The organism is Streptomyces sp. MspMP-M5, from assembly GCF_000373585.1.
Classification (GTDB): Bacteria; Actinomycetota; Actinomycetes; order Streptomycetales; family Streptomycetaceae; genus Streptomyces.
The window spans coordinates 457,871-674,690 of record NZ_KB891853.1 but is presented as its reverse complement, the minus strand read 5'-3'; the positions used below and the strand labels follow the sequence as shown (position 1 = coordinate 674,690).

Annotated in this window: 197 protein-coding genes, 4 tRNA genes, 1 other RNA gene and 5 pseudogenes; 115 read left to right on the top strand and 92 right to left on the bottom strand. The window is 72.2% G+C overall.

The window, feature by feature from the left end; translation table 11 throughout:
- Positions 1-491: 491 nt before the first annotated feature.
- Positions 492-1,286, bottom strand: coding sequence for an NAD(P)H-dependent oxidoreductase (locus tag B073_RS0103140; RefSeq protein ID WP_018536635.1), 795 nt, complete (start codon positions 1,284-1,286; stop codon positions 492-494).
- A gap of 44 nt (positions 1,287-1,330) precedes the next feature.
- On the opposite strand from B073_RS0103140, the gene B073_RS0103135 reads away from it, so the two are divergent.
- Together B073_RS0103135 and B073_RS38980 are read left to right on the top strand one after the other, a co-directional pair.
- Entirely contained in the window at positions 1,331-2,389 is a 1,059-nt protein-coding gene (locus B073_RS0103135; protein ID WP_018536634.1) for a GlxA family transcriptional regulator, read from the top strand.
- Between the two features lie 170 nt (positions 2,390-2,559).
- A complete protein-coding gene (locus B073_RS38980; protein WP_018536633.1) occupies positions 2,560-3,450 on the top strand; it encodes a DUF2797 domain-containing protein in 891 nt (296 codons plus the stop codon).
- Between the two features lie 142 nt (positions 3,451-3,592).
- Here the strand turns inward: B073_RS38980 and B073_RS0103125 are convergent, their stop codons facing one another.
- Entirely contained in the window at positions 3,593-4,159 is a 567-nt protein-coding gene (locus B073_RS0103125; RefSeq protein WP_018536632.1) for an NADPH-dependent FMN reductase, read from the bottom strand.
- A gap of 346 nt (positions 4,160-4,505) precedes the next feature.
- Between B073_RS0103125 and B073_RS0103120 the strand changes: the two genes are divergently transcribed.
- The 4 genes from B073_RS0103120 (at position 4,506) to B073_RS0103105 (ending at position 9,565) form a co-directional block, all read left to right on the top strand.
- Positions 4,506-5,336, top strand: coding sequence for a response regulator transcription factor (locus B073_RS0103120; RefSeq protein ID WP_272921631.1), 831 nt, complete (start codon positions 4,506-4,508; stop codon positions 5,334-5,336).
- A gap of 132 nt (positions 5,337-5,468) precedes the next feature.
- A complete protein-coding gene (locus tag B073_RS0103115; RefSeq protein WP_026247003.1) occupies positions 5,469-6,977 on the top strand; it encodes a sensor histidine kinase in 1,509 nt (502 codons plus the stop codon).
- 81 nt (positions 6,978-7,058) lie between these two features.
- Positions 7,059-8,666, top strand: a complete 1,608-nt coding sequence (locus B073_RS0103110; RefSeq protein ID WP_018536629.1) for an MFS transporter — start codon at positions 7,059-7,061, stop codon at positions 8,664-8,666.
- 107 nt (positions 8,667-8,773) lie between these two features.
- On the top strand, positions 8,774-9,565 hold the full coding sequence (locus tag B073_RS0103105) for a TetR/AcrR family transcriptional regulator (RefSeq protein ID WP_018536628.1): 792 nt from the start codon (positions 8,774-8,776) through the stop codon (positions 9,563-9,565).
- 85 nt (positions 9,566-9,650) lie between these two features.
- Here the strand turns inward: B073_RS0103105 and B073_RS38975 are convergent, their stop codons facing one another.
- Both B073_RS38975 and B073_RS0103095 read right to left on the bottom strand, forming a co-directional pair.
- Positions 9,651-10,016, bottom strand: a complete 366-nt coding sequence (locus B073_RS38975) for a peptidase inhibitor family I36 protein (protein WP_018536627.1) — start codon at positions 10,014-10,016, stop codon at positions 9,651-9,653.
- Positions 10,017-10,314: 298 nt separating this feature from the next.
- Entirely contained in the window at positions 10,315-11,283 is a 969-nt protein-coding gene (locus B073_RS0103095; protein ID WP_234024976.1) for a beta-propeller fold lactonase family protein, read from the bottom strand.
- Between the two features lie 624 nt (positions 11,284-11,907).
- Between B073_RS0103095 and B073_RS0103090 the strand changes: the two genes are divergently transcribed.
- Positions 11,908-13,329: a M14 family zinc carboxypeptidase gene (locus B073_RS0103090; protein WP_018536625.1), complete on the top strand. Its 1,422-nt coding sequence runs from the start codon at positions 11,908-11,910 to the stop codon at positions 13,327-13,329.
- Between the two features lie 281 nt (positions 13,330-13,610).
- On the opposite strand, the gene B073_RS0103085 is transcribed toward B073_RS0103090, so the two are convergent.
- Complete coding sequence (locus tag B073_RS0103085) at positions 13,611-14,894, bottom strand: S53 family peptidase (protein WP_420706418.1); 1,284 nt, start codon at positions 14,892-14,894, stop codon at positions 13,611-13,613.
- Positions 14,895-15,369: 475 nt separating this feature from the next.
- On the opposite strand from B073_RS0103085, the gene B073_RS0103080 reads away from it, so the two are divergent.
- Positions 15,370-16,197: a TrmB family transcriptional regulator gene (locus B073_RS0103080; RefSeq protein WP_037810673.1), complete on the top strand. Its 828-nt coding sequence runs from the start codon at positions 15,370-15,372 to the stop codon at positions 16,195-16,197.
- Between the two features lie 112 nt (positions 16,198-16,309).
- On the opposite strand, the gene B073_RS0103075 is transcribed toward B073_RS0103080, so the two are convergent.
- From B073_RS0103075 to B073_RS0103065, 3 genes are all read right to left on the bottom strand, one after another.
- Positions 16,310-17,152 carry a YceI family protein gene (locus B073_RS0103075; RefSeq protein WP_026247002.1) on the bottom strand — a complete coding sequence of 281 codons (843 nt, stop codon included), beginning with the start codon at positions 17,150-17,152 and terminating at the stop codon, positions 16,310-16,312.
- Between the two features lie 302 nt (positions 17,153-17,454).
- Entirely contained in the window at positions 17,455-20,040 is a 2,586-nt protein-coding gene (locus B073_RS0103070; RefSeq protein ID WP_026247001.1) for an MFS transporter, read from the bottom strand.
- Between the two features lie 55 nt (positions 20,041-20,095).
- Entirely contained in the window at positions 20,096-20,581 is a 486-nt protein-coding gene (locus B073_RS0103065; protein ID WP_037810794.1) for a MarR family winged helix-turn-helix transcriptional regulator, read from the bottom strand.
- Positions 20,582-21,101: 520 nt separating this feature from the next.
- On the opposite strand from B073_RS0103065, the gene B073_RS0103060 reads away from it, so the two are divergent.
- Positions 21,102-21,320, top strand: coding sequence for a hypothetical protein (locus B073_RS0103060; protein ID WP_018536619.1), 219 nt, complete (start codon positions 21,102-21,104; stop codon positions 21,318-21,320).
- A 415-nt stretch (positions 21,321-21,735) separates the two neighbouring features.
- Here B073_RS0103060 and B073_RS0103055 read toward each other — a convergent pair whose 3' ends face one another.
- From B073_RS0103055 to B073_RS47525, 3 genes are all read right to left on the bottom strand, one after another.
- Positions 21,736-22,212, bottom strand: coding sequence for a VOC family protein (locus B073_RS0103055; RefSeq protein ID WP_018536618.1), 477 nt, complete (start codon positions 22,210-22,212; stop codon positions 21,736-21,738).
- Positions 22,213-22,389: 177 nt separating this feature from the next.
- Positions 22,390-22,731, bottom strand: coding sequence for a hypothetical protein (locus B073_RS0103050; RefSeq protein WP_037810792.1), 342 nt, complete (start codon positions 22,729-22,731; stop codon positions 22,390-22,392).
- Between the two features lie 8 nt (positions 22,732-22,739).
- Positions 22,740-22,904, bottom strand: a complete 165-nt coding sequence (locus B073_RS47525) for a hypothetical protein (protein ID WP_018536616.1) — start codon at positions 22,902-22,904, stop codon at positions 22,740-22,742.
- A 411-nt stretch (positions 22,905-23,315) separates the two neighbouring features.
- On the opposite strand from B073_RS47525, the gene B073_RS0103040 reads away from it, so the two are divergent.
- The 3 genes and pseudogenes from B073_RS0103040 to B073_RS38970 all read left to right on the top strand — a co-directional run.
- Entirely contained in the window at positions 23,316-24,185 is an 870-nt protein-coding gene (locus B073_RS0103040) for a helix-turn-helix domain-containing protein (protein ID WP_078507868.1), read from the top strand.
- Positions 24,182-24,421, top strand: a complete 240-nt coding sequence (locus tag B073_RS49210; protein WP_018536614.1) for a DUF397 domain-containing protein — start codon at positions 24,182-24,184, stop codon at positions 24,419-24,421. Before B073_RS0103040 ends, B073_RS49210 begins: the two co-directional genes overlap by 4 nt.
- 169 nt (positions 24,422-24,590) lie before the next feature.
- Positions 24,591-25,124 (top strand): annotated as a pseudogene (locus tag B073_RS38970) (GntR family transcriptional regulator); the annotation flags it as partial.
- A 72-nt stretch (positions 25,125-25,196) separates the two neighbouring features.
- On the opposite strand, the gene B073_RS47520 reads toward B073_RS38970, so the two are convergent.
- The 5 genes from B073_RS47520 to B073_RS47045 form a co-directional block, all read right to left on the bottom strand.
- Entirely contained in the window at positions 25,197-25,613 is a 417-nt protein-coding gene (locus B073_RS47520) for a hypothetical protein (protein WP_234024974.1), read from the bottom strand.
- Positions 25,614-26,218: 605 nt separating this feature from the next.
- Positions 26,219-27,058: an RNA polymerase sigma factor SigF gene (locus B073_RS0103020; RefSeq protein WP_026246999.1), complete on the bottom strand. Its 840-nt coding sequence runs from the start codon at positions 27,056-27,058 to the stop codon at positions 26,219-26,221.
- A 190-nt stretch (positions 27,059-27,248) separates the two neighbouring features.
- On the bottom strand, positions 27,249-28,058 hold the full coding sequence (locus B073_RS0103015; protein WP_026246998.1) for an RNA polymerase sigma factor SigF: 810 nt from the start codon (positions 28,056-28,058) through the stop codon (positions 27,249-27,251).
- A 247-nt stretch (positions 28,059-28,305) separates the two neighbouring features.
- Positions 28,306-28,599: a Dabb family protein gene (locus B073_RS0103010; RefSeq protein WP_018536609.1), complete on the bottom strand. Its 294-nt coding sequence runs from the start codon at positions 28,597-28,599 to the stop codon at positions 28,306-28,308.
- 96 nt (positions 28,600-28,695) lie between these two features.
- Positions 28,696-28,860, bottom strand: a complete 165-nt coding sequence (locus B073_RS47045) for a hypothetical protein (protein ID WP_018536608.1) — start codon at positions 28,858-28,860, stop codon at positions 28,696-28,698.
- 639 nt (positions 28,861-29,499) lie between these two features.
- Here B073_RS47045 and B073_RS0103000 point away from each other — a divergent pair.
- The 5 genes from B073_RS0103000 to B073_RS0102980 all read left to right on the top strand — a co-directional run bounded on the left by B073_RS0103000 (position 29,500) and on the right by B073_RS0102980 (position 34,778).
- Complete coding sequence (locus B073_RS0103000) at positions 29,500-30,279, top strand: DUF2127 domain-containing protein (RefSeq protein ID WP_018536607.1); 780 nt, start codon at positions 29,500-29,502, stop codon at positions 30,277-30,279.
- 28 nt (positions 30,280-30,307) lie between these two features.
- Positions 30,308-30,790 (top strand): hypothetical protein, encoded by a 483-nt coding sequence (locus B073_RS0102995; RefSeq protein WP_018536606.1) that lies wholly within the window; start codon positions 30,308-30,310, stop codon positions 30,788-30,790.
- Positions 30,791-31,193: 403 nt separating this feature from the next.
- Positions 31,194-31,313 carry an azolemycin family RiPP peptide gene (locus B073_RS45505; protein ID WP_018536605.1) on the top strand — a complete coding sequence of 40 codons (120 nt, stop codon included), beginning with the start codon at positions 31,194-31,196 and terminating at the stop codon, positions 31,311-31,313.
- A 95-nt stretch (positions 31,314-31,408) separates the two neighbouring features.
- Entirely contained in the window at positions 31,409-33,526 is a 2,118-nt protein-coding gene (locus B073_RS0102985) for a YcaO-like family protein (RefSeq protein ID WP_018536604.1), read from the top strand.
- 76 nt (positions 33,527-33,602) lie between these two features.
- Positions 33,603-34,778, top strand: coding sequence for a SagB/ThcOx family dehydrogenase (locus tag B073_RS0102980; protein WP_018536603.1), 1,176 nt, complete (start codon positions 33,603-33,605; stop codon positions 34,776-34,778).
- Positions 34,779-34,896: 118 nt separating this feature from the next.
- On the opposite strand, the gene B073_RS0102975 is transcribed toward B073_RS0102980, so the two are convergent.
- The 3 genes from B073_RS0102975 to B073_RS0102965 all read right to left on the bottom strand — a co-directional run bounded on the left by B073_RS0102975 (position 34,897) and on the right by B073_RS0102965 (position 36,142).
- A tRNA-Ser gene (locus B073_RS0102975) sits at positions 34,897-34,984 on the bottom strand.
- A 68-nt stretch (positions 34,985-35,052) separates the two neighbouring features.
- Positions 35,053-35,553: a tRNA adenosine(34) deaminase TadA gene (tadA, locus tag B073_RS0102970; RefSeq protein WP_018536602.1), complete on the bottom strand. Its 501-nt coding sequence runs from the start codon at positions 35,551-35,553 to the stop codon at positions 35,053-35,055.
- 67 nt (positions 35,554-35,620) lie between these two features.
- On the bottom strand, positions 35,621-36,142 hold the full coding sequence (locus tag B073_RS0102965) for a hypothetical protein (protein WP_018536601.1): 522 nt from the start codon (positions 36,140-36,142) through the stop codon (positions 35,621-35,623).
- Positions 36,143-36,360: 218 nt separating this feature from the next.
- Between B073_RS0102965 and upp the strand changes: the two genes are divergently transcribed.
- Positions 36,361-36,996, top strand: coding sequence for a uracil phosphoribosyltransferase (gene upp / locus B073_RS0102960; RefSeq protein WP_018536600.1), 636 nt, complete (start codon positions 36,361-36,363; stop codon positions 36,994-36,996).
- Between the two features lie 69 nt (positions 36,997-37,065).
- On the opposite strand, the gene B073_RS0102955 is transcribed toward upp, so the two are convergent.
- From B073_RS0102955 to B073_RS0102920, 8 genes are all read right to left on the bottom strand, one after another.
- Positions 37,066-37,716, bottom strand: a complete 651-nt coding sequence (locus tag B073_RS0102955; RefSeq protein ID WP_078507867.1) for a LytR C-terminal domain-containing protein — start codon at positions 37,714-37,716, stop codon at positions 37,066-37,068.
- Positions 37,717-37,854: 138 nt separating this feature from the next.
- Complete coding sequence (locus tag B073_RS0102950) at positions 37,855-38,154, bottom strand: type II toxin-antitoxin system VapB family antitoxin (protein WP_016572550.1); 300 nt, start codon at positions 38,152-38,154, stop codon at positions 37,855-37,857.
- Positions 38,155-38,331: 177 nt separating this feature from the next.
- Entirely contained in the window at positions 38,332-38,973 is a 642-nt protein-coding gene (locus B073_RS48690) for a DUF4232 domain-containing protein (RefSeq protein ID WP_051093890.1), read from the bottom strand.
- Positions 38,974-39,023: 50 nt separating this feature from the next.
- Entirely contained in the window at positions 39,024-39,611 is a 588-nt protein-coding gene (locus B073_RS0102940) for a hypothetical protein (protein ID WP_026246997.1), read from the bottom strand.
- Complete coding sequence (locus B073_RS0102935) at positions 39,608-40,288, bottom strand: RNA polymerase sigma factor (RefSeq protein WP_018536597.1); 681 nt, start codon at positions 40,286-40,288, stop codon at positions 39,608-39,610. Before B073_RS0102935 ends, B073_RS0102940 begins: the two co-directional genes overlap by 4 nt.
- A 27-nt stretch (positions 40,289-40,315) precedes the next feature.
- Entirely contained in the window at positions 40,316-40,810 is a 495-nt protein-coding gene (locus tag B073_RS38965) for an LAETG motif-containing sortase-dependent surface protein (protein ID WP_018536596.1), read from the bottom strand.
- Positions 40,811-40,938: 128 nt separating this feature from the next.
- Positions 40,939-41,109 (bottom strand): 50S ribosomal protein L32, encoded by a 171-nt coding sequence (rpmF, locus tag B073_RS0102925; RefSeq protein ID WP_018536595.1) that lies wholly within the window; start codon positions 41,107-41,109, stop codon positions 40,939-40,941.
- Between the two features lie 236 nt (positions 41,110-41,345).
- Positions 41,346-42,401: an NAD(P)-dependent alcohol dehydrogenase gene (locus tag B073_RS0102920; protein ID WP_018536594.1), complete on the bottom strand. Its 1,056-nt coding sequence runs from the start codon at positions 42,399-42,401 to the stop codon at positions 41,346-41,348.
- A gap of 52 nt (positions 42,402-42,453) precedes the next feature.
- On the opposite strand from B073_RS0102920, the gene B073_RS0102915 reads away from it, so the two are divergent.
- Positions 42,454-43,425 carry a helix-turn-helix domain-containing protein gene (locus B073_RS0102915; RefSeq protein ID WP_078507865.1) on the top strand — a complete coding sequence of 324 codons (972 nt, stop codon included), beginning with the start codon at positions 42,454-42,456 and terminating at the stop codon, positions 43,423-43,425.
- Between the two features lie 93 nt (positions 43,426-43,518).
- Here the strand turns inward: B073_RS0102915 and B073_RS0102910 are convergent, their stop codons facing one another.
- The 3 genes from B073_RS0102910 to B073_RS0102900 form a co-directional block, all read right to left on the bottom strand.
- A complete protein-coding gene (locus tag B073_RS0102910) occupies positions 43,519-43,899 on the bottom strand; it encodes a hypothetical protein (RefSeq protein ID WP_018536592.1) in 381 nt (126 codons plus the stop codon).
- Between the two features lie 295 nt (positions 43,900-44,194).
- Positions 44,195-44,389, bottom strand: coding sequence for a ferredoxin (locus B073_RS0102905; RefSeq protein WP_018536591.1), 195 nt, complete (start codon positions 44,387-44,389; stop codon positions 44,195-44,197).
- Between the two features lie 107 nt (positions 44,390-44,496).
- On the bottom strand, positions 44,497-45,708 hold the full coding sequence (locus B073_RS0102900) for a cytochrome P450 (RefSeq protein WP_018536590.1): 1,212 nt from the start codon (positions 45,706-45,708) through the stop codon (positions 44,497-44,499).
- A 353-nt stretch (positions 45,709-46,061) separates the two neighbouring features.
- Between B073_RS0102900 and B073_RS0102895 the strand changes: the two genes are divergently transcribed.
- Positions 46,062-46,574: a MarR family winged helix-turn-helix transcriptional regulator gene (locus tag B073_RS0102895; RefSeq protein WP_018536589.1), complete on the top strand. Its 513-nt coding sequence runs from the start codon at positions 46,062-46,064 to the stop codon at positions 46,572-46,574.
- Positions 46,575-46,666: 92 nt separating this feature from the next.
- Here the strand turns inward: B073_RS0102895 and B073_RS0102890 are convergent, their stop codons facing one another.
- From B073_RS0102890 to B073_RS0102880, 3 genes are all read right to left on the bottom strand, one after another.
- Positions 46,667-47,839 carry an SPFH domain-containing protein gene (locus tag B073_RS0102890; RefSeq protein ID WP_026246994.1) on the bottom strand — a complete coding sequence of 391 codons (1,173 nt, stop codon included), beginning with the start codon at positions 47,837-47,839 and terminating at the stop codon, positions 46,667-46,669.
- An 11-nt stretch (positions 47,840-47,850) separates the two neighbouring features.
- On the bottom strand, positions 47,851-48,102 hold the full coding sequence (locus tag B073_RS0102885; RefSeq protein WP_018536587.1) for a hypothetical protein: 252 nt from the start codon (positions 48,100-48,102) through the stop codon (positions 47,851-47,853).
- A 188-nt stretch (positions 48,103-48,290) separates the two neighbouring features.
- The gene (locus B073_RS0102880) at positions 48,291-49,760 is read right to left on the bottom strand and encodes an MFS transporter (RefSeq protein ID WP_026246993.1); all 1,470 of its coding nucleotides are present in this window, start codon (positions 49,758-49,760) and stop codon (positions 48,291-48,293) included.
- A gap of 132 nt (positions 49,761-49,892) precedes the next feature.
- On the opposite strand from B073_RS0102880, the gene B073_RS0102875 reads away from it, so the two are divergent.
- Positions 49,893-50,714, top strand: coding sequence for a helix-turn-helix transcriptional regulator (locus tag B073_RS0102875; protein WP_018536585.1), 822 nt, complete (start codon positions 49,893-49,895; stop codon positions 50,712-50,714).
- A 12-nt stretch (positions 50,715-50,726) separates the two neighbouring features.
- Here B073_RS0102875 and B073_RS0102870 read toward each other — a convergent pair whose 3' ends face one another.
- Positions 50,727-51,710 carry a methyltransferase domain-containing protein gene (locus B073_RS0102870; protein WP_078507864.1) on the bottom strand — a complete coding sequence of 328 codons (984 nt, stop codon included), beginning with the start codon at positions 51,708-51,710 and terminating at the stop codon, positions 50,727-50,729.
- A gap of 28 nt (positions 51,711-51,738) precedes the next feature.
- On the opposite strand from B073_RS0102870, the gene B073_RS0102865 reads away from it, so the two are divergent.
- The 9 genes from B073_RS0102865 to B073_RS48685 all read left to right on the top strand — a co-directional run bounded on the left by B073_RS0102865 (position 51,739) and on the right by B073_RS48685 (position 61,304).
- Positions 51,739-53,403 carry a PLP-dependent aminotransferase family protein gene (locus tag B073_RS0102865; RefSeq protein ID WP_078507863.1) on the top strand — a complete coding sequence of 555 codons (1,665 nt, stop codon included), beginning with the start codon at positions 51,739-51,741 and terminating at the stop codon, positions 53,401-53,403.
- A 150-nt stretch (positions 53,404-53,553) separates the two neighbouring features.
- Positions 53,554-53,985, top strand: a complete 432-nt coding sequence (locus B073_RS0102860) for an SseB family protein (protein ID WP_018536582.1) — start codon at positions 53,554-53,556, stop codon at positions 53,983-53,985.
- A gap of 13 nt (positions 53,986-53,998) precedes the next feature.
- Complete coding sequence (locus B073_RS0102855; protein WP_018536581.1) at positions 53,999-54,613, top strand: hypothetical protein; 615 nt, start codon at positions 53,999-54,001, stop codon at positions 54,611-54,613.
- Positions 54,610-59,352, top strand: coding sequence for a putative T7SS-secreted protein (locus B073_RS0102850; protein ID WP_018536580.1), 4,743 nt, complete (start codon positions 54,610-54,612; stop codon positions 59,350-59,352). Before B073_RS0102855 ends, B073_RS0102850 begins: the two co-directional genes overlap by 4 nt.
- 2 nt (positions 59,353-59,354) lie before the next feature.
- Positions 59,355-59,645, top strand: coding sequence for a DUF6881 domain-containing protein (locus B073_RS43540; RefSeq protein WP_078507862.1), 291 nt, complete (start codon positions 59,355-59,357; stop codon positions 59,643-59,645).
- A gap of 211 nt (positions 59,646-59,856) precedes the next feature.
- A complete protein-coding gene (locus B073_RS49205) occupies positions 59,857-60,417 on the top strand; it encodes an LppU/SCO3897 family protein (RefSeq protein ID WP_420706416.1) in 561 nt (186 codons plus the stop codon).
- Positions 60,418-60,481: 64 nt separating this feature from the next.
- Positions 60,482-60,838, top strand: a complete 357-nt coding sequence (locus B073_RS0102845; protein ID WP_037810665.1) for a hypothetical protein — start codon at positions 60,482-60,484, stop codon at positions 60,836-60,838.
- A 26-nt stretch (positions 60,839-60,864) separates the two neighbouring features.
- On the top strand, positions 60,865-61,185 hold the full coding sequence (locus tag B073_RS0102840; protein ID WP_234024990.1) for a hypothetical protein: 321 nt from the start codon (positions 60,865-60,867) through the stop codon (positions 61,183-61,185).
- The gene (locus B073_RS48685) at positions 61,116-61,304 is read left to right on the top strand and encodes a DUF397 domain-containing protein (RefSeq protein ID WP_078507885.1); all 189 of its coding nucleotides are present in this window, start codon (positions 61,116-61,118) and stop codon (positions 61,302-61,304) included. Before B073_RS0102840 ends, B073_RS48685 begins: the two co-directional genes overlap by 70 nt.
- Positions 61,305-61,326: 22 nt before the next feature.
- Here B073_RS48685 and rocD read toward each other — a convergent pair whose 3' ends face one another.
- The 3 genes and pseudogenes from rocD to B073_RS38960 all read right to left on the bottom strand — a co-directional run.
- The gene (gene rocD, locus B073_RS0102835; RefSeq protein ID WP_018536577.1) at positions 61,327-62,562 is read right to left on the bottom strand and encodes an ornithine--oxo-acid transaminase; all 1,236 of its coding nucleotides are present in this window, start codon (positions 62,560-62,562) and stop codon (positions 61,327-61,329) included.
- The gene (locus B073_RS0102830) at positions 62,559-63,527 is read right to left on the bottom strand and encodes a dimethylarginine dimethylaminohydrolase family protein (RefSeq protein WP_018536576.1); all 969 of its coding nucleotides are present in this window, start codon (positions 63,525-63,527) and stop codon (positions 62,559-62,561) included. Before B073_RS0102830 ends, rocD begins: the two co-directional genes overlap by 4 nt.
- A 293-nt stretch (positions 63,528-63,820) precedes the next feature.
- A pseudogene (locus B073_RS38960) lies at positions 63,821-64,318 on the bottom strand (Lrp/AsnC family transcriptional regulator); the annotation flags it as partial.
- Positions 64,319-64,645: 327 nt separating this feature from the next.
- On the opposite strand from B073_RS38960, the gene B073_RS0102820 reads away from it, so the two are divergent.
- The 6 genes from B073_RS0102820 (at position 64,646) to B073_RS38955 (ending at position 74,759) form a co-directional block, all read left to right on the top strand.
- Positions 64,646-65,614 (top strand): ATP-grasp domain-containing protein, encoded by a 969-nt coding sequence (locus B073_RS0102820; RefSeq protein WP_018536574.1) that lies wholly within the window; start codon positions 64,646-64,648, stop codon positions 65,612-65,614.
- A 16-nt stretch (positions 65,615-65,630) separates the two neighbouring features.
- The gene (locus B073_RS0102815; protein WP_018536573.1) at positions 65,631-66,467 is read left to right on the top strand and encodes an ATP-grasp domain-containing protein; all 837 of its coding nucleotides are present in this window, start codon (positions 65,631-65,633) and stop codon (positions 66,465-66,467) included.
- 270 nt (positions 66,468-66,737) lie between these two features.
- On the top strand, positions 66,738-69,047 hold the full coding sequence (locus B073_RS0102810; RefSeq protein WP_037810776.1) for a terpene synthase family protein: 2,310 nt from the start codon (positions 66,738-66,740) through the stop codon (positions 69,045-69,047).
- Positions 69,048-69,251: 204 nt separating this feature from the next.
- Positions 69,252-71,843 (top strand): SpoIIE family protein phosphatase, encoded by a 2,592-nt coding sequence (locus tag B073_RS0102805; protein ID WP_018536571.1) that lies wholly within the window; start codon positions 69,252-69,254, stop codon positions 71,841-71,843.
- A 427-nt stretch (positions 71,844-72,270) separates the two neighbouring features.
- Positions 72,271-72,465 (top strand): hypothetical protein, encoded by a 195-nt coding sequence (locus tag B073_RS47040; protein ID WP_018536570.1) that lies wholly within the window; start codon positions 72,271-72,273, stop codon positions 72,463-72,465.
- 551 nt (positions 72,466-73,016) lie between these two features.
- Positions 73,017-74,759 (top strand): ABC transporter ATP-binding protein, encoded by a 1,743-nt coding sequence (locus B073_RS38955; protein WP_018536569.1) that lies wholly within the window; start codon positions 73,017-73,019, stop codon positions 74,757-74,759.
- Between the two features lie 56 nt (positions 74,760-74,815).
- On the opposite strand, the gene B073_RS0102790 is transcribed toward B073_RS38955, so the two are convergent.
- On the bottom strand, positions 74,816-75,526 hold the full coding sequence (locus B073_RS0102790) for a TetR/AcrR family transcriptional regulator (protein WP_018536568.1): 711 nt from the start codon (positions 75,524-75,526) through the stop codon (positions 74,816-74,818).
- A 201-nt stretch (positions 75,527-75,727) separates the two neighbouring features.
- On the opposite strand from B073_RS0102790, the gene B073_RS0102785 reads away from it, so the two are divergent.
- The gene (locus B073_RS0102785; protein WP_051093902.1) at positions 75,728-76,132 is read left to right on the top strand and encodes a nitroreductase family deazaflavin-dependent oxidoreductase; all 405 of its coding nucleotides are present in this window, start codon (positions 75,728-75,730) and stop codon (positions 76,130-76,132) included.
- A gap of 51 nt (positions 76,133-76,183) precedes the next feature.
- On the opposite strand, the gene B073_RS0102780 is transcribed toward B073_RS0102785, so the two are convergent.
- Positions 76,184-76,633, bottom strand: a complete 450-nt coding sequence (locus B073_RS0102780) for a DoxX family membrane protein (protein WP_018536566.1) — start codon at positions 76,631-76,633, stop codon at positions 76,184-76,186.
- Positions 76,634-76,905: 272 nt separating this feature from the next.
- Here B073_RS0102780 and B073_RS0102775 point away from each other — a divergent pair, with 272 nt between their 5' ends.
- The gene (locus B073_RS0102775) at positions 76,906-78,162 is read left to right on the top strand and encodes an amidohydrolase family protein (RefSeq protein ID WP_018536565.1); all 1,257 of its coding nucleotides are present in this window, start codon (positions 76,906-76,908) and stop codon (positions 78,160-78,162) included.
- A 99-nt stretch (positions 78,163-78,261) separates the two neighbouring features.
- On the opposite strand, the gene B073_RS0102770 is transcribed toward B073_RS0102775, so the two are convergent.
- Positions 78,262-79,041: a glycosyltransferase family 2 protein gene (locus tag B073_RS0102770; RefSeq protein ID WP_018536564.1), complete on the bottom strand. Its 780-nt coding sequence runs from the start codon at positions 79,039-79,041 to the stop codon at positions 78,262-78,264.
- A gap of 3 nt (positions 79,042-79,044) precedes the next feature.
- Positions 79,045-79,731 (bottom strand): UTRA domain-containing protein, encoded by a 687-nt coding sequence (locus tag B073_RS0102765; RefSeq protein ID WP_018536563.1) that lies wholly within the window; start codon positions 79,729-79,731, stop codon positions 79,045-79,047.
- Positions 79,732-79,935: 204 nt separating this feature from the next.
- On the opposite strand from B073_RS0102765, the pseudogene B073_RS43530 reads away from it, so the two are divergent.
- A pseudogene (locus B073_RS43530) lies at positions 79,936-80,729 on the top strand (Fpg/Nei family DNA glycosylase).
- A gap of 81 nt (positions 80,730-80,810) precedes the next feature.
- On the opposite strand, the gene B073_RS0102750 reads toward B073_RS43530, so the two are convergent.
- Positions 80,811-81,896, bottom strand: coding sequence for an alpha/beta hydrolase (locus B073_RS0102750; RefSeq protein ID WP_018536561.1), 1,086 nt, complete (start codon positions 81,894-81,896; stop codon positions 80,811-80,813).
- Positions 81,897-82,007: 111 nt separating this feature from the next.
- Here B073_RS0102750 and B073_RS0102745 point away from each other — a divergent pair, with 111 nt between their 5' ends.
- Positions 82,008-82,727, top strand: coding sequence for a TetR/AcrR family transcriptional regulator (locus B073_RS0102745; protein WP_018536560.1), 720 nt, complete (start codon positions 82,008-82,010; stop codon positions 82,725-82,727).
- Positions 82,728-82,765: 38 nt separating this feature from the next.
- On the opposite strand, the gene B073_RS0102740 is transcribed toward B073_RS0102745, so the two are convergent.
- The 4 genes from B073_RS0102740 to B073_RS0102725 all read right to left on the bottom strand — a co-directional run bounded on the left by B073_RS0102740 (position 82,766) and on the right by B073_RS0102725 (position 87,248).
- Positions 82,766-83,419 (bottom strand): response regulator, encoded by a 654-nt coding sequence (locus B073_RS0102740; protein ID WP_018536559.1) that lies wholly within the window; start codon positions 83,417-83,419, stop codon positions 82,766-82,768.
- A 4-nt stretch (positions 83,420-83,423) separates the two neighbouring features.
- Positions 83,424-84,731: a sensor histidine kinase gene (locus tag B073_RS0102735; protein WP_018536558.1), complete on the bottom strand. Its 1,308-nt coding sequence runs from the start codon at positions 84,729-84,731 to the stop codon at positions 83,424-83,426.
- 5 nt (positions 84,732-84,736) lie between these two features.
- Complete coding sequence (locus B073_RS38945; protein WP_051093889.1) at positions 84,737-86,932, bottom strand: MMPL family transporter; 2,196 nt, start codon at positions 86,930-86,932, stop codon at positions 84,737-84,739.
- A gap of 228 nt (positions 86,933-87,160) precedes the next feature.
- Positions 87,161-87,248, bottom strand: a tRNA-Ser gene (locus tag B073_RS0102725).
- A gap of 120 nt (positions 87,249-87,368) precedes the next feature.
- On the opposite strand from B073_RS0102725, the gene ffs reads away from it, so the two are divergent.
- The 10 genes from ffs (at position 87,369) to B073_RS0102680 (ending at position 98,129) form a co-directional block, all read left to right on the top strand.
- An RNA gene (gene ffs, locus B073_RS43235) (signal recognition particle sRNA small type) lies at positions 87,369-87,467 on the top strand.
- A gap of 113 nt (positions 87,468-87,580) precedes the next feature.
- The gene (locus tag B073_RS0102720) at positions 87,581-90,049 is read left to right on the top strand and encodes a DNA polymerase III subunit gamma and tau (RefSeq protein WP_018536556.1); all 2,469 of its coding nucleotides are present in this window, start codon (positions 87,581-87,583) and stop codon (positions 90,047-90,049) included.
- 240 nt (positions 90,050-90,289) lie between these two features.
- Positions 90,290-90,646, top strand: a complete 357-nt coding sequence (locus B073_RS0102715) for a YbaB/EbfC family nucleoid-associated protein (RefSeq protein WP_078507861.1) — start codon at positions 90,290-90,292, stop codon at positions 90,644-90,646.
- Positions 90,647-90,721: 75 nt separating this feature from the next.
- The gene (gene recR, locus B073_RS0102710) at positions 90,722-91,321 is read left to right on the top strand and encodes a recombination mediator RecR (RefSeq protein ID WP_018536554.1); all 600 of its coding nucleotides are present in this window, start codon (positions 90,722-90,724) and stop codon (positions 91,319-91,321) included.
- Complete coding sequence (locus B073_RS0102705) at positions 91,314-91,976, top strand: DUF5063 domain-containing protein (protein WP_018536553.1); 663 nt, start codon at positions 91,314-91,316, stop codon at positions 91,974-91,976. Before recR ends, B073_RS0102705 begins: the two co-directional genes overlap by 8 nt.
- A gap of 370 nt (positions 91,977-92,346) precedes the next feature.
- Positions 92,347-93,618, top strand: coding sequence for an aspartate kinase (locus B073_RS0102700; RefSeq protein WP_018536552.1), 1,272 nt, complete (start codon positions 92,347-92,349; stop codon positions 93,616-93,618).
- The gene (locus tag B073_RS0102695; RefSeq protein ID WP_018536551.1) at positions 93,615-94,739 is read left to right on the top strand and encodes an aspartate-semialdehyde dehydrogenase; all 1,125 of its coding nucleotides are present in this window, start codon (positions 93,615-93,617) and stop codon (positions 94,737-94,739) included. Before B073_RS0102700 ends, B073_RS0102695 begins: the two co-directional genes overlap by 4 nt.
- 536 nt (positions 94,740-95,275) lie before the next feature.
- Entirely contained in the window at positions 95,276-95,851 is a 576-nt protein-coding gene (locus B073_RS0102690; protein WP_018536550.1) for a SigE family RNA polymerase sigma factor, read from the top strand.
- Positions 95,848-97,086: a hypothetical protein gene (locus tag B073_RS0102685; protein ID WP_018536549.1), complete on the top strand. Its 1,239-nt coding sequence runs from the start codon at positions 95,848-95,850 to the stop codon at positions 97,084-97,086. The genes B073_RS0102690 and B073_RS0102685 overlap by 4 nt, the downstream gene beginning before the upstream one ends.
- 146 nt (positions 97,087-97,232) lie before the next feature.
- Positions 97,233-98,129 (top strand): SURF1 family protein, encoded by an 897-nt coding sequence (locus B073_RS0102680; protein ID WP_018536548.1) that lies wholly within the window; start codon positions 97,233-97,235, stop codon positions 98,127-98,129.
- 53 nt (positions 98,130-98,182) lie between these two features.
- Here B073_RS0102680 and B073_RS38940 read toward each other — a convergent pair whose 3' ends face one another.
- On the bottom strand, positions 98,183-100,054 hold the full coding sequence (locus B073_RS38940) for a prolyl oligopeptidase family serine peptidase (protein WP_234024986.1): 1,872 nt from the start codon (positions 100,052-100,054) through the stop codon (positions 98,183-98,185).
- A 147-nt stretch (positions 100,055-100,201) separates the two neighbouring features.
- Here B073_RS38940 and B073_RS0102670 point away from each other — a divergent pair, with 147 nt between their 5' ends.
- Together B073_RS0102670 and B073_RS0102665 are read left to right on the top strand one after the other, a co-directional pair.
- Positions 100,202-101,035, top strand: coding sequence for a class I SAM-dependent methyltransferase (locus tag B073_RS0102670; protein WP_018536546.1), 834 nt, complete (start codon positions 100,202-100,204; stop codon positions 101,033-101,035).
- Positions 101,036-101,143: 108 nt separating this feature from the next.
- Positions 101,144-102,220, top strand: a complete 1,077-nt coding sequence (locus B073_RS0102665) for a hypothetical protein (protein ID WP_234024973.1) — start codon at positions 101,144-101,146, stop codon at positions 102,218-102,220.
- Between the two features lie 51 nt (positions 102,221-102,271).
- Here the strand turns inward: B073_RS0102665 and B073_RS38935 are convergent, their stop codons facing one another.
- The 3 genes from B073_RS38935 to B073_RS0102650 form a co-directional block, all read right to left on the bottom strand.
- Positions 102,272-104,350, bottom strand: coding sequence for a M3 family metallopeptidase (locus B073_RS38935; protein WP_018536544.1), 2,079 nt, complete (start codon positions 104,348-104,350; stop codon positions 102,272-102,274).
- Positions 104,351-104,620: 270 nt separating this feature from the next.
- Positions 104,621-108,646: an AAA family ATPase gene (locus B073_RS0102655; RefSeq protein ID WP_018536543.1), complete on the bottom strand. Its 4,026-nt coding sequence runs from the start codon at positions 108,644-108,646 to the stop codon at positions 104,621-104,623.
- A 510-nt stretch (positions 108,647-109,156) separates the two neighbouring features.
- Positions 109,157-109,906 carry a TetR/AcrR family transcriptional regulator gene (locus B073_RS0102650; protein ID WP_026246985.1) on the bottom strand — a complete coding sequence of 250 codons (750 nt, stop codon included), beginning with the start codon at positions 109,904-109,906 and terminating at the stop codon, positions 109,157-109,159.
- A gap of 35 nt (positions 109,907-109,941) precedes the next feature.
- Here B073_RS0102650 and B073_RS0102645 point away from each other — a divergent pair, with 35 nt between their 5' ends.
- The 5 genes from B073_RS0102645 to B073_RS0102625 all read left to right on the top strand — a co-directional run bounded on the left by B073_RS0102645 (position 109,942) and on the right by B073_RS0102625 (position 117,096).
- On the top strand, positions 109,942-111,465 hold the full coding sequence (locus tag B073_RS0102645) for an FAD-dependent monooxygenase (RefSeq protein WP_051093888.1): 1,524 nt from the start codon (positions 109,942-109,944) through the stop codon (positions 111,463-111,465).
- Between the two features lie 290 nt (positions 111,466-111,755).
- A complete protein-coding gene (locus tag B073_RS0102640) occupies positions 111,756-112,226 on the top strand; it encodes a hypothetical protein (RefSeq protein WP_106731751.1) in 471 nt (156 codons plus the stop codon).
- The gene (locus B073_RS0102635; RefSeq protein ID WP_018536539.1) at positions 112,223-112,513 is read left to right on the top strand and encodes a transcriptional regulator; all 291 of its coding nucleotides are present in this window, start codon (positions 112,223-112,225) and stop codon (positions 112,511-112,513) included. The genes B073_RS0102640 and B073_RS0102635 overlap by 4 nt, the downstream gene beginning before the upstream one ends.
- Before the next feature lie 114 nt (positions 112,514-112,627).
- Positions 112,628-113,578 (top strand): NAD-dependent epimerase/dehydratase family protein, encoded by a 951-nt coding sequence (locus B073_RS0102630; protein WP_018536538.1) that lies wholly within the window; start codon positions 112,628-112,630, stop codon positions 113,576-113,578.
- A gap of 101 nt (positions 113,579-113,679) precedes the next feature.
- Positions 113,680-117,096 (top strand): aminotransferase class I/II-fold pyridoxal phosphate-dependent enzyme, encoded by a 3,417-nt coding sequence (locus B073_RS0102625; protein ID WP_026246984.1) that lies wholly within the window; start codon positions 113,680-113,682, stop codon positions 117,094-117,096.
- Between the two features lie 10 nt (positions 117,097-117,106).
- Here the strand turns inward: B073_RS0102625 and B073_RS0102620 are convergent, their stop codons facing one another.
- The 7 genes from B073_RS0102620 to B073_RS0102590 form a co-directional block, all read right to left on the bottom strand.
- Positions 117,107-117,670: a toxin gene (locus B073_RS0102620; protein WP_018536536.1), complete on the bottom strand. Its 564-nt coding sequence runs from the start codon at positions 117,668-117,670 to the stop codon at positions 117,107-117,109.
- 13 nt (positions 117,671-117,683) lie between these two features.
- Positions 117,684-118,124 carry a helix-turn-helix domain-containing protein gene (locus tag B073_RS0102615; RefSeq protein ID WP_018536535.1) on the bottom strand — a complete coding sequence of 147 codons (441 nt, stop codon included), beginning with the start codon at positions 118,122-118,124 and terminating at the stop codon, positions 117,684-117,686.
- Between the two features lie 353 nt (positions 118,125-118,477).
- Positions 118,478-119,641, bottom strand: a complete 1,164-nt coding sequence (locus tag B073_RS0102610) for an MAB_1171c family putative transporter (protein ID WP_018536534.1) — start codon at positions 119,639-119,641, stop codon at positions 118,478-118,480.
- 40 nt (positions 119,642-119,681) lie between these two features.
- Complete coding sequence (locus B073_RS0102605) at positions 119,682-120,470, bottom strand: TetR/AcrR family transcriptional regulator (RefSeq protein ID WP_037810657.1); 789 nt, start codon at positions 120,468-120,470, stop codon at positions 119,682-119,684.
- A 114-nt stretch (positions 120,471-120,584) separates the two neighbouring features.
- Positions 120,585-120,773, bottom strand: coding sequence for an integrase core domain-containing protein (locus B073_RS43230; protein ID WP_234024985.1), 189 nt, complete (start codon positions 120,771-120,773; stop codon positions 120,585-120,587).
- Positions 120,774-121,366: 593 nt separating this feature from the next.
- Positions 121,367-121,440: transfer RNA gene (locus tag B073_RS0102595), tRNA-Pro, on the bottom strand.
- 185 nt (positions 121,441-121,625) lie between these two features.
- Positions 121,626-122,552 (bottom strand): metallophosphoesterase, encoded by a 927-nt coding sequence (locus B073_RS0102590; RefSeq protein ID WP_018536531.1) that lies wholly within the window; start codon positions 122,550-122,552, stop codon positions 121,626-121,628.
- Between the two features lie 150 nt (positions 122,553-122,702).
- On the opposite strand from B073_RS0102590, the gene B073_RS0102585 reads away from it, so the two are divergent.
- Positions 122,703-123,167 (top strand): GatB/YqeY domain-containing protein, encoded by a 465-nt coding sequence (locus B073_RS0102585; protein ID WP_018536530.1) that lies wholly within the window; start codon positions 122,703-122,705, stop codon positions 123,165-123,167.
- A 183-nt stretch (positions 123,168-123,350) separates the two neighbouring features.
- Here the strand turns inward: B073_RS0102585 and B073_RS0102580 are convergent, their stop codons facing one another.
- Positions 123,351-125,546, bottom strand: a complete 2,196-nt coding sequence (locus B073_RS0102580) for a transglycosylase domain-containing protein (protein ID WP_018536529.1) — start codon at positions 125,544-125,546, stop codon at positions 123,351-123,353.
- Between the two features lie 380 nt (positions 125,547-125,926).
- Here B073_RS0102580 and B073_RS0102575 point away from each other — a divergent pair, with 380 nt between their 5' ends.
- Entirely contained in the window at positions 125,927-126,271 is a 345-nt protein-coding gene (locus B073_RS0102575; RefSeq protein ID WP_026246983.1) for a WhiB family transcriptional regulator, read from the top strand.
- 77 nt (positions 126,272-126,348) lie between these two features.
- On the opposite strand, the gene B073_RS0102570 is transcribed toward B073_RS0102575, so the two are convergent.
- Together B073_RS0102570 and B073_RS0102565 are read right to left on the bottom strand one after the other, a co-directional pair.
- Positions 126,349-127,728 (bottom strand): ArsA family ATPase, encoded by a 1,380-nt coding sequence (locus B073_RS0102570; protein ID WP_018536527.1) that lies wholly within the window; start codon positions 127,726-127,728, stop codon positions 126,349-126,351.
- The gene (locus B073_RS0102565; protein WP_018536526.1) at positions 127,725-128,702 is read right to left on the bottom strand and encodes an ArsA family ATPase; all 978 of its coding nucleotides are present in this window, start codon (positions 128,700-128,702) and stop codon (positions 127,725-127,727) included. The genes B073_RS0102570 and B073_RS0102565 overlap by 4 nt, the downstream gene beginning before the upstream one ends.
- A gap of 153 nt (positions 128,703-128,855) precedes the next feature.
- Between B073_RS0102565 and B073_RS45120 the strand changes: the two genes are divergently transcribed.
- From B073_RS45120 to B073_RS0102545, 4 genes are all read left to right on the top strand, one after another.
- Positions 128,856-129,014 (top strand): DUF4177 domain-containing protein, encoded by a 159-nt coding sequence (locus B073_RS45120; RefSeq protein WP_003967454.1) that lies wholly within the window; start codon positions 128,856-128,858, stop codon positions 129,012-129,014.
- Positions 129,011-129,475, top strand: a complete 465-nt coding sequence (locus B073_RS0102555) for a RidA family protein (RefSeq protein WP_018536525.1) — start codon at positions 129,011-129,013, stop codon at positions 129,473-129,475. Before B073_RS45120 ends, B073_RS0102555 begins: the two co-directional genes overlap by 4 nt.
- Before the next feature lie 104 nt (positions 129,476-129,579).
- Positions 129,580-130,485, top strand: a complete 906-nt coding sequence (locus B073_RS0102550; RefSeq protein ID WP_018536524.1) for an NUDIX hydrolase — start codon at positions 129,580-129,582, stop codon at positions 130,483-130,485.
- The gene (locus B073_RS0102545; RefSeq protein WP_018536523.1) at positions 130,482-131,312 is read left to right on the top strand and encodes an MBL fold metallo-hydrolase; all 831 of its coding nucleotides are present in this window, start codon (positions 130,482-130,484) and stop codon (positions 131,310-131,312) included. Before B073_RS0102550 ends, B073_RS0102545 begins: the two co-directional genes overlap by 4 nt.
- Before the next feature lie 191 nt (positions 131,313-131,503).
- Here B073_RS0102545 and B073_RS0102540 read toward each other — a convergent pair whose 3' ends face one another.
- Positions 131,504-132,340, bottom strand: a complete 837-nt coding sequence (locus tag B073_RS0102540; protein WP_018536522.1) for a nucleotidyltransferase domain-containing protein — start codon at positions 132,338-132,340, stop codon at positions 131,504-131,506.
- 146 nt (positions 132,341-132,486) lie between these two features.
- On the bottom strand, positions 132,487-133,161 hold the full coding sequence (locus B073_RS0102535; RefSeq protein WP_003981529.1) for a Crp/Fnr family transcriptional regulator: 675 nt from the start codon (positions 133,159-133,161) through the stop codon (positions 132,487-132,489).
- Positions 133,162-133,543: 382 nt separating this feature from the next.
- Here B073_RS0102535 and nth point away from each other — a divergent pair, with 382 nt between their 5' ends.
- From nth to B073_RS0102520, 3 genes are all read left to right on the top strand, one after another.
- Positions 133,544-134,509 (top strand): endonuclease III, encoded by a 966-nt coding sequence (nth, locus tag B073_RS0102530; protein ID WP_026246982.1) that lies wholly within the window; start codon positions 133,544-133,546, stop codon positions 134,507-134,509.
- 98 nt (positions 134,510-134,607) lie between these two features.
- On the top strand, positions 134,608-135,333 hold the full coding sequence (locus B073_RS0102525; RefSeq protein WP_018536519.1) for an NUDIX hydrolase: 726 nt from the start codon (positions 134,608-134,610) through the stop codon (positions 135,331-135,333).
- Positions 135,334-135,346: 13 nt separating this feature from the next.
- Entirely contained in the window at positions 135,347-136,546 is a 1,200-nt protein-coding gene (locus B073_RS0102520; protein WP_018536518.1) for a MarP family serine protease, read from the top strand.
- A 77-nt stretch (positions 136,547-136,623) separates the two neighbouring features.
- Here B073_RS0102520 and B073_RS47505 read toward each other — a convergent pair whose 3' ends face one another.
- The 6 genes from B073_RS47505 to B073_RS0102495 form a co-directional block, all read right to left on the bottom strand.
- Positions 136,624-136,821, bottom strand: a complete 198-nt coding sequence (locus B073_RS47505) for a hypothetical protein (RefSeq protein WP_078507859.1) — start codon at positions 136,819-136,821, stop codon at positions 136,624-136,626.
- 351 nt (positions 136,822-137,172) lie between these two features.
- On the bottom strand, positions 137,173-138,102 hold the full coding sequence (locus tag B073_RS0102515) for an alpha/beta fold hydrolase (protein WP_018536517.1): 930 nt from the start codon (positions 138,100-138,102) through the stop codon (positions 137,173-137,175).
- Positions 138,099-138,557 (bottom strand): phage holin family protein, encoded by a 459-nt coding sequence (locus B073_RS0102510; protein ID WP_018536516.1) that lies wholly within the window; start codon positions 138,555-138,557, stop codon positions 138,099-138,101. Before B073_RS0102510 ends, B073_RS0102515 begins: the two co-directional genes overlap by 4 nt.
- Positions 138,558-138,601: 44 nt before the next feature.
- On the bottom strand, positions 138,602-139,954 hold the full coding sequence (gene nhaA / locus B073_RS0102505) for a Na+/H+ antiporter NhaA (RefSeq protein ID WP_234024984.1): 1,353 nt from the start codon (positions 139,952-139,954) through the stop codon (positions 138,602-138,604).
- A 336-nt stretch (positions 139,955-140,290) separates the two neighbouring features.
- Positions 140,291-142,276 carry an acetate--CoA ligase gene (gene acs, locus B073_RS0102500; protein ID WP_026246981.1) on the bottom strand — a complete coding sequence of 662 codons (1,986 nt, stop codon included), beginning with the start codon at positions 142,274-142,276 and terminating at the stop codon, positions 140,291-140,293.
- A gap of 149 nt (positions 142,277-142,425) precedes the next feature.
- On the bottom strand, positions 142,426-144,741 hold the full coding sequence (locus B073_RS0102495) for a SulP family inorganic anion transporter (protein ID WP_018536513.1): 2,316 nt from the start codon (positions 144,739-144,741) through the stop codon (positions 142,426-142,428).
- A 320-nt stretch (positions 144,742-145,061) separates the two neighbouring features.
- Here B073_RS0102495 and B073_RS0102490 point away from each other — a divergent pair, with 320 nt between their 5' ends.
- The gene (locus tag B073_RS0102490) at positions 145,062-146,333 is read left to right on the top strand and encodes a hypothetical protein (RefSeq protein ID WP_018536512.1); all 1,272 of its coding nucleotides are present in this window, start codon (positions 145,062-145,064) and stop codon (positions 146,331-146,333) included.
- On the opposite strand, the gene B073_RS0102485 is transcribed toward B073_RS0102490, so the two are convergent.
- A complete protein-coding gene (locus tag B073_RS0102485) occupies positions 146,314-147,300 on the bottom strand; it encodes an ATP-binding protein (RefSeq protein WP_018536511.1) in 987 nt (328 codons plus the stop codon). The two genes, B073_RS0102490 and B073_RS0102485, sit on opposite strands and share 20 nt — an antisense overlap.
- 100 nt (positions 147,301-147,400) lie before the next feature.
- Between B073_RS0102485 and B073_RS0102480 the strand changes: the two genes are divergently transcribed.
- Positions 147,401-148,258 (top strand): oxidoreductase, encoded by an 858-nt coding sequence (locus tag B073_RS0102480; protein ID WP_051093887.1) that lies wholly within the window; start codon positions 147,401-147,403, stop codon positions 148,256-148,258.
- A 297-nt stretch (positions 148,259-148,555) separates the two neighbouring features.
- Here B073_RS0102480 and B073_RS0102475 read toward each other — a convergent pair whose 3' ends face one another.
- The gene (locus B073_RS0102475) at positions 148,556-149,476 is read right to left on the bottom strand and encodes an HAD family hydrolase (protein ID WP_018536509.1); all 921 of its coding nucleotides are present in this window, start codon (positions 149,474-149,476) and stop codon (positions 148,556-148,558) included.
- 471 nt (positions 149,477-149,947) lie between these two features.
- Between B073_RS0102475 and ssd the strand changes: the two genes are divergently transcribed.
- From ssd to B073_RS43515, 7 genes and pseudogenes are all read left to right on the top strand, one after another.
- Entirely contained in the window at positions 149,948-151,114 is a 1,167-nt protein-coding gene (ssd, locus tag B073_RS38925) for a septum site-determining protein Ssd (protein WP_051093886.1), read from the top strand.
- 190 nt (positions 151,115-151,304) lie between these two features.
- Positions 151,305-152,462, top strand: a complete 1,158-nt coding sequence (locus B073_RS0102465; RefSeq protein ID WP_018536507.1) for a TadA family conjugal transfer-associated ATPase — start codon at positions 151,305-151,307, stop codon at positions 152,460-152,462.
- A gap of 17 nt (positions 152,463-152,479) precedes the next feature.
- On the top strand, positions 152,480-153,391 hold the full coding sequence (locus B073_RS0102460) for a type II secretion system F family protein (RefSeq protein WP_018536506.1): 912 nt from the start codon (positions 152,480-152,482) through the stop codon (positions 153,389-153,391).
- Positions 153,392-153,407: 16 nt separating this feature from the next.
- Positions 153,408-154,295, top strand: a complete 888-nt coding sequence (locus B073_RS43225) for a type II secretion system F family protein (protein ID WP_324608779.1) — start codon at positions 153,408-153,410, stop codon at positions 154,293-154,295.
- A gap of 518 nt (positions 154,296-154,813) precedes the next feature.
- Positions 154,814-154,951, top strand: a complete 138-nt coding sequence (locus B073_RS43220) for a DUF4244 domain-containing protein (RefSeq protein WP_026246978.1) — start codon at positions 154,814-154,816, stop codon at positions 154,949-154,951.
- Positions 154,938-155,348 carry a TadE family type IV pilus minor pilin gene (locus B073_RS0102440; RefSeq protein ID WP_234024971.1) on the top strand — a complete coding sequence of 137 codons (411 nt, stop codon included), beginning with the start codon at positions 154,938-154,940 and terminating at the stop codon, positions 155,346-155,348. The genes B073_RS43220 and B073_RS0102440 overlap by 14 nt, the downstream gene beginning before the upstream one ends.
- 1 nt (position 155,349) lies before the next feature.
- Positions 155,350-155,700: pseudogene (locus B073_RS43515) on the top strand (Rv3654c family TadE-like protein); the annotation flags it as partial.
- Between the two features lie 267 nt (positions 155,701-155,967).
- Here the strand turns inward: B073_RS43515 and B073_RS0102435 are convergent.
- The gene (locus B073_RS0102435) at positions 155,968-158,394 is read right to left on the bottom strand and encodes a DEAD/DEAH box helicase (protein WP_106731739.1); all 2,427 of its coding nucleotides are present in this window, start codon (positions 158,392-158,394) and stop codon (positions 155,968-155,970) included.
- A 160-nt stretch (positions 158,395-158,554) separates the two neighbouring features.
- Between B073_RS0102435 and bldG the strand changes: the two genes are divergently transcribed.
- The 6 genes from bldG to B073_RS0102405 all read left to right on the top strand — a co-directional run bounded on the left by bldG (position 158,555) and on the right by B073_RS0102405 (position 165,500).
- Entirely contained in the window at positions 158,555-158,896 is a 342-nt protein-coding gene (gene bldG / locus B073_RS0102430) for an anti-sigma factor antagonist BldG (protein ID WP_004571875.1), read from the top strand.
- Between the two features lie 109 nt (positions 158,897-159,005).
- A complete protein-coding gene (locus B073_RS0102425; protein ID WP_018536501.1) occupies positions 159,006-159,446 on the top strand; it encodes an ATP-binding protein in 441 nt (146 codons plus the stop codon).
- Between the two features lie 613 nt (positions 159,447-160,059).
- Positions 160,060-162,468: a sodium-translocating pyrophosphatase gene (locus B073_RS0102420; protein ID WP_026246977.1), complete on the top strand. Its 2,409-nt coding sequence runs from the start codon at positions 160,060-160,062 to the stop codon at positions 162,466-162,468.
- Positions 162,469-162,684: 216 nt separating this feature from the next.
- Entirely contained in the window at positions 162,685-163,269 is a 585-nt protein-coding gene (locus B073_RS0102415) for a hypothetical protein (RefSeq protein WP_018536499.1), read from the top strand.
- 91 nt (positions 163,270-163,360) lie between these two features.
- Positions 163,361-164,890, top strand: a complete 1,530-nt coding sequence (locus B073_RS0102410; protein WP_018536498.1) for a DUF7059 domain-containing protein — start codon at positions 163,361-163,363, stop codon at positions 164,888-164,890.
- Positions 164,891-165,095: 205 nt separating this feature from the next.
- Positions 165,096-165,500, top strand: a complete 405-nt coding sequence (locus tag B073_RS0102405) for a hypothetical protein (protein ID WP_018536497.1) — start codon at positions 165,096-165,098, stop codon at positions 165,498-165,500.
- Between the two features lie 18 nt (positions 165,501-165,518).
- Here the strand turns inward: B073_RS0102405 and B073_RS0102400 are convergent, their stop codons facing one another.
- Entirely contained in the window at positions 165,519-165,989 is a 471-nt protein-coding gene (locus tag B073_RS0102400) for a DUF2752 domain-containing protein (RefSeq protein WP_018536496.1), read from the bottom strand.
- Entirely contained in the window at positions 165,986-166,567 is a 582-nt protein-coding gene (locus B073_RS0102395; protein WP_018536495.1) for a hypothetical protein, read from the bottom strand. The genes B073_RS0102400 and B073_RS0102395 overlap by 4 nt, the downstream gene beginning before the upstream one ends.
- 499 nt (positions 166,568-167,066) lie before the next feature.
- Between B073_RS0102395 and topA the strand changes: the two genes are divergently transcribed.
- From topA to B073_RS0102370, 5 genes are all read left to right on the top strand, one after another.
- Positions 167,067-169,937, top strand: a complete 2,871-nt coding sequence (topA, locus tag B073_RS0102390; protein ID WP_018536494.1) for a type I DNA topoisomerase — start codon at positions 167,067-167,069, stop codon at positions 169,935-169,937.
- Between the two features lie 154 nt (positions 169,938-170,091).
- Complete coding sequence (tmk, locus tag B073_RS0102385; protein WP_026246976.1) at positions 170,092-173,364, top strand: dTMP kinase; 3,273 nt, start codon at positions 170,092-170,094, stop codon at positions 173,362-173,364.
- Positions 173,365-173,674: 310 nt separating this feature from the next.
- Positions 173,675-174,919 carry a DNA polymerase III subunit delta' gene (locus B073_RS0102380; protein WP_018536492.1) on the top strand — a complete coding sequence of 415 codons (1,245 nt, stop codon included), beginning with the start codon at positions 173,675-173,677 and terminating at the stop codon, positions 174,917-174,919.
- A 242-nt stretch (positions 174,920-175,161) separates the two neighbouring features.
- The gene (locus B073_RS0102375; protein WP_018536491.1) at positions 175,162-176,766 is read left to right on the top strand and encodes an alpha/beta hydrolase; all 1,605 of its coding nucleotides are present in this window, start codon (positions 175,162-175,164) and stop codon (positions 176,764-176,766) included.
- A 92-nt stretch (positions 176,767-176,858) separates the two neighbouring features.
- Positions 176,859-176,932: transfer RNA gene (locus B073_RS0102370), tRNA-Thr, on the top strand.
- Between the two features lie 238 nt (positions 176,933-177,170).
- Here the strand turns inward: B073_RS0102370 and B073_RS48680 are convergent.
- Positions 177,171-177,449, bottom strand: a pseudogene (locus tag B073_RS48680) (glutamine amidotransferase-related protein); the annotation flags it as partial.
- Between the two features lie 61 nt (positions 177,450-177,510).
- Positions 177,511-178,017, bottom strand: coding sequence for a methyltransferase domain-containing protein (locus B073_RS38920; protein ID WP_051093885.1), 507 nt, complete (start codon positions 178,015-178,017; stop codon positions 177,511-177,513).
- A gap of 53 nt (positions 178,018-178,070) precedes the next feature.
- On the opposite strand from B073_RS38920, the gene B073_RS47035 reads away from it, so the two are divergent.
- The gene (locus B073_RS47035) at positions 178,071-178,391 is read left to right on the top strand and encodes a hypothetical protein (RefSeq protein WP_018536490.1); all 321 of its coding nucleotides are present in this window, start codon (positions 178,071-178,073) and stop codon (positions 178,389-178,391) included.
- On the opposite strand, the gene B073_RS0102360 is transcribed toward B073_RS47035, so the two are convergent.
- Entirely contained in the window at positions 178,388-179,335 is a 948-nt protein-coding gene (locus tag B073_RS0102360; protein WP_018536489.1) for a serine/threonine dehydratase, read from the bottom strand. The two genes, B073_RS47035 and B073_RS0102360, sit on opposite strands and share 4 nt — an antisense overlap.
- 100 nt (positions 179,336-179,435) lie before the next feature.
- Positions 179,436-179,999: a YbaK/EbsC family protein gene (locus B073_RS0102355; RefSeq protein ID WP_018536488.1), complete on the bottom strand. Its 564-nt coding sequence runs from the start codon at positions 179,997-179,999 to the stop codon at positions 179,436-179,438.
- A 281-nt stretch (positions 180,000-180,280) separates the two neighbouring features.
- On the opposite strand from B073_RS0102355, the gene B073_RS0102350 reads away from it, so the two are divergent.
- The 3 genes from B073_RS0102350 to B073_RS0102340 all read left to right on the top strand — a co-directional run bounded on the left by B073_RS0102350 (position 180,281) and on the right by B073_RS0102340 (position 183,891).
- Entirely contained in the window at positions 180,281-181,189 is a 909-nt protein-coding gene (locus tag B073_RS0102350) for a glycerophosphodiester phosphodiesterase (protein WP_234024970.1), read from the top strand.
- A gap of 376 nt (positions 181,190-181,565) precedes the next feature.
- A complete protein-coding gene (locus B073_RS0102345; protein WP_018536486.1) occupies positions 181,566-182,867 on the top strand; it encodes an acyltransferase family protein in 1,302 nt (433 codons plus the stop codon).
- A gap of 190 nt (positions 182,868-183,057) precedes the next feature.
- Positions 183,058-183,891, top strand: coding sequence for an arylamine N-acetyltransferase family protein (locus tag B073_RS0102340; protein WP_018536485.1), 834 nt, complete (start codon positions 183,058-183,060; stop codon positions 183,889-183,891).
- A gap of 14 nt (positions 183,892-183,905) precedes the next feature.
- Here B073_RS0102340 and B073_RS0102335 read toward each other — a convergent pair whose 3' ends face one another.
- Both B073_RS0102335 and B073_RS0102330 read right to left on the bottom strand, forming a co-directional pair.
- A complete protein-coding gene (locus B073_RS0102335) occupies positions 183,906-184,301 on the bottom strand; it encodes a RidA family protein (protein ID WP_026246975.1) in 396 nt (131 codons plus the stop codon).
- 380 nt (positions 184,302-184,681) lie between these two features.
- Positions 184,682-185,392 carry a hypothetical protein gene (locus B073_RS0102330; protein WP_018536483.1) on the bottom strand — a complete coding sequence of 237 codons (711 nt, stop codon included), beginning with the start codon at positions 185,390-185,392 and terminating at the stop codon, positions 184,682-184,684.
- A 258-nt stretch (positions 185,393-185,650) separates the two neighbouring features.
- Between B073_RS0102330 and B073_RS0102325 the strand changes: the two genes are divergently transcribed.
- Entirely contained in the window at positions 185,651-186,325 is a 675-nt protein-coding gene (locus B073_RS0102325; protein ID WP_018536482.1) for a TetR/AcrR family transcriptional regulator, read from the top strand.
- 217 nt (positions 186,326-186,542) lie between these two features.
- Here the strand turns inward: B073_RS0102325 and B073_RS47490 are convergent, their stop codons facing one another.
- Together B073_RS47490 and B073_RS0102315 are read right to left on the bottom strand one after the other, a co-directional pair.
- Positions 186,543-186,740 carry a hypothetical protein gene (locus B073_RS47490; RefSeq protein ID WP_018536481.1) on the bottom strand — a complete coding sequence of 66 codons (198 nt, stop codon included), beginning with the start codon at positions 186,738-186,740 and terminating at the stop codon, positions 186,543-186,545.
- Positions 186,741-186,873: 133 nt separating this feature from the next.
- Positions 186,874-188,553 (bottom strand): bifunctional 3'-5' exonuclease/DNA polymerase, encoded by a 1,680-nt coding sequence (locus B073_RS0102315; RefSeq protein WP_026246974.1) that lies wholly within the window; start codon positions 188,551-188,553, stop codon positions 186,874-186,876.
- 296 nt (positions 188,554-188,849) lie between these two features.
- Here B073_RS0102315 and B073_RS0102310 point away from each other — a divergent pair, with 296 nt between their 5' ends.
- The 8 genes from B073_RS0102310 to B073_RS0102275 all read left to right on the top strand — a co-directional run bounded on the left by B073_RS0102310 (position 188,850) and on the right by B073_RS0102275 (position 194,362).
- Positions 188,850-189,131 carry a chaplin gene (locus B073_RS0102310; RefSeq protein WP_018536479.1) on the top strand — a complete coding sequence of 94 codons (282 nt, stop codon included), beginning with the start codon at positions 188,850-188,852 and terminating at the stop codon, positions 189,129-189,131.
- Positions 189,132-189,380: 249 nt separating this feature from the next.
- On the top strand, positions 189,381-189,845 hold the full coding sequence (locus B073_RS38915; protein ID WP_051093884.1) for a rodlin: 465 nt from the start codon (positions 189,381-189,383) through the stop codon (positions 189,843-189,845).
- A 345-nt stretch (positions 189,846-190,190) separates the two neighbouring features.
- Positions 190,191-190,424, top strand: a complete 234-nt coding sequence (locus B073_RS0102300; RefSeq protein WP_018536477.1) for a chaplin — start codon at positions 190,191-190,193, stop codon at positions 190,422-190,424.
- Positions 190,425-190,705: 281 nt separating this feature from the next.
- Complete coding sequence (locus B073_RS0102295) at positions 190,706-191,011, top strand: hypothetical protein (protein WP_018536476.1); 306 nt, start codon at positions 190,706-190,708, stop codon at positions 191,009-191,011.
- A 289-nt stretch (positions 191,012-191,300) separates the two neighbouring features.
- Entirely contained in the window at positions 191,301-191,714 is a 414-nt protein-coding gene (locus tag B073_RS0102290) for a rodlin (RefSeq protein WP_018536475.1), read from the top strand.
- A gap of 383 nt (positions 191,715-192,097) precedes the next feature.
- The gene (locus B073_RS0102285) at positions 192,098-192,532 is read left to right on the top strand and encodes a rodlin (RefSeq protein WP_018536474.1); all 435 of its coding nucleotides are present in this window, start codon (positions 192,098-192,100) and stop codon (positions 192,530-192,532) included.
- Positions 192,533-192,667: 135 nt separating this feature from the next.
- Positions 192,668-193,186, top strand: a complete 519-nt coding sequence (locus B073_RS48985; RefSeq protein ID WP_078507858.1) for a chaplin family protein — start codon at positions 192,668-192,670, stop codon at positions 193,184-193,186.
- Positions 193,187-193,516: 330 nt separating this feature from the next.
- Positions 193,517-194,362 (top strand): nitrilase-related carbon-nitrogen hydrolase, encoded by an 846-nt coding sequence (locus tag B073_RS0102275; RefSeq protein ID WP_026246971.1) that lies wholly within the window; start codon positions 193,517-193,519, stop codon positions 194,360-194,362.
- A gap of 21 nt (positions 194,363-194,383) precedes the next feature.
- Here the strand turns inward: B073_RS0102275 and tatA are convergent, their stop codons facing one another.
- The 3 genes from tatA to rpmB form a co-directional block, all read right to left on the bottom strand.
- Positions 194,384-194,581, bottom strand: coding sequence for a Sec-independent protein translocase subunit TatA (tatA, locus tag B073_RS0102270; protein ID WP_018536472.1), 198 nt, complete (start codon positions 194,579-194,581; stop codon positions 194,384-194,386).
- A gap of 110 nt (positions 194,582-194,691) precedes the next feature.
- Complete coding sequence (gene rpsN, locus B073_RS0102265) at positions 194,692-194,997, bottom strand: 30S ribosomal protein S14 (protein WP_018536471.1); 306 nt, start codon at positions 194,995-194,997, stop codon at positions 194,692-194,694.
- Positions 194,997-195,233, bottom strand: coding sequence for a 50S ribosomal protein L28 (gene rpmB / locus B073_RS0102260; RefSeq protein WP_018536470.1), 237 nt, complete (start codon positions 195,231-195,233; stop codon positions 194,997-194,999). The genes rpsN and rpmB overlap by 1 nt, the downstream gene beginning before the upstream one ends.
- A 73-nt stretch (positions 195,234-195,306) precedes the next feature.
- Here rpmB and rpmG point away from each other — a divergent pair, with 73 nt between their 5' ends.
- From rpmG to B073_RS0102230, 6 genes are all read left to right on the top strand, one after another.
- Positions 195,307-195,471, top strand: a complete 165-nt coding sequence (gene rpmG / locus B073_RS0102255; RefSeq protein ID WP_018536469.1) for a 50S ribosomal protein L33 — start codon at positions 195,307-195,309, stop codon at positions 195,469-195,471.
- A 5-nt stretch (positions 195,472-195,476) separates the two neighbouring features.
- Positions 195,477-195,731, top strand: coding sequence for a type B 50S ribosomal protein L31 (locus tag B073_RS0102250; RefSeq protein WP_018536468.1), 255 nt, complete (start codon positions 195,477-195,479; stop codon positions 195,729-195,731).
- A complete protein-coding gene (locus B073_RS0102245; RefSeq protein WP_018536467.1) occupies positions 195,731-196,879 on the top strand; it encodes a CobW family GTP-binding protein in 1,149 nt (382 codons plus the stop codon). Before B073_RS0102250 ends, B073_RS0102245 begins: the two co-directional genes overlap by 1 nt.
- 79 nt (positions 196,880-196,958) lie before the next feature.
- Positions 196,959-197,198, top strand: a complete 240-nt coding sequence (gene rpsR / locus B073_RS0102240; protein WP_018536466.1) for a 30S ribosomal protein S18 — start codon at positions 196,959-196,961, stop codon at positions 197,196-197,198.
- A gap of 216 nt (positions 197,199-197,414) precedes the next feature.
- Positions 197,415-197,717, top strand: a complete 303-nt coding sequence (locus B073_RS38910; RefSeq protein WP_018536465.1) for an SRPBCC family protein — start codon at positions 197,415-197,417, stop codon at positions 197,715-197,717.
- A 118-nt stretch (positions 197,718-197,835) separates the two neighbouring features.
- Positions 197,836-198,075, top strand: coding sequence for a DUF397 domain-containing protein (locus B073_RS0102230; protein ID WP_018536464.1), 240 nt, complete (start codon positions 197,836-197,838; stop codon positions 198,073-198,075).
- Between the two features lie 124 nt (positions 198,076-198,199).
- Here B073_RS0102230 and B073_RS0102225 read toward each other — a convergent pair whose 3' ends face one another.
- Complete coding sequence (locus B073_RS0102225; protein ID WP_018536463.1) at positions 198,200-198,709, bottom strand: ATP-binding protein; 510 nt, start codon at positions 198,707-198,709, stop codon at positions 198,200-198,202.
- Between the two features lie 316 nt (positions 198,710-199,025).
- Here B073_RS0102225 and B073_RS0102220 point away from each other — a divergent pair, with 316 nt between their 5' ends.
- From B073_RS0102220 to B073_RS0102205, 4 genes are all read left to right on the top strand, one after another.
- Positions 199,026-199,889 (top strand): helix-turn-helix domain-containing protein, encoded by an 864-nt coding sequence (locus B073_RS0102220; RefSeq protein WP_026246970.1) that lies wholly within the window; start codon positions 199,026-199,028, stop codon positions 199,887-199,889.
- A 65-nt stretch (positions 199,890-199,954) separates the two neighbouring features.
- Positions 199,955-201,412, top strand: coding sequence for an aldehyde dehydrogenase family protein (locus B073_RS0102215; RefSeq protein WP_018536461.1), 1,458 nt, complete (start codon positions 199,955-199,957; stop codon positions 201,410-201,412).
- A gap of 154 nt (positions 201,413-201,566) precedes the next feature.
- A complete protein-coding gene (locus tag B073_RS0102210) occupies positions 201,567-202,115 on the top strand; it encodes a DinB family protein (RefSeq protein WP_018536460.1) in 549 nt (182 codons plus the stop codon).
- 75 nt (positions 202,116-202,190) lie between these two features.
- Positions 202,191-202,865, top strand: coding sequence for a PadR family transcriptional regulator (locus B073_RS0102205; RefSeq protein WP_018536459.1), 675 nt, complete (start codon positions 202,191-202,193; stop codon positions 202,863-202,865).
- Positions 202,866-202,911: 46 nt separating this feature from the next.
- Here B073_RS0102205 and B073_RS0102200 read toward each other — a convergent pair whose 3' ends face one another.
- From B073_RS0102200 to leuE, 3 genes are all read right to left on the bottom strand, one after another.
- Positions 202,912-204,327 (bottom strand): glutamate decarboxylase, encoded by a 1,416-nt coding sequence (locus tag B073_RS0102200; protein WP_018536458.1) that lies wholly within the window; start codon positions 204,325-204,327, stop codon positions 202,912-202,914.
- Positions 204,328-204,343: 16 nt separating this feature from the next.
- Positions 204,344-204,967, bottom strand: coding sequence for an NAD(P)H:quinone oxidoreductase (wrbA, locus tag B073_RS0102195; RefSeq protein WP_018536457.1), 624 nt, complete (start codon positions 204,965-204,967; stop codon positions 204,344-204,346).
- Positions 204,968-205,113: 146 nt separating this feature from the next.
- Positions 205,114-205,797 (bottom strand): leucine efflux protein LeuE, encoded by a 684-nt coding sequence (gene leuE, locus B073_RS0102190; RefSeq protein WP_018536456.1) that lies wholly within the window; start codon positions 205,795-205,797, stop codon positions 205,114-205,116.
- 121 nt (positions 205,798-205,918) lie between these two features.
- Here leuE and B073_RS0102185 point away from each other — a divergent pair, with 121 nt between their 5' ends.
- Positions 205,919-206,677, top strand: a complete 759-nt coding sequence (locus B073_RS0102185; protein WP_026246969.1) for a MerR family transcriptional regulator — start codon at positions 205,919-205,921, stop codon at positions 206,675-206,677.
- Between the two features lie 47 nt (positions 206,678-206,724).
- On the opposite strand, the gene B073_RS0102180 is transcribed toward B073_RS0102185, so the two are convergent.
- Entirely contained in the window at positions 206,725-207,093 is a 369-nt protein-coding gene (locus tag B073_RS0102180; RefSeq protein ID WP_018536454.1) for a YbjQ family protein, read from the bottom strand.
- Between the two features lie 295 nt (positions 207,094-207,388).
- On the opposite strand from B073_RS0102180, the gene B073_RS0102175 reads away from it, so the two are divergent.
- Positions 207,389-208,063 carry a DedA family protein gene (locus B073_RS0102175; protein WP_018536453.1) on the top strand — a complete coding sequence of 225 codons (675 nt, stop codon included), beginning with the start codon at positions 207,389-207,391 and terminating at the stop codon, positions 208,061-208,063.
- Between the two features lie 723 nt (positions 208,064-208,786).
- On the opposite strand, the gene mgrA is transcribed toward B073_RS0102175, so the two are convergent.
- The gene (gene mgrA / locus B073_RS0102170) at positions 208,787-209,821 is read right to left on the bottom strand and encodes an L-glyceraldehyde 3-phosphate reductase (protein ID WP_026246968.1); all 1,035 of its coding nucleotides are present in this window, start codon (positions 209,819-209,821) and stop codon (positions 208,787-208,789) included.
- 139 nt (positions 209,822-209,960) lie between these two features.
- Between mgrA and B073_RS0102165 the strand changes: the two genes are divergently transcribed.
- The 4 genes from B073_RS0102165 (at position 209,961) to B073_RS0102150 (ending at position 215,529) form a co-directional block, all read left to right on the top strand.
- Positions 209,961-210,740 (top strand): isoprenyl transferase, encoded by a 780-nt coding sequence (locus B073_RS0102165; protein ID WP_018536451.1) that lies wholly within the window; start codon positions 209,961-209,963, stop codon positions 210,738-210,740.
- 633 nt (positions 210,741-211,373) lie between these two features.
- Positions 211,374-212,711, top strand: a complete 1,338-nt coding sequence (locus tag B073_RS0102160; RefSeq protein ID WP_018536450.1) for a PhoH family protein — start codon at positions 211,374-211,376, stop codon at positions 212,709-212,711.
- 417 nt (positions 212,712-213,128) lie between these two features.
- Positions 213,129-213,824: a transglycosylase SLT domain-containing protein gene (locus tag B073_RS0102155; protein WP_018536449.1), complete on the top strand. Its 696-nt coding sequence runs from the start codon at positions 213,129-213,131 to the stop codon at positions 213,822-213,824.
- 136 nt (positions 213,825-213,960) lie between these two features.
- Positions 213,961-215,529: an AI-2E family transporter gene (locus tag B073_RS0102150; RefSeq protein WP_037810650.1), complete on the top strand. Its 1,569-nt coding sequence runs from the start codon at positions 213,961-213,963 to the stop codon at positions 215,527-215,529.
- A gap of 110 nt (positions 215,530-215,639) precedes the next feature.
- On the opposite strand, the gene B073_RS0102145 is transcribed toward B073_RS0102150, so the two are convergent.
- Together B073_RS0102145 and B073_RS0102140 are read right to left on the bottom strand one after the other, a co-directional pair.
- On the bottom strand, positions 215,640-216,173 hold the full coding sequence (locus tag B073_RS0102145) for an alkyl hydroperoxide reductase (RefSeq protein WP_018536447.1): 534 nt from the start codon (positions 216,171-216,173) through the stop codon (positions 215,640-215,642).
- Between the two features lie 5 nt (positions 216,174-216,178).
- A complete protein-coding gene (locus B073_RS0102140; protein WP_018536446.1) occupies positions 216,179-216,733 on the bottom strand; it encodes a peroxiredoxin in 555 nt (184 codons plus the stop codon).
- Positions 216,734-216,820 lie beyond the last annotated feature (87 nt).

The following is a 216,820-nucleotide window of genomic DNA, read 5'->3' as shown; positions in this document are numbered from 1 at the left end:
CGCGGAGCCCCTGACTGGCGCATGTAGTCAACGTGCGGCACCCGCCTACGGATCAGAAGGTTGCAGGTTCGAATCCTGCCGAGCGCACAGCAGATCAAAGCCCCCGCCGGGTTCTCCGGGCGGGGGCTTTGTCGTGGCGTACCTCCCAGGTCTCCCACTCCCGGTGCGCGCGACCGAGCCGACGGCGGACGGCGCGGCGGGAGCCCGCCGCCGGCCTGAGCCGCGGTCGGGTCCGCGCTACGGCTCCATGGGGGCTTCCTCGAAAAGCTGACGGGCTATTCCTCCAGCGCTGTCGCCAGGTGGTTGAGGTCGGTGAGGAGCGCCGGCAGGCGGTGGGGTGGGATCGCGTCGAGCATGCGCTGTTCGATGGCGTAGACGGCGGACTGGACTTCGGCGAGGCGCCGGTGGCCCTCCTCGGTCGGGGCGCGTGCCCTGACGTTCGGTTCTCCCGCTTTGGGCGGGTTCGTTCACGGGTGTGTTGGCCGGTGTGTTCACGGGTGTGTGGGTGGGGGCGGGGCGGTGTAGTGGGCCGAGGGGCCGGTGGGGGGTGTGGGGGTGAGGTGGGGGTGGAGGAGGAGGTTGTCGTCGTAGTCGCCGGTGTTCTGGTGGCGGAAGGGGAGGGGGTCGGTGGTGGGGAGGGTGAGCAGGCGGTCGCGTAGACGGGCGGCGGCGGTGGCGTAGGTGTCCGGGGTGGTGCGGTCCGCGCCGGGGATCAACAGGGGCGGGACGACGGACATGCCGGTGTACCAGAGCGTGCCGTGCTGGAGGGGGAAGAGGAGGTCGTTGAGGTCGCCGTTGACCCCTCGGGGGCCGAGGGTGGCGGCGCGGGCGCCGGCGGTGACGAGGACCAGGGCGCGTTTGCCGGTCAGTGGGCCGTCGCCGTAACGCCGCGGGCGGCCGGTGGCGGGGTCGGTGAGGCCGAAGGCGAAGCCCTTGACGAAGACCCGGTCGAACCAGCCCTTGAGGATGGCGGGCATGCCGTACCACCACAGGGGGAACTGCAGGACGAGGGTGTCCGCCCAGGCGAGTTTCTGATGTTCGGCCACGATGTCGGGGCTCAACCGGCCGGTGGTGTGGGCGCGTTCGGAGGCTTCGCCCACCAGGAGGCGGTCGTTCGGGTCGTGGTCGTAGTCAGCGGCGTCGACCAGCGGGTTCCACTTCATGGCGTAGAGGTCGGAGACCTGGTGCTGGTGGCCGTGGGCTTCGAGGGTGCGCAGCCCTTCCGTTTTGAGCGCGCCGTTCAGGGAGCGGTGGTCGGGGTGGGCGAACAGCCAGAGGACCTTCATGGCGTCCACCCTCTGCTGCGGGGGTGCCGCGGACGAGTGGCCGGATGGCCATGGAGTGCAAGGATCGGGCCATGGGGATGAACGGTGAGTCGGGGAGCGGGCGGCGGCATCGGGTGGCAGTGCTGGTGCGGCCGGGGATGCTGCCCATAGAGGTGGGGATCGTGCACCGGGTCTTCGGGGAGGCCAGGTCCGCGGCCGGGGAGCCGCTGTACGAGCTGGTGACGTGTGCGCTGGAGCCGGGAGAGGTGAGCACGGACACGGACTTCACGGTCAACGTGGCGCACGGGCCGGAGGTGTTGGCGACCGCGGACACCGTGGTTCTGCCGGCGTCCTCGGGGGACTACGACGCGGGGGCGGAGCAACGGGAGGGGCGGCTGAGCCCGTCGATGGCCGACGCGCTGGCGCGGATCCGGCCGGGGACGCGGATCGCGTCGATCTGCACGGGGGCGTTCGTGCTGGCGGCGGCGGGGCTGCTGGACGGGCGGCGGGCGACCACGCACTGGCGGTCGGTGGACGCCTTCCGGCGGATGTTTCCGCAGGTGGAGCTGGATGCCGAGGTGCTCTATACGGACGAGGGGGAGGTGCTGACGGCGGCCGGGGTGGCCTCGGGGATCGATCTGTGCCTGCACATGGTGCGGTGCGATCACGGGGCGGCGGTCGCCAACGACGTGGCGCGGCGGACGGTGGTGCCGCCGCACCGGGAGGGCGGGCAGGCGCAGTACGTGCAGCGGCCGGTGCCGGAGCCGCAGGTGGCGTCGACGGGTGCGGCGCGGGCCTGGGCGCTGGAGCACCTGGACCGGCCGCTGAGCCTTCGGGAGCTGGCGGCGCGGGAGGCGATGAGCGTACGGACCTTCACCCGGCGGTTCCGGGAGGAGGTGGGGCTGTCGCCGGTGCAGTGGCTCACCCGGCAACGCATCGAGCGGGCCCGGCAGTTGCTGGAGGAGACGGAGCTGACGGTGGACCGGGTCGCGGCGGAGTCGGGCTTCGGGACGGCGGCGTCGCTGCGGCAGCACTTCCAGGCGGCGCTGGGGGTGTCGCCGCGGGCCTATCGGGCGACGTTTCGGGGGGATGGGGGAGGCGACGGAGGAGGCGGAGGGGCCTGAGGTTGGGGCGGTGGGTGTGCGGCGGGGGCGTTGTCAGTGGGCGGTCGTACGCTGACTGTGTGTGGCGATGTACGGGACCGCGGTGGTCGGGAGGCGGGCCGGGGACCGGGCCGGCGGGGCGGTTCGGGCAGCGGCTCGGTTGGTACTGCGCGGAGCGGGGCGCCGAGCGGGTGAGCCTGCTGCCGCCGGGGAAGGAGCTGGCGTTCGCGGCGGTGGGCGAGCGGCGGTGCCTGGGGGTGCGGCGGGCCGGGCGGTGGATCGTCTGCCCGTACGACGCGGTGCTGGAGAACGAGGGGGTGAAGGACCAGTGTCCGCGGTGTGCGCAGCTGGACCGTTCGCGGTCGGTGGCGGCGGACACCATGGCCGATGATCCGCGTCCGTACGGCGTCTATCTGGCGTACTTCGGGCCCGGACTGGTGAAGGTGGGGATCACGGCCGTGGAGCGCGGGGCGGCGCGGCTGGTGGAGCAGGGGGCGGTGGCGTACGCCTGGCTGGGGCGCGGGCCGTTGATGGCGGCGCGGCGGGCGGAGGCGCTGTTGGGGAGCGCGCTGGGGGTTCCGGACCGGTTCGGGAAGGAGGCGAAGCGGGCGGCGCGCGGGGCGTTGCCGCCGGTCGCGGAGCGGGTCGCGGAGCTGGCCGAAATGCACGGGAGGGCACGGGAGTTGGTGGGCTGGCCGGAGACGTTGGAGCCGGTTGCTTTCTCGTGTACGGATCACACGGAGCTGTTCGGGCTGGAGCGGATCGCGGTGGCGGGCGGCGTGGCGGAGCTGGGCGGGTTGACGGCCGGGGCGGAGATCGTGGGGGAGGTCGTGGCCGGGGTGGGGGCGGATGTGTATCTGCGGTTGGTGGGTGAGGGTGTGGATGCGGGTGGGGGAGAGGTCGGGGGTGCTGGTGGTGGCTCGGGTGGGGGTGCCGTGGGTGGGGTGGTTGCTGTCATGGATGGGCGGTTGTTGGCGGGGTGGGTGCTGGGGGCGGCGCGGGGGCGGGTGACGACGGTGCCGGTGTGGTGGGTTGGGGCGCGTGAGGGCGCGCGGGGAGGGGAGCAGGAAGGGTTGTTCTGAGGGCGGGGCGGGGAGCGGAGGGGACGGTGGCCCGGGTGGGGCCCTTGTGCCGGTGCCGGTGCCGGTGCCCGTGCCGGTATCGGCCTCGGCCTCTGCCTCGGGCCTCGTGCTGAACGAGGTTCCGGCCCGGTCCCGGTGGCGGTTATGCGGCGGGGGTGGAGGTGGGGGCGGGGGGCGTGACGATGGCGGCGGACAGGTGGGTCATGGCCGTGCGGAGGTCGATGAGCGTGGGCTCGTCGGTGACGCGCTCGGTCACGGGGTCGATCTTCGGGCCGATGGCGGGGATCTCGCGGCAGGCGTCCGCGACGACGTTGCCGGTCATCATGCGGAGGATTTCGCGGAGTTGGGCGTTGGCGTGCTCGCCGCCGGTGGGGAACGGCGAGGCGGTGATCACGGCGACCGGCTTGTCGACGCACTCGCCGCTGCTGACCAGCCAGTCGAGGGCGTTCTTGAGGACGCCGGGGACGCCGTGCGCGTACTCCGGGCTGACGATCAGCAGTGCGTCGGCCCGGGCGACGGCGGCGCGCAGGGCGGCGACGGGGGCGGGCGGGGTGGCGTCCTCGCCGTCCAGGTCGGGGTTGAAGTGCGGGAGCGCGCCGATGTCCGCGGTGGCGGTCGGGCCGTCGAAGAGTTCCAGGGCGGAGCGGAGGACGGCGCCGTTGGAGGAGCGGGCGCGGAGGCTGCCGGGGAGGGCCAGGAGGCGGGTCATGGGGAGGACGTTACGGGGAGTTGGGGCGGACCGGGGGCCGGACCGGGGGCGGGCCGGGGACGGGCCGGGGTGGGGCAGTTGGTCTTGTGGGGCCCGGTGGGCCTACCGGAGCCGTCGGTTGGGGGGAACGTGCAGGTCAGGGGGATTGTCAGTGGGGGGTGTCATGCTGAGGGAAGAGTGATCGGCGTGGGCCGCGCGGGGGGCGGCCCAGGTCGGTTGTGACGGGGTGGGGCACGTCTGCGGGGCACGTGTGTTCTGCGGGCTTGACCGAAGGGAGGGGAGATTCTCAGGAGATTCACAGGAACCGGCAAGGGAGCTTTCAGAGGGCCGGGTCAGGCTCCCTGCCATGACCGTGACTTCGTCGACGTCCTCAGCTTTGAACCGTGTGGCGGCCCCGGGCTCGTCCGCCAGGGGCGCGGCCGGTAAGGCAGCCGGCAAGGCGCCCGGGCAGGTCCCCGGCAAGCGGCCGGAGCTGTGGCGGGCCGACGGCAGCCCCCTGCGGGTGCTCGTGGTGGACGACGAGTCCTCGCTCGCGGACCTGTTGTCGCTGGCGCTGCGGTACGAGGGCTGGGACATCAAGTCGAAGGGCGACGGCGCGGGTGCGCTGCGGTGCGCCCGGAGCTGGCGGCCGGACGCGGTGGTGCTCGATGTGATGCTGCCGGACATGGACGGGCTGACGGTCCTCGGCCGGCTGCGGAACGAGCTGCCGGACGTACCGGTGCTGTTCCTGACCGCCAAGGACGCGGTCGAGGACCGGATCGCCGGACTGACGGCGGGGGGCGACGACTACGTCACCAAGCCGTTCAGCCTGGAGGAGGTGGTGGCCCGGCTGCGCGGGCTGCTGCGGCGGGCGGGCGCGGCCGCGGTGCGCAGTGAGTCGCTGCTGACCGTGGGCGATCTGGTGCTGGACGAGGACAGCCACGAGGTGTGGCGGGACGGCCAGGACATCCACCTGACGGCCACGGAGTTCGAGCTGCTGCGGTACCTGATGCGCAATCCGCGGCGGGTGCTGAGCAAGACGCAGATTCTGGACCGGGTGTGGAGCTATGACTTCGGAGGGCAGGCCAATGTCGTCGAACTGTATATCTCGTACCTGAGGCGGAAGATCGACGCCGGTCGGGAGCCGATGATCCACACCAGGCGGGGCGCGGGCTATCTGATCAAGCCGGCCGGGTAGCGGGCCATGGGGCCTCCGGGCTCTTCGGGGCCCGCCACCGGCCCCCGCCCCGGAGCCCGTTTCCGTGGCTTCAGGAGCGGGAACGGGGCCCGGAGCGGGGCGCGGGGCCGGGGCGGGCGCAGGCGTTGGACGTTGCGGACGCGGCTCGTGGTCTCGGCGGTGGCGTTGATCGCCGTCGTGGCGGCGGTGATCAGCACGGTGACCGCGATCGCGCTGCATGCGTATCTGCAGGGGCAGTTGGACGGCCGGTTGCGCGACGGCATCGGGCGCGCGGTGGGGCCGCGGCCGCACGATCCGTCGCGGGACGAGCGGCTGGAGTTCGTGGCGCTGCCCGGCCAGGTGCCGGGGACGGTGGGGGCCCGGGTCGGGCCGGACGGCCGGTTCGACGGCGGCGCGCGGATGAACCACTCGACGAGCCGGCTGCCGTCGGACCGGCTGACGCCGCTCGACGACGACCAGCTCGCGGCGCTGGCCGCGGTGCCCCGGGACGGCCGTCAGCACAGCGCGGACCTGCCCGGCCTCGGCCCGTACCGGGTGCAGTACGCCAAGAACGGTGCGCTGGTGCTGGGGATTCCGCTCAACGAGGTGAACGACACGGTCGGTCGGCTGGTGCTGATCGAGTGCTGTGTGACGGTCGCCGGGTTGGTCGCGGCCGGAATCGCCGGTTCGGCCATGGTCGGGATCGCGCTGCGCCCGCTGCGGCGGGTCGCCGCGACCGCGACCCGGGTGTCCGAACTCCCGCTGCACCAGGGCGAGGTGGCCCTGCACGTCCGCGTCCCCGCCGCCGAGGCCGACGCCCGTACGGAGGTGGGACAGGTCGGGGCGGCGCTCAACCGCATGCTGGGGCACGTCGGTTCGGCGCTCTCGGCGCGTCAGGAGAGCGAGACGCGGGTACGGCGGTTCGTCGCCGATGCCAGCCATGAGCTGCGGACGCCGCTGGCGTCGATACGGGGCTACGCCGAGCTGACCCGGCGGGGCGAGGAGCGGCCCGGCCCGGCGACCCGGCATGCGCTGGGGCGGATCGAGTCCGAGGCGGAGCGGATGACCGGCCTGGTGGAGGACCTGCTGCTGCTCGCCCGGCTCGACTCCGGGCGCCCGCTCTCGTACGCCACGGTGGACCTCGCGCCGCTGGTGGTGGACGCGGTGAGCGACGCGCGGGCGGCCGGGCCCGACCACCGTTGGCGCCTGGAACTCCCGGACGCGGACCACCCCGCGCTGGTGCACGGGGACGCCGACCGGCTGCACCAGATCCTGGTCAACCTGCTGGCCAACGCGCGTACGCACACACCCGAGGGGACGACGGTGACCGCCCGGGTGCGGCCCCTGGGACGGCCCGGGCCGAGTGGCCCGGGTGTCCAGGACGGCGGCGGTGGTGCGGGCAACGCGATCCGGCTGGAGGTCGAGGACGACGGGCCGGGGATTCCGGCCGGGCTGCTGCCGCATGTCTTCGAACGGTTCGCGCGGGGCGACGCGTCCCGGTCGCGCGCCACGGGGAGCGGCCGGAGCGGGGGCAGTACGGGGCTGGGGCTGGCGATCGTGCAGGCGGTGGTGGCCGCGCACGGCGGGACGGTCGCGGTGGCGAGCGTGCCGGGGCGGACGGTGTTCACGGTGACGCTGCCCGGTAGCCCGCTGCTCCGGTAGCCCTCGACGGGAAACAAATTTACAGCGTATAAGGGCCCCTGTACGGTGTATGTCTCCGCTCGCACCGTACAGGGAGCTCGTATGCCCACCGTGGCGCCCGACGCCCACGCCACCAGCCTCCGGCCACCGGGCCGGCCGGCCACCCGCTGGCTGATCCTGGCCGTCATCTGCATCGCACAACTCACCGTCGTCCTCGACAACACCGTGCTCAACGTCGCCGTCCCGTCCCTCACCGAGGAACTGGGTGCGACCACCGCCGACGTCCAGTGGATGCTCAACGCCTATTCCCTGGTTCAGTCCGGACTGCTGCTGATAGCCGGCAACTCCGCCGACCGCTACGGCCGCAAGAAGATGCTCGCCGTCGGTCTGGCGCTGTTCGGTGTCGCGTCGCTCGGCGCCACCCTCGCCCAGTCGCCCGGCCAACTGATCGGCGCCCGCGCCGGCATGGGCATCGGCGGCGCGCTGCTGGTGACCACCACCCTCGCCGTCGTGATGCAGATCTTCGACGACGAGGAGCGCCCCAAGGCCATCGGCATCTGGAGCTCGGTCAACTCCCTGGGCTTCGCCGCCGGACCGCTGATCGGCGGCACGCTGCTCGACCACTTCTGGTGGGGCTCGCTGTTCCTGGTCAACCTCCCGGTCGTGGGGATCGCCCTGGTGGCCGTCCTCGCCCTCGTCCCCGAGTCCAAGAGCCGCGGCGGTGAGCGACCGGACGTGCTGGGCGCCCTGCTGTCGATGGTCGGCATGGTCGGGGTGGTCTTCGCGATCATCTCCGGGCCGGTGGACGGCTGGCTGTCGCAGCAGGTGCTGCTCTCGGCCGCGGTCGGGGTCGTCGGCCTGGCGCTCTTCACCCTCTGGGAGCTGCGGATTCCGTACCCCATGCTGGACATGCACTTCTTCCGCAACCGCCGGTTCATCGGCGCGGTCTCCGGCGGCATCCTCGTCGCCTTCGGGCTGGGCGGTTCGATGTTCCTGCTCACCCAGCACATCCAACTGGTGCTCGGCTACGGCCCGTTGGACGCCGGTCTGCGGATGGCGCCGCTCGCGCTCACCGTCGTGGTGCTCAACTTCACCGGGCTGGGCGCTCGCCTGATGCCGCGCTTCGGCACCCCCGGCATGATCGTCTCCGGGATGACCCTGCTGGCCGGCGGCCTGGCGGCGATCTCGCTGCTCGGCGGCCACAGCTACGGCGGCATGCTGGTCGGCCTGATCGTCATGGGCGTCGGGGTGTCGATCGCGATGCCGACGATGGCCAACGCCATCATGTCCGCGATCCCGCCCGCCAAGGCCGGCGTCGGCGCCGGCGTCAACGGCACCCTGATGGAGTTCGGCCAGGGCCTGGGCGTCGCGGTGCTCGGCGCGGTCCTCAACTCCCGTTTCGCCGCGCTGCTCCCGATGGTCGCCGCGGGCGCCGGCTCGCTCTCCGCGGCCCTGGAGCGTACGCACACGGCCGAGCAGCGCACCGCCGTGCACGACGCCTTCGCGGCCGGCATCGGCACCAGCCAGCTGGTCGGTGCGGCGGCCGTCTTCCTCGGCGGGCTGCTCGCCGCGGTCCTGCTGCGCCGCGCGGAACGCGCCGGGAGCGAGCGCGACGGGGCGGGTGGCGCGCCCCAGGGCGCGGACCAGGCGGCGGCCGGCGCTCCCGCCGCGCCCGCGGGCGCCAACCCGGCCCCCGCCCCGGCGGAATAGCATCGTTTCCGGACGGGACGGCTCCGCTCGTCCCGTCCGGGCCGGCGGCCGTCCCGAGGGGCGCGGCCGCGGGTCCCGCACTCCCGCACGACCGAAGGAAGGGCGCCATGGCAGCAGCGACGAACGGGCGCGCCGAGCCGCAGCCGCACAGCGTTTGGCTGACCGACCGGCCGCCGCTCCGGAGGAAGGCGGAACAGCCCGCCGGGCTCGGCCTGGACAAGATCGTCGTCAGCACCGTCCGGCTGCTCGACGCCGACGGCCTGGCCAAGTTCTCCATGCGCCGCCTCGCCGCCGAACTCGGCGTCACCGCCATGTCCCTCTACTGGTACGTCGACACCAAGGACGACCTCCTCGAACTCGCCGTGGACGCGGTGGCCGGTGAGATGGTGCTGCCCGACGAGCCCGGCCCCGCCGCCGACTGGCGCGACCAGCTCCGCGGCCTGGCCACCACCTACCGTGACGTCCTGCTGCGCCACCCCTGGGCGCCCCGCCTGCTCGGCGAGTTCCCCAACATCGGCCCGCACTCCACGGCGTTCGCCAACACCACCCTGCGGGTGATGGCCCGCAGCGGCCTGGACCCGGAGGGCATCTCCGGCGCCCTGGCCTCCCTCTTCCACTTCGTCTACGGCTTCTCCACCATCCGCAGCCTCCACGAGGCCCGCTGCCGCGCCGCCGGCCTCAGCATCGACGACTACTTCGCCCAGGTCGTCGCCGCGATCTCGAACCGCCCCGACTTCGCCGAGACGATGGAGCTCTCCGCACGCGCCGGCTACGCCAAGCCCGACGCCAGCGCCCTCGACATGCTCGACCGCGACTTCCGCTTCGCCCTCGACCTCCAGATCGCGGGCATCGACGCGATGCGGGCGCGCCAGGAGCGGGAGCACCACGGGGCCCGCTGACCCGCCCGCGGGGACGACGGGACCGGGGCACGGCCGGGGAGGCGGCCGCGTACGCGGTCGTGGGCGCAGCCGTGGGCGCCCCTTCTCACTGCCAGCTGGCGACCGAGACCGAGCGGACCGAGCCGCCCGGTTCCAGGGCGCCGATGTGGACCTTGCAGTCCGCTGCCGCGTAGAACGTCCGGGTCTCGTAGCCGTTGTTGTAGACCGACCGGGCGGTACCGAACGGCGCGGCCTCGCAGTCGTGTTGCGGGTACTGCGCGGCCCGCATCTTGCCGGTGAAGTCGGGCTGCGACCAGAAGCAGACGGAGCCCATGGGGCAGTCCGCGAGGGCGCGGGCGGGAGGGGCCGAGGCGGCGCCGGCTTCGGCGGCCGCGGGGACGGTGGCGGCCAGGGTGAGGGCGGCCGCGGCGACCAGGGGACCGAGTGCCGTGGCGAGGTTCTGGATGCGCATGAGATCTCCGGATCTCCCGTGGCGGGCGAAACGTGACGTGGACCGGGTCGTCTGCCGGGGCGCCGGGACACGCGGCCGGCGTGGCCGTCGATCCGCACCGACCCAGGGCTCCCTGGCCGGACCGAGGCCGTGGGCACCAGTGTGTGGCAACGTGCGGGTCCGGGACCGGCCGTTCGGGTCACTGTCACGCTTGCGCGCAGCGTTGTACGCGTGTGCGGGGATTCACGGAGAACGTTCCCACTCTGCCTGGTGGGAACGGCACTGCGGTGAGGGGAGGCCGCCGCCTCGTCGTCCGGGCTCAGCGCGGGGTGATGGCGATGCCCTCGGGCTCGTGTCCGGTGGGCAGGGTGGCGCGCACCCGCCGGGCGTAGGGGTCGACGACGGACACGGTGTCGGACTGCTCGTTGGTCACCCACACCCGGCGGCCGTCCGGGGTCACCGCGACGCCCTGCGGCTGGGCGCCGACGTGGACGTGGCCGATGATCCGGTGGCCGGAGATGTCGATGATCAGCAGGCAGTCCTGGGCCGAGTCGGCGACGTAGAGGAGCCGGCCGTCGGGGCTGACCGCGTTGCCCAGTGGCGCCTGGCCGCCGGGCAGCCGGCCCACCACGGTGTCGCGGCTGGGGTCGATGACCGAGATAGAGCCGGAGCCGGTGTTGGAGACGTACACCAGGCGCCCGGACGGCGGTGAGCTGATGCCGCTGGGGAAGTCGCCGACCGGGATACGCCGGATCGGGTGCGCGTTCGGGTCGAGCACGGTCACCGCGCTACCGCCGTTGTCCGTCACGTAGGCGCGGCCGTCCGGGATGGTGGTGATGCTGTGCGGCAGCGGCCCCGCCGGCACGGTGCCGATCACATGGCAGTCGGGTGCGCTGAGGACCGTCACCGTGTCCGAGCCGAAGTTGGCCACCAGCACCCGGCGGCCGTTCCGGCTCGGCATCGCCGCGAAGGGCCGGCGCCCCACCCGCACCGTGGCGGTGACCAGCCGGGGGCCGGTGTTGATGCAGGAGACGGTGTTGGAGCGTCCGTTGGCGACGTAGACCCGGTCGCCGTCCGGGGACGCCCCCACGCCGGTCGGGCCGTAGCCGACCTGGACGGCGCCGTACTTGTGCTCCAGGCGGGTGTCGTAGACCGAGACGATCTCCGAGGCGCTGTTGGCCACGTAGGCGCTGACGCGGACGGGATAGCCGGCCGCGAGCCGGGTAGGGGCGTGCGACGGCGCGCCGGCCGCGACCAGCGCGCCGCTCAGCGCGAGTGCGCAGGTCACGCCCAGGAAGAGACGGCGGCGCCGGGAGGGCGGTGGTGCGGTCCGGTGCCGAGAGGGTCTCTTGTCGGAGGGCGCGGTGGACGGAATGTGGCGTTCCATGGCTCTCCCGGTGCAGTAGTGATCACTGCGTTCCACGAGAGCAGTGATCGCCGGGTCCCGCAGTTCAGGTGGTCCAGCCGGACTCGTCTGTACCTCTGGGGAGTGAACCGGGGGCGAGACCCATTGGCATATGTCCGCGCACGTGTATGCGGCCCGATGCCGCACGGCCCGGCGTCGTGCGCCCCGACGCCCGGCGGCCCGCTCGTGGGCCGGGTGAACGCCGGGTGCCGTTGCCCGGGGGTGGCGACGGACGGCCCCGCGCCGGGACGAGGCCGCCGCTACCCCGAACTCCCCTGCGCCTCCGGCGACTTCACCCCCAGGATGCCCGGAAACTCCCCTTCCCGGCATGGCATGAGCATGGCACTATGCCTTGCGATCGGCTCCATGGCAGCGGCCGACGCGCCCGGCGCGCCGCATGGCCCCCGTCCCGGCAGCCGCCGTCCTCGGCAGCCGCCGCGGACGAGGCGCGTGCCGGCCGCCTCCGTGCGCAGGCCGGTGCCGCCACCCCCCACGGAAGGCCATGCCATGCCCCGGAAAACCCTTCTGGCCACGGCTGCGGCGGCGACCGTCGCGGCGCTCACGGCCCTCTCCCCACTCTCCCCACCGGCCCTCGCCCATACGCAGCGCACGGCCGGCGCGTCCGGCGAGCACACCGTCGTCGTCTACCGCGTCCCCACCCACGACCGCGGCGACGCACAGAAGCTGATCTCCGCCGGCTACGACCTGATCGAGCGCCGCCAGGGCAACGACCTCTTCGTCATGGGCGACCCGTCGACGGCCGCCGGACTGCGCCGGCTCGGCTTCGCCCCCACGGTCGACGAGACGCTGCACAAGCCGCAGCCCCACCAGCCCCGCCCGGCCCGCACGTCGGGCGGCGTCGACGACACCTACGACGGCGGCTACCACACCGTGGACGCGCACTACGCACACCTCGACCAGGTCGCCGCCCAGCACCCGGACCTGGCCAAGGTCGTCCCCTACGGGCAGTCCTGGCTCAAGCAGAAGGGCCGCGGCGGCCACGACCTGAAGGCCATCTGCCTCACCAAGATGAAGCAGGGCGACTGCGCGCTCGACCCCAAAGCGCCCAAGCCGCGCTTCTTCCTGATGAGCCAGATCCACGCACGGGAGCTCACCACCGGCGAGGTCTCCTGGCGCTGGATCGACACCCTGACCAAGGACTACGGCAAGGACCCCCAGATCACCGCCCTGATGGACTCCACCGAGATGTGGGTCGTCCCGATCACCAACCCGGACGGCGTCGACATCGTCGCCCAGGGCGGCGACAACCCCATCCTCCAGCGCAAGAACGCCGACGACGCCCAGGGCGGCGGCTGCGGCGGGGACGGCCAGACCGGCGTGGACCTCAACCGCAACGCGGGTACCCACTGGGGCGGCGCGGGCACCTCCAAGCAGCCGTGCAGCGAGATCTACCTCGGCCCCGCCGCCGACTCCGAACCGGAGAACACCGCGCTGGAGGGCCTGTTCCGCAAGCTGTACCCGGCGGTGCGCAAGGGCACCGGGGACAGCGACCCCGCGCCGGACACCGCCAAGGGCCTGATGATCAGCCTCCACAGCGACGCCAGCATGGTCCTGCTCCCCTGGGAGGCCGACCACACCCTCCACACCGGTAACGACGCCGCACTGCGCACCCTCGCCGGGCGGCTTGCCAAGCTCACCGGCTACCAGTCCGGACAGGCCGGCGAGATCCTCTACGACGCGTCCGGCGGCACCGACGACTGGACCTACGACAAGCTGGGCCTGGCCAGCCTCACCATCGAGATAGGCGACGTCGACGGCCGCAACTGCGACGGCTTCACGCCCGCCTTCTCCTGCCAGGACAGCTACTTCTGGCCCAAACTGAAGCCCGCCCTGCTGGCCGCCGCGCAACAGGCCGCGGCGCCGTACAAGACCTCGGCCGACGGCCGGCACCCCGCACGGGAGCACTGAGGGGTCCCGACCGGCGGCGGGAGCCGACGCCTCACCGGCGCTGCCTGAAGCACGCGAAGAGCGCCACGAGGCCGCCGACTCCACGGTCCGTACTACGACGGCCCGTTGGCAGGCGGGCGGCTGACAGGCGGCCGGTCGGCAGGCGGTCGCTTGTCGGGCGACACCAACGGGCCCGGACCGTCGGGAAACGGTCCGGGCCCGCTGATGGGTGTCGCAGGGCGGCTCCGTGGGGTGGTTGCCGGGCTGCGACGGTCACGGTGGGCGGGTGCCCGTCGGGGTGGTTACTTGGTGAAGGCCGCGGTGCCGTTCGGGGTGCCGAGGCCGGTCGGGCCGTCGTAGCCCTTGCCCGCGGTGCACAGGTACGACGGCGAGCAGGAGCCGTTGGCGCCGCTGGTGATGTCGTTCAGCGCGGAGGCGTGGGTGTACGGGTACGAGGCCGGGGTGTCGGACGAACCCGGGGCGCCCGCGAGGGCGTAGACGCCGGCGATGAACGGGGACGAGGCGCTGGTGCCGCCGTAGACGTTCCAGCCGCTGGCCTGGTAACTGTCGTAGACCGCGAGGCCGGTGGCCGGGTCGGCGACCGCGGCGACGTCCGCCACGGCGCGCTTGGCGCAGCCGGTGTCCTTCTGCCAGGACGGCTTGGCGTCGTACTGGGAGCAGCCGGAGCCGGCGCCCTCGCCGCCCGCCTTGGTGCCCCAGACCGACTCGCTCCAGCCGCGCGTGCTGCTGTCCTTCTTCAGTGAGGTGCCGCCGACCGCGGTGACGTACTGCGAGGCCGCCGGGTACTCGACGCCGTAGCCGCTGTCACCGGAGCTGACGGTGATCGCCACGCCCGGGTGCTTGAAGTACTTCGCGTCCGAGGTGGTGTCGGCCGACTCCTCGGAGCCGCCGTAGCTGTTGGAGACGAACTTGGCGCCCATGGTGACCGCGCGGTTCACCGCCGCGCCCAGGTCGTCCATGTTGGCGCTGTTCGCCTCGACCAGCAGGATGTGGCACTGCGGGCAGGCGGCGCTGACCATGTCGACGTCGAGGGATATCTCACCGGCCCAACCGGAGTCCGGCGCCGGGTACTTGGTGCCGCCGTTCTGGTCGACCTTCTTGAAGCAGCCGTTGGCGGTGGTGCACTCCGGCAGGCCGTACTGCTTGCGGTAGGTGGCCAGGTCCTTCTCGGCGTTGGGGTCGTCGTTGGCGTCGACGATCGCGACGGTCTGGCCGGAGCCGCCGGTCTTGGGCAGCTTGTAGGCGCTCTGCAGGTCCGCGGGGCCGAGGCCGGACGGCTTGATATGGCGACCGAGGGCCAGGCTCTGCTTGACGTCCGTACGGGCCACCGCGTTGCAGGCCATGTAGCCGGGCTTGGCCGGCTCGGCGCACAGGCGGTGGGTAGGGACGGCGGCGGAGCCGGACGCGTGCGGGGCGGCGGCCGGGGCCGGGGCGGCGCCCGCCGGGACGGCGGCGATCAGGCCGCCGATGACGAGGGTGGCCGCCGAGAGCAGGGCCGGGACGCCGCGGCGCGCCAACCCTCCGGTGCGGTCTGCTCTTTGGCCGTCCACGGTGCTCTTGCGCAGGGAAGACAAGGAAGTGACCTCCGTGGGGGAGAGGGGGAAGCCGGCGCCGGCGTACCGCGAGCGCCGGTTGTGGGGTGTGGGGAGTGGGGTGTGGGGATGGATGTGGGGGGTGCGGTGGTGCCGTGGTGCCGGGTGGTTCCGGGAGCGGAGCGCGGAGCCGCGCGGCCCGGGCGTCAATGTCAAGGACATGTCATCTCGCCGAGCGCGGGACGGTTCTGGTGGTTCTGCCCCCGCAGGGCGAACATGCATGTCACGGGCAAGACGTCCGGCCCCCCGTGGACTTCGCAGGGCTCCGGCGGTGCGTCGCGCACGTGCGCTCGATGAGTGCCACCCCGGTCAGTGGTGACTCTTTGAAAGTAGTGAACGCTCCGTCAAATGGACACCGGGTTACGGCAAAGCCTTCTTCTGGTCCCCGCACAGTGGCCCCCCGGGGCGCCGGTCCGGCCGTCCTCCCGGCCCGCTACCTTCTTGCCTCATGGAGTTGGAAGAGGACGCGGTCGGCAATCTCGTCGCGCTGGGACTCGCCCGTTACGAGGCGCGGGTCTATCTCGCCCTGATCAGGCGGGAGTCGTACACGGCCGCCGAGGTCGCCCGCGAGGCGGACGTGCCGCGCCAGCGCGTCTACGACGTACTGGACGCGCTCGTACGGCGCCGGCTCGCCCAGGCGCGTCCCGGACGGGTGGCGACGTACTCGGCCGTCGCCCCCGAACTCGCCGTCGCCCGGCTGGTGTCACTGCAACGCGAGTCCCTGGAACGGCTGGAGCGCGCCTCCGGCAGCCTGGCCACGGCGCTGCAGCCGCTGTGGGCGGACGGGCGCCGGCACGACGACCCGCTCGACTACGTGGAGATCCTGCGCGACCCGACGGCCATCGCCGAGCGGTTCGCCGACATCCAGCGGCAGGCCCGCCGGGAGCTGCTGAGCTTCTGCAAACCGCCGTTCGTCGCCCCGGCCGAGAACGCCGAGGGCATCGAGGCCGCCCGCCGGCTGCACCGGGCCGGCGGCACCGTCCGCGCCATCTACAGCTCCGGCGCCCTGGAGGACGCCGGCATGCTCGCCAACGTCCGCAGCTTCGCGGCGGCCGGCGAGGAGGCCCGTTTCACCGCCGACCTGCCGCTCAAACTCGTCATCGCCGACGCGTCGTTGGTGCTGTGCGACATGCCCGACCCGGTGGCCGGCGCCGACTCCACCACCGCGCTGGTCATCGAGCACCCGGCCCTCGCGGCGTGTCTGCGGCTGGCCTTCCTGACGGTCTGGGAGAGCGCGGCCACGGCCCCGGAGCCGCGCGAGGTCCTGCAGCCGTAGGCGGTAGCGCGGGCGATCCCGGGCAGCCCCGGGCAGTCCTCGGGCAGCGGAAAGGGGCGGGCTCGGCGCACGAGGTCGCCGGGCCCGCCCCTTCACGCGGTCACGCGCACGCTCACGCCATGGGCAGGCTGTCGCCCTGGACGGCCTGGATGTCCAGTTCGACCTTGAGGGTGGTGCCGATGGCCGCGATGCCGGCGGCCACCACCTGGTTGTAGTTCATCTTGAAGTCCTCGCGCCGCAGTTCGGCGGTGGCGCGGAACGCGGCGCGGACCCCGCCCCACGGGTCCGGGCCGGTGCCGAGGTAGCTGAGGTCGAGGTCGACCGGGCGGACCACGCCGTGCAGGGAGAGGTCGCCGTGCACCGTCCAGCGGTCCGGGCCGGCCGGTGCGAGACCGGTGCTGCGGTAGGTGATCTGCGGGTAGACCTCGACGTTGAGGAAGTCCTCGTTGCGCAGGTGCCCGTCGCGCATGCCGTTGCCGGTGTCGATCGACGCGGCCTTGATGACCGCCTCCACCCGGGACTTCGCCAGGTCCTCGGAGATGTCGATCCGGCCGCTGAACTCGGTGAAGCGGCCGTGCACGCTGGAGATGCCCAGGTGCTGGGCGACCGCCGCCACCGTGGAGTGCATGGGGTCGATGGTCCAGGGCCCGGGCGGCGGGAGCTCCACCCCGCCCTGGCGCGCCAGGACGACGGTGCCGACGTCCATCCGCCCGCTGGCCGTGACGATCGCGCTGGAGGCGACCGGTGCGTAGCCGACGGCGGTCACGATGACCGTGTAGGGGCCGGCGGCCAGCGGCTCCGCGCTGCGCACCGCCCCGTCCTCGTCGGCGGCCGCGCGCAGCACCTGCGCGCCCGTCATGTCGGTGACGGTCAGCACGGCGTGCTGTACCGCCCAGCCGTCCCGCGTGCGGACCTGCGCCCGTACTCCCGCAGCTGCCGCGCCCGTCGAAGTCATGTACGTGCCTCTCCCGTTCAGTGCCGGCGCCCGCCCGAGTGGTGGGGTGGGTGCCGGGCCTGTCCGTGCGTGTGTCCGTGTGAGCGTGTGGTCCGTCGGGCCGCGCGGGCCCGGTGCGCCCGATGCCCCCGGTCCGGCCCTGGTGCGTACCGTTCCCCGGCCGGCCGGCGGAGGTGTCGGACTCCGGCGGCGGCGTGCAGGCCGTCCCCTGCCTGTGCGCAGCGCCGCTGCCGGAGTCCGGGGGCCGGGCCGGGGCGCGTCTCCGCTCAACGCGCGCCCCGGCCCGGGGTCTTCCGTCCGGCTCAGTCCCCGGGGTGGGCGAGCTGGACGTCGTAGCCGTCCACGCCGGTGGCGTCGATGGCCAGGCCGGCGGCGACCGGCGGGTAGCCGCTGGCGATGACCGTGTAGTCGCCGGCGTCCAGGTCGGTGAAGGCGTAGGCGCCGTCCGTACCGGTGGTGGCGGTGGCCACCACGTTGCCCGCCGCGTCGACCAGGGTGACCCGGGCGTCGGCCAGCGGGGCGCGGTCGGCCCCGGCCCGCACGACACCCTGCACCCGGGCGCCGGACAGCAGCTCGATCTCGGTCCGGGTGGTGCCCTGGCCGCCGATCTCGACGGGCTGGGCGGCGGGCCGGTAGTCGGCCGCGTTGACCGCCACGGTGTAGGCGCCAGGGGCCAGTTCACCGAAGGAGAAGGCACCTTCCGGGCCGGTCAGGCCGGTGGCCAGCACCTCGCCGCGGACGTCGGTGACGACGACCATCGCGCCGCCCACCGGCTCGCCGGTGACCGCGCTGCGGACCAGGCCGGTCAGGCCGCTGGTGCCGCTGAGCAGGATGTCGTAGCCGAGCGGCTGGTCGCCGACGACGACCGTGGACGCCTGCGGCTGGTGGCCGTCGGCCGCCGCGATCAGGACGTAGGAGCCGGCACCGGGGGCCTGCAGCGCGTACGAGCCGTCGGCCTGGGCGACCGAGCGGCCCAACTGCCGCCCGCCGAGCGAGATCAGCGTGACCGCGGAGCGGGCCACCGGGTGGCCGTCGGCGTTGCGGACGAAGCCGTGGACCGCGGAACCGGTCGGGGTGGCGTCCCCGCCGCCGGCCGACGCGTACGCCGCCAGGGGCTGGGCCGCCGGGGCCGCCTTGGCCCAGGAGGGGGTGTGCAGATCGTCGTCGTCGGATATGGAGGGGGCGGCACCGACCAGGGCGGGTTCGCGCTCCTCGACGGAAGCGGCGGCCGCCGGGGCCGGGGCGGCCGCGGGGGCCTGGGACGCCGCGCCGTCGCCGTCTCCGGCGAGGGCGCGCTCCGAACCGGACTTGCTGCGCAAGGCGACCTCCTTGATGAACAGGGTGATGATCAGGGCGAGAAGGGCGAACGGAGCCGCGTAGAGGAAGACATCACCGACACCGTGCCCGTACGCGTCCTCCATGATCGACCGGATCGGGGCCGGCAGCGTCGACAGGTCGGGAATGCCGTCGCTGCTGCCGCCGTGGCTCGCCGCCGCGGCGGCCTTCGGGCCGAGGGCCGTCAGACCGTCGGTCACATAGTGCGTGACGCGGTTGGCGAGCGCCGCGCCGAGCGCCGAGACGCCCACCGCACCACCGAGGGTACGGAAGAAGGTCACCAGCGAACTGGCGGAGCCGATGTCCTGGGGCGCCACCTGGTTCTGGGTCGCCAGGACGAGGTTCTGCATCATCATGCCGACGCCGAGGCCCATCAGCGCCATGTAGATCGCGGCATGCCAGTACGGGGTGTCCGCGCGCAGCGTGCCCAGCAGGCCGAGGCCCGCGGTGAGCAGCACACCGCCGCTGACGAGGAAGACCTTCCAGCGCCCGGTGCGGGTGATGATCTGGCCGGAGACCATCGACGACAGGAACAGGCCCATCACCATCGGAATGGTCATGACGCCGGACATCGTCGGGGTCTTGCCCTCGGCCAGCTGGAAGTACTGCGAGAAGAAGACCGTGCCGCTGTACATCCCGACGCCGACGAACATCGAGGCGATGGTCGCCAGGGTGATCGTCTTGTTGCGGAACAGCCGCAGCGGGATCAGCGGCTCCTCGGCCTTGGTCTCCACGATCACGAAGACGACCGCGAGCAGCACCGCGCCGCCGACCATGGCGAAGGTCTGCCAGGAGATCCAGTCGTAGTTCTTGCCGGCCAGCGTGACCCACACCAGCAGCAGGGTCACCGCGGCGGCGATGAAGAACGAGCCGGCCCAGTCGACCTTGACGCCCTCGCGCTTGACCACCGGGAGCTTCAGGGTCTTCTGCAGCACGATCAGCGCGATCACCGCGAACGGCACACCGACGTAGAAGCACCAGCGCCAGCCGAGCCAGCTGGTGTCGGTGATGACGCCGCCGAGCAGCGGCCCGCCGACGGTCGCGACCGCGAAGGTCGCACCCAGGTAGCCGCTGTAACGCCCGCGCTCCCGCGGGGAGATCATCGCGGCCATGACGATCTGGGCCAGTGCGGACAGACCGCCCACGCCGATGCCCTGCACCACGCGGCAGGCGATCAGCATCCCGGTGTTCTGCGACAGCCCGGCGACGACCGACCCACCGACATAGATGACGAGCGCCACCTGCACCAGCAGCTTCTTGCTGAACAGGTCGGAGAGCTTGCCCCACAGCGGCGTGGTCGCGGTCATCGCCAGCAGCGCCGCGGTGACGACCCAGGTGTACGCGCTCTGGCCGCCGCCCAGGTCATGGATGATGTGCGGCAGCGCGTTGGAGACGATCGTCGACGACAGGATGGCGACGAACATGCCGAGCAGCAGCCCGGACAGCGCCTCCATGATCTGACGGTGCGTCATAGGGCCGTCATGGGAAGCGCCGTGGCCGCCCCCATGCTTGGCATGCCCGCCCCGCACACCTGCTGGTGAGGTCGTAGCCATGTGGTTCTTAACTTCCTTCGCTCGCTTGCTTCACTTGCTTCACTTGCTTCGCTTCTCACCCGGCCGCGTGGGTGCGGGTGGCGGCGGGGGATTCGTGATGTGCCGCCCGGATACGGCAGTCGCCGAAGCTCGTACGGAGCCTGGCGAGCAGCTCGATGAGGTGCCCGACGTCGGTGTCGGTCCAGTCGTCCAAGTACCGGGCGAGCGTCTGGGTGTAGCGCTCGGCGAGCTCCGCCAGGACCGCCCGGCCGCTCGGGGTCAGCCGCAGCAGCCGCGACCGCTTGTCCACCGGATCGGGCTCGCGCGCGATCCAGCCGCGCTCAGCGACATGGGCGACATGCCGGCTGGTCACCGACATGTCGATCGCGAGCAGCTCGGCCAGCTGGCTCATCCGCATCTCGCCGTGCCGGTCGAGGAGCGTGAGCACCCCGGCCGACGCCGGCGGGCAGTCCTGGGGCAGCATCCGCCCCATCTCCCGCTTGACGGCCCCGATGGCGCTGAGTTGCCGGGCCAGCTCTTCGTACTGACTGTGAGCGGCCACCGGCTCCTCCACGCCTCTTCACCTGCGCAACCTACGCGGTTGTTTTGTTGCTTGGGGCAACCATAAGCAAAGTTGGTTGCTGAAGGCAAACGATTTGGCGACGCCCATGGTATGGAGACCGCAAAGTCTGAGTCACGACTAATCCAATACCGCCGCCTCGCCGCGTAAAGACGCCGGTCAATGCGGTAGGTGACGCAGGCTCGACGAAGAGCACCCCGCGACGCGCGGGCAGGCGGAAGCGCAGACATGCTGACGTGCTGACGTACGCGGCCTTTGTGCCGCCCCACCCCTCGTGCCCACCCTGCCCTTCACGCCATGTACGCGTCACTCCGCATTCCGTAGGCGCCGCAGCTGCGTTCAGTGGCCGGCGCATGGCACTCCGTGGGCACCCCGTAGGCACTCCGCAGGTGCTCTGTATCTGCTCCGTACGGACCGCTTCTGCCGCGCGCCCGCGCACGCCCGCGGAGGATACGCGCCCCAGGGATGCCACCCGGCCCGGGTTTCGCTAGGGTCCTTCCCCATGGCGACCAACCCGCAGAACCAGGCCGAGGGCAACTACGACCCGGCGGGCAGCACGCAGATGTTCCAAGCCTTCGTCGACGAACGCGGCACCCGGCAAAGCGCCGGCCGCGCCCCCGCGCCCCAGCAGGCGTCGAGCGGCCCGCGCGTCGGCCTGATCGTCGGCGTGATAGTCGCCCTCGTGGTGGTCGCCGGCGCCGCCTGGCTGGCCCTGGGCTGACGAGCCGCCGGGGGCGGGCGACGGGTCGTCCGCGGCTGTCGGACGCTCGACGATCCTTCGGGCCGGCGCCGCCCGGCGGGCGCCGCTCGCTGGACCCGGCCCGGTGGACGCCGCATGCCGGCCGTCCGGCAAACATCGCCTGACTACCCGTCAGCCGCCCGCACCTGCATCAGCACCAGCACCTGCACAAGAGCGCGCACGGCTACCGCACGGCTGCCGCACGACGGCACACGCCATGCGCGGCATCGCCCTGCCCCGCCGCCCCACATGGGAGCGGACCTCCGAGGGCGGGGCAACGCGCGCTGGATCTCCGGATATCCAGCCCAACGGCGCTACGGCGCTACGGCGCTACGGCGCTACGGCGCTACGGCGCTACGGCGCTACGGCGCTATGACGCCATGGCCCTACAGCCCTCTTACGCCTTGCCGTCGGCAGCGGCCCGCAGCGCGGCCAGATCCAGCTTCTTCATCCCCAGCACGGCCTGCATCGCGCGGGTCGCGCGGGCCTGGTCCGCATCCTGGAGGAAATCGGCCATCCCCTCCGGGACGATCTGCCAGGACAGACCGAACCTGTCCTTGAGCCAGCCGCACGGGCCCTCCTCGCCGCCCTCGGAGAGCCTGGCCCAGTAGTAGTCGATCTCCTTCTGATCGGCGCAGGTGACGGCGAGCGAGATCGCCTCGTCGAAGGTGAACTGCGGGCCGCCGTTGATCGCGACGAATTCCTGACCGTCCAGCTCGAACTCGACGGTCAGCACGGTGCCGGCCGGGCGCGGGCCGGCCTCGGTGTAGTGCGTGATGTTCCTGATCTTCGAGTTGGGGAAGACCGAGCAGTAGAACTCGGCGGCCTCCACACCCTGGGTGTCGAACCAGAGGTTGGGGGTGATTTTCGGCATGGCGCACTCCTGGTGGTGGGGCCGGATGGCCGGACGGCGGTCGGCGGTCGTCGGTCGTGGCGGCCGGTCCGAACGGGCAGCGCGGCCGTTCTCCTCGTCGACTCTCTGTATCGACCGTCGCGCGGCCCCGGAATCATCGCCATTCGGGTGGGGAGCTACACAGAGCCCCACCCCGCTCTACGTGACGGACGGGCCGTCGCCCTCGCTGTCGGCCACGTCGAGGTCGCCCTCCAGTAGCCGCAGGCGGGCTCCCCGACTCTTCGCTACCCGATGCACCTGGCCCAGGTGATGGTGCAACTCGACGGCCAGCAGGTGGATTTCGCCGGGAGTCCACGTCCGGTCCGCCAGGATGCGGCCCGAATCCTCGATGAGTTCGGCCGCCGAGGAAATCTGCTCTGCCTCGACCCGGTCGGCGAGACGGGAAACGTATCCGCTCCCGGTCCCGCTCCCGTCTCCGTTGAGGAGGTAGCACGGCTTCCCCTCCCAGCTGGTCCACGGCAGCAGCCGCGCTCCGTCCATGGGGTTCGTCACGCCGCCACCTTCATCCCGTGGATCCAGCGCGGGCCCACGTCGATGCCGTGCACTGCCAGCCACAGCACCCGCCGCCGCTCCCGCCGCAAGCGCCGCTCCCGCCGTTCCGCCGGCGTAAGGACGTACGGGCGCACGAGCGGGGTGTCCTCGCCGCGCAGCATGCGGACAGGTACGCGCTCGCGTACGCACGCCGGGCGTACGGTCGTTGCGACTTCCCGCCCTGCGACGGGAAAGGGCCCTGCCGCCCGATGGCAGCCCCGTCCGGGCAGTAACCGGCACAGCAGCAGTTCGAAGAGCCGTCGGATAGGCTCGCTCATGTCGTTGTCCTCCCAGGGATACGGCCATGCCCCCGGACGTCCCGGCTACCAACCGACGTCGCGGGGGTCTTGTTTGTGGCAGCAGAGGCGGGCATGCCATGCCACGCCGCATCGCTCAGTCATCGCGATGGTGCGCTGCGTCACACCAGAGCATGCTCCTATTGGCGGTACTCGCGCAAGAGAAGCCAAGGGGTGCCAAAAGACTAGATAGTTGTTCGATCGCGCGACGCGTTGGGGGCGTGCCAGACTGCGCCCATGACGCAGAAGCGAGCGACACCGACTGTTGCGCGGCGCAGAGTTGGCGGTCTCCTGCGTCGATACCGGATGGCTCGTGGACTCCAAACCCAGGCCGCTGCACGCCTCATGGGATGGGATGCGACACGCCTGAGCCGAGTTGAACGCGGTCTGTATCGGGTGTCCGCCGACGAGGTCCACAAACTGGCCGACGCGTACGCCGTCGACGATGCCGCAGCCGTGGACGAGCTGGCCCGCGCGGCGGAGACGCCGCCCGGTACTGGCTGGTGGGCGCCGTACATCGGAAGGTTCAGCCAGGCATACTTGGACTACATCGAGTTGGAGGCCGAGGCCACGGCGATCAAGATGTATCACCCAGCCGTCATTCCCGGGCTCTTCCAGTCCCCCGGCTACGTTCGTGAACTCATGGCGAAGTCGCTGCCAACGTTCTCGCGCGAACGAGCCGAAATGCTTGTCAACGTGCGGATAGCACGTCAGGAAGTGCTGGCCCGCACGGACCCGCCGGTGACCGTCCATGCACTGATTCCGGAATCGGCTCTCCACGCGGAGTGCGATGGCGGGCCGGCCGTGATGCGTGATCAGGTCCGCCGCCTCTTGGACCTGGCCGAAGCACCGAACATCACGCTTCAACTCGTGCCCCTGACCGTCCACCCTGCGCTGAGTGGCAGCGGCGCTGTCACAATCTTGGCCTTTCGGCACCCCTGGACGCCGGTCGCCTCCCTTGATAACCCTCTGGGCGGCAACCACCTGGAAGGGCCGGAACAGATCACGTCCATGGAAAGCGTCTTCCAGCAGGGCGTCGATCTCGCACTTCCCGCAGAGGAGACGCGGGACAAACTGGAGGAATACCTGGAAGGAATGCGCAAGTGACCAACGTGCGGCACGTAGGGTGCGCCACCGACATTGCAGGTGCCCAGTGGGTCAAGTCCTCATACAGCGTCGCCAATGAGAGCCAGTGCGTGCAGGTCGCAGACCTGCGTGTGACCCTCGGCAGGATCGCGGTCCGGGACTCCAAGGACGCCGGCGGACCTGCTCTGACCTTCTCCGCGGACGGCTGGTCGCCGTTTGTGTCCGCCGTGCGCCGTGGGGAGTTCCCCTCGGGCTGACCCGCGTGCGGACCGCTGAGGCGAGCGGCTCCGTAACCACGGAACCGTTCGCTTCGGGGCCCAGGGATGAGGCGGTGGCCGCCCCTGGTCAATGCCCGCGAGCATCTGGACGAGGCGCTGTCGTAGCGGGCCGCGGTGAGCGAGAGGAGGGCGTATGACAGCCAAGGACAACTTCCAGCCGTTGCGGCGGCGGGGCGTTCAGCGGCTCGCCCAAGAGCAGTGGGGAATGGGCCGCTCCATCTGGTCGGCTGACACCGGCGACCGGGAACTGGTCGTCGATGAGGTCGCCGTCACCGAAGCGCCGGCGTCCGCGGCCATCGCGAACGTGCTCGGTATCGATCCGGACGAACCGGCTTGCGTGCGCAGTCGCCGGTTTGTCCTCGAAGGCAAGCCGGTGCTGCTGGCCACGAGCTTCCTTCCCGCCGGCCTGGTGGCAGGCTCGGCGATCACTCAAGAGGACACCGGACCCGGCGGAATCTACGCACGCCTGGCTGAACTCGGCTACGAGCCCGTTCACTTCCGGGAAGAGATCCGCTGCCGGATGCCCTCGCACGACGAGGCGGACGGGCTCGGCCTCGGCATGGGCACGCCCGTAATCGTGATCGCCCGCACCGCTTTTGCGGACGGCGGACGTCCCGTGGAAGTCAACGAGATGATCCTGGACTCGGCTGCGTACGTACTCGAATACGACGTCGAGGCGTAGCGGAGGCGGTGAGCGTCCGGGAGGTGTTCGCCGCTGACGGACGCGGCCTCGGCGGTGCCTGCGCTCGCCCCGTCATTTCCACTTGAACGTCGCGTCCCGTGTATCGAGGTGCATCCCCAGCGGCACGCGCCAGGCGTCCACGCATATGCGCCAGTGGCCCGTAGCCGGTTTGCCGGGGGTGAGGGGGAGCGGGAGGGGGTGGGTGGACTCGAGGGTCGCCCAGTCGATGCCGAGGGCGCCTATGACGTGGGTGCCGAAGGTGACGGTGCCGGTGGTGACCGGGTGGTTGCCGGTGTTGAGGAAAGCGATGGTGATCCGCTGGCACCAGCGGACGTCGGTGCCGGCGAGGACGGGCTTGCCGACGACGAGGCCGGTGGGGGCGTGCGGACCGGCGGGGATGGTGGGGGAGGGCGGCTCGGGCGTGGCGCCTCCGCCGGGTCGCGGGCCGGGCGAACCACCGGGCGCGGACGGGGCGTTGGGATCCGGCACTCCGCCGTCCTGGCCCGCGGAGGACCCCGCTGAGGACCCCGTGGAGGACCCTGCGGACGAGCCGGATGAGTCGGACGCGCCGGATGAGCCGGGTTGGGTGGACGAGGCCGGTGGGGTGGCGGTGCCGGTGCCGGAGGCGGCGCTGCCGGTTGTGCCCCCGGAAGGGCCCGTGCCGGGCGCACCGGAGGGGCCGGAGCCGTCGGAGGTGCCGGGAGGGCCGTTTCCGGTGCCGTCGCCGTCCAAGGGGCTCAGTTCGACGGTGCCCGGCGGGGTCGCGGATCTGGTCGGGGCGGTGCCGTCGGAAGGGCCCGCCGGGCCCACCGCTGCGTAGCCCGATCGGGGTGCGTTGCCGCAGCCGGTGAGGAGAACGCCCAGGCAGAGTACGGCCGCCGAGGCGGAGACCGCAGTCGTCGTCCGTCGCATCGTGGAGCACCTCCAGCGGTAGCCGGGGGCCAGTGTTGCTGACGGAACGTCAAGTGTGAAGGGTGGTGCGGGGGGGTGTGGGCCGGCCGGTGGCCGGGCGAGGGGGTCACGGCAGTGCGGGGCCGTCTCTCTTTGCTGTCCGCCGAGCGACCCGGAACGGCTGTCCCTCGGCGGACCGTTCCTCAGTCCGAGATCAGCCCTTCCCGGAGTTGTGCCAGTGTGCGGGTGAGCAGTCGGGAGACGTGCATCTGGGAGATGCCGACCTCCTCGCCGATCTGGGACTGCGTCATGTTGGCGAAGAACCGGAGCATGATGATCTGGCGCTCGCGGGGCGGGAGTTTGGCCAGAAGCGGCTTGAGGGACTCGCGGTACTCGACGCCCTCCAGGGCGCTGTCCTCGTAGCCGAGGCGGTCCGCGAGGGAGCCCTCGCCGCCGTCGTCCTCCGGGGAGGGGGAGTCGAGCGAGGAGGCGGTGTAGGCGTTGCCCACCGCCAGGCCGTCGACGACGTCCTCCTCCGACACCCCGAGGCACAGGGCGAGTTCGGGCACCGTCGGGGAGCGGTCGAGCTTCTGGGAGAGCTCGTCGCTGGCCTTGGTGAGGGCCAGCCGGAGCTCCTGGAGGCGGCGCGGGACGCGCACGGACCAGGACGTGTCGCGGAAGAAGCGCTTGATCTCGCCGACCACCGTCGGCATCGCGAACGTCGGGAATTCCACCCCGCGTTCGCAGTCGAAACGGTCGATGGCCTTGATCAGGCCGATGGTGCCGACCTGGACGATGTCCTCCATCGGCTCGTTGCGGCTGCGGAAGCGCGCGGCGGCGTACCGCACGAGCGGGAGGTTGAGTTCGATGAGTGTGTCGCGCACGTACGCGCGCTCCGTGGAGTCCTTGTCGAGCGTGGCGAGCCGCAGGAACAGGGACCGGGAGAGCGAGCGGGTGTTGATGGCGTCGACGTCGTCATGCACGTGTGGTGCCGGCGCGGGAATCGCGGGAAGCACCTTCGAGCTGCCCAGTTCTACGGACATGCCACCCCCTTGAGGTCGCGGACGGGTCGCTGCGGCGTCCCCGGCCCAGGGCGGACCGAGGAGGTATACCTCCACCTGAATACCGGAGGCAGCACCACGGCAAACGCGGTTCCTGCAGAATGTCACATGTCGGCAACGCGCTGTAGCGCCTTGTCGACATATCTGTGCAGGAACGAGTCGCCCGTGCCGGTTAGGCGTCGATCCTGTTTGCGGATCGCAGCCGGGCGAAGCTCCGCGACAGTAGCCGCGAGACGTGCATCTGCGAAACCCCGAGCTCCGCACTGATCTGGGACTGCGTCAGATTGCTGTAGTAACGGAGCAGAAGGATGCGTTGCTCGCGTTCCGGGAGCTGGACGAGCAGGTGCCGGACGAGGTCCCGGTGCTCGACGCCGGCCAGCTCGGGGTCCTCGTAGCCGAGGCGGTCCAGCAGGCCGGGCAGGCCGTCGCCCTCCTGTGCGGCCTCCAGGGAAGTGGCGTGGTAGGAGCGGCCGGCCTCCAGACAGGCCAGCACCTCGTCCTCGCCGATCTTCAGCCGCTCGGCGATCTCCGCGGTGGTGGGGGAGCGGCCGTGCAGCACCGTGAGGTCCTCGGTGGCGCCGTTGACCTGCACCCACAGTTCGTGGAGGCGGCGCGGGACGTGGACGGTGCGGACGTTGTCCCGGAAGTAGCGCTTGATCTCGCCGACGACGGTGGGCATGGCGAAGGTCGGGAACTGGACGCCGCGCTCCGGGTCGAACCGGTCGATGGCGTTGATCAGGCCGATGGTGCCGACCTGGATCACGTCCTCCATCGGCTCGTTGCGGCTGCGGAAGCGGGCGGCCGCGTAGCGGACCAGCGGGAGGTTGGCCTCGATCAGTGCGGCACGGACGCGGGAGTGCTCGGGGGTTCCGGGTTCCAGGCCCGCCAGCTCGGCGAAGAGCACCTGCGTCAGCGCCCGGGTGTCCGCGCTACGGCTCTCGCGGCCAGGGGCCTTGGGCGCAGTACGGGCCGTCACGGTCACGCCACCCTTCACAGTGCATTTGTCGCAGCATGTTTCGCGTATCGCATGTATCCGGCAAAAGCGGTCATAGCATCACAAGACATGTGCACTGTGTGCAAGCACCTCATAACGCCGTGTTGAAGAGAGAGTTGGCGGCGTACGGGGCTTGTCCGGGAGGGGGCGCGGCGGGGGCGCGGGCGCATGGCGAAGCCCCCGCCTGCGCGGCGGGGGGCTGGAGTGGCTGCGGGGGCGCGGCCGGCGCCGTCCGTCAGACCTCGTAGTCGGCGATCACCCAGGTGGCGAATTCGCGCCACTGGGCGGCAGCCGCCTGGTGGGCCGGGTGCTCGAGGTACCGCTGGAGGGCGTCGGTGTCGGCGACGGCGGAGTTGATCGCGAAGTCGTAGGCGATCGGGCGGTCGGTGATGTTCCAGGCGCATTCCCAGAACGCCAGTTCCGGGATCTCCTTCTCCAGTGCGGCGAAGGCGCGGACGCCGGCCTGCACCCTCTCCTCGTCGCGCGAGACGCCGTCGTTGAGCTTGAACAGGACCAGGTGGCGGATCACTGCGGCCTCCGTGCGGCGGGACGATGCGCAGCCGGTCCGGTGGGCCGACTGGGACCTAGGGCGCTTCTGACGGATCCCCGTGGAGGAAGGAGCGCCCTAGCTGATCAGCTGGGTCATGAACTCGCCGACGCTCTGCGCGGCGGTCGAGATGCCCTCGAAGCCTATCTGGACGAGCCCGGCGGCCCGCTTGGGGGTGGCGATGATCGTCCAGAGCACGAAGACGACGATCGCGTACAACGCGACTTTCTTCGCTGTCGCCATCAGTTCCGTCTCCCCCTGCGGCAGGTTTCCAGCGTCCGTGTGGCATCCCCGGGCGCGCGGGCCCGGCGGCCGCCCCGGCTCCCGGTGCGGTCGGGCGAGTGTAACCACAGGTGTTCGAGCGGGGAGGTGTCGCGGCCCGTCAGGCCCTGCCCTTCACACGGGGTTTATGGACCAAAGGCCCGCCAAGGAGGGCCCTTCGCCTGGCCGTTGGGGCGGTCCGCGGGCGGCAGGATGGAGGCACGAGGCCCGGCGGATCTGGCAGGAATCCGCGGGGCCCCGGAACAGGGCCTCACTGCGGGTCCGCGCCGCGTGCTCCCCCTGGCCGCGCGCCGTGGGCGTCGAGGCCCGGTTCTCATCGGGGGAGGCGGTCCGTCCCCCGGGCCCGCCTCCCTCGTCCAATTCCCCCGTTTTGCGCCGCCGTGCCCCGTGCGCCGGGCGCGCGCCACCGCTCCGTGCCGACTTCCGGCAACCTCGGGCCTCTTCTTCTCGTCCCTCTCCTCGTAAGGCATCCCCGTCCGCCGACGGATTGCGCATGTACGCGACAATCAGCCGGCACGGAGCGTGGGTCCACGCCGCGGCGGCGACCGCCGCGACGGAACGGCCCGCGCGGGACGACGAGAGGAAAACAGGGCTCCAACGATGAAAATCGACTGGAACCGGCGCACCTGCGCGCGGCGCGGGCACATCACCTACCTTCCGGACGAGGAGCACCTCCGGGCGAAACTGCACGCCGGGACGGCCCTCGGCACGGCCTGGCGCTGTCTGCGCTGCGGCGACTTCGTGCTCGGCGAGCCGCACGGCTCCGGCCCGGCGGCCGAGGCCCCGCTGGTCCCGCGCGGCAAGGTCCTGCGGGACCTGTTCCTCCTGCGGTTCCTGGCCGTGGAGCGGGCGGTGCGCGGCGTCTTCATCGTGCTGGCGGCGATCGCCGTGTGGCAGTTCAGCAACAGCCAGGACGCGGTCCGCCAGTTCTTCGACAAGAACCTGGACGTGGTCCGCCCGGTGGCCGCCCACTTCCACTACGACCTGGACCACTCTCCGGTCGTCGACACCATCCGCAAGACCTTCGGCTACCAGCACTCCACCCTGATGCTGGTGGCCGGGGCGCTGCTGCTGTACGCACTGGTGGAGATCGTCGAGGGCGTCGGCCTGTGGCGGGCCAAGCGCTGGGCGGAGTACCTGACGGTGGTGGCGACCGCCGCGTTCCTGCCGCTGGAGATCTACGAGCTCACCGAGAAGGTCAGCTGGCTCAAGATCGCCACCCTGGTCGTGAACATCCTCGCGGTCCTCTATATCGCGGTCGCCAAGCGGCTGTTCGGGCTGCGGGGCGGCCGGGCGGCCTTCGAGGAGGAGCGGCAGAGCGCCTCCCTGCTGGAGGTCGAGACGTCCGCCGGGGTACCCGCAGCCGCCCATAATGGCTGAACGCACCGTACAAGGGGGAAAGCGACCCATGCGCTCCACACTCATGAACTCCGCGCACCGGCAGTCCGGTTCGCCGCAGGCGTCCGGCCGCCGGGCCGTCGCGCGCCGCCGTCCGGCGGTCGTGCTGGCGCTGCTGTTCGGCCTGTTGGCCGCCGCGGCCGGTCCGGCGGCCGCCGCCGGCCTGGCCGACGCCGCCGCGGGCCGCCCCGCCGCCGTGGCCGCCGCGCAGTCCGCGCCGGGCGCCCGGACGGCCGCCGCGGACACCGCCGCCGTGCGCACCGAGGCGGCCCCCGCGGCCGCCATGAAGCTGCGGCACAGCAGCAGCCACCACCACCTCACGCACCAGACGTCCTTCACGTCCCACGACAAGCCGAAGAAAAAGAAGATGGGCTTCTTCAAGAAGCTCGGCATCTTCCTGATCGTGATCATCGTGGTGATCATCGCCATCGTGATCCTGCTGATCTGGCTGATCGTGCACTTCATCCGGAAGGCTTTCCGCCGCCGGGGCTGACGGATCGCGCCAATTCCGTCCGTGCCGTCCGTGCTCTGCGGGGCGGCCGGGGCCTGCAAAGGCTCCGGCCGCCCCGTTTTCGTTTTCCGTTCGGAATCCCCCGGCGATTCCGCGGTGACCGGAAAGGGCTGGTCGGTGACCCGGGGCCGGTTCGCGCGCTTGCGTCGGCCGGGGCCGCCGTGAGCCGTTCCGTCTGTTTCGGGAAGCCGCAGATCAGCAGTGAAAACCGGACGTCGGGGATTCCGTCGCACTGCCGTGCTAACAAGGCATCGAGTCATTTCGTAGGCTTTTTCTTGACGGGGATTGCGGTAATCCGTCGCAATGGATTCCGAGTGCTCGCCCGAAGCGTTGGCGGGCGTGTGCCTCACGGGTAACCGAGAAATCCACGGAAAGGGGAATCCGCATGACCGAGGAAGACGAGCTGTTCGAGGAGATGGCCATTCCGGAGTCGGAGACGGCTTTCGCCGGCCACAGCTGCCTCTGTTTCGTCACCGAATACGACGAGTCGGAGTCGGCGGAGTAACGACACGGCGTGCCTCCCGGCCGGGTCTGACGAGCCGGCCGGGAGGCACTTCCGCGCCCCACCCACGGCCCACGGCTCCGAGAAGGCGGACAGCATTGGAAACCTCCCGGCCCACCTCCCCGCTCACCCTCCGCCGCGACGTCCGGCTCGTCGCCCGCGGCGCGCACCTCTACGTCTGCGCCGGCACCGGCACCCTGCGGGTCCCCGTCCAGCTGCCCACCGACGACGCGGAACACGGGACGGTGGCCCTCGACGCGGTGCCCGAGCGGGTGGCCAAGGGGCTGCGCGCCCGCGGCCTGGCCCACCCCGGGGACGGGCGACTGCCGCACCCGCTCTACGGGGACGGCGCCGACCGGTCCCACCGTCCGGTCGCGGTCGCCGGGACCGGCCCGCTCGCCACCGAGGTCGTCAACCTCCTCACCCGGGCGGGGCTGCGGACCACACCGGCCGACGGGTCCGGCCAACCCGCCGCCGCTGTCCTCCCGTTGGGCCTGCCCGAGGACGAACTGCGGCGCTGGACTGCCCTGGTCCTCGACCGCGGCACGCCCCTGGTGACGTATCTGAGCACCCCGAACCGGCTGCTGCTCGCCACCCTCACCCCACCGCGCACCCCCTGCCCCGTCTGCCTGGTGCGCCGAATCCGGGCCAACCACACCTGGCAGCCGGTGGCCGGCCTGCCGCTGGACCTGTTGCTGGGCGCGGCGGAGAGCGAGGCATGGCCGACCACGGCCGTCGCGGCCGGAGCGGTGGCCCACGCGGTGCTCACCGCGCTCGCCGCCCCCGAGGCGCCCACCGGGCTCCCCGAACTGACCGAACTCGACCACGCCACCTGGGAACGCACCTCGCACACCCTGTTCCACACCCCCGGCTGCCCCGCGTGCGGCACCGCCGCCGTACCGCCCAAACGGGACGAGACAGCCGCCGTCGACCCCCGGGAGAGCTGGCGGCTGATGCGCGGCGCGGTCGACCCGCTGACCGGGCTGGTGCCCGAACTGCGGGTGGACGAGCCGGCCGGCGGCACCACCTACGCGCGGACCGCCGGAACGATCACCACCACGTGGTTCTCCCCGGTGGCCGCCGAGGCCCGCGGCGGGGCGGTGAAGAGCGATCCCGTCAACGCCCGGGTCTGCGCGGTGGGCGAGACCATGGAGCGGTACGCGGCCGGGGTGTACGACCCCGACCGGCTCGTCCGCGCCACCCTCGCGGACCTCGGCGACGCGGCCGTCGACCCGCGCGACCTGCCGCTGGGCTCCGCCGACGAGTACGCCGCACAGCGCCGTTACGCGCCCTTCGACCCCGACGTGGCGATCGACTGGGTGGCGGGGACGTCCCTGACCACCGGCCACCCGCGGTACGTCCCGGCCTGCGCCGTCTACCTGCCCTACCGCTTCCCGCGCGCCCACAAGCCGTGGTTCGACCCGATCTCCACCGGGCTGGCGGCCGGCGGCTCGTACCACCACGCCGTCCTCGGCGGCCTGATGGAGAGCGTCGAACGCGACGCCACCCTGGTCTTCTGGGAGAACCGGCTCACCCTGCCCAGCCTCGACCTCTCGGGCCTCCCCGACGGGCCCGCCCGCCGCATCGTCGACCGGCTCACCGCCGAGGGCGCCACCGTCACCTGCAAGGACCTCACCACCGACCTGGGCATCCCGGCCGTCGCGGTACGCATCGCCGAGGGCACCGCCCGGCGGCCCGTCGTCGTCCACGCCGCCCGCGCCGACCTCGACCCGCACACCGCGCTGCTGGGCGCCCTGGAGGAGGCGTGTCTGTGCCGGACCGGCGCCGGCATCTGGCTCCAAGAGGGCGAAGTGCCGCCCGCGGACGCCGCGTTGAGCAGCCTGAGCGAATTCTGCCTCTACTACTGCGCGCCCGAGCGGCAGCACCACCTTGCCTTCTGGAACGACGGACCGCGGCACCCGCTGCCCGCGGCCCGGCCGGCCGGCGGCCTCCGGGACGACGTCGGCGAGGCGGTCCGCCGGCTCGCCGCCCGCGGCCACGAGGCGATCGCCGTCGACCTCACCCCCATCGACGTCGCCGAATGCGGGGTCAGCGTGGTCCGCACGGTGGTCCCCGGCCTGTGCCCGCTCACCCTCCGCAGCGACTTCCACCGGCGCGGCGGCCCCCGGGTCTTCCAGGCCCCGGTCGCGATGGGCGTCCGCGCGACGGCTCTGACGGAGGACCAACTCAACCCGTGGCCGCTGCCGTTCCTGTGACGCCCGCCGGCATCCCCCGACCGCCGCCGACCACCCCTCGACCGCCGACGACCACCCGGAGGGCGGGAACCAGCCCATGGACGAGACCACGGTCCGCAACGCCCCGAATGCTCCGCAGGGTCCACACACCCCGCACGCCCCGCATGCCGCCCCCGAGGACGACCTGTGCCGCTACCGCCGCAACCCCGACCTGCTGCTGGAGTGGGCCGACGGCGGCGGCCCGGTGCTCGTGGACTGCGGCAGCCGGCGGAAGTTCGCCGCCAAGCCCGCCCTCGTCGACCTCCTCAACCAGCTCGACCACCCGCAGACCGCGGCCCAACTCCGCGACCGCTGGCGGGACTCGGCCCCCGGCGGCGACATCCGCCGGCTGCTGACCCGGCTCACCGCGGCCGGCATCCTCCGCCGCAGCGGCCCGGAGACCCCGGAGGAGAGCGCGGCCGACTCCGGCCCCGCCGACTCCGACGCTCCCGGCTGGACCCCGTACGAGCGCGCCGTCCACGCCCGATCGGGCCTCGGCCCGGTGGCCACGGCCGGCCGGGGCACCCCGCCGCCGGCCCGCCTGCACCACCCCGAAGCCGACGCGGTGATCGCCCTGCCCGACGGCGCGGACGCCCCCAGCCGCCCGCTGGCCGACGTCCTGGCCGCGCGCCGCAGCGTCCGCGGCTACGCGCCCGACCCCGTTCCGCTGCCCCTGCTCGCCGCCCTGCTGGCCCGCGCCGCACGGGTCCGCGGCCACCTGGCGCCGCGGGCGTACCAGCAGACCCAGCGCCCGGCGCCCTCCGGCGGCGCCCGCCACAGCCTGGAGATCTACCTCCTGGCCCGGACCGTCGACGGCCTGGCCGCCGGCGCCTACCACTACGACCCGTTCACCCACGCCCTGCACCGGCTCGCTCCCTGGACCGACGAACTGGCCGCCTTCCAGCAGCGCACCGTCACCGACCCCGCGCTGCTGGAGGCCGCGCCCCCGGCCAGCCTCTGCCTCGCCTCCGTGGCGGCCCGCACCACCTGGAAATACGAGGGCATGGCCCTGAGCCTCATCTACCGCGACACCGGCTGCCTGATGCAGACCCTCTCCCTGACCGCCACGGACCTGGGCCTGGCCTCCTGCCTCACCGGCCGCATGGAGGCCCCGTTCACCGCCCCCTTCCTCCCGCCGCCCCGCCACGCCCCGCTCACCCACGTCGGCAACATGGCCCTCGGCCTCCCCACAAGCCCGTTGACCGCCCCCGAGGTCACCCCCCTCGCCCCTTGACGCCTGACTCACCGTCAGCCGACGCCTCGGTACGGCAACACGCAGCACACGGGGCAGCCCGCAGCAACACGCACAACACCCCCCTGATCTGCGTTTCCGTAGATCAGGGGGGTGTCTCTGGCGGTAGCGGAGGGATTTGAACCCTCGGTGACTTGCGCCACACTCGCTTTCGAGGCGAGCTCCTTCGGCCGCTCGGACACGCTACCGAGAGAGAGCTTAGCCCAAAGGGCCCCGTGCGCCGAAATCGGATTGCCGTGCGGAGGCCCGCGCGGGGTCAGAGGTCGCGGAAGAACGCGGTGAGCAGCGCCGCGCAGTCGGCCTCCAGGACGCCGGTGACGACCTCGGGGCGATGGTTCAGCCGGCGGTCGCGGACCACGTCCCACAGGGAGCCGACGGCCCCGGCCTTGGCGTCGCGGGCGCCGTAGACGACCCGGTCGACGCGGGACAGGACGATCGCGCCGGCGCACATCGTGCAGGGTTCGAGGGTGACGACGAGGGTGCAGCCGGTGAGCCGCCATGCGCCCACGGCCGCCGCCGCCGCGCGCAGGGCCAGGACCTCGGCGTGCGCGGTGGGGTCGCCGGTGGCCTCGCGTTCGTTGCGGCCGGAGCCCAGGACCGTGCCGTCGGCGGACAGCACGACGGCACCCACCGGGACGTCACCGGTCCCGGGGGCGTGGGCGGCCTCCGCCAGCGCCTGGCGCATCGGCGCGATCCAGGGGTCGCGCAGCGGGTCGGGCGCGGCGGGGGGCAGAGGGGCGGAAGGGGGGACGGTCATGCCCCCAGTGTCGGGGACACGGCCGGGGCCGGGCCCAGGGGCGGGACACGGGCCCGGCGGGGAGGGCTCAGCGCACGGCTTCCAGGAGGTCCGTGCAGCCCAGGGCGTCGGCGATCGCGCCGAGGGCGTCGCCGTCGAGGGTGAGGAGTTCCTTCTCGGTGACGCCGAGGTCGCTCAGCAGACCCCGGTCGCCGAGCGGACCGCTCACCGTGGTGACCTCGGCCTCGTCGTCCACGTCGTGCTCCGCTTCGGGTTCGCCGTCCTCGGTGCCGTCCAGGTCGAGGCTGTCGAGGTCGTCGGCAGCGCTGTCGTCGCGGCCGAGGAGCTCGTCGGTCAGCATCGCGCCGTACGAGCTCCTGGCGGCCACCGCGGCGTTGGAGACGAAGACCCGCGGGTCCTCCTCGCCGTCGACGCGGATGATGCCGAACCAGGCGTCCTCCTGCTCGATGAGGACCACCACCGTGTCGTCTTCGACCGCTGCCTCTCGGGCCAGGTCGGCCAGATCGGTCAGCGCTTCCACATCGTCGAGCTCTGTATCGCTCGCTTCCCACCCGTCTTCGGTGCGCGCGAGCAGTGCGGCGAAGTACACCGTGACTCTCCCACTGGTCAGAGGCGTGCCGGGCCGGGCGGGGCGGCGCTGCACGCCGCTGCTTCCCGCCCCTTCGGAATCGTGGCAGAAACATCGCGTCCGCGCGCCGTCTTCGACGCTGCGTCGTGCGGACGTTGTGAGAGATGTCGCTCACGTGCCGGAGCGTGGGCGGCGCACGGCGGGCGCTGGGGCCGCGCGGCTCGGTTAGTGTCGATGTCATGCGGATCCACGTCGTCGACCACCCGCTGGTGGCGCACAAACTCACCACTCTGCGCGACAAGCGCACCGACTCCCCCACCTTCCGGCGGCTCGCCGACGAGCTGGTCACCCTGCTCGCCTACGAGGCCACCCGTGATGTGCGTACCGAGCAGGTCGACATCGAGACGCCGGTGACGGCGACCACCGGCGTGCGGCTGTCGCACCCCAGGCCCATGGTCGTGCCGATCCTGCGGGCCGGACTGGGCATGCTGGACGGCATGGTCCGGCTGCTGCCCACCGCCGAGGTCGGCTTCATGGGCATGGTCCGCAACGAGGAGACCTACGAGGCGCACACCTACGCCACCCGGATGCCCGACGACCTGTCGGGGCGCCAGGTCTACGTCGTCGACCCGATGCTGGCCACCGGCGGCACGCTGGTCGCGGCGATCCGGGAACTGATCAAGCGCGGCGCGGACGACGTCACCGCGATCTGCCTGCTGGCCGCGCCCGAGGGCGTCGAGGTCATGGAGCGCGAGCTGGCCGGCACGCCGGTGACGGTGGTCACCGCCGCCGTCGACGAGCGGCTGAACGAGGACCGCTACATCGTCCCGGGCCTGGGCGACGCCGGCGACCGGATGTACGGCACGGCCGGCTGAGGAAGGCATGACACAAGGGCCCCGCATCGGGTGACGGTGCGGGGCCCTTGTGGTGATCGGCCGGGGTGATCAGCAGGTGGTGGCGGCCGGGGACCGGCCCGGGGCCGGGCGGTTCAGCCGGGCGAGGGCCTTGGCGGCCTCCTGCGGGGTGGCGAGCGCCTGGAAGCCTTCGCCGATGACCAGGTCGAGGTCGGGCGTCTGCCGGCCGTCGGTCTTCTGCTGGGCGCCGGCGAGCTGGGTGGCCAGGACCCGCAGCGGGCCGGCGGTGGCAGAGCCGGGGCCCAGGAGTATGCCGGTGCCCTTGACCTTCTTGTCGTAGGCGGCCGGGGCGTTGCCCACCTTTCCGATCTTGAAGCCGCGCTTCTGGAGCTCGTCGGCGGTGCGCCTGGCGAGTCCGGCGCGGTCGGTGGCGTTGTAGACGTTCACGGTGAGGGACGCCGGGGCGGGCGGTTTCGCGGCCGGCGGGGCGGCCTGGGCATGGCCGGCCGTGCCGCCGGGCGGGCAATGTCTCTTGTCCTGCGCGGCCTGGGCCGTACTGCCCTTGCCGCCGAAGACGTCGATGAGCTGCAGGGTTCCCCAGCCGATCAGCCCGAGGACGCAGGCGCCGGCCACGATGCCGAGGACGATGCGGCGGCGATGACGGGGGCGGCGCATCCGCGGGTACCTGTCGCCTGTGATGCGGTACTTACCGCCCATGCCTGGAGGCGTCAGCATGCTCATGGCCGCAGCGTAGTGCGGGGCGTCTGCCGTGCCTACTAGATGATCAGTGCGTTGTGTGAGGGAAACCCGAGTGGGCCAATTCGAGTGGCGTCATTGGCCGGGATGGTGCCGGGATGTCGGGTCTGCGGCGGACGGCCGTCAGTTGTCGAGTTCGAGGACGCGGGCGTGCAGCACCTGGCGCTGCTGGAGCGCCGCGCGGACCGCGCGGTGCAGGCCGTCCTCCAGATAGAGGTCGCCCTCCCACTTCACGACGTGCGCGAAGAGGTCGCCGTAGAACGTGGAGTCCTCGGCGAGCAGCGTCTCCAGGTCGAGCTGCTGCTTGGTGGTCACCAACTGGTCGAGGCGTACCGGGCGCGGGGCGACGTCCGCCCACTGGCGGGTGCTCTCCCGGCCGTGGTCGGGGTACGGCCGCCCATTTCCGATGCGCTTGAAGATCACACGGAAAGCCTACCGGGCTGGAGGCACCGGGCGCAGCCGCGAGGCGGCGGAGCAAAGGAGATCAATAGCGGCAAACTCGGATCATTGGTGGGTGATGCGCTGGCCGATACGGCACGAACGGGCTATCGCTCGTTCGTCCGGCCGCGACGAGTGCGCGGGGCCGCGGCGGCGGCCGGGTCACCACCTCCCGGCCGCGGCCGGGCTCGGCTGCCAGTAGGTGACCGCGGCGGCCTCCGGGGCCACCCGGACCGGGGCGCGGCCGTCGACGCCGACCTGCGCGGGGGTGGCGCGGGCGGCCAGTGCGACGCCGAACTGGGACATCTTTTCGGCCGTGCTGTGCGGGGCGCTGCGCCCGCCGGGGCCGCCGGGCGCAGCGGCGGTGATCACCGCGGCGTAGGCGGTGCCGTCGGGCGGCAGGGCGACCGGGGCGGGCGGCCGGCTGTACGGGAGCGGCGGCAGCGGGCCCGGGTGGCGGTCGCCGAAGTGCAGCAGGGGGTAGGGCTGGTCGGCGAAGGTGCAGCGGCGGTCGGAGATGTTGGTGACGGTGAGCAGCATGCGGCGGGGGTGGTGCGGCTCGGCGCCGGCGTGGAACCGCAGCATGTCGGGCGTACAGGAGTCGCCGGTGCCGGGGGCGGGCGAGAGGGCCGGGACGGGGGCGGTCCGGCCGCCGGCCTCGGCGCGGTAGCCGGTGCCGTCGTGGCAGGCCGTGAGGGCGAGGGCGGCCGCTGCGGTCAGCGCGGCGGCGACGGCGCGGGCGCGGCGGGTGGCGGGGGCGCACCGGGGCGGGGACGGGGACACGGGTGCGGGCCGGAAAGGCATGGGCACGATTCTCGGGCAAGGGGGGACGGGGCGGGCAAGGGGCGGGTCGGTCAGCGGCCCGGCGTCGCGCTTCCGGTGGGCGGCGGCGAGGAGGCGCCGGGCGGGGCGGGGGTGGGGGTGGCGCTGCGTGCCGGGTTGCCGGTGGGGCGGCCGGAGGGCCGGTGGCTCGGGACGGGCGGGACGGTCGGGGTGGCGTCGGGCGTCGGGCGGGCGCCGGGGCGGGGCGGGGAGGTGCGGACGGCGCCGTGGCCGGGCTCCGTGGACGGGACCGGGGAGGACGGGGACGGCGACGGGGTGGCGGTGCCCGGGGGCGGGGTGGCCGGGGCCGGCGTCGGCGGGGAGGCCGGCAGCGGCGGGGGCGCGGGGCGTTCGGGGGCGGTGGCGAGGTGGGCGGCGAGGGCGAGGGCGGCGGCGCCCGCCGCGGCGGCCAGCGGCAGGGCGAGGCGGCGCGGCCGGAGCCGGTCGAGGAAGGCGGGGCGGGGGAGGCGGGTGCGGCGCAGGTGCGGGCCCGGGGGCGCCGCCGGGCGGAGGTCGTGGATGCCGACGGCGTCGGCGCGGGCCGCGAGGGCCCGGCGCAGGCGGTCCTCGACGGGCCGTTCCGCGGCGGCCTCCCCGGGGGCGGTGTCGCGGGTGGTCAAGACCGTTCCTCCAGGATCTTCTCCAGGGCGTCCAGGGCGCGGCTGGCCAGGGACTTCACCGCGCCGCGGCTGATGCCCAGGGTCGCCGCGATCTCCGCCTCGGTCAGTTCGCCCCAGTAGCGCAGGACCAGCACCTCGCGGCGGCGCGCGGTGAGCCCGCCGAGCGCGGCGAGGACCTCACGGTGCTCCTCGTCGAGGACCACCCGCTCCTCTGCGGACGGCGCGGCGGTCTCGTGCGGCGGGGTGTAGTCGCGGGCGGTGCGGCGGCGGCGCAGCACCGAGCGGGCGGCGTTGACCACCGCGGTCCGCAGATAGGCCAGGGCGTTGTCGACCTCGCCGAGCCGTTCGCCGTGGCGCTTGTAGAGGGCGGCGAAGGCGTCCTGGACGACGTCCTCGGCGGTGGCGCGGTCGTCGACGAGGAGGACGGCCAGCCGGACCATGTTCAGCCGGTGCGCGTGGTACAGCTCGGTGATGGTCGGGCGGTGCGGTTCCGACGGCGGCGCGTCGGCTCGTTCGTACGTCAACTGGCCTGCGGTGGGCGACAGTTGACGGACCGGCGCGGCCGGGTGGGGTGGGGACCCGCGGCGGACGGCGCGCAGCAGGCGGCGCCAGGCGGCAGGCCGGGGCCCCGGCAGGGCGAACCGTGCCGGGGCCGGGTGCGGTGCGTAGTGGGCCATCGTTCCCTCGGGCTCGCCCGGGCGGGGTCAGGCGCGCTTCCGGCGGACCGCGTAGAGCGCGCCGCCGCCCGCGGCGATCAGGGCGGCCGCGCCGCCGCCCAGCGCGAGGGTGGCGCCGGAGGAAGAACCGGTCTTGGCGAGCTGCTTGCGGTCGCCGCCGTCCTGGGCCGGGGCGGGGTGGCTGGGGGCGGGCGCGGGAGTGGCGCTGTGGCCCGGCGGCAGCGTCGGGACCGGCGACGGGGTGGCGCTGTGGCCCGGGGGGTCGGTGGGCGCCGGCGAGGGCGAGGCGCTGTGGCCGGGCGGCTGGGTGGGGGCCGGGGTCGGGGTGGCGCGGTGGCTCGGGGGGTTGGTGGGGGTGTGCGACGGGTGGGCGGCGGCCGGGCCCGAGGCGGGCGCGGCCTGGGCGGTGCCGGCTGTCGCGACGGTGGTGAGCGCTGTCGCGGCGAGCAGTCCGGCACCGGCCGAACGGCTCAGGCGGTGGCGGACGGTACGGGAGGTGCGCGCGGTACGGGACGGGTTCACGGTCGGCTGCTCCAGTTCGTCAACGGGGGGCGCCGGAGGGCGCCCTCACCCGAGACGACGTGCGGCGCCGGGCGGGGTTGCCGCCCGGCGCGAAAAACTTTCCGCAGCCGGGGCGCGTCACGGCCGGGTCAGTCCTCCGGGACGAGCAGGCCGCGCTGGTACGCCTTCACCAGGTGCTGCGGGACGCGGTGGACGGAGCCGTCGAGGGTGAGGGGCACCAGCTTGGGGGTGCTGGCCTTCCACTGGGCGCGGCGGTGCCGGGTGTTGCTGCGGGAGAGCTTGCGCTTCGGTACGGCCATGGTGGCGGGCCTCCGTGGGTCGGGGAGTCGGGTGGGTACCGGTCGCGGTACCGACAGCGGGTACCGATCGCGACGGAGGCTATATGGAAATGGGCATCGTTTCCAATTATGCTGTGCGGGCGGTGCCAGGGGTCACGGCACGCGGAGCGCCCGGGGCGGCCAGTGGGGGCGGCCCCGGGCGCTCACCTCGCACGGGTGCGACGGATCGGTGCGTCGGCTCGGATCGGTGCGTCGGCTCAGATCGTCGAGGTGTCGATCACGAAGCGGTAGCGGACGTCGCTCGCCAGCACCCGCTCGTACGCCTCGTTGATCCGGTCCGCGCCGATCACCTCGATCTCCGAGGTCAGACCGTGCTCGGCGCAGAAGTCGAGCATCTCCTGGGTCTCCGCGAGGCCGCCGATCAGCGAGCCGGCGACCGACCGCCGGCCGCCGATCAGGGCGAACGGCGCCAGCGGCAGCGGGTTCTCCGGGACGCCGAGCTGGACCAGGGTGCCGTCGGTGCGCAGCAGGCCGAGGTAGGCGTTGAGGTCCAGGTTGGCCGAGACGGTGTTGACGATCAGGTCGAAGGTGCCGGCCAGCGCCTCGAAGGTGGCCGGGTCGCTGGTCGCGTAGTAGTGGTCGGCGCCCAGCCGCAGCCCGTCGTCCTTCTTGCGGAGCGACTGGCTCAGGACGGTGACCTCCGCGCCCATGGCGTGCGCGATCTTCACGCCCATGTGCCCCAGGCCGCCCAGGCCGACCACCGCGACCTTCTTGCCCGGGCCCGCCTTCCAGTGGGCGAGCGGGGAGTAGAGGGTGATGCCGGCGCACAGCAGCGGGGCCGCGGCGTCCAGCGGGAGCGCGTCGGGGATGCGCAGCGCGTAGTTCTCGTCGACGACCAGGTGGGTGGCGTAGCCGCCGTAGGTGACCTCGCCGTTCCGGTCGGTGTCGTTGTAGGTGTTGACGGTGCCGAGCTCGCCGGTGCAGTACTGCTCCAGGCCGGCCAGGCAGTTCTCGCAGGTACGGCAGGAGTCGACGAAGCAGCCGACGCCCACCCGGTCGCCCACCTGGTAGCGGGTGACCTCGGGGCCGGTCGCGGCCACCACGCCGGCTATCTCGTGGCCGGGGACGATCGGGAAGTTCCCGCCGTCGCCCCATTCGGCGCGCACGGTGTGGATGTCGGAGTGGCAGATACCGGCGAACTTGATGTCGATCAGGATGTCGTGGGCACCCAGCTCGCGGCGCGGGATCGTGGTCCGCTCCAGCGGTGCCTTCGGTGCGGGTGCGGCGTACGCGGCGACAGAGGTGTGGGTCATGCCATCGAGCGTGCGTCGTTCCGCGGGCCCCAACCAGTGCACTCTTGAACGTATGAATGCCGTGCCTACCACTGACGGAACCACCTTGCGGGGCGGGCGGCCCGGGCGGCCCGGGAAGCCGCCGGCGCCCGCGGTCGTCGACCGGCGCACCGAGCTGAGCGAGTTCCTGCGCTCCCGGCGGGCCCGGCTGCGGCCCGGGGACGTCGGGCTGCCGGAGGGCAGCGGACTGCGCCGGGTGCCGGGCCTGCGCCGCGAGGAGCTGGCGCAGCTGACCGGGGTCAGTGTGGCGTACTACATCCGGCTGGAGCAGGGCCATGTCAGCAATGTCTCGGACGCGGTGCTGGAGGCGCTGGGCGCCGCGCTGCGGCTGACGCCCGCCGAGCGCGACCACCTCCGGCACCTGGTCCGCCCGCGCGCCCGGCGCATCCGGGCCGCCCGCCCGCTCCCGGCTCGCCCGTCCGGACCCGAGGAGGCCCCGGCCAGCCCGCAGCGGGTGGGTCCCGCGTGCCGGCAGCTGCTGGACGCGATGGAGCTGGTGCCCGCCTTCGTACTGGGCCGGCGGCTGGACGTCATCGGCTGGAACGGGCTCGGCCGCGCCCTCTTCGGCGACTTCGCCGCCCTGCCCGCCGAGCACCGCAACATGGCCTGGCAGGTCTTCCTGGACCCCGCCACCCGCGCGCTGTACGTGAACTGGGAGGGCAAGGCCGAGATGACGGTCTCGCTGCTCCGGCGCGAGCTCGGGCGGTACCCGGACGATCCCGCGCTGATCGGGCTGATCACCGAACTGACCGGGCGGAGCGAGGAGTTCCGGCGGTTCTGGGCCCGGCACGACATCAGGGACAAGAGCTTCGGCGTGAAGCAGCTGAACCACCCGGTGGCGGGCCCGCTGACGCTCTCCTACGAGTCCCTGCTGGTCGCCGCCGACCCGGAACAGGTCCTGGTGACCCATCACGCCGAGGCCGGCACACCGTCGGAGGCGGCGCTGCGGAGGCTCGCGGCGGGCGTGGGGGAGGAGGGCCAGTAGGGCCCGTTCGAGGGGCGCGGCGGCTGTACGCCCCTCGAACGGGCGGGGGATGGGGAATTGGGGGGGGCCTCAGGACCTCGGGACCTCAGGCCCTCAGGCGAAGCGCACGGAGCGGAGCTTGAGGCGCTCCGAGCCGTGGCCGCCCTCCGGCCGCAGGGTGAAGTGGTCGCCCGTGCAGTCGGGTCCGGTGAAGACCGTGGCGGCGGACGAAGTGCCGTTGTGCGGCGAGTGCGCGGGCGGCAGGTACTCCTGGATGGCCCCCGGGAGGGGGTGGCACCTCCTGCTCTCCGGGTCGACGAGGAGCCCCGTCCGCACCCTGCCGTACGGGTCCTTGTAGACGTAGGTGAAGACGCCGGTGGCGGCGTGGGCCGAGGCGGCGGGCAGGGCCAGTGCGAGGACCGGGGCCAGGGCGAGGGCCAGGGCGAGGACCGGGGAGCCGGTGCCGGCGGCCGGTGCGCGGCGGAGGCGGCGCATGCGGAACGTCCTTTCGGGCCACGGGAGTTGGCGTCATGCGGGCTGCGGGCTGTTCGCTTCCCACGCGGGCGTCCGGTGATGCGCGCCGTCACTCGAAGGGGGGCCGCCGAATCGATCCGTCGGCGGGGGCGGGTTTCGGTGGGGTGGGTAGCGCGGCAGGGTGGGTACGGCGGCGCCCCGGCCCCGCGGGGAGGCGGGAGCCGGGGCGTTGGGGCGCGGGGCCGTGGGGCGGCCTGCCGGTCGCCCGCCCGTCGGTCGTCTGCCTGTCGGTCAGTCGGTCACCGTGATCGGTCGGTCAGTCGGTCACCGTGATCGCCGCGGCCGGGCAGACGGCCGCCGCCTCGCGGACCGCGTCGTGGAGCGCGGCGGGCGGCTCGGCGTCGAGGACGACCACGATGCCGTCCTCCTCCCGCTGGTCGAAGACGTCCGGCGCGGCGAGGACGCAGCTGCCGGCGCCGCAGCACTTCTCCTGGTCGGCATGGATGCGCATGGTGCTCCCAAGTGGTGGGTGGTGGCTGGCAGTTGAGGGTAAGGGGTGGCCTGAGAGTGGTTGCCGGGTAGGTAGGGGTTTCGTGGCGGCGGGCGGGGGTGACGCGCCTACCAGGCGATCGGCAGCGAGTGCACCCCGTAGATCGCCATGTCGCTGCGGAACGGGATCTCCTCGTAGGGAACGGCCAGCCGCAGGCCCGGCAGCCGGTGGATCAGGGTTTCCAGTGCGATCTGGAGCTCCACCCTGGCCAGCGGCTGACCCAGGCACTGGTGGACGCCGAAGCCGAAGGCGACATGGCGCCGGGCGTCCCGGGACACGTCGAGGGTGTCGCCGCCGGGAAAGACCTCGGCGTCCCGGTTGGCCGAGTTGATCATGCACAGGACGCCCTCGCCGGCGCGGATGGTGCGGCCGCCGATGACGACGTCCTCGGTGGCGATCCGCGGAACGCCGTTGTGGACGATCGTCAGATACCGCAGCAGCTCCTCGACGGCACCCTTGACGAGCGCGGGCTCGGCGCGCAGACGGGCGAGCTGGTCGGGATTGCGCAACAGGGCGAGGGTGGACAGCGCGGTCATGTTGGCGGTCGTCTCATGGCCGGCGACCAGCAGCAGTCGGCCCATGGTCGCGATGTCCGCGTCGGAGAGTTCGCCGCGGGCGACCAGGCGGCTGACGATGGCGTCGTCCGGCCGCTCCCGTTTGGCCCGGGCGAGCCGGGCCAGGTACTCGACCAGCTCGTCCTGGGCCGCCCGGACCTCCGCGGGCGTCGAGCGCAGCGAGAGCAGGATGCGGCTCCGCTCCTGGAAGAACTCGTGGTCCTCGTAGGGGACGCCGAGCAGCAGGCAGATCACCAGGGACGGCAGCGGCAGCGCGAAGTCGGTGACGAGATCGGCGGTGGTGCGCCCGTCGGTCATCCGGTCGAGCAGCTCGTCGGCGAGGCGCTGCACCTCGGGGCGCATCGCCTCGACCTTCTTGACCATGAAGTCGGCGGTGAGCATCCGGCGCAGCCGGGCGTGCTCCGGATCGTCCATGCGGATGAACGTCCGGCTGTTGCCGACGATTTCACGGGCACCGGCGGTGAGGAACGGGAAACCGGGGCGGTGGGCGTCGGCGCTGAAGCGCGGGTCGCCGAGCACCTCCCGGACCTCCTGATGGCCCGTCACCAGCCAGCAGGGGGAGCCGTCCCAGAGCGTGGCCCGGGTGATCGGTTCGGTGCGGGTCGCGTCGGTGATGCCGGGGGCGGGGTCGAAGGGGCAGCCCGGGGCGCGGCTGGCCGGGACGGTGAGGGCGTCGGGGGGAGCGGTGCGTTCTGCGGTCGTCATGCGGCCGGTCCTTCCGCGTGGGTTTAGTTACCTAACTTAGGTAACTAAGTTGTCGTCACGCTAACTCAGGCCGGGCGGGGGAGGGAAGGCCGTATCGCGGCAGGAACGATGTTGGCTCAAACTGGCTGGCACGTCGGCCGGTTCGGGGTGCGACGGGCGGCCTGGTGGCCCGGCAGCCGGGGCTCCGGTGCGGTTCCGGTCGTGCCGACATACCCGTCCGCATACCGATCCGCATAGCGATCCTCGTAGCGATCGGCACAGCGGTCCGCATCCGATCCGCGTGGTCCGGGGTCGGCCGGATCCTGGTACGGAGCGCTACGGATCGGGGGACCAACGCCCGCTACAGTTCCCCCATGCCGGACCCCGCGACCCACCAGGACTCCACCGCCGCACTGCAAAAAGTGCTGGCCACGCTGTCCTATCTGCTCACCCGCTCGCAGGCGCACGAGCGGCAGGCGAGCCAGGCGGGGGTCACGGCCGGCCGCTCCGACCTCTATCTGCTGATGGCGCTGGAGGACAGCGGAGGGGTCAGCCGGGTCGGCGATCTCGCGGTGCAGATGATGGTCGAGCCGCCGCATGTCACCCGGCAGATCCGGCAGTTGGAGGCGCAGGACCTCGTCGAGCGCACCCCGGACGAACTGGACCGGCGGGCCCGCCGGATCGCGATCACGCCGCGCGGCCGGGCCGTCCTGGAGAGCTTCCGGCAGGCCCGGCTGGCCGGATTGCGCCAGGCGCTCAGCGATTTCGACCCCGCGGAACTGGACACCACCAAGGCCGTTCTGGAGCGCCTCGTCGACTACGTCCGCGACAAGCACGGCGGGGAGGAGGGGCCCGGGGGGCGGGGGCAGGACGCGCGGGAGGCGTAGGGCGTTTCGGGCTGGGCCGGGCCGGGGCCGGATGGCCGGCGGTCGGGGGCGTCGGCCGGACGCCACCGACCCCCGACCGCCGGCCGGTGGCGCTACTCGATCTCGACGCGGCCGCTGTGGCCGGTGCCGGTCCCGGTGCCGTTCCCGTTAGCGGCGCCGGAGTTCCCGGTGCTGTCGGACGGGGACGGGGTGCCGAGGTTGCGGCGGACCGAGTCCAGGATGGTCAGGCCCTGGCCGACCAGGCCGGCGGCGATCTCGCCGAGGCCGTCGGTGCCGTTGAGGACGTTGACGTTGGCGTTGGCGAGGCCCGCGGACGCCTCCTTGACGATCTGTGGGAGCTGGTCGATCAGCATCCGGTCCAGCGCCACCCGGTCGTACGAGGCGGCGGCCTCGGCCTGGATCTTCATCCGCTCGGCCTCGGCCATGGCCAGCAGCTTGATGCGCTCGGCCTCCGCCTCGGCGGGCTTGACGACCTCGGCGACCAGTTCCTGCTGGCGCAGCCGGGCGCGGCGCTCGGCCAGCTCGGTCTGGGCCGCCAGGACCTCCTGCTGGGCGTGGGCCTGGGCGAGCGGGCCGGCCTGCGCGGCCTGGGCCTGCGCGCGGTCCACCTCGGCGGAGTACTCGGCCTGGACCACCGCGGTCTGGCGGGAGTACTCGGCCTGATTGCGCGCCGCCTCCTGCTGCGCCTCGACGGATGCCTGGGTGGCCTGGGCCTGGGCGATCTGTGCCTGGCGCTGGATGGCCGCCTTGTGCGGGGCGGACATCGCCTCGATGTAGCCGGTGTCGCCGTCGTCGATCGACTGGATCTGCAACGAGTCGACGATCAGGCCGATCTTGGCCATTTCGGTCTTGGACGTCTCCAGGACCTCGGTGGCCAGTTTCTGCCGTTCGGTGACGATCTCCTCGACCGTCATCGAGCCGATGATGGAACGCAGATGACCGGCGAAGATCCGGCCGGTCAGGATCGACATCTGCTCCTGGTCGGACAGGAAGCGCTGGCCGGCGTTGACGATGCTCTCGGTGTCGTTGCCGACCTTGAACGCGATCACGGCGCGCACCGTGAGCGCGATGCCCTGCCTGGTCACGCACTTCTCGGCGACCTCGGACTCGCACAGCGCCAGCGTCAGGAAGCGGACCTTGCGGAAGACCGGCAGCACGAACTTGCCGTGGCCGGTCACCACCCGGAATGGCGCACCGCCCTGCCCCCGCCTGCCACCGGAGATCAGCATGGCTTGATCAGGGGCAGGAACGCGGTAACCGAACATCACTCGTCTCCTCAACCAGCGTCGCCGGGATCACCGGCCGACGCGTCCAACGGATCGACCCACTCCATGACGTTGACCTGGCGATGGCCACGGGACTCGATCACGAGCACGGCCGCCCCTACGGGCAGGGGCTCGGCGGACCAGGCGAGAAACGTTTCGGAGCCGCCCCGGACCCGCACCAGAACCTCACCGGGTCCGGCAGCTCCGCGCGTGCCGATCAGCAGCACTCCGGTACAGCCGATCACGGCTTCGTCCCGGGCCATCGATGGCTGCCCTCCCCCGTTTCGTTCTCTGTGATCTGACCATAGCGCCCCCGTGCGCGGCGGCCTATGGCGGGAGGTCGGCGAGTTGGTGCGCCGTTTAGGTGGAGCGCTCAGGCGGAGTGTCGGGGTGGTGGGGGAGGGGCGCGGCGGGGGCTTCGCGGGGGCGCGGCGTCCCGGTCCGGCCGGTTCTAGCCGCGGCGGGTTGCCGGGGCGGGGAGGAGCGGGAGCAGGAGCGAGACCAGTGCGGCGAGGGCGGCGTTGGCGGTGAGGGCCCACCGCAGCGCGTGGCCGTAGGCGACGGCGTCCTGGTGGGCGGCGGGGCCGAGCGCGCCGTAGAAGAGGACGCCGATGACGGCGACGCCCACCGCGCCGCCGACCTGCTGCCCGGTGGAGAGGACGCCGGAGGCCATCCCGGTCTCCTCGGGGCGGACGCCGGCGAGGACCGCGCTCAGCAGCGGGGTGACCAGCAGGCCGTTCCCGGCGCCGACCAGGGCCAGGGTCGGGACCAGGTACCAGGCGGTCAGTTCGGGGCCGGCCAGGGTGGTCATCGCGACGGTGCCGGCGAAACCGAGGAAGACCAGCAGCGCGCCGGCCTGGAGGACGCGCCGTCCGAAGCGGGCCAGCCGCCCGGCGAGCAGGCTGGCGGCGAAGAAGACCACCGCGAACGGCAGATAGAACAGTCCGGCGCCGAGTGCGTTCTGCCCCAGTCCGTCCTGGAGGGTCAGCGAGAAGATCAGGAAGAAGGAGTTGATGCCCGCGTAGGTGAGGAGCACCAGGGTCATGCCGACCGCGAAGGGCCGCTCCCGGAACAGCCGCAGCCGTACCAGCGGGGCCCCGCCGGACGCGTCCACCCGGCGCTCCACGAAGGCGAAGGCCACGAACGCCAGCACACTGGCGGCCAGGCTGCACCACGCCCACCGGGGCCAGCCGGCGGCCCGCCCCTCGACCAGCGGGACGATCAACAGGCCCAGCGCCAGGGTCAGTACGCCGGCCCCCGGCAGGTCGAGACGGCGCGCCTCCGGGGCGCGGGTCTCGGGCACGTGGCGCGCGGTGAGCACCAGCGCCACCAGGCCCACCGGCACATTGACCCAGAAGATGGGGCGCCAGGAGGAGCCGAAGAGGTCGGCGGAGACCAGGACGCCGCCGAGCAGCTGGCCGACGGCGCCGGCGATGCCGATCACCGCCCCCAGCGCCCCGAACGCCCGGGCCCGCCGCTCGGCCGGCACCAGCACCTGCAGCATCGCGAAGACCTGCGGGAACATCGCGGCCGCCGAGAACCCCTGGGCGAGCCGGGCGGCGATCAGCACACCCGCGCCGGGTGCCAGCGCACAGCCCACCGAGGAGAGCGTGAACAGCGCCATGCCCCACTGGAACAGCCGCTTGCGGCCGAAGCGGTCGCCGAGCCGGGCGCCGGTGATCAGGGCGATGGCGTAGGTGAGTTGGTAGCCGGCCAGGATCAGCTGGACGTCGGCGTCGGAGGCGTGCAGGTCCGCCTGTATGGCGGGCGCCGCGACCATCACGATGAAGGTGTCGAGGACGGCCACGAAGGCACCGGTGAGAATGAGCGCGAGGGCGCCCCGGGAGGCCGTCACCGGGGGCGCGGGAAGAGGGGCCGGGGCGGCGTGCGCAGCCTCGGCAGGACGGGATGTCTGAGCCATGGCGCAACGCTCGCGCAGCCCCGAACGCCCGTACAGAGACCGATTATGCTGGTGTTTTCGCTACCACCGACCGTGTGCGGACGGCCGGCCGACGGCCCGTCGGCGGCCGGGTGTCGCCCCCCGGGAGAGTCCATGGCCGACGAGGACCGGCGGCGCGCCCTCGCGGAGTTCCTGCGTGCGCGCCGGGAGCGGATCACTCCGCAGGACGCGGGCATCCTGGCCGGGCCCCGGCGGCGGACGCCAGGGCTGCGGCGCGAGGAGGTCGCCCAGCTGTCCGGTGTCAGTGTCACCTGGTACACCTGGTTGGAACAGGCTCGGGACATCGGCGTCAGCCGCCAGGTCCTGGCCAGTCTGGCGCGTGCCCTGATGCTCAGTTCGGTCGAGGAGCGCCACTTGTACGCGCTGGCCGGCGAACTCCCCCCGGAGCAGCCCGACCGCTCCGGCCCCGGCCCCGCCCTGCAGCGCCTGGTGGACGCCCTGGACCCGCACCCGGCATATCTGCTCGACGCCAACTGGGACCTGGTCGCCTGGAACCGCGCCGAGGCCGGGCTGATCGGCGACCCGGGCCGACTGCCCCCCGAGGAGCGCAACTTGCTCCGGGTGGTCTTCGTCGACCCGACGATGCGGACGCTCCTGGGCGACTGGGAGGAGCAGGCGCGGGACCTCGTCGCCCAGTTCCGGGCGGACGCCGGCGAGCGGTTCGGCGATCCGCGATGCGATCGGCTGGTCCGGGAACTCTCCGCGCTGAGCCCGGAGTTCACACAGTGGTGGCAGGCGCATCACCTCGCGGACCTGGGAAGCACCCGGCGCACCTTCCGGCATCCGCGGGTCGGGGCGCTGATCTTCGATTACGTGAAACTGGCGGCGCTGGAGGCACCCGGGGTCAAGCTGTTCGTGTGCATGCCGCACGACGAGGCGACGGGGGAGAAGCTGCCCCGGTTGCTGGAGTGCTGAGGTCGTCGCTGGTCAGCCCCGGCCGGTCGGCTGGACGGCCAGGGCCTTGAAAAACGTGTAGTGGAAGCTGCCGCCGGGCTCCGCGGCGCGCCGTAGGTCGGCGATGCCACGGTCCCATTCGGCGGGCGTCGTCAGCCCCGCGGCGAGGGCCTCGTCCCGTACGGACTCGATCATGGCGATGAAGGTCCGGAGGGTGAAGCCGTGGACGAGGCCGGGCCGGCTCGCGTCCGCGTAGACGGTACGCGGCCGGACGGCGACGTCCTCGAAGCCGGCCGCGCGGAGGAGGGGATGCAACTGCCGCCCGAGCAGCGCGTTTCCGCCGGCCGCCGCCTGGAGGCGGACCTGGTGGCCGATCACCCGGCGGGCGGCCGGGCTGTCGGGATGGAAGACGACCGTGCCGTGGTCCCCCTCGATGGCGGTGAGGGTGCCGCCCGGGCGCAGTACGCGGCGCAGCTCGGTCAGCGCGCGTACGGGGTCGGAGAGGTGTTCCAGGACGAAGCAGAGGAAGACGTGATCGAAGGAGGCGTCGGGGAAATGGAGTTGATGCAGGTCGGCGCGGTGCCAGGTCACATGAGCCGAGGCGTGTGGGGCGTGCGCGGCCAGGTGGGCGCGGGCCTGGTCCAGGGAGGACGCGGAGCGGTCGAGGGCGGCTATACGGGCGCCCGGGCTGTTGCCGACCAGGTGCACGGTCTGCGCGCCGACGCCGCAGCCCACCTCCAGGACGTGGCTCCCGGCCGGGTAGGCCGTTCCGGCGTGCAGGAGTTGGGCCAGCGTGTCGGCCTGGTCGCCGAGGCGGCGCGCCTCCTGGTCGGAGTAGCCGTGGACGTAGGCGGGGGAGGTGGCCAGGGGGGTGGCTGGGGTGACGGTTGGGGGTGCGGCTGGGGTTGGGGCTGCGGATGGGGCTGTGGATGGGGATGTGGAGGGGGACAGGGCGTGGGGCTGAGCCTGGGCCTGGGGCTCCTGGGCCTCGGCTTGGGCTTGGGCTTGCGCGTTCATGGAGCAACGGTCGCTGGAGAATGGTCCGATGGACAGGTCCAAAGAGGGTGCGGTTGACGGGGCCATAGCTGAGCAACTGCCCAGGGACGGGGCTGGCTCCGGCTCCGGCTCCGGCTCTGGTCCGGACTCCGGCTCCGACTTCCTCCAGTTGAGGATCGCCGGGGTGCCCGTAGGGGGCCGGGCGGACTGGCTGGCGGGAGAGCTGCGGCGGGCGATCGCCGACGGCCGGCTGCCGGTCGGGAGCAGGCTGCCCGCGACCCGGGTGCTCGCCGCCGAGCTGCGGGTCTCGCGCGGGTTGGTCACCGAGGCGTACCAACGGCTGCGGGAGGACGGCCAGGTGGCCGGACGGGGCCGCGGCGGCACGGTGGTGGTCGCCGCCCCTCTCACGACCGGCGACGGCCCCACAGGCGTGCCCGCACTGGCCGGCGCGCCACCGGCGACGCACACGGGTGCGACGGCCCCCAGGGGCACTCCGTTCGCCGCCCCCTTCGCCGCCCCGCCCCGCAGCGACATCTTCGACGCCCTCCGCGCGACTCCCGCGCGGATCGACCTCACGCCCGGCGTGCCCGACCTGGCCTCGTTCCCCCGCGCCGCCTGGCTGCGCGCCGAGCGCGCGGTACTCACCGCGCTCCCGTCTTCGGCCTTCGGCTACGGCGACCCCCGGGGCGCCCCCGAACTCCGCCGCGCCGTCGTCCACTGGCTGGCCCGCAACCGCGGTATACGGGCCGACCCCGCCGACGTCCTGATCGTCTCCGGTACGGCGCAGGCACTCGGGCTGGTCACCCAGGTCCTCCGTGCCGACGGCATCGACGCCATCGCCGTGGAGGACCCCGGTTCCCTCGGTGCTCGCCAGCACCTCCACCACTGGGGCGCGGCGACCCCGCCCGTCCCGGTGGACGAGGACGGTGTACGGGTCGACGCGCTGCGCGCGAGCGGTGTACGGGCCGCCCTGCTGACCCCGGCCCATCAGTTCCCGACCGGCGTGGTGCTCGACGGGGCCCGGCGCCGCGATCTGCTCCGCTGGGCGCGCGACACCGGTGGCCTGATCATCGAGGACGACTACGACGCCGAGCACCGTTACGACCGCCCGCCGGTCCCCGCCCTGCACTCCCTCCTCGCCGACCACGTCTGTTACGCGGGCAGCGTCTCCAAGCTCCTGGCCCCCGCCCTACGGGTCGGCTGGCTCCTCGCCCCGCCCCGTTACCGGGAGGCGCTGGCGGACGCCAAACGGTTCGCCGACCTCGGCAATGCCACACTGCCGCAACTGGTGCTGGCCCGCCTGATGGAAACCGGTGAACTGGAGCGCCTGACACGTCAGTTGCGCCGCCGCCACCGGGCGCGCCGGGACGCGGTCATCGCAGCGGTCCGCGCCCACCTCCCGGAGGCGGTCGTGCACGGCGCCGCGGCCGGCCTCCACCTGACGCTCACCTTCCCGCCCGCCGTCCCGCCCGACACCGAACTGGCCGCCACCGCCCTCGCCCGCGGCGTCAAGCTCCACCCGCTGTCCTGGCACAGTCAGCGCCCCTACGGCCGACCGGGCCTCGTACTGGGCTACGCGGCGCGCACACCCGGCGAGTTGACGGAGGGCGTCGCCATCCTGTCGGACGCACTGCACGCCGCGAGCCACCCCGGGACGGCGAGGCCGAACGATGAACCCATGGCAGAGGACGAACGCTCAGCTGACACCCCCTAATGCTTGAACACAAAAAGAACCGTCGGCCGGTTTATGGAGCGCCAGAGGCATGCTCGGCGGCGTTGTCAGTGCCGTATGCGAAAGTGGATCCAGCAGATGAGCTGAAGTGAAGTGAACTGAGCTGAACAGCAACGGGGGGAGGGGCTCGCCATGCCGTTGGCAGACGAGGTGGTGGCGTTCCACGAAGGACGGCCGAATCCGGCCGCCCTCATCGGTGAATTCCGGCGCACAGTCGTCATACTTCCGATCGCCGACGAAGCCTTTCTGGCCACCGATTTGGACGGTATCCGCTGGCTTTACGCATTCAGTGACGAAGATTCCTTGTCCCGTTTTGCCGCTGGCCGAGGGAGCGACCCGGCGACGGAGTGGCAGTACGCCACCGTGACCGGCGCCCGGATCCTTGACGTGCTGATACCCGCCGTCGAGGGCCCGGCGGGCGTGGCCCTGGACGCCGGCAGCGCTCAGGGCATGCTTTTCCCGCCAGTGTCGGGAATCGTCCCGGACCACGTCGCGGTGGACGTGGACAACGGCATATCCGCGCCCTCGCCTGCCGAGGCACAGGGCAGCACCACGCACGTCTAGGGGGGAAACGTCCATGGGGCTCATGGAGGGCGACGGCTACCGCACCGACCCGGAGGCTTTTGAGCAGCTCACCCAAGGCATAAATGCCGCGATGAGCGAACTCAAGGAGCTGGGTTTCGATATCGAGGCCCAACTCGGCCGGGGTTTCGACAGGTTGTCGTTGGATTCCGTGGAATGCGGCGACGGCGGGCTGGCGACGGTCTTCTCCTCGTTCTGCGACCGCTGGGGCTGGGGCGTCCGCACTCTGATGCAGGACGCCAACACGTTCTCCGAGAAGCTGGGCCTCACCGCCGGGAACTACTACGAGCAGGAGCAGTACGCCTCCGACCTCCTCAAGCAGGGCGTGAACGCCGCGGTCGGCGATCCGACCAGGTCGGCGGAGGACCTGCACAAGACGTCCTGGAGCAAGCTCAAGGACGACGTGATCGACGCCAACACGGACTTCGACTACGACCCGAACTCGAAGGCTTCCCGGGAGTCGTACCAGCGTGTGGACGGCGCCTTCCGGCGGTTTGGGCACGATGCGTCCGCCGCCGCGGGCCGCGCGCTGAACGTGGGCAATGACCTGGCCGACGCCTCGAAGAAGATCGTGGAGGCGGAGCAGACACACGGGGGCGGCGACAAGTGAACTGGTTCGAGGAAGGCGTCAACAAGGTCGCCGACGGGGTGGGCGAGCTCACGGATGCCGCGGAGCGCGGCGTCGGCGAGATCGCCGAGTTCGGTGCCGACAAGCTCGGCGACGGCCTGGAGGCGATCGGCGCGGACGGCGCCGCGGAGAAGGTCCGCGCGGGGGGCGACAAGATCGCGGGCGCGCTGGGCGCCCAGGTCGACGAGCGCCGGCTGGGCGAGACCGACGATCCCAAACAGCTCATCCATGGTGACGTCGAGAAGCTCAACGAAACCGCCTCCCATCTGAAGGACTTCGCGGTGGCGTTCAACCGCGTGGCCGACGGGATGCGCAAGCTGGGCTCCGGCCAGAACTGGAGCGGCCAGGCCGCCGACGCCTTCCGTGAGGCGTTCGACATGCACCCCAAGCAGTGGATGCACGCCGCCGATGCCTGCGACGACGCGTACAAGGCGCTGAAGTCGTACGCGGAGACGGTCTCCTGGGCGCAGGGGAAGGCGTCCGACGCGATCGAGAAGTACCGCCAGGCGGAGCAGGCCCGCGAAAACGCCCTGGAATCATGGAAGTCGAAGGCCAACGCGTACGTGGCGCAGGCCGAGCGCTACAACTCCGCCGTCGAGCGAGGTGAGGACCCCGGCACACAGCCCACCCCGCCCGGCGACTTCGTGGACCCGGGCACCGAGGGCCGCGAGGCCGCCCAGGACATGCTCAAGAACGCCCGCAGTCAGCGGGACGAGTCCGCCGAGCGGGCGCGCAACGCCGTCCAGGGCGCCCTGGCGCACGCCCCCGACAAGCCGCAGTTCACGGAGCTGGCGGGCGCGGCCGTCAAGGACGGCTTCGATGCCGTCCCCGCCGAGGGCATGCATCTGCTCGGCGGCGTCGCGAAAGCCGGCATCGAGACCGTCAATCTGGCCCGCACGGTCAACCCCCTCGACCCGTACAACATCGCCCACCCCATCCAGTTCGGCTCGAACCTCTCCACCACCCTCCTCGGTCTGGGGCAGTCGTCCCTGCACCCCGTCGAGATGACCAAGGGAATGCTCGGCTCCGGCTGGGGCAGCGACCCGGCGGAGGCATCCGGGAAGTTCCTCGGCAACCTCATCGGTGGCAAGGGGGCGGGCGGACTGGCCAAGGGGGCGCTGAAGGCGGGCGCGAAGGACGCCTTCAAAGGCGCCGCCCGTAACGCCGTCAAGGAGGGCGGCAAGCGAACGATTCGCGACCGTCTGCGTACGCGCTGGTGCAAGACCTTCGGCAGCGACCCCATCGACATGGCCACCGGGCGCATGATCCTTCCGCAGACCGACATCAGTCTGCCCGGCAGCCTCCCGCTCTCCTTCACCCGCACCTTCGAGTCGTCCTACCGCACCGGTCGCTGGTTCGGCCGCACATGGATGTCCACCCTCGACCAGCGCCTGGAGATCGACTCCGAGGGCGTCATCCTCATCGGCGAGGAGGGCAACTTCCTCCTCTACCCGCACCCGGCCGTAGGCGTCCCGACGCTCCCCCTCGAAGGCGACGGCGCCCCACTCGCCCGCACCCCGGACGGCGACTACTTCCTCGTCGACCCGCAAACCGGAATCCGCCGCTACTTCACCACCTACACCGAGAACCTCGCCCTCCTCGACGAGATCTCCGACCGCCACGGCAATCACCAGACCTTCGACTACACCGAAGACGGCACGCCCACCGCGATCACCCACAGCGCGGGCTACCGCCTCCTCCTGACGACCGAGAGGACCGCCGACGGGAGCACCGAGGGCGCCCGCATCACCGCCCTCCACCTGGCCGGCGCCGCCCCCGACGGCAGCGACCAACTCCTCGTCACCTACGGCTACGACGCCTTCGGCCACCTCGCCACCGTCACCAAGCCCGCCTCCGACCGCCCCCTCCGCTTCACCTACGACGACGCCGGCCGCATCACCTCCTGGACCGACACCAACGGCAGCAGCTACATCTACGCCTACGACGAGGCCGACCGCTGCACGTCACAGGGCGGTATCGCCGGCCACCTCCGCGCCCGCTACATCTGGGGCGACCCGGACCCGGAGACGGGCCGGTGCACCCACCGCTTCTTCAACTCCCAGGATCAGCTGACCACTTACCAGGTCAACGATCGCCATCAGATCGTCGCGACCACCGACCCGACCGGCGCCACCACCCGCACCACCCGCGACACCAAGCACTGCATCCTCTCCACCACCGACGCCCTCGGCCGCACCACCCACTTCACCTACGACGACGCGGGCCGCCCGGTGACGGTCACTCTGCCCGACGGCACCACCTCCACCACGGTCTACGACGCCCACGGCAACCCCCGCACCGTCACCGGCCCGGACGGCACCACCTGGGCCCACACCTACGACTCCCACGGCCACCGCGTCGCCACCACCGACCCCCTCGGCGCCACCACCACCTACACCCACGACGCCCGCGGCAACCTCGCCTCCGTCACCGACGCCCTCGGCAACACCACCCACATCACCTGCAACGCCGCCGGTCTCCCCCTCTCGGTCACCGACCCCCTGGGCCACACCACCCACTACACCCGCGACGCCTTCGGCCGCACCACCGCCATAACGGACCCGCTCGGCGCAACCACCCACCTCCAGTGGACCGTCGAAGGCAAACTCGCCGCCCGCACCGACCCCACCGGCGCCACGGAGAGATGGACCTACGACGGCGAGGGCAACCGCCTCACCCACACCGACGCCATCGGCCAGACCACGAGCTTCGAATACACCCACTTCGACCTCCTCTCCGCTCGCACCGACCCCGACGGCGTCCGTTACGAGTTCACCCACGACACCGAACTCCGCCTCACCCAGGTCACCAACCCCCAGGGCCTCACCTGGAACTACACCTACGACGGCGCCGGCCGCCTGATATCCGAATCCGACTTCGACGGCCGCGTCCTGTCCTACGTCCACGACGCAGCCGGCCAACTGGCCACCCGCACCAACGCCCTGGGCGAGGTCACCACCTACACCCGCGACGCCCTCGGCCGCATCACCGAGAAGAACGCCGCCGGACTGGTCACCACCTACACGCACGACCCCGCCGGCAACCTCCACCAGGCCACCAACCCCGACGCCACCGTCACCTACACCCGCGACGCCCTGGGCCGCGTACTGACCGAAACGGTCAACGGCCGCACCATGACGTACACATACGACATCCTGGGCCGCCGCACCTCCCGCACCACCCCGTCTGGGGCCACCAGCACCTGGACCTACGACGCGGCAGGGAACCGCACAACGCTTACGGCTTCCGGCCACACCCTGGACTTCGAACGCGACGCAGCAGGGCGCGAGATCACCCGGCGCATCGGCGAAGCACTCACGCTCACGAGCACGTGGGACCCAACTGGCCGCCTCACAGGACAGACGCTCGTCGGTGCCGACGCCAGCACCCTGCACCGTCGGAACTACGCCTATCGTCCTGACGGCAACCTCGTCAGCATCGACGACCACCTCAACGGCTCGTGCACCTTCGACCTTGATGCGGCAGGCCGTGTCACGGCCGTGAGCGCCCGCGGATGGACGGAAACCTACGCATACGACCAGGCAGGTAACCAAACCACTGCCGAGTGGCCCTCACAACACCCGAACCCGGAAGCTCGCGGCTCCCGCACTTACACCGGCACACGAATAGCCAACGCGGGCCACGTCCGCTACGAACATGATGCCCAAGGCCGGATCATCCTCCGCCAGAAGATCCGGCTGTCCCGCAAGCCGGTCACCTGGCGCTACACCTGGGATGCCGAAGACCGCCTCACCGCGGTCGAGCCCCCCGATGGCCAGCCATGGCGTTACGTATACGACGGCCTGGGCCGCCGAATCGGGAAGCGACGCCTCGCGGATGATGGATCGGCCACCGAGCAGGTCGACTGCTCCTGGGACGGCGCCACTCTCGCCGAAGAGACCACGAGTTGCCCTAACTCGCCCAACCTGATCACCCTCACCTGGGACTACGACGGCTTGCGCCCCATTGCCCAGACCGAGCGTAAGACTCTTGCCGATGCGTCTCAGAAAGAAATAGATCACCGCTTTTTCGCCATTGTTGCGGACCTCGTTGGGACCCCAACCGACTTGGTCGACGAGTCCGGTGACGTTTCCTGGCGTGCCCGCACCACCCTTTGGGGATCCACGGCTTGGAACCGTACTGCGACTGCGTACACACCCTTGCGCTTTCCAGGCCAATATTTTGACGCTGAAACGGGTCTGCACTACAACGTCCACCGCTACTACGACGCGGAGTGTGGGCGATATCTTTCAAAGGATCCCCTCGGTCTGGCCCCCGCACCCAACCCGAGTGCATATGTCGAGAATCCGCATACCTGGGCAGACCCGCTCGGTCTAACTCCATGCACTCCGGAGGGAGTGGAGGTTGTCCGCGGGGATGACCTCGGTTCGCTTTTTCACTACACCAACGAAAAGGGGTACCGGGGGATCACGGAGAGCGGGGAACTTCGGCCGTCACTGAAGGCCAACAATCCGAAGGATGCCCGGTACGGTGATGGTCAATATCTCTCGGATGTACGGCCAGGGACAAAAACGGCTGGACAGTTGTCGCATGCTTTTTTGCGTGTGCCGTGGGCCGGACACAAGTTCAGCCACTTTCTGGAGATCGACGTCCGAGGGCTCGATGTGTGGCGCTCCCTGGATCGGCCGGACGTGTATCTTATACCTGGCCAGCAACCCTTGGATGTAGCGGGACGAATAATAAGTCACGGAAAGAACTGACTATGCAGCACTGGAAAGTCATCTGGCATCACGAATTCGACGAAGAGCCGGTTATCCTGTTTAGCGAAATCGGGGATGATGGTTACGAGATTCGCAAGGTTCAAGAGTACCGTGATGGGCGCCTTCTGTATACCGATGGGACTAACGAGACTGCAGAAATTGGGCTAAGTGAAATCCCTGTCGGGGATATCGAAGATGTTGCTTCTCAGTCCGAATTCTCCGCATTCGTCATCTCGGCGGCTGATTTTGAAATGATATGGAATCGCGCCAGGTGTCATGGGGCGGCTTCGTAGGGAAGGCGGTGGCGGCGGAATTCCGTTCGAGTCGACGCTCATTATCTTCAGCCCGAGCGGCGGTCGCTTTCATGCTTTCTTGGTCGGTGCTGATCGGTCTCGAATCATTTTTCTGGATGGATGTGCTCGACCAGCGTTCGCTAGGTGGTTAGTTGGGGATGGTGTTTTCGCTAATCGGGAATGATAGGTAGGGGATTTCTTGTCTGCGCAAGTGCCGCCGGTGAGCGGCCCTCAGCCCTACGGTCAGCCTGGCGGTCCTGGGCCCTATGGTCCGCCCCCGCCTCATCAGGGCTCGTACGGTCAGGCTGGCCAGGGATCTTACGGAGCGCCGGCTCAGGTTTCGTATGGGGCGGTTCCGTATCCTCCGGCGCCGCAGCCGTATGGGCAGGTGCAGCCTCCACAGGGTGGTGTCGCCGGAGTGCCGGGTGCGTTGCCGCCGAGCAGGCGTCCGACAAACACGACGAGGGCGCGCATCGTCGCGGTTGTGGCGATTGTCGTTCTCGGAGTTGCCTTCTGGTTGCTGAGCCGTGGACCTCATGCGCCTCACGCGAAGTTTGCTGACGAAGCGCAGGTCGGCGACTGCGTGGAGAAGTCGGGATCGGGTGACGGTGTGGTGCTTGAAGTCGTCGGATGCGCCAGCAGCAAAGCTAATTACAAGGTGGCCCTCCGATACCCTGCCGGCGGCAGGTGCCCCGACGGCTTCAGTGAGTATGAGAAGACCCGAGGGAGTCTGGTGACGTTGCGGCTGTGTCTGAGCCCTGCCGAGCGTTAGCTGTTGCCTGGTCTGAGTACGGCTACTCATGCGGGCGGGTGGGGGTGGGGGTTGGCTGGTGGGTATGGAAGATGTGTCATTGCCCGTGGGTGAAGAGCGGGACTCGCAGACATGGGTGGGGCCGTTGGTTTCCACGGTGGTCACGGTGGTGGCGGGGTTCTTTGCGCTTGTGGTGCTTGGGTTCTCGGCTATGGCCTGTGATGCGTGCAGTAGTGAGAAGGCACATGGGTTTGATGCCGGCATCTCGACTGCCTTGACGGTTCTGAAGGTTGGGTTCTTGGTGCCGGCGGGGATGTTGGTGGTGGCTTGGGGTTCGTGGGAGCCGCGGCAGGCTGGGCGCCGGGCGATGCTTGCGTTGACGGCTCCGTTGGCGGTGGTGTTGTTGTTTGTGGTCTGTATGGCGCTTGTGGATTGGCCGTGAGGTGGGAGTGGGAGAAGGAACAGCCGGTGCCGCGGGCGTTGGTGGCTCCGGCTCTTGCGACGACCCTGACGCTGCACGTGGGGTTCGGGCTCGGGTGGCTTGTGGCGCTGACGCCGGCGGTGTGTGGATCGTGCGGGGGCGAACGGCTTGAGCGTTTTGTGGCGAGCCTGAAGTTCGCCGTTGTCGTGTGCGGCTTGGGGTTGGTCGTGCCGGTCGGGTTGCTGGTGGCCAGTTGGGCCCTGCCGCGTCGGCGGCGTTACACCGCGGGGCGGGTTACCTGCGCGATCCTGGCCCCGCTCGCCCTTGTCGGGTTGTTCGTGCTGTATGCCTCGCTCATCGAGACGTAGGGAGGAGCGGGTCCTCGGCGTCCCCCGTTCGGGGCTCCAAGGCCCCGCGCGGGCCGGTGGTTGTCGTACCGGCGGGGGCTTGGAGCGCGTTCGTTGCCGCGGTGAAGGGTGAAGGGTGAAGGGTGATGCGGTCGGTGGGCGTTAGTTGAGTACGCGGCCCAACGTCCGGATTGCCGAGGTCAGTTCGGGTTCGGTGATGGTCAGGGGTGGGGCCAGGCGGATGGTGGAGCCGTGGGTGTCCTTGACCAGTACGCCTTCTGACATGAGGCGTTCGCTGATGGTGCGGCCGGTGCCCAGGGCGGGGTCGATGTCGACGCCGGCCCAGAGGCCGCGGGAGCGGAATGCGGTGACGCCCTTGCCGAGGAGGTCGCTGAGGCCGGAGTGCAGGACCTTGCCCAGGTCGGTGGCGCGGGACTGGTACTCGCCGGTGGCGAGGAGGCCGATCACCGCTGAGCCGACGGCCGCGGCGAGCGGGTTGCCGCCGAAGGTGGAGCCGTGTTGGCCCGGGCCGAGGACGGACATGACCTCGCGGCGGGCGACGACGGCGGAGACGGGGATGATGCCGCCGCCGAGGGCCTTGCCGAGGAGGACGACGTCGGGGCGGACGTGTTCGTGCTCGACGGCCAGGGTGGTGCCGGTGCGGCCGAGGCCGGACTGGATTTCGTCGGCGATGAAGAGGCAGTTGGCGCGGGTGGTCGCGGCGCGGACGCCGGCGAGGTAGCCGTCGTCGGGGATGAGGACGCCGGCCTCGCCCTGGATGGGTTCGATGAGGACGGCGGCGGTGGTGTCGTCGATGGCGGCTTCGAGGGCGGGCAGGTCGTTGTAGGGGACGGTGCGGAAGCCGGGGGTGTAGGGGCCGAAGCCGGCGCGGGCCTCTTCGTCGTCGGAGAAGCTGATGATGGTCGTGGTGCGGCCGTGGAAGTTGCCGCCGGCGACGACGATGGTGGCCTGGTCGGCGGGGACACCCTTGACCTCGTAGGCCCATTTGCGGGCGAGCTTGATACCGCTTTCGACGGCCTCGGCGCCGGTGTTCATGGGGAGGACCATGTCGAGGCCGGTGAGGTCGGCCAGCGCGGCGGCGAAGTCCCCGAGGCGGTCGTGGTGGAAGGCGCGGGAGGTGAGGGTGAGGGCGTCCAGCTGGCGGTGGGCGGCCTCGATGAGGACCGGGTGCCGGTGGCCGAAATTGAGCGCGGAGTAGCCGGCCAGCATGTCGAGGTAGCGGCGGCCCTCGACGTCCTCGACCCAGACGCCCTCGGCGCGGGAGATGACGACGGGGAGGGGGTGGTAGTTGTGGGCCAGGACCGGGGCCTCGGCCTTGATGAGGGAGGCGGAGGAACGGGCCGTGGCGGTGCGGTTTTCGGTGGGCGCGGTCGTCATGGGCGAAGCTCCTGGGTGCAGCACTTGATGCCGCCGCCGGCCTTGTGGAACTCGGAGAGGTCGACGGGGACGGGGACGTAGCCACGGGCGGTGAGCTGCTCGATGAGGTGCGTGGCCTGGGGTGCGATGAAGACGTGGCGGCCGTCGGAGACCGAGTTGAGACCAAAGGCCAGGGCGTCGTCGCGGGTGGCGAGGACGGCGTCGGGGAAGAGGTGGCGGAGCACCTCGCGGCTGCCGGGGGAGAAGGCTTCGGGGTAGTAGGCGATGGTTGCGTGGCCGCCTTCTTCGTCCCCGCCGGTCCCGCCGGTCCCGCCGGCCCCGGCGATGCTGTGGCCTTCGGCGGTGCCGGTCCCGGTGCCGGTCCCGGTGCCGGACCCGGTCGTGGTCGGGAGGCCGTCGTCGAGGACGAAGAGGGCGGTGTCCAGGTGGTAGAAGTACGGGTCGGTCAGCTGGAGGCTGATCACCGGACGGCCGAAGAACTCCTGGACCGCGGCGTGGGCGTCGCGGGTGGTGCGAAAGCCGGTGCCGGCGAGGAGGTAGCGGCCGACGGGGGCGAGATCGCCCTCGCCCTCGCAGGCCGACTCGGGCCGGTAGAGGTCGTAGCCGGCCGCCTTGAACCAGATCTCGTACTCCCGGGACTCCGGGCGGCGCTGCGGGGCGTGGAAGAGCGAGCCGAAGGCGCGACCGCCCACGACGACGGCGGAGTTGGCGGCGAACACCATGTCGGGGAGGCCGGCGACCGGCTGGATGGTCTCGACGGTGTGGCCGTGGTCGCGGTAGGCGCGGACCAGGTTCTCCCACTGCTGGAGGGCGAGGGCGGTGTCGACTTCGGCGTCTTCGCGCATCCAGGGGTTGATGGCGTACTCGACCGTGAAGTGCGTGGGCCGGCAGGCGAGATAGCGCCGCGGGCGGGCGGTGCGGCGCGCTTCCGTCAGGGGCGCGCCGCCGGGCTGGGTGATGGGCACAGAAAGGGCCTCCGCTTCCTGCTGTGACGGTCTGTCAGCGATCGTCACCTGGGGCATCCACGGTAGGGAGCGGCGGATTCCGGTCACAAGAAAGGAATGCTGCGAGGGTGCGCAGGAATGCTGCTTGTGTGGCGGCATCACCGCTGGTTTGCTGCGCCGCTCGGCGGCTGGGGACGGACCCGAGCGCGGGCGGCGGGGACGGCGGCCCGGTCGGTGGCTCGTCCCGTGGTCCGTTGCGAGGTCCGTTCCGCGGTCCGGTCGGTGGCCCGTCCCGCGGACCGGGCGTCGGTGGGCCCGGATGGTTCGGCCGGGTCGGAGGGGCGGCGGGCGCCGGCCTCGGGGCTGTCGGGGAGGAGGTGCGAGAGCACCATGTAGCTGATGGTCTTCCGGATGAACGGTTCCGTACGGATGCGTTCGAGGACCTCCTCGAAGTGCCCGACGTCGGTGGCGCGGACGTGCAGCAGGGCGTCGGCGCCGCCGGTGACGGTCATCGCGGCGGCGATCTCGGGGTGGTTGCGGACGACCTCGGCCAGTCGCCGGGGCGGGGCGGCGCTGTCGCAGTAGACCTCCACGTACGCCTCGGTGAGCCAGCCGAGGGCGGCGGGGCGGACGGTGGCGGAGAAACCGGTGATGACGTCGTTGTCGCGGAGGCGGTCGACCCGGCGTTTGACGGCGGTGGGGGAGAGGCCGATGGCCGAGCCGATCTCGGCGAAGCTGGCCCGGCCGTTCTCGATCAGCGCGGCGACGATCTTGCGGTCCAGCTCGTCGAACGGCGCGGACTTGGTGCTCATGGTGCGGCCCTTTCTTCCTCTCCCCCTGGGGCGTGTCTGCTCCGTCCCCCCGGGTCGTGGGAGTGCAGTCACGGTAACGGGGCCGGCGGAGGGTGGTTTGTTGGGCGACCCCCGCCCCACACAAACCCCTGGCGGAACGTCGCCGAAACGCGGCATCCAGGACGGCGGCCGGTGCCACGGCCGACCGTTCGATCACCGCATGCGATCCTGGTGCGTCATGTTTCCGCCGGGCGGACGGTGTGCGTACGGCGACACGGGGAGACGTCCGCCGACGGTGGCGGGCGGTTGGCGATACGAGTGGACATGCGGCGATACATGGGTGCATCGATGAGACTCTGCTTCCTGGTGGAGGAGCAGTACCGCCACGACGGCATGCCCCGGGACGTGATCGCCCAACTCCGCGCCTGGGGTCACCGGGTGGACGTCCTCTGGCCGGGCCGCTCGCTGATCCGGATGTCCGAGTTGTCCGGGGTGGTGGCCGATGGTCGGCATGACGCCTGGGTGCTCAAGACCGTTTCCGGCGGGCCGGGGCTGACCCTGCTGGAGGCCGCCGCGACCACCGGGCTGACCACGGTGAACGACGTACGGGCCATACGGGGCGTTCGGGACAAGGCACTTGCCGCGGTGATCGCACGGGCCGGCGGGCTGCCGGTGCCCATGACGTACGCGGCGGTGCGGGCCGAGGAGTTCGCGGAGCTGCCCGAGGCGGAGTTCCCGCTGGTGGTGAAGCCGGCCGACGGCAGTTCGGGGCGCGCGGTGCGGCTGGTGGAACGGCCCGAGCAGCTGACGTCCGGGGCGGTCGAGGCGCTGCCCGGCGGCGCGGCGGCGGGCGGTGGCACGGAGCCGGGCTGCGGCGCGGAGGCCGGCGGCGGCATGCTGATCGCGCAGCCCTACGTCCCCAACTCCGGGGTCGATCTGAAGGTCTACTGCGTCGCCGGCGACCTCTACGCGACCGAGCGCCGCTCCCCGCTGCATCCCGGGCAGCCCATGACGGAACGGCAGGTTCCGCTGCCGGCCGAGGTCGCCCGGATCGCCGCCGAGGTCGGCACGGTCTTCGGGCTCGACCTGTACGGGGTCGATGTGCTGCTGGGGCCGGAGGGGCCGGTGGTGGTCGACATCAACGACTTCCCGAGCTTCCGGAAGGTGCCGGACGCGGTCGCCCGGGTCTCCGCGGCGGTGCTGCGGCTGGCCCGTCACGGCAGCGACCACGCGCCGGCGCCGGCCCTGCCCCTCATCGGGCGCCAGGCCGGTCCGTGGGCGGCGGAGGCGGCCGAGGCGTTCGGGGGCGTGCGATGAGGGTCGGGGGCGTGCGATGAAGGTCGGGGTGATCAGCGCGGATTCCGGCCATCCGCTGCTGTCGGCGACGGCGGAGGTGCTGCGCGGGGGCGGCCACCGGGTGGCGTTCGTCGGCCCGGACGGCGCGCCCGTCCCGGAGCCTGGTCATCCGGGGGCCGAGGCCGCCCCCGGGCCGCTCGCCGACGTCTATCTGCTGAAGGCGCGGACGCCGGACGCGCTGGCCCTCGCCGCCAGGCTGGAGGAGCGGGGCGCTCCGGTCGTCAACTCCGCTGCGGCGACCGCCCGTTGCCAGGACCGCGTCACGATGGCCGAGCTGGCCCGCGCGGCCGGACTGCCGTTCGCGGAGACGGTGCGGACGGCGACGGTCGGCGCGCTGGCGGCCGCCGCGCCGGACCTCCGCTTCCCGCTCGTCCTCAAGAGCCGCCACAGCCGCCGGGGCGACCTCGTGGCGCGCGTCGACACCGCCGCCGAGCTGGCGGAACTGGCGGCCGCCTGGCGCGAGGAGCCGGTGATCGTCCAGGAGTTCACCGCCAACAGCGGCTGGGACCTCAAGCTGTGGTTCGTCGGCGGCCAGCCGTTCGCCGCCCGCCGCCGCTCCGAGCTGGCGCCCGGCGGCCGCGGCCCGAACCTGCCGCTGCCGCCCGCCGCCCTCCCCGCCGCCTGGATCGAGGGTGCGCTGCACGTCGGCGAGGTCTTCGGCCTGGAGGTGTACGGCGTGGATGTGCTGGACGCGGGTGCCGGTGCCCCGTTGATCGTCGACATCAACGCCTTCCCGGGCATCCGAGGCCAGGTGGGCGCCCCGGAGGCGCTGGCGGCACTGGCCCTGCGCCGGGCGGTGAGCGGCTCCGCATAACGCAGCAGCCTCGCGTATCGGGGTCCTTCCCGCCGAACTCAACCCGAAAGAGTGCCAGTTCGGCGTGGGCGCGACCGGACGAGCCTACGGCGGCGGCCGCCGGGGTAGTGCTGCGCCCGTCAAGGGGGTGCTTCGGCGCGCCCTCCTTCCGTGCACACCATTCGTACGGAGGGGCACCGGTATCGGGAGAGGCCACCAACGGTGACGCAGTCACAGTCGCAGACCACGCCGTCGCAGACCGCGGCACGGACCACGTCGTCGCGGACCGCGGTGCAGTGCACAGCGCCCAAGGGGCAGCCGTTCACCCTGCCGCACTTCTACCTGCCGCATCCGGCCCGCCTGAACCCGCACCTGGAGGCCGCGCGGGCGCACTCCAGGCGGTGGGCGCGGGAGATGAACATGCTGGAGGGTTCCGGCATCTGGGACCAGCGGGATCTCGACGCCCACGACTACGCCCTGCTGTGTGCCTACACCCACCCGGAGTGCTCGGCGGAGGCGCTCAACCTCGTCACCGACTGGTACGTCTGGGTCTTCTTCTTCGACGACCACTTCCTGGAGAGGTTCAAACGCACCCTGGACCGCGAGGGCGGCAAGGCGTACCTGGACCGGCTGCCGGCGTTCATGCCGAGGGATCTGAACACGCCCGTCCCGGAGCCGACCAACCAGGTCGAGGCGGGGCTGGCGGACCTGTGGGCGCGGACCGTGCCCGCGATGTCGCCGGACTGGCGCCGCCGGTTCGCCGAGAGCACCGAACACCTGCTGAACGAGTCCCTCTGGGAACTCTCCAACATCGACATCAACCGGATCCCGAACCCCGTCGAGTACATCGAGATGCGCCGGAAGGTGGGTGGCGCCCCCTGGTCCGCGGGGCTGGTGGAGTACGCGACCGGTGCCGAGGTCCCGGCGGCGGTCGCCGGCTCGCGGCCCCTGCGCGTCCTCAAGGACACCTTCGCCGACGGCGTCCACCTGCGGAACGACCTCTTCTCGTACCAGCGCGAGACCGAGGACGAGGGGGAGCTGAGCAATGGCGTCCTGGTGCTGGAGACGTTTCTGGACTGCACCACCCAGGAGGCCGCGGACACGGTCAACGACATGATCACCTCCCGGTTGCAGCAGTTCGAGGACACCGTCTTCACCGAACTGCCGGCGCTCTTCGCCGACCGGGGCCTGGACCCGGCCGGCTGCGCCGCCGTCCTCGCGTACGCCAAGGGCCTGCAGGACTGGCAGTCCGGCGGCCACGAGTGGCATCTGCGCTCCAGCCGCTACATGAACGGCGGCGGGGCGGGCGAGCCGGGCGGCACCGCGGCTTCCTGGTCGCCGCTGGTCTTCGGCGGGCTGGGCACCGAGGGGCTGGGCTCGCCGGCCGCCGGGGCGCTCGGCCCGGGCGGCCCGGCCGCCGGTCTGCCGGCCGCCCTCCGCACCGCCGCCGTCCAGCGGCTCCGCCGCCGCACCCACACCCCCCACCAGAAGGTCGGGCCCTCCCAACTCCCCGACTTCCACATGCCGTTCACCACCACCCTCAGCCCTCACCTGGAGACGTCCCGGCGCAATGTCGTCACCTGGGCGCACCGGACGGGGCTGCTGCGGCCGCAGCCCGGCGTGCCGCTCTCCGGCATCTGGGACGAGGACGCGCTGAACCGTTTCGACTTCGCCCTCTGCGCGGCCGGCCTGCACCCCGACGCCACCCCCGACGAGCTCGACCTCGACACTCAGTGGCTGACCTGGGGCACCTACGCCGACGACTACTACCCCGCGGTCTTCGGCCGGACCCGCGACGTCGCCGGCGCCACGGTCACCACCAAGCGGCTCTCCGCCCTGATGCCCGTCGAGGAGTCCGACCCCGCCCCCGCACCGGCCAACGCCCTCGAACGCGGCCTCGCCGACCTCTGGGGGCGCACCGCCGGGCCGCTGACCGTCGACGCGCGGCGCGCCTTCAAGGCCACCGTCGACGCGATGACGGCCAGCTGGCTCTGGGAGCTGGACAACATGGTGCTGCACCGCATCCCGGACCCGGTCGACTACATCGAGATGCGCCGGGCCACCTTCGGCTCCGACCTCACCATGAGCCTGTGCCGGCTCGGCCACGGCCGTCAGGTGCCGCCGGAGATCTACCGCAGCGGCCCGATGCGCTCCCTGGAGAACGCCGCCGCCGACTACGCCTGCCTGGTCAACGACGTCTTCTCGTACCAGAAGGAGATCGAGTACGAGGGCGAGGTCCACAACGGCATCCTGGTCGTCCAGAACTTCTTCGACTGCGACTACCCGAGCGCGCTGGCCATCGTGCACGACCTGATGACCTCCCGCATGCGCGAGTTCCAGCACGTCGCGGCCCATCAACTCCCGATCCTCTACGACGACTTCGCGCTCTCGGCCGAGGCCCGTGCCACCCTCGACGGCTACGTCCGGGAACTGGAGAACTGGCTCGCCGCCATCCTCACCTGGCACCGCGCATGCCGCCGCTACCGCACCGAGTACCTCCGCCACCGGCCCGGCACGCCCGGCTGGACCCTGGGCCCGAGCGGGTTGGGCACGTCGGCGGCACGGCTGGCGGGGGTGAGGGGGGTCGGCGCTGTCGGGTAGCGGGCCGCGGTCGGTGCGGCGAGTCCGGCGAGTCGGGGCCGGTGACGACCGATCCCGGATGCCGGATTGCTTCTAAAATGGGCGTGATGCGGGCGCTTTCGACACCGCCGGGACGCCGCCGGGGACACCGGTGGGCCGTCCGCTGCGGCGCCCGCCTTCGCGCGGCGGCGGCAGCGCCCCGGAGAGAACCGGACTGGCGATGTGATGACCTCGGAGAATGACCGGCCGGAGCGGCCGGGCGACGGGTCGGGCGAGGGACCGGGCCGGGCCTGCGACATCGCCAGCGCGGCCGCCGCCGAGCTGGACGGGCGCGGCGTGGTGATCTCCTGGACGCCGGCCGCCGAGCGGCTGCTGGGGTACCCGGCCGCGGAGGTTCTGGGACGTCCCGCCGTGGAGCTGCTGGCCGTGCCGGGGGACGCGGCGCGGGTCGCGGCGGTGGCGCGCTGGGCGGGGCACGGGTGGAGCGGGTCGGTGGCGGTCCGGCACCGGGACGGGCCCGCGATCCAGCTCGCGGTGCAGGTGTCGCCGGTGATCACCGCGGCGGCCGGCGGCACCTCCGGCGCCGAGCGGTGGTCGGTGATCGCGCTGGAGGAGTGGCGGGTCCCCGGCGGCGGGGTGAACCAGCTGATGCTGGAGCCGTTCCTGGCGCATGCCCCGGTCGGCCTGGCCGTGCTCGACACCGACCTGCGCTACGTCTGGGTGAACGCCGTACTGGAGCGCCTGATCCCGCTGGAGCGCCGGCTGGGCCGCACCGTGCACGAGGTGCTGCCGCGGCTGGAGGCCGAGGCGTTCGAGGAGCTGATGACGCGGGTGCTGGCGACCGGCAAGCCGGTGATGGACTACGAGTTCCGCAGCCCCACCTACGCCGACCCCACCCAGGAACGGGCCTACTCGGCGTCGTTCTTCCGGCTGGTCGGCCCGCACGGCGGCGGCGTGGGGATCTGGTACATGGTCATCGACGTCACCGAGCGCTGGCGGGCCCAGGAAGGACTGGCGCTGCTGAACGACGCCAGCGCCCGGATCGGCAGCACCCTCGACGTCACCCGGACCGCGCAGGAACTGGCCGACGTGGCGGTGCCGCCGCTGGCCGACTTCGTGGCGGTCGATCTGCTGGACTCCGTACTGCGCGGTGAGGAGCCCGTCCCCGGGCCGGTCGACAGCACCCCGACGATGCGGCGGGCCGGGCAGCGGTCGGTCCACGAGGGGTGCCCGGAGGCCGCGCTGGCGGTGGGCGAGGCGGTCCGGCGGGCGCCGTGGTCGGCGGTCGCGCGCTGTCTGCTCTCCGGCGAGTCGGTGGTGGAGCGGCTGCTGAGCGCCGACAGCACTTGGGTGGCCGAGGACCCCCGGCGGGCCGAGGTGGTGCGGAGGTTCGGGTACCGGTCGGTGATGGTGGCCCCGGTGCGGGCCCGCGGCATCACGCTCGGCGCGGCGACCTTCGTCCGGTCCCGGCGCCTGGGGCCCTTCGGGGCGGACGACGTACGGCTCGCGGAGGAGCTGGTCGCCCGCGCCGCGGTGTGCCTCGACAACGCGCGGCGCTTCACCCGCGAGCGCACCGCGGCCCGGCTGATGCAGCGCAACCTGCTGCCGCACGCGCTGGCCGGCGGGGCGGCACTGGACGTGGCGTCGTGGTACTTCCCGGCGGACGCGCCGAGCGGGGTGGGCGGCGACTGGTTCGATGTGATCCCGCTGTCCGGGGCGCGGGTGGCACTGGTCGTCGGGGACGTCGTCGGGCACGGCATCGACGCCGCGGCCACCATGGGCCGGCTGCGCACCGCGGTCCGCACCCTGGCCAATCTGGACCTGCCGCCGGACGAACTCCTGGCCCGCCTCGACGACTTGGTGATCGGACTGATGGAGACCCGCCGGGACGGCGGCGCGGGCGGCGAGGAGGGCGCGGCCGCCCCCTCCGCCGGGTTCATGGGCGCCACCTGCCTGTACGCGGTCTACGACCCGGTCAGCCGGGTCTGCACGATGGCCCGCGCCAGCCATCTGCCGCCCGCCGTGCTCGCCCCGGACGGCACCGCGCAGTTCCCGGACCTGCCCGCCGGGCCGCCGCTCGGCCTGGGCGCGCTGCCCTTCGAAGCGGTCGAACTGGAGCTGGCCGAGGGCAGTCTGCTGGCGCTCTACACCAACGGCCTGGTCGAGACGGCCGACCGGGACATCGGGGTGGGCATGGCCCGGCTGAGCAGCGCCCTCGCCGAGCCCGGCACGACGCTCCAGGAGATCGGCGGAAACGTCGTCTCGGCGCTGCTGACCGGCCCGCCGTCCGACGACGCCGCGCTGCTGCTGGCCCGGACGCACGCCCTGGACGCCAGCCAGGTCGCCTCCTGGGACCTGGCCACCGATCCGGCCGCGGTCGCCGGTGCCCGCAACCTCGTCGGGCGGCAGCTGTCGGTGTGGGGGCTGGAGGCGCTGCGGTTCACCACCGAGCTGGTCGTCAGCGAACTGGTCACCAACGCCATCCGGCACGGCAGCGGCCCGATCACCCTGCGGCTGATCCGCCAGGACGCCGCCCTGATCTGCGAGGTCTCCGACACCGGAAGCACCGCCCCGCATCTGCGGCACGCCCGCACCACGGACGAGGGCGGCCGCGGACTGCTGATCGTCGCCCAGCTCACCCGCCGCTGGGGCACCCGCTACACGGCCAACGGGAAGATCATCTGGGCAGAGCAGGGGCAGGGCGAAGGCGAGGGGGAGGGCCGCGGAGGGGGGCCGGGGGAGACGGAGACGGACGGGCCGGGTGTGCCGGCGGCGCCGGCGGTGCCGTCGGGGGCGGGCGCAGCTGCGGCGGGTTGATCTAGGCGGGCGCGCGGGCTGTTTCACGTGAAACAGCCACAACTCCCATGGAACGGCGAAGGTTTCACGTGAAACAGTGGCCAACCAGCAGTCAATTCGCCAACTCGCCGGAAAAGGCGGGTGTTTCACGTGAAACACCTCGTGGGGCTACGCCGTCGGCGGCGGTCTGGGCCTGCGGTTGAGGAACGCCGCACCCCGGCGACCATGAGCGACCGCCGCTCCACCCACCGTGACCTGCCTGTTTTGCCTGAATTTTCACACAATGCCCTTGTTGGGATGTGGGGTGAGTCGTAGGGTCGGTGGTGTCGCGGCTGGAACGTTCAGCCGGAACGGACCGCAGGGGACGCCCCGACGGGAACGCGCCGAATCGCCATACAGAGCACGGTCCGGGAAGGTCGCGGCGAAGCCCGATTCTCAGGAGGCGAAGATGACCTTCAAGGCATTCTTCCCCCGCAACCGCTCGTGCGGTGGTGGCGGTCACGGCCACGGCCACGGAGGCTGGGACTACGACGACGACTACGACTACGGACGCCGTTATGGACGCGGCTACGGACGCGGCGACTACGGATTCTTCGGATTCGGTGGACGCGGTGGCGGCCGTGGCTTCGGCTTCTTCAGGTAGTGACCACAGCGTTAGTGGCCACAGCGTTTAGTGGCCATAGCGCTTAGTGACCCCAGCGTTGTCGCGCCGGGCGGGCCCTTCATCGGGCTTGAACGGCAGCCGACGACCATTGGCGACCACTGACGATCAACTGACATGTGATTCGGGCCCACGGGCCTGATGAGCAGCCCGAGGCGGGCTCGCGAGTGTGACGTGAGCCGGCCTCGTGGGCTGCCGTCCCCGCTCTTTCGCGGCCCGCACCGCACGTGGCGACCATGGATCTGCGCAGAGAACGCCCGTATCCCGCCCCGGAATCCGCCGGGTCGGCACCCGAGCCGCACCCCCGACCGCAACCACCTCCGCAACCGCATCCACGACGGAACGCGGAAACGGAGACGGAATCGGAAACGGAGACGGAATCGGAGACGGAGAGGAAAGAACCGGCGCAGGGGCACGCGCCGGCACACGAACGGGCACCGGCACACGAACCGCCGCAGGCGCCCCACCCCCACGCTCACCCCCACCCCCAACTCCCCACCGACGCCCCCATCCTGACCCGCCACGTCGGGCCCGTGGAGGCGTTCCACCGCTTCTGGCCGCTGACCCGGGGCGACCGTCGCTGGATGCTGCTGGTGGGGGTGTTCGCCGTCATCGCGGCCCTCGCCGAAACGGTCACGATCCTGCTCTTCGCCCAACTCACCGACCAGGCCCTCGCCAAGGGCTCGGTCAGCGCCTTCTGGGACCCGGCCGGCACCTGGCTCGCCGTCGCGGTCACCGGCGCGGTGGTGGGCTACCTGGGCAGCTCCCTCGCGGCCTGGACCGCGGAACGCTTCCTGCTGCGCCTGCGGGCCCGCGTCTTCACCCACCTCCAGACGCTCCCGCCGCACTTCTTCCAGCGCAACCGCCGCGGCGACCTCGTGGAACGGCTGACCGGCGACGTCGACGCCATCGAACGCCTCGTCGTCAGCGGCCTGGTGAGCGCCTGCACGGCCCTGTTCAGCGTGCTCTTCTACGGCGCCGCCGCGCTCTTGCTGCGCTGGGAACTGGCGCTGGCCACCTTCGTCGCCGCCCCGATCTTCTACGCCGCGACCAGCCGCTTCACCGGCCGGCTGCGCGTGGTCTCCCGCCGGCTGCGGGCGGCCGACGGCGCCCTCACCTCCGTCGTCGAGGAGACGCTGGTCAACGTCGTCCTCACCCAGGCGTACAACCGCCAGCGCGACGAGGAGGCCCGCCTGGGCCAGGTAGCCCTCCGCTGGCTGCGCGCCTCCGTCGTCAGCGCCCGCCTCAACGCCCTCTACGTGCAGCTCGTCGAGGTGCTGGAGACCCTCTGCGTGCTGGCCATCATCGGCCTCGGCGCCTGGGAGATCTCGGCCGGCCGGATGACCCTCGGCCAGCTCCTCGCCTTCGCCGCCTTCATCGGCTACCTCTACCCGCCCATCCGCTCCCTGGGCCAGCTCGGACTGACCGCCACCGCGGCCACCGCCGCCGCCGACCGCCTGCTCGAGATCCTCGACGCCCGCCCCGCCGTCACCGACCCACCCCCCTCCCGCACCACGCCGTTCCCGCACCGCGCCCGCGGCGAACTCACCGTGCACGGCGTCACCTTCCGCTACCCCAACGCCGCGCCCGACCAGCACGCCCTGGCCGCGCTCTCCTTCACCGCGCACCCCGGCGCGTTCCTCGTCGTCACCGGCCCCAGCGGCGCCGGCAAGTCCACTCTCGCCGCCCTCCTGCTGCGCTTCTACGACCCGGACGCCGGCACCATCCGCCTCGACGGCATCCCGGTCGACCGCCTCTCCCTCGCCGACCTGCGCCGTAACATCACCCTGCTCCCGCAGCAGACCCTCGTCCTCCACGACACCATCGCGCAGAACATCGCCTGCGGCCGCGAGAACCCCGTCCCGACCCACCGCGAGGTCGTGCTGGCCGCCCAGGCCGCCGACGCCCACTCCTTCATCACCGCCCTTCCGGACGGCTACGAAACGGTCATCGCCCCCTCCACCGCCGCCCTCTCCGGCGGCCAGCTGCAACGGGTCGCCATCGCTCGCGCGATGCTCCGCGACGCCCCGGTCCTCATCCTCGACGAGCCGACCACCGGCCTCGACACCCTCGCCGCGCAGCGCATCCTCGGCCCCCTCCACCGCCTCGCCGCCGGCCGCACCACCCTCGTGATCACCCATGATCTCGATCTCGCCGCCACCGCCGACCACATCCTCGTCCTCGACGAGGGCCGCCTCGCCGAATCGGGCACCCACCCCGAACTCCTCGCCCGGGGCGGCTTGTACGCGGAACTGTTCGAGGGCGGACACAGCTGACGGTCACGGCCGGCGGGACCCGTGCAACGGGCTGTGTGCGGAGTGGGGCGCGGCGGCTACTCCTCGCCGTCCCCGAGGCCGACACTCCGGGCGAGCCGGGTGACGGCGTGCTCGAAGAACGCCTCGCGGGCCTCGACCACCCGGTTGAACTGGCCGAAGACCTCGAAACTCACCAGCCCGAAGAGCTCGGCCCAGGCCGCGACGGCCTCCGCCAGGACGGGCGTGGACAGCCGGACGTCGAGCCTCTTGCGGAGCCGCTCGACGTCGTCCAGGACCTCCTGCGGGGGCGGCGGCCCGGCCGGCGCCGGTGCCGGGGCGCCGCCGGCCGGACGCGCGTCCTGGACCACCCCGATCAGCGCGAGCCCGACGCGGGCCGCGGCGGCGGTGGTGTCCTGGGGCGCGGCATAGCCGGGAACGGGCGATCCGTAGATCAGTGCGTACTCGTGCGGATGCGCGAGCGCCCAGCCGCGGACCGCGCGGCAGACCGCCGTCCACCGGGCGACGGGCGCGGCACCGGCCTCGGCGAGGGCGCGCTCGGCCGCCTCGCCCACGGCGTCGTAGGCGTCGATGATCAACGCCGTGAGCAGCTCGTCGCGGCTGGGGAAGTACCGGTACAACGCGGAGGAGACCATCCCGAGTTCGCGGGCCACGGCCCGTAGCGACAGCTTGGCCGCCCCCTCGGTGGCGAGCTGACGGCGGGCTTCGTCCTTGATGGCCGCGGTGATTTCCCTGCGTGCGCGTTCCCGCGCTCCCTGGATGGCGCTCATACGCCCCAGTCTGCCAGCTGCGGAAGCACCGACCAATATCGAGAGCGCTGCTCTTGCTTTACCGGTCTGCCGCGTGCACACTGATCCGTATCGAGAGCACTGCTCACTCACCGTCGGAGGCTCCCCGTGAACGCCCACACGAGCAAGCACGCACCCACCGAGACGCATGTCATCAAGCCGGGCTGGGTGACCGTCCACGTGATGAACCGGCTCGTCGCCTGGTTCACCCGGCGCGGCATCAGCGTCTTCGGCTCCCAGGAGCTGGCGGTCCGCGGCCGCAAGAGCGGGGAGTGGCGCCGCACCCCGGTGAACCCGCTCACCGTGGACGGCCGGCAGTACCTCGTCGCGGCGCGCGGCCACGTCCAGTGGACCCACAACATGCGCGCCGCGGGCGGCGGCGAACTCCGGCTGGGGCGGACGGCGCAGGCGTTCACCGCCGTCGAGGTCCCGGACGCCGAGAAGCCCGCGCTGCTGCGCGCCTACCTCAAGCGCTGGAAGGCGGAGGTCGGCGCCTTCTTCGACGGGGTCGGCCCGGACTCCTCCGACGAGGTCCTGCTGCGCATCGCGCACAAGCACCCCGTCTTCCGCATCACCCTCACCTCCTGATGCCCCTCACCTCCTGACACCCCTCACCCTCTGGCGCCCCTCCCGCCACCGCTACGCAAACAGCCCCAGAACCCTGTCCAGCGACCAGTCCTGCCAGCACATGGTGAAGAGCCCGGTCGCGGAGATCAGCGCCATCATCAGGTTCTGTCCCTGCTCGCCCCAGTCGTGGATCATCAGTACCAGGTAGATGAGGTTGAGCAGCAGGCCCGCGGCCAGGGCGACGGGTGTGAGCAGCCCGGCCATCAGGCCGAGCCCGAGCGCCAGTTCCGCGTAGGCGACGACGTAGGCCATCAGCCGCGGGCGGGGCCGGACGATGCGGTCGAAGCCCTTCCGGACCGCGGGCCAGCGGTGTTCGGCCGCGATGCCTGCCGCCCAGGTGATGCCGCCGCCGGCGAACCAGCTCTTCTTGTCCTTGTGGCGCCAGCTCTCCAGCCACCACAGGCCGAGGCCGATACGAAGCACCGCGAGCCACTCGGCACCGTTGAGCCAGATCGTCCGCATGCGAACCGCCCCCTCTCGTTACGCGCCAGTCGGATCTGATGGCCCGTCAGTTCAGCGGAAGCCGACGGAGAGTGCAAGGGGGTCGAGTTTCCCGATGTCTCTTGTGGTTGCGAGGGTGAACTCCTACCCTCCGACCTGACGGACCGTCAGATCGGCAGATCGCTCCTCCGGAACCTCGCCCGGAATCCCGTCCGGATCTCATCCGGATCTCGTCAGGTCTCGTCAGAACGCAGCCCGACGCGACTCACCAGCACGGCAGTTGGGGGTAGAGCATGACCAGCGGCAATGGCGGCAATGGCGGCAATGGCGGCAACGGCGGAACGGCGGAGCTCCCGAGGATCATCAGCGTGGACGACCACGTGATCGAGCCGGCCCACCTCTTCGAGACCTGGCTCCCGCGGAAGTACCGCGACCGCGGCCCGAAGCCGCTCACCGCCGGCATCGGTGAACTGGCGTACGTCGGCGGGAAGTACCGCTTCACCACGGACCCCGAGGGCCAGATCACCGACTGGTGGGAGTACGAGGGCCAGCTCTTCCCGTACAAACGCATCATCGCGGCCGTCGGCTTCTCCCGCGACGAGATGACGCTCGACGGCATCACCCGGGATCAGATGCGGCGCGGCTGCTGGGATCCCAAGGCCCGCCTGGCGGACATGGACGTCAACCACGTCGAGGCGTCGCTGTGCTTCCCGACCTTCCCGCGGTTCTGCGGCCAGACCTTCGCCGAGGCCGACGACAAGGAGGTCGGGCTGGCCTGCGTCCGCGCCTACAACGACTGGATGGTGGAGGAGTGGTGCGGAGACAGCGGCGGCCGGCTGATCCCGCTGTGCCTGATCCCCCTGTGGGACATCGACCTCGCCGTGGCCGAGATCAGGCGCAATGCCGCGCGCGGCGTCCGGGCGGTCACCTTCAGCGAGATCCCCACCTACCTGGGCCTGCCGTCCATCCACTCCGGTTACTGGGACCCGTTCTTCGCGGCCTGCGAGGAGACCGGGACCGTGGTGAACATGCACATCGGATCGTCGTCGCAGATGCCGGCGGCCTCCCCGGACGCGCCGCCGGCCGTCCAGGCGTCGCTGAGCTTCAACAACGCGATGGCTTCGATGATGGACTTCCTCTTCAGCGGGGTACTGGTGAAGTTCCCCCGGCTGAAACTCGCCTACAGCGAGGGCCAGATGGGCTGGATCCCGTACGCCCTGGAGCGGGCCGACGACGTCTGGGAGGAGCACCGGGCGTGGGGCGGCGTGAAGGGCCTCATCCCCGAGCCGCCGTCGACGTACTACTACCGCCAGATCTTCTGCTGCTTCTTCCGGGACAAGCACGGGGTCGAGGCGATCGAGACGGTGGGCGTCGACAACGCGACCTTCGAGACCGACTACCCGCACGTCGATTCGACCTGGCCGCACACCAAGGACGTGGCCGCCGACCACGTCGGCCACCTCCCCGCCGACATCGCCTACAAACTGCTCCGCGGGAACGCCATCCGGATGCTGGACCTCCCCTTCGACCGCGACCGGACGGCTGTGTGAGGCGGATGACCGCGTGCGGCGGACGACCGGACGACGGCTTCACATCCGTCCGCGCCCGTCATCCGCATCCGTCATCCGTCACCCGCCATTCGTCATCCGTCATCCGTCATCCGTCCGCGGCGGGTATCTCCACCCCAGGCGGGACAGTTCCCGGGCCCGGGCCTCGATGACCGCCATACGGGCGGCGCGCTCGGCGGCTTCGAGGTGCGACGCCTGACCGGTCAGCTGCCCGGGCCACTTCCGGTAGAGGAGCCCCACCTCCGAGGTGAACCAGCCACGGCTGGTGGCGTTCAGCGCCAGCAGCAGCCCGGTGTCCTCGGAGGCCGGCAGGGCCATCCAGCCCCCCAGGGCCAGCAGCAGAGCACGCCGGACGAAGAGGGACGCGGGGTGGACCTGCGCATAGAAGTCGTGCGCCGCCCAGTGGTCCAGGATGGCGCCGCACTCGATCGGCCCGTCCTCCGGTTCCCCGCCGAAACCCACGGTGGAGCCGTCCGGCAGCAGGTCGAGGACGCGTGAGGTCGCCCAGCCGATGCCGGGGTCGCCTTCGAGGGCGGCCAGGTCGCGGGCGAGCGCACCGGGCGCCAACTGGTCGTCGGCGTCCAGGACTTTGACGTACTCGTCCGCCTCGCCCGCGGTCTGCGCGAGGGCGATGTTGCGCGCGACAGCCGGTCCGCCGGGCCGCCCCTGGCCGAACGTCACCCGCGGGTCGTCGTCCGGAAGGTACGGAGCGACCTCCGCGCTCCTGCCGTCCTCCTGGACGACCCAGTGCCACTCCCACCCGTCCGGCAACTCCTGCCGGCAGAGCGACGCGTACGCCTCCGGCAGGAATCGCGCGGAGGGGGCATGGACGGCCGTGACGACGAGGATGCGCCGGCGCACGGCTCACCACCTTTCCAGGGAAGTCGTGAACCGTAGCTCCGTGCGATCGCCGGGCAGGACGAGATCGGCGGCGTCCACGGCGCGGCCGTCGGTGTCGTAGGAGACCTTGCGGAGCACCAGCACGGACGTGCCGGGCGGCAGCTCCAGCTCCTCGGCCTCCTCGTGCGTCGGTGGACGGGCGGTGACCCGCTCCTCGACCCGGTCCAGCTCGATGCCGACGGAATGGAGCTGGCTCTGCGAGCCCCCGGGCCACGGCTCCTCGGCCGCGTCCAGCAGCTCGGGATTCCCCGCGATCAGCTCGCGGACGAGGTACGAGGTCACCAGGCTGAAGGGGGCGCTCTCGGCGGCGCACCGCGTCCGGTAGCGGCGTTCGAGGAGCACGGTGCCCTCGGGGACGCCGAACACCCCGGCGAGGTCCGCGTCGGCCGCGCACTCGCGGTAACGGGCGTGGAAGACGAGTTCCCCGGACTCCAGGCCGGTGTCGTGCTCGGTCGCCCCGGCCCGCGCCCGCTGCTCCCGGGGGGCGCGGGCCCGGTCCTTCTCCCACTGGTGGCGGAGGTTGCTGCGCCGGGCGAGGGTGCGCGGACGGCGCACGAAGGTGCCGATGCCGTGCCGCTCACCGGGCGCCGGGCGCCCCGCGCGGATGGCCGCGCGAAGCTCCTCCGCGATCCGCTCGTACGCCGCTGCCATCACCGCCCACCGCTTACCGCTTACCGTTCCGCGTTGCGCCACCGAACGCCCCGGCCCTACGGCGGGGCGGTCCGCGCCCTCACTACCGGCTCCCCACCCAGGCTACGACCTCAAGAGGACATGAGGACCTGAGGACGTGAGGATGTAGGGATGTGAGGAGGCGCTGCGACGCGTGAGACCGGCCAGGACACCGAGGAGGCCGCCATGCCCGAGCTGCCGGACGTCGAGGGATTCCGGAAGGTGCTGGAATCCTGCGTCAAGGGCAGGGTGATCCGCCGCATCGACGTGCGCGATGCGGGCGTGCTGCACGGGACGAGCGCCCGGCGGCTGCGCGACGCGCTGGAGGGCCGTCGCTTCGCCGCCCCGCAGCGGCACGGCAAATGGCTCCTCGCCCGCACCGCCGCCGACGGCCCCACCCTCCTGCTGCACTTCGGCATGACCGGACAACTGGTCTGCGCCCACCCCGACGACGAGATCGAGGCCCATGACCGCGTCCTGTTCACCGTGACCGGCGGCCGCCAGCTCCGGTTCCGCGACCGGCGCAAGCTCCAGGGCCTCTGGCTGGCCGACGACGAGGCCCAGGTCGAGCGGCTGCTGGACCGCCAGGGCCCCGACGCGATGACCGTGGAACGGAAGGAGTTCCAGGACGCGCTCTCGTCGCGCCGCGGCAGGATCAAGACCGCCCGCACCGACCAGTCGGTCCTGGCCGGACTCGGCAATCTGCTCGCCGACGAGATCCTGTGGCGCGCGCGGCTGCACCCCGCCACACGGGCCGGCGAGCTCACCGAGGCCGACCTGAGCGACCTCCGCACCCACATGCGCCGCACCCTGCGCTCGTCGGTGACCGCCGGCTGCGTCCCGCCCGCAACTCCTGGCTCACCGGCCGCCGCGCCGACCCCGACCCCCACTGCCCCCGCTGCGACGCCCCGCTGCGCCGCACCCGCATGTCCGGCCGTGGCACGGTCTGGTGCCCCCGATGCCAACCGGACGCGAACTGAGACCCGACCCCACACGGACCGCCAGGACCGCCAGGACCGCCAGGACCGGCAGGACCGGACCGGACGCCAGGGCAGGGCGCCTCACCTGGCGAGCGGCTCGCCGGTGAGCGCCGGGCGGACCTTGGTGAGCATCAGGTCGAGGAACTGGTCGGGGTGGCGGAAGGACGCGAAGTGGCTGGCGTTCCGGATGAGCGCGAAGTCCTTCACGGGGGCGGTCACGTCGTCGAAGAACCGGCGGGCCGGCTCGGGCGGGGTGAGGACGTCGCTGTCGCCCTGGAAGACGAAGAACGGGATCCGGAACGCGGTGCCCTCGGCCCACTCGTCGACGGTCGCGGCCTGGAGCCCGAGCGGCGCCGAGAAGTCCATGCCCTTCAGGTAGGTCCGGAGCTCGCGCAGCGTGTGCAGGGGGGAGAACCACAACGAGCGGATCACCACGGTCTTCATGGTGTCGAAGGTCAGCGGGTCGGTGGTGACGACGAGCTTGTTGTACTCCGACCACTGGTGCACGCTCCAGGCCGAGGCATCGGGCCCCATCGCGGTGACGGCGGCCAGCTCCTTGCGCTTGCCTGCCTTGCGCAGGCGGCCGAGCAGACAGCGGTAGGCGGGGTGGTCGTGTCCGCCCGCGACGACGTTCTGGTCGGTGCCGACGTAGGCGGAGTAGAGCTCGGGGTGGTTGCGGGCGAGGCGGAGTCCGAGCACAGTCCCCAGGGAGTTGGCGACCAGCAGGACCTTCTCGACGCCGAGCCGGGCGCGGACGTGCTCGGTCAGTTCGACGGCGTCCCGGTGGAGGCGGTCGAGGGTCAACTCGCCCTGCCCGGCCGGGCCGCCGTGGCCGAAGGTCTTGGCGGCGCCGCGCATGTCCCACCGCACGAGGGTGAAGTGCCGCTCCCAGGCCCGGGTGCGCGAGGCGTAGATCAGGTTGGACGCGCCGGGGCCGCCGTGGATCTCCAGGATCACGGGGTTGCGCCGGTCCTCCCCGCGGAGGGAGACCCACTGGTCGATGCCGCCGATGCGGACGAACCCGGACTCGTCGATGCCGTTCGGGGCGGTGATGAGCAGCCGCTCGGCGTTCGCGGTGCGCTTGACCCGGCGGTAGCCCAGCAGACCGGCGACGGGCGCGGCCAGGGCGGCGGCGGAGGCGGAGGCGGTGAGAAGAGTGGTGAGCATGACGGTTCCCCCAACTGTTTATGCCATCAGCAGTTCCGATATCGCTTACGGTATATACAGTTGGTGTCGGTGTCAACGGCACCGCCGACCGCCGTCGAGAGGGAGGGCCGCATGGCCAAGGAGAAGGCGCGTGACCTGCGCGCGAGCATCGCGCTGCTGTGGGGGGAGCGGGAGCAGCCGACCCGCGGCCCCAAGCCGAGCCTGACGCCCCGGCGTATCGCCGAGGCCGCCGTGGCCCTCGCCGACGCCGAGGATCTGGCGGCCGTCTCCATGAGCAAGGTCGCCGCCGAGTTCGGTGTGTCGGCGATGGCGCTGTACCGCTATGTGCCGGGCAAGGCCGAACTGGTCGAGCTGATGGTCGAGTCGGTCTTCGCCGAGGCGCCCGATCTGTCAGCGGCAGGCAGCGACTGGCGGCCACGGATCATCGAGTGGGCCCGCCGGTCCGCGCGCGTCCATCGGTCCCACCCCTGGCTGCTGGCGGCCACCTCGATGCGCCGCCAGGTCATGGGGCCGAACCAGCTCGGCTGGCTGGACGCGGCGCTCGCGGCGCTGGAGCCCACCGGCCTCACGGCCGCTCAGCAGCACCGGGTCTTCGTTCTCGTCGCCGGCTTCGTACGCACCCACGTCCAGCAGCTGCTCGACTTCGACGAAGAGCACAGCCGGCAGTGGAACCACCTCACCGGCGAACTGCTCGACCGGCACGCCGACCGCTTCCCCGCCCTGACCCGCGCCATCGCCGCGGGCGCCTTCGCCCCCGACCCCGCCGACCCCTTGGAGTTCGGCCTCGACCGCATCCTCGACGGCGTCCAAACCCTCATCGACCGGCCCTAGATGAGTGAGTCCGACCGGGGACCCGTGGAAGAGACCGGCTACGGCGTGCGGTGAAGCAGGCCGCGTTCCAGGGCGACGACCACTGCGCGGGTGCGGTCGTTGACGTCGAGCTTGGCGAAGAGCCGCAGCAGATGGGTCTTCACGGTGGCCTCGGCGATGACCAGCCGCTTGCCGATCTCGGCGTTGGTGAGCCCGTCGGCGACCGCGTTCAGCACTTCGGCCTCCCGGGCGGTGAGCGGCACCGGTGCGGGCCGGCGCATCTTGGCGACGAGCCTTTGGGCCACCCGCGGGGCGAGCACCGTCTCCCCGCGGGCCGCCGCCCGGATGGCGTCGGCCAGTTGCTCGCGGGTGGTGTCCTTGAGCAGATATCCGATGGCACCGGCCTCGACCCCGCGCTCGATGTCGGCGTCCGTGTCGTAGGTCGTCAGGATCAGCACCCGGGTCCGCGGGTGCCGGGCGACGATCTCGGTCGTGGTCGCGACCCCGTCGAGTACCGGCATGCGCAGGTCGACCAGGGCGACGTCGGGCGCGTACGCGTCGACGAGTTCCAGTGCCGCGCGGCCGTCGGCCGCCTCGCCGACGATCTCGATGCCCGGTTCGGCGGCGAGCAGGGCGATGACGCCGGCGCGCATCACCGTATGGTCGTCGACCACGATGACGCGAAGGGATGGGCGGGTCGTTGCGCCGGTCATGCCGTCACCTTCCGTTCCTGGGAGTCGGTTCCGCGGGAGTCGGCTCGGCCGGAATCGACTCTGCCGGAATCGACTCGGCCGCGACCACGGGAATCATCGCGAGCACACGGGTACCGTCGCCGACCGAGCTGGTGACGGTGAGCTGTCCGCCCAGCTCGGCGAGGCGCTTGCGCATCCCGTCGAGGCCGAACCCCGGTGCCTGTCCGACAACGAACCCCCGTCCGTCATCGGTGATTTCCAGCTCGACGCCGAACGGCCGCCGCGCCAGCACCACGCTCACCGTGGAAGCCGCGGCGTGCTTGCGCACATTGGCCAGCGACTCCTGCAGGCAGCGCAGCAAGGCGACCCGGGTCCGCTGGTCGCACTCCGGGTCGGCCAGTTCCGCATCGACGGTGAGCCGGGTGTCCTCCCCGAACCGGTCCAGGGTCCGGCGCAGCGTCTGCGCCACCGAGCCCGCGGCCACCTGGCTCTGCCGCCCGGAGCCGACCAGCTCGCGCGCCTCGGCGAGGTTCTCGCGCGCCGTGCTCTCGATCGACCGCAGCTGCTGGGCGCTGCGGTCCGGATCGGTGGCCAGTCCCGCCCGGGCCGCTTCGGCCAGGACGATGATGGACGCGAAGCCCTGCGCGAGCGTGTCGTGGATCTCCCGCGCCATCCGCTCGCGCTCGTCGGCGGCGCCCTGGCGCTGGTGGGCCTCGGACAGCCGGGCCTGGGTCCGCTCCAACTCCTGGATCAGCCGGGCGCGTTCACCGCTCTGCTCCACGACCGAGTGAATCCACAGCCCGATCAGGATGCTGGCGGCGACCACGATGAGCGTGGAGACGAGCGTGGAACCGAGGAACTCCGCGCTCCAGCCCTTGCGCAGCCAGCTCCCGGTCAGTGTGGAGAGCGTGGCGAGCCCGGTGAAGACCAGCGAGGCCCGTACCGTCCGGCCGAACAGCCAGATGTGCGGCAGCGTCACGATGAACAGCGCCGCATAGCCGCTCCACAAGTACGCGCTCCCGCCGAGCGCCAGGACCAGCACCGACAGATAGGTGTACGGGCGCAGGACGGGGTTGCCGGGGAAGCGGTGCAGGACCGCGTAGCTGAGCGTCACGCAGCCCAGCAGTGCCAGCGCCGCGTACGTCTGCCCGCCCTGGCTCTCGGTCAGGGCGAGACCGGCGAAGAGTGCGCCGAACAGAACCCAGCACACCGCGTTCCACCGGCGCAGGGTCCGGGCCCAGAACGGGTCGGTGGGGTGGCCGGGGGCGGGGCCGCTGAGGGAGTCGGGGCGCCACGGGTTCAGGGTGCGTTCGGCCCTCGACCAACGGATCATGGTGGTCAACCTACGTGGACCGCCGCCACCGCGGGCCGCTGCGTGCGCGGTACTCCGCGCGAGGGCCACCAACTCGCCTGGCCGAGGAGCGTCATGGCCGCCGGCAGCACCATGATCCGGATGACGAAGGCGTCCAGCAGCACGGCTGCCGCCAGCACGAACCCGATCTGCTTCATCTCGATGATGTGCAGGAAGACGAAGCTGGCGAAGACCGTCACCATCACCACCGCGGCGCTGGTCACCACCGCGGCGGAGCTGCCGATTCCGTCGAGCACGGCCTTGCGCGTCGGTACGCCGCCCAGGACGGCCTCCCTGATCCGGCTGACCACGAACACCTGATAGTCCATCGACAGCCCGAAGAGGATCACGAACAGGAACAGCGGTACCCGGGAGCCGATCGATCCGGTGGAGTGGAAGCCCAGCAGACCCTCGGCCCAGGTGCCCTGGAAGACCAGGACCAGCAGCCCCAGCGCGCCGGCGGCCGACAGCAGGTTGAGCACGACGCCGAGCAGCCCGAGCACCACCGAGCGGAAGGCCAGCGTCGTCATGACGAAGGTGACCAGCAGCAGGGCGCCGATGACCAGCGGCAGCTTGGCGGTCTGGTGGGCGGGGTAGTCGGTGGTCCGGGCGACGTCACCGGTCACCCCGGCCTCGGCGCCGGGTATCCGGCCGACGGTGGCGGGCAGGTAGGCGTCCCGGAGGTGGGCCAGGGACCGCCGCGCCTGGTCGGAGTTCCCCAGGTACGGGACGGACAGCTCCAGCACGCTGATGCGGTGGTCGTCCGACGTGCGCAGCCGGGGGCGGCCGGTGAACAGCGGGTCGGTCTGCGTGCGGCGGCCGAGTTCCCGGAGCGCCGCGGCCACTTCACCGGCGCGGTCCGGACGGGCGCGGACCGCGACCTGATGCAGGACCCGGTGCTCGGGGAAGGCCGCGTTCAGCCGGTCGTACGTCCGCATCGCGGGCACGGCGCGGGAGTGGGTGTCGCGGCTCATCTCGACCAGCTTCAGCCCCGCCAACGGGGCGGCCAGACCCAGCAGGAGCAGCACGGAGACGCACAGCGTGAGCACCGGGTGGTTGCTCGCGGGACGGGTCAGCACCGCCCACACCCGGCCGGTCCCGCCCGTCCGCGTCCGCCGCGCCCGGCGGCTCCTGGGCCGGCGCGTACCACCGGCCCGGCGGGCCGCCCTGCGCTCCGCCCGCTGCCCGGACTTGACCAGCAGCGCGGGCAGTACCGTCAGCGAACTGGCCACGGCGACCAGGACGACGACGATGGTGCCGGTCGCCAGGGAGGAGAAGATGACGTCGGAGGCCAGATACAGCGTGGCCGTGGAGACGACCACCGCGAGCCCGGAGACCACGACCGCGCGTCCCGAGGTCGCCGCGGCCAGCTCCACCACCGCCTCCGGGCCGAGCCGGCCGCCGGAGCGCGCCCGTTCCTCCCGTTCACGCTTGAGGTAGAACAGCGTGTAGTCGACGCCCACCGCGAGGCCGATCAGAATGATGACGTTGGTGCCGACCCCGGCGTCGGCGAAAAGGTGCGAGGCCACCATGGACAGGCCCATGGCCGCGGCGATCGACGAAAGCGCCAGCAGCAGCGGCACGGTGGCCATCACGAGAGAGCCGAACGCCAGCAGCAGGGTGATCAGGGTGGCGGGCAGGGTGATCGCCTCGGACAGCGCTAGGTCATCGCCGCGCTGCGCATCCACACCCTTGCTGATGGAGGGGCCTCCGGTCTCCTCCACCCGCAGAGTGGGATGACTCCGCTGCACCGCCGCGGTCTGCGCCCACAGCGGACCGACATGCTTACGGGCCTCCAACTCCGGCCCCTGCATGGCGACTTCGACCATGATGACCTGGCCGTCGCGGGCGATGCGCGGTGCGGCCACGCTCTCGACCTCGGGCAGCTTCGCCATCCGGGCGGCGACGTCCCGCGCGGCGGCCCCGGCGGCCGCCCGGTCCAGGACACCGGAGCGGGCCGAGACCAGCACCTGCTCGGTGGGCCTGCGCTCCAGGTGCCCTTCGGAGGCCATCGCCTCGGCCCGGCCGGCCTCGCCGACCCGGTAGTCCTCGGTGGTGGCGTTGTGGGTGCCGACCGCGGCACCGAGGCCCAGGCACAGCACGACGGACACCAGCCAGCCGGTGATCGCACGCCAGGGATGCAGGGCGCTCCAACGGGCGGCGCGCACAGGTAGCTCTCTCATACGAAGACCCTCGCCGGAGCGCCCCCGCGCCCGACAGCATCGGCCGGTTGTACTTGCCCTCCACCGGTCGACGGACGGTGGCGGTGGGGCTAGCCCCACCCCCGGCGGTCATCGGTGGCCCAGAAGATCCCTCTTGTGGACAAAGACCAGGACAACGAGGGCTGAGAAACGTCGAAGGGCCCCACCGCAAGCGGTGGGGCCCTTCGACATCGTGCCCGGTGAGAGCACTGGCGGAGGATACGAGATTCGAACTCGTGAGGGGTTGCCCCCAACACGCTTTCCAAGCGTGCGCCCTAGGCCACTAGGCGAATCCTCCGCCGCAAACAATACAAGACGTTGGGGAGTGCTCGCGAACATGATCCGGGGGAGGGGGTCGGGGCGAGGGTGCCGAGAGGGTGCGGGTCGTTTTCCGGGGGTGGGATCCGCTAATGTGGGGCGCAGCCCCTCACGTGGCGCTATCTGACTGAACTCCCCCAGGGCCGGAAGGCAGCAAGGGTAGGTCGGCTCTGGCGGGTGCGTGGGGGGCGCTTGCGTTCTCGGATCGCGGATCTCGAACGGGGCCTCGCCGGGCGGGGAGCCCTCCCTGTCCGTGGGGGCGGGAGCTCGGGGGCGGGCCGGTTGTCGGTGGGGCCCGATATCGTCGTATGCGTGTCGTCCCTTGCGCTGTACCGCCGCTACCGCCCCGAGACCTTCGCCGAGGTCATCGGGCAAGAGCACGTGACCGACCCACTGCAGCAGGCGTTGCGGAACAACCGGGTCAACCATGCGTATCTGTTCAGCGGGCCGCGCGGCTGTGGCAAGACGACGAGCGCGCGCATCCTGGCGCGCTGTTTGAACTGTGAGGAAGGTCCCACTCCCACTCCGTGCGGGACGTGCCAGTCGTGCGTCGACCTGGCGCGCAACGGCCGGGGCTCGATCGATGTGATCGAGATCGACGCGGCGTCGCACGGTGGCGTCGACGACGCGCGTGAGCTGCGGGAGAAGGCGTTCTTCGGGCCGGCCGGCAGCCGGTACAAGATCTACATCATCGACGAGGCGCACATGGTGACCTCGGCGGGCTTCAACGCCCTGCTGAAGGTCGTCGAGGAGCCGCCGGAGCATCTGAAGTTCATCTTCGCCACGACCGAACCGGAAAAGGTCATCGGGACGATCCGGTCGCGGACGCATCACTATCCGTTCCGGTTGGTGCCGCCGGGCACTCTGCGGGACTACCTCGCGGAGGTCTGCGGCCGGGAGGACATCCCGGTCGAGGACGGCGTGCTGCCGCTGGTGGTGCGGGCCGGGGCCGGCTCGGTGCGTGACTCGATGTCGGTGATGGACCAGCTGCTCGCCGGGGCCGGCGCGGACGGTGTGACATATGCCATGGCGACGTCGCTGCTGGGGTACACCGACGGTTCGCTGCTGGACGCCGTCGTCGAGGCGTTCGCGGCGGGGGACGGGGCGGCGGCCTTCGAGGTCGTCGACCGCGTCATCGAGGGCGGGAACGACCCCCGGCGGTTCGTGGCCGATCTGCTGGAGCGGCTGCGCGACCTGGTGATCCTGGCGGCGGTGCCGGACGCCGGGGAGAAGGGACTGATCGACGCTCCCGCCGACGTCGTGGAGCGGATGACGGCGCAGGCGTCGGTGTTCGGCGCGGCCGAGCTGAGCCGCGCCGCCGATCTGGTCAACGCCGGGCTGACGGAGATGCGCGGGGCGACCTCCCCGCGGCTCCAGCTGGAGCTGATCTGCGCCCGGGTGCTGCTGCCGGCGGCGTACGACGACGAGCGGTCGGTGCAGGCGCGGCTGGACCGTCTGGAGCGCGGCATCGGTGCGGGCGCGGCGGCGATGGCGCTGGGCGGCGGGCCGGGGCCGGCCGGTGGCGGCGGTCCGGCGGGGGCCGTGATGGAGTCCGGTGGCCCCTCGGTGGCGTACGCGCCGGGGGCGGAGGCACATCCGCCGATGCCAGCCTCCGGGGCGTCCGGGCCGGCCGCGGCGCGTGCCGCGGTGCGGGGGACGACGGGCGCGGCCCCGGCTCCGGCTCCGGGCCCCGGTGCGGGGGCCGAGGCGGGCGCCGGTGGCCCCGCAGGGCCCGCCGCTCCTGTGGCTCCAGTGGCTTCTACTCCCGTTGCCCCGGCGGGTTCCGGTGGTGCGGAAGCGCCGGCCGGGCCCGCGGACGCTGCGCAGGGCGGGGCGGCGCGGCCGGGTGCGTGGCCCGGTGGCACCCGTGGTCCCGCCGGTGCGGCCGGCGCCGGGCAGGGCGCCGCCGCGCGGCAGCCCGGGAGCTGGCCGTCGGCCGCGGCACCGGGCCAGGGCGGACCGGCCGGTCAGACCGGTCAGGCCGGGCAGACCGGTCAGGGTGGATCGGGCGGCCACGGTGGCCAGGGCGGCCCGGGTGGGCAGTCCGGGGCCGGGGCGCCCGGTGCGTCCGGGACCGGTCCGGCGGGCGGAGCGCCCGCGCAGCCGATGGCCGGCGGGGCGGCGCAGGTGCGGCAGCTCTGGCCGCAGATCCTGGACGCGGTCAAGAGCCGGCGCCGCTTCACCTGGATCCTGCTGAGCCAGAACGCCCAGGTCTCCGGCTTCGACGGCACCACCCTCCAGATCGGCTTCCCGAACGCCGGGGCCCGCGACAGCTTCGCCAACGGCGGCAGCGAGGACGTCCTCAAGGAGGTCCTCGCCGAGAACTTCCAGCTCCCGTGGCAGGTCGAGGCGATCGTCGATCCGTCCGGTGGCGCCGGCCCGCCGGCCGGCGGTGCCCGCGGCGGCGGGGGCGGCTTCGGCGGCACGAGCGGCGGGTACGGCGGATACGGCGGCGCCTCCGGTGCCCCGCAGCAGCCGGCGCCGCAGGCCGCTCCGGCCCGGCAGAGCGCCCCGGCGGCCCCGGAGCAGGGGCCGGGCGGGGGCGGCGGCCAGGGCGCCCGGATGGCGCGCGAGGCGGTGGCGTCGTCGCCGTCCACCGGCGGCGGTCAGGGCGGGCCCGCGGCCGAGCCCTCGTACAGCGCGCCGGAGTCCTCGATGTCGATCGAGTACGACATGCCGGAGGAGGACGACCCGGATCTCGTCGACTCCGCGCTCAGCGGGCACGAGCTGATCGTGCGCGAGCTGGGGGCGACGGTCCTGGAGGAGTTCGACAACGAGTAGCAGGCGAGGGGGCGGCGGGTGTGCCTGGAGGCGGCAAGGCCCGTGAGGGTTCGGTCGGTGGCGGGGCGTCACCGGGGGGACGCGCTGCGCACGGGCGCGGGGGCGGAGCGGCGGCGCCGGCCCGTCCAGGGGGCGTACGGGGCACATCAGTGCTCCTCCCTGCGGTGTAGGGCGCCGGGCGCGGGAAACACGTAGGCTCGGGCTACCGCACAAACGTTGTCGTACGGCAGGAGTCATGTCGTGATCCCCGGTGGTCAGCCCAATATGCAGCAGCTGCTGCAGCAGGCCCAGAAGATGCAGCAGGACCTCGCGGCCGCCCAGCAGGAGCTGGCCGAGACGCCCGTGGAGGGTTCCGCGGGAGGCGGCCTGGTGAAGGCGACGGTGACGGGCTCCGGCGAGCTCCAGGGGCTGGTGATCGACCCGAAGGCGGTCGACACCGACTCCGCGGAGGAGACCGCCGAGACCCTCGCCGACCTCGTCCTCGCGGCGGTCCGCGACGCCAACGCCACCGCGCAGAAGCTCCAGCAGCAGAAGCTCGGCCCGCTCGCCCAGGCACTGGGCGGCGGCGGTGGCGGCATCCCCGGTCTCCCCTTCTGAGGAGCCTTTGGCCTCCCCTTCTGAGGAGTAGCCAACTAGCGTACGCAGCACGGCAGAAGAGAGAGAAGACGTTCCGTGTATGAAGGCGTGGTCCAGGACCTGATCGACGAGTTGGGCAGGCTGCCCGGCGTCGGTCCCAAGAGCGCGCAGCGGATCGCCTTCCACGTTCTTCAGGCCGAGCCGACCGATGTCCGCCGGCTCGCGAACGCGCTGATGGAGGTGAAGGCGAAGGTCCGGTTCTGCAGCATGTGCGGCAATGTCGCGCAGGAGGAGCAGTGCCGGGTCTGCCTCGACCCGCGGCGCGATCCGGCGGTCATCTGCGTCGTGGAGGAGCCCAAGGACGTCGTGGCGATCGAGCGGACGAGGGAGTTCCGCGGCCGCTACCACGTCCTCGGCGGCGCGATCAGTCCGATCGAGGGCGTCGGCCCCGACGACCTGCGGATACGGGAACTCCTGGCCCGGCTCGCGGACGGCACGGTCACCGAGCTGATCCTGGCCACCGACCCGAATCTGGAGGGCGAGGCCACGGCCACGTACCTTGCCCGCATGATCAAGCCGATGGGCCTCAAAGTGACGCGACTGGCCAGTGGACTGCCGGTCGGAGGCGATCTGGAGTATGCCGACGAGGTCACGCTCGGGCGGGCCTTCGAAGGGAGGAGACTTCTCGATGTCTGACGCGACGCTCCATGACACGACACAGAACCCCGACGACTTCGCCGTCTCGATCTCCGACTCGATCGAGAGCTTCATCGTCGCGGTGACCGAGGTCGCCAAGGGCGACGAGCCGGACAGTGCGGTGCCGTTCCTGCTGCTGGAGGTCTCCCAGCTGCTGCTCACGGGGGGCCGGCTGGGCGCGCACGAGGACATCGTTCCCGACGAGCGGTACGAGACGGACACCGGTCCGGAGCCGGACGTGGACGAACTGCGCGAGCGGTTCGCGCGGCTGCTCGACCCGGTCGACGTCTACTCCGAGGTCTTCGACCCGTACGTGCCGCGCAGCGAGCCGGTGGCCTCCCGGATCTCCGACGACCTCGCCGACATCATCACCGACCTGCGGCACGGACTGGCGCACTACCGGGCGGGCCGGGTCACCGAGGCCCTGTGGTGGTGGCAGTTCTCCTACCTCTCCAACTGGGGCCCGACCGCCTCGGCGACCCTGCGGGCGCTCCAGTCGCTGGTCGCCCACGTACGCCTCGACCAGCCGCTGGACGCGCTGGACGGCCTGGACACCGACAGCGACGCGGCCGGGGACGAGGAGCGGCTCGCCGAGGAGGCGGGCAAGGTCATGGCGGCGGAGATCGCCGGGCCGCTGGGGCTGCACGGCGTGTGAGCCTGCCGCCGGCCCCGCCGTCGGCGCGGTGCCGCGCACCCGGAAACGGGCTGAGGGTGTGACCTGGGTTACGTTTCCGTGTGCCCTGGGTCGGAGCGGGAAGGTGCACGCCGAGCCGGTGCGACGGAGCACCGCGCTGGACCGGCGAGGGACACGGAGTTCACGGGCCGCGTTCGGCGCGCTCATCGGGTGCCTTCCGCAAGGCCGATCCACGGTGGGCGCGTTGATCGGAACGCACGTCCGGTGTCTCACGATGTGGTAGTAGCGGGGTGGTTTCCGCCCGCTCGTTAGACTGAGCCGACCGCAGTACCCCCATGTCAGGGGGTCCGGGAGGGACTCCCTCCCGCAGAGACAGTTGCGAGGAGCGCACGTGGGCCTTGTCGTGCAGAAGTACGGCGGCTCATCCGTTGCGGATGCCGAGGGCATCAAGCGCGTCGCCAAGCGAATCGTCGAGGCCAAGAAGAACGGCAACCAGGTTGTCGTGGTGGTCTCGGCGATGGGCGACACGACGGACGAGCTGATCGATCTCGCGCAGGAAGTGTCCCCGATCCCGTCGGGGCGCGAGTTCGACATGCTGCTGACCGCCGGAGAGCGGATCTCCATGGCCCTGCTGGCGATGGCGATCAAAAACCTCGGCCATGAGGCGCAGTCCTTCACCGGCAGCCAGGCCGGCGTGATCACCGACTCCGTGCACAACAAGGCGCGGATCATCGATGTCACCCCGGGCCGGATCCAGACCTCCGTCGACGAGGGCAACATCGCCATCGTCGCCGGCTTCCAGGGTGTGTCCCAGGACAAGAAGGACATCACGACGCTGGGGCGCGGCGGTTCGGACACCACCGCGGTGGCGCTCGCCGCCGCCCTGAACGCCGATGTCTGCGAGATCTACACCGACGTGGACGGTGTCTTCACCGCCGACCCGCGGGTCGTGAAGAAGGCCCGGAAGATCGACTGGATCTCCTTCGAGGACATGCTGGAGCTGGCCAGTTCCGGCTCCAAGGTGCTGCTGCACCGGTGCGTCGAGTACGCACGCCGTTACAACATCCCGATCCACGTCCGCTCGTCCTTCTCGGGACTGCAGGGCACGTGGGTCAGCAACGAACCGCAAGGGGACAGGCCGATGGAGCAGGCAATCATCTCGGGCGTCGCGCACGACACCTCCGAGGCGAAGGTCACGGTCGTCGGGGTCCCGGACAAGCCGGGCGAGGCCGCGCGGATCTTCCGGGCGATCGCCGACTCCGAGGTCAACATCGACATGGTCGTGCAGAACGTGTCGGCGGCCTCCACCGGCCTGACGGACATCTCCTTCACGCTGCCGAAGGCCGAGGGCCGCAAGGCCGTCGCGGCACTGGAGAAGACCCGCGCCGCGGTCGGCTTCGACTCGCTCCGCTACGACGACCAGATCGCCAAGATCTCGCTGGTCGGCGCCGGCATGAAGACCAACCCCGGCGTGACCGCGGCGTTCTTCGAGGCGTTGTCGAACGCGGGCGTGAACATCGAGCTCATCTCGACCTCCGAGATCCGTATCTCGGTCGTCACCCGGGCCGATGACGTCAACGAGGCGGTCCGCGCGGTGCACAGCGCCTTCGGCCTCGACAGCGAGGGCGACGAGGCGATCGTCTACGGCGGCACCGGGCGATGATCCCGGCCGAGGCGGGCCGCCCGTCCCTCGCCGACACGGCTGGGGCGGGGGCCCGCCCGGCCGCCAGGCCCCACCTCGCGGTCGTCGGCGCCACCGGTGCGGTCGGCCGCGTTCTGCTCGGGATCCTCTCCGAGCGGGCGGACGTCTGGGGCGAGATCCGCTTGATCGCCGCGCCCCGGTCCGCCGGCCGCAAGCTGACGGTGCGCGGCGAGGAGGTCGAGGTCCTCGCCGCGAGCGAGGAAGCCTTCGACGGCATCGACGTCGCGATGTTCGACGTGCCGGACGAGGTCGCCGCGCGCTGGGTGCCGGTCGCGGTCGCCAAGGGCGCGGTGGCGGTGGACAATTCGGGCGCGTTCCGGGCGGACCTGGACGTGCCGCTGGTGGTGCCCGAGGTCAACGCGTGCGCGGCGCGGATCCGGCCCCGCGGCATCGTCGCCAACCCGGCCTGCACCACGCTGTCGATGATCGTCGCCCTCGGCGCACTGCACGCCGAGTACGGGCTGAGCGAACTGGTCGTCTCCTCGTACCAGGCGGCGTCGGAGGCCGGGCAGGCCGGCACCGACACGCTGCGGGCGCAGCTCTCGGCGGTGTCCGGTACGGAGCTGGGCACCGCGCCGGGCGATGTCCGGCGGGCGGTCGGCGACACCCTCGGGCCGTTCCCGGCGCCGCTCGCGCTCAACGTCGTGCCGTGGGCCGGCGCGCTCCGGGCGGACGGCTGGTCGTCGGCGGAGCTGACGATCCGGGAGGAGTGCCGGAAGGTGCTGGGGCTGCCCGAGCTGCCGGTCACCGCGACCTGTGTGCGGGTGCCGGTGCTCACCGCGCACTCGATGGCCGTGCACGCGCGCTTCGAGAGCGAGGTCACGGTCGCCGGGGCGCACGAGATCCTGGCGGCCGCGCCCGGGGTCGTGCTGTTCGACGACCCGGCGGAGGACGCGTATCCGACCCCGTCGGACGTGGCCGGCACCGATCCGACGTGGGTGGGCCGGGTCCGGCGGTCGCTGGACGATCCCCGGGCGCTGGAGCTCTTCGTGTGCGGTGACAACCTGCGCAAGGGGGCGGCGCTGAACATGGCCGAGATCGGGGAGTCGGTGGCGGAGGAGCTGCGGGGCGCGGAGGAGTAGGGAGAAGAGCGGTGGGGGGAAGGGGACGCGGCGGGCCGGCGGCGGGTGCGGTGCGGTGGGCTCGTTCCGTAGGGGGCGCGGAAGTTGGGGGAGTGGCTGCGGAGGGGTGCCCCCCTGCGCGATGATTTGTGGGACGTGTGAAGATTTCGTGTGTGGAGCGCTGGTCCGGACCACTTGATCTGGGCTGACGTTCTGTTCGATCATTCGCTTCCCGCGGTGCTGCAACCGGCGGGCGGTAGTCGGCGTCTTTCCGGGTCGTCCCCTGGGGTGGCCCGCGGCGTGCGCGGACCGCTTCCGGGGCCCTGGGGTGGCGGAACGATTGCATTAAGGCAGTCGTATCAGGGCAATTGGGGCATTTGGGAAGAGCTGGTACGCATGAGGGCATTTGACGCATCGCCACAAGCGGTGCCTTGCGCGTACAACCCTTTTGGGGGGAAGCGTGTCCAACAGGCGTGGCAGAGGTACTCGGATTCACCATCGCCCCGGCGGGAGCGGCAGGCGCGGCAGTGCGCCCGCGCCCACGGGTCTCCGGGGGCATGCCGGTGATCGCCCCCTGGTCCGCCGCGCGCCCCGCGCAGCTCTCGACGCAGCGTGGGGACACTGACGACGCGATGGCAGCCGGCACCACAGTCGACCACCTCACCGAGACCTATCGCGCGCACTACCGCTCGCTCCTCGGCCTGGCGGCGCTGCTCCTCGACGACACGGCCTCCTGCGAGGACGTCGTACAGGAAGCCTTCATCCGCGTGCACTCCGCCCGCGGCCGGGTGCGCGACCCCGAGAAGACCCTGGCCTACCTGCGACAGACGGTCGTCAACCTCTCGCGCTCCGCGCTGCGCCGCCGCATCCTCGGGCTGAAGCTGCTCTCCAAGCCCATGCCCGACATGGCGAGCGCCGAGGAGGGTGCGTACGACCTGCTGGAGCGGGACCAGCTCATCAAGGCGATGCGCGGACTGCAGCGCCGCCAGCGCGAGGTGCTGGTGCTCCGCTACTTCGCCGATATGACGGAGGCTCAGGTCGCCGAGACGCTGGGAATATCGCTGGGCTCGGTCAAGGCATACGGCTCGCGGGGGATCGCGGCGCTGCGCGTCGCCATGGAGGCTCCGGCGTGAGTACGGCAAGACCCGACCGGGGAAACACCGGGCACGACGGGGGCGACCGGGGCGGCCTGGGCGACCGGCGCGAGGAGGAAGCCCGGGGCACCCGGGCCGGACGGAGCGGCGAGACCGGTCGGGGGGCCGGCTTCGACGGTGGCCCGCGCGAGGAATCCGGGGCCGGGTCCGGGGCCGGTCCCGGCGCGGACGGCTTTGACGACGCCGGTTTCGGCGGCGGGGACGAGCTGCGGCGGCTGCTGAAGACCACCGTCGCCGACCTGGAGCCCGCGCCGGACGCGCTGGAGCAGCTGCGGCGGGCGGTCCCGGCGCGGCGCCAGCGGCGGCGCCATGCCCTGGTGGGCGCGGCCGCCGCGCTGCTGCTCGGTGGCACGACGGTCCCGGCCATGGTGCACGTCGCGAGCTTGGACGACGCCCCCGGCGACCGTCCGGCCAACGCCGCCAGCAGCCGGAGCGCCGACCAGCAGGACACCAGCGGCGCGCGCGGCGAGGGCACCGAACGGTCCGGCACCCGGCCCACCGGCGGGGACGGCCGGATGCCGGGCCCGGGGCGGCCGTCGGGCAAGGAGGACAAGGGCGCCGCGACACCCGGCGCGGAACCCGTCCCCGGCGCCGGTACGCCCGCTCCCGACACGACCATGGACGTCACCTCGCCGGTCTGCGGACGCGACCAGCTCGGCAAGGGGACCGCGACGGTCGGCCCGGCCGACTCCGCGGGCCGGGTCTACGGCGCGTTCCGGGTGGTGAACACCTCCGACGCCGCGTGTTCCGTCGAGGGCGGCGGGACCGTGGACGTCACCCCGCAGGGCACGACCAAGACCGACAAGATCCATGTCGTCGACCACACCTCCGGTGACGACGCCCCCGGGCTGCCGGACCCGGCGACCACGCCCGATCAGCTGGTGCTGAAGCCGGGGCAGGCGTACGAGGTCAAGTTCGCCTGGATTCCGGCGGCGGGCGGCGGCCCGTCCGGATGCGTCAGCCCGAGGCCGTCGCCGACGCCCGACCCGTCCAAGGCGCCGGCGGCGTCGCCGGCCGCCGCGGCGTCGACGAGCGGCAGCACCACCGGCGGCCAGGCCGGTGGCACCGAGGGCTCCGCGGAGGGCGGCGCGGCGGCCGGCGGCGTGGTCCTGACCCATACGCCGGAGGCGGGCGAGCCCGTCGTGGCCGACGCCAAGCTCACGGACGCCTGCGCGGGCACGGTGTACCGCACGAACCCGCTCGCGACTCCTTAGGGCGCGTCGTTCCGTCGGCGTTCCGAGTGCCGTGGGCGTCCCGTGGGCGTTCGGTGGGTGGGGCGACGGCGCGGGTGCCGGGGCCGGAGCGACGGCGGGGAGGGGGCGGTGCGGCCGTGCGGCGCGGGCCCCGTACCGTTGATGGGGTGTACCGGTTCCTGCTGACCCCGCGGTGGTGGGGAATCAACGTCTTCGCCGTGCTGGCGATCCCCTTCTGCATCTTCATGGGCAGCTGGCAGCTGAGCCGTTTCGACGCCCGGGTCGCCTCGCACCAGCAGCAGGAGAACCGATCCGCCGACGCGAAGACCGCCGCGCCCCGGCCCCTGGACAGTCTGCTTCCGGTCGACCAGCTCACCTCCGGTCACCAGGCCACCGCCCGCGGCCGTTATGACGCCGGGCGCCAACTCCTGGTCCCCGGCCGCACCCTCCAGGGCGACCACGGCGACCAGCAGGGCTTCTACGTCCTGACCCTGCTGCGCACGGACAGCGGCAAGGCCCTCCCGGTCGTCCGCGGCTGGCTACCCGGCGACGCGAACGCCAAGGCCGACACGGCCGGGGTGCCGGCGCCGCCGGCGGGCGAGGTCACGGTGACCGGGGCGCTGCAGGCGTCGGAGAACCAGGGCACGGCCGGGGTCCGGGCGGGCGGCGGGCTGCCGGCGGGACAACTCGGCATGATCAGCGCGGCGTCGCTGGTGAACCTCGTGCCGTACGGCGTCTACGACGCGTGGATCACGCTCAGCGACCCGCCCGCGCCGCTGCGCGCCGTTCCGCCGGCCGCCGCGGAGGGCAGCGGCCTGGACATGAAGGCGTTCCAGAACCTCGGTTACACCGGCGAGTGGTTCGTCTTCGCGGGCTTCGTGCTCTTCATGTGGTTCCGCCTGGTCCGCCGCGAGGCCGAGGCCGCCAAGGACGCCGCCCTGGGCATCCTCCCGGAGGGGACACCGGGGGCGGCGGCCGACGGGGGTGTGGCGCAGGAGGGCGTGGCGTCCGAGGGGGTGGCCCCGGAGGGCGTGGCCGGGGGCGAAGTCCCGGCGGGGAAGTAGGCCCTGGGGGCTTCCCCCTCCCCTCCCCCTGCCCCCCGCCACCCCCAGCGTCGCTACTCGCTCTTCACCGCCCTCTCGTCGATCTCAGGCTTCCCGTTCTTCCTCTCCGGCTGCTCGGCCGTCAGCTTCAGGTAGCGCTGGGCGAAGTCGAGTTCCAGGCGGACCTGCTTGATGCGTTCCTCGACGACGAGGGAGCCGTGGCCGGCGTCGTAGCGGTAGACCTCGTGCGGGTGGGCGCGCTGTTCGAGGCGCTGGACGTAGTTCTCGACCTGCCGGATCGGGCAGCGCGGGTCGTTGACGCCGGCGGAGATGTAGACGGGGGCCCGCACCGCGTCGACGTACGTCAGCGGGGAGGACGCCTCGAAGCGCTCGGGGACCTCCTCCGGCGTGCCGCCCAGGAGGGTGCGGTCCATGGCCTTCAGCGCCTCCATCTCGTCGTGGTACGCCGTGACGTAGTCCGCCACCGGGACCGCGGCCAGCCCGAGCGCCCAGGCGTCCGGCTGGACGCCCAGGCCCAGCAGCGTCAGATAGCCGCCCCAGGAGCCGCCGGCGAGCACCAGCCGCTCCGGGTCCGCGAGACCGGAGGCGACGGCCCACTCCCGCACCGCGGCGATGTCCTCCAGCTCGATCAGCCCGACGCGGTGCTTGAGCGCGTCCGTCCAGGCGCGGCCATAGCCCGTCGAGCCGCGGTAGTTGACGCGGACGACCGCGAAGCCGTGGTCCACCCAGGCGGCCGGCGACGAGGCGAAGGAGTCGCTGTCGTGCCAGGTCGGGCCGCCGTGGATGTCGAAGACGGTGGGGAAGGGGCCCGTGCCGGGGGGCTGCTGCACCAGGGCGTGGATGCGGCCGCCGGGGCCGTCCACCCAGGCGTCCGTCACCGGGACCGAGCCGGGGGCCTTCATCCCGGGCGGGTCCAGGACGACGGTGCCGTCCGTCGACCGCACCTCCGGCGGCTGGGCGGCGGACGACCACAGGAACTCCACCGTCCCGTCGGGGCGGGCGGTGGCACCCGAGACCGTGCCCACGGGGGTCCCGACCCGGCTCAGGGGGCCGGCCGGGGCGTCGGCTCCGGTGTCCGTGCCGGAGCCCGCGGTGCCGAGGTCGTAGCGCCACAGCTCGCTGCGGGCCTGGTAGGCGTGCTCCACCAGCAGCGCCGAGCCGTCCGGATACCAGTCGGCGCCGACGTCGCCGGGCAGGTCGATCTCCAGGGCCGTCTCCACGCCCGTCAGCGGGTCCCAGAGCATCGGCTCCCAGCGGCCCCGCCGCTGATGCCCCACCAGCAGCCGGCTGTCGCCGTCCACCGGCGCGAAGCCCATCACCGACAGGCCCAGCTCCTTTGTGCCGCCGTTGGTGTCGTCCAGCTCGGCGACCGTCGAGCCGTCGGGCCGGACGACGCGGATGGCGGAGTGCATGGCGTCGCCGTGCTCGGTGTGCTCGATGGCGATCAGCGAGCCGTCGTGGGAGAGATCGCCGACGCCCGCCGATTCGCGGTGGCGGTAGATCTCCACCGGCTTCTCCCCGGGCCGTACGACGTGGACCGTCGAGCCGTCCTCGTCGGTGGAGCGGCCGATCACGGCCGTGCCGTCCCGGCTGATGGCCAGGCCGCCCGGGTACGAGGCGTCGAGGCCCGGTGCGGCGGGCTCATCCGGGCCGCCCGCGAACGGCTGGCGCATCCAGATGCCGAACTCGTCCCCGTCGGTGTCCGAGAACCACCAGATCCACTCGCCGTCCGGCGTGAGCGTGCCGTCGGTGGTGCCGTGCGGGCGGTCGGTGGCCTGGCGCTGGGTGCCGGTCGCGCGGTCCCAGGCGTAGAGCTCGAAGGTACCGGTGGCGTTCGAGACGAACAGGGAGCGGTCCGGGGCGTACTCGGCCCACTCCGGCAGGCCGATCCGCGGGGCGCGGAAGCGCTTCTCCCAGTCCGGCATGGCGGCGTCGGCGGAGCGGGGGAGGGCGGGGGAGGGGTCGGCGGGGGTGCGGCCGGGGCCTGTGGTCTCGTCAGTCATGGGGCCATTCTGCGCCCGGCGGGGAAATTTCCGTTGGCGAGGCCGTCGGGCTGTGGATAACTTCGGCCCATGCGAGAACGGACCGGGCCCGACGGCTGGCGCGAGGCGAATCGTGCGCGCTGGGACGAGCGCGTCGCCCTCCACACCGCCAGCGATTACTACGACCAGGACGCCTTCCGGCGGAGCCGGGACGTGATCCGCGACTTCGAGGCGGCGGAGGTCGGTGACGTCACCGGCCGGAGCCTGCTCCATCTCCAGTGCCACTTCGGCCAGGACACGCTGTCGTGGGCGCACCGCGGCGCCGCCCGGGTCGTCGGCCTCGACTTCTCCGAACCGGCCGTCGAGGCCGCCCGCGACCTGGCCGCCGAACTCGGCTACGGCCCGGACCGCGCGGCCTTCGTCGCCGCCGACGTCTACGACGCGGCCGAGGCGGTGCCCGACCCGGCGTACGACATCGTCTACACCGGCATCGGGGCGGTGAACTGGCTCCCGGATCTGGCCGGTTGGGCGGAGACCGCCGCGTCGCTGGTCGCGCCCGGCGGTTTCCTCTATCTCGCCGAATTCCACCCGCTGGGCGACGTGCTGGACGAGGAGACCGGTTCGCGCGTCGCCCACGACTACTTCCGCAGCGCCGCGTGGGACGAGGAAACCCCCGGCAGCTACACGGACTTCGAGGCACCGACGGTCCACAACCGGGGCGTCGAGTGGCAGCACTCCCTGGGGGACGTGGTCAGCGCGGTGGCGGGGGCCGGGCTGCGCGTCGAGTTCCTGCACGAGCACGACATGACGCTGTTCCAGCGCTTCGGTGTGCTGCGGCGGGGCGGGGACGGCTACTACCGTTTCCCGGCCGACCGGCCGCGCGTTCCGCTGATGTATTCCCTGAAGGCGACGAAGCCGGCCTGAGGGGGCGGCGGGTCCGCGCGGGCCCGCCGGAGGCGCGCCGTGTCCGGCCGGTTAGTGTGGCGGCCTGCCGGGCCGGAGGTGCCGGCCCTTTCGACGACGGGGGGTTCCGTGCGGCGACGCGGACGGATGGCCGGCGCCGTGGGCGCGGGCGTGCTCATGCTGCTGGCCGCGGGATGCGGCGGGGCGTCCGCCGGCAGGGCGAAGCCGGGGGCGTCGCCCACCGTGGTGCCCGCCAAACCGCTGCCCATGGAGTCCGCGGCCCGCACCGGCACCTGGACCGGCTCCGACCACAAGGCGCACCCGATGCGGTTCAAGCCCACCCGGCTTGCCGCCGGCCACCCCTCGGACCTCTCGCACATCCGGCTGGACGACAACCTCAAGGGGCTGGTCCCGTACTACCTCACCGTCTCCTACACCAACACCGGGAAGGAGACGGTGAGCGGGCTGTACCCGGAGCGGAACTTCTCCGTCAACGGGGTGGACGGGCAGGCCGGCGAGCAGGTCTCGCTGTTCCGGACCAATCCGCTGGCCACCGGCAACGGTCTGCCGCCGCAGTGCCAGGAGTCCGGCAAGGCGACGCTGGCCGCCGGCGAGACCTCGGCGGTCTGCCAGATCTTCATGCTGCCCAAGGGGCTGAAGCCGGGGAACGTCTCCTACGAGGACGACGGCGGCGGCACCCTGCTGTGGCAGATCGGCGGCGCGCAGCAGGGCGCGTCCGGGGTGCTGCCCCCGCACAAGCCCGCCGACGCGGTGACCACCGACAGCGACCGCCGCACGGCGACCGTCCTGGCCACCCCGAAGAGCATCCGCACCGGTTCCCTGGACGATCTGAGCCGCTTCGACCTGGGCGCGGAGGAGAAGCAGCTCGTCCCGTACTACGTGACGGTGGTCTACCGGAACACCGGCCGGTACGACCTCCTCCCGAGCCTCAACGACAGCCTGACGCTGACCGGTGCCAGCGGGCGGCAGGCGCGGAAGATGACCCTGCTGGACATCGGCGGCCCCGGGGTCCCGCAGTGCCCCGAGGCGGTCCCGGACAAGATGCTCAAGCCGGGCGCCACGGTGACCGAGTGCACCATCCACATGCTGCCCAAGGGCGACCCGCCGGCGTCGCTGACCTTCCAGGGCAGCGCTGACGGCGCCCGCCCGGTCAGCTGGCGGGCGACGGCGGACGACGGGAAGTAGGAGCAGCGGGGCGCCGGCCGCCCGGGACGCGGGCCGCCGGCGCCCCGCCGGCTACTCCGCGGCCGGCGCCCCGCGCCGCTCCAGCAGCGGCCCGAAGTCCGGGTCGCGCCCCACCACCGCGCGGAACGCCGCCATCGGGTCGACGCTGTTGCCCCGGCTGAGGAGTTCCCGCCGGAAGATCTCGCCGCTCTCGCGGACCGTCCGGCCGTTCTCGTGGAACCAGCGCACGGTGTCCGCGTCCAGTACTTCCGCCCAGCGGTACCCGTAGTAGCCGGCCGCGTAGCCGCCGCCGAAGACATGGGCGAAGTAGCCGGTCCGGTAACGAGGCGGGATCGCCGGGTGGGCCAGGCCGTGGCGCTCCAGGGCGGCGGTCTCGAACGCCGCCACGCCGTCCGCCGTGGGGAGTTCGTCGGCGGGCAGGCTGTGCCAGGCCCAGTCCAGTACGGCCGCGGCGAGATGCTCGACGCTGTCGAACCCCTCGCCGAATCGTTCCGCCTCCCGCAGCCTGGCCGGGAGTTCGGGCGGCATCGGCTCCCCGGTGCGGTGGTGCCGGGCATAACGGGCCAGCACCTCCGGCCACTCCGCCCACATCTCGTTGACCTGTGAGGGGAACTCCACGAAGTCGCGCGGCACTTCGGTACCGGCCAGCGTGGGATAGCGCACGTCGGAGAAGAGCCCGTGCAGCGCGTGCCCGAACTCGTGGAAGAGCGTGGTGACCTCGCTCCAGTTCAGGAGCACCGGCTCGCCTGCCGCCGGTTTGGCGATGTTGAGGTTGTTGACCACCACGGGCCGCTCCCCCAACAGGTGCGACTGGGTGACCAGTTCGTTCATCCAGGCGCCGCCCCGCTTGGACTCCCGGGCGTGGAAGTCGCCGATGTACAGGCCGAGGGGGCCGCCGTCGGCGTCGTGCACCTCGAAGACCCGGGCGTCCGGGTGGTACGCGACCAGATCGGGCCGCTCGGTGAAGGTGATCCCGTACACCAGGGTCGCGGCGTGGAAGACGCCGTCCCGCAGGACCGCCTCCAGCTCCAGGTAGGGGCGGAGCGCGGCCGCGTCGAGGTCGAACCGCTGGCGCCGCACCCGCTCGGCGTGGAACTGCCAGTCGGCCGCGCCGACCTCCGGGACGCCGGCGGCCGCCGCCAGCGCCGCGCCCTCCCGCGCGGCGTTCGCCAGCGCCGGCCCGATCAGCTTCCCGAACATCTCCTCCACGGCGCCGGTCGTCCGCGCGGTCTGGTCGGCGACCTGCCAGGACGCATGGCTGGGGTGGCCGAGGAGGGCGGCACGCTCGGCCCGCAGCCGGGCCACGGCGACCGCGACGGCCCCGTTGGCGGCCGCGCCGCGCCCCATGGACGCGGCCAGCAGCCGTTCGCGCAGCGCCGGGTCCTCCAGGGCGGCGAGCTGCGGCTGGTTGGTGAAGTTCAGCAGGCTCAGCGCGAACGCGCCGTGGTGTCCCAGGGACCGGGCGTTCTCGGCGGCCGTGGCGATCGCGTCGCCGGGCAGCCCGGCCAGCTCCTCGGCGCGGTCCACGACCAGCGCGGCCGCCGCCGTGTCGGCCCGCAGATTGCGCCGGAACTCGGTGCACAGGGCGGCGATCCCGGCGTTCAGCTCCCGCAGCCGCCGCTGCTGCTCCGGGGCCAGCCGCGCCCCGGCCCGCACCCGCACGGCGTGCTGGCGCTCCAGCAGCCGCAGCTGCTCCCCGTCCAGCCCGAGCCCCGCCCGCCCCTCGTGGAGCGTCTCCAGACGGGCGAACAGGGCCGGGTCCAGCAGCAGGGCGTCCTCGTGGGCCGCCAGCCGCGGCACGATCTCGGCCTCCAGTTCCTGCGTGGCCTCGTCGGTGTCCGCGTTCGCCTTGTTGAAGAACACCGCGGAGACCCGCCGCAGCACCGCGCCGCTGCGCTCCAGCGCCACCACGGTGTTCTCGAACGTCGGTGGCCCGGGGCGGTCGCCGATGGCGGCCACCTCGGCCAGCTGCTCGGCGATGCCCCGCTCGAAGGCGGGCAGGAAGTGCTCGTGCCGGATACGGGCGAAGGGCGGGAGCCCGTAGGGCAGTTCACTCGCCGTGAAGAAGGGGTTCGCCCCCGCAGCCGTCGCCTCGCGCGGACTCGTCTCGGAACTCTTCGCAGAAGTCACGGGGACCGACCCTACGCGGGTCGCCTGCCGGCGGTCCGGTGCTTTCCCGGGACGGCACACGGTCCGGGCCGGCGGCCCGTTCCCGGGGTGCGCCGGGGGCCGGCGGGCAGGAAAGCGCCCGATCGCTGGCGACGGGGGATGCACCAGCGATCGGGCTGTGACCAAGCCTAGCAAGGCTGTCCCCGCGGTGGGAGTCAACTGCCGAAACGGAGGGCGGAGTTGTGACCGGTTTCACCCGACGTCGTGACATGAGGGGCGCCACGGTCCTCCTCAGTCGTCGCACGGCGGCTCGTAGGAGAGCTGCGGAAGGTACTCGTGCCACCGCTCCGGCGTCAGCACGCCCCGGGTGGTCGCACAGATGCGGCGGACGGCCTGGCCGGTGTCGAGGTTCCACAGCCGGACGGTGCCGGCGCCGCTGGAGACGCCGAGCATGCGGCTGTGCGGGGCGAACGCCAGGAAGTTGCCGGCCTTGGCCCGCGGGCTGGTCGACTGCCCGATGGCGGTGGCCCGGGCGGGGTTCTGGACGTTCCAGAAGCGCACCGTGTTGTCGCTGCCGCCGCTGGCCAGCGTCCGGCCGGTCCCGCTGAACGTCAGCGACACCACCGCCTCGGTGTGCCCGGTCAGGGCGGAGCCCAGCCGGGCGGGCCGGTGGGGATCGGTGAGGTTCCACAGCCGGACGGTGTCGTCGTCGCTGCCGCTGGCCAGGGTGCGGCCGTCCGGACTGAAGGCGAGCACGTTGATCGGCCCGAGGTGCCCGGTCAGCGGCGTGCCGAGCGGGGTGCCGTGCCGGGGGTCGGCGACGTTCCACAGCCGGAGGGTGGCGTCCGCGCTGCCGCTGACGAGGGTGCGGCCGTCCGGGCTGAAGACGAGGGTGTTGACGTAGCCCTGGTGGCCGGTGAGCGGGCGGCCGAGCGGGACGGCATGGGAGGGGTCGGTGACGTTCCACAGCTGGATGGTGCGGTCGTCCATGGCGGTCGCCAGGGTGCGCCCGTCCGGACTGAAGTCCACGGCCTGGGCGCCCGCGAAGCGCGTCATCAGGGTGAGGGGCGCGCCGTAGCGGACCGGGTGGGCCGGGTCGGCGACGTTCCACAGGAACACCTTGTGGTGGGCCGTGTGCACCGCGAGGGTGCGGCCGTCGGGGGAGAACCGCAGGGAGCGGTCGATGCCGTCCCGCGGCATGAAGGGGGCGCTCAGCGGCACCGGTCTGTCGGGGTCCGCCACGTTCCACAGCCGTATCCGGCCGTCGCGGGCGGTCGTGGCGAGCACCCGCCCGTCGGGGCGGAACGCGGCGAACCGGCCGACCATGTCCGCGGCCGGGATCGACCACAGCCGCACCTTGCCGTCGCCGCTCCCGGTGGCGAGGGTGTGCCCGTCGGGGCTGAAGCCGACCGCGTACATCTCGCCGCTGCCGCCCGCGAGGGGCTCGCCGACCTGCGACGGGTACTCCGGATCGCTGACGTTCCACAGCGTCGCCGTGCTGTCCGCGCTGCCCGCCGCGAGCATGCTGCCGTCGGGGCTGAACACCACCGACCACAGGGGGCCGGTGTGGCCGGTGAGCGGCGGGCCGATCGGGGCCGGGTGCCGGGGGTCGGCGGTGTTCCAGAGCCGGAGGGTGTTGTCGGCGCCGCCGCTGGCGAGGGTGCGGCCGTCGGGGCTGAAGGCCACCGAGTGCACGGTGGCGGTGTGGCCGGTCAGCACCGTGTCGATCGGCTCGGGCCGGCGGCGGTCGGCCACGTCCCACAGCCGGATCGTGGTGTCGCCGCCGGCGGCCAGCGTCTTTCCGTCGGGGCTGAACGCCACGGACCGCACCGGGGCCGTGTGACCGGTCAGGGTCGCCAGCGGCGCCGGCCGGCCCGGGTCGGCCAGGTCCCACAGGCGCACGGTGTGGTCCTCGCCCGCGGAGGCCATCGTTCGCCCGTCCGGGCTGAAGGCCAGCAGGTAGACCGTGCCGGCGTGCGGGGCGAGCGGGGACCCGAGCGGACGGGGGTGGCGCGGGTCGCGCACGTCCCACAGGCGGATCGTTCCGTCGTCCGAGGCGCTGGCGAGGGTGTGCCCGTCGCGGCTGAAGACGGCGGTGCTCACCCAGCTCGTGTGGCCGGTGAGGGGCTCGCCCAGAGGGCGCGGGTGGGTGCGGTCCGCCACGTCCCACAGCCGGACGGTCCGGTCGTAGGAGGCGGTGGCCAGCAGCCGCCCGTCCGGGCTGAACGAGGTGAGGTAGACGGCGCCGGTGTGGCCCAGGAGGGGCGTGGCCAGTGGTGCGTTCACGATCGATTTCAGCCGGTTGCCGGTGCCCTCGTCGCCGGGCCGCAGGCGGTGCGCCACCAGGTCGAGCTGGGCCGACAGCGACGGATCGGTGTACTGGGCACGGTCGGCCTCCGCGAGCACTCCCTGGAAGACGGTGTCGTCGCGCTGCTGCCACGCCACCACCGCGGAACCGACGGCCAGCATCGCCATGACGACCAGCGCCGCCACCGCACCGCGGCGGAGCCGCACCGAGCGCTTGCGCAGCCGGACCGAGGCGGTCAGGAACTCCACCGCGCTGCGGGTCAGCGAGGTGTCCCCGGCGGACCGCGCCCAGGTGCGGGCCTGTTCCAGACGGGAGCCCCGGTAGAGCAGCGAGGGGTCGCGGCCCGAGCCGTCCCAGGCCCGGCCGTCCTCCTCCAGGCGCTGGCGCAGCAGGTTGCCGTTGCGGTCCTCGTCGATCCAGTCGCGCAGCCGCGGCCAGGCGTGCAGCAGCGCCTCGTGGGTGATCTCCACGGCGTCCGCGTCGAGCGTCACCAGACGGGCGTGCACCAGCGCTTCGAGCGATTCCTGCGTCTTGTTCGGGTCCGCCGACTCCTCCGCCAGCTGACGCCGCGTCCCCCGCCTGCGGGTGGCCTGGGTGTCCTCGCCCAGCCGCACCAGCCGGAGCAGCAGCAGCCGCGCGGCGGTGCGCGCCGTCGGGTCCAGGCCGGACCAGGCGCGTTCCGCGGTCGCCGCCACCGCGCCCTGGATCCCGCCCGCGGCGCGGTAGCCGGCCAGCGTCAGCCGTCCCGCCTTCCGCCGCTGCCAGGTGGCGAGCAGCGCGTGCGAGAGCAGCGGCAGCACCCCCGCGTCGTGTTCCCCCATAGCCCGAAAGGCATGGGAGGTACCCCCATCGCGGGGGCCGTCGGCGCTCACCTCGCGGACGATCAGCTCCGCCAGGCCCGGTTCGAGCTCCAGGCCGACGGCCTTGGCCGGGCCGGTCACCGCCTCGCGCAGCTCCGCGGTGGTAAGTGGCCCGAGCACCATGTGCCGGTGCTGCAGCGCGTCGGCCAGCTCCGGGTGGGCCAGGCACTGCTCGTAGAAGTCGGCGCGGATGCCCAGGATGACGAGGACGGGGGCCGGGGCGTCCGGGCCGGCGGGCGTGGCCGCCGCGTGGAGCAGCTGGACGAAGGTGCGCCGGACCGCCTCGTCGGAGCAGAGGGTGAACGCCTCCTCGAACTGGTCCACGATCACGACCGGACGGGCGTCGGGGGTGCCCGCGCGCCGCGCCCAGGCCGCGAGGGCCGCCCGCACCGCGTCCGCGAAGGGCGCCGTACCGGGCCGCTCCGCCGCCGGCTCCGCCCCGTCCGCCAGGACAGCGGCCAGCTCCGGGATGCTGCCGGTCAGCTCCGTGAGCGGATCGCCGCCCGGCACGAGCTGGAGCACGCCCCGCTCCCCGGCGCCCAGCGCGCCGTCCCGCACCGCGGGCACCAGTCCGGCGTTCAGCAGCGACGACTTGCCCGCCCCCGAGGCGCCCACGAGCATGACCAGACCGCCCGTCTCCTCCGCCGCGCGGAGCTGGCCGACGAGGGCGTCGGTGCTCCGCTCCCGGCCGAAGAACCACCGGGCGTCCTGCCGGCGGTACGAGGCCAGCCCCCGGTACGGGCACACCCCGGCCACCGGCGGGGCCTCGGCCGCGGGACGCACCTCCTCCCCGTCGGCCGCCGCGGACCGGTCGCCGACCGGACCGGCGACCGCGCGCTCCCAGAGGCGCTGCCACCGGCCGAGGTCGTACAGGCCCGGGGAGACCGGGGTGGCCCGCAGCCGCCGGGCCTGGGGTATCAGGACGTGCAGCACCGCGGCGAGGGCGGCGAACTGCGCCGGTACGTTCCTGGCCCGCCGCCAGTCGCTGATCCGCTGCACGGACACCCGGACCGGGCGCCCGCGCTCGTCGACCCGCTGGAGCCGGCCGACCGCCTCGGCCACTTTCTTGAGGGGCGGATTGCCGGCCTCCGTATACAGCAGCGCGAGGCGTTCGGCGAAGGCTGTGCGTGCCCCTGAGTCGGAACTCAAGGTTCCACCCCTTACTCCCCCCGCTCCTGGACGTCCGGACCGGAAAACTCACCTTAACCGGCTGACCTGCGACGAAGGCATCGGCCCGGCACCGGAACCTCCTCGGCGGAAGCCCCAGCTGGCAGGATCACGACCCAACGGCGCGGCAAGCCGGTACGACCCGGACATCCGGACCGGCCACCGGCCCGGCGTTCGGAAGGCACCTCTGGGCACATGTTCTCGGCCCTCCGCCGCCGAAACCGCGAGCCGGCGGTGAGACCCCGGCGGACGAGCGCCGGACCCCGTGGAACCGGTCCTTCCGGACCGCCACCCGCCGACCACGGGTCCGGCCCCATCTGGATCCGCGCCTGTACGGGGGGCGCGGATCGACGCCGCCCGCGCCGCTCGGCACCGGTCCCCACGAGGGGAGGGACCGGCGCCGAACGGCGCGGCGGCCGATCGCGCGGCAGCCGGGCGGCCGGCCCGCCTCCGGGAACAGCCGGAAGAGCAGGCCGGGCCCCGCCCGCCCGCTCAGTCCGCGGACCCGCCGCGTTCCGCCGGCACCAGCGTCGCCAGCCCGTCGAGCAGCCACTCCAGCACCTGCTCGAACGACTGCGGCTCCGGAGCGTGCCGCTGCGGATCGCTCGCCCACCCGACGAAGTGCGGATGCGCACCCGCCGCCGCGATGCGTTCCCAATAAGGCGCCACGGCGGCTTCCAGATCACTGTCCTCGGGCAGCCCGACCCGGGTCCGCATGGTCTGCTCCTCCAGCAGCGCCAGCCCCGAGCCCAGCACATGACCGAGCACGGTCTTGACGAACCCCATCCGCGTCGCCGCATCCAGCCCGAGCGGCGCCAGCTCGGCGAGCGCCGCCTCGTAGAGGCGCAGGGCGTTGGGCCCCATCGGGGGACGGGCGAAGGCGAGCCGCGCGAACCACGGGTGGCGCCGGACCGCGTCCCAGCCGGTGCGGCCGAGCCCCTGCAGCGCCGGCCGCCAGCCCTCCCCCCGCGGCACGGTGATCCGGCCGTAGACCTCGTCCGTCATCAGGTCGACCAGGCCGTCCTTGCTGCCGACGTAGCGGTAGAGCGCCATCGGGCTGCGGACGCCCAGCTTGGCCGCCAGCGCCCGCATGGTGATCTCGCCGGGCACCTGGTCGTCGGCCAGTTCCACCGCGGCGGCCACGATGCGCTCGCGGCTGAGCTGCTCGGTGGCGCGCGGGGGCGCGGGCTCGTCGAACCACACCAGCCCACCGGCAGCGGGCCGGCGCTCGGAAGAAGTCATGGTGGCCACTCTAGGTGTGGTGTACGTTGTCCACCATGAGTGGACAACGTACACCGACGTCCGAGGTGCTCGTAGTGGGCGGCGGACTCGTCGGACTCACCACCGCACTGGTGCTGCGCCACCACGGTGTCGCGGTGACCGTGGTGGAGAAGCGCGCCACCACCTCCCCGCAGCCCAAGGCCCGTCGCTTCCACATGCGCAGCATGGAGATCTTCCGGGAGCTCGGACTGGCCCGCCTGGTCCACCATGCGGCCCGGGACCTCGCCGGTCACGACCACATGGCCGTGGGACGGACGCTCGCCGAGGCCGAGCAGCTTCCGCTGTGGCGGCCCCCGGGCCCCGCCGGAACCGTCGACATCAGCCCGGAGGCGCCCTGCCTGATCGCCCAGGACGTCCTGGAGCCGGTCCTGCGCGAAGCGGCCGCCGACGCCGGCGCCACGGTCCGCTTCGACACCGAACTCCTCGCCTTCGAGCAGCACGACGACGAGGTGGTCGCCGACCTCCTCGACCGCGGCAGCGGCGCACGCACCCGGCTGCGGGCCCGCTACCTGGTCGCCGCCGACGGCGCCCGCAGCCCCGTACGCCGGGCCCTGGGCATCGCCCGCTCGGGCCGCGGGACCATCGGTGAGCCGAGCGTGAACGTCTATTTCCACGCCGACCTCGGCGAGGTCGTACGGGGCCGGGAGTTCAACCTCTGCCAGCTCGAGCACCCCGACGCACCCGGCGCCCTGGCCTCCGTCGACGGCCGCCGCCGCTGGGTGTTCATGAGCGGCGGCACCACCGCCGACCGGGACTGGCCCGCCCTGCTCCGCACCGTCCTCGGCGTGCCCGTCCCCGACCTCGACGTCCGCAGCGTCCTGCCGTGGCAGGCCGAGATGCTCGTCGCCGACCGCTACACCGCCGGCCGCGTCCACCTGGCCGGCGACGCCGCGCACGTCATGCCGCCGTTCGCCGCCAGCGGCGCCAACACCGGCATCGCCGACGCCCACAACCTGGGCTGGAAACTCGCCGCCGTCCTGCGCGGCCGCGCGGCACCGGCCCTCCTGGACAGCTACGACGCCGAACGCCGCCCGGCCGGCTGGTTCGCGGCCGACCAGTCGAGCCGCCGCACCCTCGACCTCCGCGTGGCGGCGTCAGCCCCCGACCCCACCCTCGCCCACCCCTTCGTCCTGACCGCGGGCGGCTACCAGTACACCCACGGCGCCCTCGTCACCGACCCGCAGACGCCCGACGACCCCGAACCCACCACCGACTTCAACCCCACCGGCCGCATAGGCACCCGCATCCCCCACCGCTGGCTCGACCCCTCCCGCACCCGCTCCACCCTCGACCTGGCCGGCCCCCACTGGACCCTCCTCACCAACACCCCCACACCCACCACCCACCCCGACCTTCCCACCCACCCCCACACCCTCGACTTCCTCCCCACCCACCACTCCCTACTCCTCCGCCCCGACCACATCATCGCCTGGCGCGGCCCCGACCCCACCAAAGCCGTCAAGGCATACACCTCCCTCCTCAACAGCCCCTCCGCGATAGCGGAGTTCACCACCGCATGACGCGCAGGGGTCCCTAAGGCAACCCGGGGGCCGCGCCTGGCTACGACCTGTTCGGACAGCGTGGAGTCACTGATGCCGACGGCATCCCGCACAACCGAACTCCTCCACTCGGCCGGCAGCCCTTCATACGAAGCGCCCTGGACCTCTTCGTCCCGAATGAGGTTCGGGCAGGTGTCCTACCTGTCGATCCCTCCGTCTGCGCGGATTATTGCCCTCCGGTTTCGTCGTCACCTCAGGAGCGCATCAAGGACACTTGCCATGACGGCAAGTGTCCTGTCATGCTTTCCGTCATGGAAACCAACTCGGGCAACTCCGGACTTCTCACCCCGGATTCGGCCCGTACGGCCCTCGACTCCGTCGCCGCCTCCCGGGCCCGTGCGGCCACCCACATCGCGGCCCCGTGGTGGTACCACGTCGGCCTGGGCGTCGCGGTGGCGCTCTTCTTCAGCTCCATGAGCCTGCGGGAGGCATCCTGGGCGGTCCCCGTGTTCGTCGTCGTGGTGCTCGGCCTCGACTACGCGGCCCGGCGTGCGACCGGCGTCTCCTATCAGCGGTTCACCGCCACGCTCGGCGCCATGAGGATCTTCGGTGGGTACGTCCTCGCCTTCGTCCTGCTGGCCGCCGCCGGCACGTACCTGGAGTCGCGTGCCGGCGTGCAGTGGGCCATCGCCGTGGCCGGCGGCGTGATCGGAGTGCTCACCGTGGTCGCGGGGTTCCGCGTCGACGCAGTCGCCCGACGCGACATCCGGGCCGGGCGATGACCGGCGCGGCCTTCGACGAGGTGATCCACGCGCCGAACCGGTTGCAGATCTGCAGCATGCTCGCCGCCGTCGACTCCATGGAGTTCTCCGTCGTCCGCGAGGCGCTGGGGGTCAGCGACTCGGTGCTGAGCAAGCATGTCAAGGTCCTCCAGGAGGCGCAGTACGCCTCGGTCACGAAGGTCCGCCGGCGCGCTTGGCTCGCGCTCACCCCGACCGGCCGGAAGGCCCTCGCCGGACACATCGCCACCCTCCGTCGCATCGTCGAGCAGGCGGAAGCCGACCGCTGATCCGCGCCGCCCCTCGCGGCCCGCCGGCCGAAAACCACGGTCCGTCGCCCCCGTGCCGCCCGCCCCCGACTCGTCCGACATAAGGCCGGAGCGCGCCCGCGCTAGGGTGCGCGCGTGAGCCTTTACATCGTCATAGGATTCGGGCCCGCCGGGGCGGCCACTGCTCGACTACTGGTCGAAAAGGGGCATTCCGTACGGGTCGTCACCAAGTCGGGCCGAAGCCCCGAGCCCGGCATCGAGCAGGTTGCGCTGGACGCGACCGACAGCAAGCGACTGAGCGAGACCGCGCGGGACGCGGCTGCGATCATCAACTGCGCCGGGCCGCCCTACCACCGCTGGAAAGCGGAATGGCCGCCGCTGGCCTCGTCGCTCTGCGCGGCGGCGGAGGAGACCGGCGCCGTCCTGGTCCTGCTGGGCAACCTCTACGGCTACGGTCCGGTGGACGGCCCGATGACCGAGGAGCTGCCGCTCGCGGCGACCGGCCCCAAGGGCCGGGTCCGCGCCGCAGTGTGGGAGCAGGCTCGGAAACTGCACGAGCAGGGCCGCATCAAGGCGGTCGAACTGCGGCCCTCGGACTTTTTCGGGCCCGGCGTGACCGACGGCGGGCACCTGGCAGGTCGGGTCATGCCGGCACTGCTGCGCGGTAAGCCGGTCTCCACGCTCGGCGATCCGGACGCCCCGCACAGCTGGAGCTACCTCCCCGACGTGGCCAGGGCCCTGGTCGAGATCGCGGGGGAGGAGCGGGCCTGGGGACGTGCCTGGCACGTACCGACCGAGCCCGCGCTCTCCGTCCGGGAGATGGTCGACCACCTCGCCGCCCAGGCGGGAACGGGGCCGGTCGCGGTGCGCAAGCTCTCCCCGGCCGTGCTCGGCGTCGCCTCGCTCGTCTCGCCGCTACTCCGCGAGATGAAGGAGATCCGCTACCAGTTCGACCGTCCGTTCATCGCCGACGCGAGTGCCTACGAAGCTGCCTTCACCGTACGGGCCACCCCCGTCGACGAGCAGATCAAGGCGACGGTGGACTGGTGGCGCGAGCGCCTGGCCGGCAGCGGGCCGGACCGGTGACAGTCCACGATTCCCCGTCGGGCCCAGCCTTCTCCCCGTCGGGTCCGGCCTTCCCGGCCGGCCCGGCGGAGGCGCGGTCCGCAGACGTCGCGATCGTGGGGATGGCCTGCCGGTTCCCCGGGGCGCGGAACGTCAACCAGTACTGGCGGCTGCTCACCGATCCACAGGCGCAGTTCGGCGCCATCCCGGACGCGCGCTGGCGCTCCGCCGCCTTCTTCAGCGACAACTTCCGCGATGGCTCCGCGGCCTATACGGACACCATGGCGCTGCTGCCGGACGTGGGCCACTTCGACGCGGCGCACTACGGCATCCCGCCGCGGCGGGCCAGGTCGATGGATCCCCAGCACCGGCTGCTGATCGACCTGGCCCGCGAGGCGATCCAGGATGCGGGGTGGGAGACCGAGGGCTTCGACCGCGAGGAGACCGCGGTGATCACGTCGCTCACCGAGAGCGGCTACCGCGAGATCAGCACCCTTCAAGTCCGGATGCGGCAGCTCGCCGGCGGTGAGTTCGGGGCACGGGCGACCGATCCCCGGTGGCTGGAGACGGCCCGCGCGGTCGACGGGCTGCACGGCACGTCCGTGGCCGGGCTCCTGCTCAACATGGGGCCGAACACCATCAGCTCGGTCTTCGACCTGCACGGCGAGAGCTATGCGCTGGACTCGGCGTGCTCCGGCGGCCTGATGTCCGTCGCCAACGCGGTGTTCGCGCTGCGCGCGGGCCGCTGCCGGATCGCCCTCGCCGGCGGCGCCCAACTGGTGCTCACCCCCGACCTGTTGGTGGGGCTGTGCCGGATCGGCGCCCTCTCGCGCAGCGGCCGGTGTCTGCCGTTCGGCGCGGCGGCCGACGGCTTCGTCCTGGGCGAGGGCGCCGGGGTCCTGGTGCTGCGGCCGCTGGCCGACGCGCTGGCCGCCGGCGACCGGGTCTACGCGGTGATCCGGGGCGTGGGAACCGCCAACGACGGAACCGTGCAGGGCGGTCTGCACCCCCAGGCGTCCGGACAGCTCCGGACCCTGCGCCGGGCCTACCGCGATGCCGGCGTGCCCATGGACTCGGTGGGTTACCTGGAGGCGCACGGCACCGGGACCACGGTCGGCGACCCGGTCGAGATCGGGGTGCTGCGGGAACTGCGCGGTGAGCAGGGTCCGCCCGCCTACCTCGGCGCGGTGAAGGCGGTGGTCGGGCACTCGCTCAACGCCTCGGGGATAGCCGGGCTCATCAAGACCGTGCTGGCCGTGCACCGGGGAGTGATACCGCCGCAGCCGGCGATCGATCTGGCCGACCGGGCCGGGCTCGACGCCGCGCGGCTGACCGTCCCGACGGAGCCGGCCCGATGGCCGGTTTCCGGACAGCCGCGCCGGGCCGGGGTGAGCGCCTTCGGGTTCGGTGGCACCGGGGTCCATCTGGTGGTGGAGGAGTGCGCCACGGCACCGGTCGCCCCGGCCCCGCAGGAGGGGCCGCAGCTGCTCGTCCTCAGCGCCCGCGACCGGGCCGGGCTGGCCCGTTACGCCCGGGAACTGGCGCACACCCTCGTCGCCGACCGGCCACCGCTGGCCGGGGTGGCGGACACCCTGGCCCGCCGGGCCCCCCTCGCGGAACGCCTCGCCCTGGTGGCCGAGGACGCCGCCGACGCCGTCAGCAAGCTGACCGCGGCGGCCGATGCCGTAGTGGCGGGCCGTACCGGGACGCTTGGGCCCGGGCAGGCCGTCGGCACGGTGTCGCCGCCGGACGGCGAGCCGCCGCAGGTCACCCTGCCCGCGCCGGGCGCGCTGTCCCCCGAGGCGCGTACCGCCGCGCTGGCCGGGCTCGCCGAGCGCGCGGTCACCGGCGCCGGGCTCCGTCCCGCAGGGGAACGCATATCCCCGTGTACCCTGCCACCGAGCCCGCTCGCCCCGCGCCACCACTGGGCGGTGGACGCGTCCGCCCGCGACGCCGAGGACGCCGCCCAGGCCCCGGAGACGGCGGTCGAGGCACGGCCCGCCGTGGCTCGGACCGGTGCCGCCGCCGGCGTCCCCGCCGCCCATGCTTCCGCCGCGGCCCTGGTGCTCGAAGAGGTCTCGCGGACCGGTGTCTTCCCGCCCGGCGATCTGAACGAGCGGATGGCGCTGGTGTCCGACCTCGGCTTCGACTCCCTGATGCTCCAGGAGCTGGAGGTCAACATCGGCAAGCGGATACCGGGCTTCCGCACCGAGGAGCTGTTCACGCCCGGCCTCACCATCGAGCGGCTGATCGCGCTGGTCGATCCGCACCTCACCGAGCTGCCGGCCGCCGGCGCGCCACTGCCCCAGGAGGCCCGGGCCGACTGGGACGCCGCCACCGCACGTGTCGACGACTTCCCCGAGGTGCGGCAGTTGGAGGGGCTGCTGACCTCGATCGCCGACACCGGTGCCGACTTCCCGTACTTCCGGGTCCATCAGGGCACCATCCGCGACACGACCGTGGTCGGCGACCGTCCGTACCTGTCCTTCGGCAGCTACAACTACCTGGGGCTCTCCGGACACCCGGCGGTCAACGAGGCCGTGCACCAGGCCGTGGACCGGTACGGGACCTCGGTCTCCGCGAGCCGGGTGCTCTCCGGCGAACGGGACCTGACCGTACGGCTGGAACGGACGCTCGCCGCCTTCCTCGGCGTCGAAGACTGCCTGGCGCTGGTCAGCGGCCACGCCACCAACGTCACCGCGATCGGTCACGTCGTCGGCGCCGGCGACCTCGTGGTGCACGACGCGCTCGCCCACGACAGCATCCTGCAGGGCTGCGCCCTGTCCGGAGCGGCCCGCCGTCCGTTCGCCCATGACGACGTCGGCCAGCTGGAATACGTACTGCGGCGCAACCGGTCCCGCTTCCGACGGGTGCTGATCGCCGTCGAGGGCGCCTACAGCATGGACGGCGACCTCGTCGACCTGCCCGCCGTGGTCGAGCTGAAGAAGCGGTACGGCGCCCTGCTGATGGTCGACGAGGCGCACAGCATCGGCACCGTGGGCGAACGTGGCGGTGGCGTCGGCGAGTTCTACGGCGTGGACCGCCGCGATGTGGACCTGTGGATGGGCACCCTCTCCAAGTCCTTCGCCAGTTGCGGTGGTTACCTCGGCGGCTCGGCCCGGATGGTCCGGTGGCTGCGGCATACGCTGCCGGGCTTCGTCTACAGCGTCGGTCTGACGCCGGCCAACGCGGCCGCGGCCCTGGCCGCCGTCGAGCTGATCGTCGCGGAACCGCACCGGGTGCGCACGCTCCAGCGGAACGCGGAGCTCTTCCGCGGCCTGGCCACCGCGGCTGGTCTGGCCACCGGCTCCAGCGCCCATACGCCGATCGTGCCCTGTCTCCTCGGCGATTCGGCGCGGACCCTGCGGGTCGCGGACCGGCTGTTCGACCAGGGTGTGATCGCCGATCCGATCTTCCACCCCGCCGTGGAGGAGGGGCTCGCCAGGCTGCGGTTCTTCCTCACCAGCGAACACCGGACGGACGACATCCGTCGGGCGGTGTCGATCCTGGCCGAGGAGGTGGCCGCTGCCGGGGAATGAGTAACGCACCTCAGATCAGGGTGCGTTCGATCCGGCTGAGCATGGCGTTCTTCCCGGCGTCCGCGGCGGAGTCGGAGCCCCCGGCTGCGGCGGCCGTGCTGCCCACGCGCTGGGAGAGCAGATAGGCGATGATCTCCGCCTCCTGTTCCTGGACGTCGTCGTAGGTCGCGCGCAGGAGCATGTCGCGCACGAGGTCGGGGTCGAGGTTGGGGAAGAGGAGGCGGGCGCTCGCCTCGTCCAGCCAACCTGCCCCGCGATGGCAGCAGATGATGTGACCCAGCTCGTGCAAGATGATGTGCTCCTGATGCGCGCTGGTCGTGTTGGCGTCGTAGAAGATCAGGTCCTCGTCGCGTGCGGCGACCCACATGCCGCACGGGTGCGACGCGGGCATCTGCATGGGCACCAGCGTGATCGGGCGGTCGCGGGTCTCGCTGAGGTGGTGGCAGAGCTCGGCCACGTCGGCGACCTCCGGCAGATCGAGTTCGGCGATCCGCTGTGCGCCGGCCTTCCGCAGTCGCTTGAGCTGACTGTGGCGGTCCTGATCGGCCGCCCGCCCTTTCCGCGTGCCCCTCACACCCCGGCGCCCCTCACTCGCCCTCGGCGGGATCGGTGACGGGCGGCAGGCCCTGCATCTGCCGGTACTGGTCCATGATGGCCGTGATGGCCTGGAGGTTCTCCTTCTTCATCCCGGCCGCCCGCATCGCCACCGAGCGGACCCCGGCCTGCCGCAGCGCCTCGATGGCGGCGACCTGGCTGAGCACCGACTCGGCGACCTCGTCGTCGAAGAAGTAGGCGACCGACACGCCGAAGAAGCGCGCCAGGGCGTCCAGGAGGTCCGGTGAGGGATTGGATCTCTTGCCTGTCCGCAACTGCGACAAGTACACGCCCCCGACCCGGAGTTCGGGGTTGGCCTGCTTCAGCTCCTCTGCCACCTCGGCATTGGTCCAGTGTCTTCCCTTGGGACGAACCGTCTTGAAGAGGTTGTCCAGACGCACTGCCAGCTTGGGCCGGTCCTCAGTCTCGGACATCGCGAATCTCCCTCCCGTCACCTCCTCGGCATGATTAGCCCTGGGCTAATTGCCAGTTTCGCAGATTAGCCGTCAGTTGACAATCGGCCGAGACTCCGTCAACGTGGCTCTCACCGATAGCTGACAGCTAACTTCGCTCACGGGGGTAGCCGTGTTGGTTGCCAGCTGTGTCGGTCTGGGCCGGCCCTCGGGGGAAGGGCCGATCCAGACCGGGCGGTGCACTCCGCCCGGTACGACGGAAAACACGGGGGAAACAACGGGGGACCACGGGGGAACGGGGGAACGAGAGAGCCCCCGCCAGGTTTGACGGGGGACAGACCTGGCGGGAGCTCTCCTCGCGAACGTGGTTGATCTCAACCCGCGTTGCTGAGCTTATGGTAGGCGGAGGCCACCTTTGTGAGCCAGGCGACTTCCGCCGTGAAGTTGTCCGTATTCTGGTCCTCGAAGTCGGCGGCGTCCTTGTTGTCATCGGGCATGGTGCCGGTGCGCTTGGCGTCCAGCGCCTGCCTGATCTGGGACGCTTCGGCGAACGCCTGCCGGGACTCCGCACTCGCCCCCCGGCCCGCACCGTCCGCACCATGAGCCGTACGGTCGATATAGGGGCGCAAATCACGCCAACCGTCGCGGATTTCGATGACCCGCCGGTGAAGCCGGTAGTTGAGGTCGTTGAGCGCGGAGACCTTGGCCCCCGGCGGCTCCAGGACGATGTCCGGGGAAGACTCGTACAGGTCCCGCCAGAGCGGGTAGAGGGCCCGGTAGGAGCGGTAACTGCGCGCCCACTCCAGCAGTTTGCCGGCCGAGGGCCCCCACGAGGTGATCGTCAGGGCCAGCGAGAGGGTGGCGATGCCCACCGCGCTGAAGACGTTGGAGGCGAGCTGCCACACGCCGATGTCGATCCCGACCGCGGAGGTGAGGATGTTGACCGTCCTGGCCAGGCAGTAGAGGAAGAGCACCACCGCGGCGACTGAGAGCAGTTGGAGCGCGTGCCGCAGCTCGGGGTTGCCGGCCACCCGGGCGATGGGTCCGCACTGGCGGAAGATAGTGACGCACGGCACCGCCTGGGAGACGATGAAGGCCAGGAGGTAGGTGAGGACCAGCGGCTGACCGCTGCCGCTGTTGAAGTCCGAAGCCGGCCGGCCCGGGCCGCCGGCGATCAGGAACAGCGCGATCAGCAGCGCGTTGAGGCAGACGCCGGTGATCAGCCAGTAGCGGGTCCTGCGCACCGCGTTCTCGGCGGTGCTCGCCCAGCGCAGCAGGATGATCTGCGAGCTGACGCAGAAGGCGACCGCCGAGACGTGCATGACCAGGATGGCGAGGTTGCCGACGCCCAGGAAGCGGTCGCTCCCCATCGCGATGGCACCCATCGTGAAGGTGAGGCACTGCAGCAGCAGTGTGACCACCAGGGTGCGGTAGGCGTTGTCCCGCCAACTGCGCCTCACCTGGGCCAGTCGGTAGAGGAGCGCGGCATACGACGAGAGCGCCGCTATGACGAAGCAGAGGGTTCTAGTGGTGTTCACGGCCTGATTCCCCGCTGGTGCCGCGCACGCGGCGAACGGTCTAGTCGGTGTCGTCGCCCAAGGGAACCACGAGTCCGACTCCTTCGGCAGCCACCGCGATGGCACGATCGAAGAACGCCGCCTGGTCCTGGACGCTGTCGTGGGTCCGGCTGAAGACCTGGAACACCAGGAGCCCGATCAGATTGCTCCACAGCACGATGCCACGCTCGATGATGTCCGAGAACGGTGCCTCGGGCTGGCCACCGAAGATCTCCACGGCCGTCGGCAGGAGCACCGTGGGCCCGGGAAGCGGCCGCCGAGGCGGGGTGATCTCACCGGCCTGAAGCGCCGTGCGGATGATGTCGCCCAGCACCTCGGGGGTGCGCGAGGCGGGCGGCACCGTCTCCTGCGGGGCGTGGTAGCCAGGCACCGGCGACCCGTAGATCAGGGTGAATTCGGCGGTGTTGTCGAAGGACCACGTCCGCAACGCACGCGCTGCCGCGAGCAGTCGCGCACCCGGCGACGCACCGGTGTCCCTGGCGGCCTGGTCGGCGCGCTCCATCGCCGCACCGGACGTGTTGTAGGCATCGATGACCAACGCGGTCAGCAGGTCGTCCCGATGCGGGAAGACGGCTGCCACATCGGTGGCAGCAAGACCACTCTCGGTGGCGACGGCCTCCAGGGACAGCCCTCCGACGCCCAGTTTCACCAGGAGCTGGCGTGCGGCGGCCTTGATGGCCTCCGGCAGCTCCGTGTTCGTTTCGCCCGCGCTCGTTCCGGATACATCCATGGCCAAACCGTACCTGTCAGCCACCACGCGATCAGTGCCATCGATCAGCTCTCCGGCCATGCACTGTGCTCCGGCCACACCCGCTCCGTCTGGCCAACCTCATCCTGGCCATGCCACTGGGCGATGCCCGCCCCTGAGCTTGCTCCGTTTTGACGGACACGTTGGTTGTGTCGGTCAGGCCGCGAGGGCGGCTTCGTATGCGGCAGGGCTGCGGTAGCCGAGGCTGCTGTGCAGACGACGCGAGTCGTACCAACCCTCGATGAAGTCGAAGACCGCCGTTCGGGCGAGTGCCGGGCTGGGCCAGGCGTCCGTGCCGAGCAACTCCCGCTTGATCGTGGCGAAGAAGGATTCGGCGAGCGCAATGTCCCAGCACTGGCCGGTGCGGCCGACCGAGAGCCGGATTCCGAACTACGCGCTCAGTGCGGCGAATTCACGACTGATGTACTGGCAGCCGTCAACTTCCTTCACCTGAAAATGTGTTGTCGGTATCGCTTCCCGTCGCATCCCCCTCTGGGGGGCCAGGCCCCCACGCATTTCCCTTACGAACGTTGCAGACCCAGTGGGTGCGGGCACGTCCGGTACGCAGCTGTCTGGCGGAGCGAGCCGCGTAGGCCGGGTCCAGAGAATGGGCGTGGTCTTCTCAGCGGGACACTCGCACGCCTCCCACGTGTACTCCCGGCCGTCGGAGTCCAGATCGCGGATTGCTTCGTTCTGCCATACCCAGCTGTCGCCGTCGATGCCGCGGAACGGCTGACCCAAGTGCATTCGGTCGGCCGGATGTGCGAACGCGCAGACGCAGACCACTGCGTGAGACGCACGCCACACCTCCCCGGCGACCGAGCGCCGGGAGAGCCTGACCAAGAACTTCTCCCGGGTTCCTCCCAAACGATCTCCAGGAACGAGTCAGGGGCCTGATCCACTGAGTGGATCAGGCCCCTGACCTTTTGTTCCTTCAGTCGGGGTGGCGGGATTTGAACCCACGACCTCTTCGTCCCGAACGAAGCGCGCTGCCAAGCTGCGCTACACCCCGAAGCAACGAGCTCTACTTTAGCGGACTGATCCCCGTAGGTGAAATCCGCTTTCGGTCGGTGGTCGAAACGGCTCTGAGCTGGGGGTTCGTGGGGCGCGTTCGGTGGGGGTGGGGGCGAGGGAGGGTGGGCGGGGAGAGGTGAGTGACGGAGGTCACGCCAGGTGGGGCGTCTTGGGGAGTGGGTGTCAGTGGTGGGGGGTCAGGGTCAGGAGGGTGGCCTCTGGGGGGCAGGCGAAGCGGACCGGGGTGTAGCGGTTGGTGCCGCAGCCGGCGGAGACGTGGAGGTAGGAGGTGTGGCCGTCGGCGGTGTGGGTGGAGAGGCCCTTGGCGCGCTGGGTGTCGATGTCGCAGTTGGTGACGAGGGCGCCGTAGAAGGGGACGCAGAGCTGACCGCCGTGGGTGTGGCCGGCAAGGATCAGCGGGTAGCGGTCGGCGGTGAAGGCGTCCAGGGAGCGCAGGTACGGGGCGTGGACGACGGCCAGGGAGAGGTCGGCGTCCGGTTCGGGGCCGCCGGCGACCTCGGCGTAGCGGTCGCGCTTGATGTGCGGGTCGTCCAGGCCGGTCAGCGCGATGTCGGCGCCCTCCAGCTTGAGGTGGCCGCGGGTGTTGGAGAGGTTGAGCCAGCCGGCCGCGTCGAAGGCGTCGCGGAGGTCCTCCCACGGGTTGTGGACGGCGCCGACGACGGGGGCGTTGCCGTTCAGGCCGTGCCGGCCCTGGACCTTCTCCAGGAGGTAGCGGGCGGGGTTCCGCAGCCGGGGGCCGTAGTAGTCGTTGGAGCCGAAGACGTAGGCGCCGGGGAACTCCATCAGGGGGCCCAGGGCGTCGAGGACCTCGGGGACGCCGCCGGGGTCGGAGAGGTTGTCGCCGGTGTTGACGACGAAGTCGGGGCGGAGTCCGGCGAGCGACTGGAGCCAGCGCTGTTTCTTCCGCTGTCCGCCGACCATGTGGATGTCGGAGACCTGGAGGACGCGCAACGGCCGCATGCCGGGGGGCAGTACGGGCACGGTGACGCGTCGCAGACGGAAGGAGCGGACTTCGTAGCCGGCGGCGTAGGCCAGGCCGGCCGCGCCGACCGCGGCAAGGGACAGGGGAACTCCGTATCGCGCGCGCATGGGTCCATGGTTGCAGAGAGGGCGGGGGCCGGGGAGAGGTGATCTTGGTGGGGCGGGTGTGACCGCCGGTGTCGGGAGGGGCGTGGGTGGCGGGGCGCGCGGTGGGAAAAGGCGCGGCGGTTGTCGGTGGGTGGGGGCATACTCGACGCCATGACCACGCTCAAGGACAAGCTCAAGGACGACCTCACCACCGCGATCAAGGCGCGTGACGAGCTGCGTTCCGCCACCCTCCGTCTGACGCTGACCGCGATCAACAAGGAGGAGGTGGCGGGCAGCGCGGCGCGTGAGCTGTCCGACGGCGAGGTCGAGAAGATCATCGCGCGGGAGGCGAAGAAGCGCCGCGAGGCCGCCGAGGCGTTCGACAAGGGCGGCCGGGCCGAGCAGGCCGAGCGCGAGCGGGCCGAGGGCGAGGTGCTCGCCGGGTATCTGCCCAAGCCGCTGACGGACGACGAGCTGGAGTCGCTGGTCGCCGAGGCGGTGGCGGAGGCCGCCGGCGCCGGGGCCGAGGGCCCCAAGGCCATGGGCGCCGTCATGAAGATCGTCAACCCGAAGGTGGCGGGCCGGGCCGACGGCGGCCGGGTCGCCGCGACGGTGAAGAAGCTGCTGGCCGGCTGAGGCCGGGGGCGGCGGCCCGCCGGGTGCCGGCCGGTCGCCGCGGTGAAAACGCCGAAGGGGCGCCCCTCGCCGAGAGGGCGCCCCTCCTTCGTGCCGCGTTCGTGCCGTGTCCTCGCGCCGCGGCGGTGGTGGGCCGGACCGCGAAGGGCCGTGGCCCGGATCAGCCGTTCACCGGCCGGCCGCTCACCAGCCGCCGTTCCCGCCGCCGAGGAAGTCCGGGAAGCCGGGGATGTGCCAGCCGCCGCCGGGCTTGTTGTCGCCGCCGCCGGGCTCCGGCTTCGGCTTCGGGTTGGGCTGGGGCTTCGGCTTCCCCTGGTCACCGTTGCTCTTGGGGTCGTCGAGCGTGACGGCGGGCAGGTCCGGTGCCGGCCGGCCGGCCAGTGCGCCGGCCATCATGTCGCGCCAGATGGGGCCGGGGGTGTCGGCACCGTAGACCTTGTCGTGCGCGACGCCGCCGATGGTGATGTCGTACATCTGGCGCTGGTGCCGCGGGTCGCCGACCCAGACCGCGCCGGCCGCGTTCGGGGTGTAGCCGACGAACCAGGCGGCGTACCGGCTGTCCGTGGTGCCGGTCTTGCCGGCGCTGTCACGGCCCTTGAGGCCGGCCTGTTTGCCGGTGCCGTCCTCCACGACGCCCTTGAGGAGGGCGTTGACGGTGTCCGCGGTCTTCTTGGACATCGCGCCGTGGCAGTTGCTCTTGGGGACGTTGAGCGCCCGGCCCCGGTCGTCGGTGATCGACTCGATGGCGACGGGGGAGCAGTAGGTGCCCTCGTCGGCGAAGGTGGCGTAGGCCGCGGCCATGGTCAGCGGGGACATCTCCTGGCTGCCGAGCGCGATGGAGGGCCCTTGCCCCAGCGGATTGCCGTCCGCCCGCTGGAGTCCCATCTTCTTGGCCATCGTCACCACGGGGCAGATGCCGATGTCGCTGATCAGCTGCACGTAGTAGGTGTTGACCGACTTCGCGGTCGCCTCCTTCATGGCGTACGGGCCGACTTCCTTGGGGTCCTCGTTGGTGAGCGAGCCGCCGCCGTTCCACTCGCCGGTGCAGGTCTGGATCGGCGTGGGATACGCCATCCGGAACGGCGAGGAGTACTGCTGATACGGGCTGACGCCCTGCTCCAGCGCGGCCGCCGCCACGATCGGCTTGAACGTCGAGCCGGGCTGGTAGCCGGCGCCGCCGCCCATCCTGCGGTTGACCGAGAGGTTCATCTGGGTCTGGTGGGGGCCGAAGCCGTAGGGCCGGGACTGGCCCATGCCGAGGATCTTGCCGGTGCCGGGCTGGACGACGGCGCCGGCGCCGGCGACCGGGTCGTCCGCGTAGACATGCTTGCTCAGCGACGCCTGGACCGACTTCTGGGTCTGCCGGTCCAGGGTGGTGCGGATGGTCAGGCCGCCCTGCATCCAGCGCTTCGAGCGGACCTCGCGGGTCCTGCCGAACGTCGGGTCGTTGAGCAGCACTTCGCGGACGTAGTCGCAGAAGAAGCCGGCGCCGTCGGTGGCGGTGATGCAGCCGTTCTGCGGGCGGCTGACCTTCAGCTTGACGGGCTGGGCGGCGGCCGCCTCGGCCTGGGCGCGGGTGATGTCCTTGAGGTCGGCCATCCGCCGCAGGACGGTGTTGCGCCGGGCCGTCGCCGCCTGCGGGTGGTTGACCGGGTCGTAGCGGGTCGGGGACTGGACGATGCCGGCGAGCAGCGCCGCCTCCCCGACGTCGAGGTCCTTGGCGTGCTTGCTGAAGTAGCGCTGGGCGGCGGACTCGACGCCGTACGCCTGCTCCCCGAAGAACGTGATGTTGAGGTAGTTCTGGAGGATCTTGCGCTTGCCGAGCTTCTCCTCCAGTTTGATCGCGTACTTCAGCTCCTTGACCTTGCGGCCGAGGGTCTGCTGGGTGGCCTGCGCGACCTTGTCCGGGTCGTCGCCGGCCTCCTCGACGAAGACGTTCTTCACGTACTGCTGGGTCAGGGTGGACGCGCCCTGGGAGACGCCGCCGGACTGCGCGTTCTTGTTGACCGCGCGCAGGATGCCCTTCAGGTCGATGGCGCCGTGCGAGTAGAAGCGGGCGTCCTCGATGGCGACGATGGCCTGCTGGATGTACGGCGACATGTCCTTGAGGCCGACGACGGTGCGGTCGCGGGAGTAGACCGAGGCGATCTCGCCGCCGTCGGAGTCGAGGATGGTGGTGCGCTGGCTCAGCGGCGGGGTCTTGAGGTTCGCCGGGATGTCGTCGAAGGCCCCGACGGACGACTTGGCCGCGAGCCCGAGCGCTCCGGCGGCCGGAAGCGCGATACCGGCGAGGACGGCTCCGGCAAGGACGCTGACACCGAGGAACTTGGCGGCCTGCTGGGTCCTCGAACGACCCCCGCCCTCGCGCTTCTTAGGCATGGGGGAAGCCTACGTTCTCATTCGCCGGACAGGGGCGCACCTGTTCGTTTAGCCTGTTCCCATCCGTCGCAGCGGAACGGTTCTGCCTCGGTTCGTCAACCCCTACTCCCCGCGTGGGCGCTGTCCCACATGTCCGCTGTGCGCCAGAAATCCCTGGCCGTCGCGGCGAAGTGTCCCGCTTGGGAGGGAAGTGACGTATGTCGCACGGTCACTCCGTTGGGTGATCTGCCGCGTACGCATAGTCCGTTCGGGCCATTCAAGATTGGGCCCGAAGGGGGTGTTGCGCCCTGCCCGCCTTCCGTAACGTCCTCAACTGGCAACGGTGAATATGCCGTTTGCCGCCGTGGGGGAGCCTCGATTCGGGAGAGGACGGCGCCAGCATGGGCTGGGTAACCGACTGGAGTGCACAGGCAGCCTGCCGCACTACCGATCCGGATGAACTATTCGTGCAGGGGGCGGCGCAGAACCGCGCCAAGGCGGTGTGCACCGGGTGTCCGGTGCGCACGGAGTGCCTCGCCGACGCCCTGGACAACCGGGTGGAGTTCGGCGTGTGGGGCGGGATGACGGAACGCGAGCGGAGGGCGCTGCTGCGCCGCCGCCCGACGGTCACGTCATGGCGCCGGCTGTTGGAGACGGCGCGGACGGAATACGAGCGCAGCACGGGCCTGTTGCCGGTGGACTGCTCGGACGACGCCTTCGACGACGCGTACGCGGCGGTCGGATAGGCCCGCCCGGCGGGTGGATCCGTACGTCGTCGGCCGTCGTGCGTGGAACGCCGGTCCGGCGCAGGTCGGTCGTCGGCTCAGTCGCCGGCTCGGTCGTCGGCCGTGCCCGGGCACAGCGCCAGGCGGTCGCCGATCGCGCGCAGGCCCGCGAGGTCGTGGACGTCGCCGGGCAGCGCGGCGACCTCCGCCACCGGCACCTCCGGGTGCAGTGCGGTGAAGCGGTCGCGGGTGCGCCGTTCGCGCGCCAGGACCTGCATGCGTTCCGCGTGCAGGCGCAGGAGTCCGGCGGCGAGTTGCGCCGCCGGGGCAGAAGGGGATGCCGCATGCGCCGCGGCGGCGGGGGAGTGGCCGCCGGGGTTACGTGAGGCAGTCTTCCCGCCGGACAGATCCATAATGCCGTCCGTCCCAAGATTTTCCGTATTTTCCACGGAAGCCGAATCGGCCTCGTGGGACGGGGAGTTGGGGGCGTCGTCGTCCGGTGTGCGGGCGGGGAGGTCCTCCGTGAGCGCCTCCGCGGCGGCCAGCGCGCGCTCCGCGCTGAGCTGGGCCGCGCCGCTGCCGTGCACGCGGTTGAGCACCAGACCGGCCAGCGGCATCTGCTCGGCGGCCAGCCGCTCGACGAAGTACGCCGCCTCGCGCAGCGCGTCCCGCTCCGGCGCGGCGACCACGAGGAAGGCCGTGCCGGGCGCCTGGAGCAGGCGGTAGGTGGCGTCGGCGCGGGTGCGGAAACCGCCGAACATGGTGTCCATCGCGGCCACGAACGTCTGCACGTCGCGGAGGAGTTGGCCGCCCATCAGCTTGCTGAGGGTGCCGGTCATCATCGACATGCCGACGTTGAGGAACTTCATGCCGGCCCGGCCGCCGACCTTCGCCGGCGCCATCAGGACCCGGATGAACTTGCCGTCCAGGAAGGAGCCCAGCCGCTTGGGTGCGTCCAGGAAGTCCAGCGCGGAGCGACTGGGCGGGGTGTCCACGACGATCAAATCCCACTCGTCGCCGGCGCGGAGCTGGCCCAGCTTCTCCATCGCCATGTACTCCTGCGTACCGGCGAAACCGGCCGACAGGGACTGGTAGAACGGGTTCTCCAGGATGGCGCGGGCCCGCTCGGCGTCCGCGTGGCCCTCGACGATCTCGTCGAAGGTGCGCTTCATGTCCAGCATCATCGCGTGGAGTTCGCCGCCGGCGGTCTCGTCGACGCCCTTGACCCGGCGGGGGACGTTGTCGAGCTCGGAGATGCCCATCGACTGGGCCAGGCGGCGGGCCGGGTCGATCGTCAGCACCACGACCTTGCGGCCGCGCTCGGCGGCGCGCACCCCCAGCGCCGCGGCGGTGGTGGTCTTGCCCACGCCGCCCGAGCCGCAGCACACCACGATGCGGGTGCGCGGGTCGTCGAGCAGGGCGTCGACCTCCAGCCACGGGGCCGAGGCGTCCAGCGTCGGATGGTCGTCGGAGGTCATATGGGCCCCTGTTTCCGCAGGTCTCTGGCCAGGCCGTAGAGCCCGGCGAGGTCCACTCCCTCGGGGAGCAGCCCCAGCTCGTAGGTGGGCAGGCCGAGGGCGGTCAGCTCGGCGTGCTGGGCGCGCTCCAGCTCGACCCGCTCGGCGTGCTCGCGCGCCTGCTCCAGCAGGGGGTCGATCAGGCGCTCCGCGCCGCCGCCGCGGCGGGCGCCGCCCAGGCCGGCCTGGGAGAGGGCCTTGGCGATGCCGGTCCGGGCGCCGCGGGCGGCGACCTCCAGATCGCCGTTGTCCAGCAGGGCGGGGCGGGTCATGTTGATCACGACGCCGCCGACCGGGATGCCGGCCTCGCGCAGCTCGGCAATGCCGTCGGCGGTCTCCTGGACGGGCATCTCCTCCAGGAGCGTCACCAGGTGCACCGCCGTCTCGGGGGACTTCAGGACCCGCATCACGGCCTGTGCCTGATTGTGGATCGGGCCGATCTTGGCCAGGCCGGCGACCTCGTCGTTGACGTTCAGGAAGCGGGTGACGCGGCCGGTGGGCGGGGCGTCCATCACGACCGCGTCGTAGACGAACGCGCCGCTTCGGTCCTTGCGGCGGACGGCCTCGCACGCCTTGCCGGTCAGCAGGACGTCCCGCAGGCCGGGGGCGATGGTGGTGGCGAAGTCGATCGCGCCGAGCTTTTTCAGGGCGCGGCCGGCGGAGCCGAGTTTGTAGAACATCTGGAGGTAGTCCAGCAGGGCGCGCTCGGCGTCGATGGCCAGGGCGTGCACCTCGCCGCCCCCGGGGGCCACCGCGATCTTCCGCTCCTCGTAGGGGAGCGCTTCGGTCTCGAACAGCTGGGCAATGCCCTGCCGGCCCTCGACCTCGACCAGGAGGGTGCGTCGTCCCTCGGTGGCCAGGGCGAGGGCGAGGGCAGCGGCGACCGTGGTCTTGCCGGTGCCGCCCTTGCCGCTGACGACATGGAGCCTGCTCACGGCAAGGAGCCTAACCAGTCCGCGTCCGGCTCACGCACGGGATACGCCTGGGAGCACCCGGAGATCCGCCCGGGCACCGTCAGGGGAACGATCGGGGATGTGCCCTAGGGGTCGCGGCTCCGGAGGCCCCGGGACAGGCATTACGCTCGGCCCATGACCAAGTGGGAATACGCGACCGTGCCGCTCCTCGTGCACGCGACGAAGCAGATTCTGGACACCTGGGGCGAGGACGGCTGGGAGCTGGTCCAGGTCGTGCCGGGCCCGAACAACCCCGAGCAGCTGGTGGCCTACCTGAAGCGGGAGAAGGCGTGAGTGCCGTAGAGGACCGGATCGCGTCGCTCGGCCTGAAACTGCCGCAGGTCGTGCCGCCGCTGGCCTCCTACCAGCCCGCGGTGCGCTCCGGCTCGTACGTCTTCACCTCCGGCCAGCTGCCCATGGTGGACGGCGCGCTGCCGGCCACCGGCAAGGTCGGCGCCGAGGTCAGCCCCGAGCAGGCCAAGGAACTCGCCGCGACCTGCGCGCTCAACGCGCTGGCCGCCGTGAAGTCCGTCGTCGGCGACCTCGACAGGATCGTCCGGGTGGTGAAGGTCGTCGGCTTCGTCGCCTCCGCGCCCGACTTCACCGGCCAGCCGGGCGTAGTCAACGGTGCCAGCGAGCTGCTCGGCGAGATCCTGGGCGACAAGGGCGTGCACGCCCGCTCCGCGGTGGGCGTGGCGGTGCTGCCGATCGACGCCCCGGTCGAGGTCGAGATCCAGGTCGAGATCGCCGGCTGAACGGGCCGCGAAGGCCGGTGGACATGCGGTGCCCGCGTCCGGATCGGGCCCTCCTCTGCGGAGGGCCCCTCGAACATCCGCACGCGAGCGCATAGCATCCGGCCATGGCGTCGACGACGAACGGCCAGTGGTTCCCGCCGGACTGGCCGGCCCGCATCCGGGCCCTGACGAACGGCGAACTGACGCCGCCCGCCCCCCGGCGGGCCGCGACGGTCCTGCTGCTGCGGGACACCGACCACGGCGGCCCTGTCGTCCACATGCTGCGCAGACGCGCCTCCATGGCCTTCGCCGGAGGCGCGTACGCCTATCCGGGCGGTTCCGTCGATCCCCGTGACGAGCGCCCCGTGGGGTGGGCGGGCCCCTCGCGCGCCGCGTGGGCGGTGCGGCTGGGCGTCGACCCGTCCGCCGCGCAGGCCATCGTCTGCGCCGCGGTGCGCGAGACCTTCGAGGAATCCGGGGTGCTGCTGGCCGGCGACTCGGCCACCACGGTCGTCGCGGACACCACCGGCGACGACTGGGCCGCCGACCGCGCCGCGCTGGTCGCCCACGAGCTGTCCTTCGCCGACTTCCTGGCCCGCCGCGGCCTGGTGCTCCGCTCCGACCTGCTGGCCGCCTGGGCGCGCTGGATCACCCCGGAGTTCGAACCGCGCCGCTACGACACGTTCTTCTTCGTCGCCGCGCTCCCGGAGGGCCAGCGCACCCTCGACGTCTCCACGGAGGCGGACCGCACGGTGTGGATCCGCCCGGAGGAGGCCGCGGCCCGCTACGACCGCGGCGAGCTGCTGATGATGCCGCCGACGATCTCCACGCTGCGCGCCCTCCAGCCGTACGCAGGCGTCGCCGAGGCGCTCGCCGCCGCCGGGGCGCAGGACCTGACGCCGGTGCTGGCCCGCGCCCGCCTCGTGGACGGCGAGATCGTGCTGAGCTGGCCGGGGCACGACGAGTTCACCAAGCACATCGCGACGACGGACGACGGCCCCGCGGGGCCCTCGGGAGGACCTTCCGCATGACCGACGCAGCCGCTCTCCCCGGACAGCCCCGCGGTGGCGTCATCTCGGGACAGGCCACCCCCCGCGCGCACTGCGTCCTGGCCCCGAACCCGTCCGCGATGACGCTGGACGGCACCAACACCTGGATCGTCGCCGAGCCGGACTCCGGACTGGCCGTCGTCATCGACCCCGGACCGCTCGACGAGAGCCACCTCCGGGCCGTCGTCGACACCGCCGAACGGGCTGGTCACCGGGTCGCGTTGACGCTGCTCACCCACGGGCACCCGGACCACGCCGACGGCGCCGTCCGGTTCGCCGAGCTGACCGGCAGCCCCGTACGGGCGCTCGACCCGGCGCTGCGCCTGGGGGACGAGGGGCTCGGCGCGGGCGACGTCATCACCACCGGGGGCCTGGAGCTGCGGGTGGTGCCCACCCCGGGGCACACCGCGGACTCGCTCTGCTTCCATCTGCCCGCCGACCAGGCCGTCCTGACGGGCGACACGATCCTGGGGCGCGGCACGACCGTGGTCGCGCACCCCGACGGGCGGCTGGGCGACTACCTGGACTCCCTGCGCCGGTTGCGCTCGCTCACCGTGGACGACGGGGTCGCGACGGTCCTCCCCGGCCACGGGCCGGTGCTGAACGACGCCCAGGGGGCGGTGGAGTTCTATCTGGCGCACCGGGCGCACCGGCTCGCCCAGGTGGAGACCGCGGTGGAGGCCGGCCACCGGAGCGCCGCCGAGGTCGTGGCGAACGTGTACGCGGACGTCGACCGCTCCCTGTGGCCGGCGGCCGAACTGTCGGTGCGGGCCCAGCTGGAGTACCTGGGCGAGCACGGGCTGATCTAGGGCCGGGGCCTGTCGTCGGGGCCCGGCCTGCTGTTCGGCGCGTTCGGCGCGTTCGGCTGTGGGTCCGGTGGGTCTACTGAGTCCGATGGGTCCGGTGGATTCGATGGGGCCGGTGGGGCCGTCTGTGGGAGTGCGCGTGCCGGCGTGCCAGGGCGCGGCCTCAGCGTCGGCCCCGGGGGCCTGCGGGTGTGTCAGTCCCCTTGTGGCGGGAGGGCCTTCGCCCCGTGGACGGCGAGGTATTCGTCGGCCAGCCAGGGCGCGAGGCCGGTCAGCAGGTCATCGAGGAGACCGGGATACGCGGCGGGGTCGCGGGCGGCGCGGGCCGCGGCGCGCATCTGCTCGGCGTGCGCCGGGTAGTAGTGCCCGAATACCGCGGCGGACTCGGCGAGATCGCTGGTCCAGCCGTTCCAGCGCGGCATGACGAGGGTGAATCCGGTGCGCACGAGGTGCCGGGTGACCCCACGGGTGAGCCGGGCGCGCTCCTCGGGGGCGGTGGCCGCGGCGGCCCGCTCGCGCATGCCGGGCAGCCGGCGGTGGAGATCGCCGTTGGTCTCCCGGGCGAGGAGCGAGGTGGGCCGGTAACGGGGCAGCGCCGCGGTCACGTCCGGCCCGCTGAGCGGTGTGCACAGGCAGGCCACGAACCACGCGCCGTCGTACCGCTCCGCCTCGCCGAGCAGCCGGTCCTCGCTGATCAGCAGGATGCCGGCGCCGTCGATCTGCGGGAAGGCGGCGTCCAGCTCCGCCTCGACGGCGCGGGCGGCGGCCCGGTCGGCGTCGGCGGGCCCGTCGCCCCGTAGGACGAGCAGGGCGTCGAGGTCGGAGACCCCGGGGACGGCGGTGCCGCGCGGGATGCTGCCGTAGAGGTAGGCGCTGAGCACCCTGCCGGGCGGGAAGTGGCCGGTCAGCCGGTCGGTCAGCCCCGCGACGACGGGCGCGAACGGCGCGGGCACCCGCTCCAGGGAGCCTTCCCGTACGAAACATCCGTCCTGGTCGAGGCCCTTGCCTCCGGATTCACCGCCGCTCGTCATGGCGCCCACTATGGGGCGCCGTAGCGGCGGGCCGCGAGCCGATTACCGGCGGTCGGCCGACGTGTCCCGGATACCCCGGATACCCCAAGGGCCCCGCCGGAGCAGGGCCCTTGGGATGGTCGCGGTGGTCGCGACGGACGCGGGGGTCAGCGCGAGCGCTTGGCCAGCCGTTCGACGTCCAGCAGGATCACGGCGCGCGCCTCCAGGCGCAGCCAGCCGCGGCCCGCGAAGTCCGCGAGGGCCTTGTTGACGGTCTCGCGGGAGGCGCCGACCAGCTGGGCCAGCTCCTCCTGGGTGAGGTCGTGCACCACGTGGATGCCTTCCTCGGACTGCACGCCGAAGCGGCGCGAGAGGTCCAGGAGGGCGCGCGCCACACGGCCCGGTACGTCCGAGAAGACCAGGTCGGACATCTGGTCGTTGGTCTTGCGCAGCCGGCGGGCGACCGCGCGCAGCAGGGCGGTGGCCACCTCGGGGCGGGCGTTCAGCCAGGGCTGGAGGTCGCCGTGGCCCAGGCCGAGCAGCTTGACCTCGGTGAGCGCGGTGGCCGTGGCCGTACGCGGTCCGGGGTCGAAGAGGGACAGTTCGCCGATGAGCTCGCCGGGACCGAGGACGGCCAGCATGTTCTCGCGGCCGTCGGGGGAGGTGCGGTGAAGCTTCACCTTGCCTTCGGTGACCACGTACAGGCGGTCGCCCGGGTCCCCTTCGTGGAACAGGGCGTCGCCGCGGGCGAGCGTGACCTCTCCCATCGAGGCGCGAAGCTCGGCCGCCTGCTCGTCGTCGAGCGCCGCGAAGAGCGGGGCGCGCCGCAGAACGTCGTCCACGAGTTCTCTCCTTGTCGACATGCTCCGGAGGACTGTGGTCCCCATCATGCCGGAATGCAAAACAGTGCGATCAATCACAAGTTTGCCGGACCCGTGGCCCAAGCCATACGGCAGGGGTCCGATTGGGGTCACGAATCCTGGTGATCGGGTCGGATGTCAGTGGGTGGCCTTAGTCTGGCCGAGTGTCCAATACGCCGGTGAGAGCAGAGGACTGGGGGCCGACAGAGTGAGCGCACAGCGCGATTCCGCTGTGGGCGAACAGCCGCCCGCACGCGCCTCGAATACCGACAAAAGTAACAAATCGTCCCCTGGGGTGACGACCGGGCGGCAGCCGACGGCGCCCGCGTCCGGCGCGTCGCACTCCGAGGCGAAGGAGGCGGCCGTGAAGGAGACCCCCGCGAAGCCGGCGGTACAGAAGACCGTGGCCAAGAAGGCGGCGAAGAAGACGACTGCGGCGAAGAAGACAGTGGCGGCGAAGGAGACGGCGGCGAAGAAGACCCCCGCCAGGGCTGCCGCCACCAAGGCCGCCACCACCAAGGCCACCGCCGCGAAGACCGCTGTCCAGAAGGCCGCCGCCCGTAAGCCCGAGTCCCGGGTCGCGATGGTGCGCCGGGCCCGGCGGATCAACCGCGAGCTCGCCGAGCTGTATCCGTACGCTCACCCCGAGCTGGACTTCACCAACCCCTTCGAGCTGCTGGTCGCCACGGTCCTCTCCGCCCAGACCACCGACCTGCGGGTCAACCAGACCACCCCCCGCCTCTTCGCGGTCTGCCCCACGCCCGAGGACATGGCCGCCATGCCCCCGGAGCAGCTGGAGGAGCTGATCCGCCCCACCGGTTTCTTCCGCGCCAAGGCGAAGTCCCTGATCGGCCTGTCCACCGCGCTGCGCGACCGCTTCGGCGGCGAGGTGCCGGGCCGCCTGGAAGACCTGGTCACCCTCCCCGGCGTCGGCCGCAAGACCGCCAATGTGGTGCTGGGCAATGCCTTCGGTGTCCCCGGCATCACCGTGGACACCCACTTCGGGCGGCTGGCCCGCCGCTTCGGTTGGACGACCGCGCAGGACGCCGAGAAGGTCGAGGCCGACGTCGCCGAGATCTTCCCGAAGAGCGAGTGGACGATGCTCTCGCACCGCGTGGTCTTCCACGGCCGCCGCGTCTGCCACTCCCGCAAGCCCGCCTGCGGCGCCTGCCCGATCGCCCCGCTGTGCCCCTCGTACGGCGAGGGCGAGACCGACCCGGAGAAGGCGAAGAAGTTGCTCAAGTACGAGCTGGGCGGTCAGCCCGGGCAGCGTCTGAAGCCGCCGGCCGACTATCCGGGGCGGCCCGCGCCGCCGCTGGCGGCCTCGTAGGGCCGCGAGGGCCCGTCCGGTCTGATCGCCGGACGGGCCCCGGGGCGCGCAGGACTCCAGGGGGACCGACCATCGACGTAAGCCTCAAGGGGGCGCGGATGACGAGTGCACGGGAGCAGTACGGCGAGACGACGGACACCCGCTCGGCGGCGGCCGGGCGGGAGGCCGCGGTGACGAGCGAGGGCCTGCCCGAGTGGCTGGGCCCGGTGGCCCGTGCGGCCGCCACGGTGGAGCCGCGCCAGCTCAGCCGCTTTCTGCCGCCGGAGCACGGCGGCCGGCAGTCCGCCGTACTGATCCTCTTCGGGCACGGCGCCCGAGGGCCCGAGCTGCTCCTGATGGAGCGCGCCGGCACCCTGCGCTCGCACGCCGGCCAGCCCTCCTTCCCCGGTGGCTCGCTCGATCCGCAGGACGGCGATCCGGAGGGGCCGGGTCCGGTCCGCGCGGCGCTGCGCGAGGCCCAGGAGGAGACCGGACTGGATCCCTCCGGCGTCCAGGTCTTCGGGGTGCTGCCGCGGCTCTACATCCCCGTCAGCGGTTTCGTCGTGACGCCCGTGCTGGGGTGGTGGCGGGTGCCGAGCCCGGTGGGCGCGGTGGATCAGGGGGAGACCGCCCGGGTCTTCACCGTCCCGGTGGCGGATCTCACGGACCCCGCGCACCGGGTCACCACGCGTCACCCCAGCGGCCACGTGGGCCCCGCCTTCCTCGTCGAGGACGCGCTGGTCTGGGGTTTCACCGCCGGAGTGATCGACCGGATCCTGCACTACGCGGGCTGGGAGATCCCATGGGACCGCGACAAGCAGGTCCCGCTCGACTGGCGCTCGTGAGACGGTGTCCGGCGTGAACGTCCTGGACATCCTGCTGCTGGTCGCGGCCGTGTGGTTCGCGATCGTCGGTTACCGGCAAGGCTTCCTCGTCGGCATCCTGTCCGTGATCGGCTTCCTCGGGGGAGGTCTGATCGCGGTCTATGTACTGCCGGTGATCTGGAACGGGGTCACCGACGATGCCAAACCGGGCACCTTCGCGGTGATCGCGGCGGTCGCCATCGTGATCGTCTGCGCCTCGGTGGGCCAGGCACTCACCACCCACCTCGGCAACAAACTCCGCCGCCACATCACCTGGACCCCGGCGCGGGCGCTGGACGCGACCGGCGGGGCGCTGGTCAACGTCCTGGCGATGCTGGTGGTCGCCTGGCTGATCGGCGCCGCCCTGGCGCAGACGTCCCTGCCGACGTTCAGCAAGGAGGTCCGCAACTCCAAGGTGCTGCTCGGGGTGTCCGAGATCATGCCGCAGGAGGCCAACACCTGGTTCAAGGACTTCTTCGCGGTGCTGGCGCAGAACGGCTTCCCGCAGGTCTTCACGCCGTTCGCCAACGAACCGATCAAGCCGGTCCGCCCGCCGGACCCGGCGCTGGCCGACAGCCCGGTCGCCGCGGAAGCCCGGCGCAGCATCGTCAAGATCGTCGGACGGGCGCCCAGCTGCGGCAAGATCCTCGAGGGCACCGGCTTCGTCTTCGCGCCGCACCGGGTGATGACCAACGCCCATGTCGTCGGCGGCGTCAGCGACCCCACCGTCCAGGTGGGCGGCCAGGGGCTCCCGGTGGACGCCAAGGTCGTGCTCTACGACTGGCAGCGCGACATCGCGGTGCTGGACGTCCCGCAACTGCGCGCCCCGGTGCTGAAGTTCGCCCCGAAGGACGCCGTCAGCGGCAAGAGCGCCATCGTCGCCGGCTTCCCGGAGAACGGCGGCTACGACGTCCGCCCGGCCCGGGTCCGCGGCCGCATCCAGGCGGACGGCGCGGACATCTACCAGCGGGGCACCGTCGGCCGCGACGTCTACTCGCTCTTCGCCACGGTCCGCGAGGGCAACTCCGGCGGCCCGCTGCTCACCCCTCAGGGCGAGGTCTACGGCGTGGTCTTCGCCAAGTCGCGGGACGACGCCCACACCGGCTACGCGCTGACGGCGGACGAGGTGCGCACGGACGCCGTCCGGGGGCGGGCCGCGAGCCGGCAGGTCGACACCCAGGGGTGCGCGATCTGAGGCCGGGTGCGGGGCCGCGCACCGATCCGCTGTGGACGGGACGCGGCCCGGCGGCCGGGCGCCGGGAGCGCGCGGGGTCAGCTGCGGGAATGCCGCAGCCGGGCGCTCATCCAGCGCGCTCTGCGGCGCAGGATGCGGGGGATGCCCATCGGGTGCGCCGGGTCGGTGGAGCCACCGGATCCGAGATCCGAGGCGCCCCTGTCCTGCGTCCCCACTGCAGCGGCACTGCTGCGGCGGTTGCGTGCCACGTCACGGTGGTCGTGCGTCCAGCCCATACCCTCGACTCTGCCCGTGGCCCAAGGTCCGTAACCGCCTGGGAGAGGGCCAATTGGCCTATGCGGGAGGCAATTGGCTGTTCGGTAGACGGATGTTCGCATGGCGCGGTGGGGCGGGCCGGTGACCGTGTGGGGAGGGCGCGGGACCGGTGGCGCGGGGCCGGCGGGGCAGGGGTGTCAGCGGTCCGGTTCCGGGTCCTTGAGCCAGTTACTGTGCCTGCCCGGGGGCGACCCCCGGACCCCCGGCCGAGGTGTGTTCGTCGCTCAGCGGTCCGGTTCCGGGTCCTTGAGCCAGTTACTGTGCCTGCCCGGGGGCGACCCCCGGACCCCCGGCCGAGGTGCGTTCGCCGCTCAGCGGTCCGGTTCCGGGTCCTTGAGCCAGTTGATCAGCTCGGTGGAGAAGGCCGCGGGGTCCTCCTCGTGCGGCCAGTGGCCCAGGCCGTCGAAGAGCCGCCAGCGGTAGGGGGCCTCGACGTACTCGCCGGAGCCGGCGGCGCTGCGGGTGCGCATCACCGGGTCCAGTGAGCCGTGCAGATGCAGGGTGGGGACCCGTACGGGCTTCTTCATCCGGCGGTTGAACTGGAGGCCGTCGGGGCGGGCCATCGAGCGCACCATCCAGCGGTACGGTTCGATCGAGCAGTGCGCCGTCGACGGGATGGCCATCGCCCGCCGGTAGATCTCGACGGTCTCGTCCTCGGGGAGCCGGGGCCCGGACCAGTCGCGGATCATGCGGCCCACCAGCTCCGCGTCGTCCGCGGTGAGCCGGCGCTCCGGCAGCCAGGGCCGCTGGAAGCTCCAGACGTGCGAGCTGCGGCGGCCGTCGGCGAGCATCGCGGCCCGCCAGCGCCGCGGGTGCGGCATCGAGGAGACCGCGAGCCGGCGCACCAGCTTGGGCCGCATCGCCGCCGCCGTCCAGGCGAGATAGCCGCCCAGATCGTGCCCGACCAGTGCGGCGTCCGCCTCGCCCAGGGAGCGGATGACGCCGGTGATGTCCAGGGCGAGGTTGGCGGGGTCGTAGCCACGCGGGGTGCGGTCGCTGCCGCCGACCCCGCGCAGGTCCATGGCGACGGCGCGGAAGCCGGCGTCGGCCAGTGCGGGCAGTTGGTGCCGCCAGGTCCACCAGAACTGCGGGAAGCCGTGCAGCAGCAGCACGAGGGGCCCGTCGCCCAGCTCGGCGATGTGGAAGCGCGCGCCGTTGGCCGCGACGTCCCGGTGCGTGAGCTCTTGCCCGCCCGGGAGAGCGAGCCGCACGACCGAGGCGGTGCTGTCAGGGGCTGTCATACCGACGAGCGTGTCACAGACTCCAGGACCGGGTGGTCAGCCGCGGTCGACCGCGGGTGCGGCTTGGCCTTCTGGAGCACCGCGGCGGTCTGCTTGGCGGAGGCGATCGACTTCTCCGGCTTCTTGATCTTCTTCATCTTGGCCACCGCGATCAGGATCAGCAGCGCGGCGACGACCAGGAAGGCGCCGCCCACGATCAGGAAGGACCAGGCCAGCCCGAGGCCGAGGTTGTGGATGCCGTAGGCCGCCGCGAAACTCAGCACCGGCAGCGCGAACAGTGCCAGTACGCCCGCTACGAGGAACGCGGCACTGCCGATGCCCGCCCGCTTGGCGTCCTGCCGGAGTTCCGCCTTGGCCAGTGCGATCTCGTCGTGCACCAGCGCGGACATCTCGGCGGTCGCCGTGGCCACCAGCTGCCCGAGGCTGCGGTCCGCACCGTCGTCGGCTGAACTCATCGCCGTCTCCCTCTTCTCTTCGCCTGGATGCAAAGCCTCTCAGATCATGCCGGACCATCGTCCCCGGACCGGGCCCCGGCGGCCATTTCGGCCAGCCGGCGGTGTTCCGCGGCCTTCGCCTCGTGGATCGCGGCCATCCGCAGGTGGTACTCGGGCCGGTCCTGTTCGTAGACGTCGGGGATGCCGTCCTGGTCCTCGTCGCGCTCCTCCTCGTCGCACAGGCGCCGGTACTTGTTGTTGCGGACCTTCAGGAGGATGCCGGCGAAGACGGCGGCGAGCAGCGAGCCGATCAGCACCGCGGCCTTGATCTCGTCGGTCAGGACCGGGTCGCCGGCGAAGGCCAGTTCACCGATCAGCAGCGAGACGGTGAAGCCGATGCCGGCCAGGGCGGCGACGCCGAAGACGTCCGGCCACTTCAGGTCGGGGTTGAGCTGGGCCCTGGTGAAGCGGGCGGTGCACCAGGTGCCGCCGAAGATGCCCACCGCCTTGCCGACTATCAGGCCGAGGACGACGCCGAGCGTCTCCGGCCGGGTGAAGACGTCGCGGACCGCGCCGCCGGATATGGACACGCCCGCGGAGAAGAGCGCGAACAGCGGCACCGCCAGCCCCGCCGACAGCGGCCGGACCAGGTGCTCGATGTGCTCGCCGGGGGACTGCCGCTCGCCGTCGCGGCGGTGGCAGCGCAGCATCAGGCCCATCGCGACGCCGGCGATGGTGGCGTGCACTCCGCTGTTCTCCATCAGGGCCCAGATCACCACGCCGAGCGGGACGTAGACGTACCAGCCGCGGACGCCGAGGCGCAGCAGGACGTAGAAGAGCACCAGGCCGGCGACGGCCAGGCCGAGGGCGAGGAAGTTCAGCTTCGAGGTGAAGAAGACCGCGATGATCAGGATCGCGAAGAGGTCGTCGACGACGGCGAGGGTGAGCAGGAAGGCGCGCAGCGCGGACGGCAGGGAGGTGCCGATGACCGCGAGGACGGCGAGGGCGAAGGCGATGTCGGTGGCGGTGGGGACCGCCCAGCCGCCGAGCGAGCCGCCGCCGGCGGCGTTGACGGCGAAGTAGACGAGGGCGGGGGTCGCCATACCGCAGATCGCGGCGATCACCGGGAGGGCGGCGGCCTTGGGGTCGCGGAGTTCGCCGGCGACCAGTTCGCGCTTGAGCTCGATGCCGGCGACGAAGAAGAAGACCGCGAGCAGGCCGTTGGCGGCCCAGTGCTGGAGGGAGAGGTCCAGGCCGAGCGAGGCCGGGCCGAGGTGCAGGCCGCGGACCGCCTCGTAGCTGCCGCCGAGCGTGTTGGCCCAGATCAGGGCGGCGATGGCGGCGACGAGGAGGAGCACCCCGCCGACGGTTTCGGTGCGCAGTGCGTCGGCGATGAAGTTCCGCTCCGGCAGCGGCATCCGGCCGAGGAATATGGAACGGCGGTTGCTGGGCGCAGTCACGCGATGACCTCCGGCAGCTGAGAACGGCTTTAGCAGTTGCCGACCAGACTTCCCGGCGCACCCAGAGTTTCTTGGCGTCTTGTTGACGTCCCCTTAACCCTAACGGGTGGGTGCAAGCGGTTGATGCGTGGGCATTACTTTACGGGCATTTCGGGCGGCGGGCCGCCGGAGGAGGCGCCGGCGCAGGTGCCCGGGCATGCCGGAGGGGGCACCCGGCCGCGATGGCCCGGTGCCCCCTCCGTTCCGTGCGCGGGGCGGGGCCCGCCGCCGTCGCGGCAGGCCCCACCCGGTGCCTCAGTCCTCGCTCGGCGCGCTCGGCAGCTTCGACTGGATCAGCTCCATGACGGAGGAGTCGGTGAGCGTGGTGACGTCCCCGAGGGTGCGGTTCTCCGCGACGTCGCGCAGCAGGCGCCGCATGATCTTGCCGGAGCGGGTCTTGGGCAGCTCCGCGACCGGCAGGATCCGCTTGGGCTTGGCGATCGGGCCGAGCTGCTGGGCGACATGGGCGCGCAGCTCGTCGACGAGGCCCCCCTCCGCCTCGGCGGATGATGTCGCCGTCGCGGCGGCGCCGCCGCGCAGGATGACGAAGGCGCAGATGGCCTGGGTCGTCTGCGGGTCGGTGGCGCCCACCACCGCGGCCTCGGCCACCTTCGGGTGGGAGACCAGCGCGGACTCCACCTCGGTGGTGGAGATGTTGTGGCCGGAGACCAGCATCACGTCGTCCACCCGGCCCAGCAGCCAGATGTCGCCGTCCTCGTCCTTCTTCGCGCCGTCGCCGGCGAAGTAGGTGCCCTCGAAACGGGACCAGTAGGTGTCCAGGTAGCGCTGGTCGTCGCCCCAGATGGTGCGCAGCATCGCCGGCCAGGGCTCGGTCAGGACGAGATAGCCGCCACCGCCGTCGGGCACCTCGTGGGCCTCGTCGTCCACCACCGTGGCCGAGATGCCGGGCAGCGGGCGCTGCGCCGAGCCGGGCTTGGTCTCCGTCACGCCCGGCAGCGGGGTCAGCATCATCGCGCCGGTCTCGGTCTGCCACCAGGTGTCGACGATCGGTGCCTTGTCCGCCCCGATGTGCTTGCGGTACCAGATCCACGCCTCGGGGTTGATCGGCTCGCCCACCGACCCCAGCAGGCGCAGCGACGACAGGTCGAACTTCGCCGGGATGTCCTCGCCCCACTTCATGCAGGCCCGGATCGCCGTCGGCGCGGTGTACAGGATCGTCACGCCGTACTTCTGGACGATCTCCCACCAGCGGCCCTGGTGCGGGGTGTCCGGGGTGCCTTCGTAGAGCACCTCGGTGGCGCCGTTGGAGAGCGGGCCGTAGGTGATGTACGAGTGGCCCGTCACCCAGCCGACGTCGGCGGTGCACCAGAAGACGTCCGTCTCCGGCTTCAGGTCGAAGACCGCGTGGTGGGTGTACGAGACCTGGGTGAGATAGCCGCCGGTGGTGTGCAGGATGCCCTTGGGCTTACCCGTCGTCCCGGAGGTGTAGAGGATGAACAGCGGGTGCTCGGCGTCGAACGCCTCGGGGGTGTGCTGCTCGCTCTGCCGCTCGACGACGTCGTGCCACCACACGTCGCGGCCCTCGGTCCAGCCGACCTCCTGGCCGGTGCGGCGGACGACCAGCACGCTGCGGACGTGCTCCGTGCCGGGCTTCGTCAGCGCCTCGTCCACCGCCGGCTTGAGGGCGGAGGGCTTGCCGCGGCGGTAGCCGCCGTCGGCGGTGATGACCACGCGGGCGTCGGCGTCGTCGATCCGCGTCGCCAGCGCGTCCGCGGAGAAGCCGCCGAAGACGACGGAGTGCGGCGCGCCCAGCCGGGCGCAGGCCAGCATGGAGATCACCGCCTCCGGGATCATCGGCAGATAGATGGCGACCCGGTCGCCGGCCCGGACGCCCAGCTCCGTCAGGGCGTTGGCGGCCTTCGACACCTCGCGCTGGAGCTCGGCGTAGGTGATCGCGCGGCTGTCGCCCGGCTCGCCCTCGAAGTGGATCGCGACGCGGTCGCCGAGGCCGTTCTCCACGTGGCGGTCCACGCAGTTGTAGGCGACGTTGAGCTTGCCGTCGGCGAACCACTTCGCGAACGGCGGATTGGACCAGTCGAGGGTCTCGGTGGGCTCGGTCTCCCAGGTCAGGCGTTTGGCCTGCGCGGCCCAGAAGCCCAGCCGGTCCGCCGCGGCCTCTTCGTACGCGGCGGCCGTGACGTTGGCGTTCGCGGCCAGCTCGGCGGGCGGCGCGAACCGCCGCTCCTCCTTCAAGAGGTTGGCCAGGCTCTCGTTGCTCACGACATCTCCCATTCCCAGGGCGTGCGATGTGTCCCCGGGCCATAGCTCATCAGCCCGCGGCCGACCCTGACAAGGGCTGTGGACAACTATTGGTGTAGACCTGTCCGAATCCCGTCGCCGGTACCGCTGTTCGGGTGCTGCCGCGCAGGTCAGACGCCGACTGCCGGGACGTCGGCGCGCACCGCGCGGAACCGTCCGCTGCGCTCGTCCAGCAGGTACGCCTGTGCCTCGGCCACGTGGAAGTACATGCCGTGCAGGGTGAGCGTGCCCTCGGCCGTGCGGCGGGCGACGCACGGGTGTGCCCGCAGGTGGTCGAGCTGCTGCCGGACGTTGACGAGCGCCAGCCGCTCCTGGTCGTCGGCCACCGGCCGCTCGGCGAAGGCGACTTCGCCCCTGCCCAGCCGCCCGATCCGGGCCATCCGGGCCAGGCTCGGGCGGCCGTGCCGCAGCCAGCGGGCGAGCGGGGTGGCCTCGTCGGACGGCGGCGGGGAGCCGGCCGCGTCGAGCAGTGCCGCCATGGCGCCGCAGCCCGAGTGCCCGCAGACGGTGATGGACTCCACCCGCAGCACCTCCACCGCGTACTCGACCGCGGCGGCCACGGAGTCGCAGGAGGCGTCCGAGCCGGGCGGCGGCATCAGATTGCCGACGTTGCGCACGGTGAACAGGTCGCCCGGCCCACTCGACGTGATCATGCTCGTCACCAGCCGGGAGTCGGCGCAGGTCAGGAAGAGCTGGGTGGGACGCTGGCCCTCCCGTGCCAGCCGGGCCAGCTCCTCGCGCACCAACGGGGCGGTGTACCGCTGGAACGCGCTGACGCCGCCCAGGAGTTGGCCGCCGCTCCGGTGGCCGGCCGTGCGGTCCGCGGCAGGACGGGTGCAGTGGTGGTTGCGCCACGGCGTCCACGGCCGGCAGGAGTGCGCACTGACCGGCTCGGCGAGCGGCCGGCCCGAGCGGCCCCCGAGGGCCACCGATCCTCCGGCCGCCCGATGGGTGGCCGCCCAGGACTGCAGCGCCTCGTAGGCGGCGTGGTCCATGAACGACCCGCACAGCTCCACGACGGCGTCGGTGGCCGGCGGGACCTGCGCCAGGTGCCGGGTCAGCCGCGGCACCGCCAGGAAGGTCAACTGCCCGCTGACGCACACTCGATGGCGGCCGGACTCCTCCGTCACCTGGATACGGGTGTGGGTCAGCCGCCGCAACGCCAGGAAGATCCCGACCGCGATGCCCGTCAGGACGCCCGGCAGCACCCCGAAGAGCACCACGGCGCCCGACGTGGCCGCGTACACCGGGAACTCGCGGTGCCGCTGCACATGCCGCAGGTGCGCGAAGCTGACCATCCGGACGCCGACGACCATCACCAGGGCGGCCAGCGCGGCCAGCGGGATCAGCTCCAGCACCCCGGCCAGCAGACCCGCGCAGAGCAGCACCCAGACGCCGTGCAGCACGGTCGCCCGGCGGGTGACCGCACCGGCCCGCACATTGGCCGAACCGCGGATCGCCCCGCCGGAGACCGGCAGGCCGCCCAGAAGGCCGGAGACGACGTTGGCCAGGCCCTGACCGGCCAGTTCGCGGTTGAGCTGCGGCCGCCCCGGGGGAGTGCCGGGGCGCTCGGCGGCCAGCCGGTCCACGGCCACCGCGGACAGCAGCGACTCCATACTGGCGACGAGGGTGACCGTCAGCACCGCCGTGGCGAGGGCCGCCAGCGAGGCGTCGGGCAGCACGGGCGGCTCCGGCAGGCGCCAGGAGGGCAGCTCGACGCGCGGCACCGCCGTCCCCGCACTGACCGCCGTCGCCGCCAGCACCGCGGCCAGCGGGGCCGGCAGCAGCCGCGCCAGGCGCCCGGCGCGCCCCGGCAGCCGCGGCCAGCCGACCAGGACGGCGACCGTGACGGCCCCGATCAGCAGCGCGGTGGTGTGCGGGTGCGCCAGCTGGCCGGGCAGCGCGGCGGCGTTTTCGACGGCCGAGCTGTCGGGACGGCCGCCGAGCACCACATGGAGCTGCCCGATGGCGATGGTGACGCCGATGCCGGCGAGCATGCCGTGCACGATCGCGGGGCTGACGGCGAGCGCCGCGCGCGCCACCCGCAGCGCCCCGAGGGCGAGTTGGGCGAGTCCGGCCAGGACCGTGATCAGGCAGGTGGCGCGCCAGCCGTAGCGCTGGACGAGGTCGGCGGTGACCACCAGGAGGCCGGTGGCGGCGCCGGTCACCTGGAGCGGCGCGCCGCCCAGCAGCCCGGCGACGATCCCGCCGACGGCCGAGGCGACCAGCCCGGACTGGAGCGGGGCGCCGGTGGCCAGGGCGATGCCCAGGGACAGCGGCACGGCCAGCAGGAAGAGCACGGCCGAGGCGGCGAGGTCCCCCCGCCAGGCCGCGCCGGCTGCCTCAAGCGGTGCGGCCGCGGGGGGCGGCGCGGGCTCGGGCGGCAGCCCGGTCGGCGGCTGCGGCGACTTCTGGATCTGCGACATTCCCGTCTCCTCCGGGGCGGCGCGGTCGGCGTCGGAAAGCGACCGCGGGGCGGCGGTGTACTGCGGCGGGAGCGAGCCGGCCGGCGGGCGTCGCGGTGGGTGACGGTCCGGTGACTCTCAAGCATCGGTAAATGAATCGTAATGACGCGTAAAGGCTGTGAGAAGGCTTTTGGGGTGTATGGCGCAGCCATTCCACCTATCGAGTGAATAAAACGACTTTCGTCGTGCTCTTTTGGCCACCCGTCAATGGATATAGGCGATTCCTCAGGTTCGTCCTGATAACCCACATGGTGCACTGCGCACCAGGAATGAGGTGGCTGATGACCGTCATATCGAAGACGACGGTCCGCATCGCGGCGGCGGTGGCACTGGCGGCGATAGCCGGCTGCTCCGCGGCGGCCCAGGGCGGGCCGCGGCAGAGCACGGCCAAGGGACGCGCGGAGCCCGCAGAAGTCCCCGCGGCCCGCCCGCTCCGCCTGATAGGCGACGGCTCCACCGCCTACACCGGGGCGCAGCCCCACCAGCCGCGGCCCGCGCGGCTCAAGGCGGGCGGCCGGCCACCGCAGTTCGTGGTCTTCTCCTGGGACGGCGCCGGCGAGGACGGCCAGAAACTCTTCTCCCACTTCCGTGCCGTCGGCAAGAAGTACGGCGCGACGATGACGTACTTCCTCAGCGGCATCTACCTGCTCCCCAGCGAGAAGGCCGGGCTCTACGCACCGCCCCGCCACCCGGTCGGCTCCTCGGCCATAGGCTTCAACGACATCCGGGGGATCAAGGCCACCGTGGCCCAGATGCGCGGCGCCTGGGAGGACGGCAACGAGATAGGCACCCACTTCAACGGCCACTTCTGCGGCCGCAACGGGGTCGGCAGATGGACTCCGGAGGACTGGCGCAGCGAGATACGGCAGGCCGTGTGGTTCGTCCGGAACTGGAAGACCAACTCGGGCCTCAAGAACGAGCCGCCGCTCCCCTTCGACTACGCCAAGGAACTGGTCGGCGGCCGCGCCCCCTGTCTGGAGGGGCAGCACAACCTGATACCCGCGGCCAAGGAGATGGGCTTCCGCTACGACGCCAGTTCGGCGGGCGGGCTCCAGGTCTGGCCGCACAAGATCGACGGCATCTGGAACTTCCCGCTCCAGGAGATACCGTTCCCCGGCCGCGGCTTCGAGGCCCTCTCGATGGACTACAACTTCCTGGCCAACCAGTCCGGCGGCACCCGTGGCAACCGCGCGATGTACGACACCTGGGGCCGGCAGATGCGCGACGGCATCCTGGACGCCTTCGAGCGCACCTACGAGGGCAACCGCGCCCCGCTCTTCGTCGGCGACCACTTCGAGTCCTGGAACGGCGGCACGTACATGAAGGCCGTCGAGGAGGCGATCAAGGAGATCTGCCCCCGTGCGGGCGTGCGCTGTGTCAGCTTCAAGCAGTTGAGCGACTGGCTGGACGCGCAGGACCCCGAGGTGCTGGCCAGGCTCCAGGATCTGCCGGTGGGCCGGGCGCCGGAGGACGGCTGGGCGGCGTACCTCTCCGGGAAACCGGGGGCGTCCGGCCCGGCGCCGGCCGCCCGGATCACGCCGGTTGCGGAGTAGCGGCCCCCTCGAAGAGCACGAAGGCGGGGTCGACCTGCGCGGCCAGGTCGGCTCCCGTCTTGGCGTTGCCCCAGCTCTCCGCGTTCTTCAGGTGGAAGTGCACCATCTGGCGTGTGTAGCGCTCCCAGTCGCGGCGCTCATAGGAGGCGTCGGCGGTGTCGTACAGGGTCTCCAGGGCGCGGCGGTTGGCCTCCTCCAGGAAGGCGAAGGGGGCCGGGCGGCCCTTCTCCATGGCCCGCACCCAGTCGGAGTGGCCGACGCACACCAGCAGGTCCTCGCCCACCTCGGCGCGCAGGAACGCCAGGTCGTCAGGCCCCTGGACCTTGTTGCCGACGACCTTCAACGGGACGCCGAAGTCCTGTGCGTACTCCTTGTACTGGCGGTAGACCGCGACGCCCTTACGGGTCGGCTCGGCGACCAGGAAGGTCATGTCGAAGCGGGTGAACATCCCGGACGCGAAGGAGTCCGATCCGGCGGTCATGTCGACGACGACGTACTCCCCGCGGCCGTCGACGAGGTGGTTCAGGCACAGCTCGACCGCACCCACCTTGGAGTGGTAGCAGGCCACGCCCAGGTCGGCCTCGGTGAACGGGCCGGTGGCCATCAGCCGCACCGCCCCGTCGTCCAGGCCCACGGCCCGCGCGCAGGTCTCGTAGACCGGGTTGTCCTCGCAGAGCCGCAGCAGCCGCGATCCCTCGCCGGGCGGGGTCGTTTTGATCATCGTGTCCGCGGACGGGATACGGGGGTTGCCGCCGCGCAAGTAGTCCTTGATCAACGGGAGATGAGCGCCCATCGCGGGCAGCGCGGCGGCCTCCGCCTCGTCCATGCCGAGCGCGACGCCCAGATGCTGGTTGATATCGGCGTCCACCGCGACGACGGGGATCCGGGACGCGGCGAGATGCCGGATGAACAGCGAGGACAGCGTGGTCTTGCCGCTGCCGCCCTTGCCTACGAAAGCGATCTTCATGTTCGGCAGGCTAGGTGTGGCCAACCTCTCGGCGGGTGGTTTACGTGAAGAAGACCACTCCTTCGAGGGGTCCGGCCTGGTGGTGCGTAGGGTCGTCCTCATGGCTGGAATCTCCCGGGGGACGTCCCCCGAACCTCCCCGGAGGGGCAACGACCCGCTCGCGCCCCTGGCGTCGCTCCCGGGGGTCGCGGACGCGGTGGACGCCGTCCGCAAGTCCGTCGACCGGGTCTACGGGCACCGCATCATGCGGCGCCGCAGCACCGAGATCACCGCCGAGGCGGCGCTGCGCGGGTCCCGTGGCTCCGCGGCGCTCTCCGGGGCCGACTGGGCGCTCGAAGAGATCCGGCGGCGCACCGACTTCAGCGAGGGCGGCGAGCCGCGCACGGTCGGCGCGGCGCTGCGGCTGACCGCCGAGGCGGGCCAACTCCTCAGCGTCTGGCGGCAGTCGCCGCTGCGTGTGCTGGCCCGGCTGCACCTGGTCGCGGCCGGCGGCGGCGCGGCCGACGACACCGTGGGCCGGCCCCGGCAGGGCGGCGAACCGGTGGACGAGCCGCTGATCGAGCTGCCGCTCCCGGATGCCGAGGAGGTCGCCGGCCGGCTGGACGGGCTGTCGCGGGTACTGCTGGCGGGTTCCACGGCGCCGGCCCTGGTGACGGCCGCGGTGGTGCACGGCGAACTCCTGGCGCTGCGGCCCTTCGGCTCGCACAACGGGCTGGTCGCGCGGGCGGCCGAGCGGATCGTGCTGGTGGGCAGCGGACTGGACCCGAAGGCGATCTGCCCGGCCGAGGTCGGGCACGCGGAACAGGGACGCGAGGACTACACGGCGGCCCTCCAGGGCTATGCCTCGGGCACCGCGGAAGGCATGGCGCAGTGGATCGCCCACTGCGGGCGGGCGATCGAGCTGGGTGCACGGGAGAGCACGGCGGTCTGCGAGGCGCTCCAGCGCGGCGCGGCGTAACGGCGTGGTGCCTTGGCTCTGACGCGGGCCACGCGGCCCGTACGGGGCCGCACACGGGTTGCGGCGGTACCAACCCTTCGGTACCGCCGCTGGCACGTCCGCCGAGTTACCATGCGTGCTCGAATTTTTGCCCATCAGGTCGGATTCGTTGTCCGCTTACCTGGTGCGGCTGGCCCGTAATCGACGGGTCGGCGTCGCGTGGGTGCTCGGCATTCATGCGTCGGTCCGTGGGCCTTGATGCGTTAAAGGCGTTCCTCTCGGATGTCCTTGGTCTCGCGGGCCGTCAAGTCCTTTGTACTACTCATGGGGGACAAGCGGAACCCCAGCTCGCAGATCTTTACGATCGCCCGCAAATGCGGGCAATACGGCGAGGCGTTTCTTTCCCGTATTGCGGCGGCTGGCGTACCAGACCAGGGTCGCGGTGGCGGCGGCCGCGCCGATCGCGGCGACGGCGGTGATCACCGGGCGGGAGGGCATCGTCAGCGTGGGCAGGCGCTTCTTGAGCGGGACCGGGCGGCTGAAGGTGACCACCGGCCAGCCGCGGGCGTTCGCCTCACGGCGCAGCGCCCGGTCCGGATTGACGGCGCAGGGGTTGCCGACCGTTTCCAGCATCGGCACATCGGTGATCGAGTCGCTGTACGCGTAGCAGCGCTCGAGGTCGTATCCCTCGGACGCGGCCAGCTCCCGGACGGCTTCCGCTTTGGTGGGGCCGTAGGCGTAGTACTCCACCTCTCCCGTGAAGCGGCCGTCGTCGCCGACCACCATTCTGGTGGCCACCACCCGGTCCGCGCCCAGGAGTTCGCCGATCGGCTCGACCACCTCGGCGCCGGAGGTGGAGACGATCACGACGTCCCGTCCGGCCGCGTGGTGTTCCTCGATGAGCGAGGCGGCCTCGTCGTAAATGATCGGGTCGATCAGATCGTGCAGCGTTTCGGCGACGATCTCCCGGACCTGCGCCACGTCCCAGCCGCGGCACAGCGACGAGAGATATTCGCGCATCCGCTCCATCTGGTCGTGATCGGCGCCGCCCGCGAGGAACACGAACTGGGCGTACGCGGTGCGCAGTACGGCCCGCCGATTGATCAGGCCGCCTTGGTAGAAGGACTTGCCGAAGGTCAGCGTGCTCGACTTTGCAATGACGGTCTTGTCCAAGTCGAAGAACGCGGCAGTACGGGGCGTCGAGTGAGGCACGGAGTGGTTTTCCACGGGGGTGAGCATAGGCGCCCACCATTCGGCGTAAGGTGTGGCGCGTGGGTTTGCCTGAGAAGGCACTCGGGTACACCATGGAAGTCACGGATCGTTCGCGACCGTGCTAACCCGGTCCGGCTCCTCCCCCCCCCGAGCCGGCCGTGGAGACGACCCCCGCTCTCCCCCCCGGCGGGGGTCGTCGCATGTCCGGACGCTTTTTCCGTCGTGAACTCTTGATCCGGCCGTTCTCCGCGCGTTGACGGGCGTCGTCCCTGTCATGCATATGCCATCACCCACGGTAGTCGTCGGACTGCTCTGCGGAGGCTTCTCGTGCGCCTCAGGAGTTGCCCCGCGTCGCTGGAATAGGTGACGGGGATATTCACAACCGCAGAGTTGTCCACAGTTTTGGGTCAAGATCCACAGAGATTTCCCGATCGCTGCACCGTGAAAGTCCGCGAAGTTCGCGGAAGCGCGAGTTGCGTAGCGATAGGGGGACAGAACGTGTCCGGATCATCTAGTTCCGACCAGCTGGTGCGAAGCGGTGAAGAGCGGGACGGGCCGCTGTTGATCACCGAGGACGAGGAGCTCCTCGACGACCTTCTGCGGCTGTGTGCGGCGGCCGGCGCGCTGCCCGAAGTGGCGCACCGCCCTCCGCTCGGGAAAGAGGAGTGGGAAGCGGCGCCGCTGGTGGTCGTCGGCGCGGACGCGGCCGGCCGGTTGTCCGTCGTGGGCCGCCGCGCGGGCGTGATCATCGCGGGCCGGGACGCGGACGACGTCGCCGTGCTGCGGCAGGCGGTGGAGGTGGGGGCGGAGCGGGTGCTGGCCCTCCCCGACGGCGAGCGGTGGCTGGTGGACCGGATCGCCGACGCCGTCGAGGGGGCCGGGCCGCCGGCCCTGACGGTCGGGGTCGTCGGCGGCCGCGGCGGCGCCGGGGCGAGCACCCTCGCGGCGGCGCTGGCGCTCACCGCCGCCCGCGCGGGTGAGCGGACCCTGCTCGTGGACGGCGACCCGTTGGGCGGTGGGCTCGACGTCCTGCTGGGCGGCGAGCAGGAGAAGGGGCTGCGGTGGCCTGCCTTCGCCGAGTCGCGCGGCCGGGTGGCGGGCGGCGCGCTCGCCGAGTCGCTGCCCCGGCTGCACTCCTTACGGGTCCTGAGCTGGGACCGGGGCGCGGAGGTGGCCATTCCGCCGCCGGCTGTGCGGGCGGTCCTGGCGGCGGCCAGGCGGCGCGGCGGTGTGGTGGTCGTCGACCTGCCGCGCCGGGTGGACGGGACGGCGGCCGAGACGCTGGCACAGGTGGACATCGGGCTGCTGCTCGTCCCCGCGGAGCTGCGCGCGGTGGCGGCGGCGCGCCGGGTGGCCGACGGGGTGCGGGCGGTGCTCGGCGACGTCCGGGTGGTGACCTGCGGGCACCCCGGGCCGGGGTCGGGCGGCGGGCCGACGGCCGAGGAGGTCGCGCGCCTGGTGGGGCTGCCGTTGGCGGGTGAACTGCCCTGGGAGGCGGGGCTGTCGGAGGACCTGGCGCGAGGGCGGGCGCCCGGCACGCGGGAGCGGGGGCCGCTGGCGCGGTTCTGCGCCGGGTTCTGGGAGCGGGTCCGGGGTGCCGGAGGGGCCGGTGCGGCGGGTGCGGTGCATGGAGCGGAGACGGAGCCGGGGGGTGCGTGGGAATGAGGCGAGGGAAGACGGGAGCGCTCGGGCACCGTGGCCGGGCGGCACCGGACCGGCGCGGTCCGCGGTTCGGGGACTGGTGGCGGGACGGGCTGCGGTGCGGGGCGGGGTGGTGGTCCGGTAGGAGCCGGGGTGCCGTCGGACCCTTCGGGGGCGGGTGGGCTGTGACGGCCGCCTGGGGCGGTGATGCGCGATGAGCCGGGACTTGCTCGACGTGGTGCGCCGGCGGCTCGCGGAGTCCGGGGCGGAGCCGACGCCGGCCCGGGTCGCGGTGGCGCTGCGCGAGGAGGGGCGTCTCCTCGGGGACGCCGAAGTGCTGGGCGTGGTGGGCGCGTTGCGCTCGGAAATGGTGGGCAGCGGGCCGCTGGAGCCGCTGCTGGCCGAGCCCGCGGTGACGGACGTACTGGTGACCGGGCCGGACGCGGTGTGGGTGGACCGGGGCGGCGGACTGGAGCGCACCGACGTCCGCTTCCGGGACGCCGCCGAGGTGCGCAGGCTCGCCCAGCGGCTGGCGGCGGTCGCCGGGCGGCGGCTGGACGACGCCCGGCCGTGGGTGGACGCCCGACTGCCGGACGGCACACGGCTGCACGCGGTGCTGCCCCCGGTGGCGGTCGCGGGGACGTGTCTGTCCTTACGGGTGCTGCGGCCCCGGGCCTTCGCGCTGGCGGAGCTGGTGGCGGCCGGGACCGTTCCGCCGGGCGGTGACCGGCTGCTTAGGGCACTGCTGGCCGCGCGGCTGTCGTTCCTGGTCAGCGGCGGTACGGGCTCCGGCAAGACCACGTTGCTCAGCACGTTGCTCGGGCTGGTCGGACCGGCGGAGCGGATCGTACTGGCCGAGGACTCGGCGGAGTTGCGGCCGGACCACCCCCATGTGGTGCGGCTGGAGACCCGGCCCGCCAATCAGGAGGGCGCCGGCCGGGTGACCCTGCGGGACCTCGTACGGCAGGCGCTGCGGATGCGGCCGGACCGGCTGGTGGTCGGCGAGGTGCGTGGCCCGGAGGTCACCGACCTGCTGTCGGCACTCAATACGGGCCATGAGGGGGGTTGTTGCACCGTCCATGCCAATGCGGCGTGCGATGTGCCGGCCCGTCTGGAGGCGCTCGGGTGCACCGCCGGGCTGGATCGGGCGGCCCTGCACAGCCAGTTGGCGGCCGCGGTCTCGGTCGTGCTGCACCTCGTACGCGACCGGTCCGGGCGGCGGCGGATCGCCGAGATCCACGTCCTGGAGCGGGATCGCGACGGCTTCGTGGCGACCGTTCCGGCGGCGGTGTGGAGCCAGGCGGGCTTCCAGGAGGCCTGCGGCTGGGGGCGGTTGGCGCGGCTGTGCGAGAGGGGTGGCGAGCGGTGCTGAGGGATGGCGCGGGGCCGATGGCGGGGCCGGTCGGGGTTGTGGCCGCGGCGGGGTGCGTGGTGGTGCTGGTACTGGCGCGACGGCTGCGGCGCGGGCTTGCCCTGCGACGGCGGATGGCGATGGCCCTGGGGGACGCCGCGGCCGGACGGCCGCACCGGGGGCGCGGCGCGCTGCTGCGGGAGTGGTGCGCCGGGCGGATGGTCGGCGACGCGGGGTGCCGGCGATGGCGGCTCGGGCGCTGGTGCGAGGTCGGTGCGGAGGTCTGGTGCCTGCCGGCCGGGATCGCGCTGGGGCTGCTGGGGCGGTCGGTGCTGCCGGTGCCGGCCGCGGTGGTGGCTTTGGTCGTCGTACGGCGATGGCTGGCCGGGCAGGCGCGGCGGCGAGCGGCGGAGCGGCGTTCGGCGGTGGTGATCCGGTTCTGCGGGGCGGTGGCGGCCGAGCTGCGCGCCGGCCGCCAGCCGGATCGGGCCCTGGTCGCGGCCGGGGCGCCCGGGCTGGGGGAGGCGGGCCCCGCGCTGCTGGCGGCCGCGCGGTACGGCGGGGACGTCCCCGGGGCGCTGCGGGCGGCGGCGCGGCAGCCGGGCGCGGAGGGACTGGCCGGGGCGGCGGCCTGCTGGCAGGCGGCGGTGGAGGGCGGCGCGGGGCTGGCCCGCGGGCTGGAGCGGATCGCCGCCGGGCTGGCCGCGCAGCGGGACCAACGGGAGGAACTGCAAGCCCAGTTGGCCGGGCCGCGGGCCACCGCCCTGATGCTCGCGCTGCTGCCGGTGGGCGGGCTCCTGATGGGCGGCGCGCTCGGTGCCGATCCCCTCGGGGTGCTGCTGCACACCCCCGCCGGCTGGGGCTGCCTGGCCGTCGGCGGGCTTCTGGAGTGGGGCGGGGTGGCCTGGACGGCCCGGATCGTCGCCGACGCGTCGACGGTGCGGAAGTGAAGCGAAGGAGAAGGGGGTGGGTGTAGTGAGTCCGGACGTTGTCCACAGGTTGGGGATGGCGGTGCTGGCCGCCGTGGCTGTGTGGTGCGCGGTGGCGCTGGGGCGGCTGGTGCGCCGGGAGCGCGCCGTACGGCGGCGGGTGCCGGTCGTCCTGGAAGGGGCCGCCGACAGTGCGTACGGCGGCGAGGGTGGCTTGCGCGCACGGGTGCGGTGGGTGGTCCGCGACCGACTGGCAGTCCGCGGCCGGTTCAAGGGGCTTGGAGCGGTCCAAGGGAGCGGCTGCGGGGACGGCTGGCTGAAGGAATGGGGCGGCCCCCTGGTGGCGGCCGGGTGCATGGCCGTCCTCCTGGGCGGCGTCACCGGGGTGCTGGCGGGGCCGGCCGTCGGCTGGGGCACGTACCGCTGGCTGCGCCGGCAGCGGACCGGGGCGGCCGACCGGGCCTCGGCGGCCCGGGTCGCCGCCGAACTCGCCCCGGCCGGAGACCTGCTGGCGGCCTGTCTGGCGGCCGGCGCCGGGCCCCGGGAGGCGGCCGAGGCGGTGGGCCGCTCCCTGGACGGGGTGGTCGCCGAGCGCCTGCGCCATATCGCGGCGGAGCTGCGCCTGGGCGGTGAACCGGCGGCCGTGTGGCCACGGTTGGCGGAACTCCCCGGTGCCGAGGCGCTGGCGCGCTGCATGGAGCGCGCGGGCATATCGGGAGCCCCGGCGGTCGAGCCGGCCTCCCGGGTCGCGGCCGAACTGCGCGCCGAATGGGGCCGGACCGCGGCCGCGCGGGCCAGGAGGGCCGGGGTGTTCGTCACCCTCCCGTTGTCGGGGTGCTTCCTGCCGGCCTTCCTGGTGCTCGGGGTGGCTCCGGTCCTGATCGGGCTGGCGAGCGGACTGCTGGGAGGTGACGGCATGGGCTGAGACGGCGGTGCGGTGATGCGGAGACGGGCCTGTGGCGACTCGGTGACCGGAGAGCGCAGAGGCGGGGCCTGCTGGGGCCCGGAGCGATCACGCAACGGGCTCCACGGAGGCGTCACCGCACCGGACTCCCGGACTCGGACGCAGTTGACACGGACAGGCGCGGAGCGGGCGGGCGCCGGGGGGAGGGACGGACGCGACACGAACAGGAACGGAATCACGGCACGGAGGCATGGAGGCACGGACGCACAGGCGACCAGTCACGTGCAGTTGACCGGACACACGCAGGCAACAGGCAACCGGACGCAACTCCAACAGCCGGACGCACACCAGCAACCAAGCACGCACCAACAACGAGGCACCACAGACATGCAGGCGCGCAAAAGCTTGCACGCGCGCACGCAGACAGCCAGACACACCCAAACGCACGACTTCACACACAAGTTGAGGGATTTCCAAGGAGGCACGAGATGTTCGGTCGATGGTGGGCACGGGTGCGCGCGGCCGGGACGGACCGCGGGATGAGCACTGCGGAGTACGCGGTGGGGACGTTGGCGGCATGCGCGTTCGCGGCAGTGCTCTACAAGGTCGTGACGAGCGGGCCGGTGGCCGCGGCACTGCGGGCCCTGGTCCAGAGGGCGCTCGATGTGCAGTTCTGAGGGACGAGGACGGGCCCGCGCCGCGCGTACCGGTGCGGGCCCACCGGGCGGACGCGGAGCCCGGGACGGCGGGTTCGTGACGGCGGAGGCGGCGGTGGTGCTGCCCGTGCTGGTGGCGGTCGCGGCGGCGCTGATCTGGGGGCTGCTGGCCGCCTGTGCCCGGATCGCCTGTGTGGACGCCGCTCGGGCCGGCGCTCGTGCGGCGGCCCGCCAGGAGCCGCCGGCGCAGACGCTCGCCGCGGCCCGTGGGGCGGCGCCCCGGGGCGCGCGGATCACGGTGACGCGTGAGGGCGACCTGGTGCGCGTACGGGTCGAGGCCGCGCTGCCCGGAGCGGGGCGGCTTCCGGTGCGGGTCGGGGGAGAGGCGGTGGCCCTTGCGGAGGAAACGGTGCGGTGATGTGGGTTCGGCCAAAGTGAGGCAACGGAGCCGGGGCCGGGACGCGGGCTCCGCCACGGTGTGGACGGTCTTCGCGGCGGCGGCCCTGTGCGCGGTCTTCGCGGCGCTGATGGCCGTCGGGCAGGCGGTCGCCGCCCGGCACCGGGCGGGCGCTGCCGCGGACCTGGCAGCGCTGGCGGCCGCGGACGAGGTGCTCCGGGGCCCGGCGGCGGCGTGCGCCACGGCGCGCCGGGTGGCCGTCGGGCAGCACACCCGCCTGGTGCGCTGTGCGGTGGCCGGGCTGATCGCCGATGTCACGGCCGAGGCCGGTGGCGGGCCGTTCGCGGCGCGGGTGCGGTCCCGGACGGGCCCGGCCGTGGGTTCCGCCGCGGGCACGTTGGACGCCGGGAGGACCGTGGTTCCCGGGGCCGCTTCGGCCGCCGGCTCCGGTGCGAGCGCCGGCCGGCGGCCCCTGACGGTCGCATGGGTCGGCCCGCCACCCCGAGCCCCGGCACTGCGCGGGCGATACCGGCCGTCCGGGCCGTCCGGGCGGTCCGGCCAGTCCGGTGCCGGACGGTCCAGGGCTCCACGGTCCAGGGCTCCACGGTTCCGATCCGTGCGAACGCCGGTCCGCCGGGGCTCAGCTCTCCGGCGCCACGGTTGGCGCCCCGCGCAGCAGCTCGCCCAGCAGCCGGATGGCGCCCCGTTTGTGGAGCGGGTCGTTGCCGTTGCCGCACTTGGGGGACTGGATGCAGGACGGGCAGCCGGCCTCGCACTCGCAGGCCGCGATGGCGCTGCGGGTGGCGGCGAGCCAGTCGGCGGCCGTGTGGAAGGCGCGTTCGGCGAAACCCGCGCCGCCCGGGTGGCCGTCGTAGACGAAGACCGTCGGCAGCAGGGTGTCCGGGTGCAGGGGGACGGAGACGCCGCCGATGTCCCAGCGGTCGCAGGTGGCGAAGAGCGGCAGCATCCCGATGGAGGCGTGCTCGGCGGCGTGCAGGGCACCGCCCAGCTGCTGGGGGTTGACCCGGGCGGCGTCGAGCTGGTCCTCGGTGACCGTCCACCACACCGCGCGGGTGCGCAGCGTACGGGGCGGCAGGTCGATCTTGGTCTCGCCCAGGACCTCTCCGGTGATCAGTTTGCGACGCAGGAAGGAGACGACCTGATTGGTGACCTCCACGGATCCGAAGCAGAGCCGGGCGTCGCCCCAGGGCACCTCGGTGTCGGTCTCCAGGATGGAGATCGCGGTGGTGTCGCGGGCGGTCGTGGAATACGGGGGATTGGCCTCCTCCACGAGGGCGACGTCGTCCGCCAGGTCCAGGTGCCGGACGAGATAGCTGCGGCCCTGGTGGAGGTGGACGGCTCCCTCGTGGACGGTGGTGTGCGCCGCCGCGGCGTCGACGGTGCCCAGCAGCCGCCCGGTGCCGGCCTCCACGATCTGGACGGGCGAGCCGCCCCGGCCGCGGATGTCGGTGAGGTCGGCGGCGCGCTCGCGACGCGTCCAGTACCAGGCCGTGGCGCGCCGGCGCAGCAGAGCGGCGGCCTCCAGCTGGGGAAGCAGCGCCTCCGTCTCCGGGCCGAAGAGCGCGAAGTCGGCCTCGGTGAGCGGCAGTTCGGAGGCGGCCGCGCACAGGTGCGGGGCGAGCACGTACGGGTTGTCCGGGTCGAGCACGGTCGACTCGACGGGCTGGTCGAACAGCGCCTCGGGGTGGTGGACGAGATAGGTGTCCAGCGGGTCGTCGCGGGCCACCAGGACGGCCAGCGCCCCCTGCCCGGCGCGGCCCGCCCGGCCGGCCTGTTGCCACAGGGACGCGCGGGTACCCGGATAGCCCGCGATGACCACGGCGTCGAGGCCGGAGACGTCCACGCCCAGTTCCAGCGCGGTGGTGGCGGCCAGGCCCAGGAGTTCGCCGCTGTGCAGGGCGCGTTCGAGGGCCCGGCGCTCCTCGGGCAGATAGCCGCCCCGGTACGCGGCGATCCGCCCGGGCAGCGAACGGTCCACCTCCGCGAGCCGCTCCTGGGCGATCAGGGCGATCAGCTCGGCGCCGCGCCGGGAGCGCACGAAGGCGACCGTGCGCACGCCCTGGACGGCGAGGTCGGTGAGCAGATCGGCGGTCTCGGCGGTCGCGGTGCGGCGCACGGGGGCGCCCTGCTCGCCGTGGAGTTCGGTCAGCGGCGGCTCCCACAGCGCGAAGACCACCTCGCCGCGCGGCGAGGTGTCCTCCGTGATCTCGGCCACCGGCAGCCCGGTGAGCCGGGACGCGGCCCGGGCCGGCTCCGCGGCGGTGGCCGAGGCCAGCAGGAAGACCGGCTCGGAGCCGTACCGGGCGCAGACCCGGCGCAGCCGGCGGACGACCTGGGCGACATGGGAGCCGAAGACGCCGCGGTAGCTGTGGCATTCGTCGATGACGACGTAGCGCAGTGCGCGCAGGAAGGAGGACCACCGGGCGTGGGCCGGGAGGATGCCGCTGTGCAGCATGTCCGGGTTGGTCAGCACGTAGTTGGCGTACTGGCGGACCCACTCGCGCTCCTCGACCGGGGTGTCCCCGTCGTAGACGGCGGGCCGGACGGCCGTGCCGAGCGGTGCGGCCAGTTCGCGCACGGCCCGCCGCTGGTCGGCCGCCAGGGCCTTGGTGGGCGCCAGGTACAGGGCCGTGGCCCCCCGCCCGCCCACCCGTCGCCCGCCACCACCCCGCGGAAACGCTTCGCGCTGCAGTTTTTGACTCTGCGCTTCGGACCCGTCCAGGAGGGCGGAGAGGACGGGCGCCATGTAGGCCAGTGACTTGCCCGAGGCGGTGCCGGTGGCGACCACGACCGATTCGCCGCGCAGTGCGTGTTCGGACGTGCGTGCCTGGTGGGCCCAGGGGCGCTCGATTCCGGCCGAACGGATGGCGTCGATCACTTCCGGCCGGATCTGTGCCGGCCAGTCGGCATGGGTGCCGATCCGCGGGGGCAAGTGCTCCGTATGAGTGATGCGCGCAGCGCGGGTCGCGCCCCGGGCCAGACGGTCGAGAATCATGCCTGGGGAAGTGCGCGCACCGGGATCCGGCGGGAGTCGATTGGAGGCCATCGGCACCGAGTGTGTCACCGGTGTGACGGACAATGCTCACAAGGCGTCGTGCACGCCTGCTGGTAAGTGATTGAATGCCATGGCGGCTGCCGATCCGCCCCTACCTCGGTGGGGAGGCCCCAGGGGGGCGACCGCTCGATAGCAAGGTGCTGGAGGATCCGTGGACCTGTCCCTGTCGACCCGGACCGTTGGCGACCGTACGGTCGTCGAGGTCGGTGGCGAGATTGATGTATACACCGCGCCCAAGCTGCGGGAGCAGTTGGTCGAGCTTGTGAACGACGGAAGCTACCACCTCGTGGTGGACATGGAACGTGTCGACTTCCTGGACTCCACAGGGCTCGGCGTCCTGGTCGGCGGGCTCAAGCGGGTGCGTGCCCACGAGGGCTCGCTGCGCCTGGTCTGCAATCAGGAGCGCATTCTCAAGATCTTCCGTATCACCGGTCTGACCAAGGTGTTCCCGATCCACACCTCGGTCGACGAAGCCGTCGCAGCCACTGACTGACGGTTTGCCGGTCCCCCGCGCTCCGGGCGCGGGGGTGGAAGAAGTGGGGGGTACCGGGCGAACCCGTCCGGCCCCCCGCGTTGCACGCCCGCATCACGAGGGGGATGGCATGGCCACCGTCGAACTTCGCTTCAGCGCCCTTCCCGAGCACGTCCGGACCGCGCGTCTGGTCGCGGCTGCCGTGGCACGGCGCGCGGGGGTGGACGAGGCCGTCCTCGACGAGGTGCGGCTCGCCGTCGGCGAGGCGTGCAGCCGGGCCGTGGGGCTGCACGAGAGCCACGGCATCGCGGCCCCGGTGCGGGTGGTGCTGATCGAGGACGAGAAGAAGTTCTCGATCGAGGTCGGCGACGAGGTGCCGGGCGCAGGCGGGTCCGCCGCGGGCGGCGCTGAGGCCGAGGGCGTCGGGGAGACCGACGCCGAGGGCGAGGACGAGATGGGCCTCGCGGTCATCAGCGGGCTCGTCGACGACGTCGAGGTGACCTCCGGCAAGAACGGCGGCCGCATCCGGATGAGCTGGCCCGCGCACCCGGCTCCGGTCGTCCTGCCGTAGGGCGGCCGTCGAACGAAGGCGGGCCGGCGGCCGTCGGCCTCCGGCCGACACCCGTACCCGCAAACGCACCCGCGCTCGCACTCGCCTGCACCCGCGGCTCGCGGTGCGCGGTCTGCGACCAGTGAGCCGTACGTACCCCGCAGTCAGGTCCCTGCGCCACCCGGTGTGCTCTTCCTGGCCTTTCCGCCTCTTGCAGGTGATGCGATCCGGACGTGATCTGACGGCGCGTCATCATCGCGAAGGAGGCTGGCGGCAGGCTGCCGAGGCGGTGTTCCGGCCCCTGGGCGAGGGGCGCAGGTGCCTCAATTCCCTCCCGTTTCACGGCGGTCACAGGCGGAGCGGGGTGCGGTGCGAGGTCTTTGAGCAGGGGGATCAGCAGGCCGATCGATGGTATCGAGAGATCATCTGTCCGGGGTCAGCGAATTACCCGGTTTCCTTCGTCCGGACGAATTCGGTGAGCCACCGGCCTTTTGATCTTCGCCGGGAGCAGGCGAATTCCCTTTGAGGCGCACTGTTTTGATCAACCGTCGCTCCCTACAATCCGTCCACATCTTGCTCAGGACGCCTGAGCGTGCTTCCGCGCGCCCATGTGCCATAACGTCAAGGAGGACGAATGGCGGGGCCTTACACCCCTCAGTTGATGGACACCCCCACTGTTCTGGCCGCACCCTCGCTCACCGCGGGCAACCGCGGCATCGTGCTGGTGATCGCCGTCGTCGCCCTCGCCGCCCTGGCGGTCGCGGCGGTGCTGGTACGCCAGGTGCTCGCGGCCGGTGAGGGAACCGACAGTATGAAGAAGATCGCGGCGGCGGTGCAGGAAGGCGCGAATGCCTACCTGGCACGGCAGTTGCGGACCCTCGGTGCATTCGCCGTCGTCGTGTTCTTCCTGCTCATGTTGCTGCCCGCGGACAATTGGTCGCAGCGGGCCGGACGCAGCGCCTTCTTCTTGATCGGCGCGGCATTCTCGGCGGCCACCGGCTATATCGGCATGTGGCTCGCGGTGCGCAGCAATGTGCGTGTGGCAGCTGCGGCCAGGGAAGCCACTCCGGAAGAAGGCGCGGCAGAGCAGAAGGATCTTACGGCGGTCGCCCACAAAGCGATGAAGATCGCTTTCCGAACCGGTGGCGTCGTCGGCATGTTCACCGTGGGCCTCGGCCTGCTCGGTGCGTCCTGTGTGGTGCTCGTCTACGCGGTGGACGCGCCGAAGGTGCTGGAGGGCTTCGGCCTCGGCGCCGCGCTGATCGCGATGTTCATGAGGGTCGGCGGCGGCATCTTCACCAAGGCCGCGGACGTCGGCGCGGACCTCGTGGGCAAGGTCGAGCAGGGCATCCCGGAGGACGACCCGCGCAACGCCGCCACCATCGCGGACAACGTCGGCGACAACGTGGGCGACTGCGCCGGCATGGCGGCCGACCTCTTCGAGTCGTACGCGGTGACGCTGGTCGCCGCGCTCATCCTGGGCACCGCGGCCTTCGGCGACGCCGGGCTGGCCTTCCCGCTGCTGGTGCCGGCCATCGGCGTGCTCACCGCGATGGTCGGCATCTTCGTCGTGGCGCCCCGGCGCCGGGACCGCAGCGGGATGACCGCCATCAACCGCGGCTTCTTCATCTCCGCCGGCATCTCGCTGGTCCTGGTGGCCGCCGCGGTCTTCACCTACCTGCCGTCCAGCTACCAGGACCTGAGCGGGGTCAGCGACCCGGAGATCCTGGGCCGTAGCGGCGACCCGCGGATCCTGGCGCTGGTCGCGGTCGCCGTCGGCATCGTGCTGGCCGCCCTGATCCAGCAGTTGACCGGCTACTTCACCGAGACCAACCGGCGGCCCGTCCGGGACATCGGCAAGACCTCGCTGACCGGGCCGGCCACCGTCGTGCTCTCCGGCATCTCGGTCGGCCTGGAGTCGGCGGTCTACTCGGCGGTGCTGATCGCGCTGGCGGTCTACGGGGCGTTCCTGCTGGGCGGCGCCTCGATCACGCTGGCGCTGTTCGCGGTGGCGCTGGCCGGGACCGGCCTGCTGACCACCGTCGGCGTGATCGTGGCGATGGACACCTTCGGTCCGGTCTCCGACAACGCGCAGGGCATCGCCGAGATGTCCGGCGACGTCACCGGGGACGGCGCGCAGGTGCTGACCGACCTGGACGCGGTGGGCAACACCACCAAGGCCATCACCAAGGGGATCGCCATCGCGACCGCGGTGCTGGCGGCGTCCGCGCTCTTCGGCTCGTACCGGGACGCGATCGCCAACGCCGTCCGGGAGGTCGGCCACGCGGCCGGCGGGCTGAGCCTGAGCCTGGACATCTCGCAGCCGAACAACCTGGTGGGCCTGGTCCTCGGGGCCTCGGTCGTCTTCCTGTTCTCCGGGCTGGCGATCAACGCGGTCTCGCGGTCGGCCGGGTCGGTGGTCTTCGAGGTGCGCCGGCAGTTCCGCGAGCGGCCGGGGATCATGGACTACACCGAGAAGCCCGAGTACGGGCGGGTGGTCGACATCTGCACCAAGGACGCGCTGCGCGAACTGGCCACGCCGGGGCTGCTGGCGGTGCTCACGCCCATCGCGGTCGGGTTCGCGCTGGGTGTCGGCGCGCTGGGGTCGTTCCTGGCCGGCGCGATCGGCACCGGCACGCTGATGGCGGTCTTCCTCGCCAACTCCGGTGGCGCGTGGGACAACGCCAAGAAGCTGGTCGAGGACGGCCACCACGGCGGCAAGGGCAGCGAGGCGCACGCGGCGACGGTCATCGGCGACACCGTCGGCGACCCGTTCAAGGACACCGCGGGCCCGGCGATCAACCCGCTGCTGAAGGTCATGAACCTCGTCGCGCTGCTGATCGCGCCGGCCGTGGTGAAGTTCTCGTACGGCCATGACAAGAGCCTCGGCGTGCGCGTCGCGGCCGCCGTGCTGGCGCTCGCCGTCATCGTCGTCGCGGTCTACGTCTCCAAGCGGCGCGGAATCGCCGTGGGTGACGAAGGCAACAACTCCGAGGATCCCGAAAGCGTCGCCAAGTCGACCGAGACGGCCGTGGCGTCCTGACGGGAGGGGCCGCCCCGACGGCCCGCGGACCGCTCAACGGGCGGGTGTACGGCGCTTTTTGTACGCGCCGGACACCCGCCCGCGGCGCGCCCGGCGGCGCTCGCGGTGCTTGATGCAAATGGCTGCAATGCGGGCCGGGGCGGATGCCCGACCCATGGGCGAAGCCGTTCGGACGTGTATGTTCCGGGGCCGAGAGCCATGGAAGGGACCAATCCGGTGAACAAGAAGCTTGTGGCTGCCCTGTCCGGCGGTGCCGCACTCCTGCTCGCGCTGACCGGTTGCAGCGAGGACAACACCAAGAAGCTCGACAACTGGGCGAAGTCGTTCTGCGACCCGGCCCAGGCTCCGTTCAAGCAGATCCAGGACGCCAACGCGGCGATGCAGACGGCCGACAGCGGCAACACGGACTCCAAGAAGGTCCAGCAGACCGATTCGGCGGCCTTCCAGAAGATCTCCGACGCCTACGGGCAGCTGGCCAAGTCCCTGGACAAGGCGGGGCCGCCGCCGGGCGAGGGCGGCGCGGACGCCCAGAAGAACGCGGTCAAGGAGCTCAACTCGCTCTCCGCGGGCTACAAGGACCTCAAGAAGCAGGTGGACGGCCTCGACACCGGGGACAAGCTGAAGTTCGCCGACGGACTGCGCAACCTCTCCAACGGCATCAACAAGCTCAACGCCAAGAGCGAACAGGCTTTCAAGAAGCTGGAGGCCGGCGACGTGGGCAAGGCGATGGCGCGGCAGAAGGGCTGCCAGAACCAGGGCGGCTCGGCCGGGCCGTCCGCGGCGCCGTCCAAGAGCGCCTAGCAGCGGCGGGCAGCGGCCCGGCGACGCGCCCGAAGTGGGGCGGGGCGCCGGGCCGTCGACGATTGTCGGTGGCAGGCCCGACAATGGAGGGGTGACGACGCACCTCCCCACCGCAGATGCCCAGGACCCCGAGAGCAGCGCCCGCACCGGCCGGCTGCGCGAGGCGCTGCTGGCCGCCGCCTTCACCGCCGACGGTCTGCTGGACCTGCTCGGCGCGCCCGCGTACGCCGCGCTGGCCCGTAGCGAGACCGTTCCCGCGCTGCGCGCGACCCGGGGCGGCGGGCCCCTGGAGACCCTGGTGCGGCTGTTCCTGCTGCAGTGCGCGGTGCCGGAGGCGCAGGCGGCCGCGGTGCTGCCGGTGGCCGACTGCCTCGCCGACGGCTGGCTGGTGCGGGACGGCGCCGAGCTGCGCGCCACGGTGGACGTGCGGCCGTACGGCGGCCCCGAGGGGCAGGACTGGTGGATCGTCTCCGACCTCGGCTGCGCGGTCGGCGGGGCCGGCGGCATCCGGGGCGCCGCGGCGGCGGACCGCGCCGAGCTGGTGCTCGGCGTCGGCGGGGCGTCCACGACCCTCGCCGGGATCACCGCCCGCCGCCCGGTCGCCAAGGCGCTCGACCTCGGCACGGGCTCCGGCATCCAGGCGCTGCACGCCGCGCAGCACGCCACCCGGGTCACCGCCACCGACCTCAACCCCCGGGCGCTGCGGATCGCCGCGCTGACGTTGGCGCTCTCCGGGGCCGCGCCGGCGGATCTGCGCGAGGGCTCGCTCTTCGAGCCGGTCGGCGAGGAGACCTACGACCTGATCGTCTCCAACCCGCCGTTCGTGATCTCGCCGGGCGCGCGGCTGACCTACCGGGACGGCGGGATGGGCGGCGACGACCTGTGCCGCACCCTCGTCCAGCAGGCCGCCGCCCACCTCAACGACGGCGGGTACTGCCAGCTGCTGGCCAACTGGCAGCATGTGGCAGGTGAGGAGTGGCAGGACCGGGTGCGCTCGTGGGTGCCGCGCGGCTGCGACGCCTGGATCGTGCAGCGCGAGGTGCAGGACGTCGCCCAGTACGCCGAGCTGTGGCTGCGCGACGGCGGCGACCACCGCGCCGGGCCGGAGGAGTACGCGGCGCGGTACGACGCCTGGCTGGAGGAGTTCGAGGCGCGCAAGACCAAGGCCGTCGGCTTCGGCTGGATCACGCTGCGCAAGTCCGGCGCCGCGGACCCGGCCGTCACGATCGAGGAATGGCCGCATCCGGTCGAACAGCCCCTGGGCCAGGCCGTGCTGAGCCACTTCGACCGGCAGGACTACCTGCGGGCCACCGACGACGCGGCGCTGCTGGCCGGGCGCTTCCGGCTGGTCGACGAGGTGGTGCAGGAGCAGGTCGGGCTGCCCGGCGCGGAGGACCCGGAGCATGTGGTGCTCCGTCAGAACCGCGGGATGCGGCGGGCCACGAAGGTGGACACGGTAGGCGCCGGCTTCGCGGGCGTCTGCGACGGGACGCTGACCGCCGGGCGGATCCTGGACGCCATCGCCCAGCTCGTCGGGGAGGACCCGGTGCTGCTGCGGGACCGCACACCGGCCTCGATCCGGGCGCTGGTCGAGCAGGGATTCCTGGAGCCGGTCGGCTGAGCCGAGGGGCGCGGCGGCGGCCTGCCCGGTCGGCCGCCGGCGGCGTTCGGGGTCAACTTCCGTCACGGAGGCGGGCGTTCGGTTTCGGCCAGTTCCGGTGAATTCGGCGGACAGTGCGGTGGAGTGGGAACCTCCGTGGACTGATGTCCGTATTCCAGAACGAAGGTCATCAACCGCCCATTGACCCATCAGTGAGGGATCCCAGATGAACCGTGCACTTCGTTACGCCGCCGTCGGGATGGTCACCGCCGCCCTGCTCACCGGCGGTTCGGCCGCCGCCTTCGCCGCGCCGCAGCAGGTCCACACGCCCGCCGCGGTCGTGGCCGCCGCGCCCGCGAAGGCGACGCTGACCGCCAAGGCCAGCGCGACGACGGTCAAGGCATGGCAGGAGTTCCGGATCACCGGCGCCACCAAGGGCCTCAAGCCGGGCGCCAAGGTCACGGTCCAGCAGAAGCAGCGCGCGAAGTGGGTGTCGCTGCCGGCCCAGGCGCCGGTCCACGCCGACGGGAGCTACGCGATACGCGTCAAGCTCGGCATCAAGGGCGTCAACGAGCTGCGGATCGCGTCCGGTGACGCCCTCTCCCCGGTGGTGAAGGTCACCGTCAGCTGACGCCGCAGGGCCCGGCCGTCAGCCGACGAGGCCGATGACGTTCCGGGCGATCATCCACACCGCGGCGATGCCGAGGACCACGGCATTGCCGCGGGCCGTCAGCTTCAGGGGGCGGCGCCGCCCCCGCAGCCCGGCGGCCAGCCAGCGCACCAGCACATACGCCAGGGCCGGGACGCCGAGGGCGAGCAGGACGGCGTTGTCGTCGAAGGCCGTGGCGACGTCGCCGTGCATCAGGTCGTACGCCATCCGCGTGCCGCCGCAGAACGGGCAGAGCAGGCCGGTCAGCATCCGGAAGGGGCAGGGGATCAGCAGCTGACCGGGCTGGTGCGGGTCGGTGTGCCAGAGGTAGACGGCGCCGAGCACGCCGGTGCCGAGCGCGAGGGACGCCTGGCGCAGGGTGCGCCGGCGCACCGCCGCGGGGCCGCCCGGCGGCACGGATCCGCCGGGGGGCGTCGGGGCGGTGCGGCCCGCGGGCTCGTCGGGGCTCACACGCTCAGCGACCTGGCGAAGTTGACCTGGTTCAGGACGAACATGACCTGCTCGCGCGACTGCACGGGGATCATCGTGGAGTGGTGCCGGCCGCCGCTGTTCACCGTGACCTGCACGAAGCCGGTCGTGGTGCGCTCCTTCATCAGCAGGAAGAGCAGCCCCAGCAGGCAGAAGAAGAAAAAGATGACGGCGAGGACGACGGCGTGCGAGGGCATCCGCTCCTCCGTGCGCGACATGTCGGTGGCCGTCCAGACCGCGCCCCTGAGGGGCATCGCGCCGACCGGCGTCATGATCGTGTCGCCGCTGACCGCGATGTCGCCGAGCGACAGCGTCGTACCGGGGGCCTGCGGCTGCGGGGGCGGGAAGCCGCCGGGCGGAGGCGGCGGGGCACCAGGCGCGAAGCCGGGCGGCGGTGGGGCGGCCTGCGGATAGCCGTAGCCGGGGTCCCCGGGGCGGCCGCCCTGCGGGTAGCCGTAGCCGGCGTCCGCGGGCCCGCCGCTCTCCGGGGTGGCGTACGGGTTCTGGCCGGGCTGGCCGGGCGGCTGCTCCGGTGGCGGTCCGGGATAGTGGTTCGCCATGGGTGTCGTTCCCCCCGAGAGTGCGTGACGTCGACGGCTGCCGGCCCACCCGGTGGGCCGTGCCACGTCCATCCTGCCAGTCCGCTCACCGGCCGTATCAAGGTGATGACGGCAATCGGAGCCGGTCTGTGACGGTTGCCGCACGAGCCGCGTCCGGCGGCCGTGGGGCGGGCGGGTGGCGGGCGGTTACGCTGCGAGACCGGTGGCAGGCCGGTGGCAGGCCGGGGGCGGTTGCCGGGCGGCGCCGGGCGGAGGCGGCGGAGCGGGAGTGCCGTGATCCATACGGGCCCCGTGGCGGGCCGCCGGGGAGGGGCCGGAGCGGTCGGGGCGGCGCGAAGGCATGTAGTCGGGTTACCGTTCGAGTGGCGTTGCGGGGTTTTTCCGTTTGACACGGGGGCGGGAGGTACCGTCACACTCCGCAGCGTCAAGCGTCACCGCAGTGCACCCCGGGCGTCCGGCCCGGGAGCGTTTCCAGCGTCGACCGGAGAGAAGAGCGAAGTTGTCCCCGACCAGCGAGACCGCAGAGGGCGGCGGCCGCCGACTCGTCATCGTCGAGTCGCCTGCCAAGGCGAAGACGATCAAGGGCTACCTCGGCCCCGGCTACGTGGTCGAGGCCAGCGTCGGGCACATCCGTGACCTCCCGAACGGCGCGGCCGAGGTCCCGGCGAAGTACAAGGGCGAGTCCTGGGCGCGCCTCGGTGTGAACGTCGACGCCGACTTCCAGCCGATCTACGTGGTCAACACCGACAAGAAGGACCAGGTCAAGAAGCTCAAGGCGCTGCTGGCCGAGTCCGACGAACTCTTCCTCGCCACCGATGAGGACCGCGAGGGCGAGGCCATCGCGTGGCACCTCCAGGAGATCCTCAAGCCGAAGGTCCCGGTCCACCGGATGGTCTTCCACGAGATCACCAAGGACGCCATCCGCGAGGCTGTCGCCAACCCCCGCGACCTCAACAAGAAGCTGGTCGACGCCCAGGAGACCCGCCGGATCCTCGACCGCCTCTACGGCTACGAGGTCTCCCCGGTGCTGTGGAAGAAGGTCATGCCCCGGCTGTCCGCCGGCCGGGTGCAGTCGGTGGCGACCCGGCTCGTCGTCGAGCGGGAGCGCGAGCGCATCGCCTTCCGATCCGCCGAGTACTGGGACCTGACCGGCACGTTCTCCACCGGCCGGGCCGGTGACGCCAGCGACCCGTCGACGCTGACCGCCCGCCTGAACACCGTCGACGGCCGCCGCGTCGCCCAGGGCCGCGACTTCGGCCCCAACGGGCAGCTCAAGAACGCCGACGTGCTGCACCTGGACGAGGCGAACGCCCGCGCGCTGGCCGCCGCCCTGGAGCAGACCGCCTTCTCGGTCCGCTCGGTCGAGTCCAAGCCGTACCGCCGCTCGCCGTACGCGCCGTTCCGGACGACCACCCTCCAGCAGGAGGCCAGCCGCAAGCTCGGTTTCGGCGCCAAGGCCACCATGCAGGTCGCGCAGAAGCTGTACGAGAACGGCTTCATCACCTATATGCGTACGGACTCCACCACGCTCTCGGACACCGCGGTCGCCGCGGCCCGGGCGCAGGTGACGCAGCTGTACGGCGCCGGGTACCTCCCCGACAAGCCGCGCACGTACGCCGGCAAGGTCAAGAACGCGCAGGAGGCGCACGAGGCGATCCGCCCCTCCGGCGACCGCTTCCGCACGCCTGCCGAGACCGGGCTGACCGGCGACCAGTTCCGGCTCTACGAGCTGATCTGGAAGCGGACCGTCGCCTCCCAGATGAAGGACGCGACCGGCAACTCCGTCACCGTCAAGATCGGCGGACAGGCCGCGGACGGCCGGGACGCCGAGTTCAGCGCGTCCGGCAAGACCATCACCTTCCACGGCTTCCTCAAGGCGTACGTCGAGGGTGCCGACGACCCGAACGCCGAGCTGGACGACCGCGAGCGGCGGCTGCCGCAGGTCGCCGAGGGCGACGCGCTGGCCGCGCAGGAGATCACCGCAGACGGCCACGCCACCAAGCCGCCCGCCCGCTACACCGAGGCCACGCTGGTCAAGGAGCTGGAGGAGCGGGAGATCGGCCGCCCGTCGACGTACGCGTCGATCATCGGCACGATCCTGGACCGCGGCTACGTCTTCAAGAAGGGCACCGCGCTCGTCCCGTCGTTCCTCTCCTTCGCCGTGGTCAACCTCCTGGAGAAGCACTTCGGCCGGCTCGTCGACTACGACTTCACCGCCAAGATGGAGGACGACCTCGACCGCATCGCCCGCGGCGAGGCGCAGGCCGTGCCGTGGCTGCGGCGCTTCTACTTCGGCGAGGGCGCAGGCGCCGGCGGGGGTGGCGCGGCGGACGCCGGGAACGGCGACGGCGACCACCTCGGCGGCCTGAAGGAGCTGGTCACGGACCTGGGCGCGATCGACGCCCGGGAGATCTCGTCGTTCCCGGTGGGCAGCGGCATCACGCTGCGGGTCGGCCGCTACGGCCCGTACGTCGAGCGCGGCGAGAAGGACGAGGAGGGCCACCAGCGGGCCGACGTCCCCGACGACCTGGCGCCCGACGAGCTGACCGTGGAGTACGCCGAGGAGCTGCTGGCCAAGCCGAGCGGCGACTACGAGCTGGGCATGGACCCGGAGTCCGGGCACCAGATCGTGGCGAAGGACGGCCGCTACGGCCCGTACGTCACCGAGGTGCTGCCCGAGGGCACCCCGAAGACCGGCAAGAACGCGGTCAAGCCGCGCACCGCCTCGCTCTTCAAGTCGATGTCCCTGGACACCGTGACCCTGGCGGACGCGCTCAAGCTGATGTCGCTGCCGCGGGTCGTCGGCGCCGACGCCGAGGGCGTGGAGATCACCGCGCAGAACGGCCGCTACGGCCCGTACCTCAAGAAGGGCACCGACTCGCGTTCCCTGGAGCGCGAGGAGCAGCTCTTCACGATCACCCTCGACGAGGCGCTGGCGATCTACGCGCAGCCCAAGCAGCGCGGCCGGGCCGCCGCCAAGCCGCCGCTGAAGGAGCTGGGCACGGACCCGGTGAGCGGCAAGCCGGTGGTGGTCAAGGACGGCCGGTTCGGCGCGTACGTCACCGACGGCGAGACCAACGCGACGCTGCGGCGGGACGACGACGTCGAGACGATCACGCCCGAGCGCGGCTACGAGCTGCTGGCGGAGAAGCGCGCCAAGGGGCCGGCGAAGAAGACCGCCAAGAAGGCGGCCAAGAAGGCGCCGGCCAAGAAGACGGCCGCGAAGAAGACGGCCGCCAAGAAGACCGCCGCCAAGAAGACGGCGGCGACGAAGACCGCGGCGACGAAGAAGACGGCGGCGAAGAAGACCGCCGCGAAGAAGACCGCGGCGACGGCGGCGAAGAAGACCGCGGGCCCGGCCGAGGACTGAGCCGCCCGGACCGTGCCTGCCCGGCGCGGTCGGGCGCGGCACAAGGGCGGGCCGGCGGACACGCTCCGCCGGCCCGCCCTTTCACGCTCCGTGTGGCCGCCCGTTTGTTCGGGCAGGCGCCCGGTGGAGTGTTCCGTCCCGATAGGCTGGCGAGATGACGCGTGCCGAGCAGCCAACGGTCGTGACCCCCACATCAGACGCCCTCGCAGCCGATTCCCGCGAGCGCGCCGTACGTGCCCTGCTCCGCTTCCCCCCACTGAAGCGGTTGTGGAGCGCCCAGTTCGTCGGGGGTATCGGCGATGCCCTGTCCTTGCTTGTCCTGGTGGTCCTCGCCCTACAGGCGGCGCTTTACGTACCGCTGGGCGGCCAGGCCGTGTTCGGCGGCGGCTATCGAGGCGCCGCCCTCGCGGTGACCGCCGTCTTCGGCGTGCGGATGCTGGCCACGCTGCTCTTCGGCGCCGTCCTGCTCGGCCCGCTGTCCGCGCTCACGGCGCCCGGCGGACCGCTGGACCGCCGCTGGACGATGATCGCCGCGGACGGTCTGCGGCTCGCGCTGCTGGTCGTCGCCCCCCTGTGGATCGACTGGACGCCGACCAGCGCGCTGGCCTGGCTGCTGGTGACGGTCTTCGTCAGCGGCGTCGCCGAGCGTTTCTGGACCGTGGCCCGGGAGAGCGCCGCGCCGGCCCTGCTGCCCGCGCCGCCCCCGGAGGGCGCCGCCGTGCGGCCGCTGCCCGACAACATGGACGCGCTGCGCCGGCTGTCGCTGCGCACCGGCTTCGTCGCGCTGCCGATCGCGGCCGCCGCCCTGCTGGTGTGCGCCCTGGCCGGGAGGCTGCTGGGGGCCGGCGTGGAGTGGTTCCACCTGCACCAGGTGGCCCTGGGCTCGTACGTTGCCGCCGGGCTGTTCGCCGCGTCGGTCTCGATCCTCTACTTCATCGAGCTGCCCGACGGGGCCACGCCGCGGCCGCGCTCTCCCCTGGAGGGCCTGCGCCGGCCGAAGTCCGCCTCGGCGACGGCCAAGACGGGCGGTGCGCCCGAGCGGGGCCGCACCGGCGCGATTCCGCTGCTGGTGGCGGCCTGTGCGGCGGTGGCCGGCGCGATCGCCGCGGCCGCCGCGGTCTCCGTCCTGCACGCCGCCGACCTGGGCGCCGGGCCGGCCGGCTACGCGCTGCTGGTGCTCGCGCTGACCGGCGGCACGGCCGTCGGCATCCGCGGCGCCCGCAGGGTGCTGCCCGGATTCTCCCGGCGCCGGCTGCTCGCCCTGGCGGTCGCCACCACCGGTCTGCTGCTGCTGGCCATGGGGCTGGTGCCGGACACCACGTCGGTGCTGGTGCTCGCGCTGCTGGCCGGGATGAGCGCCGGCATCGCCGCCAATACGGGCCATGTGCTGCTGGACCAGGAGACGGAGCCGGCCCACACCGCGCGCACGACCGAGCACCTCCAGGCCGTCGTCCGGCTCGCCATCGGGCTGGCCGCCGTCGTCGCGCCCCTGCTGGCCGGGATCATCGGCCGGCACCAGATCGGCAGCGGCGCCTTCGTCTTCGCGCACGGCGGTGCCGCGTTCACCCTGATGCTGGTCGGCGCGCTGCTGCTGCCGGTCGCCGCCTGGGTGCTGGGCCGGACCGACGACCGGCAGGGCGTCCCGTTCCGGCACGACCTGCGGGAGGCGGTGCGCGGCGGCGACCCGGCGCAGGCCACCGCGGCCACCGGCTTCTTCATCGCCTTGGAGGGCGGCGACGGGGCCGGGAAGTCCACCCAGGTCGAGGCGCTCGCGGAGTGGATCCGCGGCAAGGGCCACGAGGTCGTGGTGACCCGGGAGCCGGGCGCCACCGCCATCGGCAAGCGGCTGCGCTCGATCATCCTGGACGTGTCCACGTCCGGGCTCTCCGACCGCGCCGAGGCGCTGATGTTCGCCGCCGACCGCGCCGAGCACGTCGACAGCGTCGTCCGGCCGGCGCTGGCCCGCGGCGCGGTGGTGATCACCGACCGCTACATCGACTCGTCGGTGGCCTACCAGGGCGCGGGCCGCAACCTCGCGCCCACCGAGATCGCCCGCATCAACCGCTGGGCGACCGGCGGCCTGGTCCCGCATCTGACCGTCCTGCTGGACATCGCCCCGGACGCGGCCCGCGAGCGCTTCACCGAGGCGCCGGACCGCATGGAGTCCGAGCCGGCCGAGTTCCACGAGCGGGTGCGCAGCGGCTTCCTCACCCTGGCCGCCGCAGACCCCGCGCGCTATGTGGTCGTCGACGCGGCCCAGGACCCGGAGGCCGTCACCACCGTCCTGCGCCACCGGCTCGACCAGGTCCTCCCGCTCTCCGAGGCCGAGATCAAGGCCCGGGACGAGGCCCGCAAGGCGGCCGAGGAGGAGGCCCGCCGCAAGGCCGAGGAGGAGGCCGCGCGCAAGGCGGAGGAGGAGCGCCGGGAGCGCGAGCGCCAGGAGCAGCTGGCCAAGTTGCGCGCCGAGGAAGAGGAGCGCAAGCGGCAGGAGGCCGAGGAGGCCCGGGCCCGGGAGGCCGCCCGCCAGGCCGAGGAGGCCCGTAAGCGCGCCGAGGAGGCCCGCCAGGCCGCCGAGGAGGAGCGCAAGCGGCGCGAGGCGGAGGAGAAGGCCCGCCGGGCCGAGCAGGAGCGGCTCCGCAAGGAGCACGAGGAGCAGGCGCGGCTGCGCCGGGAGGCCGAGGAACGCCGCCTGGAGAAGCAGCGCAAGGCCGAGGAGGCGCTGCTGCGCGCCGAGCAGGCCCGGATCGCGGCGGCCGAGGCGGCGGCTGCGGCCGAGGCGACGGCCAAGGCGGCGGCTGCCGAGTCGGCCGAGGCGCCGACCGCCGAGACGGATGTGACGCAGCTGCGGAAGCGGATGGCGGTGGAGGGCGACTCGGGGACGGAGGCCGACGGTGGCTCCGGCTCCGGGGCTTCCGGTGGCTCCGGTTCCGCTGGCTCTGGCTCTTCCGGCTCCTCCGGTTCCGGTCCGGACCCGGACAGCGAGCGGACGGCGGCGCTGCCGCGGCCCGAGCCGCGGGACGCGCACGGCGCGGCGGACGAGACGGCGGTCCTGCCTGTACGGGACGGTGCCCGGGACGCCCGCCGGGGAGGCGGCGCGGACTCCGAGGAGACCGCCGTGCTGCCGCCCGTCCGGGAGGACGACCCGGCGGACCGGGTGCCGCCGTGGATGTTCGCCCAGGAGAACGGCCCGGCCGGAAACGCCGGAGCCGCCGAGAGCCGCACCGAGCGGACCCGCGAACTCCCGCAGATCGACCCGGAGACCGGCCGCCCGGTGGAGCCCCCGCGGCGCGGGCGCCCCCGCCCCGAATGGGCGGAGGAGACCCCGCTGGACGACCTGCCGTCGCTCGCCGACGAACTCCTCGGCCCGCACGACGACGCCGACCACGGCACGGGCGGCAACGGCCGCCGCCGGGGCCGGCGCGGCTGACGGGGCCCGGCCCGGACCCGGAGCGAACGGCCGTGGCCGCAGCGCGAGTGTGCTGTGGCCACGGCCGTTCGCGCGTCCGTCCCGGGCGCGGGACGGATTGTCAGTGGGGTGCACCACAATGGGTGGGGCACGGGGCGTTACGGACGGGCGCAACAGACGGGCGCGACGGACGGACGTGGCAGACGCGCCCGACGGAGGCGTCCGGGCCGACCGGCCGACCGAGCAGTAGCAGCAGTACACGCGCGGGGCGCGCTCCGAGGTGCCCGCCGCGCACCACACGCGGAACGGACAGGACAGGACGGCAGCAGCGATGGCGGTATGGGACGACGTGGTCGGCCAGGAGCGGGTGACGGCGCAGCTCGCCGCTGCCGCACGCGACGCGGACGCCGTCGTGGCCGCCGAGGCCGCCGCCCGGGAGGCGGCGGCCGGCGAGGTGGCCGCGGCCGCGGCGGAGCGAACGGGCTCCCAGATGACGCACGCCTGGCTGTTCACGGGCCCGCCCGGATCCGGCCGGGCCGCCGCCGCGCGCGCCTTCGCCGCCGCCCTCCAATGTGTCAGCCCGGACCGCGCCCTCGGCGGCGCCCCCGGCTGCGGTTTCTGCGACGGCTGCCACACCACCCTCATCGGCACCCACGCCGACGTCGAGATCGTCCGCACGGACCTGCTCTCCATCGGCGTCAAGGAGACCCGCGACCTGGTCCGCCGGGCCTCGCTCTCCCCGGCCGGCGGCCGCTGGCAGGTGATCGTCCTGGAGGACGCCGACCGCCTCACCGAGGGCGCGGGCAACGTCCTGCTCAAGGCCGTCGAGGAGCCCGCCCCCCGCACGGTCTGGCTCCTGTGCGCCCCCTCCATCGAGGACGTCCTCCCCACCATCCGCTCCCGCTGCCGCCACCTCTCGCTGCGTACGCCCCCGGTCGCCGCGGTCGCCGACGTCCTCGTCCGCCGCGACGGCATCGACCCGGAGGCCGCCGACCGTGCCGCCCGCGCCACCCAGGGGCACATCGACCGGGCCCGCCGGCTCGCCACCGACGAGCGGGCCCGGGCCCGCCGGGCGGCCGTCCTGAAGCTCCCGCTCCGCGTCGACGACATCGTCGGTTGTCTGAAAGCCGCACAGGAGCTGATCGACGCCGCCGGCGAGGACGCCAAGCAGGTCGCCGAGGAGATCGACGCCAAGGAGACCGAGGAGCTGCGCGCCGCCCTCGGGGCCGCGGCCGGCACCGGTGGGCGGCTGCCTCGCGGCACCGCGGGCGCCATGAAGGAGCTCCAGGACAAGCAGAAGCGCCGCGCCACCCGCACCCAGCGCGACAGCCTCGACCTCGCCCTGGTCGACCTCACCGCCTTCTACCGCGACGTCCTCGCCCTCCAGATGGGCGCCACCGTCCCGCTCGCCAACGACGAGGTCGGCGACGGCCTCCGGCGCATCGCCGGCAACTCCACCCCCGAGCGCACCCTGCGCCGCATAGAAGCGGTGATCGCCTGCCGGGAGGCCCTGGAGCGCAATGTCGCCCCGCTGCTCGCCGTCGAGGCCATGACGGTCGCGCTCCGGGCGGGCTGAGCGCCCCACCGTCGGCTCACCACCCGTGCGATCACCGCGCACAGTACGTGGGGATATGGATACGCTCCGTAGGTGACCCGGAAAATCCGTAGGTGACCCGGAAGGAGTCGGGAAACCGGGAGCCGGAAGCCGGGAGCGCACCGCCGAGGAGCACACCGCACCGAGGAGCCACCGCCGCCAGGAACGCCACACAGGCCACCACCGGGAAGACTCCCACCTGGTACCGACACCAAGGGACCGCCATGCCGCCCAGCCGCCTGTTCCGCTCCACCACGACCGCTGCCGCCGCTGCCACCGCGGCCCTCGCCCTGCTGATCTCCGGCTGTTCGTCGGGGACGTCGTCCGCCCCCGGTGGCGCCGGTTCGTCGGGCCGCTCCACGGAGGCCGGCGCCGACCGCCCGGCGTCGGCCACCCCCCTGGCGCCGCTCCCGACGGCCATCCCCGCCGAACTCCGCCCGTATTACGACCAGAAGCTGAGCTGGCACGACTGTGGTGTGGCGGGCTTCCAGTGCGCCACGATGAAGGCGCCCCTGGACTACACCAAGCCCAGCCCGGCCACCGACCTGAAGCTGGCGGTGGCCCGCAAGCAGGCCACCGGCCCCGGCACCCGGCTCGGCTCCCTGATGGTCAACCCGGGTGGCCCCGGCGGCTCGGCGATCGACTACCTCCAGCAGTACGCGCCCCAGCCGGCCGCGGTCCGGGCGCGGTACGACATGGTCGCCATGGACCCGCGCGGGGTGGCCCGCAGCGAACCGGTCGAATGCCTCACCGACCGCCAGATGGACCGCTTCACCCAGACCGACACCACCCCCGACGCCCCCGCCGAGGTCAACCAGCTCGTCACCGCCGACCGCGACTTCGCCAAGGGCTGCGAGGACCGCTCCGGCAAGCTGCTGCCGCACGTCTCCACCATCGAGGCGGCCCGCGACATGGACGTCCTGCGCGCCGTCCTCGGCGACAAGCGGCTGACCTACGTCGGCGCCTCCTACGGCACCTTCCTCGGCGCGACCTACGCCGGCCTCTTCCCGTCCCGCTCCGGCCGCCTGGTCCTCGACGGCGCGATGGACCCGTCGCTGGACTCCCGCGCCATCAACCTCCAGCAGGCCGCCGGCTTCAACACCGCCTTCACCGCGTTCGCCGCCGACTGCGTGAAGAAGAAGGACTGCCCGCTCGGCAGCAAGAGCACCGAGGACGCCGGCCGACAGCTCTCCGCCCTCTTCAAGAAGCTGGACGCCCACCCGATCGACACCGGCCAGGACCGCAAGCTCACCGAGTCCCTCGCCACCACCGGCGTCATCGCCGCGATGTACGACCAGGGCGCCTGGCCCCTGCTGCGCCAGTCCATCGCCCAGGCCCGGGCCGGCAACGGCCGCGGACTGCTCGCCCTCTCCGACAGCTACTACGAGCGCGACGCCTCGGGCCACTACGCCAACCAGATGTACGCCAACCCGGCCGTCAACTGCCTCGACCTGCCGGCCCCCTTCACCGGCCCCGACCAGGTCCGCGCCGCCCTGCCCGCCTTCCGCAAGGCGTCCCCGGTCTTCGGCGACAACTTCGCCTGGGCCGCCCTGAGCTGCGCCTACTGGCCGGTCAAGGCCACCGGCACGACCCACCGCATCGAGGCCAAGGGCGCCGACCCGATCGTCGTCGTCGGCACCACCCGCGACCCGGCCACCCCGTACACCTGGGCCAAGGGCCTGGCCGCCCAGCTCTCCAGCGGCACCCTCCTGACCTACGTCGGCGACGGCCACACCGCCTACGGCCGCGGCAGCGACTGCATCGACACCGCCATCAACACCTACCTCCTCGAAGGCGCCCCACCCGCCAAGAACAAGCGCTGCACGTGACCCGCCCCACACCCGCCCCCACCCCCACCGAGCCCCTCCAGAACCGAGTACAGAGCACCCCCCGCTCCTGTGTAGACTGGGCCGCGCACCACGCCGCCTTAGCTCAGTTGGCCAGAGCAACGCACTCGTAATGCGTAGGTCTCGGGTTCGAATCCCGAAGGCGGCTCAGATGAAGCCCAGGTCGGACATTGTCCGGTCTGGGCTTTTCTTTGGGTTGGGTCTGGGGCTGGAGTCTGGGGCCGGAGCGCGATCTGATCGGCGGTCGTTTCTGCGTGCTCTTTACGAGGGCGATGCGAGCGCATGGGGGGGCAGCGGGGGTGTTGCGTTCGGGGAAGGTGCTGGAGGTCAGGGAGCGGAAGGGGCCGACTTGACGGCTGTTCCTCGCATTCGGGTTCGGGGGCGCGCTCGACGGTGGCGCCGTGGTGGAGTGCGATGCCCTGGTGCCCCAGGCAGACTCCGAGGAGGGGCAGGTGGCAGTGGTTGACCAGCTCTCGGCAGTTGCCGAAGTCGGCTTCACGGGCGGGGGTTCCCGGGCCGGGGGAGAGGACCACGTTGTCGAAGCCGGCGAGCCGGTCGGGCCGCCAGGACCGGTCGTCGTCGCCGATCACCGTCGGCTCCGTCCCGTTCACCCGGGCCCGGAGGCGGAAGAGGTTGTGGGTGAAGGAGTCGTGGTTGTCGTCGATCAGTGTGCGCGCGACGGCTTTCCGGTGCTCGGAGCCGTGCTGCCGGCCGCGCGGTCGGCGGTCACCTCCAGCAGCATGTGGTCGACGTGTCCCCGGCGTCGGGCACGGTGACGCTGCGCAGCGGACGCAGCTGCCGTCCGGTCTCCCGGGCGATGCGGTGCAGCGTGGTGAGGTCGCCGCGGCTGGAGAAGTGCAGCAGGGCCCGGCCGCCGGGGATGAGCCGGTCCGGTGCCTGGGACAGGTACCGGCGGTGTGCCGCGTAGCCGGGGTCGACGTAGGCGCGTTCGTGGTCCGAGCGGTAGCGGTAGCCGGTCGGAGCGAGCCCGAAGGTGGAGTGCCAGTAGACGGTGTCGAAGCGTTCCTCGGCCGGGAGTTGGGCGAAGAGGTCGCTGTGGACGGCGCGGACGCGGTCGGCGACGCCGTGCCGGGTCGCGTTGAGCGCGGCGTTCCGTACCGCGTGCACGTTGATGTCCGAGGCGACGACGCGTGCGCAGCCGGGCAGCGCGGCGCTGACGGCGATGGTGTCGGTGCCGCTCCCGACCTCCAGCAGCGAGCCCGGCGCGGCCATGCCGCCACCCCGGAGAGGCCCAGCAGGACCATGGCGACGGGGGTGGACGTGGTGTGGGTGGGAACGAAGACCTGGTCCAGCAGGTCCCCGTCGCGGCCGTTGAGGCTGACCACGCTCGGGCGGTCCTCTCTGGTGAGCGATTCCCAGCTGCGCCGGTCCATGCCCTGGCCGAGCGCTCGGCGGTCGAGGACACCGTCCAGCAACTGCGCGGCGAGGACGAGGCCGAGGCGCATCTGCGGCAGCGGGAGGCCGGGGCGCTGACGCTGCTGGCGCACGCGACCGCGGCGCTCGGCGCGGCGGGGGCGCGGCGTTACCGCGACGTCTGGCACGAGGCGGCGGTCCGGCAGGGCACGATCCATCCGACACACGCCTAGCGCCGGACGAGATCCCCCGGGTCCGTGTTCGCCCCGCACAGCACGACGCAGACCGTCTCGCCGGGCGCGGGGGTGTAGGCGCCGGAGCGGAGGGCCGCGAGGGCGGTGGCGCCGGCCGGTTCGACGGCGATGCGGTAGGCGTCCCACAGGTGCTGGCGTGCGGCGACGATCGCGTCGTCGGGGACCAGGACCGAGCGGGTGCCGGGACGCCGGGCCCAGTCCAGGGCGGCCGGGGAGACCAGGCGGGCGCCCAGCGCGTCGGCGGCGACGGAGCGGACCTCGACCGGGACCGGGGCGCCCGCTTCGAGCGCCGCGTTCAGCGCCCGGGAGTGCTCCGGTTCGACGACCACGGTCCGGATGCCGTGGTGGTCGGCGGCCGCGGCGGTGCCGGCGAACAGCCCGCCGCCGCCGGCCGCCACGACGACCGTGTCGACCGCGGGCAGCGCGGCGGCGACCTCTTCGAGGAGGGTGCCGGCCCCGGCGGCGATCAGCGGGTGGTCGTAGGCGTGGGACTCCAGCGCGCCGGTGCCCGCCGCGTACGCGCGGGACGCCGCGAGGGCCTCGGAGTACTCCGTCCCGACCTGGTGCACCTGGGCGCCGAGGGCCCGGAGTCCGGTCACCTTCACCGCGGGGGAGGTCTCCGGCAGGAACACGTTGGCGGGGACGCCGTGCCGGGCCGCCGCCCAGGCGCAGGCGATCCCGGCGTTGCCACCGGAGGCGATGACGACGCCAGCCTCTGGCATGGTGCCGGCTTCCTTGTGCGCGGCGGTGAAGTTGGCCGCGCCGCGGGCCTTGAAGGTGCCCGTGTGCTGCAGGAACTCGCAGGCGAACCACACCCGGGCGCCGGTGGCATCCGGGTCCGCGGGCGCGAGGGACACCGGCCGGACCTGCCCGGCGATACGGGCGGCCGCGGACTTCACCTCGTCGTAGGTGAGCTGGGGCATGGCAGAGCCTCCGGGAGTGCGGAGCCCGGGGCGTGGTGGGTGCCCGGTGTCGCCGCGGGCTCCTCGGCGGCGACGGGCGGGCCGGTGGTGTCGGCCGGTTTCAGCCGGCCAGCTGGGGGAGCACCTCGGCCCGGGGCAGCTGGGCCAGGAAGCGGCCGGGGAGGATGAGCTTGCCGCGGCGCCGGCCGCTGCCGATGAGCACGTACGGGCTGGCCGCGACCGCCTCGTCGATCAGCACCGGCCAGTCCGCCGGCAGGCCGAGCGGGGTGATGCCGCCGTACTCCATGCCGGTCTCCGCGACGGCGGTCTCCATGGGCGCGAAGCTGGCCTTTCGGGCGCCCAGATGTTTCCGGACCGTCTTGTTGACGTCGACGCGGGTGGTCGCCAGCGCGACACAGGCGGCGAAGGTGGCCTCCTGGCCGCGCTTGGCGCTGACGATCACGCAGTTCGCGGAGGCGTCCAGCGGCACGTCGTAGGTCTCGCAGAAGGCGGCGGTGTCGGCCTTCTCCGGGTCGGTGTCGACGACCAGCACCGACTCCGCCGGCTCGGCGCCCGTCCACGTGCGCAGGGCCGCGGCCGTGGGGTCCGCCACCAGTTCCGGACGCTCGACGGCGCGCCAGGCCGCGTCGAAACGACCGAACGGTGTGGTGCGGGAATTGATCATCTTGGCATCGTAGTTCAGGCGCCCCGGCCTGCCGAGGGGCCGAAGTCCCGTCCTCGGGGCCGGAGCGCTTTTCGGCCCGCTCGGATGGCCGCCTCCCGGCCGAGCCACCGCCGGAGGGCTTGACCTGCGCAAAAGGCGGGCGGTGGGGGCGTGCGGCGGGTCGCCTCGCGTGGCGGCGGGGGCTGGTTGCAGGCAGGGTCGGGGCAGGGCAGCTGCGGGCCCTAGGGGGCGTACCTGACGCAGACGGCAGCGTCTGCGGTCGAGCGACCTGGAGGCTCCGCGTGCATGGGAGATCGGTGCGGATCCGGCCGCCGTTGCGGGCCGCGTCCGGTGCGTTCGCTTTCCTCGTCACGGTGACCATGGCCTCGTCGGCGCTGGCGTCCGGTCCGGAGGGACGGCAGCAGTTGGCCACCCGGGGCGGGACGTTCGTGATGCTGCCGGAGGAGCGCGGCACGCCGTTCGTGATCGCCCACCGGGGCGCGTCCCGCTACGCGCCGGAGAACACCCTCGCCGCCGTCGACGCGGCGCACCGCCGGGGGCTGGTGTGGGTCGAGAACGACGTGCAGCGGACCAAGGACGGGCGGCTGGTCGTGCTGCACGACACCACGCTCAACCGGACCACCGATGCCGCGAAGGTGTTCCCGCACCGGGCGCCGTGGCGGGTGGGGGATTTCACCGCGGCGGAGATCGCGCGGCTGGATGCCGGGAGTTGGTTCGGGAAACGCTTCGCGGGCGAGCGGGTGCCCACGCTCGCCGACTATCTGCACCGGCTGGACCGTAATCGGCAGGGGTTGCTGCTGGAGCTCAAGGCGCCCGAGCAATATCCGGGAATCGAGGCGCAGACACTTCGCGAACTGCGGGCGCTGGGTTGGCTGGACCGGGTGCATATCCGTAGTCGGCTGGTGATCCAAAGCTTCTGTGTGCGCTGCGTGAAGCGGGTGCACATGCTGATGCCGGAGGTGCGTACGGGGATTCTGGGGCGGCCGCCGATGAGCCGGCTACGGCGTTATGCGCGGTTCGCCGATCAGATCAATCCCCGTATGGCGGAGGTCGGTTCGCGCTGGGCCCGGGCGGTGCACCGGCTGCGGGGGCCGCACGGCCGGCAGCTGGAGATCTTCGCGTGGGACGTGGGGACGGAGGCGAGTGTGCGGGCGGTGCGGGCGCGGGGCGTGGAAGGCGTCATCGACTGAACACCCGCTTGTTCGGGGCGACGTTCGGGGCGACGTTCGGCGCGTTTGTTCGGCGCGTTTGTTCGGGGCGGGTGGTTTTTCGGGTGGGCCGGAGTTGCGGCCGCTCGTCCGGGGCCGACGGGTGTAATCTCCCGCCCGAATTTGCGGGATTTCGCCCGGCTCGGGTGAAGGTGCGGTGAAGGGCGGCGCCCCGCTGGGTGGTCGCGGCCGGGCGGGATTTACGGGATTCCGTCGGCGCGGCTAAGGTGCCAGAGATGTTCGCCGCCAAGCTCCCCGTAAATAGACTAAGACGCTGGATTCGGCTTATGGGTTCCGTTCTGGAGCGCACTGCTTCTCGGCGTCCGGCTCCTTCCGAAGGCGCTTTCCTGGAGGGCCGTTGACGCACGAGATTCCGGTGTACGGCGAGCGGCGGGTGCCCCTGCCCGCGCCGCGGCAGATGCCGCAGGACCCGCCCGCCGGCGCGGGTGCGGCCGGGGACACGGGCCGGGCGGGGCTCTCCACGGCGACGATCCCCGCGTCCTCGGCACCCGGGCCCGCGGCGCCGCCCGGGCCGACCGCCGGCGGCAGCGGAGGCGGAAGCGGGCGGCACGCCAAGGGGCGTGCGGGCCGGGCGAGCGCCGGCACCGGCCGGGCGGCGGGCACCGGCCCCGGGGCCGCCACCCGCGACGCCTTCTTCGACAACGCGAAGTACCTGGCCATCGTGCTGGTGGCGATGGGGCACTCCTGGGAGCCGCTGCGCTCCGGCAGCCGGTCGGCGGCGGCGCTCTACATCGCCGTCTACGCGTTCCACATGCCGGCCTTCATCATCATCTCCGGCTACTTCTCGCGCAGCTTCGACATGCGCAGGGACCGGCTGCAGCGGCTGATCACCGGCGTCGCCGTCCCGTACGTCCTCTTCGAGGTCGCCTACACCCTCTTCAAGCGCTGGGCGGACCACGACCCGGACTATCCGATCACCCTGCTCCAGCCCTGGTACCTGACGTGGTTCCTGGTCGCGCTCTTCATCTGGCGCCTGACCACCCCGCTGTGGAAGATCGTGCGCTGGCCGCTGCCGCTCGCGCTGACCATCGCGGTGCTGGCGTCCGTCTCGCCGGAGATCGGCGACGATCTCAACCTCCAACGGGTGCTCCAGTTCCTGCCGTTCTTCGTGCTGGGACTCACCCTGCGGCCGGAGCACTTCCAGCTGCTGCGCCGCAAGGAGGTGCGGCTCGCCGCGCTGCCGGTCGTCGCCGGTGCGCTGGTCTTCGCCTACTGGGCCGCGCCGCGGATGAACGCCGCGTGGCTCTACCACCGTGACAGCGCACAGGAGTTGGGCGCCCCCTGGTGGAGCGGGGTGGTGATGACCCTGGCGATGTTCGGCTGCTCGCTGGTGCTGGTGGCCTGTTTCTTCGCCTGGGTGCCGGGCCGCCGGACGTGGTTCACGGCGCTGGGCGCGGGCACCCTCTACGGCTATCTGCTGCACGGCTTCCTCGCCAAGGGCTCGCGCTTCTGGCACTGGTACGACAACCCCTGGCTGCACGCGCCATGGGGGCAGGTACTGCTCACCCTGGCCGCGGGCACGCTCGTCACGCTCCTGTGCACGCCCCCGGTGCAGCGGATCTTCCGCTTCGCCATGGAGCCCAGGATGACCTGGGCGTTCAAGCCGGACCCGGCGGGGACGGCACGCGGCCACGCCTGAGACGCACCGGGGCGAGCGGGGAGGAGCGCCGCCGCTCGCTCCTTCGCTCCTTCGCTCCGACGTGAGTCCTAGGCCAGGCCGGGGCGTGGCGTCGGCCCGTTGGCCGATACGTTGCGGTGGCGGTGTCTCGTAGGCTCCGTTGCGGCCCTCCCGAATGGGGAGGACGCCACGACGAAGGGGGACAGGCACCATGACCGGATCCGGATCCACCTGGGGCGGCGAGCGGCTCGACCTGGACGCGTACCTGGCGCGCATCGGCTACGCGGGCGACCGCCGGCCGACCCTGGAGACGCTGCGGGCGCTGCACGCCGCACACAGCGACGCCATCGGCTTCGAGAACGTCGAGATCGTGCTGGGCCGCCCGATCCCGCTCGACCTGGAAACGCTGCAGGCCAAGATGGTCCGGCAACGGCGCGGCGGCTACTGCTACGAGCAGAACCTCCTCTACGCGGCCGCCCTGGAGCGCCTCGGCTTCCGGGTCTCCGGTCTCGGCGCCCGGATCCGGATGGGCGACGACAAGGTGCGCCCGGTCACCCACGCCCTGCTGAAGGTGGAACTGGACGGCGCGGACTGGATCACCGACGTCGGCTTCGGCGGCGAGGCGCTGCTCGCCCCGCTCCCGCTGCGGGACGGCGTCGAGGACCGCCAGGGCGCCTGGACCTTCGGCCTGATCAGGGAGCAGGAAACCGGCGCATGGGTGCTGCGGTCGCTCCACGAGGACGGCTGGTTCGACCTCTACGCCTTCGGGACCGAGCAGCGCTTCCCGGTCGACTACACCGTCTTCAACCACTACATATCGACCCACCCGCGCTCGCCGTTCACCGGCAGGATCGTGGCGCAGAAGCCCGGGTCCGGGCTGCGCCGCACGCTGGTCGGCCGGGAGCTGGCCCGGACCCGGCCGGACTGGTCGCGGGACGTGCGCGAGGTCGCGCCGGAGGAGATCCCGGCCCTGCTGGACGCCGAGTTCGGGATCACGCTGTCCGCGGCGGACGCCGAGGCGCTGGTGGCGACCTACGAGGAGTGAGCGGCCACGGCGCGCTACCGCACCACCGCGATGCCCTCGATCTCCACCAGCGCCGTCTCGTCCCACAGACGGGTGGCGCCGATCACCGCCATCGCCGGGAAGTCGCTCCCCACCAGGCGCTTCCACACCCGGCCCAGCTCCCTGGCATGCCGGCGGTAGTCGGCCACGTCGACCGCGAAGACGGTGAGCTTGACCAGGTCGGCGGGGGCGGCGCCGGCGGCGGCCGCCACCTCCAGCAGATTCCCGAGCGCCCGCTCGAACTGCGCGACGACGCCGTCCCCGACGATCCGCCCCGTCCCGTCGAGCGCCGTCTGCCCGGCGAGAAACACCAGCGTGCCGGGGCCGGAGACGCGCACGGCATGACTGAAACCGGCAGGTGGCGCAAGGTGAGGCGGATTCACCCGCTCCAGACCGTCACCGCTGCCGCCATCGGCACCGCTGCTGCGATCCTCGCCGCTGCCGCGGTCGTTGTTGCTGCCGCGACTGGCGCCGCTGCCGTGGTCGCCGTTGCTGCCGCTCATGCCCGCCGGCTCCCCTCTCTCTCACCAACTCGTCACACACTCCCAGGGATTGAAGCGCCTCCTGCTCCTCCTGGGGAAGCCGCCCCTCGGAGCCGACGAGATCGATATCGGCCGACGGCGCCAGTCCGTACAGCACCTGACGGCCGAACGTGGGAGTGGTCCACCAGCGGCCCCTTGCGCCGGGCGGCGACCATCAGCACGCGTTTGACCAGGACGTTCCCCTGCGCCTGGTGGTAGCAGCTGGCGGTGACGCGCCGGCGGTGCGGCCCCTACCCGGCGAGTTCAGGCCGTGGCGACGCCGCGGCGGCCGCCGCTATCGGCTCCCTCCCGTCGAGCAGGCCCCGGGCGCCGTAGGGGCGGCAGCGGACGAACGCCGCCTCGTGGTGGAACGGCACGGCGCGGTGTTCCTCGACCACCTCTCTGTGCTGCGGGTGCGCTGCCCCGTACGCGTAGCGGCTCATCGCGGAGACGCTCTGCCATATCGAGAACGTGGCCACGAAGCGGGGAGGTCTGGCCAGGGCGGCGGAGGCGATCATCGAGGGATCGGCCGCGGCCCGGCCCGCGGCGCGGGAGTTGGCCCGCAGGAACGGCACGGCCCGGCGCAGCCGCAGCGAGCCGAGGGTCAGCACGGCGACCGGACCGTCCTCGTCCGTCAGCGTGGCGCCGGGCTCGGTCTCGACCGGCATCCGGCTCCAGGTGCCCAGGACCTGCACCGGCCGGAGCCGCACCAGCCAGCCGCCAGCCAGCCGCCGGGCCAGCGGATCCTCGGCGAGGAAGCGGTCGAGCGCGGCGTCGTCGTCCCACGACGCGAGCAACGCGGCCCGGCCGGGACGGACCTTGGGCGGGCCGGCGGCGACGCCACCGGTGAGGGTGGTGGCCGCGAACCGCAGACCCGGGACCGTGCCCGGCCGCGGTGGCCGCCCGAGCACGGCGCGCGTGCCGCGGGCGCCGATGTCGGCGAGATGTAGGGAAATGATCATGTCGAGCCCCCCTGTCCGTCCGTGCTGCCCTGCGTCCGACCTGCCTGGTACTTCCTCTGCACTGCCGCTTGCACTGCGGGCCGCGCGCAACTCACTGGCTAAGTTACTGTCGCGTATACCGCTTGGTACACCACCGAGTATGCTCCTCCTCGGAGACAATTGCGAGCCGAATTAGCCGAATGACACGGCGAGAACGCGCCGGCTTCGCGCCGCCGGGCCGACGCCGTGCGCGGCCGGCCAGGACCACGAGGACGCCCCATGAGCGAGATTGACCGGAACCGCGCCGCCCGCGCGGAGGCCAGGACGCGGATCGAGGACGCGGCCGCCCGGCTGTTCGCGGAGCGCGGCTTCACGGCCACCACGATCGGGGAGATCGCCGGCGAGGCGGGCCTGAGCAAGCCGATGCTCTACCGCCACTTCGACTCCAAACGGGAGCTGCACCTCGCCCTGTTGGAGCGCCACCGCGACGAGCTGGCCGCCGCCCCCCTCCGCGAACTCCTCCACGGCGAGGGGGAGGTGGCCGACCAGCTGGAGGCGATGTACGACGCCTGGTTCGGCCATGTGCAGAGCCACCCGTACACCTGGCGGATGATGTTCCGCGACACCACCGGCGACCCCGAGGTGCAGGCGTTCCACCGGGAAATCCAGCGACGGCAGCGGGAGACGGACATCGGCCTGCTGCGCGAGGCCGCCCCCGGCATTCCCGAGGCCGAACTGGAGCCATTGGGCGAAGCGATCCGCAGCTCCCTCTACGGCCTCGCCCTGTGGTGGCTGGAACGCCCCGAGACCCCGCGCGAGGTCCTGGTGGCCACGATGACCCGCCTCACGCGCGGCCTGCTCCCGACGGGAGCCGGACGGGACCTTGAAGAGCAGCCCCGGAAGGACAACAACAGAAGCCCCGAGGAGCCTGACAGGAAGGCCAAACCGTCATAAGAAGCCAGGGCCCTGAGCCCTGGACTCTGGGCTCTCGCGAGTCGGGTCCCGGGGGCGGCCAGGTCGAAGCCGTGCCAGGCGCCGGGCATACGCCAGGCCGGGGTCGCGCAGTGCGTCGAGGTCGCAGACCAGGAGGTACGCGGGCGCCAGGCCGGACAGACCGGAGGTCCGGTGGGCGCGGGGGTGTCGCCGGACTTCGGGTGGTAGACCTCGACGGTCAGCGTGCGGCCGTCCGGCCGCCGGACGTCGTAGCGTCTGCTGTGCCCGCCCGAGTGGTCGGCGGGATACGCGGCCGGCAGTGCGCCGAACCGCGCACGGCCGCCGCGATGTCCTTGTACGGATCGGTGAACGGCCCCACCGAGCCCAGATACGGGACGAGTTCGGGGTGGACCTTCAAGCCGGACGGGACGGTCATGGACGGTCTCTCCGCTGTTGACGCGGCGGGGCGCCGCAGCACGATGACAGGACATCGCCGATGAAGCCGGAAGTACACGGCGTGCGGCGGGAGTTCGGGAAAGCCGCGGGCAACGCCGCCGCGCCCGCCGGCCTCATTTCGCGTCCCCGTAGCACTCCACCACCGCCGTGGTGAACGGGAACCGCACCGGCGTCGGGCCGAAGGCGATCCGGCTCGCGGTGGCGGCCGCCACCGCGATGGCCTCGGCGACGGTGCCGGCCTCGTCCGCCGGGCAGTGCACGATCACCTCGTCGTGCTGGAAGAAGACCAGCTCCGCGCGGAGCCCGGCGCGGGCCATCGCATGGCGCAGCGCGGCCAGCAGCAGCAGGGCCCAGTCGGCGGCGCTGCCCTGCACCACGAAGTTGCGGGTGAAACGACCGCGGGCGCGCGCCGCCGAGCTGCTGCCGTGGCCGGCCGGCCGCTCCTCCTCCTGGGGCAGGCCCGCCTCGTCGGGCGGCGCCATCGAGGCGGGCGGGCAGGTGCGGCCCATCCAGGTGCGCACCAGTCGGCCCTCCTCACCGGCGCGGGCCGCGTCGTCGACGTAGGCCACCGCGGCCGGATAGCGGCGGCGCAGATCGGCCATGTGCTTGAGGGCGTCGCCCGAGGTCTGGCCGTAAATGGCGCCCAGCAGGGCGAGTTTGGCCTGCGCGCGGTCGCCGCCGAAGGCGCGGGCGGCCAGATCGGCGTAGAGGTCCTCGCCGGTGCCGGCGACCTCCATCAGGCCCCGGTCGCGGGAGACCGCGGCCAGCACCCGCGGCTCCATCTGGTCGACGTCGGCCACCACCAGGCGCCACCCCGGATCGGCGCGCACCGCCTGCCGGATCACCTTGGGGATCTGCAGCGCGCCGCCGCCGTTGGTCGTCCACCGGCCGGAGACCGTGCCCCCGGGAAGGTACTCGGGGCGGAACCGGCCGTCGTGCACCCACTGTTGGAGCCAGGACCAGCCGTGGGCGGTGTGCAGGCGGTACAGCGACTTGTACGCCAGCAGCGGTGCCACCGCGGGGTGGTCGATCTGCTGGAGCTCCCACTTGCGCGTCGAGGACAGGGCGATGCCGGCGCGGGCGAAGGCCCTGATGATGTCGTTGGGCAGGTCGGGGCGGACCCGCACGCCCTCCCCGAAGGCCCGCGAGACCTCGTCGGCCAGCTCCGCCATGCGCCGCGGCTCCAGCCCGCCCGGAAACCGCTCGCCCAACAGGCGGTCCAGCACCTCGCGGTGCACGTCCGCGCGCCAGGGAATCCCCGTCCGGGACATCTCCGTGGCGACCAGCATCCCCGCCGACTCGGATGCCAGCAGCAGCCGCATCCGGTCCGGGTGCTCGGCCCGTGCCGTACGGGCCACCTGGCCTGCGTAGACCTCCAGCAGCGCGGTGAGTTCGTCGGTGCCGGGCGGCAGCGGCACCGGGCCCGGCTCGAACAGCGACGGCTGGGTCTCGGCGGCGCGCACCGGGGCGTCCGGCGGCACCGGCAGACCGCGCAGCCGCGCCCAGGCGGCGGCCAGCGAGCGCGGCTGGCCGGACTGGCCCTCCGCATGGCCGATCAGCAGCGCCTCGGCGACCTCGACGTCGTAGCAGCGCTCGACCCGGACCCCGGCCGCCAGCAGTCGCCGGTAGACCTCGGCCGTGGACCGCCACACCCACCGCTCGGCCTCGGGACGCGACCGCACCGCCTCGGCCAGCGAGGGCTCCCGCACCACCGGCCCGGCGGGCCGGCCGTCCTGAGTGAGCGGGCAGAGACGAGCACCCCCGTCGCCCGTCTCTACCACCGCCCATCTCATGCCCCGAGTCTTGCACCAGGGTCTGACAACCGCCTTGACCAGCGCCCGGCACCGCTCGTGCCCCAGGGCGCGAGCAATCACCGCCGCGGGACCGACGGCGTGCGACGATGACGGAACGAGCAGTACCGCGGGGTCGTGGCAGGCCCGCCGGGACGGGCGCCGTGCACGCGAGCGCGATCACCGCAGGCTTCCCTTACGGCAGTTATGACCGTTCATCACCCGTTCGGCCCGCTACTTTTGCCGGGTTTGTTCCGTTGAACTGCTTGTCGCTCCAGGCGGCGCGCACAGAAAACCCCATGCTGCTCTCAGTGAAGAGGTTCGCCGTGAAGTTTGTCTCCAAGGCTGTCGTCCTGTCCGCCGCCGCGGGCATTGCCGTCGTGGGCGGGGCCGGAATCGCCAGCGCCAGCGGGCACGGTGGTGGTGCCCACGCCTCGGGCGCTGCCGTCGGCTCGCCCGGCGTGATCTCCGGCAACCTCGTCCAGGTGCCGATCCACGTCCCGATCAATGTGTGCGGCAACACCGTCCAGTTCATCGGCGTGCTCAACCCGGCGTTCGGCAACATCTGCGTCAACCGCTGAACGCGGTCCGGTGATCGAGGCCCGTCCCGCTCGGGGCGGGCCTTTCATATGCGGAATTCCCCGGCGGGTAGCGCATTTGCCGTATGTGTACTCCTGTGACCAGGGCGGTTAACCGGAGTTGACGCCCCTGCGCAGTGATATGGGTCTATGGTTGCGCGGCAATTGAGTGAAATCGCGAAACCGCTTTCTGGTGAGCGAGTTGACCAGTGCGCTCCGGATACGGGCACTCCGCTTTCAGAAGGGTAAAAAGTGATCAAGAAGGTTCTGGCCACGACGGCAGTAGCCGCTTCCATGGTCGGTATCTCGGCGACGGTCGCCCCCCAGGCGATGGCGGCCGGCGGTCGCCACCACGGCGGCACCACGACGATCAACGGCAACCGCAGCGTGAGCGCATTCGGCAACTCCACCACGCACGGCAGGATGAGCCCGCAGCTGGAGCTCGTCCAGGGCTCGCTCAACAAGCCCTGCATCGGTCTGCCGATCAAGGGGAACTTCGGCTCGCTGTTCAGCTTCTTCGGCGCGGCCACGGTGCAGGACATCAACGTCCTGTCCTCGCCGCAGAACCAGCAGTGCACCGAGAACTCCACCCAGGCCAAGCGCGACGAGGCGCTGTCGCACATCCTCGACGACATCCCGATCCTGTCGGGCAACGGAGACAAGAACAGGTTCAAGAGCGGATTCGAGGGCGGACACGGCGGACACAGGAGGCACTGACCGGTGTCGGCCTCGGCCGACGCACCGCATGTGACACCGGGCGGCCGGCGGGCGGGTCCGGCCGCCGGCCACAGGCCCGGAATTCCCACTTCCCTATTGGCGGGAATTCGTATTTCGGCGGTTTTCGCCTGTTCGGAGGACGCAGTTCTTCGGGTGGGATGCGCGGAGTGCCGATAATTGCCGTGCGGCATTCGGGCGATTCCTCCGAAAACTTCCCCGCGGGGGTTTCGCCGACACGGACAAATCGTTACCAATAGCGACAGCGGAGTTACGGGCGACCAGATCCGCGCCCGTGCGACACGATGGTCGTGTGCGCTACGGATCCCGCTGCGGGAAGGGCTGAAAGTGAAGTACGCAAAGGTTGCAGCCATCACTGCCGGCACGCTCATGGCGGTGGGCGCTGCTACGCCGGCCTTCGCCGACGCGCGCGCCGCGGGTGGCGCGAAGGGCTCCCCGGGAGTCATCTCCGGCAATGTCATCCAGGTTCCGATCTCCATTCCGATCAACCTGTGTGGCAACACCGTCGACTTCATCGGGATTCTCAACCCGGCGTTCGGGAACCGCTGCATCAACCGCTGACCGAAGAAATTCGAGCCGTGTTGCGGTCACCGGTCCCGGCTCGCCGTCGCCGCGCGCCGGGGCCGGATTCTTTTCGACCCGTTCCGGAAGTTTCCGAGGCGGTTCGAAATCTTTCGGGTGGCGCACCCGGAGAATCGGAACTGCTGGGTTTCTCCGGGCGGCGGTACTCGTTAGCCAGAGGGAAAGCGGTGATCCGAGCAGCGAAGCGATTGCTCGCGCGGCGTTGATGTCGGTTGATGTCGCGATTCCGTCGAGCACCGCACCAGAAGGGACACAGGGACGTGAAGTACGCGAAGTCCGCCGCGGCTGTTGCCGGCTCCGTGATGGCGTTGGGCGCGGCTGCTGCCGCGCCCGCTTTCGCCGCCGAAACCGGTGCGCCGAACATGACCTCGCCGTCCATGAGCCTCAATGGTGGCCTGATGGACGCGCTGAACAGCGGCCAGCTGGACAGCCGCCAGGTGACGCCGCTGGTCGACACCGTCCGGGGTGTGGAGAAGACCACCAAGCATCCCAAGCAGCTTCTCGGCGGTGCCACGGGGGCCGCCGAGGAGGTTGCCATGCTGGGTGGGCTGCCGTACGGCACGTGACGGGCCGGCGAACCGGAATTTCCACTGTCCCACGGGATTTCCCGGGGAACGGAAAACGACCGGGTGAAGCCTCAGCCGCCGAATCGGAAAGGTTGTGTCGATCGTTTTCAAGGGTCGGCGCGCCGGTTCGGATGGTGAATCTCGGTTGTGGAGTTCCGGACGGGATATCTGATCACCGGGAAAGATCAGAGCACCAGCTCATTCGAGTGAATGAGCACAACTGAATGCGCTCTTGTGAGTTGGCCAGAATGTCCGGCTCCAGGGCATCCCGAAACACGAAGGATCAACAATGATCAAGAAGACGCTGGCAACCGCCGCCGCGGCTGCCTCCATTGTCGGGGTGGCCGCGGCGGCCGCCCCTGACGCAATGGCCTCGGGTCATCAGCACGGCACGTCGACCGTCAACGGCAACGGTGCGAAGCAGTTCTTCGGAAACTCGACGACGTACGGCTACATGAGCCCGCAGATCGGTCTGATCCAGGGCTCGCTCAACAAGCCCTGCGTCGGTCTGCCGGCCAAGCTGAACCTCGGTTCGCTGGTCGGCGGGATCCCGGTCACGGTGCAGGACATCAACGTCCTGGCCAACCCGCAGAACCAGCAGTGCACCGAGAACTCCACCCAGGCCAAGGGCGACGATTCGCTGTCGCACATCCTGGACGACATCCCGATCCTCTCCGGGAACGGCAAGCACAACCGCCACTGATCCGCCGCACCGTGCCCGGGTCGCTCGGATTTCCTTGTCCGGGCGGCCCGGGCATTCGCGGTCTTATCGCCCGCACTCGCGTATTGTTATTCGCCCGTGACCGCCGGCGGCCTCGTCGGATCGTTAGGAATAGCGTGTGGAGGGATGCATGCCAATGCCCTCGCGAGACGATGGGGTTGCCGGGGCATTGGCATGCCGGCCGGGAAAGAGCGCAGGGCCCGGAAACGTTCTCGTGATTCCGCCGGCCCGCGGCGTGCCGTAGGTCTTTTCGGGAGAATTATCGCCATCTATTTGGGTGATGGTGCGGAACTCGGGTGCTCGCGGTCGGTTGTTCAAACAGGGCTCCTGTGTCGGGAGTTCCCTCTCCTGAAGGGTTTAGCGCGATGAAGAAGATGATGACGGCCGCGGCGATCGCGGCATCGCTCGTCGGAATTTCGGCCGCGGCGGCTCCAGAGGCCCTGGCGGCCGGTGGTGACCACGGCGGCACCAAGACCGTCAACGGCAACGGTGCCAAGTCCGTGTACGGCAACTCCCGGACGAAGGGGAAGCTCAGCACCCAGCTCGGGCTCTTCCAGGGCAGCCTGAACGACCTGTGCATCGGCCTGCCCGCCAAGGGGAACTTCGGTTCGCTGGTCGGCTTCGTCCCGGTCACGGTGCAGGACATCAACGTCCTGTCCTCGCCGCAGAACCAGCAGTGCACCAGGAACTCGACGCAGGCCAAGCGCGACGAGGCGCTGTCGCACATTCTGGACGACATCCCGATCCTGTCGGGCAACGGGATCAAGAACGGGTTCAAGAGCGGGATGAAGAGGCACTGACGGGCGTCGGCTCCGGCCGACTCATCGTTTCGGCACCGGGCGGCCGGCGGGCGGGTGCGCTGCCGGCCGCCCGGTCGTACGAGCACGACGGGATACGGGCGGGCCGCCCGGACACGAGTTGTGGAGTGAGGGGACATGCGACGGAGTCTGAAGGCGTGCGTGCTCGTGGCGGCGGTATCGGGGGTGCTGGGCGCGGGCGCCGGCCCGGCGTCCGCGGACGCCGGCGGGCCGGGCGGTGCCGCGGACGCGCCCGGCGTGCTGTCCGGGAACGCGGTCCGGGCGGAGGTGCGCGCCCCGTCCAGCGTGTGCGGCAACTCCCTTGTGATGGTGGGGCTGTTGAGCCCCGGAACGGGGAACGGGTGCGGGAGCGGTCCGGCGGCCGGGCGGGCGGTCCCGGTGCGGCGTGCCGTGGCGCCGGCGGGGCACCGGCAGCGGGAGACCGGGGCGCCCAAGCGGGCACACCGGCTGCACACCGGGGTGCGCAGCGAGCACGACCCCCGGGTCGGGGCGGTGGCGCGGGCCGGGCGGTCGGCGGGGAAGGCGCTGCTGGCGGCCAGCGGCGCGGAACGGCTGAAGGTGGCGGCCGGGGCCGGCGGCGGACTGCTGATCGTGGGGGCGGCGCTGCTGCGCCGGGCCCGCAGGCGCCAGGGGTGAGTGCGGGCCGTCGGAGGCTTCTGCGGGGCTCCGGCGGCCGGCCGAGCGGTGCGGCGGGCCGCTCGGCCGGGGCCACCCGGTCGAGGTGGCGCCCCGGGCGCCGGACGTCCCGACCGCGGCCGTCGTACCGCTGACACCGGGCGGAGCTGCGGCTGGAAGTCGCCCGGGGATACGACGGGTCGTGTGGAGCAACGTGTGAGAAGGGCGCCCGGCACGGGAAGGATCGTTCTTTCGCTCGTTGGTGGGATGCGTCTTAACCGGATGTCCGGGGAAGAATGGGGGCAAAGGGTGTAAATCCCATTAAAGGTAGTTGAACGAGGGGGAGTGGGCATGCTTGTCGCGCTGGCGCAGACCGACTGCGTACTGGGGGACGTACCGGAGAACCTGCGGGTCGCACGGGAGCAGATCGAGCAGGCCGCGGCGCAGGGGGCGGATCTCGTCGTCTTCCCCGAACTCAGCCTGCACGGCTATCACTTGGGGGCGCTCAAGCGGGACGAGTCCATCGAGGCGGACGATCCGCGGCTGCGGGAGCTGAGCACCCTGGGGCCGGACGTGCTGGTCGGGTTCCACGAGCACACCCGGCTGCGGGCGTACAACACCTCCGCGTACTACGTGGACGGGGCGCTGGCCCATGCGCACCGCAAGCTCTATCTGCCGAACTACCTGGCCTGGGAGGAGCGCAAGCACGTCAGCCCCGGGCAGTCGCTGCGCTCGTACGAGCTGGCGAAGTCGACGAGCGGGGGGCGGGGGGCGACGCTGGTCTGCAACGACGCCTGGCAGCCGGTGCTGCCGTGGCTGGCGGTGCAGGACGGGGCCGAGGTGCTGTTCGTGCCGACCAACAGCGCGGCGAGCCTGGATCCGGAGGCGATGGACACCGGGCTGTACTGGGACACGCTGCTGTCCTACACGGCGCGGATGCTGCAGTGCTGGGTGGTGTTCGTCAACCGGGTGGGCAACGAGCACGGGGCGTCGTTCTGGGGCGGCTCGCGGGTGGTGGATCCGCGGGGCGCGGTGGTGGCGCAGGCGCCCAAGTGGGAGCCCTCGCTGGTCACGGTCGAGATCGATCCGGCCGAGGCGCGGCGGCAGCGGCGGGCGGTGCCGCTGGTCGCGGAGGCCCGGCTGGGGCTGGTCGACCGCGAGGTGCGGCGGCTGATCGACGAGGGCGGCGACCACTGACCGCCGCGGGCGGGGGCCCGGTCAGTGGCCGGCGGGCTGCTCCGTGCGGGCGGCCTCGGCGGGCTGTTCGTCCCTGAGGGCCTTGGTCTCCGACTTGAGGATGCGCATCGAGCGGCCGAGGCCGCGCGCCATGTCGGGGAGCTTCTTGGACCCGAAGACCAGCACGAGGGCGGCCACGATCAGGATCAGGTGCCAGGGCTCCAGGGCGTTGCGCAGCATGGCGCTCTCGCTTTCGTCGGGGTGCCTGCGGGGTCTGTCCAGTATTACCCGAAGAGCCCGGCCGCCCGGCCCAGGGGGCGCGCCCGGGGTCGGGCGGCCGGGGCGGGCGGTCACCAGCTGGACTTGGTGACCCCCGGCAGATGGCCCTTGTGTGCCTGCTCGCGGAGGTTGATCCGGGAGAGGCCGAAGGCGCGGAGGTGGCCGCGCGGGCGGCCGTCGATGCTGTCGCGGTTGCGGACGCGGGTGGCGCTGGCGTCCCGCGGCTGGCGGGACAGTTCCCGCCGGGCGGCGAGCCGCTCGTCGTCGGAGGAGCGCGGGTTGCGGATCACGGCCTTGAGGACGGCCCGGCGGGCGGCGTAGCGGGCCACCGTGAGGCGGCGCTGCTCGTTCTTGGCGATCTTGCTCTTCTTGGCCATCAGACCTTCCCCCCTCGGGCGCGGATGCGGGCGACGGCGGCCTCGATGCCGATCGCGTCGACGGTCTTGATCCCCTTCGTGCTCAGGGTCAGCCGGATGTGGCGGCCCTCGCTCGCCAGCCAGTAGCGCTTGCGCTGGATGTTGGGGTCGAAGCGGCGGGAGGTGCGGCGGTGCGAGTGGGAGACGGTCTTGCCGAAGCCCGGCGCGCGGCCGGTCAGCTGGCAGTGGGCGGACATGGTGCGGTCCCTCCGGTGGTCGGGCCCTCCACGGGCTTATTGAAAATGGAAACCATTTGCGTATACTAACCACATGGCCCGCAACGAGATACGCCCGGTCGTCAAGCTCCGGTCCACCGCCGGCACCGGGTTCACCTACGTCACCCGCAAGAACCGCCGCAACGACCCCGACCGCCTGGAACTGCGCAAGTACGACCCGGTGGCCGGTCGGCACGTCACCTTCCGAGAGGAGCGCTGAGCCCGATGCAGCCTGGAATCCACCCCGCCTACGGGCCCGTCGTCTTCCGCGACCGGGCCGGCGACTTCGCCTTCCTCACCCGCTCGACGATGACCAGTGACAAGACGATCGAGTGGGAGGACGGCAACACCTATCCCGTCGTCGACGTCGAGATCTCCTCGGCGAGCCACCCCTTCTACACGGGCACCGCGCGGGTGCTGGACACCGCCGGCCGGGTCGAGCGGTTCGAGCGCCGGTACGGCAAGCGCGGGGCCCGCTGATGGAGCGGCTGAGCGTCGTGCTGGTGGGCGGCCTGCACGCGGACGCCCGGCGGGCCGCCGTCGAGCGGCTGCTGACGGCCGTCCCCGGCAGCGTCGCCCTCCACCACGACCTGGCCTCCGCGGCCGACGGCACCGTCCGGCGCACCGTCCGCGACGCCGGCGGCACGCTGGACACCGGCGAGGCGCCGCTGGTCAACGACTGCGCCTGCTGCGCGCTGCGCGAGGACCTGGTGCCCGAGCTGGCACGGCTGGCCGCGGGCCGGACCTGCCGGCTGGCGATCGTCGAGCTGTGGGACTCGGTCGAGCCCAAGGCGATGGCCGAGGTGATCGCCTCGTACGGGGGCGACGACCTGGAGCTGACCGGCGTGATCACCGCGGTCGATCCGGCGCTGCTGCTGCCCTGTCTGGGCAACGGCGACGACCTGGCCGAGGTCGGGCTGGCGGCCGCCGCCTCCGACCGGCGGACGGTCGCCGACACCTGGGCGCGGCAGCTGGAGTACGCGCCGGTGCTGGCGCTGGCCACGGGGGAGGAGCCGGCCGACGACGCCGATCTCGCGCTGCTGGCGCAGCTGCACCCGACGGCACATCAAGTGGACGTGGAATCCGGTGAGTTGGCCGCGGCCGCGCTGGCCGGCTTCGATGTGGAGGCCGCCGCGGGCCGGCAGCACCCGGCCTGCGCGCTGCTGCCCCAGGAGGCCGACGCGGCCGGTGTGGCCACGCTCGTCTGGCGCGGCAGCCGGCCCTTCCATCCCGAGCGGCTCTATGCGGCCCTGGAGGACCTGTCCTGTGCGGCGGCACGCAGCCGGGGGCGGTTCTGGCTGGCCGACCGGCCGGACACCCTGCTGTCCTGGGACGCCGCCGGCGGCGCGCTGTGCGTGGAGAACGCCGGGCCGTGGCTGGCCGCGCTGCCGGACGCCGCCTGGGAGATGGTGCCGCCGCTGCGCCGGGCCGCCGCCGCGCTGGACTGGCACCCCGAGCACGGCGACCGGTGCCAGCACCTGGTCTTCACCTCGCCCGGGCTGGACCGCGACGGGCTGCGCGCCCTGCTGGCGTCCTGTCTGCTCACCGACGCCGAGTACGCGGGCGGTCCGGCGGCGTGGAAGGGCCTGGCGCCGGCCTTCGACGAACTGCTCGACCCCGTGTCGTGACGCCCGGCCGCGCGCCGGTCCACAGAAGTCCTCACCAGCCCGCACAAGCCCGAAGCAGCCCGTAGAAGGAAGCTCTGCCATGCCCCGTCGGAACCCCTCGCGGCGTCAGGCCGCCGCCCCCCGCCCCAACCCGCTGGACGCGGCGGGCATCACGTACATCGACTACAAGGACACCGATCTGCTGCGGAAGTTCCTCTCGGACCGCGGCAAGATCCGCAGTCGCCGGATCACCCGGGTCACCGCCCAGCAGCAGCGGCAGCTGGCCCGCGCGATCAAGAACGCGCGGGAGATGGCGCTGCTGCCGTACGGCTCGCGGTGACGGGCGGCCCCGGGGCGGGTGCGACCGGTGGGAGATTCCCTGCGTTGACGCGTAGGGAATCTCCTACGTGTCTTCGGGGTGGGTGAACGTCACTCCCGTACCGCCGCGCGCCGTTCTGTCCGAGCCGGATCAGCCCCGGGTCTTCGCGGCGCTCGCCAACGGCACGCGCCGTGAGGTGCTCCGGCTGCTGAAGGAGCAGGGGAGGCCCCCATCGAGATGCGGACGCCGCCCCGGCCGAACTCCGGCTTCTCCGGCGCGGTCGTCGCCGAGGTGGTCGGCTTTGAGTCGGAGAAGGCGTTGCGGCTGCGCCGGCGGGACGCCGACGAGGGCCGGGGCAACCGTGCGGACTGGAGCCTCACCTGGACCCTGGAACCCGAAGGGCGCGGCACGCGTCTTTTCCTCGTCCACGAGGGCTTCGATCCCGACGGCCCGTACCAGGTGCAGGCGCACCGCATGATGGGCGGCGGATGGCGGGCAATTGTGACGGAGGGGCTGGGGAAGGTGCTCAACAAAATGTGACGAGCCCGGCACCGCCTGTCGTGCACGTGCATCTGCGCATGCATCCGCATGTGAACGCAGCTATGATCCCGGGCAGTTGACACCTTTTCATCACCGCGTTCACCACCGGGAGAGCCCTGTGCCCCACGCATACAACGGCATGGCCGCAACGGATCTCCGCGATGTGACATGGCAGAAGAGCCGACACAGCAACTCCCAGGGCTCCTGCGTGGAATTCGCGAAGCTGCCCGGGGGCGACATAGCGGTCCGCAATTCCCGCTTCCCGGACGGGCCGGCGCTGGTCTACACGCCGGCCGAGGTCGCGGCGATGCTGCTGGGCGTGAAGGACGGGGAGTTCGACCACCTGGTCCGCGACTGAGGGGGCCGACGGCTCCGGGCGCAGGTCCAAAGCCGCCACGGAAACGCGCGTCGGGCGCCCGCGGAGAGCGGGCGCCCGACGTATGAGGTCCGGAACGCAGCGCGTGCGGCCGTGCGGGCCCGCGCTACGGCAGCCGGAAGAGGGCCCAGACGATCTTGCCGTGCCGGCCTCCGGGCAGCCGGTGCCAGCCCCAGCTGTCGCTGAAGGAGTCCACGAGGTAGAGCCCGCGGCCCGATTCGTCGCCGGAGTCCGCCTCGCCGGCTTCCGGTGAGGCGTCGCTGGGGTCCCGTACCGCGCAGACCAGGCGGGAGGACCAGCGCATCAGGTGGAGTCGGGCGGGCAGGCCGGCGTCGGTGAGGTCCGTGCCGAAGCCCGGGTGGTCCGGGGCGGCCAGGACCGCGTGCCGCAGGGCGTTGGTGACGAGCTCGGAGACGACCAGGGCGACGCCGTCGAAGTGGTCCTCCAGGCCCCAGCCGGTGAGCGTTTCGCGGGTGAACTTACGGGCGCCGCCGACCGATTCGTAGCGCGGCGGGAGCGGGCAGGACACGGATCCGGAGACGGCCAGGGGGTCGACGGGAGGAAAGTCCTGCCATAACGGCTCGAAATCGAGCATGGTCGAAACCTTGGTCCCCATGCGAGGCACTCCTGGCGTTCGCGGACGTCATGACCCAGGCCGGTCAGCCGGGGATCTGGCGGGTCTTTCACGAGCGTGCATGCGTGCGAGCTCTATGGTTCCCAATGCGTAGGGCAGATGCAAGGGCAGATGCACGTGCAGCTGACGTGATTGCGTGGGGCTGGCCCCATAAGCGCCGTATTCTTCCTGTGATTTCTTGTGGAGGGCTTGCGGGGGCCGCACATATCAGTAACCAGATGAGCACTCAACGAAGCCCGGACATGGCAGACTGCGCCTTCACTGTTGGACGGGGCGGGGTCACAGGAGGGTCAGAGAGGTGTCCGCAAGTGAGTCGGGCGGGTCGGTGGTGCGGCGGATCCTGCTCGGATCCCAGCTCCGTCGGCTGCGTGAATCGCGCGGGATAACCCGTGAAGCGGCCGGCTACTCGATCCGTGCGTCCGAATCGAAGATCAGCCGCATGGAGTTGGGCAGGGTGAGCTTCAAGGCACGTGATGTCGCAGATCTCCTCACGCTGTACGGCGTGAGCGACGCGCAGGAGCGCGAGGCGCTGCTCGCACTGGCCAAGGAGGCGAACGTCGCGGGCTGGTGGCACAGTTACAGCGATGTGCTGCCCGGCTGGTTCCAGACGTATGTGGGTCTGGAGGGGGCCGCGTCCCTGCTCCGCGTCTACGAAGTCCAGTTCGTCCACGGCCTGTTGCAGACCGAGGAGTACGCGCACGCCGTGGTCTCCGGCGGGATGCCGGACGCGCCGGCCGCCGACGTCCAGCGCCGGGTCGCGCTGCGCCAGGAGCGGCAGAAGCTGCTGATATCGGAGCGGGCGCCGCAGCTGCACTGCGTACTGGACGAGGCCGCGCTGCGCCGCCCCTACGGCGGACGGGCCGTGATGCGCGGGCAGTTGAAGCATCTGATCGACATCTCGGAGCGGCCCAACGTGCGGCTGCAGGTGATGCCGTTCAACTTCGGCTGGCACGCGGGGGAGAGCGGTGCGTTCACCATGCTGCGCTTCCCGGAGTCCGATCTCTCCGACGTCGTCTATCTGGAGCAGCTCACCAGCGCCCTCTATGTGGACAAGCCGGAGGAGGTCGCGCAGTACGAGCGGGCGATGGAGCGGCTGCAGGAGGACAGCCCGGGGCCCTCGGAGACCAGGGATCTTCTGCGTGGTCTGCTCCAACTGGCATGACCCGGCAGTAGGATGACGCCGGATCAGCCCCCCCGCAGAGCAGTGCCGCACAGAGTAGGGATGCCATGTCCTTCTTCGCAGACCTGGCCTACCAGTTCATCGACGGTGAGTGGCGGGCCGGCAGCGGCTCGTGGGACATCATCGATTTCAACCCCTACGACCAGGAGAAGCTGGCGTCGATCACGGTCGCCGGCGTGGATCAGGTCGATGCCGCCTACCGCGCCGCCGAGCGGGCGCAGCGGGACTGGGCGCTGCGGAATCCCTACGAGCGGCGGCAGGTGACCGAGCGGCTGCTGCGGCTGATCGAGGAGCGCGAGGAGGAGATCGTCGAGGCGCTCGTCCTCGAACTGGGCGGCACCCGGATCAAGGCCGCCTACGAGGTCCGGCTCGCCAAGGAGTTCGTCCGCGAGGCGACCCAGCTGGCGCTGCGGCCGCAGGGCCGAATACTGCCCTCCCCGGTGGACGGCAAGGAGAACCGCGTCTACACCCTGCCGGCCGGGGTCATCGGGGTGATCAGCCCCTTCAACTTCCCGTTCCTGATCTCCATGAAGTCCGCGGCGCCGGCGCTGGCGCTGGGCAATGCGGTGGTCGTCAAGCCCAACCAGAACGCCCCCATCACCGGCGGCGGGCTGATCGCCAAGCTGTTCCAGGACGCGGGGCTGCCGGACGGGCTGCTGAATGTGCTGATCACCGACATCGCGGAGATCGGGGACGCGCTGATCGAGCACCCGGTGCCGCGGGTGATCTCGTTCGCCGGGTCGGACAAGGTCGGCCGGCATGTCGCGGCGGTCAGCGCCGGGCACTTCAAGCGGGTGATCCTCGAACTCAGCGGCAACAGCGCGCTGATCGTGATGGCCGACGCCGATGTGGACTACGCGGTGGACGCCGCCGTCTTCAGCCGGTTCGTCTACCAGGGCCAGGTCTGCATGGCGGCCAACCGGGTGCTGCTGGACCGCGCGATCGAGGCCGAGTTCACCGAGAAGTTCGTGGCCCGGGTGGCGGCGCTGCGGACCGGCGACCCGCGCGATCCGCGCACCCAGATAGGGCCGCTGATCAACTCCTTCCAGGCGGAGGCGCTGACCTCGCTGGTCGACCGGGCGATAGCCGAGGGGGCCACGGCGCTGCTGCGCGGCCGCACCGAGGGCAACCTCGTCGAGCCGAGCGTGCTGGCGGGGCTGCCCGCGGACTCCGCGCTGCACGGCCAGGAGCTGTTCGGGCCGGTGGCCCTGCTGGTGCCGTTCGACGGCGAGGACGAGGCGGTGCGGATCGCCAACGACACCCCGTACGGGCTCAGCGGGGCGGTGCACACCGCCGATGCGGAGCGCGGGGCGCGGATCGCCCAGCGGATAGAGACCGGCATGATCCACGTCAACGACGGGACGGTGCACGACGAGCCGCAGGTGGCGTTCGGCGGGGAGAAGTTCTCCGGGATCGGGCGGCTGAACGGTGAGTCCACGGTCGAGGCGTTCACGACGCAGAAGTGGGTGTCCATCCAGCACGGGCGGACGCCGTTCCCGCTCTGAGGCGGGACGTGATCCGTTGGAATCTTTCGGATGAGGACGTCAACTGTCCTAGATCCTTCGTAGCGTTGGCGATGTCGGAAAGCGGCCGGACGGTTCGGTAGCGGGCCGGACGCCCCGCGGCGCTCCGCCGCCGACGTGACGAAAGGTGGAACCCATGCCCACTCATGTTCCGGCCGAGGCCCACGGTGACGAGCGCGGTGCGCTGCTGGCCTTCCTGGAGGCGCAGCGCGGCGGACTGCGGCGGGCGGTCCTGGGGCTGACCGACGAGCAGGCCAAGGAGCGGCCGAGCGCCAGCGAGCTGTCGCTGGGCGGGCTGGTCAAGCACGTCGCGGAGGTCGAGCAGCGCTGGCTGGAGATCGCGCAGCAGCGGGAGCACTCCGTTCCGCGCGATCAGAGCAACTGGCACCTGTCGTTCCGGTTGCAGGACGGCGAGACCGTCGCGGGGATGCTGGCGTTCTGGGACGGGGTCGCGGCCGAGACCGAGAAGTTCGTCCGCGCCGTGCCGAGCCTCGACGACACCTTCCCGCTGCCCCCGGCTCCGTGGTTCCCGAAGGATGCCCGGCAGTCGATGCGGTGGCTGGTGCTGCACCTGATCGAGGAGGTCGCCCGGCACGCCGGCCACGCCGACATCGTCCGGGAGTCGCTGGACGGCAAGACCGCCTTCGCGCTGGTGGACGAGGAGCGCACGGCGCAGGAGGGGTAGCCCCCGGTCCCGGCGCCCGGCCGCCTAGGCTGGCGGCAGGGCGCGTGCGGGATGCGTTCCGGGATTGAGGTGGCGATGTCGGCGATCCGGCTGCTGGTGCTGGGGGCCGTGCGGCAGCACGGCCGGGCGCACGGCTATCAGGTCCGCAACGACCTGGAGTACTGGGGCGCGCACGAGTGGTCGCACGCCAAGCCGGGGTCGATCTACCACGCGCTGAAGCAGATGGCGAAGCAGGGGCTGCTGCTCGCCCACGACGTCGCGCCGAGCACGGCCGGCGGGCCGCCGCGCACCGAGTACGAGGTGACCCCGGCGGGCGAGGAGGAGTACTTCCGGCTGCTGCGGGCGGCGCTGGCGCAGCGCGACCCGAGGACCGACCTGCTCAGCGCCGGGATCGGCTTCATCGTCGATCTGCCGCGGGACGAGGCGGTGGCGCTGCTGAGGGAGCGGGTGCGGGCCCTGGAGGAGTGGCGGGCCACGGTCACCTCGTCCTATGTGCCCGAGGGCGGGCCGGAACGGCTCGGCCACATCGGCGAGCTCATGGACATGTGGGTGCACGCGGCGGACAGCGGCGCGGCGTGGACCCGCGGGCTGATCGAACGGATCGAGGGCGGGGCGTATGTCTTCGCCGGCGAGGGGGAGCCGTTCGTGGGGGTGCTCGCGGAGGGCCAGGAGAATCCGTACGCGGTGCCGGACGCCGGTGGCCGGGCGGGTGGGGCCGTCGACGGCGAGGACGACGGCGGCGCCGGCTGAGGGCGCGGGGCGGTTCAGGCTCCCTCCGGGGCGCGCCCGCCGCTCGTCAGTGGTGGAAGGCGGTCGCGAGCTTCTCCGGGCGGCCCAACGGGGCGGACTGGCAGCGGAGTTCGGTGAGCAGCTGCTCCAGGTCGGTCAGGAAGCTGTCGGCCAGGTCCAGTGAGAAGCCGTTGCGGCAGACCACGCGGAGGACGGAGAGGTCCTGGCGGTTGGGCGGGAAGCTGTAGGCGGGGACCAGCCAGCCGCGCTCCCGCATCCGCCGGGACACGTCGAAGACGTCAAAGGCCGTGACGTCGTCGGCGGTGGTGAAGGCGAAGACCGGCAGCTGGTCGCCCCGGGTGAGCAGCCGGAAGTCGCCCAGCGCGCCGATCCGTTCGGCCATCGAGCGGGCCACGTCGCGGGTGATCTGCTGGACGGCGCGGTATCCGTCCCGGCCGAGCCGCAGGAAGGTGTAGTACTGGCCGGCCACCTGGGCGCCGGGGCGGGAGAAGTTGAGGGCGAAGGTCGGCATGTCGCCGCCCAGGTAGTTGACGCGGAAGACCAGCTCCTCGGGGAGCGCGACCTGGTCGCGCCAGAGCGCCCAGCCGACACCGGGGTAGACCAGGCCGTACTTGTGGCCGGAGGTGTTGATGGAGGCGACCCGGGGGAGGCGGAAGTCCCAGACCAGATCGGGGTCGAGGAACGGCGCGATCATGGCGCCGGACGCGCCGTCCACGTGGACCGGGACGTCCAGGCCGGTGCGCTCCTGGAGAGCGTCGAGCGCCGCGCAGATCTCCGCCACCGGCTCGTAGGAGCCGTCGAAGGTCGAGCCCAGGACGGCGACGACGCCGATGGTGTTCTCGTCGCAGAGGGCGGCGGCGGAGTCCGCGTCGAGATGGAAGCGGTCGCCCTCCATGGGGACCTGGCGGGCCTGGACCTCCCAGAAGTTGCAGAACTTCTCCCAGCAGACCTGGACATTGGCGCCCATGACGAGGTTGGGGCGGGCGGCGCCCGGATAGCGGTCCTGGTTGCGCCGGGCCCAGCGGCGTTTGAGGGCCATGCCGGCGAGCATGCAGGCTTCGCTTGAGCCGGTCGTGGAGCAGCCGATGGCGGCGTGCGGGTCGGGGGCGTGCCACAGGTGCGCGAGCATCGCCACGCAGCGCCGTTCCAGTTCGGCGGTGCGCGGGTACTCGTCCTTGTCGATCATGTTCTTGTCCCGGCACTCCGCCATCAGGACGTCGGCCTGCGGCTCCATCCAGGTGGTGACGAAGGTGGCGAGGTTGAGCCGGGCGTTGCCGTCCAGCATCAGCTCGTCGTGGACGAACTGGTAGGCGGTGTGCGGGGAGATCGGGCCCTGGGGGAGGGTGTGCCGCGGCGGGGAGGTCTCCATGCCGGAGGCCGGGTCGGCCTCGCCGTAGAAGGGGTTCACCGGGTGGCCGCGGCGGCCGCGGTCGCGTTCGGAGGCGCCTTTGTGGAGGGTCATCTGCTGCGGCCTTTCGTCAACCGGTGGCGGCCAGACCGGATTTGATCGCCTTGGCGAACTTCACGACCCGCTCCGCCTGGACGCGGGCGGCGGTACGGACGGCGGCGTCGAGCGGGGTCTCCGGGCCGCCGACGTGCGAGGTGCCGTAGGGGTTGCCGTCGTTGAACTTCGCCGGGTCCGTGTAACCGGGGGTGACGAGGATGCCGCCGAAGTGGTGGACGGAGTGGTACAGCGCCAGCAGGGTGGACTCCTGGCCGCCGTGCGGGGTGGCGGAGGCGGTGAAGCCGCTGTAGACCTTGTCGGCCAGCCGGCCCTGTTGCCAGAGGCCGCCCAGGGTGTCCAGGAACTGCTTGAGCTGGGAGGTCACGTTGCCGAAGCGGGTGGGGGAGCCGAACAGCACCGCGTCCGCCCAGACCATGTCGTCGTGGGTGGCCTCCAGGATGTCGGCGGTGGCGGCGACGTTGGCCGCCCAGGCCGGGTTGGAGTCGATGGCGGACTGCGGGGCCAGCTCGGCGACCCGGCGCAGCCGGACGTCGGCGCCCGCGTGCTCGGCGGCGTCGGCGATCAGCCGGGCCAGTTCGGCGATGGTGCCGGTCGACGAGTAGTAGATGACGGCGACGTTGACGTCGTGCAGGGGCATGGACGCACCTCCTGGAACCCGACGATAGGGGCATAAGGTGCGTGCGGCCTCCAGGGTTCACCCAGTGGAAGCGCGGCCGGGCCGGGCCCGTGCGGACCCGGTCCGGCCATGGGGAACCGGCGCCGCGCGGGCCCGGCCCGTACCGCTCAGCTCGCGCTGGCCAGCGACAGCTTCGCGGCGAAACCGAGGAAGGCGGCGCCGGCGCCCGCGGACAGGCCGGCCGTCAGCCGCTGGCGGCGCCGGAAGGTCGCCGCCAGGAACGTCCCGCTGAAGATCAGCAGCGACAGATAGCTGAAGCTGAACAGCTGCGCCCAGGCGCCGAGCGCCACGAACGACAGCACCGGGTGCGCATAGGCGGGATCCACGAACTGCACGAAGAACGAGATGAAGAACAGGATCGCCTTCGGGTTGAGCAGGCTCACCACGAACGCCCGGCGGAACGGCCGCTCGACGGGCGCCTTCTTCGGGGCCGCCCCGCCGGCCTGCTCGGCCGCCGCGTCCCGCAGCGCCGCCCGGGACGCCCGGCCGCCGCGCCACAGGGACCAGGCGCCGCGCAGCATCCCGACGGCCAGCCACGTCAGATAGCCCGCGCCGGCGAACTTCACGATCCCGAAGAGCACCGGACTGGCCTTCAGCAACGAGGCCACGCCGCCCGCCGACAGCGTCATCAGCACCGTGTCGCCGCACAGCACACCCGCCGCCGCCCGGTACGCCACCCGGCGGCCGCGGCGGGCGGCCACCGAGACGACGTACAGCGAATTCGGCCCCGGCAGCAGGATGATCAGGGCGAGGCCCACCAGGTAGGTGGACAGATCCGTTATTCCGAGCATGCGCGGAGGATCTCACCCGCCGGCGCGCCACCTCACCGGGTTTTCAGCATCCGGACTTGCACCTCACGCCGCGTGAGGACCCATCGTGAAGCGCGTACCGACGACCGACGAGGGAGCGGAAGTGAGCTATTCGGTAGGGCAGGTGGCCGGTTTCGCCGGGGTGACGGTGCGGACCCTGCACCACTACGACGAGATCGGGCTGCTGGTGCCCGGCGAGCGCAGCCACGCGGGACACCGCCGCTACGGCGACGCCGACCTGGACCGGCTCCAGCAGATCCTGTTCTACCGGGAGCTCGGCTTTCCGCTCGACGAGGTGGCGGCCCTTCTGGACGACCCGGACGCGGACCCGCAGGCACATCTGCGGCGTCAGCACGACCTGCTGACCGCGCGGATCGGCCGACTCCAGGACATGGCCGCCGCCGTCGAACGCGCAATGGAGGCACGCAGGATGAACGTACGGCTCACCCCGGAGGAGAAGTTCGAGGTCTTCGGCGACTTCGACCCCGACCGGTACGCGGAGGAGGTCGAGCAGCGCTGGGGCGGCACCGACCTCTACAAGGAGTCGCAGCGCCGGACCGCCGCGTACACCAAGGAGGACTGGAAGCGGCTGACGGCGGAGTTCGACGCCATCCACCGCAAGATGGCGGACCTGCTCGCGCAGGGGGAGCCGGCGGACTCCGAGGCGGCGATGGACGTCGCCGAGGAACACCGGCGCTTCATCGTCGGGGCGTACTACGACTGCACCTATGAGATCCACACCGGGCTCGGCGAGATGTACGTCGCGGACGAGCGGTTCACCGCCACCTACGAGGCGATCCGGCCCGGGCTCGCGGTGTACATGCGGGACGCGATGCTGGCCAACGCGGTGCGGCACATGTGAGCGTCCCCGTGTTTCGTGGTGCTGGTCTCCCGGGGCGCCGACGGCGTTCAGCCCTGGGGCTCCAGCACCACGGCCGTGCCGTACGCGCAGACCTCGGTGCCGACATCGGCGGCCTCGGTGACGTCGAAGCGGAACATCAGCACGGCGTTGGCACCGCGGGAGCGGGCCTGTTCCACCAGGCGTTCCATGGCCTGGTTGCGGGTCTGGACGAGCGTCTTGGTCAGGCCGCGCAGCTCACCGCCGATCATCGACTTCAGGCCCGCGCCGATCTGGCTGCCGAGGTGCCGGGAGCGCACCGTGAGGCCGAAGACCTCGCCGATCACCTGTTTCACGTGAAACCCCGGTACGTCGTTGGTCGTCACGACCAGGACGTCGGACTGGGCGTGCTGTCCGCCGCCGTACTCCTCGATGCCCATGCTCCGCACCTCCTGCCGTTCCTCCGGTCAGGATCACCCGGACCGGCGGGAGCGGCCAGCGGTCGGGCGCGCTCGGGTGGGTGCGAAAGGAGCCGGCGGGGGAGCGGCTGGCCTCCGGCACCCGTCGTCGAACGCGGCTCCGGTGCCGCCCCGGAGCCGTGACCGGGGGCTGCGCCTGGAACCACGGCACGTCATAGTCCGTTGATAGCTTTGGGCCGCACACCGCGCCTGCACCCTCGCTTCAGCTCGTCGCACCGCTCGAGCCGGGCGCCCTCGACCCAGGAGCCTTCACCCCGTGAATACTCTCGCGCTCGGCCCCCAGTGGCTGAACTCGGACTACTTGATCACGAATTTCGGCCTGATCGGCGTCCTGCTCATCGTCTTCGCGGAGTCCGGCCTGCTGATCGGCTTCTTCCTGCCCGGGGACTCGCTGCTGTTCACCACCGGCCTGATGGTGACCACGGGCAAGATCGACAAGCCGCTGTGGCTGGTGTGCACGCTGGTGGTGCTGGCGGCCGTGCTGGGCGACCAGGCCGGCTATCTCTTCGGCCGCAAGGTCGGCCCGGCGCTCTTCAGCCGCCCCGACTCCCGGCTCTTCAAGCAGGAGAACGTCGAGAAGGCGCACGACTTCTTCCAGAAGCACGGCCCGAAGTCGCTGATCCTGGCCCGTTTCGTGCCCATCGTGCGGACCTTCACGCCGATCATCGCGGGCGTGAGCCGGATGCAGTACCGCTCCTTCATCATCTTCAACATCATCGGCGGCACGCTGTGGGGCGCCGGCGTGACGCTGCTGGGCGCGGCGCTGGGCAACGTCGAGTTCGTCCACAAGAACATCGAGCTGATCCTCGTCGTGATCGTGCTGTGCTCCGTGGTGCCGGTCGCCATCGAGTTCCTCCGCGCCCGTAAGAAGGCTGCGCCGGCGGCACCGGCGAGTCGCGCGCAGGCGCGGGGCCGCCACGCGAAGCGCTGACGCTTGGTCGGGCCTTCCCACGTTTTCGGCCTCCCCGCCGTAAGGGTTCGCCTTTTGCGCCTGGCGGCGCGGTTCCGGCCCGCTGCGCGGGCTTGGTATCCGCTGCGCGGGGCTGTTCGGCCGCGGTGCCGGGCCTGCGGGGCAGGGGTGTGCCGGACTGCTTCGCTTTACGTCCGGCACACCCCTGCCCCTCCGGCCCGTCCCCTCCCGTTGGGGGTGGGAAAGACGGTGGGTGGGGCGTGTGTGTGAGTGGTCCGGCGCGGGCCGTTTATCAATTGACGGTTGCCTGACAATTGGCGGTCGCCCATCGGTCTGGGGCTGCGGGTCACCCATCAGTCCGGGGCCTGTACTGGCCCACCGGGCATAAGCCCCAACCGGCCTGTAATCCGACCCTCAACGGGAGGGGACGGGGCTGGGGGGCTGGGGGTGTGTCCGGACGTAAAGCGAAGCAGTCCGGACACACCCCCAGCCCCCCAGGCCCGGCACCGCACCCGACAGCCCCGCGCAGCGGAATCGCACCGCACCCGACAGCCCCGCGCAGCGGAATCGCACCGCACCCGACAGCCCCGCGCAGCGGATAACGCCCGCCGCCAGGCGCCACGGCGGGGAACCCGGCAACGTGGGAAGCCAGCCAAGCGCAGCGGCACCGCGCCGCCAGGCGCAAGAAGGCGAACCCCTACGGCGGGGGCGCCGGCTACGTGGGAGGCAAGCCAAGCGAACGCGTCACCGCCGAGCCCAAATGTTCACGCCCTCCGTCGTCTCCGCGAACTTGTCGATCTCCGCGAGCTCCGCGTCGGTGATCGCGGGCGCGGCGAGGGCCGTGACGTTCGTCTCCAGCTGGGCCACGCTGCTGGCGCCGATCAGTGCGGAGGTCATCCGCGGGTCCCGCAGGACCCAGTTCAGCGCGAGCTGTGCCAGGGACTGGCCGCGGCCGGCCGCGATCTCGTCGAGGCCGCGGAGGCGGCGGACGACCTCGTCGGTGAGGAGGTTCGGGTCCAGGGACTTGCCCTGCGCCGCCCGCGAGCCCTCGGGGACGCCGTTGAGGTACTTGTCGGTGAGCATGCCCTGGGCCAGCGGGGCGAACGCGATGCACCCCATGCCCGCGTCGGCCACCGTGTCCAGCAGGCCGTCGTCCTCGATCCAGCGGTTGATCATCGAGTACGAGGGCTGGTGGATCAGCGGGCGCACCCCCATCTCACGCAGGATGCGGACCGCCTCGCGGGTCTGCTCCGTGTTGTAGGAGGAGACCCCGACGTACAGCGCCTTGCCCTGCTGGACGGCGGACGCCAGCGCGCCCATCGTCTCCTCCAGCGGGGTGTCCGGATCGAAGCGGTGCGAGTAGAAGATATCGACGTAATCGACCCCCATCCGCTTCAGCGAGGCATCCAGCGACGAGAGCAGATATTTCCGGGAGCCCCATTCGCCGTAAGGGCCGGGGTGCATCAGATATCCGGCTTTTGTCGAGAGAATCAGCTCGTCGCGGTAGCCGCGGAAGTCCTGGGCGAAGATCTTTCCGAAGTTCAGCTCGGCGGACCCGGGCGGCGGACCGTAGTTGTTGGCCAGGTCGAAGTGGGTGATGCCCAGGTCGAAGGCGCGACGCAGAATGGCCCGCTGGGAGCTGAGGGTGCGGTCGTCCCCGAAGTTGTGCCAGAGTCCGAGGGAGATAGCGGGGAGTTTGAGGCCGCTGCGGCCGGTGCGCCGGTACTCCATGGAGGCATAGCGTGAATCCGCTGCGCGGTAGTCAGAGCCAGTGGTCATGGTGCTCTCCCTATCACGGACTTGTGACATACCTGATTGGGCTGTTGAGACAGCCGAGAAGTAAAGTTGCCCCCTTAGGCGACGGGGCGAAGGCCATCGGCACGGAGGGGCTGGACCACACATGCTGCGATCTTCCGGGATGCGCATCCCGTATCCGCCTGCACTGCGCGACCTTGTCTACCGGCTGTACGCCCGCCGGGTGGAGGGCCGCCTGGACCACGCCCAGGTGCCCAAGCACATCGGGGTCATCCTGGACGGCAACCGTCGCTGGGCGCGGGCCGACGGACTGTCGACGGAGCAGGGCCACCAGGCGGGTGCGGCCAAGATCAGCGAGCTGCTGGGGTGGTGCGCGGAGACCGACGTCGAGGTCGTCACGCTCTGGCTGCTCTCGACGGACAACCTCGACCGGCCGCCGGCCGAGCTGAACCCCCTGCTGGGGATCATCGAGAACACCGTGCGTGGCCTGGCCGCGGACGGCCGCTGGCGGGTGCACCACGTCGGCAACCGCGATCTGCTGCCCGACGCGACCCAGCGGGTGCTCAAGCAGGCCGAGCAGGACACCGCCGACAACCAGGGAATCCTGGTGAACGTCGCGGTCGGCTACGGCGGCCGCCAGGAGATCGCGGACGCGGTGCGCTCGCTGCTGCTGGAGCACGCCGAGCGCGGGACGAGCTTCGAGGAGCTGGCCGAGATCGTCGACATCGACCTGATCTCGGAGCACCTCTACACCCGGGGACAGCCGGACCCGGACCTGGTGATCCGCACCAGCGGCGAGCAGCGGCTGTCCGGCTTCATGCTCTGGCAGAGCGCGCACTCCGAGTACTACTTCTGCGAGGTCTTCTGGCCGGCGTTCCGGAAGATCGACTTCCTGCGGGCCCTGCGCGACTACGCGGCCCGGCACCGCCGCTACGGCAACTGAGCCCGGTCCGCACCCGGAGAGCACGCCCGGAGCCGGTCGCCGTCCCCCTCCTTCCGCCCGGGACCGGCCTCCGGGGCGGCGGGTGTCGGACATCTGCGAGGCAAGGTTCCGGCCAGCTTGTGGGGTGTGATCCGGCCAACTTCCGGAGCGGTGGGTCGTAGCCCGGCGCCGGGCGGGCACCGGTGACGCCCCGGGAACGCGGGCTCACGGGCCGCGCGTCCCGTGCCCTGACGGTGCCTCCCCTGACGCCCCCTCCGGCGCCCCTCCGCCGGGGGTGCTTCCGGGTGCCGGGCCTGTGGCCGGCGGCTGCTTCGCCCGTCTTTCCGCCGGTCAGCGGGCATCTGTAACCAAAGGTTCATCGAGCGTGTGTCATATGCCGTGGCATGGGTGCGGGAGTTGAAGGGAATATCCCTGGCAGGTCGGTGCCCGGAACAACAAGCCTCGGGTGCCGGATCTCAGCGGGCGGCATGGGGCCGTCCGCCCGGGAGGCCCTTTGCGCATCACGGACGATCGTGCGGATTGCACGGACGACGCGGAGGGCCGGCGTTCGGCCCGCGCAGCGTGGCCAGAACCCGGCCCTGTCCCCGGCGACGTCGTCGCACCCCGACCTCATCCGAGGGGGTTCGTCCACCCGTGGTGAACAGCAAGAAGCGCCGTGAGAGCGACCGGCGCACCTATGTACTCGACACCAGCGTCCTGTTGGCGGATCCGGCCGCCATGTCCCGCTTCGACGAACACGAGGTGGTGCTGCCGGTCGTCGTGGTCACGGAGTTGGAGGCCAAGCGGCACCATCCCGAGCTCGGGTACTTCGCGCGCCAGGCGCTCCGCCGGCTGGACGAGTACCGGGTGCAGTACGGGCGGCTGGACGCCCCCATCCCCATCGGGGAACTCGGCGGGACGCTCCGGGTCGAACTCAACCACTCCGACCCGGGACTGCTGCCCGCCGCCTTCCTCAACGGGCACAGCCGGCTGGGCGACAACGACTCGCGGATCCTCGCGGTCGCCCGCAACCTCCAGGCCGAGGGATTCGACGTCACCGTCGTCTCCAAGGACCTGCCGATGCGCATCAAGGCGTCCTCGGTGGGGCTGCTGGCCGAGGAGTACCGCGCCGAGCTGGCCATCACCGACTCCGGCTGGACCGGCATGGCCGAACTCGCCCTCTCCGCGGAGCAGGTGGACGACCTCTTCGCCGCCGAGACCGCCCACGTCCCGGGCGCGGACGAACTCCCGGTGCACACCGGGCTGGTGCTGCAGTCCGAGCGCGGCAAGGCCCTGGGCCGGGTCACCCCGGAGGGCGCGGTCCGGCTGGTGCGCGGCGACCGGGAGGCGTTCGGCATCCACGGCCGCAGCGCCGAGCAGCGGATCGCGCTGGACCTGCTGCTCGACCCGGAGGTCGGCATCCTCTCGCTGGGCGGCCGGGCCGGCACGGGCAAGTCGGCGCTGGCGCTGTGCGCCGGTCTGGAGGCGGTGCTGGAACGCCGGCAGCACAGCAAGGTGATGGTCTTCCGCCCGCTGTACGCGGTCGGCGGGCAGGAGCTGGGCTATCTGCCGGGCACCGAGGCGGAGAAGATGAGTCCCTGGGCGCAGGCGGTCTTCGACACGCTGTCCGCGGTGACCACCAAGGACGTCATCGAGGAGGTGGTCTCCCGCGGGATGCTGGAGGTGCTGCCGCTGACCCACATCCGCGGCCGGTCACTGCACGACGCGTTCGTCATCGTGGACGAGGCCCAGTCCTTGGAACGGAACGTCCTGCTGACCGTTCTGTCCCGGATCGGGGCCAATTCCCGGGTCGTGCTCACCCATGACGTCGCTCAGCGCGACAACCTCAGAGTCGGGCGGTACGACGGAGTGGTCGCCGTCGTGGAGAAGCTGAAGGGGCATCCGCTCTTCGCGCACGTCACGCTCAACCGCTCGGAACGCTCGCCGATCGCCGCGCTGGTGACCGAAATGCTGGAGGACGGTCGGATCTGACCGGTTGTGCCGGTAGTTGAGAGCGTGGCGCCGCCCGGAGAAGCGAAGGAGCTTAGCCGGGCGGCGCTCGTGTGCGCTCGAATATCCGGAAATCCCGAGGAGCAAACGAGGTGTGAGCTTTCACACCCGGTGGGGAATTGCCTCCCGGTAGCCCGTTCGGGCAGAGTCTGGGTCCTGTCAGGCCCCGCATACGGCCCAGACCCACCCCCCGGGGTGTATGGACGACCCGAACTTCATAGCGAGTTGCCGTATGCCGCCCGAGCACCACGCGGACCCCCAGGGGACGCACCGGGCCAGTGCCTCCCGTGACCAGTCGGCGCCACCGCTCAACAGGCGCCGGAACAAGGGGAGGTCAGCGCCAGGGGCACGATTGCGCCCGCGAGGTCACCTAAGCGGGCGATGCTGGAAGGAAATCGTGTGAGCCGGATCTCGGTCCGGGGATTCGCAGTGGCCTCCGCCACCGCGGTCACCACCGTCGGCGCCGTCGTCGGCGTCGCATCGGGCAGCCAGGCGTCGGTCGGCAACACCGAGGCAACGGCCGCCGACGCGACGATCGCCGACATCCCCGCGGGCCAGCAGGCCCAGGTGCAGACGGCGCCGCTGACGCAGCAGGCGGACTCGGCGTCCACCCAGGCGGATGTGGCGGCACTGAAGTCCGCACAGGAGTCGGCCCGCAAGGCGGCCGCGGAGACCGCGCAGAACAAGAAGGACCAGGCCGACAAGGACAAGGCGGAGAAGCAGGCCAAGGAGCGCGAGAAGGCGCTGGCCGCCTCCCGCTCGGCCGTGCGCGACGCCAGTGACTTCGTCGCGAAGGCTTCCTACACCATCGCCGAGACGCAGGCGATGGCGCGCCAGATGGTCGCCTCCGACCAGTTCCAGTGCTTCAGCAACATCGTGGAGCGCGAGTCCGGTTGGAACTACCGCGCCACCAACTCCGGTTCCGGCGCGTACGGCCTCGTCCAGGCGCTGCCCGGCTCCAAGATGTCCTCCGCCGGGTCCGACTGGCAGACCAACCCGGCCACCCAGATCAAGTGGGGCCTGAACTACATGAACAGCCGGTACGGCAGCCCCTGCGGTGCCTGGTCGTTCTGGCAGGCCAACAGCTGGTACTAGGCCGCGCGCCAGGCCCTCGCCGGCCGCGCCACAGCGCTCCGAAACCCCCGAACGCGACGCGTCGGGGGTTTCGCGCGTGCGGCACAGGTAACGTCGAGGCGTCACATTGCCGCAAGGGCGGGGAAGAGGAAGCTACATGTCCAGATTGCCTCAGTGGGTCGGTGGCCTGGGCGCCGGCCTGACGCGGCTCTCGCAGCGGCTGGAGGAACAGCGCCGGCGCGCCGAGGCCGCCGCGGCCGCGGCCGAAGACGCGGACGAGCTGGGGCGGGCCGGGCGCGCCGTCGCCCCGGACGGGCGCGGCCCGCGCATCCCGGCGGAGCGCGTGCCGGACGGGCGCACCGGGACGGCCACTTGGGGGCCGGACGCGATGCCCGCCGCCGACGCCGCCCACGCCGCCGACATCGCCGACGCCGCCGGGTCCGTGGATACCGTGAAGCATGCGCCGCGGCCGGCGGGGCCGGGGGAGCGGGCGCAGCCGCAGCTGGAGCCGGAGCCCGCGGCCCCTGCGCACGAGTCCGTCCCCGCGCCGCCGACCTACGCGCCGGCCGTCGCCGCCCCACCGGACCCGGTGTCGGCGGTGCCCTGGGGCGTCCGGGTCGCGGCCGAGGCCGGCTGGCGGCTGCTGGTGCTGGCCGGGACGGTGTGGGTGCTGGCGAAGGTGATCACCACCATCTCGCTGGTGGTGCTGTCGTTCGTCGCGGCGCTGCTGATCACGGCGCTGCTCCAGCCGACGGTGGCATGGCTGCGCCGGCGCAACGTGCCGCGCGGACCGGCCACCGCGCTGACCTTCATCGGCGGCTTCGTGGTGATGGGCCTGGTCGGCTGGTTCGTCGTATGGCAGGTCCAGGACAACATCGACTCGGTGTCCAGCCGCATCCAGGAGGGCATCACCGAGCTGAAGGGCTGGCTGCTCAAGAGCCCGTTCCATGTGACCGAGAGCCAGATCAACCACATCGCCAAGAACCTCCAGGACGCGATCGGCGCCAACACCGAGGCGATCACCTCGGCCGGCCTGGAGGGCGTCACGGTCGTCCTGGAGATGTTCACCGGCATCCTGCTGGCGATGTTCACCACGCTGTTCCTGCTCTACGACGGCCGGCGCATCTGGGAGTGGACGCTCAAGCTGGTGCCGGCCGCGGCCCGCGGGGGCGTGGCGGGCGCCGGCCCGCGCGCCTGGCGGACGCTGACCGCGTACATTCGCGGCACGGTCCTGGTGGCGCTGATCGACGCCTTCTTCATCGGCGTCGGGCTGTACTTCCTCGATGTGCCGCTGGCCGTGCCGCTCGCCGTCTTCATCTTCCTGTTCGCCTTCGTGCCGCTGATCGGCGCGGTGGTCTCGGGCGCGCTGGCGTGTGTGATCGCGCTGGTCACCCAGGACGTCTTCACGGCGCTGCTGGTGCTGGCGGTGGTGCTGGCGGTGAACCAGATCGAGAGCCATGTGCTCCAGCCCTTCATCCTGGGCCGGGCGGTCCGGGTGCATCCGCTGGCGGTGATCCTCTCGGTCGCCGCGGGCAGCCTGATCGGCGGCATCGGCGGCGCGGTGGTGGCGGTCCCGCTGGTGGCCGTGACCAACACCGTCGTCGGCTATCTCCGCACGTACTCCAGGGAGCAGGCGTTGCGGATGACGGTGCCACCGCGCGGCGCGACCGCCCTCGGCGTGGCCCCGACCCTGCCGCGCCGCTCCCGGACGTCGGCGGACGAATAGGGCGCTGCCGGCGGCCCGACGGGGGCTCGCTCACTCCGCCCGTACGCACGAAACCCCCGCGGACACGAGGTCCGCGGGGGTTTGCGTTCAGGGGCCTGCTGCCGTGCGCCTTATTCGGCGAGGGCGGCCTCGGCGTCGAGGGTGGCGCCGACGGCCTGCAGGACGGCCGCGATCTTGACGGCCTCCTGGATCGTCTCGCGCTCGACACCGGCCTTGCGCAGGACCTGCTCGTGCGAGTCCAGGCACATGCCGCAGCCGTTGATCGCGGAGACCGCGAGCGACCACAGCTCGAAGTCGACCTTGTCCACGCCCGGGTTGCCGATGACGTTCATCCGCAGACCGGCGCGGAGGTTGCCGTACTCCGGGTCGGAGAGCAGGTGGCGCGTCCGGTAGAAGACGTTGTTCATCGCCATGATGGCCGCGGCCGACTTGGCGGCGGTGTACGCCTCGGCGGAGAGGTTGGCCTTCGCCTCCGGCTCCAGCTCGCGCAGCACCTTCGGGGAGCGCGAGGCGATCGCGCAGGCGAGCACCGTGCCCCACAGCTGCTGCTGCGGCAGGTCGGAGTTGCCGATCACCGAACCGAGGTTCAGCTTCAGGTCCTTGGCGTAGTCCGGAACCGCGGACTTGAGGTCATCGAGAGCCATGGGTCTCACTCACCAGCCAGCAGGGCGACCGGGTCCAGGGTGTCCTCGCCCTTGCTCCAGTTGCAGGGGCACAGCTCGTCGGTCTGCAGGGCGTCCAGGACCCGCAGGACCTCCTTGGGGTTACGGCCGACGGAGCCGGCGGTCACCATGGTGAACTGGATCTCGTTGTTCTGGTCGACGATGAAGACGGCGCGCTGCGCGAAGCCGTCCTCGCCCTCGATGCCCAGCGCGCGCATCAGCTCGTGCTTCGAGTCGGCCAGCATCGGGAAGGGCAGGTCGGTCAGGTCCGGGTGGTCCTTGCGCCAGGCGTGGTGCACGAACTCGGAGTCGCCGGAGAAGCCGAGGACCTGGGCGTCACGGTCGGCGAACTCGTCGTTCAGCTTGCCGAAGGCGGCGATCTCGGTGGGGCACACGAAGGTGAAGTCCTTGGGCCACGCGAACACGATCTTCCACTTGCCCTCGTAGGTCTTGTGGTTGATCTGCTCGAACTCCTTGCCCTTCTCCAGCGAGACGCAGGCGGTCAGGTCGAACTCAGGGAACTTGTCACCGACAGTGAGCACGCGCTCTCCTTGTTGCTAGAAAGCCCCTTTGGGGTTGTTCGGGGCATTCTGTGAGGCTTGGACGAGACCCACAGTGCCACAGCAGGC

What these genes read in the sequence shown, in the direction of transcription:
- B073_RS0102615 (WP_018536535.1), bottom strand. Translation starts at nt 118,124, where the DNA reads ATGTCCGAGACTGAGGACCGGCCCAAGCTGGCAGTGCGTCTGGACAAC.
- B073_RS0102740 (WP_018536559.1), bottom strand. Translation starts at nt 83,419, where the DNA reads ATGACCGGCGCAACGACCCGCCCATCCCTTCGCGTCATCGTGGTCGAC.
- rocD (WP_018536577.1), bottom strand. Translation starts at nt 62,562, where the DNA reads ATGACGACCGCGCCCACCGAAAACCGCACCGCCACGGCCCGTTCCTCC.
- B073_RS0102745 (WP_018536560.1), top strand. Translation starts at nt 82,008, where the DNA reads ATGGCCAAGGAGAAGGCGCGTGACCTGCGCGCGAGCATCGCGCTGCTG.
- rpsR (WP_018536466.1), top strand. Translation starts at nt 196,959, where the DNA reads ATGCCCCGTCGGAACCCCTCGCGGCGTCAGGCCGCCGCCCCCCGCCCC.
- B073_RS45505 (WP_018536605.1), top strand. Translation starts at nt 31,194, where the DNA reads ATGACCGAGGAAGACGAGCTGTTCGAGGAGATGGCCATTCCGGAGTCG.
- B073_RS0102575 (WP_026246983.1), top strand. Translation starts at nt 125,927, where the DNA reads ATGGGCTGGGTAACCGACTGGAGTGCACAGGCAGCCTGCCGCACTACC.
- B073_RS0102775 (WP_018536565.1), top strand. Translation starts at nt 76,906, where the DNA reads ATGACCAGCGGCAATGGCGGCAATGGCGGCAATGGCGGCAACGGCGGA.
- B073_RS0102150 (WP_037810650.1), top strand. Translation starts at nt 213,961, where the DNA reads ATGTCCAGATTGCCTCAGTGGGTCGGTGGCCTGGGCGCCGGCCTGACG.
- wrbA (WP_018536457.1), bottom strand. Translation starts at nt 204,967, where the DNA reads ATGCCCCTGCACGACGTCAACGTCGCCGTCATCTACTACTCGTCGACC.
- B073_RS47505 (WP_078507859.1), bottom strand. Translation starts at nt 136,821, where the DNA reads ATGGGCTGGACGCACGACCACCGTGACGTGGCACGCAACCGCCGCAGC.
- rpmB (WP_018536470.1), bottom strand. Translation starts at nt 195,233, where the DNA reads ATGTCCGCCCACTGCCAGCTGACCGGCCGCGCGCCGGGCTTCGGCAAG.
- B073_RS0102910 (WP_018536592.1), bottom strand. Translation starts at nt 43,899, where the DNA reads ATGCGCCGCCTCCGCCGCGCACCGGCCGCCGGCACCGGCTCCCCGGTC.
- B073_RS0102955 (WP_078507867.1), bottom strand. Translation starts at nt 37,716, where the DNA reads ATGAGCATGCTGACGCCTCCAGGCATGGGCGGTAAGTACCGCATCACA.
- rpmG (WP_018536469.1), top strand. Translation starts at nt 195,307, where the DNA reads ATGGCCCGCAACGAGATACGCCCGGTCGTCAAGCTCCGGTCCACCGCC.
- B073_RS0102605 (WP_037810657.1), bottom strand. Translation starts at nt 120,470, where the DNA reads ATGGCCGGAGAGCTGATCGATGGCACTGATCGCGTGGTGGCTGACAGG.
- B073_RS0102900 (WP_018536590.1), bottom strand. Translation starts at nt 45,708, where the DNA reads ATGACGACCGCAGAACGCACCGCTCCCCCCGACGCCCTCACCGTCCCG.
- B073_RS0102205 (WP_018536459.1), top strand. Translation starts at nt 202,191, where the DNA reads ATGTCGGCGATCCGGCTGCTGGTGCTGGGGGCCGTGCGGCAGCACGGC.
- leuE (WP_018536456.1), bottom strand. Translation starts at nt 205,797, where the DNA reads ATGCTCGGAATAACGGATCTGTCCACCTACCTGGTGGGCCTCGCCCTG.
- B073_RS0102460 (WP_018536506.1), top strand. Translation starts at nt 152,480, where the DNA reads ATGGCGGGGCCGGTCGGGGTTGTGGCCGCGGCGGGGTGCGTGGTGGTG.
- B073_RS0102935 (WP_018536597.1), bottom strand. Translation starts at nt 40,288, where the DNA reads ATGGCCCACTACGCACCGCACCCGGCCCCGGCACGGTTCGCCCTGCCG.
- B073_RS0102735 (WP_018536558.1), bottom strand. Translation starts at nt 84,731, where the DNA reads ATGATCCGTTGGTCGAGGGCCGAACGCACCCTGAACCCGTGGCGCCCC.
- B073_RS0102250 (WP_018536468.1), top strand. Translation starts at nt 195,477, where the DNA reads ATGCAGCCTGGAATCCACCCCGCCTACGGGCCCGTCGTCTTCCGCGAC.
- B073_RS0102420 (WP_026246977.1), top strand. Translation starts at nt 160,060, where the DNA reads ATGGCGGGGCCTTACACCCCTCAGTTGATGGACACCCCCACTGTTCTG.
- B073_RS0102360 (WP_018536489.1), bottom strand. Translation starts at nt 179,335, where the DNA reads ATGCCCCAGCTCACCTACGACGAGGTGAAGTCCGCGGCCGCCCGTATC.
- B073_RS43220 (WP_026246978.1), top strand. Translation starts at nt 154,814, where the DNA reads ATGAGCACTGCGGAGTACGCGGTGGGGACGTTGGCGGCATGCGCGTTC.
- B073_RS38910 (WP_018536465.1), top strand. Translation starts at nt 197,415, where the DNA reads ATGCGGACGCCGCCCCGGCCGAACTCCGGCTTCTCCGGCGCGGTCGTC.
- B073_RS0102820 (WP_018536574.1), top strand. Translation starts at nt 64,646, where the DNA reads ATGAGACTCTGCTTCCTGGTGGAGGAGCAGTACCGCCACGACGGCATG.
- B073_RS0103120 (WP_272921631.1), top strand. Translation starts at nt 4,506, where the DNA reads ATGACCGTGACTTCGTCGACGTCCTCAGCTTTGAACCGTGTGGCGGCC.
- B073_RS0102325 (WP_018536482.1), top strand. Translation starts at nt 185,651, where the DNA reads ATGAGCGAGATTGACCGGAACCGCGCCGCCCGCGCGGAGGCCAGGACG.
- B073_RS0102465 (WP_018536507.1), top strand. Translation starts at nt 151,305, where the DNA reads ATGAGCCGGGACTTGCTCGACGTGGTGCGCCGGCGGCTCGCGGAGTCC.
- B073_RS0102845 (WP_037810665.1), top strand. Translation starts at nt 60,482, where the DNA reads ATGGAAGATGTGTCATTGCCCGTGGGTGAAGAGCGGGACTCGCAGACA.
- B073_RS0102815 (WP_018536573.1), top strand. Translation starts at nt 65,631, where the DNA reads ATGAAGGTCGGGGTGATCAGCGCGGATTCCGGCCATCCGCTGCTGTCG.
- B073_RS0103040 (WP_078507868.1), top strand. Translation starts at nt 23,316, where the DNA reads ATGACGCAGAAGCGAGCGACACCGACTGTTGCGCGGCGCAGAGTTGGC.
- B073_RS0102540 (WP_018536522.1), bottom strand. Translation starts at nt 132,340, where the DNA reads ATGACGAGCGGCGGTGAATCCGGAGGCAAGGGCCTCGACCAGGACGGA.
- B073_RS0102625 (WP_026246984.1), top strand. Translation starts at nt 113,680, where the DNA reads ATGGCCTGCCGGTTCCCCGGGGCGCGGAACGTCAACCAGTACTGGCGG.
- B073_RS0102860 (WP_018536582.1), top strand. Translation starts at nt 53,554, where the DNA reads ATGCCGTTGGCAGACGAGGTGGTGGCGTTCCACGAAGGACGGCCGAAT.
- B073_RS38920 (WP_051093885.1), bottom strand. Translation starts at nt 178,017, where the DNA reads ATGGCCGCGCCGGGCTCGCTGCTGGAGGTCGGGAGCGGCACCGACACC.
- B073_RS0102405 (WP_018536497.1), top strand. Translation starts at nt 165,096, where the DNA reads ATGAACCGTGCACTTCGTTACGCCGCCGTCGGGATGGTCACCGCCGCC.
- B073_RS0103080 (WP_037810673.1), top strand. Translation starts at nt 15,370, where the DNA reads ATGGAGTTGGAAGAGGACGCGGTCGGCAATCTCGTCGCGCTGGGACTC.
- B073_RS0102480 (WP_051093887.1), top strand. Translation starts at nt 147,401, where the DNA reads ATGGCTGGAATCTCCCGGGGGACGTCCCCCGAACCTCCCCGGAGGGGC.
- B073_RS0103090 (WP_018536625.1), top strand. Translation starts at nt 11,908, where the DNA reads ATGCCCCGGAAAACCCTTCTGGCCACGGCTGCGGCGGCGACCGTCGCG.
- B073_RS47045 (WP_018536608.1), bottom strand. Translation starts at nt 28,860, where the DNA reads ATGGCGACAGCGAAGAAAGTCGCGTTGTACGCGATCGTCGTCTTCGTG.
- B073_RS0102145 (WP_018536447.1), bottom strand. Translation starts at nt 216,173, where the DNA reads ATGGCTCTCGATGACCTCAAGTCCGCGGTTCCGGACTACGCCAAGGAC.
- B073_RS0102870 (WP_078507864.1), bottom strand. Translation starts at nt 51,710, where the DNA reads ATGAACGCGCAAGCCCAAGCCCAAGCCGAGGCCCAGGAGCCCCAGGCC.
- B073_RS0102695 (WP_018536551.1), top strand. Translation starts at nt 93,615, where the DNA reads ATGATCCCGGCCGAGGCGGGCCGCCCGTCCCTCGCCGACACGGCTGGG.
- B073_RS43540 (WP_078507862.1), top strand. Translation starts at nt 59,355, where the DNA reads ATGCAGCACTGGAAAGTCATCTGGCATCACGAATTCGACGAAGAGCCG.
- B073_RS0102690 (WP_018536550.1), top strand. Translation starts at nt 95,276, where the DNA reads ATGCCGGTGATCGCCCCCTGGTCCGCCGCGCGCCCCGCGCAGCTCTCG.
- B073_RS0102645 (WP_051093888.1), top strand. Translation starts at nt 109,942, where the DNA reads ATGAGTGGACAACGTACACCGACGTCCGAGGTGCTCGTAGTGGGCGGC.
- B073_RS0103075 (WP_026247002.1), bottom strand. Translation starts at nt 17,152, where the DNA reads ATGACTTCGACGGGCGCGGCAGCTGCGGGAGTACGGGCGCAGGTCCGC.
- B073_RS0102640 (WP_106731751.1), top strand. Translation starts at nt 111,756, where the DNA reads ATGGAAACCAACTCGGGCAACTCCGGACTTCTCACCCCGGATTCGGCC.
- B073_RS0102245 (WP_018536467.1), top strand. Translation starts at nt 195,731, where the DNA reads ATGGAGCGGCTGAGCGTCGTGCTGGTGGGCGGCCTGCACGCGGACGCC.
- B073_RS0102670 (WP_018536546.1), top strand. Translation starts at nt 100,202, where the DNA reads ATGCGAGAACGGACCGGGCCCGACGGCTGGCGCGAGGCGAATCGTGCG.
- B073_RS48985 (WP_078507858.1), top strand. Translation starts at nt 192,668, where the DNA reads ATGCGACGGAGTCTGAAGGCGTGCGTGCTCGTGGCGGCGGTATCGGGG.
- rpmF (WP_018536595.1), bottom strand. Translation starts at nt 41,109, where the DNA reads ATGGCCGTACCGAAGCGCAAGCTCTCCCGCAGCAACACCCGGCACCGC.
- B073_RS0102765 (WP_018536563.1), bottom strand. Translation starts at nt 79,731, where the DNA reads ATGGCAGCGGCGTACGAGCGGATCGCGGAGGAGCTTCGCGCGGCCATC.
- B073_RS0102285 (WP_018536474.1), top strand. Translation starts at nt 192,098, where the DNA reads ATGAAGAAGATGATGACGGCCGCGGCGATCGCGGCATCGCTCGTCGGA.
- B073_RS0102215 (WP_018536461.1), top strand. Translation starts at nt 199,955, where the DNA reads ATGTCCTTCTTCGCAGACCTGGCCTACCAGTTCATCGACGGTGAGTGG.
- B073_RS0102650 (WP_026246985.1), bottom strand. Translation starts at nt 109,906, where the DNA reads ATGACTTCTTCCGAGCGCCGGCCCGCTGCCGGTGGGCTGGTGTGGTTC.
- nhaA (WP_234024984.1), bottom strand. Translation starts at nt 139,954, where the DNA reads ATGCCGCTGCCGGAGCGGAACTTCATCGCCGACGCACTGCGCACCGAA.
- B073_RS0102330 (WP_018536483.1), bottom strand. Translation starts at nt 185,392, where the DNA reads ATGATCATTTCCCTACATCTCGCCGACATCGGCGCCCGCGGCACGCGC.
- B073_RS0103000 (WP_018536607.1), top strand. Translation starts at nt 29,500, where the DNA reads ATGAAAATCGACTGGAACCGGCGCACCTGCGCGCGGCGCGGGCACATC.
- B073_RS0102475 (WP_018536509.1), bottom strand. Translation starts at nt 149,476, where the DNA reads ATGCTCACCCCCGTGGAAAACCACTCCGTGCCTCACTCGACGCCCCGT.
- B073_RS47490 (WP_018536481.1), bottom strand. Translation starts at nt 186,740, where the DNA reads ATGACCGTCCCGTCCGGCTTGAAGGTCCACCCCGAACTCGTCCCGTAT.
- B073_RS0102490 (WP_018536512.1), top strand. Translation starts at nt 145,062, where the DNA reads ATGACCGTCATATCGAAGACGACGGTCCGCATCGCGGCGGCGGTGGCA.
- B073_RS38940 (WP_234024986.1), bottom strand. Translation starts at nt 100,054, where the DNA reads ATGCCGGACTGGGAGAAGCGCTTCCGCGCCCCGCGGATCGGCCTGCCG.
- B073_RS38945 (WP_051093889.1), bottom strand. Translation starts at nt 86,932, where the DNA reads ATGAGAGAGCTACCTGTGCGCGCCGCCCGTTGGAGCGCCCTGCATCCC.
- B073_RS0102880 (WP_026246993.1), bottom strand. Translation starts at nt 49,760, where the DNA reads ATGGCTCAGACATCCCGTCCTGCCGAGGCTGCGCACGCCGCCCCGGCC.
- B073_RS45120 (WP_003967454.1), top strand. Translation starts at nt 128,856, where the DNA reads ATGACCAAGTGGGAATACGCGACCGTGCCGCTCCTCGTGCACGCGACG.
- B073_RS0103060 (WP_018536619.1), top strand. Translation starts at nt 21,102, where the DNA reads ATGGCGACCAACCCGCAGAACCAGGCCGAGGGCAACTACGACCCGGCG.
- B073_RS0102395 (WP_018536495.1), bottom strand. Translation starts at nt 166,567, where the DNA reads ATGGCGAACCACTATCCCGGACCGCCACCGGAGCAGCCGCCCGGCCAG.
- B073_RS0102570 (WP_018536527.1), bottom strand. Translation starts at nt 127,728, where the DNA reads ATGACCTCCGACGACCATCCGACGCTGGACGCCTCGGCCCCGTGGCTG.
- B073_RS0103020 (WP_026246999.1), bottom strand. Translation starts at nt 27,058, where the DNA reads ATGTCCGTAGAACTGGGCAGCTCGAAGGTGCTTCCCGCGATTCCCGCG.
- B073_RS0103055 (WP_018536618.1), bottom strand. Translation starts at nt 22,212, where the DNA reads ATGCCGAAAATCACCCCCAACCTCTGGTTCGACACCCAGGGTGTGGAG.
- B073_RS0102890 (WP_026246994.1), bottom strand. Translation starts at nt 47,839, where the DNA reads ATGTTCGGTTACCGCGTTCCTGCCCCTGATCAAGCCATGCTGATCTCC.
- B073_RS0102875 (WP_018536585.1), top strand. Translation starts at nt 49,893, where the DNA reads ATGGCCGACGAGGACCGGCGGCGCGCCCTCGCGGAGTTCCTGCGTGCG.
- B073_RS0103110 (WP_018536629.1), top strand. Translation starts at nt 7,059, where the DNA reads ATGCCCACCGTGGCGCCCGACGCCCACGCCACCAGCCTCCGGCCACCG.
- B073_RS0102495 (WP_018536513.1), bottom strand. Translation starts at nt 144,741, where the DNA reads ATGTCGCAGATCCAGAAGTCGCCGCAGCCGCCGACCGGGCTGCCGCCC.
- B073_RS0102980 (WP_018536603.1), top strand. Translation starts at nt 33,603, where the DNA reads ATGGACGAGACCACGGTCCGCAACGCCCCGAATGCTCCGCAGGGTCCA.
- B073_RS0103140 (WP_018536635.1), bottom strand. Translation starts at nt 1,286, where the DNA reads ATGAAGGTCCTCTGGCTGTTCGCCCACCCCGACCACCGCTCCCTGAAC.
- B073_RS0102865 (WP_078507863.1), top strand. Translation starts at nt 51,739, where the DNA reads ATGGACAGGTCCAAAGAGGGTGCGGTTGACGGGGCCATAGCTGAGCAA.
- B073_RS0102915 (WP_078507865.1), top strand. Translation starts at nt 42,454, where the DNA reads ATGAATGCCGTGCCTACCACTGACGGAACCACCTTGCGGGGCGGGCGG.
- B073_RS0102550 (WP_018536524.1), top strand. Translation starts at nt 129,580, where the DNA reads ATGGCGTCGACGACGAACGGCCAGTGGTTCCCGCCGGACTGGCCGGCC.
- tmk (WP_026246976.1), top strand. Translation starts at nt 170,092, where the DNA reads ATGACGCGTGCCGAGCAGCCAACGGTCGTGACCCCCACATCAGACGCC.
- B073_RS0102895 (WP_018536589.1), top strand. Translation starts at nt 46,062, where the DNA reads ATGCCGGACCCCGCGACCCACCAGGACTCCACCGCCGCACTGCAAAAA.
- B073_RS0102590 (WP_018536531.1), bottom strand. Translation starts at nt 122,552, where the DNA reads ATGCGCGCGCGATACGGAGTTCCCCTGTCCCTTGCCGCGGTCGGCGCG.
- B073_RS0102525 (WP_018536519.1), top strand. Translation starts at nt 134,608, where the DNA reads ATGACGAGTGCACGGGAGCAGTACGGCGAGACGACGGACACCCGCTCG.
- B073_RS0103050 (WP_037810792.1), bottom strand. Translation starts at nt 22,731, where the DNA reads ATGGACGGAGCGCGGCTGCTGCCGTGGACCAGCTGGGAGGGGAAGCCG.
- B073_RS0102165 (WP_018536451.1), top strand. Translation starts at nt 209,961, where the DNA reads ATGCGCATCCCGTATCCGCCTGCACTGCGCGACCTTGTCTACCGGCTG.
- B073_RS0103135 (WP_018536634.1), top strand. Translation starts at nt 1,331, where the DNA reads ATGGCCATGGAGTGCAAGGATCGGGCCATGGGGATGAACGGTGAGTCG.
- B073_RS0103125 (WP_018536632.1), bottom strand. Translation starts at nt 4,159, where the DNA reads ATGACCCGCCTCCTGGCCCTCCCCGGCAGCCTCCGCGCCCGCTCCTCC.
- B073_RS0102180 (WP_018536454.1), bottom strand. Translation starts at nt 207,093, where the DNA reads ATGGGCATCGAGGAGTACGGCGGCGGACAGCACGCCCAGTCCGACGTC.
- B073_RS48690 (WP_051093890.1), bottom strand. Translation starts at nt 38,973, where the DNA reads ATGCCTTTCCGGCCCGCACCCGTGTCCCCGTCCCCGCCCCGGTGCGCC.
- B073_RS0102805 (WP_018536571.1), top strand. Translation starts at nt 69,252, where the DNA reads ATGACCTCGGAGAATGACCGGCCGGAGCGGCCGGGCGACGGGTCGGGC.
- B073_RS0102200 (WP_018536458.1), bottom strand. Translation starts at nt 204,327, where the DNA reads ATGACCCTCCACAAAGGCGCCTCCGAACGCGACCGCGGCCGCCGCGGC.
- B073_RS0102515 (WP_018536517.1), bottom strand. Translation starts at nt 138,102, where the DNA reads ATGACAGCCCCTGACAGCACCGCCTCGGTCGTGCGGCTCGCTCTCCCG.
- B073_RS0102920 (WP_018536594.1), bottom strand. Translation starts at nt 42,401, where the DNA reads ATGACCCACACCTCTGTCGCCGCGTACGCCGCACCCGCACCGAAGGCA.
- B073_RS0102635 (WP_018536539.1), top strand. Translation starts at nt 112,223, where the DNA reads ATGACCGGCGCGGCCTTCGACGAGGTGATCCACGCGCCGAACCGGTTG.
- B073_RS0102290 (WP_018536475.1), top strand. Translation starts at nt 191,301, where the DNA reads ATGATCAAGAAGACGCTGGCAACCGCCGCCGCGGCTGCCTCCATTGTC.
- B073_RS0102225 (WP_018536463.1), bottom strand. Translation starts at nt 198,709, where the DNA reads ATGGGGACCAAGGTTTCGACCATGCTCGATTTCGAGCCGTTATGGCAG.
- mgrA (WP_026246968.1), bottom strand. Translation starts at nt 209,821, where the DNA reads ATGACCACTGGCTCTGACTACCGCGCAGCGGATTCACGCTATGCCTCC.
- B073_RS0102855 (WP_018536581.1), top strand. Translation starts at nt 53,999, where the DNA reads ATGGGGCTCATGGAGGGCGACGGCTACCGCACCGACCCGGAGGCTTTT.
- B073_RS0102750 (WP_018536561.1), bottom strand. Translation starts at nt 81,896, where the DNA reads ATGCTCACCACTCTTCTCACCGCCTCCGCCTCCGCCGCCGCCCTGGCC.
- B073_RS0102440 (WP_234024971.1), top strand. Translation starts at nt 154,938, where the DNA reads ATGTGCAGTTCTGAGGGACGAGGACGGGCCCGCGCCGCGCGTACCGGT.
- B073_RS47040 (WP_018536570.1), top strand. Translation starts at nt 72,271, where the DNA reads ATGACCTTCAAGGCATTCTTCCCCCGCAACCGCTCGTGCGGTGGTGGC.
- B073_RS38975 (WP_018536627.1), bottom strand. Translation starts at nt 10,016, where the DNA reads ATGCGCATCCAGAACCTCGCCACGGCACTCGGTCCCCTGGTCGCCGCG.
- upp (WP_018536600.1), top strand. Translation starts at nt 36,361, where the DNA reads ATGCGGATCCACGTCGTCGACCACCCGCTGGTGGCGCACAAACTCACC.
- B073_RS0102355 (WP_018536488.1), bottom strand. Translation starts at nt 179,999, where the DNA reads ATGATCAATTCCCGCACCACACCGTTCGGTCGTTTCGACGCGGCCTGG.
- B073_RS0102585 (WP_018536530.1), top strand. Translation starts at nt 122,703, where the DNA reads ATGACCACGCTCAAGGACAAGCTCAAGGACGACCTCACCACCGCGATC.
- B073_RS0102210 (WP_018536460.1), top strand. Translation starts at nt 201,567, where the DNA reads ATGCCCACTCATGTTCCGGCCGAGGCCCACGGTGACGAGCGCGGTGCG.
- B073_RS0102705 (WP_018536553.1), top strand. Translation starts at nt 91,314, where the DNA reads ATGTCTGACGCGACGCTCCATGACACGACACAGAACCCCGACGACTTC.
- B073_RS0102435 (WP_106731739.1), bottom strand. Translation starts at nt 158,394, where the DNA reads ATGGCCTCCAATCGACTCCCGCCGGATCCCGGTGCGCGCACTTCCCCA.
- B073_RS0102780 (WP_018536566.1), bottom strand. Translation starts at nt 76,633, where the DNA reads ATGCGGACGATCTGGCTCAACGGTGCCGAGTGGCTCGCGGTGCTTCGT.
- B073_RS0102995 (WP_018536606.1), top strand. Translation starts at nt 30,308, where the DNA reads ATGCGCTCCACACTCATGAACTCCGCGCACCGGCAGTCCGGTTCGCCG.
- B073_RS0103070 (WP_026247001.1), bottom strand. Translation starts at nt 20,040, where the DNA reads ATGGCTACGACCTCACCAGCAGGTGTGCGGGGCGGGCATGCCAAGCAT.
- B073_RS0102485 (WP_018536511.1), bottom strand. Translation starts at nt 147,300, where the DNA reads ATGAAGATCGCTTTCGTAGGCAAGGGCGGCAGCGGCAAGACCACGCTG.
- B073_RS0102275 (WP_026246971.1), top strand. Translation starts at nt 193,517, where the DNA reads ATGCTTGTCGCGCTGGCGCAGACCGACTGCGTACTGGGGGACGTACCG.
- B073_RS0102580 (WP_018536529.1), bottom strand. Translation starts at nt 125,546, where the DNA reads ATGCCTAAGAAGCGCGAGGGCGGGGGTCGTTCGAGGACCCAGCAGGCC.
- B073_RS0103105 (WP_018536628.1), top strand. Translation starts at nt 8,774, where the DNA reads ATGGCAGCAGCGACGAACGGGCGCGCCGAGCCGCAGCCGCACAGCGTT.
- tatA (WP_018536472.1), bottom strand. Translation starts at nt 194,581, where the DNA reads ATGCTGCGCAACGCCCTGGAGCCCTGGCACCTGATCCTGATCGTGGCC.
- B073_RS0102905 (WP_018536591.1), bottom strand. Translation starts at nt 44,389, where the DNA reads ATGCGCATCCATGCCGACCAGGAGAAGTGCTGCGGCGCCGGCAGCTGC.
- B073_RS0102545 (WP_018536523.1), top strand. Translation starts at nt 130,482, where the DNA reads ATGACCGACGCAGCCGCTCTCCCCGGACAGCCCCGCGGTGGCGTCATC.
- B073_RS0102315 (WP_026246974.1), bottom strand. Translation starts at nt 188,553, where the DNA reads ATGAGATGGGCGGTGGTAGAGACGGGCGACGGGGGTGCTCGTCTCTGC.
- B073_RS0102375 (WP_018536491.1), top strand. Translation starts at nt 175,162, where the DNA reads ATGCCGCCCAGCCGCCTGTTCCGCTCCACCACGACCGCTGCCGCCGCT.
- tadA (WP_018536602.1), bottom strand. Translation starts at nt 35,553, where the DNA reads ATGACCGTCCCCCCTTCCGCCCCTCTGCCCCCCGCCGCGCCCGACCCG.
- rpsN (WP_018536471.1), bottom strand. Translation starts at nt 194,997, where the DNA reads ATGGCCAAGAAGAGCAAGATCGCCAAGAACGAGCAGCGCCGCCTCACG.
- B073_RS47525 (WP_018536616.1), bottom strand. Translation starts at nt 22,904, where the DNA reads ATGCTGCGCGGCGAGGACACCCCGCTCGTGCGCCCGTACGTCCTTACG.
- B073_RS0102885 (WP_018536587.1), bottom strand. Translation starts at nt 48,102, where the DNA reads ATGGCCCGGGACGAAGCCGTGATCGGCTGTACCGGAGTGCTGCTGATC.
- B073_RS0102510 (WP_018536516.1), bottom strand. Translation starts at nt 138,557, where the DNA reads ATGAGTTCAGCCGACGACGGTGCGGACCGCAGCCTCGGGCAGCTGGTG.
- B073_RS0102340 (WP_018536485.1), top strand. Translation starts at nt 183,058, where the DNA reads ATGACCGGATCCGGATCCACCTGGGGCGGCGAGCGGCTCGACCTGGAC.
- B073_RS0102785 (WP_051093902.1), top strand. Translation starts at nt 75,728, where the DNA reads ATGAACCGGCTCGTCGCCTGGTTCACCCGGCGCGGCATCAGCGTCTTC.
- B073_RS0102425 (WP_018536501.1), top strand. Translation starts at nt 159,006, where the DNA reads ATGGCCACCGTCGAACTTCGCTTCAGCGCCCTTCCCGAGCACGTCCGG.
- B073_RS0102310 (WP_018536479.1), top strand. Translation starts at nt 188,850, where the DNA reads ATGCTGCTCTCAGTGAAGAGGTTCGCCGTGAAGTTTGTCTCCAAGGCT.
- B073_RS0102380 (WP_018536492.1), top strand. Translation starts at nt 173,675, where the DNA reads ATGGCGGTATGGGACGACGTGGTCGGCCAGGAGCGGGTGACGGCGCAG.
- B073_RS0102790 (WP_018536568.1), bottom strand. Translation starts at nt 75,526, where the DNA reads ATGAGCGCCATCCAGGGAGCGCGGGAACGCGCACGCAGGGAAATCACC.